Origin of the sequence: Flavobacterium alvei (assembly GCF_002920895.1) — a bacterium.
GTDB lineage: Bacteria > Bacteroidota > Bacteroidia > Flavobacteriales > Flavobacteriaceae > Flavobacterium > Flavobacterium alvei.
In genome coordinates, this window is the sequence record NZ_PQVG01000002.1 from 230,687 (window position 1) to 461,372 (window position 230,686).

At 34.1% G+C, this 230,686-nt stretch carries 191 protein-coding genes (2 of these 191 cut by a window edge); 112 read left to right on the top strand and 79 right to left on the bottom strand.

Annotated features, from left to right (window positions below; all coding sequences use genetic code 11):
• Positions 1-871 carry the 3' portion of an argininosuccinate lyase gene (gene argH / locus C3L50_RS04050; protein WP_103804865.1) on the top strand. It extends 410 nt beyond the left edge of the window, so only the last 871 of its 1,281 coding nucleotides appear in the window; its start codon lies off the left edge, out of view; the stop codon is at positions 869-871.
• 95 nt (positions 872-966) lie between these two features.
• On the opposite strand, the gene C3L50_RS04055 is transcribed toward argH, so the two are convergent.
• The gene (locus tag C3L50_RS04055; RefSeq protein ID WP_165783966.1) at positions 967-2,295 is read right to left on the bottom strand and encodes an energy transducer TonB; all 1,329 of its coding nucleotides are present in this window, start codon (positions 2,293-2,295) and stop codon (positions 967-969) included.
• Positions 2,296-2,604: 309 nt separating this feature from the next.
• Positions 2,605-2,994 carry a bacillithiol system redox-active protein YtxJ gene (gene ytxJ, locus C3L50_RS04060; protein WP_103804867.1) on the bottom strand — a complete coding sequence of 130 codons (390 nt, stop codon included), beginning with the start codon at positions 2,992-2,994 and terminating at the stop codon, positions 2,605-2,607.
• A 154-nt stretch (positions 2,995-3,148) separates the two neighbouring features.
• On the opposite strand from ytxJ, the gene clpB reads away from it, so the two are divergent.
• Entirely contained in the window at positions 3,149-5,755 is a 2,607-nt protein-coding gene (gene clpB / locus C3L50_RS04065; RefSeq protein ID WP_103804868.1) for an ATP-dependent chaperone ClpB, read from the top strand.
• Positions 5,756-5,866: 111 nt separating this feature from the next.
• Here clpB and C3L50_RS04070 read toward each other — a convergent pair whose 3' ends face one another.
• Positions 5,867-7,084: a hypothetical protein gene (locus C3L50_RS04070; RefSeq protein WP_103804869.1), complete on the bottom strand. Its 1,218-nt coding sequence runs from the start codon at positions 7,082-7,084 to the stop codon at positions 5,867-5,869.
• 370 nt (positions 7,085-7,454) lie between these two features.
• Here C3L50_RS04070 and C3L50_RS04075 point away from each other — a divergent pair, with 370 nt between their 5' ends.
• Positions 7,455-9,101: a reverse transcriptase domain-containing protein gene (locus tag C3L50_RS04075; RefSeq protein WP_103804870.1), complete on the top strand. Its 1,647-nt coding sequence runs from the start codon at positions 7,455-7,457 to the stop codon at positions 9,099-9,101.
• Between the two features lie 223 nt (positions 9,102-9,324).
• Here the strand turns inward: C3L50_RS04075 and C3L50_RS04080 are convergent, their stop codons facing one another.
• Positions 9,325-9,777: an Hsp20/alpha crystallin family protein gene (locus C3L50_RS04080; RefSeq protein ID WP_103804871.1), complete on the bottom strand. Its 453-nt coding sequence runs from the start codon at positions 9,775-9,777 to the stop codon at positions 9,325-9,327.
• 292 nt (positions 9,778-10,069) lie between these two features.
• Here C3L50_RS04080 and C3L50_RS04085 point away from each other — a divergent pair, with 292 nt between their 5' ends.
• From C3L50_RS04085 to arsB, 7 genes are all read left to right on the top strand, one after another.
• Positions 10,070-10,669, top strand: coding sequence for an NAD(P)H-dependent oxidoreductase (locus tag C3L50_RS04085; RefSeq protein ID WP_103804872.1), 600 nt, complete (start codon positions 10,070-10,072; stop codon positions 10,667-10,669).
• Between the two features lie 41 nt (positions 10,670-10,710).
• Positions 10,711-11,400 (top strand): DUF4919 domain-containing protein, encoded by a 690-nt coding sequence (locus C3L50_RS04090; RefSeq protein WP_103804873.1) that lies wholly within the window; start codon positions 10,711-10,713, stop codon positions 11,398-11,400.
• A 144-nt stretch (positions 11,401-11,544) separates the two neighbouring features.
• Positions 11,545-11,955 (top strand): DUF3788 family protein, encoded by a 411-nt coding sequence (locus C3L50_RS04095; protein WP_165783967.1) that lies wholly within the window; start codon positions 11,545-11,547, stop codon positions 11,953-11,955.
• A 237-nt stretch (positions 11,956-12,192) separates the two neighbouring features.
• Entirely contained in the window at positions 12,193-12,525 is a 333-nt protein-coding gene (locus C3L50_RS04100; RefSeq protein WP_103804875.1) for an ArsR/SmtB family transcription factor, read from the top strand.
• A 17-nt stretch (positions 12,526-12,542) separates the two neighbouring features.
• A complete protein-coding gene (locus tag C3L50_RS04105; RefSeq protein WP_103805119.1) occupies positions 12,543-13,013 on the top strand; it encodes a DUF6428 family protein in 471 nt (156 codons plus the stop codon).
• Positions 13,014-13,038: 25 nt separating this feature from the next.
• Positions 13,039-13,671, top strand: a complete 633-nt coding sequence (locus C3L50_RS04110; RefSeq protein WP_103804876.1) for an arsenate-mycothiol transferase ArsC — start codon at positions 13,039-13,041, stop codon at positions 13,669-13,671.
• A gap of 2 nt (positions 13,672-13,673) precedes the next feature.
• Positions 13,674-14,744, top strand: a complete 1,071-nt coding sequence (gene arsB / locus C3L50_RS04115) for an ACR3 family arsenite efflux transporter (protein ID WP_103804877.1) — start codon at positions 13,674-13,676, stop codon at positions 14,742-14,744.
• Between the two features lie 76 nt (positions 14,745-14,820).
• Here arsB and C3L50_RS04120 read toward each other — a convergent pair whose 3' ends face one another.
• Positions 14,821-17,484: an MGH1-like glycoside hydrolase domain-containing protein gene (locus C3L50_RS04120; protein WP_207764302.1), complete on the bottom strand. Its 2,664-nt coding sequence runs from the start codon at positions 17,482-17,484 to the stop codon at positions 14,821-14,823.
• A 259-nt stretch (positions 17,485-17,743) separates the two neighbouring features.
• On the opposite strand from C3L50_RS04120, the gene C3L50_RS04125 reads away from it, so the two are divergent.
• Positions 17,744-18,127 (top strand): PH domain-containing protein, encoded by a 384-nt coding sequence (locus C3L50_RS04125; protein ID WP_103804879.1) that lies wholly within the window; start codon positions 17,744-17,746, stop codon positions 18,125-18,127.
• Positions 18,128-18,237: 110 nt separating this feature from the next.
• Here C3L50_RS04125 and C3L50_RS04130 read toward each other — a convergent pair whose 3' ends face one another.
• Positions 18,238-19,476 carry a glycoside hydrolase family 27 protein gene (locus C3L50_RS04130; protein ID WP_103804880.1) on the bottom strand — a complete coding sequence of 413 codons (1,239 nt, stop codon included), beginning with the start codon at positions 19,474-19,476 and terminating at the stop codon, positions 18,238-18,240.
• Between the two features lie 13 nt (positions 19,477-19,489).
• Positions 19,490-22,363, bottom strand: a complete 2,874-nt coding sequence (galA, locus tag C3L50_RS04135) for a beta-galactosidase GalA (RefSeq protein ID WP_103804881.1) — start codon at positions 22,361-22,363, stop codon at positions 19,490-19,492.
• A 249-nt stretch (positions 22,364-22,612) separates the two neighbouring features.
• Here galA and C3L50_RS04140 point away from each other — a divergent pair, with 249 nt between their 5' ends.
• Together C3L50_RS04140 and C3L50_RS04145 are read left to right on the top strand one after the other, a co-directional pair.
• The gene (locus tag C3L50_RS04140) at positions 22,613-22,912 is read left to right on the top strand and encodes a DUF1905 domain-containing protein (protein ID WP_207764303.1); all 300 of its coding nucleotides are present in this window, start codon (positions 22,613-22,615) and stop codon (positions 22,910-22,912) included.
• A gap of 132 nt (positions 22,913-23,044) precedes the next feature.
• A complete protein-coding gene (locus C3L50_RS04145) occupies positions 23,045-23,986 on the top strand; it encodes a LamG domain-containing protein (RefSeq protein WP_103804882.1) in 942 nt (313 codons plus the stop codon).
• Between the two features lie 118 nt (positions 23,987-24,104).
• On the opposite strand, the gene C3L50_RS04150 is transcribed toward C3L50_RS04145, so the two are convergent.
• Entirely contained in the window at positions 24,105-24,659 is a 555-nt protein-coding gene (locus tag C3L50_RS04150) for a DUF4494 domain-containing protein (protein WP_103804883.1), read from the bottom strand.
• A gap of 206 nt (positions 24,660-24,865) precedes the next feature.
• On the opposite strand from C3L50_RS04150, the gene lipA reads away from it, so the two are divergent.
• The 3 genes from lipA to C3L50_RS04165 all read left to right on the top strand — a co-directional run bounded on the left by lipA (position 24,866) and on the right by C3L50_RS04165 (position 29,021).
• On the top strand, positions 24,866-25,735 hold the full coding sequence (lipA, locus tag C3L50_RS04155) for a lipoyl synthase (RefSeq protein WP_103804884.1): 870 nt from the start codon (positions 24,866-24,868) through the stop codon (positions 25,733-25,735).
• A gap of 68 nt (positions 25,736-25,803) precedes the next feature.
• Entirely contained in the window at positions 25,804-26,796 is a 993-nt protein-coding gene (gap, locus tag C3L50_RS04160; protein WP_103804885.1) for a type I glyceraldehyde-3-phosphate dehydrogenase, read from the top strand.
• Between the two features lie 50 nt (positions 26,797-26,846).
• Positions 26,847-29,021, top strand: coding sequence for a tetratricopeptide repeat-containing hybrid sensor histidine kinase/response regulator (locus tag C3L50_RS04165; protein WP_103804886.1), 2,175 nt, complete (start codon positions 26,847-26,849; stop codon positions 29,019-29,021).
• A 4-nt stretch (positions 29,022-29,025) separates the two neighbouring features.
• Here the strand turns inward: C3L50_RS04165 and C3L50_RS04170 are convergent, their stop codons facing one another.
• The 10 genes from C3L50_RS04170 to C3L50_RS04215 form a co-directional block, all read right to left on the bottom strand.
• Positions 29,026-29,838, bottom strand: a complete 813-nt coding sequence (locus C3L50_RS04170; protein WP_103804887.1) for a purine-nucleoside phosphorylase — start codon at positions 29,836-29,838, stop codon at positions 29,026-29,028.
• Between the two features lie 144 nt (positions 29,839-29,982).
• On the bottom strand, positions 29,983-34,329 hold the full coding sequence (locus C3L50_RS04175) for a two-component regulator propeller domain-containing protein (RefSeq protein ID WP_103804888.1): 4,347 nt from the start codon (positions 34,327-34,329) through the stop codon (positions 29,983-29,985).
• Positions 34,330-34,443: 114 nt separating this feature from the next.
• Positions 34,444-36,384 carry an SGNH/GDSL hydrolase family protein gene (locus tag C3L50_RS04180; protein WP_133158846.1) on the bottom strand — a complete coding sequence of 647 codons (1,941 nt, stop codon included), beginning with the start codon at positions 36,382-36,384 and terminating at the stop codon, positions 34,444-34,446.
• 1 nt (position 36,385) lies between these two features.
• The gene (locus C3L50_RS04185) at positions 36,386-39,133 is read right to left on the bottom strand and encodes a pectinesterase family protein (RefSeq protein WP_103804890.1); all 2,748 of its coding nucleotides are present in this window, start codon (positions 39,131-39,133) and stop codon (positions 36,386-36,388) included.
• A gap of 43 nt (positions 39,134-39,176) precedes the next feature.
• Positions 39,177-39,980, bottom strand: coding sequence for a rhamnogalacturonan acetylesterase (locus C3L50_RS04190; RefSeq protein WP_103804891.1), 804 nt, complete (start codon positions 39,978-39,980; stop codon positions 39,177-39,179).
• Positions 39,981-40,455: 475 nt separating this feature from the next.
• Entirely contained in the window at positions 40,456-41,169 is a 714-nt protein-coding gene (locus tag C3L50_RS04195) for a LytR/AlgR family response regulator transcription factor (protein WP_103804892.1), read from the bottom strand.
• 16 nt (positions 41,170-41,185) lie between these two features.
• A complete protein-coding gene (locus C3L50_RS04200; RefSeq protein WP_243400334.1) occupies positions 41,186-41,995 on the bottom strand; it encodes a sensor histidine kinase in 810 nt (269 codons plus the stop codon).
• 279 nt (positions 41,996-42,274) lie between these two features.
• The gene (locus tag C3L50_RS04205) at positions 42,275-42,565 is read right to left on the bottom strand and encodes a DUF4907 domain-containing protein (RefSeq protein WP_103805121.1); all 291 of its coding nucleotides are present in this window, start codon (positions 42,563-42,565) and stop codon (positions 42,275-42,277) included.
• Between the two features lie 52 nt (positions 42,566-42,617).
• The gene (locus tag C3L50_RS04210) at positions 42,618-43,622 is read right to left on the bottom strand and encodes a Kelch repeat-containing protein (RefSeq protein WP_103804894.1); all 1,005 of its coding nucleotides are present in this window, start codon (positions 43,620-43,622) and stop codon (positions 42,618-42,620) included.
• An 11-nt stretch (positions 43,623-43,633) separates the two neighbouring features.
• Positions 43,634-44,473, bottom strand: coding sequence for a DUF6268 family outer membrane beta-barrel protein (locus tag C3L50_RS04215; protein ID WP_103804895.1), 840 nt, complete (start codon positions 44,471-44,473; stop codon positions 43,634-43,636).
• A gap of 227 nt (positions 44,474-44,700) precedes the next feature.
• Between C3L50_RS04215 and C3L50_RS04220 the strand changes: the two genes are divergently transcribed.
• From C3L50_RS04220 to C3L50_RS04230, 3 genes are read left to right on the top strand one after another with little or no spacing between them, the layout of a single operon-like run.
• On the top strand, positions 44,701-46,023 hold the full coding sequence (locus C3L50_RS04220; protein ID WP_103804896.1) for a DUF4270 family protein: 1,323 nt from the start codon (positions 44,701-44,703) through the stop codon (positions 46,021-46,023).
• A 1-nt stretch (position 46,024) separates the two neighbouring features.
• A complete protein-coding gene (locus C3L50_RS04225) occupies positions 46,025-47,260 on the top strand; it encodes a PorV/PorQ family protein (protein WP_103804897.1) in 1,236 nt (411 codons plus the stop codon).
• Between the two features lie 32 nt (positions 47,261-47,292).
• Complete coding sequence (locus tag C3L50_RS04230) at positions 47,293-47,970, top strand: ATP-binding cassette domain-containing protein (RefSeq protein ID WP_103804898.1); 678 nt, start codon at positions 47,293-47,295, stop codon at positions 47,968-47,970.
• Between the two features lie 163 nt (positions 47,971-48,133).
• Here C3L50_RS04230 and C3L50_RS04235 read toward each other — a convergent pair whose 3' ends face one another.
• From C3L50_RS04235 to C3L50_RS04255, 5 genes are all read right to left on the bottom strand, one after another.
• Positions 48,134-50,545: a glycoside hydrolase family 95 protein gene (locus C3L50_RS04235; protein ID WP_243400335.1), complete on the bottom strand. Its 2,412-nt coding sequence runs from the start codon at positions 50,543-50,545 to the stop codon at positions 48,134-48,136.
• Between the two features lie 2 nt (positions 50,546-50,547).
• Positions 50,548-52,047, bottom strand: a complete 1,500-nt coding sequence (locus tag C3L50_RS04240; RefSeq protein WP_243400336.1) for a family 43 glycosylhydrolase — start codon at positions 52,045-52,047, stop codon at positions 50,548-50,550.
• A 126-nt stretch (positions 52,048-52,173) separates the two neighbouring features.
• Positions 52,174-54,123, bottom strand: coding sequence for a sialate O-acetylesterase (locus C3L50_RS04245; protein ID WP_103804899.1), 1,950 nt, complete (start codon positions 54,121-54,123; stop codon positions 52,174-52,176).
• A gap of 37 nt (positions 54,124-54,160) precedes the next feature.
• The gene (locus tag C3L50_RS04250) at positions 54,161-55,675 is read right to left on the bottom strand and encodes a cellulase family glycosylhydrolase (protein ID WP_165783968.1); all 1,515 of its coding nucleotides are present in this window, start codon (positions 55,673-55,675) and stop codon (positions 54,161-54,163) included.
• Between the two features lie 26 nt (positions 55,676-55,701).
• Positions 55,702-57,273, bottom strand: a complete 1,572-nt coding sequence (locus C3L50_RS04255) for a GH39 family glycosyl hydrolase (protein WP_103804900.1) — start codon at positions 57,271-57,273, stop codon at positions 55,702-55,704.
• A 341-nt stretch (positions 57,274-57,614) separates the two neighbouring features.
• Between C3L50_RS04255 and C3L50_RS04260 the strand changes: the two genes are divergently transcribed.
• Positions 57,615-58,280, top strand: a complete 666-nt coding sequence (locus C3L50_RS04260) for an NUDIX hydrolase (protein ID WP_103804901.1) — start codon at positions 57,615-57,617, stop codon at positions 58,278-58,280.
• 5 nt (positions 58,281-58,285) lie between these two features.
• On the opposite strand, the gene lpxK is transcribed toward C3L50_RS04260, so the two are convergent.
• Entirely contained in the window at positions 58,286-59,302 is a 1,017-nt protein-coding gene (lpxK, locus tag C3L50_RS04265; protein WP_103804902.1) for a tetraacyldisaccharide 4'-kinase, read from the bottom strand.
• Positions 59,303-59,411: 109 nt separating this feature from the next.
• Here lpxK and C3L50_RS04270 point away from each other — a divergent pair, with 109 nt between their 5' ends.
• The 4 genes from C3L50_RS04270 (at position 59,412) to rluF (ending at position 63,217) form a co-directional block, all read left to right on the top strand.
• Complete coding sequence (locus tag C3L50_RS04270) at positions 59,412-60,506, top strand: Nif3-like dinuclear metal center hexameric protein (RefSeq protein WP_103804903.1); 1,095 nt, start codon at positions 59,412-59,414, stop codon at positions 60,504-60,506.
• 10 nt (positions 60,507-60,516) lie between these two features.
• On the top strand, positions 60,517-61,296 hold the full coding sequence (locus C3L50_RS04275) for a zinc ribbon domain-containing protein (RefSeq protein WP_103804904.1): 780 nt from the start codon (positions 60,517-60,519) through the stop codon (positions 61,294-61,296).
• Positions 61,297-61,462: 166 nt separating this feature from the next.
• Positions 61,463-62,248, top strand: a complete 786-nt coding sequence (locus C3L50_RS04280) for an alpha/beta hydrolase (protein ID WP_243400337.1) — start codon at positions 61,463-61,465, stop codon at positions 62,246-62,248.
• A gap of 147 nt (positions 62,249-62,395) precedes the next feature.
• Positions 62,396-63,217: a 23S rRNA pseudouridine(2604) synthase RluF gene (rluF, locus tag C3L50_RS04285; RefSeq protein WP_103804906.1), complete on the top strand. Its 822-nt coding sequence runs from the start codon at positions 62,396-62,398 to the stop codon at positions 63,215-63,217.
• A gap of 13 nt (positions 63,218-63,230) precedes the next feature.
• Here rluF and C3L50_RS04290 read toward each other — a convergent pair whose 3' ends face one another.
• A complete protein-coding gene (locus C3L50_RS04290) occupies positions 63,231-64,271 on the bottom strand; it encodes a PLP-dependent cysteine synthase family protein (protein ID WP_103804907.1) in 1,041 nt (346 codons plus the stop codon).
• A 72-nt stretch (positions 64,272-64,343) separates the two neighbouring features.
• Positions 64,344-66,404: a S9 family peptidase gene (locus C3L50_RS04295; RefSeq protein WP_103804908.1), complete on the bottom strand. Its 2,061-nt coding sequence runs from the start codon at positions 66,402-66,404 to the stop codon at positions 64,344-64,346.
• 141 nt (positions 66,405-66,545) lie between these two features.
• On the opposite strand from C3L50_RS04295, the gene C3L50_RS04300 reads away from it, so the two are divergent.
• Positions 66,546-66,866, top strand: coding sequence for a YbaB/EbfC family nucleoid-associated protein (locus C3L50_RS04300; RefSeq protein ID WP_103804909.1), 321 nt, complete (start codon positions 66,546-66,548; stop codon positions 66,864-66,866).
• A 43-nt stretch (positions 66,867-66,909) separates the two neighbouring features.
• Here the strand turns inward: C3L50_RS04300 and C3L50_RS04305 are convergent, their stop codons facing one another.
• Complete coding sequence (locus tag C3L50_RS04305) at positions 66,910-67,929, bottom strand: threonine aldolase family protein (RefSeq protein ID WP_103804910.1); 1,020 nt, start codon at positions 67,927-67,929, stop codon at positions 66,910-66,912.
• Between the two features lie 87 nt (positions 67,930-68,016).
• Here C3L50_RS04305 and prfB point away from each other — a divergent pair.
• Both prfB and glgP read left to right on the top strand, forming a co-directional pair.
• Positions 68,017-69,115 (top strand): peptide chain release factor 2 gene (gene prfB, locus C3L50_RS04310; RefSeq protein WP_108723448.1). Its coding sequence is split into 2 segments (ribosomal slippage): positions 68,017-68,079 and positions 68,081-69,115, totalling 1,098 coding nucleotides; the frame shifts between segments, so codons are not numbered across the junction.
• 223 nt (positions 69,116-69,338) lie between these two features.
• Positions 69,339-71,003, top strand: a complete 1,665-nt coding sequence (glgP, locus tag C3L50_RS04315) for an alpha-glucan family phosphorylase (protein WP_103804912.1) — start codon at positions 69,339-69,341, stop codon at positions 71,001-71,003.
• A 39-nt stretch (positions 71,004-71,042) separates the two neighbouring features.
• Here the strand turns inward: glgP and C3L50_RS16270 are convergent, their stop codons facing one another.
• Entirely contained in the window at positions 71,043-71,198 is a 156-nt protein-coding gene (locus tag C3L50_RS16270; RefSeq protein ID WP_165783969.1) for a hypothetical protein, read from the bottom strand.
• 194 nt (positions 71,199-71,392) lie between these two features.
• On the opposite strand from C3L50_RS16270, the gene lpxD reads away from it, so the two are divergent.
• The 4 genes from lpxD to C3L50_RS04335 all read left to right on the top strand — a co-directional run bounded on the left by lpxD (position 71,393) and on the right by C3L50_RS04335 (position 75,518).
• Positions 71,393-72,388, top strand: a complete 996-nt coding sequence (lpxD, locus tag C3L50_RS04320) for a UDP-3-O-(3-hydroxymyristoyl)glucosamine N-acyltransferase (RefSeq protein ID WP_103804913.1) — start codon at positions 71,393-71,395, stop codon at positions 72,386-72,388.
• A 161-nt stretch (positions 72,389-72,549) separates the two neighbouring features.
• Positions 72,550-74,178: an acyl-CoA carboxylase subunit beta gene (locus tag C3L50_RS04325; protein ID WP_103804914.1), complete on the top strand. Its 1,629-nt coding sequence runs from the start codon at positions 72,550-72,552 to the stop codon at positions 74,176-74,178.
• Between the two features lie 2 nt (positions 74,179-74,180).
• Positions 74,181-74,948 (top strand): alpha/beta fold hydrolase, encoded by a 768-nt coding sequence (locus C3L50_RS04330; RefSeq protein ID WP_103804915.1) that lies wholly within the window; start codon positions 74,181-74,183, stop codon positions 74,946-74,948.
• 138 nt (positions 74,949-75,086) lie between these two features.
• Positions 75,087-75,518 (top strand): DoxX family protein, encoded by a 432-nt coding sequence (locus C3L50_RS04335; RefSeq protein WP_103804916.1) that lies wholly within the window; start codon positions 75,087-75,089, stop codon positions 75,516-75,518.
• A gap of 64 nt (positions 75,519-75,582) precedes the next feature.
• Here C3L50_RS04335 and C3L50_RS04340 read toward each other — a convergent pair whose 3' ends face one another.
• Positions 75,583-76,635 carry an AMP-binding protein gene (locus C3L50_RS04340; RefSeq protein WP_103804917.1) on the bottom strand — a complete coding sequence of 351 codons (1,053 nt, stop codon included), beginning with the start codon at positions 76,633-76,635 and terminating at the stop codon, positions 75,583-75,585.
• Positions 76,636-76,644: 9 nt separating this feature from the next.
• Positions 76,645-77,568, bottom strand: coding sequence for a CPBP family intramembrane glutamic endopeptidase (locus C3L50_RS04345; protein ID WP_103804918.1), 924 nt, complete (start codon positions 77,566-77,568; stop codon positions 76,645-76,647).
• A gap of 108 nt (positions 77,569-77,676) precedes the next feature.
• On the opposite strand from C3L50_RS04345, the gene arsC reads away from it, so the two are divergent.
• The 3 genes from arsC to C3L50_RS04360 all read left to right on the top strand — a co-directional run bounded on the left by arsC (position 77,677) and on the right by C3L50_RS04360 (position 80,885).
• Entirely contained in the window at positions 77,677-78,018 is a 342-nt protein-coding gene (gene arsC, locus C3L50_RS04350) for an arsenate reductase (glutaredoxin) (protein ID WP_103804919.1), read from the top strand.
• 98 nt (positions 78,019-78,116) lie between these two features.
• The gene (locus C3L50_RS04355; protein ID WP_103804920.1) at positions 78,117-80,564 is read left to right on the top strand and encodes an outer membrane beta-barrel family protein; all 2,448 of its coding nucleotides are present in this window, start codon (positions 78,117-78,119) and stop codon (positions 80,562-80,564) included.
• Between the two features lie 114 nt (positions 80,565-80,678).
• Positions 80,679-80,885, top strand: a complete 207-nt coding sequence (locus C3L50_RS04360) for a GldL-related protein (protein WP_103804921.1) — start codon at positions 80,679-80,681, stop codon at positions 80,883-80,885.
• Positions 80,886-80,961: 76 nt separating this feature from the next.
• On the opposite strand, the gene C3L50_RS04365 is transcribed toward C3L50_RS04360, so the two are convergent.
• Positions 80,962-82,197 carry an ammonium transporter gene (locus tag C3L50_RS04365; RefSeq protein ID WP_207764304.1) on the bottom strand — a complete coding sequence of 412 codons (1,236 nt, stop codon included), beginning with the start codon at positions 82,195-82,197 and terminating at the stop codon, positions 80,962-80,964.
• A gap of 288 nt (positions 82,198-82,485) precedes the next feature.
• Between C3L50_RS04365 and rlmH the strand changes: the two genes are divergently transcribed.
• On the top strand, positions 82,486-82,959 hold the full coding sequence (rlmH, locus tag C3L50_RS04370) for a 23S rRNA (pseudouridine(1915)-N(3))-methyltransferase RlmH (protein ID WP_103804923.1): 474 nt from the start codon (positions 82,486-82,488) through the stop codon (positions 82,957-82,959).
• Positions 82,960-83,058: 99 nt separating this feature from the next.
• On the top strand, positions 83,059-83,691 hold the full coding sequence (locus C3L50_RS04375) for a hypothetical protein (protein WP_103804924.1): 633 nt from the start codon (positions 83,059-83,061) through the stop codon (positions 83,689-83,691).
• A 6-nt stretch (positions 83,692-83,697) separates the two neighbouring features.
• Here C3L50_RS04375 and C3L50_RS04380 read toward each other — a convergent pair whose 3' ends face one another.
• Together C3L50_RS04380 and folP are read right to left on the bottom strand one after the other, a co-directional pair.
• On the bottom strand, positions 83,698-84,348 hold the full coding sequence (locus C3L50_RS04380; protein ID WP_103804925.1) for a hypothetical protein: 651 nt from the start codon (positions 84,346-84,348) through the stop codon (positions 83,698-83,700).
• A gap of 2 nt (positions 84,349-84,350) precedes the next feature.
• Complete coding sequence (folP, locus tag C3L50_RS04385; RefSeq protein ID WP_103804926.1) at positions 84,351-85,175, bottom strand: dihydropteroate synthase; 825 nt, start codon at positions 85,173-85,175, stop codon at positions 84,351-84,353.
• A 78-nt stretch (positions 85,176-85,253) separates the two neighbouring features.
• Here folP and C3L50_RS04390 point away from each other — a divergent pair, with 78 nt between their 5' ends.
• From C3L50_RS04390 to C3L50_RS04430, 9 genes are all read left to right on the top strand, one after another.
• Positions 85,254-85,793, top strand: coding sequence for a DUF1599 domain-containing protein (locus C3L50_RS04390; protein ID WP_103804927.1), 540 nt, complete (start codon positions 85,254-85,256; stop codon positions 85,791-85,793).
• A 38-nt stretch (positions 85,794-85,831) separates the two neighbouring features.
• Positions 85,832-86,932, top strand: a complete 1,101-nt coding sequence (locus tag C3L50_RS04395; protein ID WP_103804928.1) for a BT_3928 family protein — start codon at positions 85,832-85,834, stop codon at positions 86,930-86,932.
• A gap of 13 nt (positions 86,933-86,945) precedes the next feature.
• Positions 86,946-87,218: a hypothetical protein gene (locus tag C3L50_RS04400; protein ID WP_103804929.1), complete on the top strand. Its 273-nt coding sequence runs from the start codon at positions 86,946-86,948 to the stop codon at positions 87,216-87,218.
• 133 nt (positions 87,219-87,351) lie between these two features.
• Entirely contained in the window at positions 87,352-87,849 is a 498-nt protein-coding gene (locus C3L50_RS04405; RefSeq protein WP_103804930.1) for a TlpA family protein disulfide reductase, read from the top strand.
• A 60-nt stretch (positions 87,850-87,909) separates the two neighbouring features.
• Positions 87,910-88,662, top strand: coding sequence for a triose-phosphate isomerase (gene tpiA, locus C3L50_RS04410; RefSeq protein ID WP_103804931.1), 753 nt, complete (start codon positions 87,910-87,912; stop codon positions 88,660-88,662).
• A 127-nt stretch (positions 88,663-88,789) separates the two neighbouring features.
• On the top strand, positions 88,790-89,953 hold the full coding sequence (locus C3L50_RS04415; RefSeq protein ID WP_103804932.1) for a phospholipase D-like domain-containing protein: 1,164 nt from the start codon (positions 88,790-88,792) through the stop codon (positions 89,951-89,953).
• Positions 89,954-90,078: 125 nt separating this feature from the next.
• A complete protein-coding gene (locus C3L50_RS04420; protein ID WP_103804933.1) occupies positions 90,079-90,861 on the top strand; it encodes an MlaE family ABC transporter permease in 783 nt (260 codons plus the stop codon).
• Between the two features lie 3 nt (positions 90,862-90,864).
• Positions 90,865-91,617 carry an ABC transporter ATP-binding protein gene (locus C3L50_RS04425; protein ID WP_103804934.1) on the top strand — a complete coding sequence of 251 codons (753 nt, stop codon included), beginning with the start codon at positions 90,865-90,867 and terminating at the stop codon, positions 91,615-91,617.
• A gap of 7 nt (positions 91,618-91,624) precedes the next feature.
• On the top strand, positions 91,625-92,590 hold the full coding sequence (locus C3L50_RS04430) for an MlaD family protein (protein WP_103805125.1): 966 nt from the start codon (positions 91,625-91,627) through the stop codon (positions 92,588-92,590).
• 8 nt (positions 92,591-92,598) lie between these two features.
• On the opposite strand, the gene C3L50_RS04435 is transcribed toward C3L50_RS04430, so the two are convergent.
• The gene (locus tag C3L50_RS04435; RefSeq protein WP_103804935.1) at positions 92,599-93,723 is read right to left on the bottom strand and encodes a cysteine desulfurase family protein; all 1,125 of its coding nucleotides are present in this window, start codon (positions 93,721-93,723) and stop codon (positions 92,599-92,601) included.
• 181 nt (positions 93,724-93,904) lie between these two features.
• Between C3L50_RS04435 and C3L50_RS04440 the strand changes: the two genes are divergently transcribed.
• On the top strand, positions 93,905-94,885 hold the full coding sequence (locus C3L50_RS04440; RefSeq protein WP_103804936.1) for a hypothetical protein: 981 nt from the start codon (positions 93,905-93,907) through the stop codon (positions 94,883-94,885).
• A 129-nt stretch (positions 94,886-95,014) separates the two neighbouring features.
• On the opposite strand, the gene C3L50_RS04445 is transcribed toward C3L50_RS04440, so the two are convergent.
• Both C3L50_RS04445 and C3L50_RS04450 read right to left on the bottom strand, forming a co-directional pair.
• Entirely contained in the window at positions 95,015-95,566 is a 552-nt protein-coding gene (locus C3L50_RS04445) for a Smr/MutS family protein (RefSeq protein WP_103804937.1), read from the bottom strand.
• Between the two features lie 119 nt (positions 95,567-95,685).
• Positions 95,686-96,948: an NRAMP family divalent metal transporter gene (locus tag C3L50_RS04450; RefSeq protein ID WP_103804938.1), complete on the bottom strand. Its 1,263-nt coding sequence runs from the start codon at positions 96,946-96,948 to the stop codon at positions 95,686-95,688.
• Between the two features lie 212 nt (positions 96,949-97,160).
• Between C3L50_RS04450 and epsC the strand changes: the two genes are divergently transcribed.
• Together epsC and cysM are read left to right on the top strand one after the other, a co-directional pair.
• Positions 97,161-97,952, top strand: coding sequence for a serine O-acetyltransferase EpsC (gene epsC, locus C3L50_RS04455; RefSeq protein WP_103804939.1), 792 nt, complete (start codon positions 97,161-97,163; stop codon positions 97,950-97,952).
• Positions 97,952-98,839 (top strand): cysteine synthase CysM, encoded by an 888-nt coding sequence (gene cysM / locus C3L50_RS04460; RefSeq protein WP_103804940.1) that lies wholly within the window; start codon positions 97,952-97,954, stop codon positions 98,837-98,839. The genes epsC and cysM overlap by 1 nt, the downstream gene beginning before the upstream one ends.
• 119 nt (positions 98,840-98,958) lie before the next feature.
• Here the strand turns inward: cysM and C3L50_RS04465 are convergent, their stop codons facing one another.
• The gene (locus C3L50_RS04465; protein WP_103804941.1) at positions 98,959-99,369 is read right to left on the bottom strand and encodes an OsmC family protein; all 411 of its coding nucleotides are present in this window, start codon (positions 99,367-99,369) and stop codon (positions 98,959-98,961) included.
• A gap of 200 nt (positions 99,370-99,569) precedes the next feature.
• Here C3L50_RS04465 and C3L50_RS04470 point away from each other — a divergent pair, with 200 nt between their 5' ends.
• From C3L50_RS04470 to C3L50_RS04490, 5 genes are all read left to right on the top strand, one after another.
• Complete coding sequence (locus C3L50_RS04470; RefSeq protein ID WP_103804942.1) at positions 99,570-100,214, top strand: SGNH/GDSL hydrolase family protein; 645 nt, start codon at positions 99,570-99,572, stop codon at positions 100,212-100,214.
• Between the two features lie 5 nt (positions 100,215-100,219).
• Positions 100,220-100,456, top strand: a complete 237-nt coding sequence (locus C3L50_RS04475) for an Imm74 family immunity protein (protein WP_103804943.1) — start codon at positions 100,220-100,222, stop codon at positions 100,454-100,456.
• A 91-nt stretch (positions 100,457-100,547) separates the two neighbouring features.
• On the top strand, positions 100,548-101,282 hold the full coding sequence (locus tag C3L50_RS04480) for a hypothetical protein (RefSeq protein WP_133158847.1): 735 nt from the start codon (positions 100,548-100,550) through the stop codon (positions 101,280-101,282).
• Positions 101,283-101,337: 55 nt separating this feature from the next.
• Positions 101,338-102,324 (top strand): aldo/keto reductase, encoded by a 987-nt coding sequence (locus C3L50_RS04485; protein WP_103804945.1) that lies wholly within the window; start codon positions 101,338-101,340, stop codon positions 102,322-102,324.
• A 226-nt stretch (positions 102,325-102,550) separates the two neighbouring features.
• The gene (locus tag C3L50_RS04490) at positions 102,551-102,994 is read left to right on the top strand and encodes a hypothetical protein (protein ID WP_103804946.1); all 444 of its coding nucleotides are present in this window, start codon (positions 102,551-102,553) and stop codon (positions 102,992-102,994) included.
• A 13-nt stretch (positions 102,995-103,007) separates the two neighbouring features.
• Here the strand turns inward: C3L50_RS04490 and C3L50_RS04495 are convergent, their stop codons facing one another.
• Together C3L50_RS04495 and C3L50_RS04500 are read right to left on the bottom strand one after the other, a co-directional pair.
• Positions 103,008-104,012, bottom strand: a complete 1,005-nt coding sequence (locus C3L50_RS04495) for a PorP/SprF family type IX secretion system membrane protein (protein ID WP_103804947.1) — start codon at positions 104,010-104,012, stop codon at positions 103,008-103,010.
• A gap of 5 nt (positions 104,013-104,017) precedes the next feature.
• Positions 104,018-110,971, bottom strand: a complete 6,954-nt coding sequence (locus C3L50_RS04500; RefSeq protein ID WP_103804948.1) for a PKD domain-containing protein — start codon at positions 110,969-110,971, stop codon at positions 104,018-104,020.
• Positions 110,972-111,386: 415 nt separating this feature from the next.
• Between C3L50_RS04500 and rlmD the strand changes: the two genes are divergently transcribed.
• The 3 genes from rlmD to C3L50_RS04515 all read left to right on the top strand — a co-directional run bounded on the left by rlmD (position 111,387) and on the right by C3L50_RS04515 (position 114,226).
• Positions 111,387-112,802 carry a 23S rRNA (uracil(1939)-C(5))-methyltransferase RlmD gene (gene rlmD / locus C3L50_RS04505; RefSeq protein ID WP_103804949.1) on the top strand — a complete coding sequence of 472 codons (1,416 nt, stop codon included), beginning with the start codon at positions 111,387-111,389 and terminating at the stop codon, positions 112,800-112,802.
• Positions 112,803-112,878: 76 nt separating this feature from the next.
• Positions 112,879-113,418 carry a DUF6452 family protein gene (locus C3L50_RS04510; protein ID WP_103804950.1) on the top strand — a complete coding sequence of 180 codons (540 nt, stop codon included), beginning with the start codon at positions 112,879-112,881 and terminating at the stop codon, positions 113,416-113,418.
• The gene (locus tag C3L50_RS04515) at positions 113,390-114,226 is read left to right on the top strand and encodes a DUF6048 family protein (RefSeq protein WP_103804951.1); all 837 of its coding nucleotides are present in this window, start codon (positions 113,390-113,392) and stop codon (positions 114,224-114,226) included. Before C3L50_RS04510 ends, C3L50_RS04515 begins: the two co-directional genes overlap by 29 nt.
• Here C3L50_RS04515 and C3L50_RS04520 read toward each other — a convergent pair.
• On the bottom strand, positions 114,219-114,455 hold the full coding sequence (locus C3L50_RS04520; protein WP_103804952.1) for a hypothetical protein: 237 nt from the start codon (positions 114,453-114,455) through the stop codon (positions 114,219-114,221). The genes C3L50_RS04515 and C3L50_RS04520 overlap by 8 nt on opposite strands.
• Before the next feature lie 50 nt (positions 114,456-114,505).
• Positions 114,506-115,675, bottom strand: coding sequence for a THUMP domain-containing class I SAM-dependent RNA methyltransferase (locus tag C3L50_RS04525; protein WP_103804953.1), 1,170 nt, complete (start codon positions 115,673-115,675; stop codon positions 114,506-114,508).
• Between the two features lie 68 nt (positions 115,676-115,743).
• On the opposite strand from C3L50_RS04525, the gene C3L50_RS04530 reads away from it, so the two are divergent.
• The 23 genes from C3L50_RS04530 to C3L50_RS04640 all read left to right on the top strand — a co-directional run bounded on the left by C3L50_RS04530 (position 115,744) and on the right by C3L50_RS04640 (position 138,670).
• Complete coding sequence (locus tag C3L50_RS04530) at positions 115,744-116,487, top strand: class I SAM-dependent DNA methyltransferase (RefSeq protein ID WP_103804954.1); 744 nt, start codon at positions 115,744-115,746, stop codon at positions 116,485-116,487.
• Positions 116,488-116,570: 83 nt separating this feature from the next.
• Positions 116,571-117,239 carry a ZIP family metal transporter gene (locus C3L50_RS04535; protein ID WP_103804955.1) on the top strand — a complete coding sequence of 223 codons (669 nt, stop codon included), beginning with the start codon at positions 116,571-116,573 and terminating at the stop codon, positions 117,237-117,239.
• 51 nt (positions 117,240-117,290) lie between these two features.
• A complete protein-coding gene (locus tag C3L50_RS04540; protein WP_103804956.1) occupies positions 117,291-117,926 on the top strand; it encodes a hypothetical protein in 636 nt (211 codons plus the stop codon).
• 177 nt (positions 117,927-118,103) lie between these two features.
• The gene (locus C3L50_RS04545; RefSeq protein ID WP_103804957.1) at positions 118,104-118,571 is read left to right on the top strand and encodes an OsmC family protein; all 468 of its coding nucleotides are present in this window, start codon (positions 118,104-118,106) and stop codon (positions 118,569-118,571) included.
• Positions 118,572-118,760: 189 nt separating this feature from the next.
• Complete coding sequence (locus C3L50_RS04550; protein ID WP_103804958.1) at positions 118,761-120,323, top strand: PQQ-dependent sugar dehydrogenase; 1,563 nt, start codon at positions 118,761-118,763, stop codon at positions 120,321-120,323.
• Positions 120,324-120,512: 189 nt separating this feature from the next.
• Positions 120,513-121,331 (top strand): N-acetylmuramic acid 6-phosphate etherase, encoded by an 819-nt coding sequence (murQ, locus tag C3L50_RS04555; protein ID WP_103804959.1) that lies wholly within the window; start codon positions 120,513-120,515, stop codon positions 121,329-121,331.
• Between the two features lie 2 nt (positions 121,332-121,333).
• A complete protein-coding gene (locus tag C3L50_RS04560; protein ID WP_103804960.1) occupies positions 121,334-121,555 on the top strand; it encodes a DUF6095 family protein in 222 nt (73 codons plus the stop codon).
• Positions 121,555-122,127, top strand: coding sequence for a pentapeptide repeat-containing protein (locus C3L50_RS04565; protein WP_103804961.1), 573 nt, complete (start codon positions 121,555-121,557; stop codon positions 122,125-122,127). The genes C3L50_RS04560 and C3L50_RS04565 overlap by 1 nt, the downstream gene beginning before the upstream one ends.
• Positions 122,128-122,129: 2 nt before the next feature.
• Positions 122,130-122,705, top strand: coding sequence for a DUF1572 family protein (locus C3L50_RS04570; RefSeq protein ID WP_103804962.1), 576 nt, complete (start codon positions 122,130-122,132; stop codon positions 122,703-122,705).
• Between the two features lie 7 nt (positions 122,706-122,712).
• Entirely contained in the window at positions 122,713-123,087 is a 375-nt protein-coding gene (locus C3L50_RS04575) for a DNA topoisomerase IV (protein WP_103804963.1), read from the top strand.
• 55 nt (positions 123,088-123,142) lie between these two features.
• A complete protein-coding gene (locus C3L50_RS04580; RefSeq protein ID WP_103804964.1) occupies positions 123,143-123,916 on the top strand; it encodes a TerC family protein in 774 nt (257 codons plus the stop codon).
• Positions 123,917-123,993: 77 nt separating this feature from the next.
• Complete coding sequence (locus C3L50_RS04585) at positions 123,994-125,901, top strand: DUF294 nucleotidyltransferase-like domain-containing protein (protein ID WP_103804965.1); 1,908 nt, start codon at positions 123,994-123,996, stop codon at positions 125,899-125,901.
• On the top strand, positions 125,901-126,569 hold the full coding sequence (locus C3L50_RS04590; RefSeq protein ID WP_103804966.1) for a 3'-5' exonuclease: 669 nt from the start codon (positions 125,901-125,903) through the stop codon (positions 126,567-126,569). Before C3L50_RS04585 ends, C3L50_RS04590 begins: the two co-directional genes overlap by 1 nt.
• 346 nt (positions 126,570-126,915) lie before the next feature.
• Positions 126,916-128,355, top strand: coding sequence for an MFS transporter (locus tag C3L50_RS04595; RefSeq protein WP_103804967.1), 1,440 nt, complete (start codon positions 126,916-126,918; stop codon positions 128,353-128,355).
• Positions 128,356-128,640: 285 nt separating this feature from the next.
• On the top strand, positions 128,641-129,480 hold the full coding sequence (kduI, locus tag C3L50_RS04600; protein WP_103804968.1) for a 5-dehydro-4-deoxy-D-glucuronate isomerase: 840 nt from the start codon (positions 128,641-128,643) through the stop codon (positions 129,478-129,480).
• A gap of 23 nt (positions 129,481-129,503) precedes the next feature.
• Positions 129,504-130,292, top strand: coding sequence for a gluconate 5-dehydrogenase (locus C3L50_RS04605; protein WP_103804969.1), 789 nt, complete (start codon positions 129,504-129,506; stop codon positions 130,290-130,292).
• Positions 130,293-130,314: 22 nt separating this feature from the next.
• A complete protein-coding gene (gene uxaC, locus C3L50_RS04610) occupies positions 130,315-131,715 on the top strand; it encodes a glucuronate isomerase (protein ID WP_103804970.1) in 1,401 nt (466 codons plus the stop codon).
• Between the two features lie 44 nt (positions 131,716-131,759).
• Positions 131,760-132,764: a sugar kinase gene (locus C3L50_RS04615; protein ID WP_103804971.1), complete on the top strand. Its 1,005-nt coding sequence runs from the start codon at positions 131,760-131,762 to the stop codon at positions 132,762-132,764.
• A 114-nt stretch (positions 132,765-132,878) separates the two neighbouring features.
• Positions 132,879-133,922 (top strand): sugar kinase, encoded by a 1,044-nt coding sequence (locus C3L50_RS04620; protein ID WP_103805126.1) that lies wholly within the window; start codon positions 132,879-132,881, stop codon positions 133,920-133,922.
• A gap of 10 nt (positions 133,923-133,932) precedes the next feature.
• Positions 133,933-134,382 carry a YhcH/YjgK/YiaL family protein gene (locus C3L50_RS04625; protein ID WP_103804972.1) on the top strand — a complete coding sequence of 150 codons (450 nt, stop codon included), beginning with the start codon at positions 133,933-133,935 and terminating at the stop codon, positions 134,380-134,382.
• A gap of 4 nt (positions 134,383-134,386) precedes the next feature.
• The gene (locus tag C3L50_RS04630; protein ID WP_103805127.1) at positions 134,387-135,046 is read left to right on the top strand and encodes a beta/alpha barrel domain-containing protein; all 660 of its coding nucleotides are present in this window, start codon (positions 134,387-134,389) and stop codon (positions 135,044-135,046) included.
• 389 nt (positions 135,047-135,435) lie between these two features.
• Positions 135,436-136,878, top strand: coding sequence for a tagaturonate reductase (locus tag C3L50_RS04635; protein WP_103804973.1), 1,443 nt, complete (start codon positions 135,436-135,438; stop codon positions 136,876-136,878).
• 178 nt (positions 136,879-137,056) lie between these two features.
• Positions 137,057-138,670, top strand: a complete 1,614-nt coding sequence (locus C3L50_RS04640; protein ID WP_103804974.1) for a UxaA family hydrolase — start codon at positions 137,057-137,059, stop codon at positions 138,668-138,670.
• A 267-nt stretch (positions 138,671-138,937) separates the two neighbouring features.
• Here the strand turns inward: C3L50_RS04640 and C3L50_RS04645 are convergent, their stop codons facing one another.
• The 5 genes from C3L50_RS04645 to C3L50_RS04665 form a co-directional block, all read right to left on the bottom strand.
• Complete coding sequence (locus tag C3L50_RS04645) at positions 138,938-139,708, bottom strand: T9SS type A sorting domain-containing protein (protein ID WP_165783970.1); 771 nt, start codon at positions 139,706-139,708, stop codon at positions 138,938-138,940.
• Between the two features lie 461 nt (positions 139,709-140,169).
• The gene (locus C3L50_RS04650; protein WP_165783971.1) at positions 140,170-141,795 is read right to left on the bottom strand and encodes a DUF4957 domain-containing protein; all 1,626 of its coding nucleotides are present in this window, start codon (positions 141,793-141,795) and stop codon (positions 140,170-140,172) included.
• Positions 141,796-141,820: 25 nt separating this feature from the next.
• Complete coding sequence (locus tag C3L50_RS04655) at positions 141,821-143,608, bottom strand: RagB/SusD family nutrient uptake outer membrane protein (protein ID WP_103804977.1); 1,788 nt, start codon at positions 143,606-143,608, stop codon at positions 141,821-141,823.
• Positions 143,609-143,653: 45 nt separating this feature from the next.
• Positions 143,654-146,974: a SusC/RagA family TonB-linked outer membrane protein gene (locus C3L50_RS04660; RefSeq protein ID WP_103804978.1), complete on the bottom strand. Its 3,321-nt coding sequence runs from the start codon at positions 146,972-146,974 to the stop codon at positions 143,654-143,656.
• 642 nt (positions 146,975-147,616) lie between these two features.
• On the bottom strand, positions 147,617-148,666 hold the full coding sequence (locus tag C3L50_RS04665) for a LacI family DNA-binding transcriptional regulator (RefSeq protein WP_103804979.1): 1,050 nt from the start codon (positions 148,664-148,666) through the stop codon (positions 147,617-147,619).
• A 259-nt stretch (positions 148,667-148,925) separates the two neighbouring features.
• On the opposite strand from C3L50_RS04665, the gene C3L50_RS04670 reads away from it, so the two are divergent.
• From C3L50_RS04670 to fbp, 11 genes are all read left to right on the top strand, one after another.
• Entirely contained in the window at positions 148,926-150,380 is a 1,455-nt protein-coding gene (locus C3L50_RS04670) for a glycoside hydrolase family 28 protein (RefSeq protein WP_103804980.1), read from the top strand.
• An 8-nt stretch (positions 150,381-150,388) separates the two neighbouring features.
• Entirely contained in the window at positions 150,389-151,324 is a 936-nt protein-coding gene (locus tag C3L50_RS04675; protein ID WP_103804981.1) for an alpha/beta hydrolase, read from the top strand.
• 10 nt (positions 151,325-151,334) lie between these two features.
• The gene (locus C3L50_RS04680) at positions 151,335-152,303 is read left to right on the top strand and encodes a DUF4861 family protein (protein ID WP_103804982.1); all 969 of its coding nucleotides are present in this window, start codon (positions 151,335-151,337) and stop codon (positions 152,301-152,303) included.
• A 3-nt stretch (positions 152,304-152,306) separates the two neighbouring features.
• The gene (locus C3L50_RS04685) at positions 152,307-153,509 is read left to right on the top strand and encodes a glycoside hydrolase family 88/105 protein (protein WP_103804983.1); all 1,203 of its coding nucleotides are present in this window, start codon (positions 152,307-152,309) and stop codon (positions 153,507-153,509) included.
• A gap of 25 nt (positions 153,510-153,534) precedes the next feature.
• Complete coding sequence (locus C3L50_RS04690) at positions 153,535-154,767, top strand: glycoside hydrolase family 88/105 protein (protein WP_103804984.1); 1,233 nt, start codon at positions 153,535-153,537, stop codon at positions 154,765-154,767.
• Between the two features lie 13 nt (positions 154,768-154,780).
• Positions 154,781-156,412 carry a glycoside hydrolase family 43 protein gene (locus C3L50_RS04695; RefSeq protein ID WP_103804985.1) on the top strand — a complete coding sequence of 544 codons (1,632 nt, stop codon included), beginning with the start codon at positions 154,781-154,783 and terminating at the stop codon, positions 156,410-156,412.
• A gap of 9 nt (positions 156,413-156,421) precedes the next feature.
• Positions 156,422-157,507 carry a pectate lyase gene (gene pelA / locus C3L50_RS16455; RefSeq protein WP_243400338.1) on the top strand — a complete coding sequence of 362 codons (1,086 nt, stop codon included), beginning with the start codon at positions 156,422-156,424 and terminating at the stop codon, positions 157,505-157,507.
• A gap of 101 nt (positions 157,508-157,608) precedes the next feature.
• Positions 157,609-158,460 carry a pectinesterase family protein gene (locus C3L50_RS16460; protein ID WP_243400341.1) on the top strand — a complete coding sequence of 284 codons (852 nt, stop codon included), beginning with the start codon at positions 157,609-157,611 and terminating at the stop codon, positions 158,458-158,460.
• A gap of 5 nt (positions 158,461-158,465) precedes the next feature.
• A complete protein-coding gene (locus tag C3L50_RS04705; protein WP_103805128.1) occupies positions 158,466-159,815 on the top strand; it encodes a glycoside hydrolase family 28 protein in 1,350 nt (449 codons plus the stop codon).
• Positions 159,816-159,842: 27 nt separating this feature from the next.
• A complete protein-coding gene (locus tag C3L50_RS04710; RefSeq protein WP_103804986.1) occupies positions 159,843-160,577 on the top strand; it encodes a rhamnogalacturonan acetylesterase in 735 nt (244 codons plus the stop codon).
• A 32-nt stretch (positions 160,578-160,609) separates the two neighbouring features.
• Complete coding sequence (gene fbp, locus C3L50_RS04715) at positions 160,610-161,629, top strand: class 1 fructose-bisphosphatase (RefSeq protein WP_103804987.1); 1,020 nt, start codon at positions 160,610-160,612, stop codon at positions 161,627-161,629.
• Positions 161,630-161,705: 76 nt separating this feature from the next.
• Here the strand turns inward: fbp and C3L50_RS04720 are convergent, their stop codons facing one another.
• The 7 genes from C3L50_RS04720 to ychF all read right to left on the bottom strand — a co-directional run bounded on the left by C3L50_RS04720 (position 161,706) and on the right by ychF (position 170,277).
• Complete coding sequence (locus tag C3L50_RS04720; protein ID WP_103804988.1) at positions 161,706-164,432, bottom strand: DNA gyrase/topoisomerase IV subunit A; 2,727 nt, start codon at positions 164,430-164,432, stop codon at positions 161,706-161,708.
• Positions 164,433-164,449: 17 nt separating this feature from the next.
• Positions 164,450-166,318 (bottom strand): DNA topoisomerase IV subunit B, encoded by a 1,869-nt coding sequence (locus tag C3L50_RS04725; protein WP_103804989.1) that lies wholly within the window; start codon positions 166,316-166,318, stop codon positions 164,450-164,452.
• Between the two features lie 102 nt (positions 166,319-166,420).
• The gene (locus tag C3L50_RS04730; RefSeq protein ID WP_103804990.1) at positions 166,421-167,104 is read right to left on the bottom strand and encodes a TIGR02117 family protein; all 684 of its coding nucleotides are present in this window, start codon (positions 167,102-167,104) and stop codon (positions 166,421-166,423) included.
• 54 nt (positions 167,105-167,158) lie between these two features.
• Entirely contained in the window at positions 167,159-167,680 is a 522-nt protein-coding gene (locus tag C3L50_RS04735) for an NADPH-dependent FMN reductase (protein WP_103804991.1), read from the bottom strand.
• 21 nt (positions 167,681-167,701) lie between these two features.
• Positions 167,702-168,367 (bottom strand): hypothetical protein, encoded by a 666-nt coding sequence (locus C3L50_RS04740; RefSeq protein ID WP_103804992.1) that lies wholly within the window; start codon positions 168,365-168,367, stop codon positions 167,702-167,704.
• A gap of 103 nt (positions 168,368-168,470) precedes the next feature.
• Positions 168,471-169,178 (bottom strand): outer membrane beta-barrel protein, encoded by a 708-nt coding sequence (locus C3L50_RS04745; protein ID WP_103804993.1) that lies wholly within the window; start codon positions 169,176-169,178, stop codon positions 168,471-168,473.
• Between the two features lie 4 nt (positions 169,179-169,182).
• The gene (ychF, locus tag C3L50_RS04750) at positions 169,183-170,277 is read right to left on the bottom strand and encodes a redox-regulated ATPase YchF (RefSeq protein ID WP_103804994.1); all 1,095 of its coding nucleotides are present in this window, start codon (positions 170,275-170,277) and stop codon (positions 169,183-169,185) included.
• 261 nt (positions 170,278-170,538) lie between these two features.
• Between ychF and C3L50_RS04755 the strand changes: the two genes are divergently transcribed.
• Positions 170,539-173,217, top strand: a complete 2,679-nt coding sequence (locus C3L50_RS04755) for a TonB-dependent receptor (protein WP_103804995.1) — start codon at positions 170,539-170,541, stop codon at positions 173,215-173,217.
• Between the two features lie 303 nt (positions 173,218-173,520).
• On the opposite strand, the gene C3L50_RS04760 is transcribed toward C3L50_RS04755, so the two are convergent.
• Together C3L50_RS04760 and C3L50_RS04765 are read right to left on the bottom strand one after the other, a co-directional pair.
• Positions 173,521-176,010, bottom strand: a complete 2,490-nt coding sequence (locus C3L50_RS04760) for a pectate lyase family protein (protein ID WP_103804996.1) — start codon at positions 176,008-176,010, stop codon at positions 173,521-173,523.
• Positions 176,011-176,610: 600 nt separating this feature from the next.
• The gene (locus C3L50_RS04765) at positions 176,611-177,273 is read right to left on the bottom strand and encodes an ABC transporter ATP-binding protein (protein ID WP_103804997.1); all 663 of its coding nucleotides are present in this window, start codon (positions 177,271-177,273) and stop codon (positions 176,611-176,613) included.
• A 134-nt stretch (positions 177,274-177,407) separates the two neighbouring features.
• Between C3L50_RS04765 and C3L50_RS04770 the strand changes: the two genes are divergently transcribed.
• Complete coding sequence (locus tag C3L50_RS04770) at positions 177,408-177,701, top strand: hypothetical protein (protein ID WP_103804998.1); 294 nt, start codon at positions 177,408-177,410, stop codon at positions 177,699-177,701.
• 9 nt (positions 177,702-177,710) lie between these two features.
• Here C3L50_RS04770 and C3L50_RS04775 read toward each other — a convergent pair whose 3' ends face one another.
• The 6 genes from C3L50_RS04775 to C3L50_RS04800 all read right to left on the bottom strand — a co-directional run bounded on the left by C3L50_RS04775 (position 177,711) and on the right by C3L50_RS04800 (position 182,492).
• Positions 177,711-178,016 carry a DUF6787 family protein gene (locus tag C3L50_RS04775; RefSeq protein WP_103804999.1) on the bottom strand — a complete coding sequence of 102 codons (306 nt, stop codon included), beginning with the start codon at positions 178,014-178,016 and terminating at the stop codon, positions 177,711-177,713.
• Positions 178,017-178,048: 32 nt separating this feature from the next.
• Complete coding sequence (locus tag C3L50_RS04780) at positions 178,049-178,525, bottom strand: DUF6146 family protein (RefSeq protein ID WP_103805000.1); 477 nt, start codon at positions 178,523-178,525, stop codon at positions 178,049-178,051.
• 113 nt (positions 178,526-178,638) lie between these two features.
• The gene (locus tag C3L50_RS04785) at positions 178,639-179,196 is read right to left on the bottom strand and encodes a hypothetical protein (protein WP_103805001.1); all 558 of its coding nucleotides are present in this window, start codon (positions 179,194-179,196) and stop codon (positions 178,639-178,641) included.
• 94 nt (positions 179,197-179,290) lie between these two features.
• Positions 179,291-180,241 (bottom strand): D-2-hydroxyacid dehydrogenase, encoded by a 951-nt coding sequence (locus C3L50_RS04790; protein ID WP_103805002.1) that lies wholly within the window; start codon positions 180,239-180,241, stop codon positions 179,291-179,293.
• A 28-nt stretch (positions 180,242-180,269) separates the two neighbouring features.
• Positions 180,270-181,340, bottom strand: coding sequence for a 3-phosphoserine/phosphohydroxythreonine transaminase (gene serC / locus C3L50_RS04795; RefSeq protein WP_103805003.1), 1,071 nt, complete (start codon positions 181,338-181,340; stop codon positions 180,270-180,272).
• 93 nt (positions 181,341-181,433) lie between these two features.
• Positions 181,434-182,492, bottom strand: a complete 1,059-nt coding sequence (locus C3L50_RS04800) for an acyl-CoA reductase (RefSeq protein WP_103805004.1) — start codon at positions 182,490-182,492, stop codon at positions 181,434-181,436.
• A 129-nt stretch (positions 182,493-182,621) separates the two neighbouring features.
• Between C3L50_RS04800 and C3L50_RS04805 the strand changes: the two genes are divergently transcribed.
• A complete protein-coding gene (locus C3L50_RS04805; protein ID WP_103805005.1) occupies positions 182,622-182,969 on the top strand; it encodes a 4Fe-4S dicluster domain-containing protein in 348 nt (115 codons plus the stop codon).
• Between the two features lie 126 nt (positions 182,970-183,095).
• Here the strand turns inward: C3L50_RS04805 and C3L50_RS04810 are convergent, their stop codons facing one another.
• The 8 genes from C3L50_RS04810 to C3L50_RS04845 form a co-directional block, all read right to left on the bottom strand.
• A complete protein-coding gene (locus C3L50_RS04810) occupies positions 183,096-183,524 on the bottom strand; it encodes a protease complex subunit PrcB family protein (RefSeq protein WP_103805006.1) in 429 nt (142 codons plus the stop codon).
• Positions 183,521-184,654 carry an N-acetyl-alpha-D-glucosaminyl L-malate synthase BshA gene (gene bshA, locus C3L50_RS04815; protein WP_103805007.1) on the bottom strand — a complete coding sequence of 378 codons (1,134 nt, stop codon included), beginning with the start codon at positions 184,652-184,654 and terminating at the stop codon, positions 183,521-183,523. Before bshA ends, C3L50_RS04810 begins: the two co-directional genes overlap by 4 nt.
• A gap of 51 nt (positions 184,655-184,705) precedes the next feature.
• Positions 184,706-185,188, bottom strand: coding sequence for an ABC transporter ATPase (locus C3L50_RS04820; protein ID WP_103805008.1), 483 nt, complete (start codon positions 185,186-185,188; stop codon positions 184,706-184,708).
• 40 nt (positions 185,189-185,228) lie between these two features.
• Positions 185,229-186,020 carry a (Fe-S)-binding protein gene (locus tag C3L50_RS04825; protein WP_103805009.1) on the bottom strand — a complete coding sequence of 264 codons (792 nt, stop codon included), beginning with the start codon at positions 186,018-186,020 and terminating at the stop codon, positions 185,229-185,231.
• Positions 186,021-186,092: 72 nt separating this feature from the next.
• Positions 186,093-187,427 (bottom strand): (Fe-S)-binding protein, encoded by a 1,335-nt coding sequence (locus C3L50_RS04830; RefSeq protein ID WP_103805010.1) that lies wholly within the window; start codon positions 187,425-187,427, stop codon positions 186,093-186,095.
• 13 nt (positions 187,428-187,440) lie between these two features.
• Entirely contained in the window at positions 187,441-188,397 is a 957-nt protein-coding gene (locus C3L50_RS04835) for an MlaD family protein (protein WP_103805011.1), read from the bottom strand.
• A 55-nt stretch (positions 188,398-188,452) separates the two neighbouring features.
• Entirely contained in the window at positions 188,453-189,547 is a 1,095-nt protein-coding gene (locus C3L50_RS04840) for an N-acetylmuramoyl-L-alanine amidase family protein (RefSeq protein WP_243400342.1), read from the bottom strand.
• A gap of 61 nt (positions 189,548-189,608) precedes the next feature.
• A complete protein-coding gene (locus tag C3L50_RS04845) occupies positions 189,609-190,736 on the bottom strand; it encodes an N-acetylmuramoyl-L-alanine amidase family protein (protein WP_103805013.1) in 1,128 nt (375 codons plus the stop codon).
• An 80-nt stretch (positions 190,737-190,816) separates the two neighbouring features.
• Here C3L50_RS04845 and C3L50_RS04850 point away from each other — a divergent pair, with 80 nt between their 5' ends.
• From C3L50_RS04850 to C3L50_RS04860, 3 genes are all read left to right on the top strand, one after another.
• Complete coding sequence (locus tag C3L50_RS04850) at positions 190,817-193,567, top strand: putative LPS assembly protein LptD (RefSeq protein WP_103805014.1); 2,751 nt, start codon at positions 190,817-190,819, stop codon at positions 193,565-193,567.
• 76 nt (positions 193,568-193,643) lie between these two features.
• Positions 193,644-194,408, top strand: a complete 765-nt coding sequence (locus tag C3L50_RS04855) for a TIGR02757 family protein (protein WP_103805015.1) — start codon at positions 193,644-193,646, stop codon at positions 194,406-194,408.
• A gap of 205 nt (positions 194,409-194,613) precedes the next feature.
• Positions 194,614-195,396 carry a hypothetical protein gene (locus C3L50_RS04860; RefSeq protein WP_133158848.1) on the top strand — a complete coding sequence of 261 codons (783 nt, stop codon included), beginning with the start codon at positions 194,614-194,616 and terminating at the stop codon, positions 195,394-195,396.
• Positions 195,397-195,585: 189 nt separating this feature from the next.
• Here the strand turns inward: C3L50_RS04860 and C3L50_RS04865 are convergent, their stop codons facing one another.
• Complete coding sequence (locus C3L50_RS04865; RefSeq protein WP_103805017.1) at positions 195,586-196,440, bottom strand: AraC family transcriptional regulator; 855 nt, start codon at positions 196,438-196,440, stop codon at positions 195,586-195,588.
• A gap of 187 nt (positions 196,441-196,627) precedes the next feature.
• Here C3L50_RS04865 and C3L50_RS04870 point away from each other — a divergent pair, with 187 nt between their 5' ends.
• The 4 genes from C3L50_RS04870 (at position 196,628) to C3L50_RS04885 (ending at position 202,978) form a co-directional block, all read left to right on the top strand.
• A complete protein-coding gene (locus C3L50_RS04870; protein ID WP_103805018.1) occupies positions 196,628-197,713 on the top strand; it encodes a mandelate racemase/muconate lactonizing enzyme family protein in 1,086 nt (361 codons plus the stop codon).
• Positions 197,714-197,716: 3 nt separating this feature from the next.
• Positions 197,717-198,478, top strand: a complete 762-nt coding sequence (locus tag C3L50_RS04875) for an SDR family NAD(P)-dependent oxidoreductase (RefSeq protein ID WP_103805019.1) — start codon at positions 197,717-197,719, stop codon at positions 198,476-198,478.
• Between the two features lie 250 nt (positions 198,479-198,728).
• On the top strand, positions 198,729-201,494 hold the full coding sequence (locus C3L50_RS04880) for a T9SS type A sorting domain-containing protein (protein ID WP_103805020.1): 2,766 nt from the start codon (positions 198,729-198,731) through the stop codon (positions 201,492-201,494).
• A gap of 134 nt (positions 201,495-201,628) precedes the next feature.
• A complete protein-coding gene (locus tag C3L50_RS04885) occupies positions 201,629-202,978 on the top strand; it encodes a DEAD/DEAH box helicase (protein WP_103805021.1) in 1,350 nt (449 codons plus the stop codon).
• Positions 202,979-203,045: 67 nt separating this feature from the next.
• Here the strand turns inward: C3L50_RS04885 and C3L50_RS04890 are convergent, their stop codons facing one another.
• A complete protein-coding gene (locus tag C3L50_RS04890) occupies positions 203,046-204,158 on the bottom strand; it encodes a lactonase family protein (protein ID WP_103805129.1) in 1,113 nt (370 codons plus the stop codon).
• A gap of 140 nt (positions 204,159-204,298) precedes the next feature.
• Between C3L50_RS04890 and C3L50_RS04895 the strand changes: the two genes are divergently transcribed.
• From C3L50_RS04895 to C3L50_RS04910, 4 genes are all read left to right on the top strand, one after another.
• Positions 204,299-206,227 carry a vWA domain-containing protein gene (locus C3L50_RS04895; protein ID WP_103805022.1) on the top strand — a complete coding sequence of 643 codons (1,929 nt, stop codon included), beginning with the start codon at positions 204,299-204,301 and terminating at the stop codon, positions 206,225-206,227.
• 99 nt (positions 206,228-206,326) lie between these two features.
• The gene (locus C3L50_RS04900) at positions 206,327-207,577 is read left to right on the top strand and encodes a dihydroorotase (RefSeq protein WP_103805023.1); all 1,251 of its coding nucleotides are present in this window, start codon (positions 206,327-206,329) and stop codon (positions 207,575-207,577) included.
• 52 nt (positions 207,578-207,629) lie between these two features.
• Positions 207,630-207,959 carry a DUF4870 domain-containing protein gene (locus tag C3L50_RS04905; protein ID WP_103805024.1) on the top strand — a complete coding sequence of 110 codons (330 nt, stop codon included), beginning with the start codon at positions 207,630-207,632 and terminating at the stop codon, positions 207,957-207,959.
• A gap of 3 nt (positions 207,960-207,962) precedes the next feature.
• The gene (locus tag C3L50_RS04910; RefSeq protein WP_103805025.1) at positions 207,963-208,607 is read left to right on the top strand and encodes an alpha/beta hydrolase; all 645 of its coding nucleotides are present in this window, start codon (positions 207,963-207,965) and stop codon (positions 208,605-208,607) included.
• Positions 208,608-208,680: 73 nt separating this feature from the next.
• On the opposite strand, the gene C3L50_RS04915 is transcribed toward C3L50_RS04910, so the two are convergent.
• Both C3L50_RS04915 and C3L50_RS04920 read right to left on the bottom strand, forming a co-directional pair.
• Positions 208,681-209,181, bottom strand: a complete 501-nt coding sequence (locus C3L50_RS04915; protein WP_103805026.1) for a hypothetical protein — start codon at positions 209,179-209,181, stop codon at positions 208,681-208,683.
• 10 nt (positions 209,182-209,191) lie between these two features.
• Complete coding sequence (locus tag C3L50_RS04920; protein ID WP_103805027.1) at positions 209,192-209,956, bottom strand: MBL fold metallo-hydrolase; 765 nt, start codon at positions 209,954-209,956, stop codon at positions 209,192-209,194.
• A gap of 98 nt (positions 209,957-210,054) precedes the next feature.
• On the opposite strand from C3L50_RS04920, the gene C3L50_RS04925 reads away from it, so the two are divergent.
• Entirely contained in the window at positions 210,055-211,518 is a 1,464-nt protein-coding gene (locus C3L50_RS04925) for a nicotinate-nucleotide adenylyltransferase (RefSeq protein ID WP_103805028.1), read from the top strand.
• Between the two features lie 61 nt (positions 211,519-211,579).
• Here the strand turns inward: C3L50_RS04925 and bcp are convergent, their stop codons facing one another.
• A complete protein-coding gene (gene bcp, locus C3L50_RS04930; RefSeq protein ID WP_103805029.1) occupies positions 211,580-212,032 on the bottom strand; it encodes a thioredoxin-dependent thiol peroxidase in 453 nt (150 codons plus the stop codon).
• A 67-nt stretch (positions 212,033-212,099) separates the two neighbouring features.
• Between bcp and C3L50_RS04935 the strand changes: the two genes are divergently transcribed.
• Positions 212,100-212,759 carry an endonuclease III domain-containing protein gene (locus C3L50_RS04935; protein WP_103805030.1) on the top strand — a complete coding sequence of 220 codons (660 nt, stop codon included), beginning with the start codon at positions 212,100-212,102 and terminating at the stop codon, positions 212,757-212,759.
• Positions 212,760-212,774: 15 nt separating this feature from the next.
• Here the strand turns inward: C3L50_RS04935 and C3L50_RS16275 are convergent, their stop codons facing one another.
• Both C3L50_RS16275 and C3L50_RS04940 read right to left on the bottom strand, forming a co-directional pair.
• A complete protein-coding gene (locus tag C3L50_RS16275) occupies positions 212,775-212,918 on the bottom strand; it encodes a hypothetical protein (RefSeq protein WP_165783972.1) in 144 nt (47 codons plus the stop codon).
• Positions 212,919-212,970: 52 nt separating this feature from the next.
• Positions 212,971-213,555: an RNA polymerase sigma factor gene (locus tag C3L50_RS04940; RefSeq protein ID WP_103805031.1), complete on the bottom strand. Its 585-nt coding sequence runs from the start codon at positions 213,553-213,555 to the stop codon at positions 212,971-212,973.
• Between the two features lie 308 nt (positions 213,556-213,863).
• On the opposite strand from C3L50_RS04940, the gene uvrA (C3L50_RS04945) reads away from it, so the two are divergent.
• The 3 genes from uvrA (C3L50_RS04945) to C3L50_RS04955 all read left to right on the top strand — a co-directional run bounded on the left by uvrA (C3L50_RS04945) (position 213,864) and on the right by C3L50_RS04955 (position 220,606).
• Positions 213,864-216,653: an excinuclease ABC subunit UvrA gene (gene uvrA / locus C3L50_RS04945; RefSeq protein WP_103805032.1), complete on the top strand. Its 2,790-nt coding sequence runs from the start codon at positions 213,864-213,866 to the stop codon at positions 216,651-216,653.
• Positions 216,654-216,698: 45 nt separating this feature from the next.
• Entirely contained in the window at positions 216,699-219,530 is a 2,832-nt protein-coding gene (uvrA, locus tag C3L50_RS04950; protein WP_103805033.1) for an excinuclease ABC subunit UvrA, read from the top strand.
• 185 nt (positions 219,531-219,715) lie between these two features.
• Positions 219,716-220,606, top strand: coding sequence for an alpha/beta hydrolase (locus C3L50_RS04955; protein ID WP_103805034.1), 891 nt, complete (start codon positions 219,716-219,718; stop codon positions 220,604-220,606).
• Between the two features lie 176 nt (positions 220,607-220,782).
• Here the strand turns inward: C3L50_RS04955 and C3L50_RS04960 are convergent, their stop codons facing one another.
• Positions 220,783-221,373: an ankyrin repeat domain-containing protein gene (locus C3L50_RS04960; protein WP_103805035.1), complete on the bottom strand. Its 591-nt coding sequence runs from the start codon at positions 221,371-221,373 to the stop codon at positions 220,783-220,785.
• 627 nt (positions 221,374-222,000) lie between these two features.
• On the opposite strand from C3L50_RS04960, the gene C3L50_RS04965 reads away from it, so the two are divergent.
• From C3L50_RS04965 to C3L50_RS04975, 3 genes are all read left to right on the top strand, one after another.
• Positions 222,001-222,729 carry an LOG family protein gene (locus C3L50_RS04965; protein ID WP_103805036.1) on the top strand — a complete coding sequence of 243 codons (729 nt, stop codon included), beginning with the start codon at positions 222,001-222,003 and terminating at the stop codon, positions 222,727-222,729.
• Positions 222,730-222,770: 41 nt separating this feature from the next.
• Positions 222,771-225,599 carry a gluzincin family metallopeptidase gene (locus C3L50_RS04970; protein ID WP_317044953.1) on the top strand — a complete coding sequence of 943 codons (2,829 nt, stop codon included), beginning with the start codon at positions 222,771-222,773 and terminating at the stop codon, positions 225,597-225,599.
• Between the two features lie 194 nt (positions 225,600-225,793).
• Positions 225,794-228,202 (top strand): alpha-ketoacid dehydrogenase subunit alpha/beta, encoded by a 2,409-nt coding sequence (locus C3L50_RS04975; protein ID WP_103805037.1) that lies wholly within the window; start codon positions 225,794-225,796, stop codon positions 228,200-228,202.
• A 94-nt stretch (positions 228,203-228,296) separates the two neighbouring features.
• On the opposite strand, the gene C3L50_RS04980 is transcribed toward C3L50_RS04975, so the two are convergent.
• Both C3L50_RS04980 and C3L50_RS04985 read right to left on the bottom strand, forming a co-directional pair.
• Positions 228,297-229,766, bottom strand: a complete 1,470-nt coding sequence (locus C3L50_RS04980; RefSeq protein WP_103805038.1) for a lipopolysaccharide biosynthesis protein — start codon at positions 229,764-229,766, stop codon at positions 228,297-228,299.
• Positions 229,767-229,774: 8 nt separating this feature from the next.
• Positions 229,775-230,686, bottom strand: partial view of a glycosyltransferase family 4 protein gene (locus C3L50_RS04985; protein ID WP_103805039.1) — the 3' portion only. Its footprint extends 381 nt past the window's final position; 912 of the gene's 1,293 nt are visible here — the last part of the coding sequence; its start codon lies off the right edge, out of view; it ends in the stop codon at positions 229,775-229,777.

Sequence of the window (230,686 nt, forward strand, 5' to 3'; positions counted from 1 at the left end):
GTTAATGGAATCGGCAGATAAATACCAAAACGTATTGTTGCCGGGTTATACGCATTTGCAAATTGCGATGCCATCTTCTTTCGGGATGTGGTTTTCCGCTTATGCCGAAACCTTGATTGACGATATCACGATGTTGAATGCCTCCTTGAAAGTGGTCGATCAAAATCCATTGGGTTCGGCTGCAGGGTATGGAAGCTCCTTCCCCATCAACAGAACTTTTACAACACAGGAATTGGGTTTTGAAACCTTGAAATTCAATTCGGTCGCCGCACAAATGAGCCGTGGAAAATCAGAGAAAACGGTGGCTTTTGCGATGAGTAGCGTTGCAGCAACCTTGGCCAAATTCTCGATGGACGTTTGTTTGTATATGAGCCAAAATTTTGATTTCATCACTTTGCCAGCCCATTTGACGACGGGTTCCAGCATTATGCCCCACAAGAAAAACCCGGATGTTTTTGAGTTGATTCGTGGAAAATGCAACAAGATTCAAGCTTTGCCTTATGAAATCACTTTAATTACAAATAATTTACCAAGCGGTTATCACCGAGATTTCCAATTGTTGAAAGAAGGTTTGTTTCCAGCCATTCAAAACTTGAAAGCTTGTTTGGATATTGCGATTTTCTCCATCAAAGACATCAAGGTAAAAGAAGGAATATTAAACGACAAAAAATACGATTACCTATTTACAGTTGATACTTTAAACGAAATGGTCGTGTCTGGAATGCCGTTTAGAGATGCCTACAAAGCCGTTGCAGAACAATTGGAAAACGGCACTTATCAATCGCCAAAAGAAACCAAACACACCCACGAAGGAAGCATCAACAACCTTTGTTTGGAGGAGATTAAAGAGAAAATGAAATTGGCTTTTTAAGGTTTTAAACCAAAAAACAAACCGCAGATTCGTAGATTTTAATATAATCTGTGAATTTGCGGTTTTTTACTTTTTTGAACAAAATCTTATTAACACTATCTAAATCCTGCGGATCTCATCATATTATTTTGTTGTTGCATCATCATTTGTTGCTGCATCATCATATTATTTTGCCACCAAAAATTGTAATAATTATTCCTGTAAATAGCCGCGTTTACTATCGAAAAATCGATTGGAATAACAATTTCTTGTTTTACTTCTTTTCCATCAACTTTCCCAGGATTCCAATAGCTTTCTGTTTTAAAACGACTCAAAAAATCTAAAGTTGCTTTATTACAAGCCTCATCTAACCCTTTAATAATTTTTAATTCAGAAACCAATCCTGATGGCTCAACAATACATTTAACTAATACAAAACCGTGAACATTCTTTTGCAAAGATTCAGAAGGAAATTTTAATTCCTCTTTAACCGCCTTTTGCAAACTATTAAATTTTCTAATTTCAGCATTATTTTCACAGAGCTGATATACTTTTTCTCCATTTTCATCTACAAAATAAGCCGTTTTAAGCTTTTTATTTTCGTACTCATAGGTGATTTTTTTTTCTGAAATAGGATCAGTATATTCCTCACTTCCAGTACATTTATTATCCAACAAATTTACATTAGAGTCGCCATATACTTCTCTATAAACTAATGACCCCTGCTCTAAAATTTGATAAACTCTATGAACTTTACCATTTTCAAAGTATTCAATTCCTGATTTTGGTTTGTTATTATCAAAGCTAATTTTTCTTCTAACTTCTCCATTAGGGAAATAAAATTTAAAATCACCCTGTTTATTATGTGGATAAAAAGAGGTGAAGTCACCATCATAAATTTTCAAGTTGTTATTGAAAAAATGCGTTAAATGAAAAACAGAATCCTGAATTGATTCTATTTTTGAATAATAAGCAACTTCATCCTTATTGTTCGTTTCATCAAAAGAAGAATTGTAATCAATTTTTTGCCCGTTTTTAAACAGTTTTCGGTATTTGTATATCTTTAGAATAGAAGGAATATCATCTGCTTTATATTTACCTTTCTCTATATATTCCTTAAGAGTAGCATCATTTTCAAAAACATCAAAAGCAACACTTTTAAACTTAGCACTACCTGATGGGAATGTCACAAAATCAGAAGACTCAGATTTTTTTACAATATAACTATTATACGTATTCCCATTTGGACCATTTGCTGTAAATTTATAAAACTTCATTCCTCCAATATTCTCAATATTGGCAGCAAACTCTCCTTTTTTTGAAGTTTTACCCCCGAAAAGACCAATTATTTCAACATTTTTTACAACAGAAAAAGTATCAATACCAATGACATAGCCATTTGTTTCATCAGCTTTTATTGATTTTTCAATATCCGCTTCATTCAATTTAAACTTCAAATCTCTATCACTTAGCGAGTATTTCAGTAAACCATTCACTTTTAAACCATTAACATCAAAATAAAAACCTTGAGCAAAATTCTCATTTGATTCATAGCTCACTTTAAGTGAAATTTTGGGGCTGTAATTAAAATCGTAATATCCGTTGATTATTTTTTTGTTGTAGTCAATAAAACTTCCTATTTGATAATTGGGAATTAAATTCTGTCCGAAAGAGTTAAAAGAAAGGGTAATAATTAAAATAGAAAAAAAACTTTTCATTGGTAAAAAAATATTAGAATAAAAACATTAAAAAAACTATAACTTCCCTTTCAATACCCCGGCATTAATTCCCTCGTGCGAAACATCATAAACCGATTTCCCTTCTTTAATCAACAACAATTGTGGCGATTGATGGTACACTCCAAAACGACTGGCAATTTCATTCGAAATATCTCTGTGTTCCAATAAATCAAGGAAATATGCATCAACTTTATCTTCTAAATCGAAGTCTTTTTCAAATTGTTTCAAGGCAAATCTGCTGATGCTGCAACGGGTACTGTGTTTGAAAATAACGGCTGGTTTCTGCTCTGAAAAGGCAACTATTTCATCCAACTGTCCCATATAAGTCAACGGAGTCCAATTAATTTTACTATTAGAATTATCTTGTTTTTCGGAACTGCCGAAAAGATTTGAAAACACACTCATTTTGTCGCTTTTTAAGTCATTTTGTCGCCTCTAACCCCCTTATTTACAGTCAAAATGTCGTAACTTTAGTGGTGGAATAAGATTTGACGATTATTTGCCGAAGTTAGTTAAATAACTACAAACAAAAAACTATAAACAACAAACAATCAAAAAAATGAACATCAATAAATTTACCATCAAATCACAAGAAGCCATTCAGCATTCGCAACAATTGGCTCAAAGTTTTGGACAACAACAAATAGAAAACGAACACATTTTCAAAGCCATTTTTGAAGTGGATGAAAATGTAGCACCTTTCATTTTGAAAAAACTAAACGTCAACGTTCCGTTGTTCCAACAAATTTTAGACAGTACCATCCAAAGCTTTCCAAAAGTTTCGGGTGGCGAAATTATGCTTTCCAGAACGACAAACACCACCTTGAACGAAGCCGAAATCATTGCCAAAAAGATGAACGATGAATTCGTTTCTATCGAGCATTTAATCTTGGCTATTTTCGATTCTAAAAGTAAAGTTTCTCAAATCCTGAAAGACCAAGGCGTAACTGGAAAAGGATTGAAAGCCGCCATCGAAGAATTGCGTAAAGGCGAAAGAGTGACTTCTGCATCGGCCGAAGAAACCTATAATTCTTTGAACAAATACGCCAAAAACCTGAACGATTTAGCCAAAAATGGCAAACTCGATCCCGTTATTGGGCGTGATGAAGAAATCCGTAGAGTATTACAAATCTTGACTCGAAGAACCAAAAACAACCCGATGTTGGTCGGAGAACCTGGAGTTGGTAAAACCGCCATTGCCGAAGGTTTGGCGCACCGAATTGTAGATGGCGACGTTCCCGAAAACCTGAAAGACAAAATTGTTTTCTCTTTGGATATGGGCGCTTTGATTGCTGGAGCTAAATACAAAGGAGAGTTCGAAGAACGTTTGAAATCGGTCGTGAAAGAAGTGACTGCTGCAGATGGCGATATTGTGCTTTTCATTGACGAAATCCATACGTTAGTTGGTGCTGGCGGTGGCGAAGGTGCAATGGATGCGGCGAATATTCTGAAACCTGCTTTGGCTCGTGGCGAACTGCGTGCCATTGGTGCAACGACTTTAGACGAATACCAAAAATATTTCGAAAAAGACAAAGCTTTAGAACGTCGTTTCCAAAAAGTAATGATTGAGGAACCCGATACCGAAAGTGCAGTGTCTATACTTCGAGGAATCAAGGAGAAATACGAAACGCATCATAAAGTGCAGATTAAAGACGAAGCTATTATTGCCGCTGTCGAATTATCGCAACGCTACATTAGCAACCGATTTTTGCCAGACAAAGCCATCGATTTGATGGACGAAGCGGCTTCGAAAATTCGTATGGAAATCAATTCCAAACCCGAAGAATTGGATGTTTTGGATCGAAAAATAATGCAATTGGAAATCGAAATTGAGGCTATTAAAAGAGAAAAAGACGAATCCAAACTCAAAATTTTAGGAATGGATTTGGCGAATCTTAAAGACGAGCGAAATGAAATCTTTACCAAATGGAAATCCGAGAAGGACGTGGTGGACAACATTCAAACCGTTAAAACCGAAATCGAGGACTTTAAATACGAAGCCGAACGTGCCGAACGTGATGGCGATTACGGAAAAGTAGCCGAAATTCGTTACGGAAAAATCAAGGAAGCCCAAGAACGCTTGGACGTTTTACATAAAGAATTAATCGAAAATCAAGCTGGTGGCAGTTCTTTGATTAAAGAAGAAGTGACCCGAGAAGATATTGCCGAAGTCGTAGCCAAATGGACTGGAATTCCCGTAACCAAAATGTTGCAAGGCGAAAGAGAAAAACTCTTGTATCTGGAAGACGAATTGCACCGCAGAGTTGTAGGTCAGGAAGAAGCCATCGAAGCCGTGAGCGATGCCGTGCGTCGTTCTCGTGCCGGTTTGCAGGATATGAAAAAACCGGTTGGGACTTTCCTTTTCTTGGGAACTACGGGGGTTGGAAAAACCGAATTGGCCAAAGCCTTGGCAGAATACTTGTTCGACGACGAAAACGCAATGACCCGAATTGATATGAGCGAATACCAAGAACGCCACAGCGTGAGCCGTTTGGTGGGTGCGCCTCCGGGATATGTGGGCTATGACGAAGGCGGTCAATTGACAGAAGCCGTGCGCCGTAAACCCTATTCTGTGATTTTGTTGGACGAAATCGAAAAAGCACATCCCGACACGTTTAACATCTTGTTGCAAGTCTTGGACGAAGGCCGTTTGACAGACAACAAAGGACGTTTGGCCGATTTCAAAAACACGATTATCATTATGACTTCCAATATGGGAAGCCAAATTATACAAGAGAAATTCGAGAATCTGAAAGGAAGTGTCGAAGCTGCTACCGAAGCCGCCAAAGTGGAAGTTTTGGGCTTGTTGAAACAAACCGTTCGCCCCGAATTCATCAACCGTATTGACGAAATCGTGATGTTTACGCCGTTGACCAATGCCAATATTGCGCAAATCGTAGGCTTGCAACTGAAATCGGTGACCCGAATGCTGGCCCAACAAGGCATCACAATGGACGCCACGCCAGAAGCCATCGCTTATTTATCAGACAAAGGTTTTGACCCACAATTTGGTGCCAGACCAGTTAAAAGAGTGATTCAAAGAGACGTGCTCAACAAATTATCGAAAGAAATCCTCGCCGGAAAAATCACCACCGACAGTATTATTTTACTGGATTCCTTTGACGGAGAATTGGTTTTCAGGAATCAGAGTGAGTTGGTGCATTAATCCATTTTCATAGAAAAACCCTTTCAGAGTTTTGAACTCTGAAAGGGTTTATAATTAACACCAGTCGAGAGATTGGTGTTTTTTTTTGGAGCATAAATAAAAAGACTCTGGTTATAAGTCTAAAATTTCTATCTTTTTAATTCCTTTAAACCTAAAATGTCTTTCTTTACCTTCTCTCTTAAAACATTTAGCTTTGATATATTTATTTTTTTTAGAATCTGAATCTATTTCATCATCTAAACGAAGGTCAAGAAACTCACACTTTGAAATTGTTCTTGTAGATGGAATTCCTTTTTTAGACTTGTATTTTATTCTGAAAATCTTATCACTTTTATTTGGCTCTTCAATTTCTTCTTTAAGAAACTGTTTTATTGTTTTTGCCGAACCTAAATTACCATAAAAGGGCGCATATTCATTTGAATAAAAAGTAATTGATTTAAACATTTCAATTTTAAAATCTGTTAGCTTTATCATTTCATTCTTATTAGTTAAGAAATCAAAATATTCTAGCTCATAATAACAATGATTAAAACTAATTTTTAATGGCTGCCCAATAGTATTCCCATTATTATAATCACTTAATCTAGGATTGTTAAATTTAAAATAAATCTTCAATTTTATAAAATTTTGAATTCCTTTAATTAATTCTATATCAGGCTCTTTTACAAAATCTAAAGATTCTGGAGTAAAAAAATCTTCTGAAAAAGTATTAGTCAAAGGATTAAACCACTTGCATTTGACTAAAATATTAGAAAATATCCTTTTCTTTTCTCCTGTTTTTTTATCAAAACTTGGATCTTTTGATTCATCAAGTTTTTTTGAACCAATTATAATCATTACAGGTGGCAAAAAACTCAAATAAGAAGTAATTTTATTACTATTTTTATTTGAATATGAATCGTAACTAAAACTTGATTTTTTCTTTCCTAATTCGATTTCCCAAGATTTAAGAATGACATTTTTATTAACCAATTCATTTATGTCACTTTCCTTTTTTAAGATAATAGAATTCTCTAAAGACGAATTTTGATCTTTTTCAAGAACATTTTCATCATCAATCTTTTTAATTTGATTTATCAAAAACCAATTACTTTCATATTTATGTGTCTTGTTTGAATAAAAAACACATTTTACCATACTCGAATTAGTTTCTTTAATACGAGTTTTTTCATCAAAATAAAATTTTGTTTTATAATCATTTAGTACTTCTATAACTACCATTAATGGCGGTGTCATAGTGGCATCAGCAGTAATAAGTATTTTACTATTTAAAGAATAATAAGGATGATTATTTAATGTAACTATTTCTCCTAGTGCAAAACTTTTCATAAACTATATTTTTTTAGTAAATATAACGAAAAATACTTACATTTGACTGCCTTGTGAGATAAGCTGATTTTTACATTTGGATAGGACTATAAATTTCTAGAGTATATTCTGCTTTACGAAATCACTAGATGGATTAATTCATTTAGGAAGTGGATTATAAATTTCTGTCGCCTTCAAAAGCAACAGTATGACTTCCGCAAAGATAATCAATTTCGGGATTATATCAACTATTGATACCATATCTTCTGTTAGATTATTATTACAAATCATACAATGACTCATTAATTGGGTACTAGTCTGGCTCGAAAGAGAAGTATGTAAAATATAAATCATTATTGCTAGAGCTTATTTTCACAAGGCATTTTTTATTATGAATTATAAAAATAAAGAGAACCAAATTCCAAATTGGATAAAAGCAAAAGGATATTTACATCTTACTCCTAATATCAACGTTATAAGTCGTTGGCGTGAAATCAAATTAAAAATTGAAAACCCGAAGTTCGTTGAAGAATATGCTTTTTATCCTCTTATTCATTCCATAATAAAAGAAAGAAAATACAAAAAAATTGATGCCAAAAAATTTGAAATAAGAAATGACAAAACTCGTGCTCATAAATTAAAAAGTTTAAAAACTGGAAAAACTGAAAGTGCTGCAAAAAACAGACCTCTTCATTACGCCTCGCATTTTGACGCTTTAATTTATGCTTATTACGCTTCTTTACTTCAAACAAAATATGAAGAGAAACTAGACTCTCACGTAGGTCTTTCAGAATGTGTTACAGCATATAGAAAGCTAAAAATAAATCCAAACTTACCCGATAATGCAAAAAGAAATGGAAAAAGTACAATTCATTTTGCGAAAGAAATTTTTGATACAATTTCTGTTCGTTCTCAAAATGAAAATGTTGCTGTTTTAGCATTTGATATTAAAAGTTTCTTTTCATCTCTCAATCATAAACGACTAAAACAAATTTGGGAAGAAATACTAAATATTAAAACATTACCTAAACACCATCTGAACGTATTTAAAGCAAGTACAGAATTTAGTTATATCTTATTAGATGATTTAAGAATCTATCAAAAAACAAAAGGTAAAAAAGCTGGATTTGACGAAAAAAAACTATCTCAAATAAGAAAAACAAAAGGTTTCAAATGTTTTTTTGAATCTAACCAAGATTTCAGAAATCATATAAAGTCTGGAAAGCTAAAAATCCATAAATTTCCATTTAGGAATAAAAAAACAAAAGAAATAATGGGCATTCCTCAAGGATTGCCTATTAGTGCAATTTTGGCCAATATGTATCTCTATCATTTCGATTTGAATATACTCGAAAACTTGGTAAAAAATAAAGGTTGTTACTATCGTAGATATTCGGATGATATTATTGTAGTCTGCAAAGTTGAACAAATTAATGAAGTAAAAGGATTTGTAGAATTACAAATGAAGGAAAACATAGTTGAAATCAGTAAAGATAAGACAGAAACTTTCATTTTCAAAAATATTGAATTTAATAAAAAGAAGGAAACAAGATTAACTTCTATAAAAATAAATATTGACGGAACTCAAACTTTAGATAGCCCTTTAACATATTTAGGTTTTGAATTCAGGGGATATAATACATTAATAAAATCTACTAATATTGCCAAGTTTTATAGAAGGATGAAAAGCATAATACGTAGAAGAGCTAGAAGAACTATTTTAGGAATTGAAAAAGACCCTTACCAACATAAAGCAATCTTTATCAATCAAATTAAAAAACTATTTCAAACCATCCCAAAGAAAAAAGATAGTGAAAATGAAAATATCCAATTAGTTCGTTCAAGAAAAATATTAGTACCAAATGTTAAAGGAGAATTTAATTTTAAAGATGCTAAAGGAAATGCAAAAAAACAAAGCAATTATTTTTCTTATCTAAAAAGAGCATCTAAAATTATGAATGAAAATAAAATCGAAAAGCAATTAAGAAAATCAAAACATATTTTATATAGTTCTATCAATAAATTTTTAAACAAATAAACTGAAATCTAAAGGCTAGCGCGAGCGTCCCGCTCGTGAACACTAACATAAGCAAACAATTATAAATTTGGAATAGGCACGAGCGAGACGCTCGCGCTAGCCAATAGCAAACAATCCAAAAATGTTTTAATTACCAATTAGTTTTCAAAACTGCGTTAACGATTGTGGGTAAAAAAAGCCGTCCCGTTGAAGGGACAGCTTGGCTTAAAAATTTATTTCAGAATCAGGAAATTTCAATCTGTTTGATTCTGTTGCGAAGCACTTCTTCTTTTTTTGGAATTTTGATGTACAGAATTCCATCTTCGTATTTGGCTTCTATTCGTTCCGTATCTACAATATCTTGAGGGAAGGTAAAACTTCGTTTGAGGGATTGGTATGAAAATTCTTTTCTAGAATACACGCCTTCCTCCGCTTCGGAAGTTTGATTGCTTTTTTCTGCACTAATGGTTAGGACATCATTTTCCAATTCTACTTTGAAATCTGTTTTTGACATTCCGGGAGCCACCATTTCAAGAGCATAGCCATCAGCATTCTCTTTGATGTTTACCGCTGGAACAGAGGTCGTAGCATCATAAAAATTTAAATTACCTTCTCTAAATGCATCGCGATTAAAAAAGTTGTCTAACAACATTGGCAATGCATTGTTTAGTGCCGAATTACGTTTTACAAGGTTCATAATTACAAAATTTTAAAGTTAATAAATAATTTATTTTTTTACTCTAACAACAAATTTTGTACCATCGGAAACAGTATTTCAATGCTGAAAAAATGTCATTATTTTTTAAGAAAATTTTAGAAAAAAAATGTCAAAATATCAGCAATAACAGCATAATAAACTGACAAATTTTCACTTAGTAAACCCATACATTTAAAAACACTGCGAAATGAACAGCATCAATCGAGTGAAATAAACCCAATAATCCCTTAACTTTGTGTACTGATAAAAACACTCAAAAAAAGTCATCCCTATGAATATTTTAGAATTAATAGAAAAAAGATATACCGCCAAGAAATACAACGCTAATAAAGAAATCCCACAAGAAAAAATAGAAGACCTAAAACAAATTTTGCGCCTCACTCCTTCTTCTATAAACATTCAGCCTTGGAAATTTACTTTTGTACAAAATCCAGAAATGAAGTCAAAACTAGCTTCGGTTTCGATGCACAATACCGAGAAAATCAATCAGGCGCAATTGTTAGTCGTTTTTAGCGTTGCTGATAATTTGGATGCTTTCGAGAATGAGGTAGTCAACGAATTTCCTCAATTCAGAAAAGAAATGTTCCATAAAATAAAAACCTATAATTCTGAAGCCGATTTGAAAATATGGTTGGCCAAGCAAGTCTATATTGCCTTGGGAGTGGGTTTGACCGCCAGTGCTGCAATGGGTCTGGATTCGACCGCAATGGAAGGAATAGAAACAGATAAATACAAAACAATTCTCAATATGAAGGATTACAAACCCTTATTTGCTATGGCTGTAGGTTATGGAGCGGAAGAAGATGCCAACCGACTTGAGGTAACTCCAAAATCAAGAAGAGTACTAGAGGATGTAGTTGAAACTATTTAAACCAATTCATTTTAACACTACTCTCAAAAAAAAATAAAAACATGAAAAAAATAATTTTGTTGTTTACCATTTTAATACTGTCGGTTAATGCTAGCTTTTCTCAAGAAAATAGCTTTAAAAAACCTGATTATGATCTGATTAAAAAAAATATAGAAGACAAATCCTCTAATTATTATTATCCCAAATTATTAGAAAGAATGATTTCTAATGATACGCTATTAGATAACGAAGATTATAGACACCTTTATTTAGGCTATGTTTTTAACCCAAAGTACAGTTCGTTTTTTAAATCTTCGACCGAAGAAAAGCTTAGAAAATATTATCAAAACGAAAAGATTAATGAAAAAGAGTATGATGAAATTATAAAATTGGGCGAACAATCCATTAAAGAATTTCCTTTTGATTTGCGACAAATGAATTATCTAGCCTACATTTATCACTTAAAAGGAGATGAAATTTCAGCAAAAAATATATCCAATAGATTTCATAAAATTATTTTAGCCATTATGTCAACTGGTGACGGTCAAAAGTGCGAAACTGGACTTCATGTCATTTCAGTTAGCCACGAATATGTGATCCTAAATCTATTTAAACTTCAAAACATTTCGCAAAGTCTAGTTGAAAATTGCGATTATATGGCTTTTGAAAAAGGAAAATACAAAGTAGATGGTATCTATTTTAGCATCGAAAAGATATTAGCAGATGAAGCGAAACTTTTTAAAGGAAAATAAAACCGTCAGCAGTTGCATTAGAATCGAATTGGCAAGAATTTTAAAAATTAAAAAGACGATTACTACTTAAAATGGCCGTTTTTTCAAACTGACTTTGTATGCTAAAAAAGAATAAACTAAATAGTATAAATTATGGAAATACGATTGTTAAGCGAAGAAAATGTATATCCTACAAATGAAGTTTTAGAAATTATATTGGGAGAAAGCTATGTTGTATTTAATGAATTCATAGAAATTATTACCAATAAAAACATTGGTTTAGGGGTAGAATGGAGATATTATAAAGACGGAAAATCTTGGTTGTGCAAAGTATCATTAAAAAAAAAGACTTTTTTTTGGTTATCTGTTTGGGATGGCTATTTTAAAATCGGGTTCTATTTTGCTGAAAAAAATAGTTCAGAAATTGAAAATTTAGATATAGCAAACACTATAAAAGAAGATTTTAAAGTCAGTAAAAAAATAGGTAAATTGATACCTTTAGCAATTTCCATGAACAGAAAAGAACAAATTACTGATGTTTTAAAAATAATTGAATACAAAAAGAATCTAAAATAATTTATTGAGTACAAAAAAATAAAACACAACAAAGCAAAGGATTCAGTTGACATTCAAAGGCAACAAAACTGATTTCAAATCCTAAATTATAGAGTTGTCCTAAATTATTAAGTGGTTTTCAAAAGAAATTTAAAACCACTTTTTTTTGCTCTCTTGGTGCTCAAAATCATTTTTTTTTGAAAATTATTTTGTTTTGAATTTTAATTAATCGTAATATTGCAATATAAAAATATAATAATGGGAGCTTCTAAAACCGATAGTTTTACAGAAAAACAAAACGAACTAGCCATTCTAGCCAAAGCCTTGGGACATCCAGCACGAATTGCCATTATAGAGTATTTATTGAAAGTAGATGCTTGTATTTGTGGCGATATTGTAAACGAATTGCCCTTGGCACAACCAACTATTTCGCAGCATTTAAAAGAACTCAAAAACGCAGGTTTAATCAAAGGAAACTTCGAAGGAACTTCTATTTGCTATTGTATTGACGAACTGGGATTCGAAAAAATAAAAGGCTTTTTCCAAGATATTACAAAGTATTTGGAGAAAAGAAAAAACAATTGTTGCTAATTATAAATTCAGATAAAATGAAACTATCAGAAGTAAAAAACATTTTGAAGTCCGTAGAAGCGGTAAACATCATTTTGACAGATGGAACAATGGTTCCAGAACATTTTCACGTAACTGAAGTAGGTTTAATTACCAAAAACTTCATTGATTGTGGTGGAACGGTTCGCAAAGAAAACGTGGTCAACTTTCAATTGTGGGATGCTAATGATTTTGAACACCGTTTGAAACCACAAAAATTATTGAACATCATCGAATTGTCCGAAAAGGTTTTGGGAATCGAAGATTTTGAAATTGAAGTGGAATATCAGGCACAAACTATCGGCAAATACGATTTGGATTTCGATGGAAAAAATTTCGTTTTATTAAACAAACAAACCGCTTGTTTGGCGCAAGACCAATGTGGCATTCCTACCGAAAAACAAAAAGTGAGATTGTCGGATATTAAAATCGAACAAAGTTGCTGCACTCCAGGCGGAAGCTGTTGTTAATTTTTAAATACTAAAACCAATATAAATGACCTCAACTAAAACCAACCTATTTCCAGAAATTGAAAATGTAATCAGCACTTTAAACTTCGAAAGTATTTCTGAGGAACGTAAAATTGTTTTACAACCACTTATCGATTTTATTCAAAGAAAATCAGACGAACAAAAAGAAATTCGCTTAAATCTGATATGTACGCACAATTCCCGACGAAGTCACTTATCACAAGTTTGGGCGCAAACTGCGGCAGCGCATTATGGAATTCAAAATGTGTTTTGCTATTCGGGTGGAACAGAAGCTACGGCTATGTTTCCAATGGCAGCCAAAACATTGGAAAAACAAGGCTTTCAAATCAAGACCATTTCCGAAGGAAACAACCCAGTTTATGCGATAAAATATTCGGAGAATGCGCATCCAATTATTGGTTTTTCGAAAACTTTTGATGATGATTTTAATCCTCAATCGGAATTTGCAGCGATTCTGACTTGTTCTTCAGCCGACCAAGGTTGTCCTTTTATTGCCGGTGCCGAAAAACGAATTCCTATTACTTTTGAAGACCCAAAAGCCTTTGACAACACCCCACAACAAGCCGAAAAATATGAGGAAAGAAGTGTGCAAATTGCCACCGAAATGTTCTATGTTTTCTCCCAAATTAAACAATAAATATGTCAGCAAATAATTGTGCACCAGTTGTGGAAAGAAAGAAATTAAGCTTTCTCGACAGTTACCTTACCCTTTGGATTTTCTTGGCAATGGCTTTGGGAGTTTTGATTGGATATTTCATTCCTTCGAGTGGTAATTTTATCAATTCATTTTCAAGCGGAACAACTAATATTCCGCTAGCAATAGGTTTGATATTGATGATGTATCCGCCCTTGGCAAAAGTGAAATACGAACAAATGGGAGAAGTTTTCAAAAACACCAAAGTTCTTGGAGCTTCCTTATTCCTAAACTGGATTGTTGGTCCCATTTTGATGTTTTTTTTAGCATTATTATTACTAAATGGTTATCCCGAATATATGATTGGGGTAATTCTAATTGGTTTAGCGCGCTGTATTGCGATGGTGGTGGTTTGGAATGATTTAGCCGATGGAAATCGCGAATATGCTGCAGGTTTAATCGCTTTGAACAGTATTTTTCAAGTGTTGTTGTATAGCGTTTATGCTTATGTTTTCATCACGGTTTTGCCTCCTTATTTTGGTTATACTGGTTTTGAAGTCAACATCAGTATTGGACAAATTGCCGAAAGTGTGGGCATTTATTTGGGAATTCCTTTTGCATTAGGAATCATCAGTCGGTATGCACTAATTGCTCTTAAAGGATTGGAATGGTTTGAGACTAAATACGTTCCTTTTATTTCTCCAATTACATTGATTTCATTACTGTTTACAATTGTTTTAATGTTCAGTTTGAAAGGCGAATTGATTGTTCAAATTCCGTTAGATGTGTTGCGAATTGCCGTTCCTTTGGTGATTTATTTCACGATAATGTTTGTTATTAGTTTCTTCATCGGGAAATATTTTGGTGCTGATTATTCGAAATCTACCGCCATTGCTTTTACCGCAACAGGAAACAATTTCGAATTGGCAATTGCTGTTTCTATTGGAGTTTTTGGTATTAATTCAGGTCAGGCTTTTGCTGGAGTAATTGGGCCTTTGGTAGAAGTGCCAGCTTTGATAGCTTTGGTGAACGTAGCCTTTTGGTTTAGAAAAAAGTATTTTTATAAAGCAATATAATTTTGAAAATTATATAGAAAAAAGGCTCTTTTAAAACATTCGATTTTAAAAGAGCCTTTTCATTAAAACACAGGTGTTATACTTTTTTCTCCCCGTGCAAATGTCTTATAATTTCAGCGATAAGTCCAGTCCATCCTGTTTGATGATTGGCTCCCAAGCCTTTTCCTGTATCCCCATCAAAATATTCAAAAAACAAGTTGTTTTTATTGAATTCTGGATCTTTTTGGAATTTCTCGTATTCGCCATACATTGGAATATTTTTTTTAGAATCTGGGATAAAGAGCGCCAATAATCTTTGAGCAACTCCTTCGGCAGCTTCTTTTAGAGTCGTTTCATTTCCTGATCCTGTAGGATAACTCACTTTGAAATCATCGCCATAATAGCTGTGGAATTTTTCTAATGAGTCTAAAATTAAGTAATTCATTGGAAACCAAATGGGACCTCTCCAATTGGAATTTCCACCAAACATATCGCCTGTGGCTTCTGCTGGGGTGTAATCTACTTGGATAATTCCACCATCATGTTTGAATTTATAAGGATTCTCTTTGTGGTATTTGGACAAAGAACGAACACCAAAATCAGATAAAAATTCTTCTTCATCAAACATACGTTTTAAAATCATTTTCATTCGATGTCCTCTTAGAGTCGATAATAATCGTGTTTCGCCTTCACCCGGGGTGTACCAACTTGATACTAAACTAGCCAAGTCTGGGCGGTTTTTTAAAACCCATTCCACACGACGTTTGAATAAAGGCAATTTATCGAGCAATTCGGGTGTTAATACTTCGACAGCAAAAAGTGGAATTAAACCCACCATAGAACGAATTTTTAACAACTCGGCATCACCGTTACTCTTATGGAGCATATCGTAATAAAACTGATCTTCTTCGTCCCAAAGACTTAGATGATTGTCTCCCAATTCTTGCATCGCTCCAGAAATATGCAGAAAATGTTCAAAGAATTTGGAAGCCATATCCTGATAAACAGGGTTTTTTAATGATATTTCGCAAGCAATACGCAACATATTCAAGCAATACATTGCCATCCAACCTGTTCCATCGGCTTGTTCTAAATGACCTCCTGTAGGCAAGTCGGCTGAACGATCAAAAACTCCAATATTATCCATTCCGAGGAATCCACCTCCAAAAATGTTATTTCCATTTTCGTCTTTCAAATTCACCCACCAAGTAAAATTGAGTAGCAATTTGTGAAAAATACGTTCCAAAAATACCGTATCGCCAACTCCCCCATTGGTTTCTTTGTCAATTTCATACACTTTCCAAGTTGCCCACGCATGAACAGGCGGATTCACATCAGAAAACGACCATTCATAAGCTGGAATTTGCCCGTTAGGATGCATATAATATTCCCGCAGAATAACTGATAATTGTCTTTTGGCAAAATCAGGATCCAATCTTGCCAAAGGCAAAGTATGAAATGCCAAATCCCAAGCAGCAAACCAAGGATACTCCCATTTGTCGGGCATCGATAGAATATTGGATGTATAGAGATGTTTCCAAGTACTATTTCTTCCTTCGTTTCGTCCATTTTCTGGTTTTGGTTTAGATGGATCTCCTTTTAGCCATTCAAAAACATTGTAATAATACCATTGTTTGGTCCAAAGCATTCCAGCATAAGCCTGACGCTGAATCGATTTTAATTTTTCGTCTTTCACTCCTTTTTGAATAGGAGCATAAAATTCGTCAGCTTCGTCAATTCTTTTTTGAAAAATTGCATCAAAATCTTCAAAAACATCAATAGGATTGCCATTTGTGAAACGAAGTCGGTATTCTTTTTTTCCATTTCCTGGAATGATATCATCATAAAGTACAGATGCTTTGGTTCCGACAGCTTCTGGATTTACTCTATCGCTTTTTTTATTAATTATATAATCATTTATACCATCTTTAGTATAAGCTGATTGGGCTGGCGATCCATATAATTTCTCGTAATTGGTTTTATTATCACAAAATAATAGGTCTTTAGCCTCTTCGGCAAACAAGTTAAAACTACCAACTGTGTGGTGATATACTTCAATTAATGATTTTCCAATTCCTTTTAAAAGAGGTTTGTGTTTGTAATTTTCGTATCCCCAACTCCAAGTATTTCTAAACCAAATGGTAGGCAAAACCGTGATTGGAGCTGCTTCTTTTGACCTATTTTCTACTGTTACTTTTATTAAAATATCCTGTTCATCGGCTTTGGCATATTCGATAGTAATATCAAAATATTCATTATTGTCAAAAATTCCAGTATCAATTAATTCATATTCGGTTTCTAGACGAGACCTTTTTTTGCTTTCTTCGATTAATTTTTGGTACGGAAAAGGTTTCTGCGGATACTTATAAAGCATCTTTTGATAGGAATGCGTTGGCGTGGAATCTTGATAATAATAAATTTCTTTTACATCCTCTCCATGATTGGATTCAGCTGGCGTCAATCCAAAAAAGCGTTCTTTTAGAATACGGTCTTTGTGATTCCAAAATGAAAAGGCAAAACAAATGTGTTGCTTATTATCTGAAATACCTCCAATACCTTCTTCACCCCAACGATAAGCTTTAGAACGTGCCATATCGTGAGTGGTACTTCCCCAGGCATAACCACTTTGAGAATAATCTTCTCTAACAGTTCCCCATTGACGATCGGTTAAATAAGGTCCCCATTTTTTCCAACCTTTATTATCGGTTCTTAGTTTTAAACGTTCTTTTTCTGCGTTGGTTTCAACCCCTCTTTCTGACATACTCATTCTGTTTTGATTCTGAATCGCAATTTATATAAAACGAGTCTAAAAACACCTATAGAATTGGTAAAAATCAATTGATTTAATTACTGAAAAACTATTTATAAATTGTTTTATTATTGTATTTGTAGAATTGCTAGAAAGTCAAAGTTTTGCTCTATTCTTTTTTCAAAAAGTAGTATTTCTTGAGGCCCTAAACCTTTTTTTATGGTAATTTTGCAGGAGCAGTTTAGAATATTTAACTTATAACAACAAAATTATGGGATTTTTTTCGGCCTTAATAGGCAATGCAGGAGCAGTAAGTCAGGAAAGTTTAGTAAAAGATTATGGCAAATTATTAATCGAAAGTGAAGAAATTGAATTGGGTTTCAAACTCATTCGCGATGTGTTTATTTTTACCAATAAACGTTTGATTTTGGTAGAAAAACAGGGGTTAACTGCTAGCAAAATTGAATACAAATCCATTACTTACAAGAGTATCTCAAGATTTAGCGTTGAAACAGCAGGTACTTTTGATTTGGAAGCCGAACTAAAAATTTGGGTTTCGAGCGAAACTCATCCAAGTATTGTAAAACAATTTAACAAATCGGTCAATGTATATGACGTTCATATGGTTTTGGCTACGCATGTTTTAAATTCATAAAAAACACTTGCTTTCCAATCATTTTAAGTCATTTGGAGCGGGATTTTGAACAAAAAAGTATCGAGAAGCCTTTAAGAATTTGGCTTTTCGATACTTTTTCATTTCTTTGATTATGGAATTAATTTCAACGTAATGACATCGTGAGAAGCAATATCGGCAGTTAAATTCTTTTTGGTTGTTCCTGCGTCTTTGTTTTTCCAAAGGTCTTTGATTTTGAAAATAGTTTTATTGAAATCGGCTTCAAAACCAAAATCGGCATCCTTGATTGGGTTTTTCTTCCAATCGAAATTGACTTTTTTAGGCAATTCTGTTCTATTCAAAAACGTGATTGCCCAAGCTCCATCGGACAAGGGTTTTACCCATACTTCTACTCCATCTTCAACCGTTAATTTGAAGCCTTGAATTCCTAGTTTGTCTTGGTTTACGGCAATCAGATTTTCATTGGTTAAAATAGCCAATGTTTCAGGACTCATTTTTCTAAAATCATTTCCTGCAATAAGTGGCGAAGCAAGCATACACCACATACTAAAATGGGTTTTATCCTCGGTATTGGTCATTCCGTCACCCACTTCCATCATATCAAAATCGTTCCAATGATCTGGACCCGAATATTTACGGATGTCTTTGCGCATTTCGGCAATTTTCATAAATCCCCAAGACGACCAATTGCCTTCTTCGTGGTGAAATTCGCAATCAAAACAAGGATAAATATCGCCCGAAATTCTCCAAAGATTCCCCATTGGTTTTGCCCATTCCCAAGGTTGATTATCACCCCATTCGCACAAGCTAAAAACAATAGGTCGCCCAGCAGTTTTCAGTGCATTACTCATTGTTTTATAAGCTTCTGGAGCTGTGATTCCTGCCGTATTACACCAATCATATTTGAGATAATCAATATCTAAGCTGGCATAAAAACGAGCGTCTTGGTATTCAAATCCACGAGTTCCAGGATAGCCCGCACAAGTTTGAGTACCGGCACAATTGTACAAGCCAAATTTCAATCCTTTGGAATGTACATATTCAACTAAAGCTTTCATTCCGTTGGGAAATTTTATGGGATCTGGAACTAAATTTCCGTTGGCATCACGCTCTTTTGTCATCCAACCATCATCTAAAACAATATAATTGTATCCTGCAGCAGCCATTCCTGAAGCCACCATAATATCGGCGGTTTCTTTAACTAATTTTTCGTCGATGTTGGTTTCAAAAGTGTTCCAAGAGTTCCAACCCATTGGTGGTGTCATTGCCAAACCGTCAAATTTTCCAGCGGCTTGAGTTACTTTATTTCCTTGGCTAAAGCCCGAAAATGCTACAAACAAAAGAATAAAAGGCAGTGTTATTTTTTTCATTTTTAAATGTTTTTTATTGTACTGTTTTAATGATTATTTCTGTTGATTTTAATCCATTGGCTGTAGCCGAAAGTTTCACTTCTCCTACTTCGCCAGTAGTTTGAATAATGACTTGAGCCAAACCATTGAATAATTTTCGTTTGTAATTATCCGCTTTGGTAATCAATTGAATCGTTCCCGGATTTTGATTAACCACATCCCAACTGTTTACTTTCAATAATGGTGTGGCAACAATTGCAAGGGTGTTTTTGCCTGAATGCAACATCGTTTTATCTAATAGAAATGTGTCGCCATGCTTGTTTTCGGGAATGGCATCTGCTATTTTTTTGCCATTAATAAAAATAGATTGCTGTTTTCCAAGACTATTATAAAAGAAATTAATTGTTGATTCGGTGTAATTTGCAGGCAATTCGAACTCGGTTCTATAAACGATGTTTTTTACTTTTTCGCCAAAAGCTGCATTTCTATCATCTGTAAAGGCTTTTTGCCAAGAATCGGTTGCTACATTTTCCTTGGTTTCGTCTGAAACATTAAAATCGGCAACCATTTTTTCTTTCAAATTTTCGATATTCAAAACAGTTATAGTTTCCAAATATTTATCAGCTTCCAGCGAGGTTGGATTTCCGTTGCCAACGCCAATAATTTTGGCTGGACCAGAAATAGTAAAACTAACTTCGTTATCGGCAATTGGAACTTGAAGTCCCGCTTTATCTTTGGTACTAACCGTAATCATTGCAATATCATTTTTCCATGCTTCCAAACTATTTTTATTGGATTCTAAATTCAGAATTGCAGCTGTTCCAGTAGTTTTTACGATCTCGCTAATGCTCTTTTTGCCGTTTTTATATCCAATAGCTTCTAGTGTTCCGGGCGTATAATTGACATTCCATTCGAGATGGCTGTCTTTTTGCATTGTTTTTTTGCCCAAACTCTTTCTGTTTAAAAACAATTCCACTTCGTCACAATTGCTGTAGGCCCAAACTTCGATACTTTGATTTTCTTTGCCAGTCCAATTCCAATGCGGTAAAAGGTGTAAAACGGGTTCGTTTTGCCACCACGATTTCAAATACCAAGCGGTGTCTTTGTAAAACCCACATTGATCGACCATTCCAAAATAAGAACCCACCGACGGAAAGTCGAATGGCGTTGGTTCACCCCGATAATCAAACCCTGTCCAAACGAACATTCCTGCTAAATATGGACGGGAATTGTAATGTCTCCAACCGTTTTCTATGCTAATAAAACTAGCACTTGGCGCTTTGTCATAAGCTGGCATAATGCGTTTTTGGTTGTCTCGATAATATTCGCCACGAGTGGCATTGGTACTTCCTTCTTCTGTCCCCCAAAGACATTGATTCGGAAATAATTGATGTTGCTTGTCGGTGCTTTTATTCACAATATAATTAATACCCAACAAATCCATTACCGTTGTGATTCCGTTACTCCCAATTCCGCCGCTAAAAGCGGCTGTTGCAGGTCTTGAAGCATCAATAGATTTCACATACGATTGCATCGAACTGGCAATTCTGGCTCCCACAATGTCATTTTCAATTCCCCATTCTTCGTTTCCAACACTCCAACTAATGATGGATGGGTGATTTCTATCGCGTTCGATCAATTTTTTCACATCATTAAGTTGGTTTTGAGTACTTCCCATCAACCTATTTTCGTCAATAACTAGCATTCCCAAACGGTCGCAAGCTTCTAATAATTCGGGAGTTGGCGGATTGTGCGAACAACGGTAGGCATTGCTACCAAACGATTTTAAGGTTTTGATTCTAAAATCTTGCAAAGCATCGGGCATCGCTGCTCCTACTCCTGCGTGATCCTGATGATTGTTTGTCCCTTTTATTTTAACGTGCTTTTCGTTCAGAAAAAAGCCTTCGTTGGCATCAAACCTAATGGTTCGAATTCCGAAAGTAGTTTCAAAAGTGTCAACCAATTTTTCATCTTCAAAAATCGAGGTTGTCATTTGGTACAAATATGGATTTTCGATTGACCAAAGTGTGGCGTTTTCAACCGTCAAATCGCAGGTAAAGTCTTTGTTTTCTCTTGGATTTAAAGAACAGGAATTGATTGTTTTTTCAGAGACATTTTTACCCGTTGCATCCGTAATTGTTTGAATAATTTGGAATGATTTTGAAGCTTTTCCATCATTTGCAACCGTAACCAAAGCATTTACCGTAGTTGTATTGTCTTTTGTTTTGGTTTTTACAAAAGTGCCGTTTTGAGGAATATGAAGTTCATTGCTTTTATTGAGCCAAACGTGGCGATAGATTCCGGCACCTTCATAAAACCAGCCTTCTTCCATCGTGGCATCCACTCGAACGGCGATTGTATTTTCGCCACCATAATTGATATAATCAGTAATATCGTATTCGAAGCCCAAATAACCGCTATCTTGATTGCCCAAATAATGACCGTTTATCCAAACAATTGAATTACGAAAAACACCATCAAAAGCAAGATGAATTCGGCGTCCCAAATCGCTTTGTGGAATGGTAATTTTCTTGCGATACCAACCAATACTTTTGTCTGGAAAATTGCGTCCAATGGCTTTGAAACCGTGACTAAAACTGGCGTCTTTGCTAAAACCTTGTTCGACTGCCCAATCGTGTGGCAGGTCTAATTTTCGCCACGAGCGATCATCAAAATTGGCATTGGCAGCGCCATCACCAAAACCTGCTTTGGCCAAATACGAGAAATAAGCAATTCCGGTATTAAAATCTTTCTTTGTATCGGAGGGATGACCAAAAGCAAATCTCCAATCTTTGTCGAGGGAAACATGTTCTCTATTTTGCTCCTTTGAACCTGATTGCGAAAAAGCAGAAAGGCAAAAACTAAAGAAAATAAGTAGTAGAAATGGTGCTTTAAGAGTATTTTTCATTTACAAATAATTAATTGATGCAACATACAATAATACAGAATTAGGACAGAAAACAATGATACTTTATTGTCAAAATTCAATCTAAACTTTACATAAAGTTGTTTTTGGGTATTTATAAAACTTGGATAAAATTATTTATATATTGCACTACAACAAAAGCTACTTTGTAGCATTTGCAAAATACCTCCAATTGAAACCGTAAATTTGTTTTTACTAATTCAAAAACTAATAACTAAAACAGAATCTTAATTGAACGGCAAAATAAAATATGAGTTTTCAGAAAAATCTTGGCAACATTCTTCGCCAAGCGGTTGGTATTTTGTTGCTCTTCCAAAAGAAATGTCAAAAGAAATAAGAAGTATTTTAAAATTTCAAGAAGAAGGTTGGGGACGTTTAAAAGCGGTAGCAAAAATTGGCAAAAGTGAATGGAAAACAGCCATTTGGTTTGATACAAAAATTAACACATACTTATTGCCATTAAAAGCTGAAATAAGAAAAAAAGAAAATATTTCAGCGGAAAAAGAAATAGATGTTACTATTTGGCTTTAACCTATTATTGGATAAAACTAAATTTTCAATATAAAAACTAAATTTACTATATTCACATCCTAATCAACAATAAACCACACCAATACAATGTTTAGAAGTTGTGATTTGAGGTGTAATAAAGAAAAATAGTAAATGAAAAAATCAGTTTCGCTAATTATAATGCTCCTCACATTCTACATTTCGAGCGCTCAGATAAAAACAGTTTTTTGGCGTGTGGACAATCTTACTCAAATTGGCGGCAAATCTGTTACTGTAAGCGGAAGTCCCAAGGTCATTCAAACAGAATTGGGTACTGCGGTTGAATTTGACGGAATCAAAGATGGCCTTCTTGTAAATGATAATCCGATGAACGGAGCCACTGAATTTACTATTGAAATGATTCTAAAACCGTATTCAGGTGGAGCAGTTGAACAACGCTATCTCCATTTTCAACAAGACGACAATAATAGAATATTGGCAGAGTTGCGTAACAATAATAATTTGAATTGGAGTCTGGATACTTTTATTAAATCTGGGACTTCAAACCAAACTTTATTGGATTATTCCTTAGTTCACAGCATGAATAATTGGGTTCATATAGCTTTGACTTATAAAAATGGCGTAATGACAAGTTTTGTAAATGGCATACAAGAATTGGTAGGTGTGGTTAGTTATCAAGTAGTAAATTCTGGGCAAACTTCATTGGGCGTTCGAATGAATCAAGTGGCTTGGTTCAAAGGAGCGATACATTCTGTAAAAGTTACTCACGAAGTGCTTAATCCCTCCAATTTTATGAAAACAACGGATTTTCTGGGACTCCAAAACCTAGAAAAAAACCAGTTGACAAGTCAAATTTCAACCAATCCCATGGTTACTTCTACCTTTTTGAAATACCAATTAGAAGAATCATCCAACGTTTCCATTAAACTCTTTACCATCCAAGGAAAAGAAGCGATTTCTCTTTTTGATGGTTATAAAAATGCAGGACATTATGAATTAGAAATTAATCGTGATTATTTGAAAGCAGGAATGTATTTAGTAGTAATTCATTCTGGGAACAAAAAATCTGTTCACAAACTCATTATTAATCCTTAATTGTAAAGTTAGAATCCTAAAAGACTTTGAAAATTACAAAACCGCAAATTCGCAAATTATAAACTCAATAGTAATTTATAATTTGCGAATTTGTGGATACTCTTTTTAATGAAATTTGTTAGGAAACAACTTCCTCTTCTTCATCTACAAATTCCATGTGGTCTTCTATTTCGGTAGCTTTTTCAGGTTTCGAAGCTTTGAGTGCGTTGAATTTTTCTAGTTGTTCTAATTCGTCTTCATCACCACTAAAATAAGGAAAAACGTCCACAATTGGCGATTCAGAAATGGCTGGAATAGTATAGTCTCCCATTGTTCCTTTCATTACTTCGATGGTGTTGTCGTAAGCTTCTTTGACATCGTTGGCTTGTACTAAAACATACATATTGGTTTTCCGTTCTTTGCCACTTTCTTCGTCATAGGCCATTAATGAAACTTTGGATTTAAACCAACGATCGGCATTTTCGAAAGGATGAATTTCGGCATAATTGGCCACTTTTATATTCGTGATTTTAAATTCTTCACTAATATAAGCTTTCATTTCTTCGTTGATTCTGGATTCGGCTTCGGTATAGGATAAAGCATCAACCAAATAGGGTTCGGTTGTGACTTTTTGGGTTCCAATTTCGTCAACTTTTCTATATTTTACTTTGCATTCATACCACATTGCGCTCATAATTTATTTTTTTTTAAGGACGCCAAAGATAGCAGAAAGATTTTTTAATTTAGAGTTCGGATTTTAGATATAAAAGTTTATGGAATTGGGGCATTAAATTAAAAAACAGAAAACTGACAATCTTATATTAATTCCTATGAAATCTAAAATCTAAAATCCAAAATCTAAAATTCCTTTCCTTATCTTTGCACTTTCAAAAAATAAATATGGAAACTGTTTTAGAGAATACATTACCCGTAGGAAAGCCAAAATGGTTGAGAGTAAAACTCCCAATCGGTCAAAAATATACAGAACTTCGTGGATTAGTTGAGAATTACAAACTCAACACCATTTGTACCTCAGGAAGTTGCCCGAATATGGGCGAATGTTGGGGCGAAGGAACGGCCACTTTTATGATTTTAGGAAATATTTGTACCCGTTCTTGTGGATTTTGTGGCGTAAAAACCGGAAGACCAGAAACCGTAGATTGGGATGAACCTGAAAAAGTAGCGCGTTCTATAAAAATAATGAACATCAAACATGCCGTGATTACAAGCGTAGATAGAGACGATTTGAAAGATGGCGGTTCTATTATTTGGATAGAAACCGTAAAAGCTATTCGCAGGATGAACCCCAACACCACTCTTGAAACTTTAATTCCTGATTTTCAAGGCATCGAAAGAAATATTGATAGAATTGTTGAAGCCAATCCAGAAGTAGTTTCGCATAATATGGAAACTGTTAGAAGATTGACTCGCGAGGTACGCATTCAAGCCAAATACGACCGAAGCTTGGAAGTATTGAAATACTTGAAAGAAAAAGGAATTCGCAGAACCAAATCAGGAATCATGTTAGGTCTTGGCGAAACCGAAGAAGAAGTTTTTGAAACCATGCGCGAATTATATGCAGCCAAAGTTGACATTGTAACCATTGGCCAATACTTACAACCCAGCAAAAAACATTTGCCCGTAAAAGAATTCATAACTCCAGAACAATTTGCTAAATACGAAGCTTTCGGATTAGAATTAGGATTCCGTCACGTAGAAAGTGGCCCATTGGTGCGTTCTTCGTATAAAGCTCAGAAACATATATTATAAAAAAGTTAACTGATTAATCGTTTCAACGGTTAAACGATTAACCAGTTAAAACAATTAAGCTAAAAAAATTGAAAACAAGAATTGCTATAAATGGTTTTGGAAGAATTGGGCGAAATTTATTTCGCTTGCTTTTGAACCATCCTACCCTAGAAGTTGTTGCCATTAATGACATTGCCGACAAAAAAACAATGGCGCATTTAATCAAATATGACAGCATTCACGGGGTTTTGCCATCGATTGTTTCTTCTGATGAAAAAGGAATTATCGTGGGAGGAAAACATTATCTTTTTTTCCACGAGAAAAGCATTTCTAAGCTCGATTGGAAATCTGCCAACATTGATGTTGTTGTAGAATCGACTGGAAAATATAAAACTTTCGACGAAATTAACGCTCATATTTTGGCTGGAGCCCAAAAAGTTATTCTTTCTGCCCCTTCAGAGGTCGATACTATTAAAACAGTGGTTTTGGGTGTCAACGAACATATTTTGGACGGAACTGAAACAATCATTTCAAATGCTAGCTGTACGACCAACAACGCCGCTCCAATGATGAAAATCATCAACGAACTTTGCGGAATAGAACAAGCTTACATTACCACCATTCATTCTTATACAACTGACCAAAGTTTGCATGATCAACCGCACAAAGATTTACGTCGAGCTCGTGGTGCAAGTCAATCTATTGTTCCAACAACTACTGGTGCTGCCAAGGCTTTGACAAAAATTTTTCCAGAATTTGAAGGTAAAATTGGGGGTTGCGGTATTCGTGTTCCCGTTCCAGATGGCTCGTTGACTGATATTACATTCAACGTAAAACGTGCCGTAAGCATCGAGGAAATCAATGCCGCTTTCAAACTTGCTTCTGAAACGAATTTGAAAGGTATTTTGGCTTATACCGAAGACCCTATTGTTTCGGTGGATATTATTGGCAACAGAAATTCTTGCTTGTTTGATGCTCAATTAACATCGGTTATTGATAAAATGGTGAAAGTAGTGGGTTGGTATGACAACGAAATTGGATATTCTTCCAGAATTATTGATTTAATTATTTTAACTACTTAAAAAATAATTCAATACCTTTACCCACTTCATAAGGAAATCTCAAATGTCGGATGAAATCAATTCTATTTTTTTTCTTATTCGTTAGTATCTTTTCATTTTCTCAAAAGAAAAAACCGGTTGAAAAGATCGATAGCATTGCCTATTACAACAATTTGCGTGATGTAAATGTAAAAGCAAATAAATATAAGGATGCACTTCATTACACCCAAAAAGCAATTCAGTATTCTAAAATTAACCACAACACTGATGCCTTAATAAATGAGAATTTCAGCTTAGGAAAATTGTATTATGATGTCAAAAAATATGATGATGCGTTAAAATATTTCAACAATTGTCTTTCATTATCTAAAACAATTACCCCAAATTCTTTGCAAGCAACATCCTATTATTACTTAGGAATGTGCTTTATGCAAAAAAGAAGTTATACCAATGCCAAATATAATTTTGACCAAGCCGAATCACTATACAATACCCTAGAAATTATTGATCATGCTGATTTAATTAACCTTCAGCGAGGTATCATTTACAAATCAGATAAGAAATATGATTTGGCTTCTACACTTTTTAATCAAATAATGGTCAAACCTGATAGTCCATCTATTTTAGATAGCAAATCTGAGGCTCTTTATCAAATTGGAACTATAGAAATGGCTCAAAATAGAAATAATTTGGCATTGACTTATTTCAATAAAGCTTTGGCATTAAATTCTAAAAGCAAAAATCTAGAACAAAAATCAGCTATTTTACTTGCCTTAAGTACGGTTTATGAAAAAATGCTGGATCGAAATAGTGCTTACTCTTATTTGAAACAGCACACCAATTTAAAAGAAAGTATATCAATTATAGACAATGAAAAACTTGGAGTGGATGATTATGAAAACTTCAAGGAATCGGAACGTTTAAAAGAAATAAAACAAATAAATGAAGAAGCCAAACAGCAAGAAAAGGCATCTAAGTTTTCCAAACTGATTAGTATTCTTGCTATTGCATTAATATCGATTTTGTCATTATTGAGTTTGTCATTATACAAAAACAATATCATTAGAACTCAATCTAATAAATTATTAGAAGAGAAAAATAAAGAACTCATTATTGCTAAAGAAAAAGTAGAAAAAGCATCCAATGCCAGATCTGAATTCTTATCTACTGTAAGTCACGAACTTAGAACACCTTTGAATGCCATTAACGGTATTACTCACCTTTTATTAGAAGAGAATCCTAAGAAATCTCAAATGCAATATTTAGAATCTTTGCAGTATTCAGGGAATTATCTAACTAAATTTATCAATGATATTTTAGAAATCAACAAAATTGACTCGAGTAAAATACAAATCGAGCATATCAATTTTAACCTTAAACAATTAGTTGAAAATATACAAAGCTCATTGAAAGAGTTAGCTGTCGAAAACGACAATAGCTTTAATTTCAATATCGATTGTGAAATCCCCAATTATTTAATTGGTGACCCCACAAAATTATCTCAGATTTTAATGAATTTGATTAATAATGCCTTAAAATTTACTCATGATGGAGAGGTAACTGTGACCACAAAATTAGTTTCTGTTCGGGATAAAAAAGCATTTGTTTACTTTGAAGTGAAAGACAATGGTATTGGAATTCCTGAAGATAAATTCGAAAGTGTGTTCGACAGTTTTTCGCAAGGATCAATAGATATTAACCGAAAATACGGAGGAACAGGTCTGGGACTAACTATTGTAAGGAAACTAGTTCGATTATTAGGTGGAAAAATAAATCTTGAAAGTAAAGTAAATGAAGGCTCCACATTTAGTTTCGAATTACCATTCAAAATTTCTAAAAGGGTTCAAGATACTGACAAAAAAGAAACTACAATTGACACTATAGCCTTTGTAAACAAAAAAATATTGGTAGTCGAAGACAATAAAATTAATCAAATGATTACCAAAAAAATGCTGAACAACAAAGGCATTGAATGTGAGATAATTGACAATGGAGAAGAAGCGATAGAAGCCTGCAAAACAAACCAATATGATTTAATTTTAATGGACGTTCATCTTCCTGGAATAAATGGAACAATTGCCACCCAAGAAATAAGAAAATTTGACACCAAAACTCCTGTAATAGCACTCACAGCAATTTCGTTGAATGAAAACAGAGAAATGCTTTTGTCCTACGGAATGAATGATGTCATTACAAAACCCTTTGTACCTGAAGATTTCTATATTGCTATTGCAAAATATATTTAAGCTTCTAATAATTTAAAATCAATTCTTTAATCAAACTTCTCACGTTAGGTTCGGCTTTTTTAGCCGCTTCAAGAACCTCATCGTGCGAAACAGTTTCTATATTTTCCTCATTGCCCATATCAGTAATTACAGATAGTCCAAAACACTCCATATCCATATGACGAGCGACAATTATCTCAGGAACAGTGGACATTCCCACACAATCTGCTCCAAGAATTTTGACCATTTTATATTCGGCAAGCGTTTCAAATGTTGGCCCTTGAAGTCCAAGATAGATTCCATCGTGAACTGTAATATTAAGATTTTTAGCTAATGCTTTAGCCACAGCAATCATATTAATAGAAAAAGGTTCACTCATATTTAAAAAACGAGGGCCAAATCGTTCGTCATTTTTACCACGCAAAGGATGTTCCGGCATCATATTGATTTGATCTTTTAAAATTACAATAGACCCCACTTCGTAATTAGGATTTACACCTCCCGAAGCATTAGAAACAATTAATTTTTCGACTCCTAAATATTTCATTACACGAACCGGAAAAGTAACTTCTTTCATCGAATAGCCTTCATAAAAATGAAAACGACCTTGCATAGCAACCACTTTTTTGTTGCCAATAGTTCCAAAAACCAAAGCTCCTTTGTGTCCATGAACTGTCGAAACTGGAAAATTTGGAATTTCGCCATAAGGCAAAGTAAATTCTATTGCAATATCATCTGTAAAACTCCCCAATCCTGAACCCAAAATCACACCATATTCTGGATTGAAATTGGTTTTTTCTTTTATAAAACTAACCGTTTCTTGTACTTGTTCCCACATAATTTAGATTCTTTAATTTCAAAACTTAATCAGTCAAATGTAAAAATAAATTGGCATTAAAATCGAAATAAATCAAATAAAAAAGGTTTTAAAACTGCACTATTTTTCAACTCAAAAAGCTTATAAATAATACACTTTTGAATGTTATTCTTGTTTTTGTTTCAAGTAATCCGAAGGAGCAATTTTGTAGTATTCTTTGAAACAAGTACTAAAATACCCCGCATCATTAAACCCAACTTTATAAGCAATACCAGCAATATCGGTTTCGCCTGCATCTAGAAATTGTTTGGCTCTTTTGATGCGCATTTCTCTAACAAATTCTACAGGAGTCATATTGGTCAAACTTTTAAATTTTCTGTTGAATGTGACTCTGGAAATACTCAAGCTGTTGGAGATTACATCAATGTTGAATTTTGGATTGGTCAAATTGTTTTCTACAATCGCAATGCTATCTTTTAGAAATTGTTCGTCCTTGGTTGTAATGATTATTTCACTTGGTTCTAAAGCCATTGTTTTGACATTCGCTTGCAAGTTTTCAAAAATTTTCTTCCTCTGCTTAATTAAATTTTCGATAGAAGCCAATAAAAAATCGGTGTCGAAAGGCTTGGTAATATAATAATCAGCTCCATAATTCAAGCCTTCAATTTTGCTTTCGACAGATGATTTTGCCGTTAATAAAACCACTGGAATATGGCTAGTTTCCTCTGAATTTTTAAGCGCATCCAACAACTCAATGCCATCCATTTCGGGCATCATAATATCACTCAAAATCAAATCGGGCAGTTTTTTTGTGGCTATTTCTAAACCTACTTTTCCGTTTTCGGCTTCTATTATTCGATAAAAACATTGCAACTGACTTTTCAAAAATTTTCTCAATTCATTGTTGTCTTCTACAATTAAAACCAATGGAAGATTAGTGTCGTTTTCGACTGCTACATTTTCATTGTTTTGAGCAATAACAAGAGGTTGTTTTTGATTTTTTTGAGCTACCGACGCTATAGTATTCGAATGACTTTGAAGCAATTCATTGTTTAAATCGATTGTTATAGCAACGGTGAGACCGCCATCTGTATTATTTACAGCATAAATAGATCCTTGATGCAACTGAACATATTCTTTGCAAAGTGCCAATCCAATTCCGGTTCCTACATTCTTATTTTTACCCGTGTTGGTTTCATAATAAAGTTTGAAAATGTCTTCCAATTTATTTTCATCCACACCCGTTCCTTGATCGGCAACATATATTTTTAAAAAATTGTCTTTTTCTAAAGCAAGTTCTACTGTAATGACGCTATCATTTGGAGAGAATTTAAGGGCATTAGACAACAAATTATAGATTACAATATCCATTTTTTCCTTGTCGAGATTGGCATTTATGCTTCCAAAATTAGATTTTGTTTGAATTTTAATATTTTTTTCGTGTGCAATATGTACAAACAAAGTTATGGTTTCATTGATAAAAGTAACCATTTCAATAGGTGCGATATGAAGCTCTTCGTTGCCACTTTGTACTTTTCTAAAATCGAGTAATTGATTAACAAAACGAACTAATCTATCGGCATTTTTTCGGACGGTTTCGATGTATTCGTTTCCTAAAGGACTTAGATTTTCGTTTTTAGCGATTTCTTCAATTGGATTCACAATTAGCGTAAGCGGTGTTCTTAATTCGTGTGAAATATTGGTAAAAAAACTCAATTTCAACTCGGTCATTTGATGTTCTACCACTACTTTATTTCGCAATTGAATCATCGAATACACAATTCTTCTGGACATTTCTAGCAATGCAAAAAAGATAATGGCGTATAAAAAATAAGCCCAATTGGTTTTCCAAAACGGAGGAGTAATGGTAAAAGACAGCTTTTTTTGAGGGACATTAGTGTATAAATCGGTATTCAAACATTTTACTTCAAACTCATAATCGCCAGGATCTAAATTGGTGAATGTTGCTTTTTTCTGGTTTTTCACCTGATGCCAAGTATCTTCTAATCCCTTTAAACGGTAGGCATAAAGTTGTTTATTATTCGATCTATAATCTAAAACGGTGTAATAAATACTGATGGTATTGTGTTGGTAATCCAATTCAATATTGTTGTCATAATTGATATCTTGTTTTAAAGGAAATTCAGCCGACTTTACATTCGAAATTTTATTATTGACTTCAAAATTGGTAAAAACCATTTGAGTTGTACTTTTTTGATTTTTAATGGTTTGAGGGTTGAAATTTAAATACCCAATTTTACAACCAAAAATCAAATTGCCATTTTGTAATTTTAAACTAGATGCCTCAGAAAATCTGGTTTTAAGCAAACCGTCATAAGTATCGTAATTTCTAAAAGTTTGATGTTTTATATTAAATTTTGAAATACCGTTTTCAGTGGCCAACCATAAATTCTTCTCGTCATCTTCTACCATACTCAAGATAAAATCGCTAGGCAAGCCATTTTCTTTAGTAAAGTTTTTAAATTTTAATTGGTTGTTTTGGGTTTCCATTGCCAAATTAAGGCCGCCACCCGCTGTAGAAAGCCAGATTTTGTCTTCGGAATCTTTGCATATAAACAATACATCGTTACTGTTCAAGCTCGATTTGTCGGTAGCACTTTTTACATATCTTGAAAATTTTATTTGATTGGGATTGTACGAATCTGGATTAAAAGTTACTAATCCGTTTGTAGTGGCTACCCAAATTTGACCTTTATACCCTTCAGACAAATACCTAACTTTGCTTGATTCCTCGAAAGGATAATTTTTGAAATGGTGCGTAAAACTAATTTTACCTTGATTTTCTTCTACTAAATTAATTCCATTGTCATAAGTTCCTATCCAAATTCTTCCTTTTTTATCTTCTAAAACGGAATAGATCAAATCGCTACTGATGCTTTTTGGGTTGTTTTTATCCGCTTTGAATTGTTGCAAACTGTATTGAGAATGTTGCACATTGACAGGAGTTGCTTTGTACAAACCATTCCCTTTTGTGCCTAACCAAATAGCGCCTTTTGCATCTTCGATAATGGTGTATATTAAACCAATATTTTCAACTTTAAAATTGATAAACAGGTTTTTTAATTCCTGATTATTTTGAAAAACTTTTAATTCACCTGCTTTTGATGCCATCCACAATCTATCGGAGCGATCGCTATAAACGGCTCTAATTTCATTTTCCAATCGGCTTTTGGGATCAGGGACTAAAAGTTGTTGTTGAAAACTATTCTTTTGAAGAATAATTTTATTGATTCCTCCGTCATTAGTACTCATCCAAAGAATCCCTGACGGGTCAAAATAGTGGCTGGAAACCGTATTTGAAAATTTTTGATTTTCATCTCCAGGTTTGTTAAAGAAGTAATCAAATGCATTGGTTTTAGGGTTGTAATGACCAAAACCACCTCCTTTTAATTTTACCCAAACTCTATTGAAATTGTCTTCAAAAATGCCGTAACTATTTTTGAGTTGCACTATGGATACATCGGTTTTTTGAGAAAAAGATTGACTTTTTTTTGTTTTTAAATCAATCATTAAAACACCATTTTTATTAGGCTCACCCCATATCAAACCGCTTTTATCTTGATACAATTTGAAAATGGCAGCGTCAGCAACTTTAAGAATCGAAGTCGTTTTTAAGGTTTTCAGATTAAAAGTTATCAGTTCTCCTTCAGCAGTGGACAACAACAAGGCGTTTTCATTTCTTAATTTGATTATCGAATTAATACTTGTTTTGGCTAATATTATTTTTGAATATTTTTTATGAGTTGGATTGTACCTAATTAATTCGCCTGCATTAGTACCAAACCAAAATAGATTACTATCTATTAAAAAAGAGTTTAGATTGCTATTTTTAAGAATGCTTACACTTTTATACTCCTTATTTTTAGATAAAAAAACACAATCTAATCCTTTGTCAGAACCTACCCAAAACCTATTGTTGCTATCTAGAAATACAAAATTTGATTTATTAGAGGTCATTGAAAAATTGGCTTTTAAACCTTGTCCGAAATGAGTAATTATAATTTGACTATTGTCTTTTTTTTGAGCTAGATATATTCCTTTTTCAGTTGTTGTTAGCCAAACATTCCCATTAGAATCTGGAAAAATAGCTCTAAATTCAATTTTATTAGTCCCCAAAAGTGTAGCTATCGAAAGAAATTTTTCTGTTTTTTTATCGAATCTATAAATTTGATTATCATAGGCTTTTAGCCAAATAAATCCATAGGCATCTTCTTTAATTTCATCAATACGATTATTTCCTAAACTACTATTATCGCCAGCAATTGCTTTGTAAGTAATGAAGTTTTTACCATCAAATCGATTAATACCATCCCAGGTGGCGAACCACATAAAACCATCTTTCCCCTTGATTATATCTCGAATAACATCGTGCGAAAGCCCATCCTCGGTAGAATAATTTTCGATTTTGCATTTTATTTGAGCTAAAACTTCATTAGTTGAAGTAAGAACTAAAAGTGCCAATAAAAATATAAGGAATAGTTTTTTTTTCATTTAGAAATTCTGTTTTTATTATAAATATAAAACAACCAACTTATAAAACAAAAACACTTGCAAAAATAAAATTGCAAGTGTTTGAAAAATAATTTGGTATAGAATAAACCTAATTTAAGGTATGATAAATTTTGTTGTATTTGTGCCTTCTTGCGATTCAATTTTACCAATATAAAGACCTGCTGTTTTAGGTGCTGGAATTGCATTAGCATTAATTGATGATTTTAAAACCAATTTCCCTGTTAAGTCATAAATTGAAATTTTGCTGTTTTCGGGAGCTTTGCTTATCTTAATAAAACCATTTTCGACAGTCAAAATCATTTTGTTTTCTGAAAACTGATTTACAGATAAACTAGATGCTGGAAGCGCTACTCCGTGAATTTTCATATCTGCAAGACAAATTGTTTTACCAGTTGCGGATCCATTATACCAAGGATAAACACGTACTTTTAATGTTTCACCTGCAACAAGTTTAAGTACAGGAATCTTTGAAACAGCATTCATAGTATTGGCAACCATACTCTGAAACTCCCCAGCTACATAAGTGGTAACAAAATCGTCTTTTGAATACGAAATACGACAACGCATGCCGTTACCACCAGCTCCACCAATGTATAGACTAATTAAATCAATATTTAAATCAGTTCCTACGGCTGGTTTAATTCCAAATTGGATATAGCGAGTGGATACCTCATCAATTTCGCCAGCAGGCCAAGTTCCTCCTTCAATTACATTTCTTTGTGTTTTTCTAGTAGTATCATACCCGCTTCCCGCAGGCCATACTGTAGAAGTACCATTTGGAGCTGCATAACTCTGAAGAGTCATACCACTATAAGATTGATCAACAACAGTGGCTGGACCAACTAAAACGGGAGTGTTATTTGTGATTAATGGCCATAAAAGACTAACTTCAGTTCCACCAGTTAGGGTAATAAAATTAGCCGTCAGTGGCACAGTTTTGGTTACTGCTCCATTAGTTACAGTAAGTGTACCTGTATTAGTTCCACCAACAGATTGGGTTACTGAAATATAAAACTTTGTAAAAGCCAGACTTCCTGTTGTATAATTCATAGTGATTGAAGAAGCAAAAGTATCTGTTTTATTGGCTGCAATTTGGAAACCATTATCAACCGATAGGGTAAATGTTCCTGAAGCTGGAACCAAGTCAAAACCCGTAATAGTTACTTCTTTAGTAAGTGTTTGACCTGTATAAGCATCTCCAAAATCGCAACTGGTTGGATTAATCAAAACATCGGTTGATGTGTTTATGTAAGGAGCAAGAATTCCTTGTTTGTACATCTCTTGAGCACACAATCTGGCTACTAAAGTTCCGCCTAAAGCAATAGGATGGGTTGAATCTGCAGAAGTAAAAAGTTGAGCTGTACAAGCGGCATCGCCATAAGATTCAAAAAGGGTCTTTGTCAAAGCGGTTAAGTCAATAAATTTCACATTCATTTCTGTAGCAACTTCTTGCATTGCAAAACTGTAGTCATACGTATTATCAGTTGCTGGAACACCAAAATCATCTCCTAAATCGTGTTGTCCTTTGCGAGTTATAGTAGCACCGCTAAAATATTTTCGACACATTGCAGAGGCCAAAAGCGGTGTAGCTCCTAAGGCACGTGTTTCATTTACATATTTTCGTAGATAATCTTTATAAGTTCCTTGTGCAGTTGTACCTCGATAATCAGTACCATTTATGGGATTTGCGGGATCGGTTCCTCCGTCAAGTCCACCGTTTTTTTCATCATTATGTGCAAATTGAATCAAGACATAATCCCCAACTTTAATTTGCTGTTTTACAGTTGTCCAATAAGGAGCTTCCATATAAAAACTCTTGCTGCTAGCACCACTTTTTGCACGATCATTGACAACAACACCTGAATTGAAAAATTGCGGTAACATCATTCCCCAGCCTCTTATATCGGACACATTTGGGTCATATATAGCTTGAGTAGAATCGCCAATGGTATGCAATGTAATTTGCGCATTCGCAGAAATAATACTGCAAAAAACAAATGCTGTTAAAAATAATTTTGCGACTGTTTTTTTCATTTTAGTTTTTATAAATTTTAGTTGCCCCTTGTTTTCCATCGATTTTATAACGAACAATATAAACACCTGATTTCAATTCGTTTAAATCAAGTTCCTTTGTTGATTTAGTTTGATACATCTTTTGACCTAAAAGATTGAAAATTTCTATGCTTTCAAGATTTCCGTTGACTTTTAAACTCCCATTAACTAAAAACACTTTTTCCTCTAAACCTAAAGAAGTACTGTTTACGGTAATTGAACCTGTGCCTGAAAACAAACCCGGGTGCGTGGTTGCATTATAAACTCCATCGGCAAATTGAACACCATTTAATGTGAATTTTTTAACCGCTACTGCAACGTTCAATACCGCCGAAGCCGTTCCGGTTATGTTCATATTTAATTCATCGCCAGCACACTTTGCGTGATTAAAAAGGGCTTTATTAATCGACGCAAGGCTAATCAATCCTTTTCCGAAAGCATTTTCAACAGTTCCATTGATTTGAGTAGATGCTCCAACGGTTGTTGCGGCTGCTGTTAAATCCCATATTCCAGTAAAATTACTGTTATCACCACCAAGTTTAACAGTATTAGCAGTTAGTGGGCCATTGCTTCTATTGTTTGATACTTTTACCTTGTAACTACCCGTAAAAGTTCCAGGCAAATCCATAGTGCTACCTGCCGTATTAGCACTACTCATAAATAATGTAATATCGCCATTCAAAATAACATTTGCCTTCAAATAAAAACCAGTACCGCTTGTAGCATAATTAATTGAGGTGCCTTGCTCCATTCTAACAGGGCCTTTACACTCGGCCGAAGTTGAGGTGGTTCTTAATAAGATATATTTACCATTACTCAAATACATATCTCCTTTAAAATTTGCCGCAATAGCTTCGATATAATTATCTTTTACGGTTACTTTTTCACCTAATTCTGGCAACAACGCTGGTGAATAATGAGCCGGATTATCCCAGTTTCTATTAGCAGTTCCTCCAACAAAATTAAATTGGCTTGGTCTTCCAATAATTATTTTTCCTGTACCGCTAATGGTTGTTGGATTGGTAGTTGCATCATATATTCCTAATGGTTTCAAAACACCATCAACATACCATTCACTAATTGTTATGTCTTGATTAAGTACTAACAATGCCGCTCCTTCGGTATAAAGTGGGGTTTTGGGCTGAATGGCATTGCTAACGTCTATAGTTAATTTTCCACTGGTTTGAACAGTAATTTTAACTGCATTCCCCAGAGAATTTGCTATTTTGGCTTGTAAATCTCCATTTGTAATAATTAAATTACCTGTAAAACCTGAATTATTGCCGTTCAATTGACAAATTCCAGTACCTGTTTTAGTAATTTGATGAACTCCGCTAATTGCTGCAGCAACGCTAAGATTTCCAGTAGTATTGATATTTACTGTTCCTTTAGTTTTAATTGTTCCTGATAATGAAGCAGTAGCCGAAGAAGAAATAGTAGCTTGATTTAATGTAAGCAAAGATGCAGTACTATTGGCCGAAACATCTATAGTTGCTCCATTAGTTAAATTCAAATCTGCTAGAAAACTTCCTCCATTTGCGTCTAGAGTTACGCTACCGTCAACATTGGCTACATTGGCAACTACAGGCACCCCATCTGGGTTCCAATTGTTTGCTTGAAGCCAACCATTATTAGCCGCTCCTCCATCCCAATTATATACAGTTACTGCTGGAGGAATTGCTGTAGGATCCCAATTGTCTGAACCTTTTAATACTGTTTTAGGTTCATATAAATCCGCTTCAGCTTGATTCAGCATTGCTCTTAGTCCTGCCCAATTGGCTCTTCCACTCATATCGGCACCAGGTCCAGTATTCATCCATTCATACAAATGAAGATCAGTACTCGTATCAGAATAATCCATATTCCACTTATCTCCCCAACCTTGTGGATTGATTTGACTAGTCATAGCACAATACAACCAAGCTACTTTTGGATAATTATGCCAAGGACGACCCAACCGAATTAGTGCACCCGTACTATTATCTCCAGAACTTGGACTATTAGGATCGTAAGTTAAATTACATTTATAGAATACAAATCCATAAGTTTGAGCAATTCCAGTAGAAGGGGCTGTAATCCATCCACCTCCATAACTTCTAATTTCACATTCGTTAAAAACAGCTACTCCACTACCATAAATATAATCTGTACGTCCGGTAATCAAGCAGGATTTAAAATAGGCACGAGAAGTTTCTGCCATCCAAAAATAAATAGTGTCCTGATAAGCAGTTATATCACAGTTAACAAATACATTTCGGTCTGACTGAATGGTAAGAGCTTGCGCCTGACCTACATTTCCTGCTGTATTTCTTATGGTCATATTTTCAGCTCTAAAATCATTAGCCATTATAGTAAGCGTTCCCGCTGTTCTCACTAAATCTGAATTACTACTCCAAAGTGCCACTTTAGCATCTGGACATAAACCATCTCCACCATCATTACAGTTATAAATGTCATACGAAATAATGGTTTCTGTTCTGCTCTCACCAATTAAAGTAATATTGGTTTTGTTGGCAGGAATGATTAATTTTTCCTTGTCATACAATCCCTTTTTAACATAAATAATAGTAGGTGTACCAGCAGGAACAGCATTAAATGCAGCTTGGATGGAAGTAAAATCCCCTGTTCCATTAATATCTACCACAATATCTGGAGTGAAACTTTGTGCTTTAGAGTGATTAAATGATAATAATCCTATAATTAAAAGGACTAAAAAGTTGAGTTTTTTCATAGAATGGTTGGTTTGGTTAATTTTTTATTTTGAATTAAATTGGTTAATTGAGTTGTAATTTCTGCATGCCTTCAAAGACTAATCTAGCAACCTCTTTAGCTCCCTCGGGTTGAAAATGAGTATTATCTTTTTGACCATCAGGATAAGCTTCATATACTCCTGCTGGTAAATTCATAAAGTATTTTTCAGTCACATAGTCTTTGCCTTTTTTAGTAAAAAAATCTCTAGATAGTTGGTTTAAGTCTATTAATGGTACTTTCATTTCCTCAGCAACATCTTTAGGTGCTTTGTCATAGTCGCCGTGTACATCATTCAATACTCCGTTTTCCCATGGATAATTTCGGGCAACAGGTGTTAGAATAATAGGTAAAGCCCCTTTTTCTCTGGTTTGAGAAACAAACAATCTTAAAAATTCTTTATAGCCTTCAACATCTACATAGCGTTCAGTTTTTTCTTTGGAAGCATCATTATGACCAAATTGCATAATAACCACATCTCCTTTTTTTAGATTTTCATAAACAGCTCTCCAGCGTCCTTCTTGAAAAAAAGTTCGTGTACTTCTACCTCCACGAGCTCTATCATCGACAAAAACACTATTCTTTTTGATGACGTTTTCAATTTTATACAAACTGTCGGAACTCATAAATGGCTGAAAAACTTGTCCCCAACCAGTAACCGGATATCGTACTTTCATATAGTCCTTACCCGGTTCGTAATTCTTACTATAATCTGCCATCGTCGAATCGCCTATTAAATAGACAGTAGTGACCTTCTTTTTTGAATTAAATGCACATAATGCAAAAAATAATAGAGCTAAAAGAATACCCCTTTTTGTTTGTAATTTCATAAATTAAAATCCTAAATATTGCTTTGTTTCAGTCAAACTATTTTGTGTTATTGAAATAAAAAAAAATAGTCTTCAAAAGTATTTCAATAAAAAAACAATGCCTATTAAATTTTGGTCAATTCCTTTTAAATTTTGGTCAATACCCGAATTTACTAGGATTAAACTTGAAGTATTCTGTTTTAAAATGTATATTATTATACAATCAATTAAAAAAAGATGATTAAAATAGATAAAATACAATTTCTAAAATGTCGTGATAATTTAAAGAATAGTTAAAATGCAACAATCAAAATATTGCATCCAATAGCCTTTTAGAGGGTATGGCTTTTGATTATTTCCTTCAAGAAGTTTTTGAAGGTTAGTATAAAAACCCGTTTAGGATTTGTAATTAAAAAAAAAGGATTTATTATAATTGATCTTATGATAAATCAATTTTTTCGAACTTTTAAACTTAAAATAATGATGTTAAAAAAAACTATAAATGAATTTTATTGAAAAAGGGAACTTTGTAACTTTCACTAATAGGCAAACGTCTATCAGCAATAATTACTTTGTTTTTTTGAATGGATTTAATGTGTTCTAAATTGATAATATAGGAACGATGAATTCTAGAAAATCCTTTTGATGCCAATGCATTTTCTAATTTTATCAAACTCATCAAGGTTAATACATATTTGCCATCTGTAGTATAAATTTTGACATAATCTTTCAATCCTTCGACGAATAAAATATCAGAATAATTGATTTTGACATTTTCATATTCGGCTCTAACAAACATAAAATTATTGGTTTCCTCAGCAATAGTGGCTGGAATTGCAGCAGGTACAACATCTATTGGCGAAAAAACATGCTCAGCTCGAACTACAGCTTTTAAAAATCGATTGAACGGAATAGGCTTTATCAAATAATCGACAGCACCAAAATCAAATCCTTCGACAGCATAATTAGAATAGGCGGTTGTAAAAATAATTAATGGCTTTTTATCAATAGCTTTAATAAAATCGATACCCGAAAAATGAGGCATTTCTATATCCAAAAAAATCAAATCGACTTCGGTTTTATTGATTACTGAAATAGCATCAATCGCATTGTTAAAAGTGTTTACTAGTTCTAATGAATCTATTTTACTAACGAAATCTTTGAGTAAATCAACTGCTAATGGTTCGTCATCAATAATTATACATTTCATATCGAGCTACTTATTTTTAATTAATTGATGTTTGAATTTGGTCTAATTTGAGATTCAAATGTACCGAATAATTTTGGTCTTTTTGTTCGATACTAAGCGTATGCGAATCGGGATATAATAATTTCAATCGGTTTTTAATATTACTGATTCCAATGCCTGAATTTTCGGGATCAGGAACATTATTCTCCACTCTATTTTCTACCCAAAAATCTAAAGTATTATCCTCGATTTGAATTTTGATTTTCACGCGAGTATTTCCTTTATAATCAGTTCCGTATTTGAATGCGTTTTCTATAAACGAAATCAGCAACAAGGGTTCGATATACTTATTCTTGGTCTCGCCGTGAATGTTTACGTAGATATTTTCGACATTATTCAACCGTAGTTTTTGTAATTCGATATAATTCTGGATGTAATTGATTTCTTTTTCTAACAAAACCGTCTTATTATCCGTTTCATACAGCATATAGCGCATTAATTCAGATAAAGTTACAATGGCTTCGGGAACCAAATCGGATTTTTTGTGAGCCAAAGAATAAATACTATTCAAGGTATTGAACAAAAAATGAGGATTGGTTTGTTTTCTCAAATAAATAAGTTCGGCGGTTGTCCGTTGTGACTCCACAAACATTTTATGCTGTTGATTATTAAAATACTCCGATAAAATCCTGATAATAGTACTTATAGCTATAATAGAAAGATAGAAAAATGCGGGCATAATTCTAAAAAAAAGAGGCTTGTTTTTGTGAAATATTTTGTTCTCTAGAATTTCCTTGCCGTTTGCATCAAACATTTTAGGACGAGGAAGATCACGGAATTCTGGCATTAAATAATAGCTTCTAAAAAACACAAAAAGGGCTATCAAAAAAATTATTATTGCACAAAATTCAACATGTTTTTTTTGCAAAAGCATATTGGGAACAAAATAGTAATAGTTCAAATAAAAGAGTACGATGCCAGTCGCCCATTGTACAAAAAAATCATTCCCAATCTTAAATGGACTTTCGTAAAACTGCATTAAAGAAGCGAGTATGAAAAAAAACCAAATAAAAACATGTAAGATTATTTGGTTTTTGGAAATATTTTTGGTCGATACTAAATTCATTTAAAGAGCTATTTTTAATAAAATTAAATCTTTTTTTGCAATCGTGGGAGATAAATTTTGTTTTATTCTATCTCGTACTAAGTTACCCACTTTCATTGCATCAGCTTCGCTCTTGAAACTCATTTGTTTGGAGACCGTTGGAATCACCGTTTGCCTGATCACAATTTTATCATTTATGGCAATGGTGTATCCCCAACCGTTATTACTTTTGAATGATCTTACGAGATATTGTTCTTTATTTTCACAAGAAATGAAGAGCAAAAAAAACACAACTATTTTTATGAATTTCATTTGATTATATATTATTACCCACGATTTAAACCGTGGGCAATGGTCAAAAAAATTAATCATTATCGACTTGCTCGTCATTAGGCAAAAACTCCCATAAATCGTCAAAATAACTGGTTCCTGAACGACCTAGCATAATAAATCCTCTATTGTTGATGGCCAATCCAACTGCGTCAATTCTTCCAGAAGCTTCTAAAGATGTTTTCTCTGTCCATAAATCTGTTCCTGGATTGTATTGCCAAATTGTTGTTGAATTATCACCACAAACGACATAACCTAGATTATTCAATACAAAACTGCTTGCATTTGCTCTAAGAATTTGATAATCTTCATTATATTCGTTGTCGTCATCGTCGTCAGTTGCTTTATCTATATCTCTCTTTTTAGTCCAAACTTCAGTGGCTCCATTAAATTCCCAAAAATCATATTGCAAAACATTATTACTTGTTCCAGTAGCTAGATAAGCTTTGTCATTAATTACAAAAACAGTTGCATTCCTTCTTTTATTTCCACCAAAACCAGAAGAAAGTGTCCAAGCATTGGTAGTTGGATTGTATTGATAAAAATCTTTCAAATAATTTCCGTCATAACCCGTTCCGAAATAAGCTTTATCTGCCACCTGAAAACCAACAGCTCCATATCTTGCTGTACCAGCAAAATCGGCTTTTTGTGTCCAAGTATTGGTCGTTGGGTCATATTCATAAAAATCCTTAAGACGGCTTGAACCATCATATCCAAGTCCTACATAGCCTTTGCCACCCAGTTCAAATGCCGAAGCAGCACTTCGTTTCACCCCAATAAAATCGGCTTTTTGTTCCCAATAATCACCATCAGAATTATAAGCCCATAAATCGTTTAGGTAAACATCGCCTGTATATCCTGTTGCAACGTAAGCATAATTCCCAATTACAAAACTAGCCGAACTAGATCGAGCTGGCCCATCAAAAGACGATTTTTTAATCCAATTCCCTACTAATTCAACAGTGTCATCAGAATTACTGCAACTCACAAAGAATAGTGCTATTAGAATTGTAGCCAATGCCTTTTTTAATTTAATCATAATGTATTGTTTTAATGTTTATATTTAATTGTTATGCCCAAATTGAACCCGTCTTTCATATTAAAATCGGTTGTAGTATTGTAATCGTTATCCAACAAAAGATAGTTTCGATTGAAATCATATCCTGCTTTTAAATTCACAAACCAATTGCCTTCCATATTTCTTTCATATTCAAATGAAGTGGTTTGCTGAAAAAAACTAGATTTCGTACTATTCGAAGAAAAAGTTTTCGAAGCTTCGTCTAAATTGTATACACTTCCGTTAAAAATATTTTTTATATAAAAAGCATTTCTAGCATTATTCGAATATTTAATTTTTGTTTCTGGAAATCCAATACTGAAATTAATTTTTTCGTTATATTGATAATTATATGTAAAAACCGGCAGTATCATTGGTTTTCCAAAAACCACATTTCTGTTTACTCCTAAATTGATGCTAGAATTATTATTCCATTTATAATCAAAATTGAATCCTCCAAGCCAATCAATATCATTCCATTCCAAATTGTTTTCACTAGCTACAAAAGGCTCTATTTCAAAATTAAATTGCGTTTTTTCACTCTTTAAATAACTAAAAGTAAACTTATTACTCATTTGATTGTATTTGGATAAAGAATTCAAAACATTGGTATTGAAATAATTAATTTCCTTTGAATTAAGCGTAAGTTCATTGGCAATTTTCAAATTAGAATGCACTATTTTACTATAATCAATTCCAAAATTGAGGTCATTAATCTTTATCGTTTCGGTTGGTTGTGTGTTTACTCCAAAATCTATCGAATACTTATTTTGTGCTCTGAGATTACAAATTATGAATAAAAACATCCATTTTACTGCTTTACTTATCTTCATTATTTTAATATTGGAACAAATCTATTTCGATTTCAAATCATAAAAAAAGAATATATATAGACACCCATTTTTGATAGATGAATGGGTAGAAATGGTCGTTAAACACCTAATTTATTGATATAATCCCGTTGTAGTGTTTTATCCGAAATTAGTAGATAGAATCAGGCTACTAGTATATATTATAGTTCAAAATACAAGTGCTCCCATTAGATTTGTGAAAAAAAATCATGAAGTATATTTGGTTTCTAATCCTTGTAATTGCATTTTTTCCCTCTTGCCAAACTGATAATGCCGAAGGTGATTTTGTGGTGGGTTCTGATTATTTAAGCATCAGTAATAAAGTAATAATGATTGACACCTTGACCGTAAATGTGTCAACTATAAATCTGGACTCTTTAATTACCTCCAATCAAAGTCGCATTTTAATAGGCAATTATACCGATCCAATTCTAGGGCAAGTAAAATCTGAAAGTTATATAAAATTAACACCCGACAATTTCTATATAGGAAGCTCTGAATCGGATACTCAAACGGTAACTTATGTTTTTGATTCGATAGCCATGATTTTGAAATATGATCGCTATTATTATGGAGATACTACCAAGACCCAAACAATCAACATTCATCAACTAACCCAAAAGGTAAAACCCAATACTGATGATACTAATTTTTACAATATTTCATCATTAACCTATGACAGCAAAAGCATTGGCACAAAAACTTTTCATCCCAAACCCATTGGAAAAGATTCGATAAACATTCAAATAGATGCCAATTTCGGGAAAAACTTGTTCAATAAACTCTACAATAATGAGATAACCGATGCCAATGAATTTGAAGATTTATTCAAAGGAATTGTCATCAAACCTTCTACAACTAGTTCGTCAAATATGATAGGATTTAAGACCAGTAGTGTATTGCGACTTTATTACAAAAAAAACAATTCCGATTCAGAAAATTCGCTGACAAAAGATTTTTCTCTAACCGATCTTACCAAACAATTCAACAATATTTCATTAGATAGAACAGGAACAATCATTGAAAATTTACCCGATTCGAAGAATAAATTGTCCAGCGAATTAACTAATAATAATGCCTTTATACAATCGGGAACGGGTCTTGCTTGTCGAATTGATTTTCCATTTATTAAACAATTAAAATACATATCCGAGAAAGGAATAATCGTAGATGCAGAATTGGTTATTAAACCCAACAGGTCGAGTATTTCGAACTTATTTCCAATAAAAGATTCATTACAAGTGTATGAATGCGATAATTTAAACCGAATTTCCAAAGTATTAACCAATTCTGATGGCTCCCAAAAACTAGCAATTCTCAATACAACACCCGATGAATTCAATGAAAATATAGGGTATAAAGTCAATATTGGTGCTTTTTTACACCAAGAAATGCTTAAAACAACTGGTGCCAAATCTAATTTGATTTTGGCTTTCCCCAATATTTCAAAAGGAGTGAACCGAATTATTTTGGGAAATCAAAAAAACGCCGAGAATAAACTAAAATTAAAAATTTATTATATCTCTTATTAGAATGAAAAACAAAATTTGGTTTGTATTATTTTTCGCCAGTCAATCTGTTGGTTTATATGCACAAAGTGTGGCTACATCTCCCTATTCCATTTACGGATTGGGAAGCTTGTTTGAAACTGACTTTGGTCCAATTTCTGCATTGGGCTCATCAGGAATTGCGTTGCCTACAACATCATTCATCAACAATCTAAATCCTGCGTCGTTGGGATTTATTGGCAAACACAGCTTCTTTTTTGACACTGGTCTCAAAGGAACTGAAACCAATTACAAGAGCGAAAACTCTAGCGAAAAGAGAAATAATTTTCAATTTTCGCATATTGCCATTGCATTTCCTTTGAATTCCAAATCGGGTGTTAGCGCTTCATTAAAACCTTACTCTAGTGCTAGTTATGTGATTTCAAATTTTCAATTACCTATAAGTAATAGCAATGAATTTTATAATTTAGACGCTGCTAGCTATGGAGGTCTCAATACTTTTGACCTTTCATACGGCTATAAAATTCAAAAAGGAATCACTTTTGGACTTACAACTTCCTTTTATTTTGGAAGCATCACAAACAACAAAGATTTTACGATTGCTAATTCTATAACCAACATCAATAAAAAGAGTTTTTATAGCGGAATGCGAGTAACATTGGGAAATCAAATCAAAATCGATTCCACTTTCAATATTGGTTTAACACTAAAAATTCCTTCACAAATTACAGGTTCAAAAACCCAATCGGTCACTACAATAAATGATACCGAAACCCAATATATTGAAGATAATGTTGCTTCTAATGTGGATAATTATTATTTGCCTTTTGAATTTGGTGTGGGTTTGAGTAAGTCATTCCATAAAAATTTCAATTTAACCTTAGATTACGAAAAAAGTCTTTGGAAAAACACCAATCAAAATAGTGTTTATGGCGAATATAAAAATCAAGACAAATTTGCATTGGGTTTATCCTATTTAAAAAAAGAGCAAAGTTTTTACTATCTAGACAAAATTCGTTACTACTCAGGCTTCAATTATGACACAGGTTTTTTGTCTATAAATAACAAAAATGTAAACAATATGCGTTTTAGCCTTGGAGTTGGAATACCAATAGAATCGACAAAATCGGCCTTGAATATTAATTATTCTTATGGTATAAAAGGAACTGTAGGTAACCAATTAGTAAAGGAAAATTATCATATGATTGGTATTAATTTAAGCTTAGAAGCCATTTGGTTTGTCAAACGCAAATACGATTAAAACGTTTTAAATCATTCTAATAAGTATATAAAATGGTAGCAAAATTTGAAAACATCAACAAAACTTTCTGTACTAGTGCCGGAACATTTAATTGGGATGAAGAAACTTGTATTAATCTCAACAAAGGCGAAATTTTATTAATTACTGGAAAATCAGAATATTCAAAAAAAACATTACTCACTTTGATGGGATGCCTTATTAATCCTAATGAAGGCATTCTGGAAATCAACGGAAAAGACATCCATCTTTCCTGTTATGAAGAAATGGTTTTAATAAAATCACAAACCATTGGCTTTGTATTTCACCAACACAATTTATTAGAATCTATAAACACCGAAGAAAATGTAGCCTATCCGCTAAAATTTCAAAATTCAAAATCAGACGAAATCAGACAACGAACTACAGAAGCCCTAAAAATGGTCGAAATGTATGAGCAACGAAAAAAAATGCCCAAACAATTATCGAAATTAGAAAAACAAAAAACTCTAATAGCTAGAGCTTTGGTTATCAATCCGAAAATTATCGTTTGTGATAGACCTACCGCCTTCTTGGATAGACAAGCTGCCAAGCTCATTATGGAAAAACTGAAAGAATTGGCTAAAAAAGAAAAAACCATCGTCATTTTAAATCACGACTCCAGATTCAATGAATACGCCAATCGAGCCGTTGAAGTGAAAAACGGAATCGTGAATGAACTTATTTTGGTGTAATGGTCTAAAAATGGGACACAGATGACACGGATTTAGCCGATTCAAACGGATTTAAAATGCGTTTAAGCTGCAACTTTCAGATTATTGTTTGTATAAATTTCAAAAAAAACAGCAATATTCAGCGAAATCCGCGTCATCTGTGTTCCATTTAATCAACAAATCGTTACCAAATTATCTCCATCTTCTGTCCTTTTTTCAAAGTGATTGTCTTGTTTTTTGCACCAGAAATAAGGATTGTTTTTCCTCCATTTTTAGAAAAAACCGTCACTTTTTTTAAGGTTTTGGCATTCCATTCCATTGCAATTTCAAATCCACCACGGGCACAAATTCCTTTCACAGAACCGCTTTCCCAAGCATCGGGCAAAGCTGGAAGCAACCTGATTTCGGTTTCATTAGACTGAACCAACATTTCGGCAACGGCAGCCGATCCGCCAAAATTTCCATCAATTTGAAACGGTGGATGTGCATCGAATAAATTGGGATAGGTTCCTCCTCCTCGTCTTGGTTTTTCGGTTTTCTTTCCATCAGGATCAACATAACGAAGCAATTCACGAAACATTTTATAAGAACGATTGCCGTCCCAAAGTCTTGCCCAAAGATTGATGCGCCAACCTTTAGACCAACCTGTAGTTTCGTCGCCTTTTATTTCCAAAGTTTGCCTACAAGCATTCGCCAATTCAGGTGTTTTTAATAAATTAATATGATCGCCTGGAAAAAGTCCGAACAACTGCGATTGATGACGATGTTTAGAATCTTTGTCATTCCAATCGAAATACCATTCTTGTAAATTGCCTTTTTTTCCAATTTGATAGGAATGCAATTTTGAAACTGTGGTTTCAAGTTTAGTTCTAAATTCAACATCCATATTCAACACTTTCGAAGCTTTAATGGTTTTGTCAAAACATTCACGAATCATCGCCAAATCAGCCGTTCCTCCATAAATTGTGGCACCAACAACTCCATCGGGAGTAACGTATTGATTTTCGGGAGAAGTTGATGGCGAAGTGATTAAATTACCATTTTTATCTTCGACCAACCATTTCAAACAAAATTGAGCAGCGCCACGCATAATTTGGTAACCCTCGTTTTTGAGGTAATTTTTGTCTTGTGTAAACACATAATGTTCCCAAATATGAGTGCTCAACCAAGCTCCGCCCATATTCCAACACGCCCACATCGGTTCTTCTTTTCCAAATTGACCAACGGGATTGGTCATCGCCCAAATATCAGAATTATGCGAAGCCGACCAACCTTCATCCACTCCGTAAAATGTCTTGGCTGAAATTTTTCCAGTAACCGAAAGATTTTTGATAAAACTCAAAAGTGGCAAATGCATTTCCGAAAGATTGGTGTTTTCGGCCAACCAATAATTCTCTTCGAGATTGATGTTGGTTGTGTAATTAGAACTCCAAGGCGGATTGAGATACGGATTCCAAAGTCCTTGCAAATTGGCTGGAACGCCCAAAGTTCTGGAACTGCTAATAAGCAAATAACGCCCGAAATTGAAATATAAAACTTCCAGATTCTTGTCCTCTTTTCCTTCGGAATAGCGCAACAAACGTTCGTCGGTTGGCAAATTCGGAGCTTCGGTTTTTCCTAAATTTAAACTAACCCGATTGTAGAACTTTTGATAATCAGCAATGTGAGTTTGTTTTAATTTATCGAATGATTTAGAAAAAGCTTTATTCAAATTGTCCAAGGCAATGGCTTTGTCATTTAATCCTTGAGTTGCAGGATTTTTGTCGAAACCATTAAAACTCGTGGCGATAGAAACATAAATCAAGGCTTCGGTGGCGTTTTTCAATCCCAAACTAGAACTGGAACTTGTGATGATTCCATCCGTATTTTTAATTTTTATCAAACTGGTGAATCGTGTTCCTCTCTCTTTTTCTAAAAGAAAAGCTGGAACAACTTCATAACCTTGATTTTCGTGAATGGGTGCAGAACCATTCATTGAAAGCACATTATCCTTAACCTCAGTTTTAAATTGTAAAAGACTATTCGAATTGATGTCAAAATTCAATGCTCCTTTTTTGCTGCTTGTCAGTTTGATAATCATAATTTTATCTGAAGCAGAAACAAAGTATTCACGAGTGAATTTCACTCCATCCACTTCATAACTCACTTTAGAAATGGCTTTGGAAATATCCAATTCCCTGTAATAATTGATAGCTTTTCCGTTGTGATGGTTGTTTATTTCCATCGTGCCCAATGGCGAATAAGATTCTGAATTTTTACCTTGAATCTTTTTGTTCAATTCTTCGGCGAGTTTGTAGTTTTCGTTTTTCAATGCTTCGCGAATAGCTGGCAAATTTTTATAAGCTTCAGGACTCATATTAGCATTGACAGGCTCTCCCGACCAAAGTGTGATATCATTCAAATAAATTTTATCTGAATTGACTCCTCCAAAAACGGTTCCTCCTATTTTACCATTTCCCAACACCAAGCTTTCCTCAAAAAATTCTGCTGGTTGTTTGTACCACAAAATATGGTCAGATTGAGCAGCTATTTTTCCGAAAAAGAAAGAAAACAGCAAACTTAAAAGTAGCTTGTTGAATAAGTTTGATTGCATCATTTTTATTCTGTTTTATAAACAAAATTCTTAAATATCACTGAACCTTCGCCAACAGCTAAAAGCCCTATTTTGAGACTCATAAAACCACTTAGTACATTATGGTTAAATGAACTTACTTCGGCAGAATTTTCGATTTTTAACCAATCCTTTCCATAAAAACTATAAAACATATTTACAACTTGTTGCTTTTTTTCTAAGCGTAAAAATAAATGTCGCTTATTCACTTCTTTTTCTGTTGGGAATTGCCATACTCTAAGAATTGCCATAATATTTTCTTTATCAAAAGCAATTCCAGTATATGCTTTAGCATCATAGAAAAGAACTAGTCCGGCCGATGCATCACCTTCTATTTCAATTTCAACATCTGCAGTATAGGAATGGTCTGAAGGAGTACATAATAAAGGAGAACTTTCAGCAATACTTTTACCTTTTCCCTTAATTTTTATTCCATTTGAAGAAAATGTAGCCCTTTGAGAATCATATTCATCATAAAACTGCCATTGCTTATTAAGCACCGTTCCTGTAAAAGTATCCGAAAGATTGAAATTACTTTTTATGGATTGACCAGCTGGTTTTTTTATTTCATCATCGGTTTTAATGCCTTCTTTCATTTTGAACCAGCCATCCGTTGTCCATTCAATAGGCTGCAGAAGTGTTTGACGTCCCATATTGTAATGACCATTTTCATAACCGTGAAAAATCATCCACCAATTTCCTTTTACATCATCAATTATGGAGGCATGCCCTTTTGACCACCATTTTTCAGAACTATTTTTTGTTCTAATGATAGGATTATTAGGAGCGTTTTCCCAAGGTCCAAAAGGCGATTTTGATCGAGCTGAAATTACCATATGACTTGTTGCCGGCCCCGAAGTGCCTCCTTCGGCAACAGTAAGATAATAATATTCTCCTTTTTTAATCATCTTGGGACCTTCCAAACAAAAACATTCTATAGTCCAATCTCTTGGTATTTTCCAACCATCATAACTATGCTTTATATCACCAATTGCGGACAAACCATCTTTGGACAATGGAAGATAACCTCCATTGCTAAAATAAAGGAATCGATTACCCTTTTCATCAACAAAATGTCCTGGATCAATAGCATCAATCTTCAACTCAATAGGATCGCTCCATGGCCCATTTATATTATCTGCCCAAACGACATAATTGGTGTTATTAGCAGGGAAATAGATATAAAATTTGTTATTATATTTAACCAAATCTGGAGCCCAGACAGAACCAATATTTTTATGTAACGCATGCGTAACTGATTTCCAATTCACTAAATCTTTAGAGGTCCAAATTAACAGTCCTGGATAATAATTAAATGAGGAATGCACAATATAGTAATCTTCTCCATCCCTAATGATAGAAGGATCTGGATAATCTCCAGCAAAGATTGGATTTTTATACATTTCTGCGTTTTGCTGGCTTTTTTGTTGCTGTGCGTTGATGGCAAGCGACATTGAAAATACAAATAGCAAAATTGTTTTTTTCATAATTGTTTCTTTTACAGTTTTATGGATATACTCGAATTATTATTCATCCAAAAGACTTAAAAGATTTTAAAAACCTATTAAGTCTAATCGAATAATTTTAAATTGAAATATCAATTTAAAATCAAATTATTTGCTTACACTATATTTTTCATTGGCGGTAATCATTTCCCAATTATCAGTTCTGAAAGGTGAAGCAGGGAATTTTTCTTTATTGAAAAGATTGATTTCCGTATCATCATCTGCCCAACCATAATGAACTGCAACAGGATTTTGAATTTTATCGCAAGATACAATTACTTTATTATCCTTGATAATAGCTTTCGCAGGATAGAAAATTTTGTCAGCACCAGCAATTTCAAATCCTTTCAAAATTCCATTTGGGTCTGTGGTTGACAATCCAGTACCTATGTTGTCAAAACTTAAAACGATTTGGTTTCCTTTTACTTCTTGAGATTTAAAAATAGGTCCCGAGTAAACCATTTTTTTACCATAAACATTGTTTAAGGCAATAGCTGCCAATCGTTTCCCAACATCTTGTTTATTGGTAGGATGAATATCTTTGGCGTTGCCAATATCAGTCGTTACAGCCATTCCCGTGTTGGGCAATTTCAACGTTTCAGTTTGTGCTTCGCGAAGTTCTGCCCAACGACTTCCTTTTTCACTATTACCGCCATACTCATCAAAAGTGGATAATTGTACAAAATAGAAAGGAAAATTACCTTGTTTCCATTGAGTTCTCCAATCGTTTATCATTAAGGGAAATGATTTTTTGTATTCTTTTGCTCTAGTTACATTGGCTTCGCCTTGATACCACAAAACGCCTTGAAAAGCATAAGGAATCAATGGATTGACCATTGCATTGAACAATAATGAAGGATAACTATTGGGAGAAATTTCTATTTTTACTTTCACTACATTAAACTTCCAAAGTCCTTCTAGCGGAATATTCGAATCTTTGAAATCGATTTTCAAATCGGCTGCATCGCCATAAATTCCGCCACCACCTGTATAATCGGAAATTCGAACCGCAATGACATTCTTGCCTTCTTTCAAAACGCCAGCAGGAATTTTATAAACTCTTTGGGCATCCCAAAGATTGTTGGTTCCAATTTTGATTCCATTTATGTAGGTTTCGTCTTCGTCGTCCACTTTGGACAGATGCAGAACGGCTTCTTTTTGGACTTGTTCCGCCGATAAAACAATCGTTTTTCGCATCCAAACGATGCCGTCAATATTGCCTATTTGCTGGTTTTCCCAAAGCGATGGCACTTTTATTTCCGGCCAGTTTTTATCGTCAAAATTCGAGTCTTTAAACTGGTTTTCATTGGCCATTGTTACCTCAAAACCTTGCACTTTTTGGAGATTATCTAAAACCGATTTTTTGTAGGTTTCAAAAATGACATCCATATTTACTGAAGGAATTTCTGCAATCATAGATTTGAATTCTTCACTTTTTTCGAATGCTGCCCGACTTGTCCAAGTTTCTACACAAGTTCCACCCCAAGAAGTATTGATGATTCCTATTGGAATTTTTAATTCGGCGTATATTTTTTTGGCAAAAAAGTAACCTACTGCCGTAAAATCAGGAAGATTTTCTTTGTTGCAAACTGTCCATTTTCCAGCTTTCAAATCTTCTTTGGGAGTACCGCTCAAATCTTGGGCAACCCCAAAATGCCGAATCATCGGATAATTGGAATCTTCGATTTCGGCTTTGGCATTCATCGTTTTATAGACTTGAAATTCCATATTGGATTGTCCGCTACAAATCCAGACTTCGCCCACCAAAACATTGGTTATTACTATTTTATTTTTGCCCGAAATGGTCAATTCAAAAGGGCCTCCTGCTTTTTCGGAATCTAAATTCAGCATCCATTTTCCGTTTTGGTCGGCAGTGACGGTTTTGGTTTGTTTGTTGAAACGGACTTCTACTTTTTCATTGGCCTCTGCCCAACCCCAAACCGGAATGGGCTTGTTGCGTTGCAAAACCATTCCGTCAGAGAACAATAATGGCATTCGAACATTAGCGTTAGATAATAAACTAAATATCAGAAAAAGGAATAGGACACTTTTTTTCATTTTAAAATTATTTACAAATTTGAATCTGATTAATAAACTATTTTAATCCGTCCAGTAAACCAGTTAAAGCCTGTGCATCATAAACAGTATTGTTGCTTCTATCAAATAAAGACATTGTGTTTACTCCCAAATTTCCAGCGTCCCAATAAAAAGGAATCAGACCATTAAGCTTGGAACTTTTAACTACATATTTCAAGAAATCAGCTCTTGATTTTAAATGTAAAGTCAAATCATTACCTGTCAAATTGGTGCGTTTAATGGCTCCAAATTCGCCCAAAATAACTGGAATTCCTTTATCTACAAATTGATTTTTCATTAAAAGAAAAAACTTATCTATGTCAGCTTCTTCTCCCCAAGTAGGATTATGAGCTGTATCGGTAGTCGAGTGATTGCCTGCACCCCAGTAATAAAACATTTTGCCCCAGGTTTCATCTTTGGTCATTAATGTAAATTGATAAGGATAAAAATGGACTTCAGCCATCAATCGATTGGCAACTTTATCCGTTGGCAAAGTAGTCATTAGTTTATTCGTTTTTTCTATGTCAGTTGAAGGCCCTTGAACTACTAATGTTCGGTACGCATTTTTACCTCCTGTTGAACGAACGGCATCAATAAAGGTTTGGTGATAAGAGTTCAAAACATCCATTTGTGTTGCATCGTCAACGTTGGGTTCATTGGCACTGGCAAAAAGCAAATGCTCGTCAAAATCTCTTAAACTAGTGGCGATTTGTTCCCAAAAGGCTTTTTGTTTGGCATTATTTTCTACTTTTTTGGCATTGGTACAATTATTTTCTAACCATCCGCCGTCCCAGTGAATGTTTACTAATACGTACATATCATTGTCAACACAATATTGAACGACTTCTTTTACACGAGCAAGCCAATCAGCTTTGATTTGAGCTGTTGTAGTGTTGGCCAAATTTTGATTCCAGGAACAAGGAATTCGAATGGCGTTGAAACCATTGGCTTTGACTAAATCGATCAAGGCTTTGGTCACTTTTGGATTTCCCCAAGCCGTTTCTCCGCCAGTGGCTTCAAGTGTGTTGCCAATATTCCAACCCAATTTAATTTTTGCTGCCAATTGAACCGCTGAACTGCTCATTCCTGTGGCATCTGCAGCGATTGGATTAGTATTGTAACTTGGATATAAATCAGTTACCGGAGGAACAACTCCTGGTTGAGTTATTGCAATTAAGACCGAAGGAGCTTGACTTGAACTGACAGTAATTGTTGCTGAACGAGCCGTAGTTGTGGTGTTTGCAGTTGCGGTAATAGAAACCGAAGTTGTTCCTGATGTTCCTGATGTTTTACTTATTTGAATCCAACTAGTATCAGAACTACTCATTGTCCAAGCATCGACATTGGTTGTGATACTAATACCCGAACTATTTCCTGAAGTTAGAAATTCAACACTACTTACATTTACTTTTAGCGTTTTTGTTACTGGAGTTACAACTGGAGTTGAGCCAGAATCTGAACTACAAGCAAAAAATCCCAAAAAAGCCACAGTCAAAATGACACATATTATTTGATTAGCAAGTCTATTTTTCATTTGGTTTTGTATTTTAAATTTGAATCTTATTGTTTAATGAAATTGAGGAAATACACATCATTTTCGTTCATTTCAATTTCTTTTGAAAAATTCCCTTTTGCATCTACAGTAAGTTTTTCTATTTTAAAAACCGATCCATTATTATTTTCTTTTAGCTTTTTTACTTGTTCTTTTGTCAACTGATTCGGTTTATTCATCCCTAAATAATCGGTAAAAGCGTCGTTTGATTTATAACCTACTTTGTAAATTTCTAAATTATAATTACCTTCTTGCAAACCTGCAACTTCAATTTTTACTTTTCCTTTATACTTTGAAGGTAAATCTTTTATATAATATTGTTGATTGTTGGTAGCTTCTGGCAAAGTGTAGGTAAAATCCCAAAACAGCAGTTGCACATCTCCTTTTTTATTTTTTGTTGCCCAAGAAGAAGTGTCAGTATTTTGAAGTTCGGTTTCTCCCAATTTGTTTAGAAAGGAATAAGAGAAATAGGCTGGCTTCTTAATTCCTTGAGTATTCAACAAGCCAAAACCACCGTGAAAAGGGGTAAATCGTGGTCCTGGTTCTTCGAAAATATCAGTAAAAACCCAATACGACATCGAGTTGGCGGCATTCCCTACTTGTTTCAGTTTTTGAAGAATATAAGCAGCCGAATGGTAACTGTCGTGAATGGGATCGGCTGGTGTGTAAGAGGAACTCCATTCGGTATAATGCAATTCGAGATTGGGTTTGACTGAAGAGGCAATTTGTTTACGAGAATTAATAACATCGCCACTTACGCTCGAAGTTTCTTTACTCAAAACCGTTCCGCTTTGTCCAAATTCATCTAAAAAACCTTGTCCAACACCGTAGCTATGGGTTGAGATAAAATCTATTGGCACATTATTTTTATCGCAAAATGCTATCGTTTCAGGAACCCAACCCGCTCCAGCTGTTGCAGGGCCACCTACTTTGTAATCTGGATTTACACTTTTTATTCCTCTAACAGCGTAATCATAGAGTTTGAAATATTCTGCTTGAGTGCCCGTCCAAAATCCTGGAGTTAAATTGGGTTCATTCCAAACTTCGAAATACCAAGTTTTTACTTCATCAGCTCCATAACGTTCTGTAAAATGTTGGGTTAAATTTCGAATTAAATCTTCCCATTTTTTATAATCTTTTGGAGGAGTTACGTTGCCTTTCCACCAAAAAATGGTTTCTTTTCCACTGGCCAAAGCATTAGGCATAAACCCCAATTCAACAAAAGGTTTCATCTTGATACTTATAAGAAAATCGAATAAAACATCGACATATTGGTAATTGTATTCTGGATTTCCTTTGCTATCTTCACGATAAACCGCCATATCATCGGTCAATAAACCGTGCATTCTAATGTATTTGAAATCGCATTCTTTCTTGACCATAGCCAATTGCTGTTGCCAATCGGCACGCAATCCTTCATTGGCTCTTCCTGCTCCAACACATTCTTTGAACATGGTATTGAATTTTCCTGCCGATTGATTCGAATTCACCTTAATGATTCTATCTGTTGAAATTTGCCCAAACAAGCTAACATTGGTCAGACAGATTAGCAAAACTGATGCGAAAATGTTATTTTTCATGATACTTTAATTATATTTTTTTTAATCGAATACACTCTTTTATACTTATGGTAAATTTGACAACAAGTTTACTGTTTTATTTTTATATTTGCAATATGATTAGCCATATATTTATGTATATCATAATATATTATTTATGTTTTTACTAAATCATCAATAATTACAACATTTTATATTTTTAAATAGCACATTTATTTATTAATATTGAAGTCTAAAGAGTCTTTTTTTTGAAAGAAAATCAATTTACCATGAGAAATCATTAAATTTAATTTCAAAAAAAATAGAATGAAGTCCAATAAAATCCAAACAAAGAATCAATAACTTCTAATACTCTAACAACTATGAATGAAATTTCTATTGACTGTGTCATTTTTGGTTTTAAGAACGGTATTCTTAATGTCCTTTTGGTAAAACATGCCATTGGTGACAGCAAAGGCGAATGGGGACTTCCTGGTGGTTTGATTTTGAAAAAAGAAGCAATTGATGCTGCTGCTCAAAGAACACTGAAAGAACTTACGGGTTTAGATAATATTTTTTTAGAACAACTAAAAGCTTTTGGAGAACCCAATCGAATTCCTTTGGGAAGAGTCATCACAATTGGATATTATGCTTTAATTAATTTTGACGATTATGATGTAAAAGCAGGAATTACCGTATCTGAAGCCAAATGGTATAAAATAGATTCTATTCCTAAATTAATTTATGACCACAATGAAATTTTAGATTTTGGTCTGAAAAAGTTGCAAACTCGCATTCTATCAACCCCAATAGGATTTAATTTATTGCCTGAAAAATTTACTTTATTGCAATTAATGCATCTTTATGAAGAAATTCTTGGCAAAGAATTAGACAAATCAAACTTTCGTAGAAAAATTTTGAAAATGAAATTACTTGTAGTCCTAGACGAAAAACAACAAGATGTATCTCATCGCGCAGCCAATTTATACAAATTTGACGATGCTATTTACAAAAAACTCAGCCAAAAAGGGTTTAATTTTGAGATTTAAACCCGCTAGTTTTTAGATTGAACAAAATCAGTAATAGTTTTATCAAAGCTTTCACCATTAGAAAGAAAAGAACTTCGAATGGGTAAATAGAAAAGTTGCTCTTTGGTCAATTTCCCTTTCAAACGCATAAAATCTTTTTCGGTGGTAAGGATTATCTTGTTTTGTGTTTTGTTCTTAATTTCTAATAAATCATTTTCCGAAAAATGATGATGGTCTGGAAAAACCAATTTCTCATCATTTTGGCTTTGCAAATGATTGAAAAACGGCTCCGGTTTGGCAATTCCTGCCACAAGCAATTTATCTACAGACTTAATTTCGCTAACTTTCATCGATTTTTCTTCCGAAAAAATAGAATCATCATAATCAATGAAAGAAAAATACAATTCTTGATTCGAAACCAAATTCAATTTGTCCTTAATTATATTTTGTTCGTCAAGCGAAAGATGGGATGGACATTTTGTAACAATAACCAAATTGGCTCTTTTTGCTCCGCTCCTACTTTCTCGCAGATTTCCTGTTGGCAACATAAAATCATCCGAATACAAATCACCATACGAAGTCAGTAAAATATAGAAACCTGCTTTTACTTTTCGGTGTTGAAAAGCATCGTCCAGCAAAATAATATCGGGCTTTTCGAGTTGAGAAAGCAATTGCTCAATACCATTTTTTCTATCGGCATCAACGGCAACCCGAATGTTTTTGAATTTTTGATAAAACTGAAATGGTTCGTCTCCCAAAATTTCAGCATTCGAAGTAGCATTGGCCAAAACAAAACCTTCGGATTTTCTTTTGTAACCACGACTTAAAGTAGCCACTTTATATTTTGAAGAAAGCAACCGAATTAAATATTCGATTTGGGGTGTTTTTCCGGTTCCGCCCACGCTGAGATTTCCAACGGCAATAACGGGAATATCAAATGAATAAGATTTCAAAATTCCTTTATCAAAAAGAAAATTCCGAATACTGGTAATGATTCCATACAAAATGGCGAAAGGAAAGAATATTTTTCGAACTAAATTCATACTACGAAAGTATAATAATTTATCTTTGAATTAAAATTTTGTTTCTTTTGTTTAATGTTTGAACTTTTCAAATTAAAACTTCAAGCCTTAAACTTTTAACCTAAAAACAATGAAAATCAAAGAAATAATTTCCGTACTCGAAGAAATGGCACCATTAGCTTATGCCGAAGACTTTGACAATGTAGGTTTATTGGTTGGAAATCAAAATTGGGAAGCAACGGGAGCTTTGGTTTGTCACGATGCGCTCGAAAGTGTAATTGAGGAAGCTATTGCAAAAAATTGCAATTTGGTGGTTTGTTTTCATCCTATTTTGTTTTCCGGTTTGAAGAAAATCACGGGCAAAAACTATGTAGAACGCTCTATAATCAAAGCCATAAAAAATGACATTGCTATTTATGCCGTTCATACCGCCTTGGACAATCATCAAGAAGGCGTCAACAAAATATTCTGCGATGCTTTGGGGTTAACCAATACTAAAATTCTAATTCCGAAGTCGAATTTCATTCGAAAATTAGTCACATATACCATTCCAGAAAATGCTGAAAAACTCCGAAATGCCTTGTTTGATGCTGGAGCAGGAAATATTGGCAACTACGAAAATTGTAGTTTCAACTCCAAAGGAATTGGAACTTATATGGGCAATGAACACAGCAATCCCGAAATTGGAGAACGCTTTGAATTTGTAGAAAATGAGGAAATAAAAATAGAAGTCACTTTCGAAAAACATTTGGAAAACAAAATCCTGAAAGCACTTTTCAAAAATCACGTATATGAAGAAGTGGCTTATGAAATTTATGATTTGCAGAACAAAAATCAAAATATGGGATTAGGAATGATTGGCGAATTACCAGCTCCAATGGATGAAATAGCTTTTCTTAATCTGGTAAAAGACAAAATGCAAGCTGATGGGATTCGACACAGCTCTTTTTTAGGCAAGTCGATAAAAAAAGTGGCCGTTTTGGGCGGTTCAGGAAGTTTTGCTATAAAAAATGCTATTCAGGCTGGAGCCGATGCTTTTTTGACCGCCGATTTGAAGTATCATCAGTTTTATGAAGCCGAAAATCAGTTAATTTTAGCCGATATTGGTCATTTTGAAAGCGAACGCTATACAAAAAATTATATTGTTGATTTTCTTCGGAAAAAAATCCTTAATTTTGCAATCGTTTTATCAGAAGAAAATACAAATCCAGTTAAGTACTTATAGACAATAGAATATGGCGACTACAAAAGAATTGAGTGTTGAAGACAAATTAAGAGCAATTTATGATTTACAATTGATTGACTCAAGAATTGACGAAATTAGAAACGTGAGAGGTGAACTTCCTCTTGAAGTAGAAGATTTAGAAGATGAAGTTGCAGGATTAAGCACACGTTCAGAGAAATTGAAAAAAGATCTCGAAACTATTGAAGAGCAAATCAAAGTGAAGAAAAACGCTATTGATGAGCACAAAGAGTCAATCAAAAAATACACCAAGCAACAAGAAAGTGTACGTAACAATAGAGAATTCAACTCTTTGACCAAAGAAGTAGAATTTCAAGAATTAGAAATTCAATTGGCCGAGAAGCAAATCAAAGAAATGAAAGCTTCTATCGAACATAAAAAAGCAATTATTGCAGAATCAAAAGAGAGATTAGAGATTAAATCGAATCACTTAAAACATAAAAAATCAGAATTAGACGATATTATGTCTGAAACTGCAAAAGAAGAAACATTCTTGTCCGATAAATCATTTGAATATAGAGCCTCTATCGAACCTCGTTTACTAGCAGCTTATGATCGTATTCGTTCAAGTGTTCGCAACGGATTGGCTGTTGTTTCTATCGAAAGAGGAGCTTCTGCAGGATCATTTTTCACTATTCCGCCACAAACTCAAGTAGAGATTGCTGCTAGAAAAAAAATCATCACTGATGAACATTCTGGAAGAATCTTGGTTGACAGTGTATTGGCCGATGAAGAGAAAGAAAAAATGGAACAGCTTTTTGCTAAATTCTAAAAATAGTTAAGTCCCGATACAAATCGGGACTTTTTTTATACTATATTTAGTCCGCTATGCGGACTTTATTTTTTTAAGGCAATAGGGTCGTAATCATATTATTTTGTTTATGAAAAAAACATTTTATTTTTTGCTAACCAAATCAATTGGGTCTTACATCAACCTAATGAGTTTTATATTTCCAGAAAAAGCTATTCAAATGGCTCACGGCTATTTTAGTGAACCTAGAAAAGGAAAAATCACCCAAAACAAACTTCCTAAAACCTTACAAGGAGCTCATTCAGAAACAATCTTTCATAACGAAGATGTAATTCAAACCTATATTTGGAAGGGAAATGACACTGTAATTTTGCTTATTCACGGTTGGGAAAGTAATTCCTCTAGATGGAAAAAAATGCTTCCTTATTTAACAAAATCAGGAAGCACAATAGTTGCCATCGATGGTCCTGCTCAGGGATTGTCTAGTGGCAAAGAATTTACCGTTCCAAAATATGCCGAGTTTATGGATATTGTTGCCAAGAAATACCAACCAAATTTTATAATTGGCCATTCAATGGGAGGGCAAACCTGTTTGTACTATCAATACAAATACCAAAATCCCAATATTCGAAAAATGGTAATTCTAGGTGCTCCAAGTGATTTTACTATTATTCTAAACAACTTCACCAATTTATTAAGTATAAATAGTAAAGTAACCAAAGCGTTAGAAAACAAATACACCCATTTTTTGAATCTGGATTTATCTCAATTTTCATCCAAAGAATTTGCTTCTAAAATAGAAACAAAAGGTCTTCTTGCTCACGATATTGATGACACCGTGGTATTATTTAAAGAAGCAAAAAAAATAGCTGAATCTTGGAAAGATGTTCAATTTATTGAAACTAAAGGTTTGGGACACAAACTTCACGATGATGAATTGTATCAAAAAATCAATAAGTTTTTGTTTGAATAGCTACTATTTTCTACACAGAGATTCACTAAGAAAACGCAAAGTTTTGCTAAGGTTTTAATAATTTTACTTTGAGTATCTCTGCGATTTACTTTGTGAATCTCTGTGTAATAACTGTTTTTACGTACTCAAATTGTTTACTTTTGCACTATGGAAGAAAATCTAAAACGTCTCAATAAATTCATTGGAGAAACTGGTTTTTGTTCGCGTCGTGAAGCGGATAAAATCATTGAAGAAGGTCGAGTAACTATCAATGGGGTTGTTCCAGAACTAGGAACTAAAGTTGCGCCAGACGACGAAGTGCGAATTGACGGCAAATTAATTCGAGTGAAAAGAGCCAAATCAATCTATCTGGCTTTCAACAAACCTGTGGGAATTGAATGTACGACCAATTTAGATGTTCGTAATAATATTGTAGATTACATCAATTATCCAACCCGAATTTTCCCGATTGGACGATTAGACAAAGCCAGTGAAGGCTTGATTTTTATGACCGATGATGGCGATATAGTCAACAAAATTCTTCGTGCCAGAAACAATCACGAAAAAGAATATACCGTAACGGTTAACAAACTTATTACCGATCGTTTTATCGAAAAAATGAGCAATGGCGTTCCAATTTTGGACACGGTTACTCGAAAATGCAAGGTAGAAAAAATCAGTTCGACGACCTTTAAAATCATATTGACCCAAGGTTTGAACCGTCAAATCCGTAGAATGTGTGAGTATTTGGGTTATGAAGTTATTGCTTTGAAACGCATTCGAATCATCAATATTTCATTGGATATTCCAGTAGGAAGATATCGTGATTTAACCGAAGCAGAAATCAAGGAATTGAATCAACTTATCGAACCTTCGAGTAAAACCGAAGAAGCAAGTTTACCAAAACCTGAGAAAACAGAAATACCTAAAAAAAGAACCGAATTCATCAAAAGAGATGATCCAAGGTTTAAGAGAAGAGGCAATTATTAGAATTAATTAAGAATTATTTTATAAATTCAATTTTTTGAGCTTCTTCTTCGTTGATACTATCAAAAAATCCTTGTTCGTTCATCCAGTCATCACTAAACACTTTACTCATATAACGAGAACCGTGATCTGGGAAAATTGCAATTATATTACTATTTTCATCAAACTCTCCTTCTTCGGCATACTGTTTTATAGCTTGAAGAACGGCTCCAGATGTATAACCCACGAATAAACCTTCCGTTTTGGCTAATTCTCTAGTAGAATGTGCACTTTCTTCATCGGTAACTTTCATGAACTTGTCGATAACGTCAAAATCTGTTGCAGAAGGAATCAAATTTTTTCCTAAGCCTTCAATTCTGTACGGGTAGATTTCGCTATTATCAAATTCTCTAGTTTCGTGGTATTTTTTTAATACAGAACCAAAAGCATCAACGCCTAAAATTCTAATATTTGGATTTTTTTCTTTTAAAAATTTTGCCGTCCCAGAAATGGTTCCTCCTGTCCCGCTACAAGCAATAAGATGGGTAATTTTACCATTAGTTTGATTCCAAATTTCAGGTCCAGTAGATTTGTAATGTGCATCAACATTAAGCTGATTGAAGTATTGATTGATATAAACAGATCCTTTAGTTTCTTCGTGTAAACGTTTGGCAACATTGTAATAGGAACGTTCATCATCGGCAGAAACGTGTGCAGGACAAACATAAACTTTTGCTCCTAAGGCACGCAACATATCGATTTTGTCTTTAGAAGATTTGGAAGTAACAGCCAAAATACAATTGTATCCTTTGATGATACTAACCATTGCTAAACTAAAACCAGTATTTCCTGAAGTAGTTTCTATTATTGTATCTCCTGGAGTAAGGATTCCTCTTCTTTCGGCTTCTTCAATAATGAATAGAGCTATTCTATCTTTGGTGGAATGACCTGGATTAAAAGCTTCTACTTTAGCGTAAAAATTTCCTTTTAATTCTTGGGTAACTTTATTTAATTTAATGAGCGGTGTGTTGCCTATTAATTCTAAAATATTATTATAAGCTTTTATTTCTTCTTTCATAAAAAAATAGTTAATCAAGGACTCTTTTTTATTCAACTTCAAATCCCTGCAAATTTAACAAAAATAATCTAATTACTTTTTAATTTTTTCTAAATCTAATAAAAAACAATATTCTTTTGCTAATTCCTTAATCGCTTCAAACCTTCCAGAAGCTCCTCCGTGACCTGCATCCATATTGGTATCGAGAAATAAAACAGAATCATCTGCTTTTTCACTTCGCAACTTAGCCACCCATTTAGCTGGTTCCCAGTACTGTACCTGAGAATCATGCAATCCTGTTGAAACATACATATTGGGATACTTCTGTTTTTTAACATTATCATAAGGTGAATAAGAAGCCATATACTTGTAATATTTTTTAACATTTGGATTCCCCCATTCGTCATATTCTCCTGTCGTAAGTGGGATGCTTTCGTCCAACATTGTGGTTATAACATCTACAAAAGGTACTTGAGCGATGATTCCGTGATACAATTCGGGAGCCATATTTACAATTGCTCCCATCAGCAATCCTCCTGCCGAACCACCTTCGGCATACAAATGTTCAGACGAAGTATATCCTTGTTCAATGACAAATTTAGAACAGTCAATAAAATCAGTAAACGTATTTTTCTTTTTTAACAATTTACCGTCTTCATACCATTGCCTTCCCAAATCTTCGCCTCCGCGGATGTGTGCTATAGCAAAAACAAATCCTCTGTCTAATAAAGACAATCGTGTAGATGAAAAAGTAGCATCCATCGAATGTCCATAAGAACCATAGGCATATAACAACAACGGATTCTTTCCGTTTTTCTCCAATCCGTTTCTGTAAACTACCGAAATTGGTACTTTCGTTCCATCTTTTGCCGTAGCCCAAATTCGCTCTTCGGTATAATTATTTTTATCAAATTTACCTCCTAAAACCTGTTGCTCCTTCTTGATTTCCTTGATTTTAGTTCTCATGTTAAAATCAATCACAGAAGAAGGAGTTGTCATCGATTGATAGGAATAACGCAAAATATCAGTGTCAAAATCTACATTTGTTGAAGTATAAGCAGTATAAGTTTCACTATCAAAAGGCAAATAGTATTCTCCCTCCCCGCTCCAAGGCATAATTCTAATTTTATTCAAACCATTAGTACGCTCTTCTAGCACCAAAAAATCTTTAAAAATCTCAATATCTTCTAATAAAACATTGTCACTATGCGATATAACTTCTGTCCAATTCTCTTTAGAAGTTGCTGTTTCTAAAGTTTTCATCAACTTAAAATTCGTGGCTTTCTCTGCATTGGTCATGATGTAAAAACTATCACCATAATGATTGATACTGTATTCCAAACCTCGAATTCTTTTTTGAAAAACTCTAAATTTTCCATCTGGATTATCAGCTTCTAATATTTGATATTCTGTAGTTAATGTACTTCCCGACTCTATCGCAAGATATTTTCTAGACTTCGATTTAGCAACCTCAACATTATACGTTTCGTCCTTTTCAAAATAAACTAATACATCATCAGCCTGAGTTGTTCCTAATTTATGCTTGAAAATTTTATCAGAACGCAAAGTCACTTCGTCTTGACTGGAATAAAAAATAGTCTTATTATCATTTGCCCAAACTGCATTTCCAGAGACTTTTTCGATTTTATCGGATAAAATTTTACCCGTTTCTAAATTTTTGATTTGAATATCATAAATTCTACGCCCAACAACATCCGTACTAAAAACAGCCAATTTATTGTCGGGACTAATACTCAAACCACCTAATTGAAAATAAGATTGTCCTTTGGCTAATTTATTGCAATCGAATAAAATTTCTTCTTTGGCCGAAAGGCTTTCTTTTTTTCGGGAATAAATAGGGTAATTTTTTCCTTTTTCGAATCGGGTGATGTAATAATAACCGTTATACAAATACGGCACCGACTCATCATCTTCCTTGATTCTGCTCTTCATTTCTTCAAATAATTCCTTCTGAAATACTTTGGTATGAGCCGTCATTTTTTTATAATAGGCATTCTCTTTGTTAAGATAATCAATAACTTCTGGATTTTCTCGATCATTCAACCAATAATAATTATCAATTCGTACATCGCCGAACTTTTCTAATTTTTTAGGGATTATTTTAGCGATTGGTGGTTGAATTTTTTTAGACATATTGCAATCTTTCTATTTATATTGTGTTAACCACAAAAATACACAAACCACTATAAAACGAGCCTATTTTTAGTTAAAAAATTAAATTGAATATCAAGCTACAAAAGAGTAATTTTGCATTAAACTTTTAAAATTATAACAATGGATTTAATGGGAATGATGGGTAAATTGAAAGAAACCCAACGAAAAATGGAAGAAACAAAACTGCGTATGGATACTGTTTTGATAGACGAACAAAGCAATGACGGCGCATTGAAAGTAACCTTTACAGCAAACGGAAAATTAAAATCGATTGCGATTGCTGATTCATTATTAGAAGACAAAGAACAACTAGAAGATTATTTAATTGTAACCTTAAACAAAGCCATCGAAAAAGCAGCAAAAGTAAACCAAGCTGAATTAGATGCTGTCGCAAAAGTCGATATGCCAATGATTCCAGGAATGGATGAAATGTTTAAATAATTTAAATTATGAGTTATTAATTATTAGTTGAATAATTAATAACTCATAATTTTCCTAAGGTTTCCAATACATAAGAATGCATCACTTCGCGATAATCCAGATGGGTGACAATTCGGAGTTTTCCTTGTCCCATCGAGCTTATCCCAATTCCTTTTTGATGTAATTTTTCTAATAAAACTGCTTCGCTAATTTGCGGATGCAACGAAAAAATTAAAATATTAGTTTCTATAGGTTCAACCTTAGCAACCCAATTCAATTTTTCTAAAACAGCACCTATTTCTTTGGCACGACGGTGATCTTCTGCTAATCTTTCGATATTATTTTCCAAAGCATAAAGTCCTGCTGCCGCCAAATAACCTACTTGTCGCATTCCTCCACCTAATATTTTCCTAATTCGCAAAGCTCTGTGAATAGTGGCTTTATCAGAAATTAATACTGAACCTATTGGTGCTCCCAAACCTTTAGACAAACAAACCGATATAGTATCAAATAATTTTCCGTATTCCAATGGATTGTCATTAGTAGCAACCAAAGCATTCCAAATTCGGGCACCATCTAAATGAAATTTTAAATTATTGGCATCACAAACTTGGTGGATTTTCTTGAATTCTTCAAAATCATAACAAGCACCACCTCCTTTATTAGTGGTATTTTCTACACAAACCAAACTCGTAAGCGGACTATGATAAAATTCTGGATCATTGATTGCACAAGCCACTTGTTCGTCCGTAATCATTCCGCGATTTCCGTCCAATAAACAGCAGGAAACACCGCTATTAAATGAAGCTCCACCACCTTCATAATTGTAAACGTGAGCCCATTTATCAGCAATTAATTGCTCTCCGGGTTGAGTATGTAGCTTGATTGCCGTTTGATTGGCCATCGTTCCTGAAGGAAAAAAAAGACCTGCTTCCATTCCAAACATTTCGGCAACTCTGGCTTCCAATTCGATGACTGTTGGATCTTGTTTGTAAACATCATCTCCTACTTCTGCTCGAAACATGGCCCGCAACATTTCCTGAGTTGGTTTGGTTACAGTATCACTAATTAAATTTATTCGCATTTTTGAATTTATATTTAAAAATAGCCCTACCGGATTAGGGCTCTACATAAAATTTTCTATTTTTGTGCCACAAAATTACTATAATTTATGACAACTACCGAACAAATAAAAGGTATTGTAGAGCGCCTTGGTGCGTTGAGGAGGTATCTTTGACGTTGATGCCAAGCTTATCGAAATTACCAACGAAGAAGAAAAAACTTTAGCTCCTGATTTTTGGAACAATCCCAAAGAAGCCGAAAGCTATGTAAAAATCCTTCGTTCGAAGAAAAAATGGATTGAAGATTACAATAAAGCAGTTGAAATGACTGATGAATTGCAATTGGCCTACGAATTCTTCAAAGAAGGAGAACTTTCTGTAGAAGAATTGGACGATCAGTATAATGGTACTCAAAAACATATCGAAGCGATTGAATTCAAGAATATGCTTTCGGATGAAGGCGATAGTTTGAGTGCTGTTTTGCAAATTACAGCTGGTGCTGGTGGAACCGAAAGTTGTGATTGGGCTTCAATGTTGATGCGAATGTATATGATGTGGGCCGAAAAAGCGGGTTACAAATTACGAGAACTGAATTACCAAGAAGGTGATGCTGCGGGTATAAAAACAGTAACTTTAGAAATTGAAGGTGATTATGCTTTTGGTTACCTAAAAGGTGAAAATGGAGTGCATCGATTGGTACGTATTTCCCCTTTTGACAGCAATGCCAAACGCCACACTTCTTTTGCTTCAGTTTATGTCTATCCATTGGTTGATGATACTATAGAAATTGAAATCAATCCTGCCGATATTGTCATCACAACGGCACGTTCGAGTGGTGCTGGAGGACAAAATGTGAATAAGGTAGAAACGAAAGTGCAATTAGTTCACAAACCTTCGGGAATTCAAATTCAATGTTCGGAAACCCGTTCGCAACACGATAATAGACAAAGAGCGATGCAAATGTTGAAATCGCAATTGTATGAAATTGAATTGAAAAAACAACAAGAACAACGCTCGGATATTGAAGCCGGAAAAATGAAAATTGAATGGGGTTCGCAAATCCGAAATTATGTGATGCAACCTTATAAATTAGTCAAAGACGTCCGCACTGGTTTTGAAACCAGCAATGTCGATGGCGTAATGAATGGCGAAATTGACGAATTCCTAAAAGCGTTCCTGATGATGATGGGACAACGAGAGGAAGAATAGTGTCCAGCATTCAGTATTCAGTGTTCAGTTGAAATAATTTAGACCCGATAGCTATTTTTAAATTCTATCGGGTTTGTTTTTTGAAGCCCCATTTACTACAACGTGGTAGTTTTATATAGTGTTAAAATATCAATTTTTCGAGTAGATTTAATCAAATTTATTGCCTGCTGTTTCTATAAATACCTTAAGTTTGTTTCAAATTTAATTTGAAAAACGACTACAAATGAGCAAGATATTACCCGAAAAATATAGACATCCCTACGCTTTTAATCCTAAATATAAAAAATCTGCTGTGTATTTTTCAATGGAATTTGCCATTGACCAATGCTTAAAAATTTATTCTGGCGGATTAGGCTTTTTGGCTGGTTCTCATATGCGAAGTGCTTATGATTTGAAGCAAAATGTTGTTGGAATTGGAATCTTGTGGAAAAAAGGATATTACGACCAATTCAAACAAGAAGACCTTTCGATGGGAGTTCTTTTTCAAGAAAAAAACTATCATTTCTTAGAGGATACTAATATAAAATTTACCATAAAAATCAACAATCACGATGTTTGGGTAACGGCTTTTTATTTGAAACCCGAGACTTTTGGTACAGTTCCAATGTTTTTTCTATCGACAGATTTACCCGAAAATGATTATTTAGCCAAATCGACCACTTTCCGTTTGTATGATTCAGATACCAATGCCAAAGTAGCTCAAACAATGGTTTTGGGTCTTGGTGGTGCCAAATTATTAGACGCCTTAGACTATGAACCCGATGTGTATCATTTAAATGAAGCCCACGCGGTTTCTTGTGTTTTTCATTTGTACAATAAATTTAAAAGTGTCGAAGCCATTCGAGAAAAAATGGTGATTACCACTCACACTCCTGAAGAAGCAGGAAATGAGAAACACAACATTCACTTCCTAGAATCATTGAGCTTTTTCGACGGACTTCCTTTAGATAAAGTCAGAGAAATTACGGGAATTTATGATGACACTTTCAATCATACTTTGGTTGGACTTCGATTGAGTCGTATTGCCAATGGCGTTTCAAAATTGCACGGTGAAGTTTCGCGAGATATGTGGAAAGATTATCCTGGAATTTGCCCGATTACTCATATAACTAATGCCCAAAACAAAAAATATTGGGTAGATCCTTGGCTTGACGAAGCTTTTCAAAATAAAGATAGAGACGCATTAATCAAAAGAAAAACAAGACTAAAAGCAAAGCTTTTTGAAGTTGTTGCCGATCAAACTGGGAAGATTTTTGACCCCAATGTTTTCACTATTATTTGGGCAAGACGATTTGCCGAATACAAACGACCCGATTTAATCACCAGAGATTACGAACGTTTTATAAAATTACTGGCCAACACAGATAAACCAGTTCAAATTATATTTGCAGGAAAACCCTATCCAATGGATTATGGTGCTATTCACAACTTTGACAATCTGACTCATATTAGCAAAAACATCAAAAATATGGCAGTGCTAACGGGTCATGAATTGAAATTATCACGTCAGTTAAAAGAAGGTGCCGATGTTTGGTTGAACAATCCGAGAGTGACAAGAGAAGCTTCGGGAACCTCAGGAATGACTGCGGCAATGAATGGTGCGCTGAATTTTTCGACCAATGATGGTTGGGTTCGTGAGTTTAAAGATTTGAACAAAACCCAAAATTCTTTTGTACTTCCAATTGTGGATCATACCCTACCAACGCATCAACAAGACGAAATGGATTTAGAAAATCTGTATGAAATGCTCGAAAACAAAATACTTCCTTTATATTATGATACTCCAAAAAAATGGTGGAATTTAGTAGAGACCAGTATGAAACAAATTGTTCCGTTTTTTGATTCATCAAGGATGGTCGATGAATACTACAAGAAGTTGTATAAGTAAATTACTGTTTCAGTAAGAATAATGCTGACCTAACAGTTTTTATAACTTGTTAGGTCTTTTTTTTTTAAATCCCGCTTTCAAAACATCCAAATTTCCCATAATAATAGTTGGATTTTGTTTGGGGTCGAGCCAATTGACCATAATCTTCATATATTCTTCTTGAATAGCCACACAACCTGAACTGAAAGAAGCCATTTTTATGTCATTTGAAATAAATGTTGACTTCGGCTGCAATACCAATTTTAAAAAATTGTATGATTATTATATCATTTTATAAATAAAACCTATTAAAAGACCTAATTAGTTTAGTTATGCATAATTAATTAGGAATTCCTGTTCAAATTCGTTTTATTTGGTAAATACAAATCCATCTAAATCAGGACCCCTTAATGACATATACAATTCAAGAAATAAACGAAGTTTTAAAAGGCACAATTGTTGGCGATACTTCCATAAAAATAACCGCACCAGAACAATTAGAATTAGCCAGTAATTCGGAAATTTCTTTTATTGGAAACAAAAAATACGAAAAATGTTGGCAAAATTCTAAAGCGTGTGTTGCTGTAGTTAACGAAGATATTTCCATAAATCCTGGCGAAAACAGAGCATTTATAAAAGTTAAAAATGCTGATTTGGCTATGTCACAAGTTTTATCTCTTTTTGCCCTACCTACTCCACTATTCAACACAGATATTCACCCATCAGCAATTATTGATATTACGGCTATTATAGGAAAAGGAACTCGAATTGGAGCTGGAAGTTATATTGGTCCTAAAGTAGTTCTTGGCGAAAATGTTACTATTTACCCAAATGTAACTATTCTGGACGAATGTACAGTCGGCAAAAACACAGTAATCTGGCCAGGAGCAGTTATTCGGGAGCGTTGTCATTTAGGAGATCATTGCATTATACATCCCAATGCAACTATTGGTGCAGATGGTTTTGGATTTAGACCTTGCCCAGAAAAAGGCTTGGTAAAAATTCCACAAATTGGAAACGTAATTATAGGAAATAGTGTCGAAATTGGAGCTAATTCGTGTGTTGATAGAGGAAAATTTAGCTCTACTGTTTTAGGCGATGGCTGCAAGATTGACAATTTAGTTCAAATTGGTCACAATAGCATATTAGGTAAATTTTGCATAATGGCTGGAAATTCAGGATTAGCGGGTTCAGTAACCCTCGGAAATGGTGTTATCATTGGCGGAAGCGCCTCCATAAAAGATCACACCACGATTGGTGATGGCGCTATCGTTGGAGCTGGTTCTGGTGTTACTTGTGATATTCCACCCGGAAAAACAATGTTAGGTTATCCTGCTGTCGAAGCTCGTGATGCCTTAAAACAATGGGCGATTCTAAAACGTATGGTCAGCGATTCTAAGAAATAAATTGTTACCATAAAATTGACCGCAAATTCGCAAATTTTAAAATTATTTAAAAAAAAAATCTGCGAATCTGCGGTAAAATATTTCTCTCGAATATTCTAAAATTTGTTCCAACAGTTTTCGTAATTTAGCCATCGCTATTTTTAGACAAACACAATTGCATTATGGATTTGAACTTCAATAAAAACGAAGACCACAACAAACTACTTCTTACTGACTTGCGTCAAAAATTGGCCAAAGTAAAACTGGGCGGTGGAGAAAAACGCATCCAAAAACTACATTCCGAAGGCAAAATGACCGCACGGGAACGCATTGATTATTTGCTAGATGCTAAAGGAAAAAGCATTGAAATTGGTGCTTTTGTTGGAGAAGGAATGTATGCCGAACACGGTGGTTGTCCGTCGGGTGGTGTGATTGTGAAAATTGGGTATATCAAAGGGAAACAATGTATTGTTGTAGCCAATGATGCTACCGTAAAAGCGGGTGCTTGGTTTCCCATTACGGCAAAGAAAAACCTCAGAGCGCAAGAAATTGCAATGGAAAACAGATTGCCTATTATTTATTTAGTGGATTCGGCTGGGGTTTATTTGCCTTTGCAAGACGAAATTTTTCCTGACAAAGAACATTTTGGTCGCATTTTTAGAAATAATGCCTTGATGAGCAGTATGGGAATTACCCAAATTGCAGCCGTTATGGGAAGTTGTGTGGCTGGCGGAGCTTATCTTCCGATTATGAGCGACGAAGCTTTAATTGTAGATAAAACAGGGAGCATATTTTTGGCAGGAAGTTATTTGGTTAAAGCAGCCATTGGCGAAAATATTGACAACGAAACTCTAGGTGGAGCCACAACTCATTGCGAAATTTCGGGAGTTACCGATTATAAAGCCAAAGACGACAAAGACGCTTTGGACAAAATAAAAAATATAGTTGACAAAATTGGCGATTATGACAAAGCCGGTTACAGCCGAATTAAACCCGTTAAACCCGCTTTAGAAGAAAAAGATATTTATGGCATTTTGCCAAAAGCTCGAAATGAGCCATACGATATGATGGAAATCATCAGGCGATTAGTTGATAATTCTGAATTTGATGCCTACAAAGAAGGCTACGGCCAAACCATAATCACAGGTTATGCTAGAATTGACGGTTGGGCTGTGGGGATTGTGGCCAATCAGCGTAAAGTGGTAAAAACCAAAACAGGAGAAATGCAATTTGGCGGTGTTATCTATTCTGATTCTGCGGATAAAGCGACTCGTTTTATTGCCAATTGCAACCAAAAGAAAATTCCATTGGTTTTCCTGCAAGACGTTACCGGATTTATGGTAGGATCTAAATCCGAACAAGGAGGCATCATAAAAGACGGCGCCAAAATGGTGAATGCCGTTTCGAATTCGGTGGTGCCAAAATTCACAATTATTGTTGGAAATTCATATGGAGCAGGAAATTATGCCATGTGTGGAAAAGCCTATGACCCGAGATTAATTATGGCTTGGCCAAGTGCTGAATTGGCCGTTATGGGAGGAACTCAAGCCGCCAAAGTATTGGCACAAATTGAAGCTTCTTCTTTAAAATCCAAAGGTGAAATCGTGGATGAAGCAAAAGAAAAGGAATTATTTGATAAAATAAAAGCTAGATATGATGAGCAAACTTCGCCTTATTATTCGGCTTCCAGACTTTGGACAGATGCTATTATTGACCCTTTAGATACGAGAACTTGGATTTCGATGGGAATTGAAGCTGCCAACCATTCGCCAATTGAAAAGAAATTTAACCTTGGTGTGATTCAGGTTTAACGATGAAAAAAATATTCTTTATTACAATTGCTTTTATTTCACTAAATATTAGTGCTCAAAAACTTCATGAAAAAGGCAAATATGTGGCCGTTAATGGCGTAAAACTATTTTACGAAATATATGGTGAAGGCGAACCCTTATTGATGATTCACGGCAACGGTGGTTCTTTTTCTTGCTTTGAAAATCAAGTAAAAGAATTCTCAAAACATTTTAAAGTCATATTAGTAGATTGCCGAGGAAGAGGAAATTCAACCTATCAAAAAGGTATTGAATTGACTTTTGACTTGCAAGTTCAAGATATTAATTTATTTCTTGACCAATTAAATATCCCAAAAACGAATATTTTGGGTTGGAGCGATGGAGGAATAATTGGTCTTTTATTGGCATTGAAACATCCTGAAAAAGTCAATAAATTAGTGACATCAGGAGCTAATATTTTTCCCGAAGGAGTTATTGATTTCGAAGATATGAAGAAAACAGTGCTTGATTTAGAAAATAAAAATAAAAATCACGAAAATGATTTGGCCATTGATTTGAACAATTTAGATTTAAAATATCCCAATTTGAATTTCACGGATTTGAATCTTATAGAATCTAAGACTTTAATTATAGCCGGCGATCACGATATGATTAAAGGAGAACACACGCTTAAAATTTATGAATCCATTCCTAATGCACAATTGGCAATTTTGCCTAATAGTTCGCATTCTGCTTTGATAGAAAATTCAACACTTTTTAATGAAATAGTCTTGCGTTTTTTAATGCAATGAATAAAATAGATTTTAATTTCAAAAAAAAACTTTCTTAGCTATTTTGCCGATTCAATATTAGAAACTTCTAATACCAATTTTTACATTATTTCATTAAAAATTAGTAACCTAGTGTTTAATTTTTAAAATTAATGGATTATGAACAATGTAAAAAGTTTGAATAAATGGGCCAATGCGCACACTTATTTACCTGTAGATTTGCTTCGAATGGCACTTGGAATTTTCTTGTTCTGGAAAGGGGTTACTTTCATCACAAACATCCAGTATCTAGTAGATTTATTATCTCCTATCGACAAATTAGATGATGGAATGTCTGGTATGCTAATCGTTCATTATGTCGCTTCGGCACATTTTTTGAGAGGTATCTTAATTTTCTTCGGATTACTGACCAGATGGGCGCTCATCGTGCAATTACCTATTTTAATTGGAGCAGTTGTTATCAATTTTATGGGTGAAATGCATTCTCAAAACTTATTTTTATCCCTGATAACTCTTGTCATTTGCGTGGCTTTTATCATTTATGGTAGCGGAAAACATTCAGCTGACTACTATTTCAAAATGCAGGAATAAATGGCAAATAAAAAGGGAGAATTTTTGAAAAACTCTCCCTTTTTTATATTCGATAATGCTTTATTTACTTCGATAAAATACTTTCTCTTCTCATAATTTTACCCGTTGCAGTTTCTTGAAACTTAGGAATAAAAATAATTTCTTTTGGTATTTCGTATTTGTTTAAAAGACCAAAAACAGATTCTTCTATTTCTAATGGTTCGCCTTCAACATAAAGAATTGCTTTTTCGCCTAAAACCTCGTCTGTTTTTCCAAAAACAAAATAGCGTCTTGGGATTAAAGTTGAAAGTTTTTCCTCTATTTGTTCTGGCAATAATTTAATTCCTCCACTATTAATAACATTGTCAATTCTACCTTCCCAAATAAATTGAGTGTCCGAAATTAATTTTACAATATCATTGGTTACAATTGGATCTTTACTAATATTTTTGGCTTTAATCACCAAACATTGATTTTTATCCTCAGAAACAGAAACATTGGGTAAGGTTGTAAACGCTACGGCACCAATTTTTTTGGCAGCAATATGCGTAATGGTTTCAGTCATACCGTAGGTTTCATAAATTTCCATTGGCAATTTTACTAATTCTTGCTCTAGGGCTTTATGTACTCTTACACCACCAATAATTAATTTTTTAATCTTTTTTTGTTTCAGTTTTTCCAAAGAATTTTTGGCTTGTAAGGGAACCATTGCGCAAAAATCGAAACATTCGTCCATTTTTTCTAATGGATTTGAAGTTGGTTCCACAAATTTCATATCTAATCCTAAAATAAAGGAACGCACCCACATCATTTTTCCAGCTACATAATTAGTTGGCAAACAATGTAACATAGTATCTCCTGGTTGTAAACCAAAGAAATCTCCTGTTGCTAATGCTGAATCTAACATGGCTTGCTTTTCGATTCTAATAATTTTAGGAACACCAGTAGTTCCAGACGTTTGTAATTCGATATACGATTTTTCATCAAACCAGTCTAATAAGAAATTTCCAATGTGCTGTTCAAAAGGCTTACCTTCTTTGATGAAAGAATAGGCTACATAAAACATTTCTTTTCGACTAATATGTATTCCGTTGAGTTTAAAACGGTTGTGTATATTTTTATACGTTATTTTGTGCATTGTGTTGTATTAATTTGTAGTTTGTAATTTTGGAGCTTGAATTTTACCTGTTAGTTTAGTTTTCCAATTCGTCCAATTATATCTTTTTGCAAAGATATATAAGATTATCGGATACACAATTGCAATTGAAACTATCATTTCATTTAACATATCAACAGGTTTTTCAACACCCGAATACTTAAAAAGAGCATCTGTATGAATGGCTGAAACATCTGAAGTAATTAATAAAGCCGCCATCAAATTGTTGCCTAGATGAAACCCCAAAGCCAGTTCCAAACTTTCGTCCATTAATGTCATAATACCGAGTAAAAATCCTGTACCAATATAAAATACCATAACGCCATAACCCATTTGTTGAACCTCAGGATTGGCACTGTGGAACAGGCCAAAAACTATGGAAGTGAATAGCAACGGAAACCATCTATTCTTAACAACTATGCCTATTTGTTGCATCAAATATCCTCGAAATAAATATTCTTCCAATCCTATTTGACAAGGAAATAACAATAGGCTAATGGCAAACAAAATCGTAAATTTCAACGGATTAAAATTCAAAATTATGTTAGAATGATCTACCAAATAAGAGATTATAAACATCACTATTGTTAATGAAACAATCAATAAAAAAGAGAATAAAATTCTTTTATAATCTATTGATTTTCTAGAAGTAGTAAGCGAAAGCACACTTCTTTCGTGTAAAACACGTACCAACAAAAACAACAATAGCAACAGTAAAATAAAAGGCGACAAATTGATAAGAAGCGACAAATTATTAGGAACTTCGCTCATCGTTTTATAAACGGCATCCATTTCCTCTTGTGACATCATAAAATAAGCAACAAAATTGATGAGGAATACTCCTGCTGTCAAAAGGGTGGTAATTAAAACGCGCCACCAAGTATTATTTCCTTTATATGCTTGTTCTATAAACATTTACAAAAAATTATTAATTTAAGGATTAGTTTGTTTTTTGTCAGCCCGAAATTAAATTAATTTTCCGTTTTTATACTTTACTTTGCAAAAAAATTAAAAACAAATACTATGATTCAAATTTATCATAATTCACGTTGCGGAAAATCGAGAGAATGTCTTGCTTTCCTTGAAGATTCTGGCAAAGAATTTGAAATTGTCAAATATCTCGAAAATGTTCCAACCTTTGACGAATTGAAGTCCATCATCAAAAAATTGGATATAAAACCCATTGAATTAGTACGTCAGAAAGAAAAAATTTGGATTGAAAATTTTAAATCTAAAAAAATGTCTGATGATGAAATTATTCAAACTATGATTTTGAACCCCATTCTTATTGAAAGGCCTATTGTTATTAATAGCGATAAAGCATTCATAGCAAGACCTTTAGAAAAAGCTGTAGCTATTCTTTAAAACAATTTATCTTTATTTTAACAAACCTTTAGGATTTAGAGCTTAAACCTATGCCCTTTTCTGAAGTCTAAATTGGAAATTACCAAAAACTCATTTTAATGAAAAACCTTAAAATTACATTATTTGTATTGTTGATACTAACTTCAATAACCATTTATTCACAACAAAAACCTTCATTCCCAAAAATTAAGATTTATGGAAAAGTAATCGAAAAAGTAAGCAAACAACCATTGGAATATGCTACAATTTCATTTACTGATGAAACATCTCCTAAATCACTTGGAGGAGGAGTTACCAATCCAAAAGGAGAATTCGACATTGACATCACTCCAGGAACATATGACATTAAAATAGAATTCATATCCTTTAAACCCATTATAATCAAAGGGAAAAAACTTCAAGAAAAAACAAATTTAGGGCAAATAGCCTTAGAGGAAGACGCCACACAATTGAACGAAGTTGTGGTTCGTGCCGAAAAATCATCTGTCGAAATCAAACTGGACAAAAAAGTTTATAACGTAGGACAAGATATGATGGTAAAAGGCGGAACTGTAAGCGATGTTCTTGACAACGTTCCATCAGTTTCTGTTGATACCGAAGGAAATGTTAGCCTAAGAGGAAGTGATAACATCCGAATCTTAATCGACGGAAGACCTTCATATGCAGTAAATATTGCCGAAGCTTTGAGACAACTTCCTGCTGATGCAATTGATAAAGTGGAAGTTATTACAAATCCATCTGCTCGATATGACGCCGAAGGGGGTTCTGGAATAATCAACATTATTCTAAAAAAAGGTAAAAATCAAGGTTTCAACGGAACTGTAATTGCTTCAACCGGTATTCCAGAAACTTATGGAATAAGTGCCAATGTGAATTATAAAACAGAAAAATTAAACTACTTCACTACCGCTGGTTACAATTACAGAACAAATGAAGGTGGTGGTAAAACCAATTCCCAATATTTCAATGATGACGGTTCTACTAAAAACTTTCTAGACGAAGATCGAAACACAGAGAGAACAAGAGATGGTTTTAACGGAAGAGCTGGAATTGAATGGACAGTAGCTCCTAATACCTATTGGACAAATGCCATCAATTATCAAAAAGATAATGGTAATAATACTGATTTAATCAATTACAAAAACTATGATGCATCTCATAATTTTACGGGTTCAACTTACCGTTTGGGTACAGGAGAAAGTGGTGGTGAAAATGTTGAATTTACTTCCAACTTAATCAAAAACTTCAACGACAAAGGACACAAACTTACAGTTGATGGCTCCATTTCAAGAAATACAGATGACAGCCAAAGCATTATTACGGGTTCTAACAACTACAATAACACCTTAAATAACCAAGTTCAAAAACAAGCCCAAATACAAACCGATTATGTCCTTCCGCTGGGAGAAGGAAGTCAATTTGAAGCCGGATATAAAGGAAATTTCGGTGACTTAAATAACGAATACTACGTTCTTGACGATCAAGGAGTAAGAATAGAAAATTTGTCAAATACTTTAGAATATAAAGAATACATTAATGCACTTTATACTCAATATGGTTTCAAAAAAAATAAATTCTCTTATTTGTTTGGGTTGCGTTGGGAAGACACTAATATCGAAGTAAACTTATTGGACACCAACGATTTCAATACTAAAAAATACAACAATTTTTTCCCAAGTGCCTTTGTTAGTTATGAAATTTCAGATCAAAGCAACATTACCACAAGCTACAGCAAACGTTTGACTAGACCAAGAGGACGTTTTATGAATCCGGCAGTAAATTACTCTAGTAACGTTAATATTTTTCAAGGAAATCCTGACTTAGATCCATCTTTAACAGATAAATTCGATTTTGGATTTATCAAACGTTGGGACAAAATAACTTTCAATACTTCGGCCTATTTCGAAAACACAAAAGATGTTTTTAGCTTTGTGAGATCCCCTACAGGTGATGAAGTAAACGGAATTCCTGTTATTTTGAGCCGACCAATTAACTTAGGTAGAGAACAAAAATATGGTTTTGAGTTTACATTGAATTACAGCCCATTCAAAATATGGAAAGTAAACAGTAATTTCAATTTATATAATGTTAAAACAACTGGTGAAAACAGCTATACAGATACACAAGGCAACCTTGTTGTTCAAAATCTTGATAACCAAGCTAATAATTGGTCTGCAAGAGTTAGTTCAAAACTAACTTTGCCATACAAAATTGACTGGCAATTGAATGCTAACTACAATGGAGCTCAAAAAACCGCACAAGGAAGAAGCTTGGATCAGTTTGGTATGAATACTGCTTTCAGCAAAGATCTAATGAAAGACAAAGCTACCATTGCTCTCAATGTTAGTGATATTTTCAACACTCGAAAAATGAGATCTTATACTGAGCTTGAAAACCAAACTTCTTATGGCGAAATGCAGTTCCGTAAACGACAAATTAATTTATCATTCACCTACCGTTTTAACAAAGCAAAAGGAGAAAAAGATAAAAACGCCCAGCCTAAAAACGATGGCGGTGGAGATGGCGGTGGAGAATTCCCTGGATAATTTTAAAGCCTATTCATTTCAAGAAATGACCTATGAAGTAAAATTTCATAGGTCATTTTTTTATACCATAATTTCTAGTTCTTTTCAATATCTTTGAAACATAATTTCTAAAAAATGAAAAACTCACAAATTTTAGTTCTGTTCCTAATTGGCGCAGTACTTACCATTACAGGCGCATTATTCAAAATCACAAACGAACCCAAAGATTGGACTACTTTCTTTCTAATCATAGGAATGACTTTTGAAGCTGTCGCCGCAATATTGATGTTGCTCAAATTATTCAAGAAAAAAAACAATACCGATTCGTTTCTGGATAGTTAATTGTCCATCCGAAAACTAAATAAAAAGGGCTACATTCATTATCGAATGTAGCCCTTTTACAATTTATAAGTAATTTTTATCGTTGTTGTCTTGCTATTTCGCCGTGATGCGACAAATCTAATCCTAATTCTTGATCTTCTTCAGTAACTCTTACAGGAATAAATTTATTGATTATTTTAAACAATAATAAAGTAAAAAAGAAAGCATAACTGGTTGCAAATAGAATGGCTGCACATTCTTTAAACAACAACATAGCATCTCCTCCAAAAAACAATCCGTTCGGAATTGCCTCGTTTATAGCACTATTAGCAAAGAAACCCACACAAATGGTTCCAATAATTCCTCCCATTCCGTGAACCCCCCAAACATCAAGTGCATCATCCCAACCTTTCTTTTCTTTGAATTTTACCGCAGCAAAGCAACCAAAAGCAGCAATAATTCCAATGAGCGCCGCAGAATAAATATCAACAAATCCAGCAGCTGGAGTAATCGTTGCTAACCCAGCAACAGCCCCTGTCATTAATCCAATAAAAGTAGGTTTCTTTTTTCCTGTATTCCATTCGATAAGTAACCAAGTAACAGCAGCAAAAGAAGCCGCAGTATCTGTATTCAAAAATGAAGAAATAGTAATCGAATTCACTGCCAATTCACTTCCTGCATTAAATCCGTACCAACCAAACCATAGCAAAGCTGTACCAATAGCAACCAACGGAATATTATTGGGTTCGTGAGTAACTTGTCGGCGACCCACAAAATATACCGAAGCCAAAGCGGCAAATCCTGCAGTGGCATGGACAGTAATTCCTCCTGCAAAGTCAAAAACACCCCATTCAGCCAATAATCCTCCACCCCAAACCATATGAACGAAAGGATAGTAAACAAATATTTGCCAAAAAATTAGAAATACCACATAGGATTTGAATGATACTCTATTGATAAATGCTCCAGTAATCAATGCTGGTGTAATAATGGCAAACATCATTTGATAAGCAATAAAAATATATTCTGGAAATCGTTTATCCGCCGAATACAAGGTCGAAGGAGTGATTCCGTGATAAAAAGCTTTATCTAGATTCCCGATTATTCCAAAAAAATCAGAACCTGAATCCATATTTCCGCTAAAACAAAGCGAATATCCAAAAGCAAACCAAAGTACCGTTCCTATACCCATAGAAACAAAACTTTGCATCATTATACTTAAAATGTTTTTATTACATCCTAATCCACCATAGAAAAAAGCGAGTCCAGGCGTCATAAGCATCACCAAACTAGTGGCAAGAATCATAAAAGTGGTCAATCCTACGTCTAACATAATTATTTTATTAATTTCGACACAAAATTAACTAATCCTTTCGCAATATCACTAATGTTTATTTTACAAATTTCATATAATTTGTTATGTTTAATTAATTATAATAGGTATCATGCCGTAAATTGCAATATTATTTTGGTCAACCCCCTAAAAAATAGGGGTGCAATCAAATAAAAACCGTTATTTATTCTGGTTTTAAATTAATACCACAAAATGAACCTAAAAAAACAACTCAATATTATTTAATTCTCAATTTTATACCTTTGTTTTATCAAAATGACATAAATTATGAATATTAAACTCATCGCCATCGGCAAAACCGATAATAAAAATTTGCAAGCTTTGATTGATGAATATCAAAAACGATTGTCCTTTTATATCAAGTTTGATTTAGAAATAATTCCCGATATCAAGAACGTAAAAAACTTGTCGGAAAGTCAGCAAAAAGAAAAGGAAGGCGAATTGATTTTGGCAAAAATAACACCAACTGACCAACTCATTTTATTAGACGAAAACGGAAAAACCTTTTCGAGCGTTGGATTTTCTGAGGAATTGCAGAAGAAAATGAATTCGGGCGTGAAGACCTTGGTTTTTGTAATTGGAGGGCCTTATGGTTTTTCGGAAACGGTTTATGCCAAAGCACAAGGCAAAATATCGCTTTCGCTAATGACATTCTCTCATCAAATGGTGCGTCTGTTTTTTATCGAACAATTGTATCGTGGATTTACTATTTTGAAGAATGAACCGTATCATCATCAGTGATTTTGGTTTAAAATATTTAACATACAATTAATTTAAAACCAAAAACAAAAGCATTAAATTCTTATATTTGATTCGTATTTAAAATTGAATTGTAAAAACATGAAATCAAAACTTTCACTATTAATTATTCTTCTAATCTCAAATATTTCATTCAGTCAAGACAAAAAAGAACTCTTCTATGATTATGATCTAACTGAAATTTCAAAAGAGAAATTTATAACTTTAAAAAACAAAGACAATTATGCTTTGTCTTATGAAAACGAAAATTCAATAAAAACATATTTAGCAGAAATTAAAACGTCTGGAAAATTAAATTTTCATTTACTAGAAACTATTAAAAAATATCTTGTTGATCTGGATCCGAATACATCTTTTGCTCAAACAAATTTTATTGTGATTAATTATATTGACAATGACCCAAGCATCCATACTAAAGGTTATCAAGTGCCTTGGGACGTTTTTACAAAGGACATTTCAAAATCCTTTAAAAAATCTGACAAAGTTACCCACTTTTATATCATAAATCCAGATGTAAAAGATTTGTTTTACTACCACGGTGATAAAATTAACTGGAAAACAGATAAAGACCATTTTATAAAAGACAAATTTTTCCCTTTCAAATTAAATGGTGGTTTTTTAATAATAGATAAGGACGGAAATTATATTTCGTACAAAGGTGAATACTCTAAAAAAGATGTTTTAGAGAAATTGAAAGAAATGAAGGAAAAGTGAATTAATTTAGTATATATATTCTTCATTGGTCAAATTCAAATCAGGGAAATACAATTTTAAACTTTGAATAAAAATTTTGTCTTGAATATAATTTCCAAAAGTTAAATCTTTTGAAAAACAAAAAAGATATTTATTTGGCTTTTCACTTGGTAAAGCGTTTAAATATTCTTGCAAATTGTCTTTTTTTACTAAAAGATTTTCCATAGAAAACCAATCAAAAACATATATTTCGTTGTGTTTATTAAAGTAAACTATCACTCCATATTTTGGTTTTCCCATTTTATAATACACTTTCGTGAACGGCAAAAAAGCCATATTCTTGCCAATACTATCCGCATACGAATAATAATTCTCGGCTTTTTCATTTTTGTGAGCCACTTCTTCTCTCTTTTTTTGCTGCAATTTCATCACTTCGGGAATGACCAATCGCAACGGCAATCGTTTGTCAATATTGAAAATCCAACTGGTCGAAATAATCTCGTTTTTCTTGTTGACTTCCGCTAAAGTGTCTTTGTCCTTGGTTCTAAAAAAAATATAAATCGGCGAATGATCTACAACATTAGAAACGACAGTAACATTCGATTTGGGCAATAAAATATCTTCTTTATTTCCGCAAGAAAACACAACAAAAAGGAGTATTAAACTAAAATATTTCATTTTTAGGAATTAATTTTATTAAAAATAGTCACGCATTCAACTGCTTCATTCACATCGTGAACTCGTAGAATTTTTGCCCCTTTGTTTAAAGCAATTGTATTGATTATTGTGGTTCCGTTTAAAGCTTCTTCGGGAGTTTGTTGAAACAAATTATAAATCATAGATTTTCTAGAAACACCCGATAGCAAAGGCAATTCTAACATTTTAAACAACTCTAATTGCTGCAAAACCTCATAATTTTGATCTAAAGTTTTGGCGAAACCAAATCCAGGATCAACAATCAAATCGTTGATACCAAAACTTCTAGCAAGAGACACTTTTTCAGAAAAATAGAAAAGCATTTCCTTAACTATATTGCTATAACTTGTCATGGCTTGCATCGTTTGTGGCGTGCCTCGCATATGCATCATTATGTATGGAACATTGTATTTTGCAACAGTTTCCATCATCTTTTCGTCCAGATTTCCTGCCGAAATATCGTTAACAATTGCCGCACCGTTTTCGATACAAATTCGCGCCACTTCGCTTCTAAAAGTGTCAATCGAAATCAAAGTTTCGGGATAATATTCCAAAATCAAATTAACGATGGGAACTATTCTTTGCAATTCTTCCTCTTCCGAAACAAATTCGGCGCTCGGCTTACTGGAATAGGCACCAATATCAATAAATGTTGCTCCATCGCTCAACATTTTCGCTACTTGCGACAGCATTTGACTTCCGTCTTTATACTTTCCTCCATCAAAAAAGGAATTTGGAGTCACGTTCAAAATCCCCATTACTTTAGGCGATGTCAAATCGATAAGTTGTCCTTTGCAGTTTATTGTCATCTTAAATCAAATTTCGTTTGTCATCATTCTTAAAACAAAATAATTATACTTATTTTTGTGACAAATATACATCATTAAATGAACATTACTTCACAACAATACGATAGCATAGTTGCCATTTGTCGCTCACTATTTATCAATAAAATGAAAGATTATGGCAGTGCTTGGCGCATTTTAAGACTGCCTTCGCTAACAGACCAAATCTTTATCAAAGCCCAAAGAATTAGAAGTTTACAAGAAAACGAAGTTCGAAAAGTCGATGAAGACGAAACTGGAGAATTCATCGGAATCATTAATTATTCGATTATGGCATTGATTCAACTCGAATTGGGCGTTGTAGATCAACCCGATTTGAATGTAGAAGAGGCAACCGAATTGTATGATGCCAAAGTAAAATTGACCAAAGATTTGATGGAAGCCAAAAATCATGACTATGGCGAAGCTTGGCGCGAAATGCGTGTGAGTTCTTTAACCGATTTGATTTTGCAAAAACTACTTCGAGTGAAACAAATTGAAGACAATAAAGGAAAAACATTAGTTTCGGAAGGGATTGATGCTAATTATCAAGACATGATTAATTATGCTGTTTTTGCTTTGATTTTAAGTAATAAAGCTTAAAATAAGTAACCAATTTTTGTAAACAAATTATATAAAAAATGAAAAATTTCATTGCACAATTTTCAAGACTTTTTGTTGGGATTTTATTCATTATTTCGGGCTTAATCAAACTCAATGACCCACTAGGATTCTCCTATAAGCTGGACGAATATTTTAGCGAACCTGTATTTAACATGCCTTTTTTCGTACCTTACACGTTGGCAATTGCTTTGTTCTTAGTGATTTTAGAAGTGGTTTTGGGAGTAATGCTTCTTTTGGGTTATAAATCAAAAACCACCATTTGGAGTTTGCTTTTATTGGTTATTTTATTCACGTTTTTGACTTTTTATTCAGCCTATTTTGATGTCGTTAAAGACTGTGGTTGTTTTGGCGATGCTTTACATTTAACGCCTTGGCAATCCTTTTCAAAAGATTTAATTTTATTATTTTTCATTCTAATATTGCTGTACAATCAAAAATATATTAAATCAATTTTTTCGAATAAAACTCAAAATATTTTGGTTATAGCAAGCATTGTTTTGTGTTCATTTATGGGATATTGGGTTTTAAATCATTTGCCATTAAAAGATTTTAGACCCTATAAAATAGGAACTAACATCCGAAAATCTATGGAAATTCCGGACAATGCTCCAAAAAGTGTGGTTGAAATGATTTTTATTTATAAAGTGAATGGCGTTGACAAAGAATTTACCGAAAAAGATTTGATGTCTCTTCCGGCAGGAGCTGAATTTGTGGATAGAAAAGACAAAGTTATCGTTCAAGGCTACTTACCTCCTATTCACGATTTTAAATTAGATTTAAACGGCGAAGATCAAACCAATATGATTTTAGCTAAAGAAAAATCACTCCTGATTGTGGCTTATGACTTAGAAAAAGCAAATCCAGAAGGTTTGAAAAAAGTAAACGAATTGTATAAAAATGCTACTGCAAAAGGATATTATGTTGCATTACTAACAGGCTCTTCGGCTGATGTTATTGAAAATGTAAAAAAGAAATACAACTTTAGTTTTGATTGTCTCTTCTGTGATGCCACAGCCCTAAAAACAATCGAAAGAGCTAATCCAAGTTTTGTTATACTAAATTACGGAACTGTTACTCAAAAAGTTCACTACAATGACATCACAGATTTGAACCTTTAATTTACAGTTAATTATGAGTAGTCGAACAGAAAGAAGAAAGAAAAAATGGCTATACATTTTTGTGAGTTCTATTATTTTTGGAATAGGATATTATTTTCTAAACGAGGTTTCAACTTGGTTTGAAGTTCCTTTGGGAGTCACATTTCATGTGATTTTTGGATGTACTTTAATGGCAATTTCTGGAATTTATATTGGCTATTCCATTAAAAAAATGTATTTTACTAAAAGAAAAAAAAGAAGTAAACGAATCTATTTAGAGGATACTAAAGATGAAAAATCGAAATAAAAACAATACTACTCATCTGTAATTGAATACACTAACAAATTACGAAATCGAAATAGTACAAATCCCTGAAATAATGCACTTTACCCTTCGTTATTCTATTTTTAAAATGTAACTTTGGGCAAAATTTTTAAAAATGAATAAAATACTTCTATTAGTTTTTGCTGTAATTAGTTTTTCTTGTTCTCAAGCCCAAAAAAACTCCTTTTCGAAAGAAGCTCTATCTGAAACTTTACTAGCAACCGACGGAAAACAAGTCACTTTTAAAAATATTTTAAAAAACCACAAAGGCAAAACACTTGTCATCGAAATTTGGGCATCTTGGTGTGGCGATTGTGTCAAAGCAATGCCAAAAATAAAAGAACTACAAACCAATAATCCAAACACAGCTTATGTTTTTATTTCAATGGATAAAACAGCTGATAAATGGAAAGAAGGAATTATAAAGCACGAACTCAAAGGCGAGCATTATATGGCTAATGACCAAATGAAAGGCGTGTTCGGAAAAGCCATCGACTTAGATTGGATTCCAAGATATATCATCATTGACAAAACTGGTAAAATTGTAATTTACAGAGCAATTGAAACCGATTTCGAAAAAATTAATGCCACTTTGAAAGAGTTGAATAAATAAAAAACAATGTCAATTTCAAAACAATAAAAAACAAACAATAAACAATAAAACACAATTAAAATGAGAAAGAAGATTGTAGCAGGAAACTGGAAAATGCATAAAAATGCTACTCAAACAGCAGAATTATTAAATGAATTAAAAGCTCAAGTTTCAACTAAAAATAATGCACAAGTAATTGTAGCACCTACTTTTGTTAATTTAGCTTTAGCAACAAGCTTATTAGAAGGAACCTCAATTCAAGTTTCGGCTCAAAACATGCACCAAGCAGCTAGTGGAGCATATACAGGAGAAATTACAGCCGATATGCTAAAAAGTGTTGGTGTAAACACTGTAATCCTTGGACATTCTGAGCGTAGAGCTATTTTTCACGAAACTGATGCTTTGATCGCAAGCAAAGTGGACGCTGCTTTACAAAATGATATGACCGTTATTTTTTGCTTTGGCGAAGAATTGAAAGACCGTCAATCAAAAAATCATTTCAATATTGTTGAAAACCAATTGAAAGATGGTTTGTTTCATCTTCAAGCTAAAGATTGGGAAAAAATTGTATTGGCTTACGAACCCGTTTGGGCAATCGGAACAGGTGAAACAGCTAGTCCAGAACAAGCACAAGAAATGCACGAATTCATCAGAGAAACGGTTCGCAAAGCTTATGGAAGTGATATTGCCGAAGATGTTTCTATCCTTTATGGTGGAAGTGTTAAACCTGACAATGCCAAAGAAATTTTCTCTAAACCAGATGTTGATGGTGGCTTAATTGGTGGAGCAGCACTTAATTCAAAAGACTTTTTGGCCATTGTAAACGCTATCTAAGAATTTAGATTAAACTTTATATGGGAATCCTCAATTATGAAAATAGTTGGGGATTTTTTAATTTTATATTCAACTGATTTTAGCACTATTTTCGTATATTTGAGTTGCATCATTTTCAAAAATTGTAATGCTAGAATCCAATAACTCCATTATTTCTGCTCAAAATATCACACTTGTTCATAGTGGCGAAGACTATTTTGCCAGACTTGAACAGATGATTTTAGAATCAGAATTAGAAATTCACATCCAAACTTATATTTTTGAATATGATGCTACAGGAAAAAAAATAATTGCTGCTTTAAAAAAAGCCGCTGCAAAAAATGTAAAAATCAACATTCTCATTGATGGTTTTGGTTCATTAAATTTCCCAAAAGAAGTCATTCATAACTTATCTAAAATAGGAATCAATTTTAGAATCTTCTCCCCTTTATTTTCGGCCAATTCATTGTATATCGGACGAAGATTGCATCATAAAGTAATCGTTTCTGATGCAAAAAAAGTTTTAATTGGCGGAATTAATATTGCCGATAAATACCACGGAAATCCAAAAGAAAAACCTTGGCTTGACTATGCGGTTGAAATTACAGACGAAACTATTGCAAAATCTCTTCAAGAATTGTGTAGAGATATGTATTTCAAGAATAGAATTATTCGAAGAAAAAAAATCAAATCTTTCATAGAAAACTCCCAAGAAAATTGTGTTACTATCCTTCAAAATGATTGGCTAAAACGAAAAAACGAGGTTTTCAAAAGCTATATCAACAAAATTAGCACTGCCGAAAAAGAGATTGTAATTGTAAATAGTTATTTTTTGCCTGGTAAAAAGCTGATTAAAACCTTAAAAATAGCGGCTCAAAATAATGTAAACATCAAATTAATTCTTTCGGGAATCTCGGACGTACCGATGGCGAGAAGAGCTAGTTGTCATTTGTATTCTAAACTTTTAAGATACAATATTGAATTATACGAATGGAAAAAAACTATTTTGCACGGAAAAACAGCAGTTATTGATGGCAATTGGACAACAATTGGCTCTTTCAATCTCAACAATTTGAGTTCGTTTGCCAGCATCGAAATGAATGTAGCCATCGAATCGGATAGATTTGCCAAAGAATATTTAGTACATCTTTCTGAAATCATCAATCAATGCGAAAGAATTACGGCTGAAACCATTGATACAAAACATAATTGGACTTCAAAATTTACTAATTGGGCTTCGTATTGGCTGTCCAGAATAATCGAAATAATAATTACATTCATTCCGCATAAAAGATTTAGAAAATTCTATTAAAGAATAAAAAATACATCACTAAATTTACTGATATTCAACAGATTATTCGTATATTTACTCCAATTCGTTTATATCTTCTACACTTATAAATAAGTTGCGCTTTTTAAAAATAATCCCTTTTTGAAATGGAAACTATTTTAAAAATAATCCGCATTTTTAAGTCCTTCTTACTTGATATTGGAGAACTATCTCTTTTTGCTGGGCGTTTTTTCAAAGAAGTTTTAAAACGTCCTTTCGAATTCAAAGAATTTATCCGACAATGCTACAATATGGGAAACCGCTCTCTTCTTTTAGTAGCCGTTACAGGATTTATCATAGGATTAGTATTTACGCTACAATCACGCCCTACACTTCAAGAATTCGGCGCCGTTTCTTGGATGCCAGCTATGGTCAGCATTTCGATTATTCGAGAAATTGGCCCTATCATTACTGCTTTGATTTGTGCAGGAAGAATTGGTTCTGGTATTGGAGCAGAATTAGGATCCATGAAAGTCACCGAACAAATCGATGCTATGGAAGTTTCAGGAACTAATCCGTTCAAATATTTAGTCGTGACCCGAATTTTGGCCACTACCTTTATGCTGCCCATTTTAGTTCTATTGGGTGATGCCATCGCTCTTTATGGTTCCTATCTAGTAGAAAACACAAAAGGAAATATTTCGTTTTTATTGTATTTTAATAAAGTCGCCGAAGCCTTAGAATTTGGCGACTTAATTCCCGCAACCATCAAGTCATTTTTCTTTGGTTTTGCCATCGGATTAGTAGGTTGTTTTAAAGGGTATAACTGTAAAAAAGGCACTGCTGGCGTAGGTCTTGCCGCTAATTCTGCTGTAGTTTTCACCTCGATGTTGCTTTTTATAATCGATTTTATTGCTGTTTTTGTAACCGACATTTTTTATGATTTATAAATTATGGAAACCTTTCAATACAATACTGAATCAATCATAGAGATTAAGAACCTGAAAAAAAGTTATGGAGAAAATCATGTTTTAAATGGCTTCAATATGAACTTAGTCGAAGGTGAAAATCTGGTTATTATGGGAAAATCTGGTTCAGGAAAATCTGTAATGATTAAATGTTTGATTGGACTCGAAGACCCTGATAGCGGCACAATTTGCGTGATGGGAAAAGACATTAGCCAATTGAAACACGACGAACTCGATGAACTTCGAACCGAAGTTGGATTTCTTTTTCAAGGAAGTGCGCTTTATGATTCGATGACAGTTCGAGAAAATCTAGAATTTCCGCTGAGACGTCATACCAAAAAGTTTGGAGTCATAAAAGACACCACGCCTTTAGTAATGGAAGCCTTAGAAAATGTTGGCTTGGCTAACACCATCAATTTAATGCCAGAAGAGCTTTCTGGAGGAATGAAACGTCGAATTGCATTAGCAAGAACCTTGATTTTGCAACCCAAAATTATTTTGTATGACGAACCTACAACGGGATTAGACCCAATTACTGCCAAAGAAATAATTTTGCTAATGATTTCTATTCAAAAAAAATACAATACTTCTTCCATCATTATAACTCACGATGTAGATTGTGCCAGAGCCATTTCCAATCGAATGATTTTATTAGTAGATGGGATAAATTATGTTGAAGGAACTTTTGAAGAGATAATTGCCTTAAATGACCCTAAAATTCAAGCCTTTTTTAAATAAATACAAAATGGAAAAATCAGCATCACAAAAAATATACCTAGGTCTATTTGTCATCTTCGGATTATTGATTTTAATACTTGCCGTTTATTTTATTGGCGACAAGCAAAAAATGTTTGGCAAAACAAATCACTTAGAAGCCGTTTTTAACAACGTAAACGGTTTACAATTAGGAAACAATGTTCGCTATTCAGGAATTAGCGTCGGAACTGTTAGAGGAATCGAAATGATCAACGACACCACCGTTCGGGTCGATATGATTATAGACAAAGCCATTTTCCCTTATATAAAAAAAGATGCTATTGCCACAATCAGCTCGGATGGTTTAGTAGGAAATATGATTATAAATATTATTCCAGGTAAAGAAAATCAACCTTCAATTGAACCCGGCGAAACCATTAAGACTTTCAATCGCATTCGAACCGAAGACCTTTTAAACACACTTAGTATAACCAATAAAAATGCAGCAACACTAACAGCCAATTTACTCAAAATTACCGATAAAATCATTGAAGGCAAAGGAACAATAGGTTCTTTGTTGAATGACACTCTAATCTCGAGAGACTTAGGCGAAACGATGCGCTATTTGAAACTAACCACCAAAAGCGCTTCTGAAACGGTATCAAAAATAGACAAAATCGTAACTTCACTAGATAATAAAGACAATGTTTTGGGAGTTATAAAAGATACAGCTGTAGCCCATAATTTAAAAATTACAATGGCAAATTTAGCTCAATCCACTTCCGAAATTAACAAAGTGGTTACTAACCTCAACGCAACAATTCTCAATATTAAAGACGGAAAAGGAAGCATCAACTATCTTTCGAACAATCCCGATTTAGTTCGAAAAATTGATTCGACTATGACCAATCTTAATGCTGCAAGCATCAAACTAAACGAAGACTTAGAAGCGATGAAGCACAATTTTTTACTTCGAGGCTATTTCAAAAAACAAGAAAAGGAAAATAAAAAATAAAGGATTAACTATATATTTTTCAACGCTTCAACCAATAAATCGATTTCTGCTTTGGTATTGAAATGACTAAAAGAAATGCGTAAACTTGGTTTTTTCAAATCTTCATTCGAAAGCATTTCAGCCAAAACATGAGAAGGTTTTATACTACCTGACTGGCAAGCACTGCCACGCGAAACAGCAATCCCTTTCATATCCAAATTAAATAATATCATCGCTGTTTTAGTTTCAGAAATGGGTAATAAAACATTCAAAATGGTATAAATTCCATCGGGATTTCCATTGATTTGAAAATCGGGGAATTCAATTTCTAATCTGGAAATCAAGTATTTTTTTAATTCAAAAATGTAATTTCTTTCGGTTTCTAAATGGGCATACGAAAGTTCCAAAGCTTTTGCCATTCCTGCAATTTGATGAACGGCTTCGGTTCCGGGACGCAAGCCTTTTTCTTGTTCGCCACCATAAAAAAGAGGTTGTAATCCTGAATTTTTCTTCACAAATGCAAAACCAATTCCTTTTGGTCCGTGAAATTTATGAGCACTTGCTACCATAAAATCGATTGGTGAATGCTGCAAATCAATCTCGATTTTGCCAACAGATTGCACCATATCTGAATGAAAAAGGGCATTATGTTGTTCGCAAATTCGTCCTACTTTTGTCACGTCCAAAAGAGTTCCAATTTCGTTATTCACATGCATTAAGCTTACCAAAGTTTTGATTTCCTGCGAGAGCAAATCCACTAAATCGGTCAAATCAATTTCACCATTAGATTTAAGACTTACAAAATCTACTTGAATTCCAAATTCTTTTTGCAATAACTCAACAGTATGTAAAACAGCGTGATGCTCTATTTTACTTAAAATTATTCTTTCAACATTTAAATCCTTAACTGCCGAGCGAAGAATCCAATTATTAGCTTCAGTTCCGCATGATGTAAAGATAATTTCGGAAGCAGAAACATTCAAAGACTTAGCTATTGTCTTTCTAGAAAGTTCTACAATACTTTTAGCATTTCGTCCAAAACTATGTGTTGACGAAGGATTTCCAAAATCTTCTGTCAATACTTTTGTCATTTCGTGAATGACTTCTGGACGAAGTTGTGTCGTCGAGGCGTTATCGAGATATATTTTTTTCATTGGCACAAAGTTATGAAATAGCTACTAACAACAGGTTTATTTACAGAAAAAACATCACGATAGAAAATACAATATCCTAATACCAAATGAAAAATAAATAGCCAAATATGATGCATCAATTATGATTTCATTACGATCAATTGGTAATTTTTTCACTATTTTTGCCAGAAATATATTGAAAATGAAAAGAGTTTTTAGCCTATTGGTTTTTGTTCTGTTACTAAACGGATGTGATGACGGGAATTTAACTTTAGAAACCATTGATTTTGAGAATGCAACAACACAAACCTGCAGCGTTAATAATATTATATACAAACTAAAAGAAAAAGAAGCTTTATTGCTTGAAATTCCAAAAACTACGTTTGTAAATGAACCATCAAATATTGATTCCTCAACTGGAGATTATATTCCAACTGTTATCGATATTGACAATTCAACCTACAAAGTTGTATATCGTTTTTATGACGGAACTGTAGCAGCTGATAATATTTGCAGCACCATTCCGCCTGCAAAACCTTACGTATCTGATCAATGGACTGCAATATCAGGAAAAATAGAAATAACTACAACTACAATAACATCAGCAGGAAGCATCCCTGGAAGCACCGTAATTACAGGTTACAATCATCGTATTATTTTTAAAAACATCACTTTTGACAAAGGCAATGGCACTCAAGTTTATGAGACATTTGTTTTTGGTGATTACACCACCTCAGCCACTCCTTTACCTTTCGGTTTTGACAAAACAGTCGAAAAGTGTACTACAACTAAAGATCTTTACAATTATATAAGCGGCGAATCGTTAACGCTTGAAAATATTGATGATGCACTAATTGTCAATATAGAAACACCTTTGAACACACCAAGAACTGCTTTGATTGGAACCGTCAAAAACAAACTCACCTATCGTTTATTCAATGGATTACTTACTCCAAGTTATTTTTGCAACACAATAACACCTGTAATTCCAACAGTAAGCGAAGAATGGAATGCTGTAAGTGGAGTGGCGAACGTGAGCGGAATTATAGAAGTTACTACAATAAAAAGCGGAACAACAGCTTTTAAACATACTATAGTTATTAAAAATGCTACTTTAAAGAAAGGAAATAGCAGCTTCAAACTTGGAGATGCTTATATTTATGGGGAATTAATCACCTCCTAATTCAGAAGTAATCTTATTATATTTGACCGAAAAGCCACAAATTAATCCCATCGTTTTGGGTATTAATTTGTGGCTTTTCGGTTTATTTGCTTTTGATTTAAATTTGAATTTTCAACTTAATTAAAACCATTATTTAGTGTTTTGCTTGAAATAAACTTCGGTTGCTCCTTGACCATATTTTTGATAATTACCGTCCTGAAAAACGACATTATCATATCTTCCCAACAAAAAATCCAACTCCGATTTTAGTATTCCTTCGCCAACACCGTGAATAAAAACAATCTTAGGAATACGATTTTTTATAGCAAATTCTATATGACGTTTGGCTGTTTCAGTTTGCAAAGTAAGTATGTCATAATTAGACATTCCGCGTTTGTTAGGAACCAATTTTTCAATGTGTAAATCAAATTCTGGAGCCGGAATTTCACGTTTATCTTTGCGCTCTTTAACAAAACTTCTTGGTTTTGGGGTTTCTTTTTCTTTAGCAATATCTCCTATATTTATTCTTTCGATAGAATCCATTAAATTACTGGATTTGTTTATTTTAAGCAATTCGTTGACAAAATAAGTCATCACAAAACCATCGGTAGTTTCTATAGTAACCTGCTTATCTTTGACCGATACTACTACTCCATTTACATCCTCATCTAAAACCGAAACTTGGTCTCCTTTATTGAACATTTTTTACAATTTATTTTGGGTTATCAAATACTGTTTTTGGTTTCAGAATTCAAAAGTAATATACTTTAGAAAACTATTTTTGATTGGAAAATATTCTCGGTTTTTTTAAATAGAAAACCCTAATCAGCCAATTGCAAATATATTAAAGTTACAGCTGCTGCCGACATAATTATCAAGGATGCAAAACCAAGAATATTGGATGTTTTACTATTCGTAAATCTGCCCATCACTTTTTTGTTATTAGAAATATGAAGGATTATGGCAATTAAAACCGGAGCGGTCAAACCGTAAAGTATGGCGGTATAAATTAAAGCTTGTATGGGAGAAATGCCAATATAATTTAACGACAATCCCAATAGCAAAGAAATAGCGATGATAACGTAAAAAGCTTTTGCTTCGTGAAATTTTTTATCTAAACCTTGTTCCCATCCAAAAGTTTCGGTGATAATATAGGAAAGCGAACCGCTTAAAACAGGAATGGCAATTAGTCCCGTTCCAATAATTCCAATAGCAAAAAGTAGGTAAGCCAAATTACCCGCCAATGGTTTTAAAGCAAGTGCAGCTTGTTCGACAGTATTTATTTGATGCATGCCATTATTATACAAAACTGTTCCTGTGGTTAGAATAATAAAATACATTACAAATCCCGAAAAAGACATGCCAAAATCGACATCTTCATTTATTTCGTGAATGATCCTTTTGTTTACAATCAGGTGTTTTTTGTTCTGTTCTTCAACTTCCATCGATGCCTGCCAAAAGAAAAGATAAGGTGAAATCGTAGTTCCCAAAATACCTACCAAAATACCCATAAACTCTTTGTTGAATTGAATAGTCGGAATCAATGTGGCCTTAAGTATTTGTGACAAATCCTGTTTGTACAAAAACGGCACAATAAAATAAACCAACAGCACAATGCATAAATATTTTAGCGTGATAGCAATTTTTTGATACGGCAAATAAATAATTAATCCCAAAAGAATTAAAGTAAACAAAACACTAAAATAAGTACCATCAATAGATGGAAACAACAAGTTTCCTACCGCCCCCATTCCTGCAATATCAGCACCAATATTCATTACAATTGCGGGAAAACTAAACAAAAGCATAATATATAAAACTGGGCGTGGATAATTCTCTTTGAGCACACCCGTTAACCCATGTGAAGTTACAATACCAATTCTAGCGCACATTTGCTGAATGGCAGCCATTAAAGGAAAGGCAATAATTGAAGTCCACAAAGTCGAAAGCCCATAAGCTGCACCCGACTGTGAATAGGTTGCAATTCCTGAAGGATCATCGTCACTAGCTCCTGTTACAAGTCCAGGTCCTAGAATTTTCCAAAAACGAACCATTTTATTTTTAATTTTTTTGCTATTATTCATCTTTCAAGTTATTCATTGATTCAAAAAAACGAACTAAAAATGGGAATACATGCTAATTTACTCATTTAAAAAATCATATTCGAATAAAAGATTTCATTTCCTAAAAAAGAGTAAAAAGAGTCACCGAAGTAAATTTATTTCTTGAATTAGTACTGCATTTTCTAAAAACAACTTACTTTTACCTTTTCAACTAACATTTGAATTCTAATATTGTGACTAAAGACGAAATCATAGATACCATTGCTGCTATAAAAAAACATTCTTCCATTGAATATGGAATTAAAACTATGGCAGTAGATTTTACTAAAAAACTATTCTCGACATTATTTGACACCAATGCTCCTCTAGATCAAAGCATTGAAGAACTCGAACAGCTTTTCATGTCAATTTCAAAATTATCTTTTAATAAATCAGATGATGTAAATGAAAGTATTTGGCAACAATTTCTAGAAAAACTACCCTCAGTTCTTGTCAATTTAAATCAGGATGCTGCTTATATCTTAGAAAACGACCCTGCTTCTAATAGCATAGAAGAAGTTTATTTGGCTTATCCTGGATTTTATGCCATTGCTATTTATAGATTAAGTCACGAATTGTATTTGCTCAACATGTTGCTTTTGTCAAGGTTGATGAGTGAATATGCACATCATACTACCGGAACTGATATTCATGCTGGAGCTACTATTGCTTCACCTTTTTTTATTGACCATGCCACTGGAATTGTAATTGGAGAAACCACTGTCATCGAAAAAAATGTCAAATTATATCAAGGTGTTACTTTGGGCGCCTTGAGCGTTAGCAAAGACATGAAAAACACCAAAAGACATCCAACCGTTGAGAAAAATGTGTGTATTTATGCCAATGCCACTATTTTGGGCGGAGAAACCACCATTGGAAAAGACAGCATTATTGGAGGAAATACCTGGATTACAAAATCAATTCCAGCAAAATCTATTGTAACCAACACCACCATTACCGAAGTAAAAATCAAAGAATTAAAATAATGCAATTTAAAAAATTATCAGATCTTATCGGAAACACACCTTTAGTCGAAAGCGTGAATTTGGTAAAGAACAAAAACGTCAAACTTTTGCTAAAACTTGAAGGGAATAATCCCGGAGGAAGCGTAAAAGACCGTGCTGCCTATAATATGATTGCATCGGCAATAGAAAGAGACGACATCAAAAAAGGCGACAAACTCATAGAAGCCACAAGCGGAAACACAGGCATTGCTCTAGCGATGATTGCCCAATTATTCAATGTAGAAATTGAACTTATCCTGCCCGAAGATTCTACAATAGAACGCACCCAAACGATGCGAGCTTATGGTGCAACTGTGATTTTAACTCCCGCAAGCGAAGGAATTATTGGATCCAGAGATTATGCCGATAAAAAAGTAGCCGAAGGCGGATATGTAATGCTCAACCAATTTGCCAATGACGACAACTGGAAAGCGCACTACAAAACTACTGGCCCCGAAATTTGGAAGGATACTCAAGGAACTGTAACCCATTTTGTTTCGGCAATGGGAACTACAGGAACCATAATTGGGACTTCTACTTACTTGAAAGAAAAAAATCCAGCCATTCAAATTGTGGGTGCTCAACCTAGCGATGGTTCCCAAATTCCTGGCATTAGAAAATGGCCTCAAGAATATTTACCCAAAATATTTGATGCATCGAAAGTCGATGTCGTGATGGAAGTTTCTGAAACGGAAGCGCGTGAAATGACCAAACGATTGGCCAAGGAAGAAGGCATTTTTGCCGGAATGAGCAGTGGCGGTTCCGTAGCTGTGGCCGTAAAACTAGCCGAACAAATGGAATCTGGAGTGATTGTAGCTATTATTTGTGACCGAGGCGACCGCTATTTGTCATCAGATTTGTTTGATTAGTTTTTAGCTTCAATGGCACACGGATGAAACTGATGTGACCGATTTAGACCGATTCTTATTAAAAAAAGGCTCGATTTGTTTTGCAAATCGAGCCTTTTTTACTGGATACAAACCTGAATTTAAACCAAACTGGCTTCGGTAGAAATTTCTGTGTCGAATAATTTTGAAATGGGACAATTTTCCTCGGCTTTACTAACCAATTCTTGAAAAGTCTCGTTGGAAATTCCTTTGATTTTGGCACTTACGGTTAGGTGCGAACTCACGATTCTACCTTCTAATAAATTAATATCGCATTTAGTTTCGATGCTTTCAATCTCGAAACCAGCTTCTGTAATATAGGCCGAAAGTTGCATAGTAAAACAGCCCGAATGTGCTGCAGCAACTAACTCTTCTGGATTGGTACCGATTCCTTCTTCAAAACGGGATTTAAAGGAATATTGTGTCTTTTGTAATATTCCACTTTGTGTGGTTAAATGACCGGCTCCTTCTTTGAGCGAGCCGTTCCAAACTGCGGTTGCGTGTCTTTTCATAATTCTATTTTTAATGGTTACCCAAATTTAATCATTTAAAATCCAACATCTTTTGACTTTTCACCATTTAACTAAAATTTAAAATATAATTCAAACAATACTTTTCATCACTACAATTAATAGGTAATACTGGACGAAATGCTTATTTTTGTTGACTGCTTTATTAGAATTTACTAAAACCAGAATGTCAATTTCACCGTATGGGAAACAAATTACAACTACAAGACTGGCCGTATTTAAAAAAATACCAAAAGGAAAATGCAAATCTTCCCATTCTGGAATCTGGAGAAAAACGAATTGTGTTTATGGGCGATTCCATCACCGAGTTTTGGTCAGTTCTTTGTCCCGAGTTTTTTGATGGAAAACCCTATATCAACCGAGGCATTAGTGGACAAACTTCTCCGCAAATGCTGATTCGCTTTCGAGCCGATGTAATTGACTTAAAACCCTCGATTGTGGTCTTATTGGCTGGAGCCAATGATATTGCTGAAAATACCGGTCCTTCGACCTTGGAAATGATAACTGACAATATTTTCTCGATGGCCGAATTGGCCAAAGTTCACCAAATCAAAGTGATTTTATGCTCGGTCTTGCCTGCTTATGATTTCGATTGGAGACCCAATTCTTTTCCTGCCGAAAAAATCATACAACTCAATAAAATGATAAAAGAATATGCCGATGCCAATGAAATTATGTTTTTGGATTATCATTCAGCATTGGTTGATGAACGAAAAGGATTAGATGCTAACTTTACTGACGATGAAGTTCACCCTAATAAAAAAGGCTATGAAGTGATGGCACCGCTTGTGGAAAAGGCGATAAACGAAATGTTATCAAACCAATAAACTTGATGAAAATTGAATACAAAATAATATCGAAAGGATCTCTGTTAATTAAATATGGAAACAGAAAAACTATTATTCATGGGGAACTAACTTTTGAGCCATCTGTATTTTATATTGATCTAAATTCTTTCAAAAATTGGGATTCACCTTTTGAAAACAAAAAAATCTCTGAAAATGAAAAAATAGAAATTACACAATTTCTAAAAAAAGAAGAAAATTCCACAGAATTCCTATTTGAATAGTCTCAAGTTACTTCGATATAAATGATGCAAACACTGATTAAAAAGTCAATAGATAAAATAGTATCAAATCAATAAAAACACTAATCAAACTATGAAAAAAATTGTTCTACTTTTAATCCTATTAACTTTAATGATTTCTTGCAAAGAGAATAAAAACCTTAGTTTTAATTCTCAAAAAGAAAGTGTATCTTTTGTACTGGAAAAATTTCCAATGATAGATAAAAATTTAACAGCAGTTCGAAAAATTGATTTAGATTCCTTGTCAATAACTTTACTACAAACCTCCAACAAAAGAATATACGATGAAGTATTAGTCTTTGAAAAAAGGAATAAGTTTTATGCCATTCCATTTTTCTCAAATATGTATGCTGACTATTGGAATTTCGAAAGTGACACTCAACCGAAACTATTTCCAAAAACCAATTCAACTTTTGAAAAGGAATTTTTAAGTCTAGTTAAAACTTTAAATTTAACTGGAGAAGAATTTAACATACTCTATAAAGAATTAATGTTTAGTATTTTACATACTGAAAACAATCTTAATAATAAATTAAGTTTTTTTCAAAATATAATTTATTATAGTAGTAGAGTAGCTAAATATAAACAAGAAGAAGCTGACGATTGTGAAAAAAGAACGAATATAGTTTACGAGCAAATATATAAAGACTACAATTCTAAAAAAATTATGATGGGGTCTGAATACTTTTTAGACAAAAGAAACGGAAGGGTTTATAGATTTGAAAACAAGGCGAAAAACTACAATGAAATAAAATTTAATATTAAAACATATCGAATTGACTGTTATACATATCCTATGACAATGTAAAAATCCCTATCAAGACAAATTGAATCACTAAAACAATATCAAAAAAAAAAAAAAAATGAACTACAGAAAATTAGGAAAAACCAATTTTAATATCTCCGAAATAGCGCTGGGCACTTGGCAAGTGGGTGGAAAATGGGGTTCGCCCTTCAACGATAAAACCGCCGACGAATTAATCAATACTGCCATCGACAACGGCGTGAATTTCATTGACACTGCCGATGTGTATGAAAATGGATTAAGCGAAACCGCCGTAGGAAGAGTCGTTTGCTCTCGTTCGGAACGCATTTATGTTGCCACCAAATGCGGTCGCCAAATCAATCCGCACGTGAATGAAGGCTACCAACCGAAGGTTTTACAAAAATTCGTGGAAGATAGTTTGAAAAGAACCGGACTCGAAACCTTAGATTTAATTCAATTGCATTGTCCACCAACTGAAGTGTATTATCGTCCCGAAATTTTCGAATTGTTTGACCGTTTGAAAGAACAAGGAAAAATTCAAAACTTGGGTGTTAGCGTCGAAAAAGTGGAAGAAGCTCTCAAAGCCATTGAATATTCCAACGTAACCACAGTTCAAATTATTTTTAATCTGTTCCGTCAGCGTCCTTCTGAATTGTTTTTCAAGGAAGCACAAAAAAAAGACATCGGCATCATTGCGAGAGTTCCATTGGCTAGCGGCCTTTTGACTGGGAAATTTGATTCTAAAACCACTTTCGAAGCCCAAGACCACCGCAATTTCAACCGAAACGGAGCCGCATTCGACAAAGGGGAAACTTTCTCTGGAATTGATTACGAATTGGGTTTAAAAGCAGTAGAGGAACTAAAATCTTTGTTTCCTGAAGTTTCTAATTTGGCACCAATTGCCCTGCAATGGATTTTGGGTTTCAAAGAAATCAGTTGTATTATTCCGGGAGCTTCAAATTCTAGCCACGTTCAATCTAATTTATCGGTTTATGATTTACCTCAACTCACACCAGAGAAAATCGCTGTGATGAATGCCATTTATGAAAAGTATATTAAGAAAGAAGTGCACCAATTGTGGTAATTCTTTGTGAAAAATTTTAACCGCAGATTCGCAGATTTTAAAATAGTAAGAGTTAAATTAATTTACCATATAAGGCAGTAAGTTCATTTAAGTTTTGGCTTTAATTGTTTGTCTTATATGTTCTTATTTACCTTATATGGTTCAAATTATTACTGTTTTTATTAGCGTTTTAAACTTATTTCAATGTTTGTAATCTGCGAATCTGCGGTTAATATAAAAACTAAATATGTTCAATAAATCCAATTTCAAGGAATGGTTTGACCGGTATAAATATGCTGAAATTGCTGCGACTTCGGCTGCACTGGCGAGTTCCCAATTCAGTCGGATTTTTGATGGAGTGACAACGGCTTATCTAATTACTTTTGCCGAATATTTTGCTTTTTATGGTGTCATTCTTTTTATGGCCTACAAAAAATTGATGGACTCGAATCGGTCATTGAATCAAAAAACACCGCCGAAAGAAATTGTAGTATTGATTCGAAATTTACTGCTGGAATTTGGTTATCCTGCCATTTTGGATTTCTTTTTTATCCGTCCGTTTTGTATGTATTGGATGCCTGTTTTAACTGGTAATTATTTTATGGGAATCCTATTTGGAAAAATTACTGCCGATTCTATTTTTTATGGACTCGCCATTATAAATTATGAATGGATAAAAAGGAAATATTAATTTGAAACTTCGTTTAGTATTTACTTTCATAATTAGGACAACCAAAACATTTTACATCCAAATCGAACTGATAGGTCAACGACAATTCATAAATTCCGCCAGAATTTCCAATTTTTGAAGTGCTAAAATCGTGAGACAATCCAAATTTTAAATGTTCGTATTGCAAACCTCCGAAAAAATTAACCGAAGTTACCAAATGACTGTCTTCAGCCTTTGTCCAAGGATTCATCGCAGTAGAAACACCAAAAAACACCGTTCGAAACATAATAGAAGTGCCTAAATCCAACCTATTGTATTGCCCTTGATTCATATAATTTGCCGATACCTGAAACTTAGTTTCATATGGAAAAGCAACAACGTCTAAATAATCAACTACTAGGAATTCATATCCAACATTAGCAGAAAAAAACATATCTAAAGGCAGATTTTTTTCATCAGCAAATGAAATATTGGGTTTATTGATGTGTTTTAAAGATAAACCAAACCAAGCTTCTTCGCTATTGACGAGCATTCCTACTGAAAAATCAAAGAAATTAAATTTATCATTCAAAACTACAGGATCTCCACTAACTGGGTTGATAACCCCAGAACCAATGTTGATTTGGTCACTCAATACTAAGCCTCCAAAACCAAATGATTTGGTTCCAAAACCAATTTCAATCGCGGGTCTAAAATACCAATTGTCATTTAATGTTACTCTATAAGCATAATTCAGATTCAATTGGGTAAAACTATAATGGGTGTTATTCTCTCTATGACTTAAGATGCTTCCTCCCAAACCGCTATTCATTCCTTCGCTCCAAGTGTTGAGAAAAGCATAATCAGTATCAATTTTTAAATCCAAATCAGGCCATTGCGATCGGTGTAATGCCCCAGCGTAAGTAGTTTCAAGAAAACCAGAATAGGCAGGATTTAAAGTTTCTGGAATGATGAAATATTGTGTAAATATAGGATCTTGCGCTTTTGATTTAGCGAAAAAGAAGCAGCATAATAGCGTAAAAAATAGTCTAAATTTCATTGTTATTATTTTATAAGCACGAATGCTCCTTGATCCTTAATGGTAGTTCCGTAAAATGCTTTGGCAATAATTTTATAATAATAATTACCGTTTTCAGCTTCTTTAAAATTTATTTTTCCGTCCCAGCCTCGAATAGAATCACCAGATTCAGAATAGATTAATGCTCCCCAAGTATCATAAACATCAAAATGAATGTCTTTCAATCCTGAAAAAACGGGTGCGAAATAATCATTCATTCCATCATTATTGGGTGTAAAGGCTGTTGGTGGAATTAAATTATATCCTTTTTTAATATCCAAAGTAATGGTATGAATATAGACACATCCAAAAGGATAAGTAACGGTTTGATTCACGATGTAACTGCCTTCTTTTTTATAAATATGAATTGGATTTATTTCAGTCGAAAAAGTGCCATCTCCAAAATCCCAAGAGATATTTGTATAATCTCCTGTTGCGGCATTAGTAAATTGAATGGGATCTTCAATAGAATAAGAACCATAAGTAGTAAAGGCAAATGAAGTTGTGAAAAAGGACGCGCTTCCTAGTTTTGGGATATTTACATTGAAAGTATAATTAGCCTTACATCCAATGTTATCCGTAACGTCTAGAATTACAGTTCCGTTTTGATTGGTAGTCATCATTTCGTTATTCACACCGCTAACCGTACCACTAGACCAATGCAACTGATAAGGAGGAACCCCTCCTGAAACCTGAGCAATAAAGGTTTGTTTCACATATTTAGTATCACAATTAAAGTCGGTTTTTGTCTCAACTGCAACAACAATTGGTGGTGGTCTGTTAATTACATATTGGGCAGTTTTCACACAACCTCTTGAATCAGTAACGGTCACTAAATAATTTCCTGCTGGTATATTAGTTAAATCTTCAGTGATAGCTCCGTTAGACCAAGCATAAGTAAAAGGTGCAGAACCACCAGAAACCAAAAGATTTATAGCACCAGTATTCGCATCATTACAATCTAATGCATGAGTTAAATTAGCCGAAAGCACTAATAATTGTGGTTCTTGAATGACAAAAGTTCTAACAATTTGACAAGGTTTACTGTCGGTTATGGTTACGGTATAACTGCCTGGACCCAAATTATTTCTAACGTTTCCAGCTGTTGCACTATCGTTCCATTTCAAAACAACAGGAGCAATTCCTCCCACTATATTCAAATTAATACTTCCATTATTAGCACCAAAACAAGTAATATTTTTGACTACTGGATTAATTGTAAAAACTGGAGGTTCTGGAATGTTAACATTCAGTGATTTTTGGCATCCCAAAGCATCTGTTACAGTTATTAGATAATCGCCTGCCGATAAATTGTTTTGATAAAGACCACTTCCTAAATTGCTCCACAAAACAGTGTAAGGTGCAATTCCACCAGAAATAGTGATTGTAATCGAACCATCGTTATCGCCATAACATATTATTGGAGTGGTAACTGCATTGATACTAATTTCGGAATTTTGCGTCAATGTTACCGATAGATTTTTAGAACAACCTGAATCATCAGTTACTGTCAAATTAAAAGTTCCAGCAGGAATAGCCGTTAAATTTTGATTGGTACTTGTAAAACCATTTGGTCCCGTCCAAGCAAAATTATATCCCGAAACTGAAGGCGTCCCTCCTACCACATTTACATTTATAGCTCCTGTTGCAGTTCCATAACAAAGTATATCGGTTTTACTCACTAAATTCAAAGCCAAAACTGGGGGTTCTGTAATAGTAAAAGTCGCTTTTTGGGGTCCACAATTATTTGCATCCGAAACGGTTACTTCATATATTCCGGGACTTAACCCTGATAAATCTTCAAGAACTGAAAAAGGAATTCCGTTTTTTGTCCAAGAATAAGTATAAACTGGAGTTCCACCGGTTACGGTGATTTGAATTTCACCATTAGCATTGCCAAAACAAGTGATGTTTTTTTCTAAATCGGTAGTGATGACAATATCGGCAGGTTCGGTAATGGTGTATGTTTTTGAAAAAGGACAACCTCCATTATCCAAAACAGAAATCGTATAATCTCCTGGCGATAAATTAGTAATATTGGATGTGCTAGCTGTAAATCCATTAGGGCCTGTCCAAGAAATATTATATGGATTGCCCGAACTAAAAGGAACACCTCCTGTAATAGTCGTTTGAATACTTCCATTATTAGCCCCAAAACAAGTACTGTTTTTCAGAATACTATTCGGATTAATGGAAGGATTTACAGTTACAACGACTGAAAAATTATTCCCAACACAAGTCCCCGATTTTGGAGTTACAGTATAAGTAACCGTTGATGGATTAGTGGTTGTATTGATTAAAGTTTGGCTTATATTGGTTTGAGGAATCCCTTCTGCCGAAGCTCCAGTTACTGAACCTACAGGGCTTACGGTTGGATTTGTCCAAGTATATGTAGTTCCTACTGGCACAATATTTCCTCCAGAATTAGTTGGAGAAACTGTGAAAGCTGTAGTACTACAAATAGTTGCAGTTTCAGAAGCTATTACTGGATTTGGATTTACAACTACTGATGCTGGAAGGGTAGTTATCACTGAACATCCTCCAGATAATGAAGCGAATGTTACCACACAATAATAATATAATGTTCCTGCAGAAATTGCTGACGGTGCAAAAGTTGGATTTGTTGCACCTGAAATTATAGTTCCGCCACTATTTGAATTTAAACTATTCGAAAACCATTGATAGGTTGGAGTTCCTACTCCATTTGTATATGTAAAAGACAATAAAGTTGGAGTTCCATTTACACAAACCGAACTAGAAATAGGTTGATTGTTGATGGCTGGAGCCAAATTTATGATGACTTCTGAAGTAGTTGTTGTAACAGCACAACTAGCTCCATTTATTTGGCTAATCAAACAATAATAGTAGGTTGTTCCTGCACTATTTGTTGGGGGAATAAATGAAGCATTCGTTTCTCCAACTATGGCAATCCCTGAACTTGTGTTGTTTACATTAGCGCTAAACCATTGATAGGTATAAGCGGTTGCTATTCCTCCAGAAGCTACTACAGATAAGGTAGTTGAAGGTGAATTTTGACAAACTGTTTGGGTTGCTAAGGGTTGTGTGGTAATAATTGGATCATTAACCACTATTATTTCGGCCACATTAGAAGTAATTGCACCACAACCGTTTCCGCTAAAGTTAAGCACAGCATAGTAATAATACGTTCCAGAAATAGTAAAAACAGCGGGGGTAAAAGTTGCATTTGTAGCTCCTGAAATTAAAGTTCCCCCAGAATTGGAATTGGTTGTATTAGAATACCATTGGTATGAAACCGTTCCAGTTCCTCCTGAAGAACTTACTGTTAATGGATTTGAAATAGTTCCTCCCACACATAGACTTTGTGTTGGCGTTGGTTGTGTTGTAATTGTTGCTCCAGCATTAATAGTAACATTGGCAGTATTTGAAGTTATGCTAGAACAGCCACCCGTTGCTGGCAAAGTAATGATACAATAATAAAAAGTTGTTCCTACAGGAGTATTTGGTGGACTAAAGGTTGAACTTGTTGCTCCTAAAATCAAAGTCCCGCCTGAATTTGAATTTACTGAATTACTATACCATTGATAACTTGGAATTCCAACTCCATTGGCATAAGTAACGGATAAAACAGTTGGAGTTCCTCCTAAACAGACTGTACTTGAAACTGGTTGATTTATAATTGTTGGTGCAGCATTAACTATCACCGCTGCTGTTGCGCTAGTCACACTACATCCCAAAGTACTTTGATTAATCAAACAATAGTAATATAGTGTTCCAACAATTGTCGTTGGTGGCAAATAAGTATCGGTAGTAGCACCAGAAATTAATGTTCCTCCTGAATTGGAATTGATTGTATTTGAAAACCATTGATATGAAAAAATACCGTTTCCGCCAGTTGCACTAACTTGCAAACTTTGTGGAGTTGCGCCTTGACAAAGCGTTTGTGAAACCAATGGCTGAGAACTGACTGTTGGGTCAGTATCAACAATAATTGTCGCCACATTGGAACTTGCAGATCCACAACCGGTTCCTGTTGAACTGACAATTGCATAAAAATAAAAAGTCCCCTGACTACTAAAAACTGGTGGTGTATAAGTTGCATTTGTTGCTCCTGAAATCAAAGTCCCTCCTACATTTGAATTGGTAGTATTAGAATACCATTGATAAGAAACGGTTCCTGTTCCGCCTGAAGAGCTGACTGTTAAAGGACTTGGAATAGTTGCTCCAACACAAATGTTTTGTGAAGGCGTGGGTTGTGTACCAATAGAAATAATTGGACTTATTGTTATCGTTGCGGTTGTGGATGTAATGTTTGAACATCCTCCCGAGGGCAATGTTATAATACAATAATAATAAACCGTTCCAACAGTTGCAGATGATGGAGTGAAAGTTGCGTTTGTTTCGCCAGAAATTAAAATTCCAGAAGTGTTGTTATTTACAGTATTAGAATACCATTGATAAGTTGGTGTTCCTGTAACTCCACTCAAAACAACAGTTAATGGGGCAAGAATTCCGTTTTGACAAGCTGTATTTGAAACAGGTTGATTTGTGATTTTCGGGGCTGGAATTACTGTTATAACATAATTTACAACTGCTCCGGGGCATCCTCCTAAAGAAGGAGTTATGGCATAAGTAACTGTTCCTGAGGTCAAACTTGTAGTCGAAATAGTTTGTATCGGAATTGTATTCGCTCCTGATGGAATAAAACCTGTAATTCCCGAAGTTGCTGTTGCAGTCCAAGAATAGGTAGCTCCTGCTGGATTCGAACTTAGGTTTACTAATGTTGTTTGAGAACCAGAACAAATCGTCTGATTCAAAGGTGTATTGGTGATAACTGGGACATCTTTAATGGCAAATGATTCAGTTGCTATCGTAGAAACTCCACATTCATTTGTTACAGTTAAGGAAACTGTATAATTTCCAGGACTTGAATAACTTATAGAACCTGGATTTGCAACTGTTGAGGAAGAGGGTGTTCCTCCAGGAAAACTCCAAGCATAAGTCAGTGTACTTGAAGCAGGCGCACAACCATTTACAACCGCAATTGGACTAATTGATGTTGGCCCACAAAAATCTGGAATAGCATTTATGGTGGCTGTTGGTGGTTGTTTGACAATTACAGTTTGAATTGGTGACACTACCGTACCACAAGAATTTGTTGTACTTAACCTGATAGAATAAGTGCCTGGGGTCAGAAAATTAAAGGTAGGATTTGCCGAAGTTGCACTTCCTGTTACATAATTCCAAACGGCTGGAGATACTCCACAATTACCACCAGCATATGTTACAGTCCATAAATAAGTGGGAGCCACACAAGAATTAGTTATTACTGTTGTATTATTAGTGGCTACTACAAGTGGTGTGCAGCCTTCAGTTTTGTCTAATGTAAATTGAGGAACCAATGGCCCTTCTACACAAATTGTTTTCTGAACAGGAGCTGAAAACCCACAATAGGCTTGAGCAATTAAAGTTACAGTATAATTTCCAGGAACAGTATAGGTGTGATTTGGACTTATTTGTGTTGACGTTGTTCCATCTCCAAAATCCCATTGATAAAGTGAATTCTGAACACAATTCTGATTATAACCCGCTAACGAAGTATTGGTAAATGATACATTCGTATTCAAACAAGCAGGAGTAGATGCTATCGTAAAATCTGCTACAGGTTTTGAATAAATTGTTATGTTTGATACAGAACTAGGTGTATCTCCACAAGCATTTGAAATAGTTAATAAAGCTGTAAATTTTGGACTTGGGCAATTTGATATGGTATAGGAATGTGGAATTGGAAAATTAGTAGATAAAGAAGGATTTGCAGCATTAAAATAAGACGAACTTTCTAAATTTGCTTGGGTTAAATGCACAATTGGCGTACCATCTCCATAATCTATATCATAAACTGTTCCTGCAGAATTATTTCCCCAATTCGAAATTGCAAAATTTATAGGAGCGGTTGGTGCACATAGATTTTGAGTGCTTCCTGGGCTTACAATTCCCCCCGAAGGATTTGTCACATTCTTGATTACATAGGTTTTAGAATTACTACAACCATTTGTACCTTGAGCAGTAATAATCATATTATAGGCTCCGACTAGTGAATAGGTATGAGTAGCTGGAAAAGTAGCATTCGAAAGAATGGCACTTCCATCACCCCAATCTATACTGTAAGAATTTGCAACTATACACGCAGATGCAGAAGTATTTCCTACTGTTATATTAAAAATAGGATTAGAAGCTGCATTGGAACAATTATTAAATGGGTCGAAACCATTGTTAACATCAACAAAACTAATATCTGGTTTTTGAATAACAATAATGGGATGAGAAACAATTGAGGCTACACATCCATTGGCATCAGTAACTTTTAATGTAACCGTATAAGTACTCGTTGCACAACCTAACGAAGTAAAAACATGACTAGGATTTGCCAAAGTAGAAATTGGTGTTCCATCTCCAAAATCCCAAACATAAGAAAAGGGAGCTTTACCTGTTGTAACGATGGAAGTAAATTGAACAACAGTTCCTGAACATTGATTATCATTAGTAAAAGAAAAAGCTGCAACTGGCAAAGCATTTACTGTCACGGTAGCAGTTCCTGTTTGTAGAATTTCAGTTGTGGGTGCTGAAGAATCGTGAACACTTACCAAAGTATAAGCAAAAGTACCTGCAATTGCTGTAGGGACATTTACAGTAAAAACATCTCCCGTTGATGGAGCCGAAATGATATCTGCTCCCCCATTAATCTTATAGGTAAAAACATAAGGAGCTGTTCCGCCAACACCTTTAAAAGTAATTACTGGACTTGTAGCATTTTGACAAACAGTCGCATTACCTGTAATAGTTGCTGTAGGCAAAACCAAAGCGTTCTCGACTTCTATGTAAGAACTATTATTCTCAGCATACAAGCTACTTGCTGAAAATATAAAAAGAGAAAGAAGGACGATTGTACAAAACTGTTTCATAATTCTATTAATTTTTTACCTCCTTTAACTCGTCTAAAATAATATTTTTCAAATATAAACAATTACACTTTCATTGCTTTATGGTTTTTCACAAAAGAACACCTATTTTACAGTCATTTATTCAAAAGAAACTCTATTCTACTAACAAAAACACAAACAACTGTAAAAATTTGTTTCTACATCATTATGCTGATAAAGCTCCCTTTTTTATTTATAGTTCATTCTGAAAAACCTCTGCTTTTTATACAACTAAACCCTCAAGTAATGAACTGCAACAAAAAAGATGGAAACAATAACTTCTTCAAACTTCAAGCAAAAAGCTTTTACCACAGAATAATTTCATTAAATCAACATCTTTTCAAAAATTTTTCCCAATTTGAATTTATAAAACCATTCAAAGCCTTATTTTTGCGCTATGGCTAAGAAAAATACAGACAAGATCGTTTTTGATCATATAAAAGTCCTTGATGCAGGTGCAAAAGGCGTTTCGGTGGCAAAAGCCCCAGATGGAAAAGTAATTTTTATTCCCAATGTAGTTCCGGGTGACGTAGTAGATGTGCAAACTTTCAAAAAGCGTAAGGCGTATTATGAAGGAAAAGCGGTGAAATTTCACGAATATTCCGAGCATAGAATTGAACCTATTTGCGAGCATTTTGGTGTTTGTGGCGGTTGCAAATGGCAGAATATGAAATACAGCCAGCAATTGTACTACAAACAAAATGAAGTTCAGAATCACCTACAACGCATCGGAAAAATAGAACTTCCCGATTTTGAACCAATTTTGGGTTCCGAAAAACAATTCTTTTACAGAAATAAAATGGAATTTTCGTTTTCGAACAGCCGTTGGTTAACCGAAAAAGAAATTGGCAGCACCGAAGATTTGGGCAACAGAAATGCTCTTGGTTTTCATATTCCAAAAATGTGGGATAAGATTTTGGACATCAACAAATGTCATTTACAGGAAGATCCATCGAATACTATTCGAAATGAAATCAGAGCTTTCGCCAATGATAATAATTTAACTTTTTTCAATCCAAGAAATCACGAAGGCTTACTGAGAACCTTGATGATGCGAACAGCTTCAACTGGAGAAATTATGGTTTTGATTCAGTTTTTCGAAAATGACAAAGCCAATAGAGAATTACTTTTGGATCATCTCTACGAGAAATTCCCACAGATTACATCATTGCAATATGTGATCAACAATAAAGCAAACGATACTTTATACGATCAAAACATCAAATTATACAAAGGTCGTGATTACATTTTGGAAGAAATGGAAGGTTTGAAATTTAGCATTAACGCTAAATCTTTTTACCAAACCAATTCTGACCAAGCATTCGAATTGTATAAAATTACTCGTGATTTTGCTGGATTAACAGGCACGGAAACAGTTTATGATTTATATACTGGAACAGGAACTATTGCTCAATTCGTATCTAAAAAAGCCAAAAAAGTGATTGGTGTAGAAAGCGTTCCCGAAGCAATTTTGGATGCCAAAGCCAATGCTGAACGCAACAATATAACGAATTGCGAATTCTATGTGGGTGATATGAAAGTGGTTTTCAACGAAAGTTTCATCGCTCAACACGGCAAACCCGATGTTATTATTACCGACCCACCAAGAGACGGAATGCACAAAGACGTGATCGAACAAATACTGAAAATCGAACCCGAAAAAGTAGTTTATGTCAGTTGTAATTCGGCAACTCAAGCTCGTGATTTGGCCTTAATGGACGAAAAATACAAAGTTACCCGAGTGCGACCTGTGGATATGTTTCCGCAAACGCATCACGTAGAAAATGTTGTACTTTTAGAAAAGAGAAAATAGATTACAGTCCCGAAGTTTCGGGAGCAGATTTCAGATTTCAGTAATTTAGTGGATAATAATTGCCATTTAAAATAATATGAAAAAAATACTTTCGATTTTATTGCTTGTGATTGTCACTTCCTCGAGTTGCGAGAAAGACGATATTTGCGATGCCAATACACCTACAACTCCCCGATTGGTGATTGATTTTTATAACATTACCACTCCATCTGTCAAGAAAAATGTGACCAATCTAAAAGTTGTTGGAGATGGAATGAAAGAAGGAATTGTTTTTAATTCAAGTGCTACGGGTGATGACCAATATCTGACTAATGGAACCTCCATTTCAATCCCACTAAAAACAGATGCAAATTCAACCAAATTTAGTTTCACTCTCAATTCGGGCAATCCGAATCCTACCTTGATTGATATTGATGAAGTAACTTTTAATTATACTAGAGAAAATGTTTTTGTATCAAGAGCTTGCGGTTTTAAAACCCTTTTTACTTTTGATCCAACCAATCCCTATATTCATTCAGCAGTACCATCAACAAAAACAAAATGGATGCGGGTCATTTCAATCGAAAAAAGTAACATAGCCAACGAAAATGAAACACATGTTAAAATATTTTTTTAGTATTGGACTTTTGATGACTGTGTTTTGTATTCAAGCACAAGAAACTACTCCAACTACTAAGTCGCTAGATAAAACGAAAACCGAAGGAATTATTCCTGCATCGCCAAAACAAGCACAAGCAAAACCAGCTATAGCTACAAAAACCGACACTGTTGTCCCTGTAAAAAAGGATCGTTATGGCGTTAGAGTTGGATTGGATTTGTATAAATTGACTCGAGGACTATATGATTCAAACTACAAAGGAATTGAATTGGTGGGTGATTATCGTTTTACTAAAAATTACTATTTGGCTGCCGAAATTGGAAGCGAAGACAAAACCACCGAAGACGACCGATTAAACACCACTACCAAAGGAACTTACATAAAATTTGGATTTGATTACAATGCCTATGAAAACTGGCTGAATATGGAAAACATTATCTCCATCGGTTTACGAGGCGGTTTCAGTACTTTTAACCAAGAATTAAACAGTTACAAAATCTACAACACACAACATTATTGGGATGAAATGCCTTGGATTGCTTCTGGTGAATCATTTAACGGTTTAACTGCCGGTTGGATAGAAGTTGTTGCTGGTGTGAAAGTAAAAGTGTATAACAATATATTTGTGGGCTTTAGTCTTCGAATGAACACGCTACTTTTCGAAAAGAAACCAGACGAAAACTTCGAAAACCTTTATATACCAGGCTTCAACAGAACATATGCTGGAAATTTTGGAGCTGGATTTAACTATACCGTTACTTATTTTATTCCTTTGTATAAGAAAACAGTAAAACCGAAAGAAGTAGTAAAAAAAGAAATTAAGTAATATCCTTAATTCCTTTTATAAACAACCAAGACATAAACAATTTTTCGCCGTCTTTAGTTTTCGCAGCCTGAAATTTTGGTCCTAAAATGGTTCCAACCACAAAAGCGGTAAACTGAATCCACAATCCCTCCAAATTGGTATATTTTCCAATCAAATATTGGAAAGAAATAAATAATATCGCAAAACATCCCAATTGGAAAAGAAAAGCGCGAACTTGTAATTTTGTCATTTTTTTAAATTTATGAATTATATGCAAAAGAGGCGCAATGCATTGCGTCTCTACCTGCCATCTGTTATTTGAAATTTGGTTCGTTTGCTTCCTTCGTACATTTCATATTTTACTAATCTCGCTTCGATACTGGCGTTGAATAATTTGATTTTTCGGGATGGTTTCAGTCCCACAAATTTTAATGCTTCCAGATTTCCAGTAATAAACCAAGCGTTGGTTCCTGGGTAATTTTTCTTCAAAGTGTCGCCAATATTCTTATAGAATTGCTCCATATGAATATCCAATCGCTCGTCATAAGGCGGATTGAATACAATATGCAACTTCCCTTCTAATGTTTTTTCGGTATCAAAAAAGTTTCTTTCTTCGATAGTAATATATTCGTCCAAATTGGCATTTTTGATGTTGTCTTTGGCTTTCATAACTGCCGATGGTGCTTTGTCATATCCTTTGATGGTGTGATGAAATTCCCTAACTTTTTTCAAAAGAGAATCCATAATTTGGTCAAACAAATCGTTATCCCAATCTTTCCATTTTTCGAAAGCAAATTCTTTACGGTTAATGTTGGCTGGAATATTGCAAGCTATCATTGCGGCTTCCGCCAAAAAAGTTCCCGAACCACACATTGGATCCAAGAAATCGGTTTGACCGTCCCAACCCGAAAGCAACAAGATTCCCGCTGCCAAAACTTCGTTGATTGGAGCAATATTAGTCGCTAATCGATAGCCTCTTTGGTGCAACGAATTCCCGGAAGTGTCTAATGCTACCGAAACTTGGTCTTTGTCAATGTGAATATTAATTCGCAAATCGGGATGAATTTTCTCAATACTCGGACGCTGACCTGTTCTTTCGCGAAACTGATCTACGATGGCATCTTTACATTTTTGGGAAACAAATTCCGAATGATTAAAATAAGTAGAATGCACCGTGGCATCAATCACAAAAGTCTGATTGGCATTCAAATATTTGGACCAGTTTACACCTGAAATGCCTTTATACAAAGCCTGTTCATTGGTCGCTTTAAAAGAATAAATAGGTTTCAGGATTTTCAAGGCAGTTCTCAAAGACAAATTGGCTTTGTACATAAAACCCTTATCTCCTTTGAAGCTCACCATTCTCACGCCTTGCTCTACCTCTTGTGCGCCCAACTTTTTTAGTTCTTCGGCTAGTATTTCTTCAAAACCAAAAAAGGTTTTGGCAATCATTCTATAATTATTTTCCATTGTAAAATCAAGTATTCGGTACAAAAATACACTAAATTTGCAGACTTGAATTAATAGAAAAAGAATAAATGCCGAATTCACTAAATCCCAAAACCCATAATTGGTTTGCCTCTTGGTTTGACACTCCTTATTATCACATTCTTTATAAAGAAAGAAATTACAGAGAAGCTCAGGTTTTTATGGACAATTTGACCCATTACCTCAACCTTCCCGAAAAGGCAAAAGTGCTGGATTTGTGCTGTGGCAAAGGCCGACACGCTATTTATTTAAACCAATTAGGATTTGATGTTATTGGTGCTGATTTGTCTGAAAACAGCATTGCCGAAGCCAATAAAAACCAAAACGACAGCTTGCACTTCCAAGTTCACGATATGCGTGAAAAATTTGAAGACAAATTTGATGCTATCTTCAATTTGTTTACCAGTTTTGGCTATTTCGAAAAGGATGAAGACAATTTGACTTCGCTAAAAGCAATGCAAGAAAGTTTGACTGAACACGGTTTTGCTGTAATCGACTTTATGAACGTCAATCAAGTCATTGCTAATTTAGTTCCCGAAGAAGTAAAAACGGTTGATGGAATTGAATTTCACATCAAACGGTATGTCAATGATGGACACATTTACAAAGAAATAGACTTTGAAGATCAAGGCGAAAAATTTCATTTTACCGAAAAAGTAAAAGCTTTGACTCTAAAAGACTTTGAAGCAATGATGGAAGAAGCTGGCATCTATTTGTTGGATATTTTTGGAGATTACAAACTGAAAAAATTCCACAAAACCGAAAGCGAACGATTGATTATGATATTCAAATAGTTTAAGGGTTTAAAATTAATTAAAACAAAAACTCTCAAACATTCCTTAAACTCTTAAACTTTTAAACCCATAAACCAAAAATAATGAATTACCTCTTACCCTTATTTTCAGTTCTTTTAGGTTATGGAATTGCTTTGTTTTTGAAACCCAAAAGCAAAACCAAGCTTAAATTATTGTTGGCTTTTAGTGGTTCTTTTTTGCTTTCGCTAACCGTGATGCACTTGCTTCCGGAGGTTTATGAAAGTCACAATACCAATATTGGACTTTTTATTATGGCTGGGATTTTGTTCCAAATTATTTTGGAATTTTTCTCAAAAGGAGCCGAACACGGTCACGTTCACGGTCACGAAACGATGTCCCACATTCCGTGGTTGCTGTTTGTCAGTTTGTGTATTCATGCTTTTCTGGAAGGTTTTCCCGTAAGTCACCATCACAACTTGGCGTTAGGAATTGCCATTCATCATTTGCCTATTGCCATCATATTGACAATGTTTTTTATTAATGCCCAACTCGACAAAAAAGCCATTTTCTTCTTCATGATTACTTTTGCAGTGATGACACCTTTGGGCACTATTTTATCGGATTATTTGCCCATATTAAATAACTATTATAACGAAATTACCGCTGTAGTTATTGGAATATTGTTTCATATTTCGTCCACCATTATTTTCGAAAGTAGCGAAGGACACAAATTTAATATTGCCAAAGTTTCGATGATTGTAATTGGGATTGTATTGGCGTATTTTATTTAAAAATTGTTTTTTTATAAGAATAAAAACCAATATTTAGAGCATATTTTATTAATGAAAAAAATAAGAGGAAATAAAAGACGGTTAAATAAAATTGAACAATGGCGAATTAATAGTCTGGAAATTGATTTTAATTTTTTACAAAAATCCAATAAAGATTATATCAAATTTAGAATATTCCCCTGGAATCCAGTTGCAATGTCATTGAATAATTTTCCAAAGCCCAAAGGGAAAATTAGAAAAAAAATTATAGAATCGTTTTTTGATATTTATGAAAGTTGGAATATACAATTGAAAGAACTTGGCAAACCATATTATTTAAAAATATGGTTATTTGAGCCTGATATTTATAATTCACAAGTAGTTTGTGCAATAAATGAAAAAATTGAATATTATGAAAATATTTTTCTTGAAGTAGAAATAGCAAAAAAAATATCGAAATCAAGTTTGGACAAAATCTCTAATAGAATAAATAATTATGATTGGGAATATAGAATTGAAGAAAACCCAATATTTGAAAATGAATTTTTAAGAGAAAATTTTATTTCAGAAGCAGCTTATTTAGAAGAACAAAAATGGCTGAAAAATCAATTAAATAAGCCTCACAGAATAATTGACCAAAAAAGAAACGGAATTGCAGAAAAAATATATTTATTTAAAAGTAGTGATGTTTGGATTGGTGAAAAATAAAATCAAGCTCCGCAAAGTTTATAACTTTGAGTTAGTGATTCTCGGTTTTTAACCGATTTTTTAGATAATATTTATTTCAGTCACAGACTGAAAAACACATCCTCAAAGTTATAAACTTTGCGGAGCCAAATTCGCTAAACTAAATCTACATCATTCCCAAAAAAAACTCCAAACAATATGTCTTTCAACCACATATTCAAAGCAAAATTAACTTGGGATTCTGTTTCCAAAGAAACAATAGCAACCACAAAAACATATTTTAAAACCCATCAAATTACTATTGAAGGAAAAGAAAATTTAACGGTTTCGGCTGCCAAAGCATTCAAAGGCGATCCTAGTTTATACAATCCCGAAGATTTGTTGTTGAGCAGTTTGGTTTCCTGTCATATGATGTCGTATTTGTATGTTTGTTCTCAAAATGGCATTGATGTCCTTTCCTATCAGGATGATGCCGAGGCAACACTGGAAGTTTCTGAAAATGGTTCGGGACGTTTTATTGAAGTACGCTTGTATCCAAAAGTCGTGATTCAGCAGTCAAAAAAAATAGATGAAGCCATAAATTTGCATGTCAAAGCAAACGAACTTTGTTTTATAGCCAATTCTTGCAATTTTAAAATTGTTCATTATCCTACTGTCTCTTCTTAAATAATAGTTTTTAAATTTTTAATACCAATTCAACTATTTATTAAAATTTAATTGTTAATTTCCCAAAAAAAATATAATTAACACAATTAATAAATGAATTTGAAAGAATATTAATAAATTCTGTTAACATTCTGCAGTCTTTGTGTATTTTTCGCAAACATTTTATCGTCTATTCTAATTTTTAATTTTATGAACTTTTTCAATCGATTGCGTGTTCTTTTTGTCTTATTAATTATTTTAATAGGACCTGCTTCTCATTCGCAAAATGAAACTTTTACGATGACACAAATTGGCGCCAATAATTTATTGAAAGTTCCGTGGGATTTACAGTATGGACCCGATGGATATCTCTGGGTTACTGAAAAAAGAGTGGGTGTTGTTAGAGTAAATCCAGCAACAGCACAACGAGATGAATTGATTCAACTTTCAGATTTAAGTTCAACAGCCACGGGTCAAGACGGTTTACTCGGAATGGCACTCCATCCTGATTTTCTAACCACTAGTCCTTATGTTTATTTATCCTATACGCATCTTGTATCGGGACAAAACAAACAAAAAATAGTAAGATATACATATACTATTAATGGAAACGATGGCAGTTTATATTCGCCTGTGGTACTTATTGATAATCTGCCTTCTAGTAATGACCATCAATCAGGCAGACTTATTTTTGGTCCTGATCAAAAACTGTATTACACCATAGGAGATCAAGCCGTGAAAGTGTGTGCCTCTAATTTGGCTCAATTTTTACCAACACAACTACAAATAGACCAGAAGAATTGGGCAAATTATCCTGGAAAAACTTTAAGACTTAATCTTGATGGCTCAATCCCAACTGATAATCCTGTACTAAATGGTGTAAAAAGTCACATTTATTCTTATGGACACAGAAACGCACAAGGGCTTGTTTTCGGTAGTAACGGAATATTATATTCTGATGAACAAGGACCCAGTTCCGATGATGAAATTAACATTATCAATTCTGGAAAAAATTATGGCTGGCCCTTTGTGGCAGGTGTAAAAGACAATTTAATGTATGATGCCGATGGCTGTCTGACTACCGAAACTTCATTCACCGCTACAAACTATCAAGACCCAATTATGTCACTGTTTCTAGCTAACACCTACAAAGACCCCGCCTGCACTGATTCTTGGATGTGCCGCCCCAATATTGCTCCATCTAGTTTAGAAATATATGAAAGTGACGCTATTCCAGCGTGGAAAAATTCGTTATTGCTAACAAGTTTAAAAAAAGGCAGAGTTTATAGAGTGAAATTGGATGCAACCGGAACCGCTGTTGTAGGTAATGCAATACAGTATTTTTATACTCAAAATCGTTATCGTGATATTGTTGCAGCTCCAGACGGCAAGTCCTTTTATCTGATTACTGATGATTCTGGTAAAACCGCTGATGCTTCTGGAATGAATACTGTAAGCGTTATGCAAAATCCAGCAGCTATTCTTAAATTCACTTTAAACGAATCTCTTTCAGTGGCAAGCCTTGAAAAAGAGCCTGCATTCAAATTTTGGCCAAATCCTGCAAAACATACTCTTTTTATCGAAATTAAAGAGCCTAATGGAGGCAATTTCAAAGCTGAATTAATCAATTCATCAGGTCAAGTTGTTAAAAAAATTAAGGAATTACAATTAGGTATAAACGAAACCAATATTGCAAATTTACCAGTAGGAGTCTATATTTTAAAACTATACTCTAATGATACTACTTGGCAAGAGTCTATTATTCACATTTAAAACGCACCATTTTTTTAATTACTAATTCTTTTTTTTGGAGCAGATTTGTTGCCAAAACAATTTGCTTTAACATTAGTTCTTATGAAAATTCAATTCTAAATTTTTATTTATACACGGTTGCTACCTTTAATTTATTTAAGTTTGCAAAAAAAATTACGTGTCTATTTCACACATTAGAATCGCATCAAAATGACCTTTACAAAAACTACTGAACAATCCTCGAAATACGAACATTTAGAAAAAATGTCTATTCAGGAATTACTATCCAATATCAATCAAGAAGACAAAACCGTACCTTTTGCCGTAGAAAAAGCTTTGCCACAAATCGAAACTTTAGTTACCGAAATCGTTGCAAAAATGAAATTAGGAGGACGATTATTCTACATTGGTGCTGGAACTTCAGGACGTTTGGGAGTTGTTGATGCTTCGGAATGTCCACCAACATTTGGGGTTCCTTTCGACATGGTTAACGGAATAATTGCTGGTGGAGACAAAGCCATTCGTCGTGCTGTAGAAAATGCCGAAGACAATGCCTCACAAGCTTGGCTAGATTTGAAAGAACAAAACATTAACGAGAAAGATGTTGTGGTTGGAATTGCCGCTTCGGGAACAACCCCTTATGTGATTGGGGGGTTACAAGCTTGTAACAAAAATAACATTCTCACAGGAAGTATTTCATGTAATGCTGGAAGTCCAATGTCGCAAACAGCAAAATTTGCAATAGAAGTAATTGTTGGACCAGAATTTGTAACCGGGAGTTCGAGAATGAAAGCAGGAACAGCCCAAAAATTAGTCTTGAATATGATTTCGACTGCCACCATGATTCAACTCGGAAAAGTGAAAGGCAACAAAATGGTCGATATGCAATTGAGCAATAGCAAACTCGTGGATCGTGGTGTGAAAATGATTATGGGCGAAATTAATGTTTCCTATGAAGAAGGTGCCGAATTGCTAAAAACTCACGGAAGTGTTCGCAAAGCAGTAATTTTTTATAAAAGCAAACTATAAAAATGGCAACCAATAAAGAACTTTTATCCAAAGGAATTAAATATTTAGCAGGAGCTTTGCCTTTGCTTTTTATCGGTCCTTCCTTGATATACAATGCGTTCATCAACAAGCAAAATGTTTGGCATTATTTGGTTTTAGGGATTGGAATTCTTACTTGTTTGAGTGCTGTTTATCTGATGATTTTGGGGTTAAAAACAATGATGCGAAGTTTATTCAATGACTAATGGAAAACCTAATACACACCCATAAAACATTCGAAAAAATATCTTTTACGGACAAAAAAGTCAACAATCGGGAGTTTGAAGATTGCATTTTCAAGAACTGCGATTTCTCGAATAGTAATTTCTCAAACAACACCTTTATGGATTGCGAGTTCATTGATTGCAATCTCTCGATGATGCAATTAAGTGGGACGAGTTTGAAAACAGTGCATTTTACAACCTGCAAATTATTAGGAATCCAATTTAATTCCTGTGCTGATTTCATGTTTGGAGTGAGTTTTCAAGAATGTCTTTTGGATTATTCGTCATTTGCCAACAAGAAAATGCCAAAAACTAAGTTCAATACTTGTTCGATGAAAGAAGTTTCTTTTATTGGAACAAATCTCACGAATTCGAGTTTCGAGAATTGTAATTTGGATAATGCTATTTTTAACGATACTCAATTGGCTGGAGTTGATTTTAGAACAGCTCAAAATTTTAAAATTGATCCCGAATTTAATCCAATGCGAAAAGCCAAGTTTTCTACTCAAGGAATCGTTGGACTTTTGGATAAATATGACATTAAAATAGAGTAATAATGGAAGCAACAAATTCTTATTTAGAAAGTGTAAAAAAGCAATTTCTATATTATAAAACATTGGGAGAAAAAGCGATAGACCAACTTGAACCCGAGCAACTTTTTGTTTCCATAAATGATGAAACCAATAGTATTGCTACGATTGTAAAACATCTTTCGGGCAATATGCTTTCGCGTTGGACTGATTTTCTAACTTCGGATGGCGAGAAAGAATGGCGAAATCGCGATGCAGAGTTTGAAGATACCATAAAAACCAAAGAAAAATTATTAGTCCTCTGGGAAAAAGGTTGGAATTGTTTTTTTGATACTTTGAATGCTTTACAAACCGAACAACTTTCGACGATTATCTATATTAGAAACGAAGGACATACCGTAATCGAAGCTATAAATCGTCAATTAGCACATTATCCGTATCATATTGGACAAATAGTTTTCTATGCTAAAATACTGAAGAAAAGCGAATGGACAAGTTTGTCCATTCCAAAAAACAAATCCAACGCCTACAACTCTGAAAAATTTTCTAAAGAAAAAAGTATTCGAAATTTTACGGATGATGAGTTGAATAAACTGAACTAAAACAATAATGAAAAAAATAATCTCACTCCTCACGCTACTATTACTACTGTCGTGTTATAATGTAGAACACAATTGTAAAGATTTCAAAACCGGGAAATTCAAATTTGAATATGAAGTTGATGGAGCAAAAAAAGTAACCGTTTTTGAACGAAAAGACAGTATCGAAATTGAAACTTTTGAAGGTAAAACCGACACTTCCAGTATTCGATGGGTAAGCGATTGCGAATATATTTTGCAAAAAATCCATCCGAAGAATAGGGCAGAAAAAAAGGCAATTACTATGAAAATTTTGACTACTTCAAAAAATTCCTATACTTTTGAATTCGGAATTGTGGGCAGTGACCAAAAGCAACGCGGAACTGTGGAGAAAATGGAAGATTGAAGCAGGAAGCTAGAAGCCTAAATTGCCTAAAAATTATAACTTATATTAAAACAAAATGGAAGTATTTTTAAATCCTGATGCTTGGATTGCCTTATTAACATTGACTTTTCTGGAAATCATTCTCGGTATAGACAACATTATTTTCATATCGATAGTTACAGGGAAATTACCCCCAGAAAAACGCAAAAAAGCCACAAAAGTGGGAATGTTTCTAGCTATGTTCATGAGAATTGCATTGTTGTTTGGAATCAGTTTGTTAATCGGAATGAAAAAACCTTGGTTTTATATCGATTTTAGTTGGTTTTCAGCTGGAGTTACAGGACAAAGTTTAATATTATTATTAGGTGGATTGTTCTTGATTTACAAAAGCACTACTGAAATTCACGAAAAAGTGGATGAAAAAGGAGAAGAAGAAAAAACTATAAAAAAAACCGCTTCAAAATCCTTTCAAGGAGTTCTTCTTCAAATCATTATGATTGATTTGGTTTTTTCTTTTGACAGTATTTTGACGGCGGTAGGAATGACAAATGGAGTTTCAGGCGCCCTTTATATTATGATTGCAGCCGTAATTATTTCGGTATTAATTATGATGCAATTTGCCGTTCCAGTGGGAGCATTTGTCAACAGAAATCCTTCTATTCAAATTCTGGGATTGTCCTTTCTAATCTTAATTGGTTTTATGTTAATTACTGAAAGTGCCCATTTATCGAATGCCTTAATCTTTGGTAGTCATGTTACACCTGTTCAAAAAGGGTATTTGTATTTTGCCATTTCCTTTTCGCTATTTGTAGAATTTTTGAATATGAAAGTGGACAAAAAAAATAAATAAGAATATGTAATTGAAGCTCCATTTGGGGCTTTTTTTATTCCAAATAAAATGTAATTTAGTTGCAATAAATAAACTTCATGAAAAACACAATCTCACAAAGAGTTGCCGACTTTTTAAAAAACTTCCCTCCGTTTAGCTTTTTAAAACAAAGAGATTTGGAACTCATTTCCGAGCAAATAACTATTATTTATAAAGAAAAAGACAGTGTAGTTTTTGCCGAAAACGAAGAAACACACAACAGTTTTTATGTGGTTCATAAAGGAGCTGTAGCCCTGAGAGGAAACCATGAAAATGAAATTTTGGATATGTGTGATGAGGGAGATATCTTTGGATTAAGACCTTTGATAGCCAATGAAAACTACAAAATGGAAGCCCGGACTTATGAAGAAAGCATACTTTATGCTATTCCTATAAGTGTTTTTAAACCATATGCCCTTGAAAATAAAGCAGTTGGAAATTTTTTAATCGAAAGCTTTGCTTCAAACACATTAAACCCTTTTTCTAAAAGCCATAGAGGCAAATTATATGGTGAAGAATCTCTTGAAGCCGATACAAAACTATTGGATTTGCAAGAAGTTAAATACTCAAAAAAAATAGTTAGTTGTATTGCAACAACAACAGCAAAAGAAGCAGCCGAAATAATGCGTCATAAAAATGTAGGAGCCATTCTTGTTGTGGAAGAAACGTTTCCCATTGGCATCATCACTGACAAAGATTTAAGAAACAAAATTGTAACCGGTGAATTTCAAATTACCACTCCAGTTTCTGAAATCATGACTTCGCCTGTGATTACTTATCCCACAAAAATGACCGTAACGCAAGCGCAAATAGCGATGATGAAAAGTGATATTAGCCATTTATGCCTTACCATAGATGGAACTTCCAATTCGAAAGCCGTTGGAATGTTATCCAAACATGATGTAATGGTTTCTATTGGTAATAATCCTGCCGTTTTGCTAAGGGAAATAAAAAGAGCTAAGAAGTTTAAAAAAATAAAACAAATTCGAGCTAGTATTATACATTTATTGCAAGGGTATTTGGATCAAAATATACCGATGACATTGATTACAAAAATTATTTCTGAATTGAATGATGCTTGTACCAAACAAGTTATTGCAATTGTATTGAAAAAAACAGAAACTTCTCCTCCTGTAAAATTTTCGTGGTTGGCATTAGGAAGTCAAGGAAGAAGCGAACAACTCTTATTAACCGATCAAGATAATGCTTTAATTTATGAAGATGTCCCAGAAGAATTAGAAGCAGAAACTAAAAAATATTTTTTAGAACTATCAGCCCGCATCAACAAGGGACTTTTTGAAATTGGTTATGATTATTGTCCTGCCGAAATGATGGCTTCTAACCCAAATTGGTGTATGAGTCTTAGTGATTATAAAACCAAAATTCATCATTGGATAACCAATACTGGAAAAAATGAAGTGCTATTGTCGTTTATTTTTTTCGATTACAGCTTATCCTTTGGAGATACAGAACTAGTTAATAATTTGTCGGATTTTATCTTTGAAGATGTCAAAGCCAATCCTACCTTCTATATACATTTGGTAAGTGGTGCGCTACAAAGTCAATCTCCTACAGGTTTTTTTAGAGAATTTTTATTAGAGCAAGACGGAGCTCACAAAGATTTTTTCAATATAAAAAACAGAGCGTTAATGCCACTTGCCGATGCAGCAAGAGTTTTAATACTATCTCATTCGGTCAAATCTATTAGCAATACTGCAGAACGGTTTGAAAAATTGGCCGAATTAGAACCCAATAATAGCGAGTTATATACCGCTTGTGCTTATTCGTATAAAGCATTACTCAAATTTAGAACCAAGCAAGGCCTTTTGCATAATGATTCAGGCCAATATATAGCCTTAAATACATTATCGAAAGCAGAAAAAATAAAGTTAAAAAGTACTTTTAAAACCATCAAGGAATTGCAAGAAATCATTCGAGTTCGATTTAATCCTTCAAACATATTATAATGGGATTCTTCACTAAAATTAAAAACTTTATAGTAGAACTTTGGGGCGTTTCTGACACATCATTAAATGAGCAAATTCTAAAAGATATCGACTCGACACGATTTGTTGTTTTGGATACAGAAACGACTGGTTTCGATTATGAAAATGACAGAATATTGTGTATTGGCGCAATTGTTTTGCAAAATTACAGGATTCCAATTCAGGAAAGTTTAGAAATATACATTCAGCAAGAACATTATAATAAAGCCACAGCACAAATTCACGGGATTTTGAGAGCATCAGTACTTGATCGCCCCAACGAATTAGAGGCTCTACAACAGTTATTGGATTTTGTTGGCGACTCCATAATCGTGGCTCATCATACTAGTTTTGACATCACAATGATAAACAAAGCTTTAGAAAGAAATGGTTTGCCAAGATTAAAAAACAAAACCATTGACACTGCAATTCTTTATAAAAAAACATTATTAAATTCTCCACTCCTAGATCGAAAAGACAGCTATAGTTTAGATGATCTTGCCGATAAATTTGACATTTCAAAAAAGGACAGACATACGGCAATGGGTGATGCCTATATAACTGCAATTGCTTTTTTGAAAATCTTGAATAAATTGAAAGAAAAAAAAGGATTTAACTTCAATAATTATTTAAATATTGATAAAAAATAAATCTACCAAAAATTGAAAAAAAACTCTATATTTGGCTTTCATTTTTCAAAAATTCCGTCCAATAATTACAAAATTAGAGATACAAATTTGAAAAATAATTTATTTTCGAAGATGAAAAGTGTTAAAAATACATTTATAAACCAATTGAGTATTAATTTATATTCTCGTAATCCCAATTAAATGGGAGATATTTGAGTATAAAGCAATAATTTACAATTTAATAATTTAGATATGAAAAAAACCAGCAAAAAAATAGGAATTTAAAAAATAAGACTTATTTTTGTGTAATCGATTACATGTACTTTAAAAAATAAATAAAAAAACCTAATAAATTAAAATAACCATTATGAGCAACCCAAAAATAGGCAATTATAGATGGAGCATTTGCGCTTTACTTTTTTTTGCGACAACCATCAACTACCTAGACAGACAAGTACTATCTTTAACTTGGAACGATTTTATCGCTCCTGAATTCCACTGGACGAACAATGATTATGGAAATATTACAGCATTGTTCTCTATTTTCTATGCAGTTTCTTTATTGTTTGCTGGAAAATTAGTCGATTTATTAGACACCAAAAAAGGATTTCTTTGGGCTATTGGAGTATGGTCTATTGGTGCCTGTTTGCACGCTTTTGCAGGAATTGCTACCTCAGGATGGATAACCGGAAACTGGTTTGTTGGTTTTGAAGGAGCAAAAGAAGCTATTAAAACTGTAAATGATACTGGTTTGGTAATTAACGTTAGTGTTACCTTGTTTATTTTTGCACGTTTTGTTTTAGCCGTTGGAGAAGCAGGAAACTTCCCTGCAGCAATTAAAACTACAGCAGAATATTTCCCGAAAAAAGATAGAGCTTTTGCTACTAGTATTTTCAATGCAGGAGCAACGGTTGGAGCATTAGCAGCGCCAATTTCTATTCCATTTATCGCCGAAGCCTTCGGATGGGAAATGTCATTTATTATTATTGGAGCTTTAGGTTTTGTTTGGATGGGATTTTGGACGTTTATGTATGACAAACCAGAAAATCATACAAAAGTTAGTGCTGCTGAATTAGAATATATCCAACAAGATGATGTTGCTGATAGTAAATTAGTAGGTTATGTTCCAGAAACAACTACAAAAGTAACGTTCAAAGATTGCTTTAGATACAAACAAACTTGGGCTTTTGCCTTTGGAAAATTCATGACCGACGGTGTTTGGTGGTTCTTTTTATTCTGGACACCAGCTTATTTAAGTTCTGTTTATGAAATGGATTCTACTGAAGCTGCCTTTCCTTTGTTTATTCTTTATGCAATTACTTTACTTTCTATTATTGGAGGTTGGTTACCAACTTATTTTGTAGATAAAAAAGGAATGAATCCTTATGAAGGTAGAATGAGAGCGATGTTAATTTTTGCATTTTTCCCTTTATTAGCATTAATTGCACAACCATTAGGACACATTAGCTATTGGTTGCCAGTAATCATAATTGGTATTTCAGGTGCTGCTCACCAAGCTTGGTCAGCCAACATCTTTACCACAGTTGGCGATATGTTTCCTAAAAAAGCCATTGCAACCATAACAGGAATTGGTGGTTTAGCTGGAGGATTAGGTTCTACATTAATTAACAAAGGTTCAGGAGTTTTATTTGATTATACTAAAGAAACTGATATGGCTTTTATGGGATTTAAAGGAATAGAAGCCGGATATTTTATCATATTTTCTATTTGTGCCGTTTGCTACTTAATCGGATGGTCAGTTATGAAATCCTTAGTTCCTAAATACAGCCCTATAACAGATTTGTAATAGTAATTTATAATGCTTCAAAAAATATTTTTTGAAGCATTATTCTTTTACAATCTTTTAATCACGTTCTTAAACTTAGTTAAACTTATGTTTTCAGTTAGATGAAGAATGCTTTATTATGCAAATTCAAATAAGTCTATTTATAAATTCATCTGTCACTTTATCAGCCGTATTTATTAATATTCAATATAAAAAACATAAATTCCTAAAATAAACAATTTAAAATATTGTTTATTATTAAATTAAAATTAATTTTGCGCAATCGATTACACAAATTATATTATTATGACAAAATATAGCTCTAGATACGCTTCTAGCCCTCAAGCAGTAAAAAATTATGATACGAAACAATTAAGAGAAGAATTCTTGATTGATAATCTAATGGAAGAAGGAGAAATTACTTTTACTTATTCGCATTACGATAGATATATTACTGGTTCGGCTGTACCAACCACTACTCCACTTCAGCTTGAAACTATCGACATTTTGAAAATGCCAAACTTTTTAGATAGAAGAGAAATGGGTATCATCAATGTGGGTGGAAATGGTTCTGTTGTTGTTGAAGGAACTATTTATGAATTAGGTTTCAAAGATGCTCTTTACATTGGAAGTGGAAATTCAGAAGTTATCTTTAAAAGTGATGATGCAAAAAATCCAGCTAAATTCTATATCAATTCAGCTCCAGCACACGTTAACTATCCTACCAAAAAAGTAAGTTTAGCAGAAGCTAATAAACTACAATTAGGAACAATGGAAACAGCGAATCACCGCACAGTAAATCAAATGATTATTGGTGGAATCGTAACTACTTGTCAATTGCAAATGGGTATGACTGAATTAAAACCAGGAAGCGTTTGGAACACAATGCCAGCTCACGTTCACGACCGAAGAATGGAAATCTATTTCTATATGGACATTCCTGAGAACCAAGCTGTATGCCACTTTATGGGAGAACCACAAGAAACAAGACACATTTGGATGAACAATCACCAAGCGGTAATTTCTCCTAACTGGTCTATTCATTCAGGTGCAGGAACTAGCAATTATACCTTTATTTGGGGAATGGCTGGAGAAAATCTTGATTACGGAGATATGGATGTTTGTAAAATAACAGACTTAAGATAATTAATAATATTAAATAAAAAACTATGTCAATTAATCTATTTGATTTAACTGGAAAAACTGCACTTATTACAGGAGGCGTACACGGTCTTGGAATGGCTATGGCCAAAGGTCTTGGACAAGCAGGAGCAAAAATTGTAGTAAACGATCTTTCGCAAGCTGCGCTTGATAATGCTTTAGCAGAATATAAATCTGTTGGACTAGAAGCTTACGGATATGTATTTAATGTTTGCGATGAAGAAGCGGTTATTGCTAACATCGCAAAAATAGAGGCCGAAGTTGGTCCGATCGATATTTTAGTAAACAATGCTGGTATCATCAAAAGAACACCTATCGTTGATATGACTGTTGAAGATTTTACAGCAGTAATTACAGTAGATTTAATTAGCCCATTTATTGTTTCTAAAAATGTTGCTAAAGGAATGATTCAACGTGGTGGTGGAAAAATCATCAACATTTGTTCAATGATGAGCGAATTAGGAAGAGATTCTGTAAGTGCTTATGCTGCGGCAAAAGGGGGATTAAAAATGCTTACCAAAAATATGGCCACTGAATGGGCTAAGTTTAATATCCAAACTAATGGAATTGGACCTGGTTATTTCGCTACAAGTCAAACAGCTCCAATTAGAGTTGACGGACATCCATTTAATGAATTTATCATCAGTAGAACTCCTGCAGCTCGTTGGGGTGATCCAGAAGACTTGCAAGGTGCAGCTATCTTTTTATCTTCAAAAGCTAGTGATTTTGTAAACGGTCATATACTTTATGTAGATGGTGGAATTCTTGCAACAATAGGAAAACCATCTAACGAATAATAAATATTTTAAGAAATTTATAATGAGCACAACATTTATACACGATAATTTTTTATTAGAAAATAAATTTGCTGAAGAATTGTATCACAACTATTCTAAAAATCAGCCAATTATTGACTATCACAATCACTTATCTCCACAGCTTATTGCCGAAGATCACATTTTTGATAATGTCACTAAAGTTTGGATCAATGGTGACCACTACAAATGGCGAGCCATGAGAACTCTAGGAATCAACGAACAATTTATTACTGGAAATGGTTCTGATAAAGAAAAATTCATGAATTGGGGAAAAACAGTTCCTTATACCATGCGTAATCCACTTTATCATTGGACACATTTAGAGCTAGCTCGCTATTTTGATATTACGGAATTATTAAACGAAAAATCAGCAGAAAGAATTTATCTTGAAGCTTCTGAAAAAATAAATACTCCAGAATATAGTACTCGTAACTTGCTTCGTAAAGTAAATGCTTCTTATGTATGTACCACTGAAGACCCAATTGACACTTTAGAATTTCACCAAAAATTAGCTAAAAGCGACTTCGAAATAAAAGTAGGTACCGCTTTTAGACCTGACAAAGCCATCCTAATTTCAAACGACGGTTACAACGAATATGTTGATGCCTTAGGTCAAGCTGCAGGTGTTTCTATTAATACTTATGCTGATTTATGTACTGCTTTAAGAAATAGAATTGACTTTTTTGACAAAAATGGTTGCAAAATATGCGACCACGGTTTAGATCAAGTTTATTTTGAAAACTATACCGAAAGTGAAATCAATATCATCTTCAAAAAGAAAAGAGAAAATGCAATCTTGAGCAACGAAGAAGCTTTGAAATTCCAAAGTGCTGTTTTATTCTTCTTGTTCGAAACTTATCACGAATTTGGTTGGGTTCAACAACTTCACTTAGGAGCTTTGAGAAACAACAATGCTCGTATGCTTAAAATCTTAGGCCCTGACACAGGCTGGGATTCTATTGGAGATTATTCACAAGCACAAAAACTATCAGCATTCTTGAACGCATTAGATAGCAAAGATAAATTAGCCAAAACAATTATCTATAACCTAAACCCAGCCGACAACGAAGTTATGGCTACAATGATTGGAAATTTCAATGACGGAAGCGTTCGTGGAAAAGTACAATTTGGTTCTGGATGGTGGTTTTTAGATCAAAAAGACGGAATGACCAAACAATTAAACGCCCTTTCTAATATGGGATTAATTAGCTGTTTTGTTGGAATGTTGACCGATTCAAGAAGCTTTTTATCTTTCCCAAGACACGAATATTTTAGAAGAATTCTTTGCAACCTTCTTGGAGAAGAAATCAAAAAAGGAGAATTACCAAATGATATGGAATGGATTGGTAAAATGGTTTCGGACATTAGTTTCAACAACGCCAAAGAATATTTCAATCTTTAATAATTGAATATAAAAAGAAGATTTAACACAAAATAATTTTAGTTTTGCAAAGAATAGTAACTTTTGGAGAAATATTACTCAGACTTTCACCTCCGAGTCATCTAAGATTGACTCAGGCGACCTCGTTTGATTTGTATTTTGGCTGTGCCGAAGCCAATGTTGCAGCATCATTAGCAAAATTTGGACTACCTGTTAAATTTATAACGGCAGTTCCTCCAAACGAGTTGGGTGAATCTTCTTTGAGTATGTTGCGTTCCTTTGGTGTTGAACCCTTTGCTCTAATTCAAGGCAAAAGATTAGGAATATATTATTTTGAACACGGAGCTTCAGAACGACCTGGAAAAGTAGTGTATGACCGTGAAGATTCTTCGTTTTCAACCTTAAAAAAAGGAATGATTGATTGGGAATCAATTTTCAAAGATGCCGATTGGTTTCATTGGTCAGGAATCACACCTTCCCTATCGCAAGACTTAGCCGAACTTTGTGAAGAAGCTTTGGAAGTTGCAACAAGAATGGGATTGACTATTTCGGCCGATTTAAATTACAGGCCTACTTTATGGAAATATGGTAAAAAAGCCAATGAAATAATGCCTAATCTAGTCAAACATTGTGACCTTTTATTAGGAGGCATTGATGAATCTGAAAAAGTTTTGGGTGTTCCACTCAAAGAAGGTGATTCAGAAAAAGAAGTTTTTACCAATTGGATGAAAGCATATCCAAGATTAAAAAATATCGTTTCAACTCATAGAATGCGTGCCAATGCTTCGTCGAATGCAGTGAGTGCCTCTATTTGGAACGGAAAAGAATTATTACATTCTCAAGAATATAATATTTCTCATATTATTGATAGAATTGGTGCCGGAGATGCTTTCATGGCTGGCATAATATATGGATTGATAGTTTGGCCTGAAGACCATCAAACAGCTCTTGAATTTGCTGTTGCAGCAACTTGTTTAAAACACTCCATTTCGGGTGATATTAACTTAGCTACTGTAAACGAAATAAAGGCATTAATGAGCGGATTTGGCGGAGGACGAGTGTCAAGATAATAAAAAAAACTTCAGGAAAGTTTTCTCAATATTCGAGTTTTTAAACTAAAAAAACGTGTGCGAACACACTTAAAAATTAATAACACAATTAACAAACAAATAAAAATTAAAAAAATGGCAAAAAGAGTAGTAACATTTGGTGAGATAATGTTAAGATTAGCACCTCAAGGATTTTTAAGATTTTCACAAGCAGACAATTTTGATGTTGTATATGGAGGAGGAGAATCTAATGTAGCTGTTTCACTAGCAAATTATGGAATTCCTGTTGATTTTGTAACCCGTTTACCAAAAAATGATATTGGAGAATGTGCTATGATGGAAATGCGCAAAAGAGGAGTTGGCGTAGATAATATAGTTTGGGGAGGAGAGCGTTTAGGAATTTATTTCCTTGAAACTGGAGCTGTAAGCAGAGGAAGTAAAGTAGTTTATGATAGAGCACACTCTTCAATGTCTGATATTCAGCCTGGAATGATCGATTGGGAGAAAGTTTTTGAAGGTGTTGAATGGTTTCACTGGACTGGTATTACTCCAGCAATTTCTCAAAGTTCTGCTGATGCCTGTTTAGAAGCTGTTAAAGCAGCTAGCAAATTAGGTGTTACTATTTCTACAGACTTAAATTACCGTGCTAAACTATGGAAATACGGTGGAGATCGTGAAGCAATCATGACTGAATTGACTTCTTATTGTGATGTAATTTTAGGAAATGAAGAAGATGCTGAAATGCACTTTGGTATCAAACCAGCAGGAGCAGCAGTTCAAACTCACGGACATGATGTAAAAGCTGAAGCTTTCTTATCTGTTTGCCAACAAATGATGGAAAAATTCCCTAGAGCTAAAAAAGTAATTACTACTTTAAGAGGTTCTATTTCAGCTTCTCACAACACTTGGGCTGGAGTTTTATACGACGGAAAACAAATGCTACAAACTCGCCAATATCAAATTACTGATATCGTGGATAGAGTTGGTGGTGGTGATTCATTTATGGGAGGTTTAATCTACGGATTATTAACTTATCCAAATGATGATCAAAATGCATTAGACTTTGCTGTTGCTGCATCTTGCTTGAAACACACTATCAAAGGTGATGCTAACTTAGTTACTGTAGAAGAAGTTTCTAAACTTATGGGTGGCGATGCTTCTGGTAGAGTTGCTAGATAATTAAGGAATTATGATAATAGATACACTAAATAACGGATCAAAATACACTAGCCTACACCCTTTGTTTGCAAGCGCATTTGACTTTATGAAAGAAAACGACATCACGACACTTGAAGATGGAGTTATTCAAATTTCAGAAGGTCTAAAAGTGATTGTTAGTACCGCAAACGGAAAAACTAGAGAAACTAGTTTGGCTAAATTTGAATGTCATGACAAAAACATAGATATTCAAGTTTGTGTAAAAGGATTGGAAACTATAGCTTGGAAACCAAGAGAAAAATGCATTACACCTAATGGAGAATACAATCCAGAAAAAGATGTACGTTTTTTTAATGACACTCCCGATATGGATTTTCAATTGACAGACAATCAGTTTGCAATATTCTATCCTGGAGATGTTCACGCTCCGATGATTGGTGATGGTGAAATCAAAAAATTGGTATTTAAAGTTAAAATCTAAAAAAATGAGTAAAATTCAAAATGTAACAGATGCAATCGTAAAACAAGGGATGCTTCCTTTGTATTTTAATGCAGATGAAACCGTAACAATAGAAGTATTAAGAGCCATTTACAGAGCTGGAATCAAAGCTGTAGAATACACAAGCCGTGGAGAAACTGCTTTGAGCAACTTTACCAAAATGGTTGAAGTTCGTAATGCTGAAATGCCTGATTTATTATTAGGAATCGGAACTATTAAAACACTTCAACAAGCAGAAGAATACTTAAAAGTAGGTGCTGATTTTTTCATCAGCCCAGGATTTGTTCCTGAAGTAGCTGCGTTTTTAATTCCAAAAGATGTGTTGTATAGCCCAGGTTGTATGACTCCGACCGAAATTATTGCTGCTGAAAATGCAGGAGTAACTTTCATCAAATTGTTTCCTGGAAATATGCTAGGACCAGATTTCTTGAGCGGTATCAAAGATATTTTCCCAAAATTAGTATTTATGCCTACAGGTGGCGTGGATACAACTAGAGGAAACATCGAAGGATGGTTCAAAGCTGGAGTTTCTGCAGTAGGAATGGGAAGCAAATTAATCAGCAAACAAGTAATGGCTGATAAAGATTATGCTAAAATTGAATCTGAAACTGTTGCAGTTTTAAATATCATCAATTCAATAAAATAATACCCAATTAGCTTTCAGTTTATAATTAATTTTAAAACTGGAAGCTAATTTTAAAATATTATTATTCGATATAATTCGAGTAAATCAAATTACAAACAACTAACAAAAGAGTTGATACATTTGTAAATCAAGTTAGGCAATCGATTACTTTTATTAATTCTGACACCATAGAATTCAAAGTATTAAATGCAAGAGATGAAAAAGATTTGCAACTTTAGGATAATAAATGAAATAAAAATATATTAGACAATCATAGTTTTTGCTTTTCTACTGAGTCGTGTTTCTAAATACTACTAGAATAAAAGCAGTTTTACAAACTCAATATGGTCTATCAAACAAACATATATACACAAAATAATACACTAATAATCATACTTTAAGAATATAAAATGAAAAAATTAAATAGAATAAATACAGGTTTAGAAAAATTACAACCTATCAAAGTAGTTCAATTTGGTGAAGGTAATTTCTTGAGAGCATTTGTTGATTATGCCTTTCAAAGACTAAATAAAGAAGTAGATTTTAATGCTGGAATTGCAATAGTTCAACCATTGAAAGAGGGTATGATAAACATGATTAACGATCAAGATGGTCTTTACACTTTGTTTATGAATGGAATCAAAAAAGGCGAGAAAATTCAAGACATCGAGTTAATTTCAAATATTGTAAAAGCTATAAATCCATACTCTGATTTTGCCGATTATTTAGCTTTAGCTAGAGAAGAAGAACTTCAATTTATTGTTTCCAATACTACTGAAGCTGGAATTGCATTTATTGATACTGACACTCCAGACATGCAACCACCCGTTGGATTTCCAGCAAAATTGACTGTTTTACTGTACGAAAGATTCAAACATTTCAATGGAGATGCTTCAAAAGGATTAACCGTAATCCCTTGTGAATTAATTGATTACAATTCAGAAACATTAAAAAAATACATCCTACAATATTGTGATTTATGGCAATTAGGAGATGCATTCAAAACTTGGGCATCGGACGCTTGTACATATCACAGTACTTTGGTTGACAGAATTGTTCCTGGATATCCAAGAGCCGAAATCGAAGATTACAATAACAAATTAGATTATCAAGACAATCTAATTGTTGCTGCTGAACCATTTTTCCTTTGGGCAATTGAAGGTGGCGATGATTTAAAAGCAAAATTACCTTTCCATAAAACCGATTTGAATGTAAAAATCGTTGATGATATTCGTCCATTCAAAATGATTAAAGTTCGTATTTTGAACGGTGCGCACACTGCAATGGTTCCTTGCTCGCTTTTGTATGGCAACAAATTAGTAATGGAAACCGTTAACGGGGATTTCACTGGAAAATTTGTTGACAACGTTATCGGCGAAATCAGCGAAACTTTGGCTATGGACAAGAACGAAATCACTGCCTACTGTGAAGAAGTAATGGATCGTTTTAAAAACCCATTCATCAAACACGCATTAGCTGATATTGCCTTAAATTCTATCTCAAAATTCAAAGTAAGAGTTTTGCCTAGTTTATTAGGTTATGTTAATTCTCAGAAAAAATTACCAACTAATTTAACTTTTTCATTGGCTTGCTTAATCCAATTCTACAAAGGAACTTGGAACAACGAAGCCTTACCTGTAAAAGATACTCCAGAATTAGTGGAAGCATTCAAAAAAGCCAGGGAATTAGGGTCTTTAGATTCGGTTGTAGCTTCTGTCTTAGCAAATACAGAATTTTGGGGCGAAGATTTAACAAAAATCGAAGGTTTACCAGAAGCATTAGTAGTAGCTTTGACTGAAATTGAAGCTAACGGAATTGAAAATGGCTTTGCTAATTTCAGTGCTAAATACTAATTAAGCAAAAAGATTAATTAGTAGTATAAACTAAAACAATTATACTATCAATTTCACCATATAAGACATATAAGTTCACATAAGAGGATTTCATAAAAACTTAAATGAACTTATATGTCTTATATGGTAAATAAAAAAACACTATTTTGTTCTAATCAAGAACTATTTTAAAATTATTATCATGAAGAAATTAATAAAAGTAAATCCAGCAGATAACGTAATTGTCGCTTTAACCGATTTGGTACAAAACGAACAAATTGTGTTTGAAGGAACTACCGTATCACCTATAACTGATGTTAAAGCAAAACATAAAATTGCAGAGAGCGATTTTGCAATTGGTGATGAAATTATAATGTATGGTGTTTTGGTAGGAAAAGCGGTAAAACCTATAAAAAAAGGAGAAGTAATTACCACCGAAAATGTAAAACATCAAAGTGAAAAAGTTTTTGGTAAAAATGGCAGTTTAGGTTGGACTCCACCAAACGTAGATCGTTGGAAAGACAAAACTTTCAACGGATACCACCGTACTGATGGACAAGTGGGAACCAAAAACGTTTGGTTATTTATTCCATTGGTTTTTTGTGAAAACAAAAATATCGAAAAACTGAAAGATATTTTCGAAAACGAACTACTACCCAAAAAAGACGTTTCATATAAAAATTTATTACGCTCTTTAATTGAAGATAAAAGCGTAGAAGAAGTTGCTTCCAAAAATACTAATGAAAATCTTTTAGATAATGTTGAAGTAAAATTCATCAATCATCAAGGTGGTTGTGGTGGAATTCGACAAGATTCAGAATTGTTGGCAAAACTGCTTGCTGGATATGTGAACAATCCGAATGTTGCTGGTGCCACTATTTTAAGTTTGGGTTGCCAAAATTTGCAAGTATCTATTTTTAAAGAGGCATTGAAAGCAATTAGCCCAAATTGTGATAAAGAAATTTTGATCTATGAGCAACAACAAATTGGAACTACCGATGAAATGTTCCAAATGGTGATTAAAGATTCTTATGAAGCCATTAAAAGAGCCAACAAAATCGAACGTAAACCTGCTCCTCTTACAAAACTAAGTATTGGTTTAGAGTGTGGTGGATCTGACGGATTTTCAGGAATATCGGCAAATCCAGCATTGGGGGTTGTTTCAGACATTTTCGCAGCATTGGGAGCCAAATCTATTTTGGCAGAGTTTCCAGAATTGTGTGGAGTTGAGCAAGAATTGATGAACCGATGTGTTGACGAAGAAAAAGCAGACAAGTTTTTATCTTTGATGAAAGCTTTTGAAAAATCAGTTGTAGATGCAGGTTCAGGATTTGATATGAACCCATCTCCAGGAAATATTAAAGACGGATTAATTACAGATGCTATGAAATCTGCTGGGGCTTCTAAAAAAGGTGGAACTGCACCTATTGTAGATGTTTTGGATTACGGTGAATATATTTCAAAACCAGGTTTAAACCTTCTAAACACACCAGGCAATGACGCCGAATGTACTACAGGATTGGTTGGATCAGGAGCAACAGTTGTTTTATTTACAACAGGTTTAGGAAATCCGATGGGAAATCCAGTTGCACCCGTTGTGAAAATTGCTTCAAACACAGCATTAACTAATAGAATGTCGGATATTATCGATTTCAATGCGGGAACTGTGATTACTGGTGAAAGAACCATTACCGAAGTTGGAGCAGAAATTGTAGATTATATTATAGAATTGGCGAGCGGAAACGTAGAAACGAAAGCTGACCAATTAAAACAAGATGTATTTATTCCTTGGAAAAGAGGAGTATCTTTATAGAAGATTATTGTTTATTGTTTAGTTTTTATTTAAAAAGGTGGAAGAAGTAAAATTCTTCCACCTTTTTGTTTGTACTAGTTTCTAATACTTATAATTTTTGCTATTTGTCACGCTAGAATCGCCTGAATTTAGTTGCTCTCGTTTGTTGAGACGCTTACTGCTTGACAATTGAAGTATTATTTTATTATTCTTTTTGCATTACCTCCAAAAAAAAAGAGGATATTCATTGCTGAATATCCTCTTTTAATATGCTAAAAGTACTTACTATTATTGAACAATAACTTTTACCGATTTTTCTCCATCAGCAGATTTTGCATTTACAATGTAAATACCACTATTGATGTCTAAACTAGAATCAGCATCTACTTGTGCAGTTTTAACTAATGAACCCAAAACGTTATAAACGTTCACTTTAGTAGTAGATTTTATGTTTGATAAATAGATTTTGCTGTCCTTAGCAAAAACAGTTATATCCAAATCTTTTTGAAAGTTTTTGTTTGAAAGCACACCGTCTGTTACAGCAATTTTATGATAATTAATCGATGAATTTGAATACACATAAATAGTTCCTGCTGCTCCAGTATAAGAAACAGTTAAAAGTAGTGGTTTAGTAGAATCTTCATCTGTCATCTGACCTAAAATATTTGTTCCATCACTTATTAGACAAGCACGTGCTCCAGTACCATTAACCCTAAACCAAACTTTAATAGTAGAAGGTCCTGTAACAGGAAAAGAAAAATATCGTCTAGCTGGTAAAGCACCTGTAATGGAACTATTCCCGTTAGATTTCCACTCATTTTCAGGATCGTAACCGTCGCTAAAAACAATACTAGCTGGAGCAACTGCCATACCTCCAAAAGTAGCTGAAACAGCAGCTACAGTCAAACCATTAATTTCTTGCGTTCCTGTAGTCATTTGGGCAAGATCAGCAGGCCAAGATGTAGAGGTTGTTCCTATTTCCCAAGTACGATTTTGAGCAATTGTCATTGTTGTTATTGACAACATCGCGAAAGTAAATAAAAGTAAAGTTTTTTTCATAATAAAAGGTTTAATTGGTTTATAAAAATTTGTAATCGATTGCATAAAATTACTACTATTTTCTGAATGTACAAAAAAAAATGTGTTTTTTATAATTTAAACAACAAAACAAAGTATTTATACGAATTATTACACGAATTGTTTGCGAAATAAAAAATAGGGCTAGAAAAGCCCTATTTTAAAATTCCATCTGTATAAGAATTCTAGTTTAGAAAAACCTTTTAATTGTAACTACTTTTTGACCATCATTAGTATTCAAAACTACGATATCTCCCTTTTAAAACCCCAAACATCAGTCTTGACTTGGGCTTGCATAAACGATACCGAAAACAGTAGCGCTAGAAAAAGTAATCATAAATTGTGCTTCATAATTATTTTGGTTATTGGGTTAATTAAAAATAAAAAAAAAGAGATGCAAAAACCATTGTTAAAGCATCTCTTTTTTTTTAAACTAAGTTATATTACTTTCTCCAACGTGGATCACCAGAATCTTTTATTCCGGCAAAAGTAGGATCTATGAAATTAAAATCACCATTTACTGGATCTTTCCATAAGCTAGTCACTGTTTTAGAATAAGCAAAACTAGGAAAACCTGGTATTGTCTTTAAATTAAGAGGAACATAAGCAAAATCACTCGTTGAGTAGGTATTTGTAATTGTCCAACTTGTAGTTGCTAAACCTGCATAACCAATAATGGCATAATCGGTTCCTCCAGGAGCACTGTCATAACCATGACCCACTATGGTATTTTTCATTGTAATGCCATTTGTCACTTCATTAACCCATTTGTACCAAGTTCCTGCTTTTGCAACAAACTCATTTAAAGTACAGTCTTCAACAGTCACACTTTTTGTAGGTGAAGTACTTTTGCTAGCCATAAATACTACAGAACGATATACGGTAGAATTTTTGAATAGAACATCACCTGCCGTCCAAGTAGCAACATCTACATTAAAAACACCATAACCACCTATATTATTTATAATACAATTATTAACCGTATATTTCCCTATTGTTCCTGTACTAGCCTGAAATCTACATACACCTCTATAGTTACTCATTTTACAATTATTAAACGTAATTTCGCCTATAGTTGAAGATTGATTAATATTGAAAACATATTTAGCGGCTGCTAAAGTATCAGGAGAAGTTAATATTACTCCATCAAAAATAATAGAACCTACATTACTACCAGCCAATATATTAAAATTAGAGACTAAATTAACAATAGCACCACCTTGACCAAAACTATAACCACTTTTAATAGTTAATGATTTATTAAAAAAATAAGTCGTACTCATATCATAAGTAACATTACCATCAAGTATAATTGTTGACCCTGGGGCAGCAGCTGTTAAAGTATCAAATAATAAAGTAGGAGTTGGCGCTATCCCTCTAATATCTATAGTGGTAGCATCTATTGCTATTCCAACTTTGGTAGTATATTTTTCCCAACCCCTGACTACTTCTCCGCTATAAATTGCAATTTGGTAGGTTGTAGAAGGTAATAAACCATTTACAATCTTTGTTCCCGAAAGTTGTTCTGCTGAAGTAACAGGATAGGTAAACAAAGGGTTACTTAACCTTTCATCTGCAAGAGCAAAAACTTTTACTTGAGTAATTGCAGCACCAGTTCCTAAACCAGTTAACCAAGTCATTTTTGCAGCAACATCAATCACATCAGTAGCTGTTGGAGCTTGCAAGATTGAAGGAAACTTTTGAGTTTTTACTGACCCTAAATCTGAAACTTTACTGTTATATTGAGGATCAGCTGAAATGGCAGTAGCACGAACTTGATACTCTGTATCCCATAATAAGTTGATTATGTGAAATTTGCTTTCAGTTGTATTAAATTTCATAATAACTGTAGCAAAATTATCACGACTAAGTTCGATATCATAAGAAACAGCCTCTTTCATTTTAGCCATATCTACCTGAATTTCATTGTTTTGAGAAATCAAATTACTATTTAAAACCGGTCTAAAAAGTCTGGTTTGTGGATAATCACCTTCGTTTTCACTACACGAGAATATCGTCATAATTCCAACTAGCAGCAATAGAATTTGGATAAATTTTATATTTTTCATATTTGTGTTTTTTTGTGTTAAACATTTAGTAACCATAACCATCATTTTTCAATAAACCTTTACTATTTGTGATAGCAACAGCAGGAAGTGGCATTATGTATCTTACAGGATAAGTATAATTAGCCCAAGCTTTAGTTATCCAATCTTGATATCCCAATGCACCTGTACTACTGTTTAATGCATTCAACCAAGAAACTCTAGTCCAAGTTGCGTCAGGAGCAATTGCTAGTTTTGCATCTAAGTTAAGAATAACTAATCTATTATTAACATTTTTAACATAGATATAATCAGGCAAAGTTCCTGTACCCGCTTTAGCTTCATCAGCATATTTTTTACACTGCTCCGAAGCGGCTTGCACTTTTTTGTCATATAAATTCCATCTGATTAATTCGTATTTACGAATCATTTCTCCTCCAAATTCCCATGCTCTTTCATCTACAATTGCATTGAAGAAATTATCTTTACTACCTGAAACGTTAGCTACATAAGTATCCACTTTATCAGTCCAATCTACTTCTTTAAAAGCTCTTTTTCTAACTCTTTTTAGAGCTGATTGAGCCGCTGCTGTAGGTCCGTTTAGTTCATTTTCAGCTTCTGCATACATCAAAACCACATCTGAATAACGCAACATCGGCCAGTTGATACCTGTTCCTTTATTGGTTGATGCTCCTGGAGCTGGACTAAGATATTCTCTACTCCATTTCCCTTGTGCAATAGCACCAATACCTACTACTTGTGGAACAAAATCTTTATCTAAATAATACAATCCACAAGTAACATCTCTTCTAATGTCTTTAGTATCAAAAGAATAAAGATAAGACGGTGGTATATTCATATAATTACCCCCACTACCATACGGATGAGTACCGGCATCAACTCTAATTCCAATATTCCAACCCACATCTCCTTGACCAATAGGAAATGGAACTTCAAATAATACATCACTAGTTTTTGGATTTGCAACAATAAATTTAGACTCATTTAAGAAAATTTGATTGAAATCTTTTGGTAATTCTCTATCTTTTAAAGTCATTAATTTTTGGGTATAGTCTTTAGCAATTTGATAATAATCTAAATAATCGCTTTTTCTATCCATTGTCATATCGGGTTTCAAGAACCATCCTCCTCTTTGCAATGCCAATCTGGCAATCATTCCCAAAGTATATTCTCTATTTACTTGCTCGATACCATAAGATGTTTGATCGGCCCATTGCATATCCTTTTCAGCATTAATCATATCTTGAATTACAGCTGAAAGAATTACATTTCTATCTTCTTTAGGCAAATTAAATTCAACACCTGCTTTAGGAGCTTGTGTCATAAATGGAACATCGCCAAAATGAAACACCAACATACTATACCAATAAGCTCTTAAAGTATAAGCCTCTCCTAAAAACTGTCTCATATTACTTTTAATGGCAGGATCGGTAGAATTCAAGGCAGCACTAGCATTAATACCATCTATAACGAAATTTGCATCTCTAATAGCTTTATAAGCTTCTTCCCAAACTACTTTCAAATCTCCGTTTGTCACCTGAGGCGTTAAATTCCAAATTTGATAACGATCAGATGTAGATGTACCGAAATTTTGCTCGATATCTGTATTTCCTGTCATATTATTAGACAATCTCGATCTAAAAGCATCTTGATTAAAATGAGTATATATAGCATTAGTAGCTTTTCTAGCATCATCAACATTAGAAAACACATATTCTGAATTGAAAGTTGACAAGGAATCCGGCTCTAAAAAATCCGAACAGCTATGCATTATAAATGCCAGAGCTATAATTAATATGTTTTTTATATTTTTCATAATAAATAAATTATATGTTAATTTAAAGGATAAAATTATTAAGGATTAAAAAGTAACGTTTAAACCAAAAGTAAATCCAACAGTTTTAGGATAAGAAGAATAATCTAACCCAGGAGTCAATGCAGCAAAACCATCGCTTCTTGTAGAATTCACATCAGGATCGTATCCAGAATATTTTGTCAATAACCATAAGTTACTACCTGTAACGTAAAGTCTTAAATTATTAATCGGAGCTTTTTTCCAATCTTTTATAGGAAGTGTATATCCAATAGTAACATTATTCAATCTTAAGTAAGAAGCATCCTCAATAGCCCAATCCGTCACTACAACTGATGCTGACCCTGCTCCTCCAAATGAATTATTTCCACTCCAGATTGTTTTATTTTTATTCATTTCAGCTAGTTGAGCTAAGTCAGTAACAACTCCACCTGCAACACCTGTATAAGAACCATCTGCATCAATATATGTAAATCTGCTAGCTGAGTTCATCGAGTTCAACATATTACCATAAGTAGAACGATACAATTGATTGTAATCAATTTTACCCGTATTATAAACATCACCACCTAAAGACCAGTTGAAAAAGGCTGAAAAATCAAACGCTTTATAAGTTCCACTCAATCCGAAACCACCTTGAGCAGTAGGATTAGCATCGCCTATAATTTTTCTATCACTACTATTGATAACACCATCTTCATTCAAATCTTTCAATTTCATGTAACCTGGCTTAATGCTAGACACTCCTAAAGTTCCTGAAGCATCAACTACACCAGCCTTTAAAACATACCTACCAGTTGTTGCGTTATAACTTTCGAAATCATCTGTTGTGTACATCCCTTGATTTACATACCCATACATTAACCCAACTGATTTTCCAACTGCTAAATAATAATCATCTCTATCTTTCAAATCAGTACTTGCCCAGTTTGATTGCATGAAACGCTCTTGTGTTCCGTCCAACTCATCAATTCTAGATATGTTTCTACCAATATTAAAATTAGCTGTCAATGTAAAATCTTTTTTATCAATCAAATAAGCACTAAGAGACAATTCAGCTCCTTGATTTGAAGTACTACCCACATTATCCCATTGGTTGTTAAATCCTGAAACAGGAGAGATAGCAGAAGCCAACAATAAATCTTTGGTTGTGTTTTTATAAAAATCTAAACTACCCGATAATTTAGAGTTGAAAAATTTGAAATCCAAACCTACGTTTCTGTTAATTGTTGTTTCCCAAACCAAATCAGGATTATATAAAGTATTACCTGAAACAGCGTAATAAGTATTGAAAGCATTATTTCCAAAACCTGGTCCTCTAGTTGAAGAAGCTCCAAATATTAAATCAGTTGAATTAGCCGGAATTCTATCATTACCAGTTTCTCCATAACTAACTCTCAATTTAAGTTCATTAATCATTTTTGAATCTTTCAAAAATGGCTCGCTTGAGATTTTCCATCCCGCTGCAAAGGCAGGAAATAAACCTACTCTATTTTCTTTTGCAAATTTACTTGATTGATCTTGACGCACTGTAGCTGTAAACAAGTATTTGTCTTTGTAGGAGTAATTTGCTCTTGCAAATAAAGAGAATCTATTTTCATTGGTACTTTCATAAGTACTATATTCCGTTATTGTTCCCAATTGCATAGCAGCAAACATTTCTTCTGGAGTGATGGATGCTCTATACAAACTTCCTTTAACATGAGAACCCTGTCCTCCTATTGAATAGGTTTCTTGACCAGCCAAAATTCCTAATTGATGCTCTCCTATATTTTTGAAATCATAATTCAATGTATTGGTCAATCTGTAAGAAAAATTTCTATAATCATCTTTAGTTCCTATTGGCAAACTACTTCCTTCTTGTTGAGATAAAGAAGTTTTAGGACCATAAAATCTTAACTTATCACCAAAAGTATTACTAGTAGAAATAACCGATTTTAGATTTAAGTTACTCAAAATATCCCAACCTAAACCAGCGTTAAAAACATAACTATTTTCTTTGTTTTTTCTCCAATCTTGTTCAGCCAAGTCATTTGGATTTACCAAACTTAATAAAAACTCTTGATAATCATCACTTCCATCGTTATTAACCGCATCAAGATCCAACTCATCAGCAATTCCATTTGTAGGTCTAGCTGTTACAATATTCTTAATTCTCAATTGAGAACTACCTGAAGTTCCACCACCTCTAACGGTTCTATTTGTAATTCTAGCGCCTATGTCAAATTTTAATTTCTTAGAAATATCGTGATTCAATTTAAAATTGATTACATTTCTATCTAAACCAGATCCTTGAATAATACCATCATCTTTATTAGAACTCAGACTAAGTGAAAACTTTGTAGTTTCACTACCACCAGTAAGACTTATATTGTTAAAAAATGAAATAGCTCCACCACCAAAAACATCATCTTGCCAATCATTAGCTTTCTTATATTTATACAATTCCAAATCATCGTATTTACCAAAATATTTTTCGAATGCTTTAACAGTTGCCCCAGAATTAACTCCATCTTTCAAACGAGCAGTTTCATATTGCATTGTCACAAATTCATAAGGTGATAAAACTTCCAACCTTTTGTAATTAGGCAAAGTATTCAATTGAGAATAATGGTTGTAAGTAATAGTTGTTTTTCCAGCTTTTGGTTTTTTAGTTGTAATAACAACCACCCCATTAGATGCTTGTGCCCCATAAATTGCAGTAGTAGCTGCATCTTTCAAAACATCAATACTTAATATATCTGTTGGAGGAATATCATTAATATTACTAACAATAAATCCATCTACTACATACAAAGGAGAATTATCTTGTGTAACAGACCCTCCACCTCTAACTCTAATTACAATATCAGAGCCTGGAGCACCATCTACTGTTTTTACGCTAACACCAGCTAGTCTTCCTGACAATGCTTCCGCAACGTTAGTTACTGGCATTTTAGACAATTCCTTTCCTGTTATCGAAGAAACCGAACCTGTTAAATTTTCTTTCTTAATGGTTCCATACCCATAAGATACTACTTTAACTTCACCTAATTGTTCTGCACTTGATTTTAAGGACACATTCACTACAGTTTTACCTGCTACAGGAGTAGATTGCGAATCAAAACCAATATAACTAACTATAATAACAGCTTTGTCTGTAGTTAATTTTAATTTGTATTTACCGTCCAAGTCGGTACTAGCGGTATTCCTAGTGCCTTTTTCAACAATATTCACACCTGGCAATGGAAAACCAGTATCATCCTTAACCACACCACTTATTGTAGTTCCATTTTGAGCAGCTACCTCATTAATCATAAATAAGCTAAGGAAGAGCATAATGACAAAACTTAATCTTTTGCCTTTTTTAAATGCATATTTAACATTCATAGTTTAATATTTAGTTATTATTATTTTGTTTTCTGTTATTTATTTTAAATTATTTAATTGAACACGAAATAGAATGAAAAAATGATAAGATATTGTTTAATATTTATTTACACATTTAAATAGTATCGAATTTTCTAACTGAAGTAGATTTGAATTCAAAAACAATGCTTTACCAACGGAATAACGGATTTTTTCAAAATCTTCTAACCTTAGATTTACAAATTGACATTTATTTATTTTTACTTTCAAATTATTCATAAAAACAAAAGAATGCAATCGATTACGCAAATTTAATCAATATTCTGAATAAAAAAAATAAAGTTGAGAAAAAAACTTATAATCATAAAAAAAACTCATTTTAATTATAAAATATAATTAAAATACCGAACTTATTTATAATTCTATAATTATTCAAACTTAATTAACATAAAAAAAGCATAATTATCAACACAAAAAAAAGAACTTTAATTTACCTTATAGTCCTACAAAAGAAAAACAAGAAACAAAGTAACCTTACAACATTAAGCTCCTCAAAAAATAAAATTCAAAATACACTATTTACCCATTAATAATACAAATAAAGGGTTAAAATACCTCAACTATTTTAACCCTTAAATCTATAATAATTACTTAAAAAGAACTTTATTTATAAACCTCAGCCCTCAATGAAGATTCTCTAATTTTTAACTCCGAAGTAAGCACAACCTGATTAGAAGCTTTTAAATTTCCAGTTTTATTAATACGTTCAAGAAATACTTTGGCTGCCATTTTCCCCATCTCTAATGGAACCTGATTAACAGTTGACATTGGAAGCTCCATAAAATCAGTAAAAGGCTCATTTCCGAAACCTACTACACAAAAATCTTCTGGAATTCGAATACCATCTGATTTAAGTTGCTGAATTGCTCCCAAAGCAGCAAAATCACCAGAAGAAAAAATAGCATCAGGCGGAGACTTTAATTTCATCAGTGTTTTTACAGCATTAGCACCTTCCACAATTGTACTTCTTGTTTCAATCACATAATTTTCATCAAATTCAATTCCGCTATCAATAAGTGCTTGTCTGTATCCATCGAATCTATTTTTAAATATTTCCAAAAATTGATTTCCCTTGAAATGGGCAATTCGAGTACATCCTTGTTCAATTAAATGTTTGGTTGCTAAATAAGAAACTTCAAAGTCATTTATAGTAACTGAACTAACTCCTTCAATACTTTTCTTTCTATCAAAGAATATTAATGGAACATTTTTTTCTACAACTCTTTTAATAATTCTATCAATTTCAACACTAAAATCTTGTGAACTTATACTAGAGACCGACATTAATATTCCGTCAACCTGAGCATTCAATAGCGTATTGATATTCTCAAACTCTCTCTTTTCGTCTTCGTGAGTTTGACAAATAATTACATTGTATTTATGTCCATATAACTCTTCCTCTATTCCCCGAATTACTGATGCAAAAAAGTTACTATCAATACGAGGAACAATGACTCCAACATTAAAACTCTTACCACTTCGAAGTGCCAAGGCTAGTTTGTTTTGCTTATAGTTCATTTTGGCGGCAGTCTCGATAACCAGTTTTCGAGTACTTTCGCTAATTTTGGGATTATTATTTAATGCTCTTGAGACAGATGCCGCTGTAATATCAAGTTCTTTTGCAATGTCATAAATTGTAGTTCTGCGAGCCATATTAAGTTATAAATGTAAATTATTGCGTAAATCTAATTTAAATAAACCACATTTACCAAATAATACGTTATCGATTGCGCAAATTTTTTTTTTTTGACTTTTTTTTATTAAAACACTTATAATTTACATATTTAAGTTTTTTTAATAAATAAATTATATTTAATATTTTTAATCTGCGTAATATTGTTTATTCCAAACTTATTTGTAAGTTTGCGTAATCGATTGCATTTTTAATAATTAACTAAAGTTTTATCTAAATATGAACAATTTCAAAACCAAAATTATTAGACGAAAACTAAATAAAACAGTATTGTTTTCTATTGGTTTCTTCTTTTTAATAATTTCCTTAACTAGAGCACAAGAAACCACAGATACAAAACAAGTTTGGAACAAAATGGAAACGATCCTTAACAGTGTAAAAGTTCCTAATTTCCAAAACAAAACCTTTAATATTCTGAAATTCGGAGCGCAATCAAATAGCACTTTTGATAATACTAAAGCAATAAAAAAAGCCATTCTAGCTTGTTCAAAAAGTGGCGGAGGAGTTGTTTTGGTTCCTTCTGGCAAATATTACACCGGCCCAATACATCTAGAAAACAATGTAAATTTACATTTTGAGGAGGGAGCCGAAATTTTATTCAGCACCAACCCCAAAGACTATCCTATCGTACATACTTCTTTCGAAGGAACTGAATTGATGAATTATTCACCATTAATTTATGCCTACAAAAAACATAATATTGCAGTAACCGGAAAAGGAATTATTAATGGTCAAGCTACAAAAGAAAATTGGTGGCCTTGGTGCGGTGGTGGTTCTTATGGTTGGAAAAAAGGAATCCCAAGTCAGTCAGATCCGCTCAATAGACAACGATTAGTAGATATGGCCGAAGAAGGAATCCCAGTAGAAAAACGTATTTTTGGCGAAGGTCATTACTTAAGACCCAATTGTGTAGAATTCTTTGAATGTACTGATGCTCTTTTGAAAGACGTAACTATCAAAGATGTGCCTTTTTGGGTAATTCATCCTATCAAATCAACAAATGTTATCATTGATGGTGTTACAGTAAGAAGTCATGGTCCTAACAATGATGGTTGTGATCCCGAATATTCTAAAAATGTAATCATTAAAAATTGTACTTTCGATACTGGCGATGATTGTATTGCTATAAAAGCAGGTCGTGATGCCGATGGAAGACGTGTTGCTATAAAAAGTGAAAATATAATAGTTCAAAATTGTACAATGTTTGATGGACACGGTGGTGTTACTATCGGAAGCGAAATATCTGCTGGAGTTAGCAACGTTTATGTAGAAAATTGCGTTATGAATAGTCCAAACCTTGATGTGGCAATTCGTTTAAAAACCAATTCAAGAAGAGGTGCATTAATCGAAAATTTCTATGTTAGAAATATAGAAATTGGACAAGTTCGTGAAGCTATAGTAAAAGTTGATATGTTTTATAATGTTCACGGAAACCAAACTGGAAACTTTATCCCTCGAATTGAAAACATTTCATTAGAAAATGTAAAAGTAAAAAATGCTGGAAAATATAGCATTCTTGCCAAAGGATACAAAGAATCGCCAATCAAAAACATCACTTTCAAAAATGTAACTATAGAAAAAGTAGGTACACCGTTTTCGATTGAAAATGTAACTAATTTGAATTTCATTGACACCTATATCAATGGAGAACTTGTAAAGAATCCGAATAATTAATCCATTCAATGAAAAAAATACTATTCCTTTTTTTACTCTTTACCAAAGTTGCTTTTGCGCAAAGCCACTTTCCTGTTGACACCACTTATACCGTAAAAAGTGTTTACGACAAAGTCAAAAAAGACCACCCCTACATTAGCTACGTACCAACTCGAAGCTATGAAACCGTAAACCAGAAAAAAGAAATCGTTTATAAAAAAATAAAAGATCGAGAACTTCATCTTGATGCTTATTACAATAAAACCAAGAAACAAAACCCTGCAATTGTTATCATTCACGGTGGTGGTTGGAGATCTGGCAATAAATCTCAGATGGAAACTTTTGCCATAGAAATGGCTTCAAAAGGGTACTCTTGTTTTAATATTGAATTTCGTTTATCAATGGAAGCACCTTATCCTGCTGCAATATTTGATGTCAAAAATGCCATTCAGTACATCAAAAAAAATGCACGAAAATTTAATGTTGACACCACTAAAGTGGCCGTTTTAGGTTGCTCTTCTGGTGGACAAATGGCTTCTCTGATAGGAACTACAAATGGTAAAAAAGAATTTGAAGATTCCAAAACTGTTAGCAAATTTTCCTCAAAAGTTAATGCAATTGTGGACGTAGATGGTACATTGGCATTCAAGCACAGAGAATCGGTAGAAGGCAAAGTGGCAGGCTTGTGGTTGGGTGGAAGTTATGAAGAAATCCCCTCCATTTGGGAACAAGCGGCTCCATTAAATCAAGCAGACAAAAACACACCTCCTATCCTATTCATTTGTAGCAGTATCCCAAGATTTCACGCTGGAAGAGACGATATGATTGCAATACTCAATAAATATGGAATATACAGCGAAATCCAAACCATTCCAAATTCGCCACACTCCTTTTGGTTCCTAAACCCTTGGTTTGATGAAACTATAAAGTACACGACTCATTTTTTAGATAAAATATTCAAATGAAATTTATAAAATGAAAACAATACAAATAGTCGCAACTTTACTAGTATTAGGCGTTAATACCTGCCTTGCCCAAACCAATAAATCTTCAAGTAAAGATTCAAAAACCTATGCTGAAATTTCGGTGAAAGAAGGCGGAAAATGGGAAGGCAATAAATATATTGGGGGAACTTTTAAAAACATTCAAAGCCTAAAAATAGCTCCAAAACAAACCGACCATTTAGAAATTATTCGATATGAAGGGCCTGGATGGGAAAGCAACAAAATAGCCTATCGTTTGTACTTAGATTGGAGGAATGCGATTGATATTTTCGGAAAAAAAACCGATGCCGTGATTTTACCATTAGTAGGTCAGGTAGGTTCTGATTCCTATCATAATATGCAAGATTGGGGATGCGATATTTTGAATTCTGGAAAAGGAATCGGAATTGGTTCTATAAATCGGTATTTGAACAATGAAAAATTACATTTCCGTGAAGTTGATTCTACCCTTGCTAAAGTCGAAAATAAAGTCAGCGAATCTACTGTTACAATAAATTATTATGGTTGGAAAACGGCTTCCGATAAAATTGATTTTACATCCAAGTTATCCATTATTCCAGACCAGCGCTATACAAAACACACCATTCAAGCTTCAAAAGAAATCAAAGGAATTTGTACTGGAATTGTAAAACAAAAAAACGCTGAATTTCTCAAAAAAGAAAGTGTCAACAAAAAATGGGCATATATCGCCACTTACGGAACACAATCAGTAATTCCTGATCAACTGGGAATGGCTATTTTTTATGAAATTAATACTGTGGAATCTATAGAAAACACTGAATTGGATTATCTTTTAGTTTTCAAACCTACTACAAAACTGAATTCATATTATTTCTTAGCCACTTGGGAACAAGAGAAAGACGGTATAAAATCTAAGGAAGCCTTCATGAAATATTTAGATGAAAAATTAGTTTTTTTAAACAAAAAGAACAAACTTTAGCCTATGGAAACCCTTAAAAACACATTCATTTGTATGGGTTTAGTATTATTTTTTAATGCTAATGCTCAAACATTGGAAACTAAAAATGAAACTATTATTTCAGATCAATTAAAATGGTCCGAAAGGATGGCTTTGTCCATTATGAAAAGACATCCCGAAGCTTGGCAAATAGACAATCATCCAGCACCCAAATGGGATTACAAAATTGGAATGATTTTAACAGGGTATGAAAAACTATACAACCAAACTAAAGACCCCAAATATTACGATTATATAAAAGGTTATGCCGATAAATTAATTGATAAAAACGGAACATTCGAAAAATTTGACCCGAAAGATCACAATATCGATTTTATCAATGCTGGTAAAATACTTTTCAATCTTTACAATACAACAAAAGAACAAAAATACCTTACTGCTTTACAAACATTAAGAAAAAATTTCGATGATTATCCAAGAACACCATCAGGAGGTTTTTGGCACAAAAAAATCTATCCCAACCAAATGTGGTTAGACGGATTATATATGGGACAACCTTTTTATGCTCGTTACACTGTTGAATTTGAAAAAGGCGAAAAACTAAACGATGTAGCCCATCAATTTGAATTGTTGCACTACCATTCTTTTGACAAAAAAACAGGCTTGTATTTTCATGCTTGGGACGAAAGTAAAAAAATGCCTTGGGCTAACGCAACCACAGGAACTGCACCACATGTTTGGTTAAGAGCTCTTGGCTGGTACGGAATGGCTTTAGTCGATGCATTGGATTATTTTCCAAAAGACCACCCAAAACAGAAAGAATTGGTACAATATTTGAATGAATTGGCGACAGCTGTTAGCAAATATCAAGATTCATCAGGTTTATGGTTTCAAATTCCTGATTTGGCAACTAGAGAAGGGAATTATTTAGAAGCTTCTGGCTCATCAATGTTGGTTTATGCCATAGCAAAAGGAGTAAACAAAGGCTATTTGCCAACTTCTTTCGGAAAAACGGCAAATAAAGGATTTAATGGTTTAATCAAAAACCTCATAAAGATAGATGCCAATGGAGAAATTCACATCACACAAGTTTGTGCAAGCGCAGGATTAGGCGGAAATCCTTATAGAGATGGCTCTTATGAATATTATATAAGTGAAAAAATAAAAGTAGATAATTCACACGGATTGGGCGCTTTTCTTCTAGCTGCAATTGAATTAGAAAAATAAAAATATAAACATTAAAAACACAATTATGTTAAACAAAAAACTAAACACCTTAAAGGCCACAACTCTTTTTATTTCGTTAGCACTTCTTGGTTGCAAAACTACAGCCCAAGAACCTGCTAAAATTGTCGAAAACCAAAATATTGTAATTGCAAAAAATGCAAAATGGTCTGATAAAATGGCTTTGACGTTGATGAAACGTCACCCAGAAAGCTATATGATTGACAATGCAAAAGCTCCAAAATGGGACTATGTGCACGCTTTAGTTTTGCACGCATTTGAAGATTTGTACAAAAAAAATCCAGACCCTAGATATGCTGCTTATGTGAAAAATTATGTAGATATTTTAGTTCAAGAAGATGGTTCCATCAAAACCTACGAATTAGAAAAATACAACATCGACTTGGTTTTACCAGGACGATTATTATTCAATAGATATAAAGAAACAAAAGACAATCGCTATTTAGTGGCCATGCAAACGCTAAAAAAACAATTAGAAGGACAACCTAGAACAACTTCTGGTGGGTTTTGGCACAAACAAATTTACACCAACCAAATGTGGCTTGATGGTTTATATATGGGAGAACCATTCTATGCTCAATACACTGCTACTTTCGAAAACGGAAAAAACTTAGATGACGTTGCCAAACAATTCGAAGAAATTCAAAAACACGCAACAGATCCAAAAACAGGATTATTATACCACGGTTGGGATTCTGAAAAATTAATGCCTTGGGCAAACAAAGAAACTGGAAACTCACCCAATTTCTGGTCAAGAGCATTGGGTTGGTATGCAATGGCACTTGTAGATGCTTTAGATTATTTCCCTAAAGACCACCCAAAACAAAAAGAATTGGTTGGCTATTTAAACAATGTTTCGGCTAGTTTGGCTAAATTCCAAGACCAAAAAACAGGTTTATGGTATCAAGTAACAGATAAAGCTGGCGAAAAAGGTAATTATTTAGAAGGCTCTGGTTCTGCAATGTTTGCTTATGCCTTCGCAAAAGGAGCTAACAAAGGATATTTACCCTCAAAATACAAAAAATTGGCCAACAAAGCTTTTGATGGTTTGACAACCAAATTGATGAAAATAGACGCCGACGGGACAATTACCATTACTGATGTATGCGCCGTTGCAGGACTTGGAGGAACACCTTACAGAGACGGTTCTTATGAGTATTATGTAAATGAAAAGAAAAAAGACAATGATCCAAAAGCAACTGGACCGTTTATTTTGGCAGCTTTAGAATTAAATAGATAATCCGCTTAACTAGATGAAATTCATAAAAATAACTTCGCTTTTTTTGTGCAGTTTGGCACTTCAAAACTCAATAGCACAAGAAAAAAGCGAAACCAATCGTTCACAAGTTTGGATGGCCGACAATGGAGACGGAACCTATAAAAACCCCATCATCAATGCCGATTATTCTGACCCAGATGCCATTCGTGTTGGCGATGATTATTATTTGACATCCTCCTCTTTCAATTGTATCCCGGGTTTGCCCATTTTGCATTCCAAGGATATGGTCAATTGGGAATTGGTTAATTATGCGCTTAAAAAGCAACCTCCTTTCGACGTTTATGACAAACCAGGACACGGAAATGGTGTTTGGGCTCCGTCCATTAGATTTCATAATGAGGAATTTTATATTTATTATCCCGACCCTGATTACGGTATTTATATGATTAAAACCAAAGACCCAAAAGGTGATTGGTCTGAACCCGTTATGGTCAAAGAAGGAAAAGGTCTGATTGATCCTTGCCCGTTATGGGATGAAGATGGCAAAGCCTATCTTGCTTATGCTTATGCCGGAAGCCGAGCGGGTTTCAAAAGCCTTTTGGCCATTTGTAGTCTAAATCCTGAAGGAACTTCTGCCAATTACAATGACGATGTTATCATTATTGACGGTCACGATGGCGAAGCCACCATCGAAGGTCCAAAATTATACAAACGCAATGGCTACTATTATGTTTTTGCACCTGCAGGTGGTGTTCCTACAGGATGGCAAACCGTCTTAAGATCAAAAAATATTTGGGGTCCTTACGAAAAAAGAAAAGTTTTAGATCAAGGAAAAACAAAAGTGAATGGTCCACACCAAGGTGCTTGGGTGCAAACACAAACTGGAGAAGATTGGTTTTTCCACTTTCAAGACAAATTTGCTTATGGAAGAGTCGTTCATTTGCAACCTATGAAATGGATTAAAGATTGGCCAGTAATCGGAACCGACAAAGATGGTGATGGAACTGGCGAACCAGTAGCAACTTACAAAAAGCCAAATGTTGGAAAAAAATATCCTATTTCCACTCCACCAGAATCAGATGAATTCAATAGCCCAAAATTAGGATTGCAATGGCAATGGCACGCCAATCAACAAGTGTATTGGGGATTTCCTTCCACGATAGGGTATTACACGATGTATTGTCGTCCAAAACCTGAAAATTACATCAATTTATTCGATGTGGGGAATTTATTATTGCAAAAATTTCCTGCCGATGAATTTACTGCAACTACAAAAATGACTTTTAATGCCCGTTTCGACGATGAACAAACCGGTTTGGTAATAATGGGATTGGATTACAGCTATTTGAAAGTAAAACAAACAGCAGGACAATTATCCATATCCCAAGTAATCTGCAAAAATGCCGACAAAAAAGGTGCAGAAAAAGAAAGTGAATCCATTAAATTGAAAAGCACTACTTTTTACCTTCAAGTAAAAGTAAAAGCAGGTGGAATTTGCAGTTTCTTCTACAGTGAAGACGGCAAAAAATTCACTGCCGTTGGAACTGATTTCACTTCAAGAGAAGGTAAATGGATTGGAGCAAAATTAGGCTTTTTGGCACTTCGAAATGGAAACATAAACGATGCTGGAAGTGTTCGAATTGACTGGTTTAGAATAACAAAATAAATTTCTACAATGAAAAAATTAAAAACAGCGCTTGTCTTTGCCTTAATCTTGGTATTAAATACAACTATTTATGCCCAAGTCAGCAACAAAAAATGGCCTGATATCATCAATAAATCAGAACCCGCTTGGTTTGCAACAGCCGAAGCAAAAGCCGTTGCCGAAAATGTATTGTTGTACCAACGCAATATTGGTGGTTGGCCCAAAAATATCCAAATGCAAAATCCATTGAGCGAGGTTGAAAAGCAAAAACTAATTGCCCTAAAACCCGACACAAAGGAAATTACAACCGACAACAGGGCCACCACGCAAGAAATGTTGTTCTTGTCAAAAATGTACGCTCAAACTCCAGACGAAAGATACAAAGCTGCCTTTCTAGCCGGATTTGATTATTTGCTGAAAGCGCAATATGCAAACGGTGGTTGGCCACAATTTTATCCGTTGAAAAAAGGATATTACACCCACATCACCTACAATGATGATTCAATGGCAAACATATTAATGGTATTAAAAGAATGCATCGACAAAACCGATTATTTCTCCATAAAACCGACTGAATCTACTCTCGAAAAAGCAAAAATAGCATTCAATAAAGGCATTGATTGCATCATAAAATCACAATACAAACAAAATGGTGTTTTGACCGCTTGGTGTGCGCAACACGACGAAGTGACTTTGCTTCCAGCCAATGCCAGAGCTTATGAACTGGCTTCCTTGAGTGGTCAAGAATCGGTTAAAATTGTGCAGCTATTGATGTCTATCGAAAATCCATCTCCAGAAGTTATAAATGCGGTAAACAGTGCGGTGGCTTGGTTCGAAAAAACAAAAATCACAGGTATTAGAGAAGATCGTGTTCCTGTTCCTAACAGTAAAATTATGGAAAAAGTATTAGTCAAAGACCCGAATGCTGAACCGTTGTGGGCACGTTTTATGGAACTTACTGACAATACTCCTTTTTTCTGTGACAGAGACGGAATCAAAAAAGCATCTTATTTTGAAATAGGACAAGAGCGCAGAACGGGCTACAATTGGTACACCAGCAAACCAAATGATGTTTTGAAAAAATATCCAGCCTGGAAAAAAAAACTAAAATTGTAACTGAAATACCAGTTTCTACTACTACAATTGTTCCAAAAGACAAATATAAAATCGTCGTTGACAAAAACGGAAACGGCGATTTTACTACCATTCAAGAAGCCATAAACGCCGTAAAAGGACTTCCTTCCGAAAGAGTTACCCTCTTCATAAAAAATGGCGTTTACTACGAAAAACTAATCATTCCTGCCTTGTTTCCGAAGATTTCATTGATTGGCGAAAGCCGAGAAAAAACAATCATAACTTATGATGATTATTCAGGAAAACCAAGTAACATCAGAATTGGCACATCTAATTCCTATACCGTTTTGATAGAAGGCAATGATTTTTATGCCGAAAACTTGACCATCCAAAACACGGCTGGAACAGTTGGTCAAGCGGTTGCCTTGAATATAAATGCAAACAGGGCGATTATCAACAACTGCTCTTTATTGGGAAATCAAGACACACTTTTTACTTCGGCAGGAAGAGCAGTGAATTATTTTAAAGATTGTTATATCGAAGGTACCACCGATTTTATTTTTGGAGATGCCACTACTCTATTCGAAAATTGCACGATTCACAGCAAAAAAAATTCTTATATTACAGCCGCATCCACTCCACAAGAATCTACATTTGGTTATGTTTTCAAAAATTGCAAACTCACAGCCGATGAAAACACAACACAAGTATATCTTGGAAGACCTTGGAAAAATTTTGCCAAAACAGTCTTTATGAACTGCGAAATGGGCAAACACGTCAGACCCGAAGGTTGGCACAATTGGTCTAAACCCGATGCCGAAAAAACAACTTTTTATGGCGAATACAAATGTACTGGCGCAGGTTTTCAACCCAAAAAAAGAGTGGCTTGGTCGCATCAATTAAAAAGAGCCGAAGCCAAAAAATACACGATGGAAAATATCCTGGGCTTGGATTTTTCGAAAACCATAAAAGAAATGTATTCAATTAAAAAATGAAAATTATGAAATATAAATTTATTGCTCTATTGCTGATTTCATTCCATTGTTTTGCCCAAAACAATAGCTTTCCGACCGACAAAGTCAATGAAATTGTCCAACGTATTCAATTACCCACAATTCCTTCTTATCAAATTGTGGTCACCAAATTAGGTGCGAAAGGCGATTCTATCAGCAATGCCAAACCCGCGTTTGATAAGGCAATGGCACTTTGCAAAAAAAACAACGGAGGCACCATCATCGTCCCGAAAGGAGTTTACACCTTGAATGGTCCCATTCATTTTGTAAGTAATGTAAACCTGCATTTGGAAGACGGTGCCAAAATTAGATTTGGTTCCAATGCAAAAGATTATCCCTTGGTTTTGACCAGTTGGGAAGGCACCATACTTTATAATTACAGTCCACTGATTTACGCCTACAATGTTGAAAACATCGCCATTACCGGAAATGGAATTATCGATGGAGAAGCCAAAAACACTTGGATAAAATGGAAACCTCTCGAAAAGAATGACCAACAATTGAGCCGAGAAATGAACCATAAAAACACGCCTGTCAAGGAGCGGATTTTTGGTCAAGGCCATTATTTAAGACCGCAATTGATCCAGTTTTTCAATTCGAAAAACATTCTGGTAGAAAATGTCAAGATTGAAGATTCTCCTTTTTGGTGCATTCATTTGCTAAAAAGCAAAAGCATCACCATTCGTGGCGTCAAATACAATGCCCAAAACAACAATAATGATGGCGTTGACCCTGAATATTCCAGCGATATTTTAATAGAGAATGTTCTTTTTGACAATGCCGATGATAATGTGGCCATCAAAGCAGGAAGAGATGACGAAGGTCGTAGCAATTCAAACACCCCATCTGAAAATATCGTTATCCGAAATTGTGAATTCAAAGGACTTCACGCCATTGTCATTGGCAGCGAAATGTCGGCCGGAGTTCGAAATGTATATGTCGAAAACAGCAAATATCGTGGTTATTTGAAAAGAGGCATTTACATCAAAACCAATTCAGATCGCGGAGCTTATGTAAAAGACCTTTATTTCAACAACCTGGCATTCGGAAAAGTGGAAGATTGTCTTTACATTACCGCCAATTATCACGGAGAAGGCAGCGGATTATTTCCCACTAAAATTTCCGATGTTTCTTTTTCGAATATCAGTTGCCTTGAAGCCACTAATACCGGAATCGTGATTGAAGGATACCCCGACAAAAAAGTAGCCAACATCAAACTGGACAACATCAACATTCAATCGGCCAAAAACGGAATGACAATAACCAACACTGAAAATGTAACTACAAACGAAGTCGTTATTGGAACAAAAGCCACTATTCCAACCGCCATCAAATAAATAATTAAAACTCAAAAACTAAATACCATGAAATTCATTACACTTTTTTTATTGTTAATTTCACTAAACTGTTTTGCACAAAAACCAACTATTTACGGCATTGGCGACTCGACAATGGCGAATAAAACAAAACCTGAAGAAAATCCAGAGCGCGGTTGGGGACAAATGTTGCCGCTTTTTTTTAATGACAACATCACTATCGACAATAGAGCCGTAAATGGTAGAAGCACCCGAAGTTTTATCAACGAAAAACGTTGGGATGATATTCTAAAAACTTTAAAAAAAGGCGATTATGTTTTTATTCAATTTGGCCACAATGACCAAAAAGAAAAAGATTCAACCCGTTACACCAACCCACACACGGCTTACCGACACAATTTGATTCGATTTGTGGAAGAAACTAGAGCCAAGGGAGCAACACCAATTATCTTTTCTTCAATCGTTCGAAGAAATTTCAATGAAAAAGGCGTTTTGATTTCTACGCACGGCGAATATACAATGGAAGCCCGCTTGGTTGCTCAAGAATATAACGTTCCCTTCATCGATATGGAATATTTGACTGAATTATTAGAGCAATCGTATGGTCCTGAGAAATCAAAACAATTACATTTGCATTATAAAGCTGGTGAAATACCTTATTACAAAGAAGATAAAGCCGATGACACCCATCTTTGCGTAAAAGGAGCTACCGAAGTGGCAAAAATCGCTGTAGAAGAATTGAAAAAAACCAAACTCGATATCATAAAATATATCAAACCATAAAATCAAAACAACTACTACTAAACCAAACTCAAATGAAAGAAAACAATCTAACTTTAGGAGAATTTATTATTGAAAATCAAAAGGAATTTCAATATTCATCCGGCGAATTGTCGCGCATTTTCAACTCCATCAAATTGGCCGCAAAAGTAGTCAGCTACAAAGTGAACAAAGCTGGATTGGTGGATATTATTGGAGGTGTCGGAGAGAAAAATGTACAAGGCGAAGATCAGCAAAAACTAGATGTCTATGCCAATGAGGTTTTTATTAAAACACTAATCAATAGAGAAATTGTATGTGGTATTGTTTCTGAAGAAAACGACGATTACATAACCGTTAAAGGAAATGACAACAGCAATAACAATAAGTATGTCATTCTGATGGATCCATTGGACGGTTCTTCAAATATTGACGTGAATGCTTCTGTAGGAACCATTTTCTCCGTTTATAGAAGAATTTCAGAAGTAGGAACTCCAGTAACACTAGAAGATTTTTTACAACCAGGAACTGCACAAGTTGCTGCAGGATATGTACTTTATGGAACCTCAACTGTTCTCGTTTACACCTCTGGACACGGCGTAAATGGTTTTACCTTAAATCCCGCCATAGGAACTTTCTACTTGTCTCATCCTAAAATGACATTCCCAAAGGATGGAACCATTTATTCTGTAAATGAAGGGAACTATATACATTTTCCACAAGGAGTCAAAAACTACATCAAATATTGCCAAACCGAGGAAGGCGATAGACCTTATACTTCTAGATATATTGGAGGATTAGCTCCAGATATTCACCGAAATTTAATAAAAGGAGGTATTTATTTGTATCCAACGAGTACCAAATCGCCTCAAGGGAAATTACGTCTTTTATACGAATGCAACCCTATTGCTTTCATAGCAGAACAAGCCGGTGGAAAAGCCTCAGATGGGTTTTCTAGAATTATGGAAATTGTTCCAACCGCATTGCACGAAAGATGTCCATTCTTTTGTGGAAGCGCCAATATGGTAGATAAAGTGGAAGAATTTATGCTCGATGCAAAAATGAGTAAATACTAAAAAAAAAATTAGATTGCAGAATTTAGATTTTAGATTTGTGATAATCACATAAAAAAAGCTCCTTTCGGAGCTTTTTTTATTCTAAACTTAAAGTAATTTGACCGTCATCGTCGAGTTGAATTTCTCCTTCCTCAATTTCAGTATTGCCTTGTACTTCTAAATCCTCAGCAACTACTTCTTCAGGCTCTTCATAAGGCAAAGGCTCCAACAAATTGACTTGTTTTAATTTCTCAGTAGTCAATTGATTTCCGAGTGCTTTCAGTCCTTTTACAGCAATGAAACTCTCTATGTCAACCGTTTGATTTTCTTTTTGAACGCCTTTTACTTTCGCAAAAATCAATTCTGCAACTGGACGGTAATCGGTTGAAACAATTTCAAGTTGTGATTTAGGGTGTTCTGTGATAAAAGTCTCTTCTTTGTTTTCGTTTTCAATCAAGAACCGTTTGATGTAATAACGTTCTTTTTCGCCATCATAATAAATGGCCGAAACTGGTTTCTTTGGATGCCATTTTTCTAAAACCACCATATCTTCATCGAAATGAGTGGCCAATTCTGGAATGATAACTTTCAATTTTCCGGTTTGTGAAATCACAAGAATCTTATCATTTGGTCTAAACTCGCCCAATAATTCACCTCTGGCATCGACATTTAATTTTTGAACCGTATCGTCAAACCAAATTTTTCTTGGTTTCAGGGTCGAAATTCCTTTTTCCTTGATTTCAATTTTCTTGATGGGGTATTTAGAAACCAAATTCCCTTTGGAAGCACGTCCTTTTATGGCTGTGTTGGCAAAATCCACATCCCACTTCAGTTTTTTGATACTTCCTATTTGGCGCAAAATAATCGTAATTACTTCGGCTTCCCCATTTGGATTACAAGTAAAATAAAGAATTTGAGAACCTTTGGTTTCATTGGTTAAATCATATAATTTATCTCGAGTCACTCCCGAAACATTGAATCGTTTGATGTAAGATGGTCCCGATTTTCCATCACGATAAATCATATTGTATATCGTGCGTTTGTCACCTTTATCAAAAACAGCCACATGAATAATATCTTTTCCAACAAATTTTTTATCATCGACTTTGCAAATCATCATATTTCCGTCACGCAGAAAAACAATTACATCGTCAATATCGGAACAATCTGTAACATATTCGTCTTTTTTCAATCCTGTTCCGATGAAACCTTCTTCCCTATTGACATAGAGTTTGGTGTTTCGCAAAGCTACTTTTGTTGCTTCAATATTATCGAAACTGCGCAATTCAGTTTGGCGTTCGCGTCCTTTTCCGTATTTCTCTTTTAATTTGGTAAAATATGCAATGGCAAAATCGGTAAGATGCTCCAGATTGTATTCTACTTCTTTCATTTCGTCTTCCAACTTGGCAATCAAATCATCCGCTTTGTCTGAATCAAAACGGGTAATACGAATCATCGGAATTTGAGTCAATCGCTGCAAATCGTCATCGTTTATTTCACGAACGAATGATTTTTTGAAAGGCTCAAATCGGTCATACATATATTTGTAAAGCGATTCTCTATCAGAATACAATTTGAAATCAATATACATTTCTTCACGAATGAAGATTTTTTCCAAGGTCGAAAAATGCCATTTGTTTTTTAATTCCTCTAATTGAATTTCTAATTCCTGACGAAGCAAATCGACCGTTCTTTCAGTCGAAATTTTCAACATATCCGAAACACCAACAAACAAAGGCTTATTATCTTCAATCACACATCCCAAAGGCGCCACCGAAGTTTCGCAAGCCGTGAAAGCAAACAGTGCATCAATGGTTTTGTCTGGTGAAACGCCGGGATACAAATGAATTAAAATCTCGACTTCGGCAGCCGTATTGTCTTCAATTTTCTTGATTTTGATTTTACCCTTTTCGTTGGCCTTCAAAATACTGTCAATCAAAGTCGTGGTGTTGGTTGAAAACGGAATTTGGGTAATCACCAAAGTATTTTTGTCCAACTGCGCAATTTTGGCACGAACACGAACTCGTCCGCCACGCATTCCGTCATTGTAATTAGACACATCGGCAATTCCCGCTGTCATAAAATCAGGATAGAGTGTAAAGGATTTCCCTTTCAGAATCTTAATCGAAGCGTCAATTAATTCGTTGAAATTATGGGGTAAGACTTTAGTTGAAAGACCAACCGCTATCCCTTCAGCTCCTTGTGCCAAAAGCAACGGAAACTTCACCGGAAGATTATTCGGTTCGGCACGACGACCGTCATAGGAAACGCCCCAATCGGTAATTTTTGGCGAATACAAAACTTCCAAAGCAAATTTTGACAAACGGGCTTCGATATAACGAGAAGCCGCTGCTCCATCGCCCGTGAGGATATTTCCCCAGTTTCCTTGGCAATCTATCAATAATTCTTTCTGTCCAATTTGCACCATCGCATCACCAATACTCTGATCTCCGTGCGGATGGTATTGCATCGTGTGTCCAACAACGTTCGCCACTTTGTTGTAACGACCGTCATCCAATTCTTTGAGCGAGTGCATAATTCTACGCTGAACGGGTTTGAAACCGTCCTCAATAGCCGGAACGGCACGCTCCAAAATTACATACGAAGCATAGTCCAAAAACCAGTCTTTGTACATTCCGGTAACCTTGGTAATGGTGTCTTCTGCGTTTTCGTCGTTCTCATAGAAATGTCCGCCTTCAAAATGTTTGGCTTCCACTTTTATAATTCCATCCTCATCGCTATCTTCTTGATTTCCATCAATGGGATTCTCTTCCGAATTATTTTCTTCGTTTGGAATGATGTTATCGTCTTCTTCGTCTTTCATTTATTTTGAAATCTTTTTTAGATTTTAATTTCTTCTAAAGTGTCTAATTCCACTTTCAAATTCTTGATAATAAAATCTTGTCTGTCTGGCGTGTTTTTACCCATATAGAAAGACAATAATTGCTCGATTGAAGTGTTTTTGTCCATCATAATGGGGTCTAATCGAATAGTATCACCAATAAAATTCTTGAACTCGTCTGGCGAAATCTCTCCTAAACCTTTAAATCGGGTGATTTCTGGTTTTGGTTTCAATTTTTCGATGGCATCTTTACGCTCTTCTTCCGAATAGCAATAAATTGTTTCTTTCTTGTTTCGAACCCTGAAAAGTGGTGTTTGCAAAATATACAAATGTCCTTCCTTGATTAATTCTGGAAAAAACTGGAGAAAAAATGTAATCAACAACAACCGAATGTGCATACCGTCGACATCAGCATCGGTAGCGATTACAATGTTGTTGTAACGCAAGTTTTCCATATCGTCTTCGATATCTAAAGCCGCTTGCAAGAGGTTGAATTCTTCGTTTTCATAAACAATTTTCTTGCTCATTCCATACGAATTCAAAGGCTTTCCACGCAAACTAAAAACGGCTTGTGTATTCACGTCACGAGATTTGGTAATCGAACCCGAAGCCGAATCTCCCTCGGTAATGAAAAGCGTGCTTTCAAGATTTCTCGGGTTTTTGGTATCGGTCAAATGTGCCCTACAATCTCTTAATTTCTTGTTGTGCAGATTGGCTTTTTTGGCTCGGTCTTTGGCTAATTTTCGAATACCTGACAATTCTTTACGTTCTCTTTCGGCCTGCAAAATTTTGCGCAATAAAGCATCGGCCGTTTCTGGATTTTTGTGTAAATAACTGTCTAATTTATTTTTTACAAAATCATTTACGAAAGTACGAACCGACGGCATTCCGGGTTCGGAACCAATTTCGGTAGAACCCAGTTTAGTCTTGGTTTGCGATTCGAAAACAGGCTCCATTACCTTAATGCTGATTGCAGTAACGATAGATTTTCGAACATCTGAAGCTTCAAAAGGCTTGTTATAATATTCTCGAATGGTTTTCACGATGGCTTCACGATAAGCTGACAAATGCGTTCCTCCTTGCGTGGTGTTTTGTCCGTTTACAAACGAGTGGTATTCTTCGGAATATTGGGTTTTGCTATGCGTTAAAGCAATCTCGATATCGCCTTCTTTTAGATGAATGATAGGATATTCTAAATCTTCAACACTGATGGTTTCTTCCAACAAATCTTTCAATCCATTTTCAGAAAAATATTTTTCACCGTTGAAAATAATGGTCAAACCATTGTTGAGATAACAATAATTTTTGACCATTCGAATTACATATTCCATTCGAAATTTGTAATTTTTGAAAATAGTTTCATCGGGTGTGAAAGTAACTTTGGTTCCTTTTCGCTTGGTGGTATCGATAATTTCTTCCTCCAAAACCAAATTTCCAGCCGAAAATTCGGCCGCTTTTTGCTTTTCGTCACGTACGGATTCTACACGAAAATAATCCGACAAGGCGTTCACCGCTTTAGTTCCGACACCGTTCAAACCAACTGATTTCTGGAAAGCTTTTGAATCATACTTACCGCCAGTATTCATTTTCGAAACTACATCTACGACTTTTCCAAGAGGAATTCCACGTCCATAATCGCGAACCGAAACGGTTTTGTCTCTAATGGTTACTTCGATGGTTTTACCAGCACCCATCGCAAATTCATCGATACAGTTATCGAGGACTTCTTTAACCAAAATATAAATACCATCGTCTGGCGAGGAGCCGTCTCCCAATTTCCCGATGTACATTCCGGGACGCATTCTTATGTGTTCTTTCCAATCGAGGGAACGTATGTTATCTTCGGTATATTGATTTTGTTCGGACATTTAAATTTTGTGATTTTGCGCTAATATAGTGAAATTTGACAAAATTAAAAAATGGGAAATATCAAAGTTATTGACAAAGTAATTAGCAAATACAAATAATATTTATTGATACTGGCAAAAAATTCCTGTATCGGTCACTGTCCACAAACTAGCTTTTTGATTGGCGGTTTTTAAAGCGTTATTAGCCCAGGTATTACACGTAAAAAACAAGTTGTAACTACCATTTGCCTCATAAAATGCGTCTCTATTCCCATAAGAATTTCCAGAAATCCATTGTACATTTTGATCAGAATCCAATTTAAAACTTTCAGAAATATAAGTTATTAATTTTTGATATTCTTGAGAAGAAATTTTGATTTTCTTGCAACTCGCGTTTTCATTCATTTTTTTGTAAAATGTGGTATGCATTGCAGAAGAACTCAAACCAAAAGCTGCATTGAATGCCGTAATCGCCTTCAAATCAGACCATTCAGACGTATTAAGATAAAATCCTTTGTCTCCCCAGCCAAATGCAAGATAATTGACCAAACTATCTTTTGATTTAGTTTGATGGAAACGAATTTCTTTCGACCAATCTTTAATTTCATTTTTTATGGGAACTACAATATCCGTATGAACGCCATTCGACAAAATAAATATTTCAATTGGCTTATCTTTTTGAGAAACATCAGAATTGACCGAAATCATAGAAATTGATAGTGCCGAGATAATGTATAAAATAAAGAAACTAATTATTCCTAAAAGGTTCCAACCTATAATTTTTAGGCTGTTTTTTACTGATTGCATACGAATAGTTTTTGGGTTCAAAAAACAGAAAACAATTTTCGAGCCAAAAAAAATTTACAAACCCTTAATAATCTCCTTCAACTGATCATCTAATTCTTTATTTGAAATCATACCCTTTTCCACATCAAAATTATCGTTGAAACTGGGCAAAGAAAAAACAGCTTTTATATCGGCATTAAAACGAGGAAAATTGTTTTTGGCAATTTCAAGAACACTCGCTCCGCCTCTGCCTCCAGGAGAAGTTGCCATCAAGAGCATTGATTTTTCCTGAAATATTTTTCCGTTGATTCTCGAACACCAATCCACAAGATTCTTGAATGCTGCCGAATAATTACCGTTGTTTTCGGCAAGGGAAACAACTAAAAAATCAGCACTTCCAATTTTATCCAAAAATGCTTTTGCCAAAGGATGTTGCCCAATTACAGCTTCTTTATCTACACTGAACAACGGCATTTCGTAATCGTTTAAATCCAATACTTCTAATTCGGCATTTGCAAACAATGAGGAAGCGTAAGTCGCTAATTTTTTATTGATGGAGTTTTTGCTGGGGCTTCCTGCAAAGGCTATGATTTTCATATTTTTTTGTTTTAAGCTAGATTAATTGTTTTGCACTTTTCTGTATTCAAATTCTCCGCCAAGTTTTTTTAAATTTAAAATACGTTTAAATTCATTTCTTGAAGGTTTAATTATAAAAGACGAAGAATCTATCATTGTTGATTTTATTTTTGTCAACGAATCCATTCTTTTTAAATCTTCTTTAGAATAGATGAATTTGATTTTGAGTCTGTTTTTTTCCAAACTAATTGATTTTATTTTCCAAAAAATGGAATCCTTGTCGTTAAGAACCAATTTTCCATCAAATCGTTTGGCTTTATGGGTATTCGAAAAAATAAAAAAAGTGTCAACTCGTTTGTTTGAAAATTCAATGGAATCTTTTAGAAATTTAGCCACATAAACATCTTGATTGAATTTTGAAATATACTTGTCCCCTACTTGATCAAAATCCAGTTTTAAAGAATCGAACTCCTTTTTATGAAATTTGAACCGGTTAAAATATTCTTTTAAAATAATATTCTCTTTAATATTCAAAAAGACAGAATCAGAATTCACAAACAATCCCTGAAATTTATTTGGAATTTTGGACAATTCCGCATCATTTATGGGTTGAGGATTTTCGAAATAAAAAGTAATTCCTCTTGGCTCTTCGGCTCTTTTGCAAGAAAGGAAAGCTAGAATTCCTAACATTAAAATAAGTTTTTTCATTTGTATTTTCTTTAGACTAAAAGTAATAAAAATTGAAACACAAATTAAACAAAAAAAACTGCCCAATTGCTTGAACAGTTTTATAAAAAATGAGATATTTTTTCTACAAATCAAAAGACCAACCGGCAATTAAATTTAGACAGTTAGTTTTAACAACTCCCGATATACCATAATTAAAAGTACGATCAACTGTGTTTTGTAATCCTAAATTATCTCTAATTTCTATTGAAATTTTATTCTTATCATTTAATTCAAATGATTTTCCAAATCCAAAAGAAACCCCATAATCTCCCGAAACATCTTCGGCTAAAGGAAAATTATATATTGAATTAGAGGAGTAAAGGATACTACCTCCACTCTTATTTACAAAACTTGACTCTTTTTGATAGTTTTGCAAAAACGAAATAAAAACACCTCCACTAACAAAATAAGATTTGTTATGACCAAAGCAATATTTCAAAAATAAAGGGATTGAAAGATACTTATACTTATTATTTGTTTCGGCATTGATAACATCCCTTTCAATAATCCCCAATTCACTTATATAATCAACTGTAAAGTCGGTATTATAATGAATTATTTTTTGCTCTAAATTCAAGCCAGTACCAAGAGTTACACTTTTATTTATTCTGTATTCGAAACTAATACCTGCTTGAAAACCAAATCCTGGTTTAGTTTCTTGAACAAAATCACTTCCTCTAAAACTAGTATAATTGGGCCCAAAAATAATTCCTAAACTATACTTGCTTTGAGCAAAATTTACATTATTAAACAATGTAATAAAGAAAATAGTGAATAAAACTTTTTTCATTTAATTACACATTAAACCTAAAGTGCATCACGTCGCCATCTTTCACAACATATTCTTTTCCTTCGACTTTGAATTTTCCAGCTTCTTTAGCTTTAGCTTCAGAACCATAATGAATGTAATCTTCAAACGAAATCACTTCGGCACGGATGAATCCTTTTTCGAAATCGGTGTGGATTACTCCTGCCGCTTGTGGCGCAGTGGCTCCAATGTTGATAGTCCAAGCACGAACTTCTTTCACACCTGCGGTAAAATAAGTTTGTTGTTTTAATAATTTATAGGCGGCACGAATCAAAACCGATGCTCCTGGCTCAGTCAATCCCATATCTTCTAAGAAAACTTGACGTTCTTCGTAGCTTTCCAATTCTGTGATATCGGCCTCTGCTCCTACCGAAAGAATGATTACTTCGGCATCTTCGTCTCTCACCAATTCACGAACTTGATCTACATATTTATTTCCGTTCACGGCCGAACTTTCGTCCACGTTACAAACGTATAAAACCGGTTTGGTGGTAATTAATTGAAAAGTCTCCATCAAAACTTCTTCGTCATTACTTTGTGGAGTTACAGTTCTAGCGGATTTTGCTTGCAAAAGTGCTTCACGAATCCTATCTAATAGTGCTTTTTCTACTTGAGCTTCTTTATTTCCTGTTTTGGCGGCACGATTTACTTTTTCAAGACGTTTTTCAACCGTTTCCAAATCCTTTAATTGCAATTCGATATCGATGGTTTCTTTGTCACGAATTGGATTTACATTCCCGTCAACGTGAACAATATTATCATTATCAAAACAACGCAAAACGTGAATAATGGCATTACACTCTCTAATGTTTCCAAGAAATTGGTTTCCCAAACCTTCGCCTTTACTGGCTCCTTTGACAAGACCTGCAATATCAACGATATCAACGGTCGCCATTTGAACGCGCTCTGGTTTTACCAATTCTTCCAATTTATTGATTCTTGGATCGGGCACATTAACCACTCCTATATTGGGCTCGATGGTACAAAACGGAAAGTTAGCACTTTGCGCTTTGGCATTGGATAAACAATTGAATAATGTTGATTTTCCAACATTTGGTAATCCTACAATTCCTGCTTTCATTATATGATAATTTGTTTAAAAGTGTGCAAATATAAGATTAAAAAAATGTTTGATGGCATAATGAAACTATTTATCCTTCAATATTATTATTTTCTAAATATTGATTTAACAGAATTATTACTTCATTTTAAAAAATTCATTTTTTAAAATATTGATTTTAATTTATTTGCAATAGTCTCCAAAAGAATAAATAATTTTTAATCATATTGTTAAAAAAACATTAAATTGCAACCAATTACTAAAACTAACCTAAGTATATCTATGAAAAAAACTACTTTATTGCTATTATTGTTGCTAAACGTCACGTTTCTTTTTGCTCAAAAAGAAATTTCAGGAGTCGTAAAAGACAATTTGGGTAACGTTTTACCCGGAGTAAACGTATTTGAAAAAGGAACTAAAAACGGAATTTCAACAGACGCTGAAGGAACTTACAAGATCAAAGTTCAAGAAGGAGCATCTCTTGTTTTTAGTTATATTGGATTCAAATCTATTACAAAAGTAGCCACTGATGCTACAATAGATGTTGTATTAGAAGGAGAATCGGAACAGGTTCTAAATGAAGTTCAAATTGTAGGTTCTAGAAATTCTAAAAGAACTGTAGTAAACTCAGCTGTTCCCATTGATATTATTAGCGTAAAAGACGTAACAACACAAAGCGGAAAAATTGAAATTAATGAACTGCTTCAATATGTCGCTCCTTCCTTTAACGCTAACAAACAATCAGGTTCAGATGGAGCCGATCACGTAGATCCAGCCTCATTAAGAGGTATGGGACCTGACCAAACTTTAGTTTTAATTAACGGAAAAAGAAGACATCAATCGTCATTGATAAACCTTTTTGGAACTCGTGGAAGAGGAAATACAGGAACCGATTTGAATGCTATTCCAGCATCTTCTATCAAAAGAATTGAAATTTTGAGAGATGGAGCCGCTGCGCAATATGGTTCAGATGCCATAGCAGGTGTCATTAATATTGTATTAAACGACAATATTAATGAACTTACAGGAGCTGTTTCTTATGGGGTTTATAATACTGATGCTCAAGGCAATTTTCCTTTCGGAACAGCAAACACAGAATTATTTAGATTAGACACCAAGGGAAATGGAAACAGTTTTGGCAAAAGCAAAGAATTTGATGGTGCTTCTACAAAAATCACAGCAAATTACGGAATCGGATTAGGCAAAAAAGGAGGCTATGTAAACCTTACTGGTGAGTTTTTGAACAAAGAAAAAACCTTAAGACCAGGATTCGATTTTAGAAAAGGTTTTGGTGAAGCTAGTATTACTGGTGCTAATTTTATGGCAAATTTATCACTTCCTGTTACTGACAAAATTGACTTTTATGCTTTCGGAGGTAGAAATTACAGAGATACAGATGCTTATGCTTTTACGAGAAACGATGGAGAAAGAGTGGTTGAATCAATTTATCCAGGCGGTTTCACCCCAAGAATTACTTCAATAATTATTGACAATTCTATCGTAGCAGGTTTTAAAACCAAAACTGCTAGTGGTTGGAATATCGATTTAAGCAATACTTATGGTAAAAATGTTTTTGATTACACCATCAAAGGAACTTTAAACGCTTCACTAGAAAGTGCTTCTCCAACTCAGTTTGATGCTGGTGGACACAGTCTTAGTCAAAACACTTTAAATTTAGATTTTTCTAAAAACTATACTTCAATATTCGAAGGAATGAATCTTGCTTTTGGCGCTGAGTACAGAACAGAGAACTTCGAAATTTTTGCTGGTGAAATTGGATCTTATGCAACATATGACACTAATGGAAATCCAATAACCAACCCGTTAACTCAAAGCGCACCAATCGACCCAATTTCAGGAGAATCTAGACCTGGCGGATCACAAGGTTTCCCTGGTTATAGTCCAAAAAATGAAGTTGATGAATCACGTTCTAATTTCTCTGCCTATGTAGATACTGAATTTGATATTACTAAAAAATTCCTTGTGAGTGCAGCCCTTCGATTTGAAAATTACAGCGATTTTGGAAGCACCATAAATGGTAAAATTTCCTCAAGATTTAAAATTTCTGACAATATTAACTTGAGAGGATCTATCAGTACTGGATTTAGAGCCCCCTCGTTAGCTCAAATTTACTACAATACTGGTTTTACCAATTTTAGCAGTTCAGGAGCAACGGAAGTTTTACTTTCTGCCAATGATAGTCCTGTAACCAAAGCTTTTGGCATAGAATCATTAAATGAAGAAAAAGCATTAAATGCCTCATTAGGATTTACAGTAACTAAAGGAAACTTTACTGCAACAATTGACGGTTATATGATTAATGTAAAAGACAGAATTGTATTGACAGGCTATTTTGATGCCACTTCTTTAGGATTGAATGTAGATGCAGCTCAGTTTTTTGTGAATGGAGCCGATACTAAAACAAGAGGTTTAGATGTTGTATTAGCTTGGAAAAAGAAATTTGATGAAAACTCTTTTGGTGCGACACTAACAGGAAACATTAATCATATGGAAATTACCAAGGTTAAAAATGGAACTCTTGATGAACAAACTTTCTTTGGAGAACGTGATAAGGCTTTCTTATTGGCATCAGCTCCTGAAAGTAAATTTGGTTTAAACCTTACGTATGATCGAAAATGGTTTAATGCTGGTTTATCATTTACCAGATTCAGTGAAGTGAAACTATTAGACTATCAAATGTATGAAGACGTAGCTGATTATGGTACATTTGCCGATCAAAAGAAAGCAGCAACAGATACTTATAGTGCAAAAATGGTAACTGATTTAACTTTTGGTTTTAGACTTTCAAAATCTTTCAAATTAAGCGTTGGTGGAAACAATATTTTCAACATTTATCCAGACCAACAAGATGACTGGGTTGAAGCTGGAGGATATTGGGATGCAGTTCAAATGGGATTCAGCGGTGCCTACTACTATGCTAGATTAGGATTTAGCTTCTAAATTCATTCTCAAAAATTTATAAAAAGGCTGTCCAAAAATTACTTTTCGGACAGCCTCTTTTGTTTGTAACAGTTTTATATCTGATTTTGTCTTTTAATTTATGACTCATCGTCCGGCAATAGATTCGAATATCTTTTTTTTGCTAAAGGAAATCTTGTGCCGTCACTTTCAATAAAATCGGACTTATAGTATTTCAAGACTTATTCGTCGAAAAAAGATTGGAGTTCTTTTTGTTCAATTTATTTTTAAAAAAAACTCGCTTAAATTACTTCAAGCGAGGTTGGAAATGAATCTAAAAACTGTTTATTTTTTAATAATCTTTTGAGTAAATGAACCTTCATTGGTAGTCACTTTTACTAAATAACTTCCTGAATTTAAATTGCTAACATCAATGCTTTCAGGATTATTAGAGATACTTTTTACTAATACACCTGTAATGTTATAAATTAATACATTTTCTATTTTTTGATTCGAAGTCAAATATAAGCTATTCGATACAGGATTTGGATACAAAGTCAGTTTTGGAGTTTCAAGGTTTTGTGAAAGACCTAATGTAGCATATGCTGTCTTGATGTAGAATAAATTTGCTGAATTAGATTTTGCAATCGTGTGGCTTCCAGCAGCAAGAGATATTGTAATTACACCAGATGCATTAGTGTAATTTGTTCCGTCAACTTTTAATTGTGCAGTTGGGTCAGTAGTTGATGTGTTCATTACAAGAGTCAACGTGCTTGCTTGTGTTGTTGTGAATGTTATAGTCGTAGCACTTTCCATTTTCAAACACTGAGTTAATGTTAATCCATCATAAGTGACAGTTCCTTTAGTAGTCGAAAGATTTCCCGAAATAGTATAGAAAGTACTTGATGAGCCTGATGCTGTGAAATTATGTATTTCGTCACTAGGAGTGGCGCTTCCTACAACAATTGACCCTGTTAATGTTACTGGTGTTCCAGAAGTTCCATTAGTAACAACAGAGAAAGTAACATCAGCTGTTGGACTTCCCGAAATTGTGATTGTTTTTGCACTAACATTTTTTACGGCACTGATTCCAGCTGCGGTCAATTCTGTCAATTCTGGTATGTTTGCATCTGTGGCATCTCCTCCCCAAGTATAGATAATGTTGCTAATTGCGCTTCCGATTGTTATTGTTTGATTAGTATTGCTTGTTGAAGTTAGCGTTTGTGTATTGGGTATTGCAGGTGTTTCTCCTTGAACAAAGACTAATCCAGTGGTATAATTTGTTAAAGCTGATTTTAAAGCTACATTTATATCAGATAAAACATCATCGACAGCATTATTAAACGTCCATTTTAAATCACCTCCAGAAACGCGACCTGAGTATTGAATTACTTTGTCTTTGGCTACTGCTGGTTCGTCAATGATTAAGCTTTTTACGTATAAAGTCGGGTCAGTATCAAAATTGTTATAAGCATTTGCCCCTAGTTTAGAAGTGATGCTACTGCTAATTACCTCTCCCCTAGTTGTGGTTTCAATTGCGTCAAATTCAATTGGATTGCTAGAGGCATTATAAGGAACATAGCGTGTTTGACCGCTCATAGTATTATTAAATGCTTTGATCGTTCCTCCAGCTTCACCTGAAAAAGTACCTACAGCACCGTTATAAACGTCTGTACCCTGCTGAGAGGTAAGCATTGGGTATTTGCAATTTCGGAAAAAATTTCCTTCCATAAATACAGAGGAACCCAATGTTGAACCCGCTCCGTATTTCGAATTACCATCATAATAATTGTTATAAACGTGCGCAGAATAATAACGAACTCTTGGATGACGAGAATCAGAATGATCGTACCAGTTATGGTGGTAGGTTATGTATAATCCAGAAGTAGTTCCTTCGCTTAGTCCCAAAAGATTACATTTTCCCGAATCCCAAAAATGATTATACGAAAATGTTACATAAGTTGATTTTTTGCAATCCATGGCTCCGTCTCCTTTAATTTGATCAGCATCGCCACCAGGTGAACCATAAAATAAATCGCAATTGTGAACCCAAATATGATCGTTGGCTTGTTGTAAGCCAACATTATCCCCTTCAGCGGCATCGGTAAGCATAAATCCAAGATTTCGTATTTCAATATTGGATCCTGTTTTGATTCGGATTCCCCATCCATTGGCAACGGCATCAGTTCCAACTCCTTCAAGGGTAATAGAGCTCGATGCGTTATTTTTGTTTTCAATGACAATATCTCCATTCCAAGTTGTTGTTGGAGTGGTAATATTTCCTATCAAACGAACCACTAATGGGCGTGTGTCTGAACCTTTTTTAAATCCGTCCAAAATAGTTTGTAGTCCTACACATGGGTTTGTTGTTGCGCCAGTAACATTCATTGTAATTGTGTTTTTGGTATTTTGGGTTATATACAAAACCACCGCTCCAGTTTTAAGAGTACCATCAAGATTATATCCTCCGGGAATGCGACCGCCAGCAAATGCAAACCCCGTTCTGTCTTGAGCCAAAACAGTCAAACTAGCTGTTGTAGTTCCAGCACCTTCAACACTTGAAATAACAGGTTTTATAGTTATTGTATAATTTCCAGCTGCAAGCCCAAGAACATCAGCTCGAAAATAAGTTCCATAACTACGAATAAGTTGGTCCTCGATTTTTTTATTAGTTTGTCCTCCGCCAGTATAATAAACATTATAGCTATCGGCTCCTGGAACAGGTGACCACTCTACAAAAGCAGATTCGAGCCAACCTGATGATTTAGTAATTGTTTGAGAGAATAAATTCCCTGAAAAGAACAAAACTACTAGGCAAAATAAAATTTTTTTCATACTAATAAATTGAGTTGAGGTTACTATTTAATTTTTTTTGTTTGGGGATATTATATAGCAATACATTTTAAAGCATCAATGTAATCGATTGCGCAAATGTAGAATTATTTTTTTGATGCTACAAAAAATATGCAGATAAAATTGTGATAAAATAATTTTATCTGTATTTTGATAAGAAATATGCTAATATTATTCAATTAGAGGTTTTAAGACATGCCAATAGAAACGACTTTTTATACCCAAAATAAAGAATCATAATTTTCATCAAAAAAAGTTTGATAAACTAGAGTTATATTTTTAGATAAGAAAGATTTTAACTCTATTTAAGACATTTAAAAGGGATGCTTTTAGAATAAAATCCGTCGCTTAAATTTGCAGTTACTTATTTATGATTAACCAGAGAAAAAGATATTTAAGGATTTACAATCGAAGTGTAAGTTGTGTATTCAATATTCATTTAAAAAATAGCAACAATTGTAATTATAGAAAAATATAACCACAAACTTAGAATTGCAAGTAAGAAACAATTTAACTGTGATTCCTACTAAAAATGGGATTACGTTAGAATAATCCAACTCAATACAATTAAAATCATAATTATTATTTTGAAATCAATCCATCCACCATAACTAATTTTCTATCTGCCATATTAGCTAATTCTTCGTTGTGGGTTACAATTACGAAAGTTTGTCCAAATTCGTCACGAAGTTTAAAAAACAATTGGTGCAGATTTTCGGCTGAATGCGTATCGAGATTTCCCGATGGTTCATCGGCAAAAATAACAGCAGGCTTGTTGATTAAAGCTCGTGCAACGGCTACACGCTGTTGTTCTCCACCCGAAAGTTCGTTGGGTTTGTGATTTATTCGATGAGACAAACCAAGATATTCCAATAATTTTTTAGCTTCGATTTCTGTTTCTTGTTTGGATTTATTGGCAATGAATGCAGGAATACAAACATTTTCTAAAGCGGTAAATTCAGGTAATAATTGATGAAATTGGAAAATAAAACCCAAATTCAAATTTCTGAATTTAGATAAAATTTTGTCGCTCATTGTCAAAATATCTTGACCATTGATACTCAATTCTATTCCGTTTTCAATAGAGGGTTTATCCAATGTTCCTAGAATTTGCAAAAGCGTAGTTTTTCCAGCTCCCGAAGCACCTACGATAGAAACGATTTCTCCTTTTTGAATGTGTAAATCAACTCCTTTAAGGACGTGAAGTTGGTCATAATATTTATGTATGTTTTTTGCATGTATCATTATTGGGAACAGTTTTCACAAAGAAACAAAGATTTTAGCTGATTTCTAAAATTATCTTTCGACTTTAAGGTTAAATAAAATCTAAAATTATTTTTGGCATTGGATTTGTATCTTTGTTTTGAAAATTTATTAAAATGGCAGAAGAAGTTATAGTAGAAAAAGAAAGTTATAAAAACAGAAATCTTATTTTAGGAATTGTATTCGATGCAATTGGAATGCTATCTTTTTCAATTCCTTTACTTGGAGAATTCTCGGATGTGGTTTGGGCTCCAATTGCAGGGTTTATGATGACTTGGATGTATAAAGGAACTGTTGGAAAAATGGGTGGTATTTTTACTTTTCTAGAAGAAATCATTCCGTTTACAGATTTCATTCCTTCTTTTACCTTGACTTGGATTTACAATTATTGGATAAAAAAAGAAAAATAATTAATGCTCTTAATTTTTAAAAATAAACCCCAAACCCATACTTTTTAGCATTTTTTTCGAAAAAGGAAAGAAAAATTTAGACTGACCAAAAAGCCATCCGAAAAACATTAACAAAAAAGGATACAAGGGTAAAACCAAAAGAATTAGAATTAAATAATACGGAATCCAATGGGTGTTTTCATTATTAATGCCCAGATATTTCATCGCAAAACCAGAAATTCTAGCCGATAAAGAACCGTTTATGGCAAAAACCACAAAAATAATTACAAACTGAAAATTGGATTCAATTCCCCAGCGTTTTTTCAAATTCTCCATATTCATTCTAAAAAATAACAAATATAGTGAGATTATCTAATTGGGACATAACCATCTAGTTTTTGTTTAAAGGTGTTTTGAAAATAAATCATATAATTGTAAATTAAGTAGTTCACTTCATATCCATAATGGATAAATGGCTCATAGTTGATTCTCATTTCATACAAATTAGGATTATATCGTTGCGGTTGCATTACACGATTGTTCCATTCATTGACATAAATTTGGTTTTTGGTTTCCAAATAAGTTAGCGAATGAAAATTTCGAGGTTGAGCCATACTTGCAAGCCAAGTACTAAATCCGGGATCTATAATAATAACTTCATATTCTAGAGAATCATTGGCAATTCTTATGGTGTCATTCTTAATTTTTACAGTGTTTTTTGCAACTTGAATCGTATCGTTTTTGAATGTCAGGTTTTTTTCTGAATTAGAAACAGTCGTTTTATTGCTATTGCAACTTACAATCAAAAAAAGAGTCAAAGCTAGTATGTAGAAATAATTTTTCATTTTGAAAAAGTAAATGATAAAGTTACAAAAACATAAGATTGAATCGTAATTTTTAGATAAAAAAAGTCGTTTGCTTTCTACAAACGACTTTTTTAAAAAGGTATATTCAATTATTATTTCCCAAAAAGTTTGCTTAATAACCCGCCAAATCCAGCACTATTTTTACTCACCGCAGCAATAGCATCACTCATTCCTACTTGTCCATCTCCATCTTGATCTAGACCAAATTGTCCACCGTATTTTGAAACGGCATCCATCAAACCTGCACTATTTCCGCCAGAAATAGAACCAATTAAATCAGAAACATTAAATTCAGGTTGATTTGGGTCTTGTGCTTTGTTTACTAATCCGCTTAATACCTGAGGAATCAATCCATCAGCAACACCACTAGCCGTTTCTGAAGATATTCCAAATTTAGACCCTAAATTATCAGTTACTTTTCCAGCTAATTCTTTTACAACAGGATTGTTCATATCTATTGGAGATTTTCCAGAGAGCATTCCAGCCAAATCGCCAAAATTTCCACCTGCAACCATATCTTGTAAACCCAAAAGAATGGAGCCTCCAGCTTCAGTCATTACTGCTTCATTGTGTTCATTTGGAATAGCATTATTTTTCACAACTACTTCATTTCCGTATTGTTGTACTAATTGCGTTAATTGTTCAAACATAGTTTGTAAATTTAAAATTGAATCCAAATCTAATAAAAAAAGCTCACTATTAAAATAAATTAATAATGAGCTTTATATAGTTAACTTAAAATTATTATCCTAAAATACTAATAATTTGTGACGCTAATTCAGTTCCAATTCTGTCTTGAGCTTCTCCTGTTGCAGCTCCAATGTGAGGAGTCAACGAAATTTTTGGGTGCATCAAAATAGCCATTTCTGGTTTTGGTTCGCTTTCGAAAACGTCTAAGCCTGCAAAAGATACTTTTCCTGAATCCAATGCTTTGATTAAAGCAACTTCATCAATAACACCACCACGAGCGCAGTTTACAATTCCAACACCGTCTTTCATAGTTGCTAATGCTGCTTCGTCCACGATATAACCATCTTGAGCAGGAACGTGCAATGTGATGAAATCAGCTTCTTGAAACAACGATTCCAATGATTGAGTAACGATTGTTGTTGTAATAGATTGTCCATCGAAAAATTCTACTTTTACATCTACTTGTGGAATAAATCCATCAGTAGCGATAACTTTCATTCCTAGACCAAGAGCCATTTTTGCTGTAGCTTGACCAATACGACCAATTCCAACAATTCCAAGTGTTTTTCCTCTTAATTCAACTCCATCAGCATATGCTTTTTTCAAACCATTAAAGTTAGAATCTCCTTCAAGAGGCATATTTCTGTTAGAATCGTGCAAGAAACGAACGCCAGAAAGCAAGTGAGCAAAAACCAATTCAGCTACCGATTCTGATGAAGAAGCAGGCGTGTTGATTACGTGAATTCCTTTGCTTTTAGCATAATCAACATCGATGTTGTCCATTCCAACACCACCACGACCAATAATTTTCAATCCTGGACAAGCGTCGATTATATCTTTGCGAACTTTGGTTGCACTTCTAACTAAAACTACGCTTACGTTGTTTTCGTTTACGAAATTAGCCACTTGTTCTTGAGCTACTTTTGTTGTTATTACTTCAAATCCACCTTTTTGTAAGGCTAGAATTCCACTTTCTGAAATTCCGTCATTGGCTAATACTTTCATTTATTTTTTTAATTAAAAGATTAAATTTTTAAACTGCTTTTTCCAAAGCTTGCATTACATCTACTAAAACTTGCACGCTTTCAATTGGCATTGCGTTATAAATAGAAGCTCTGTAACCACCTACTGAACGGTGTCCTGGCAATCCAGAAATTCCAGCTGCTTTCCACATTTTGTCAAATGTTTCGGTGTGTTCTGGATTTGTCAATAAAAAAGTAGCATTCATAGTAGAACGATCTTCTACTACTGCAGCCCCTTTGAATAATGGGTTTCTGTCAATTTCTCCGTATAATAAAGCCGCTTTAGCATCGTTCAATTTTTCAACTGCTGCTACACCACCTTTTTCTTTGATCCATTTCATTGTTAATAATGAAGCGTAAACAGGAAAAACAGGAGGAGTATTGTACATACTTTCTGCTTTGATATGTTTTGCATAGTCTAACATACTTGGAATAACTCTTCCGTTTTTACCAAGAATCGATTCTTTGATAACTACCAAAGTAGTCCCAGCAGGTCCCATATTTTTTTGAGCACCAGCATAAATAATATCGAATTTAGAAAAATCTAAAACTCTTGAAAAGATATCAGAACTCATATCGCAAACTACAGGAACAGTAGTCGTTGGAAATTCCTTCATTTGAGTTCCAAAAATGGTATTGTTACTGGTACAGTGAAAATAATCGGCATCACTTGGTATTTCGTAACCTTTAGGAACATAAGTATAATTATCTTCTTTGGAAGAACCTACAATAACAGTTTCTCCAAAAAACTTAGCTTCTTTTATAGCAGCAGTTGCCCAAGTTCCTGAATCAAGATAAGCAGCTTTTCCGTTTTCTTTCATCAAGTTATAAGGTGCCATCAAAAATTCCATACTAGCTCCGCCAGCAAGAAAAAGAGCTTGATATCCTTTGCCTTCTAATCCTAAAAGTTCTAATGCTAATGCACGTGCCTCGTCCATAACGGCAACGAAATCTTTACTTCGGTGTGAAATTTCTAAAATAGACAATCCTGAATTATTGAAATCTAAAATAGCTTGTGCTGATTTTTCAAAAACTTCTTGTGGTAAAATAGATGGTCCTGCGCTGTAGTTGTGTTTTTTCATGGTATAATTTATGTCCAAAAAATTAAGTTGCAAATTTCGGAAATCAGAGTTGAATAAGCATTAAATAATTCGAAATAATTCGCTTATTTTTTTCTATATTGTTAACAAAAACGATATTGTATCAACATTATCTGCATAATCCCATAAATTTGGCCTTTGAGTGTTGCCAAAGTCAATGCTGTTTTCGACTAACTTATTACTTACAATACACTGAATTTGTTCGTTTTCAGATTGTAGCCGAGTTTGTAAATCTTCGATTGAATCATAGTATTCGTAAAAAACACTAGAAATAGGTGAAGCATAACTATTGTCTTCTTTAATAGTCAAAAATCCATTGTCCAATAATTTGAAATTACTCATCAAGAAAACGGCCTTGTTGTAATCATAATTATTAGCATATTTTTCATAGTGAATGATGTCTTGGTATTTGAAAATGGCCTCGAAAAAAGCATCAAAAGAATAGCCTTTTGGCACAAAAAGTTTCGAAACATTGCGGCATCCCAATCCAAAATACCTAAAAATATCTTCTCCCAAAGCAACGAGTTGTTCCTTTGTTTCCTCTCCGTTTAAAACAGCAACTGAATTTCTGTTTTTTCGAATAATACTTGGTTTGTCTTTAAAATAATATTCAAAATAACGTGCTGTATTATTGCTTCCAGTGGCTATAACGGCATCAAAATTCTCTAATTTTCCTTCGACGAAAGTGATTTTGTTTGCCAATTCAGGTTCAATTGCAATGATATATTTTGCTAAAAAAGGCAATAAATATTGGTCATTTGAAGAAGTCTTTATCAATACATTATTCCCAGAAATCAATACCGATAAAAAATCGTGAAATCCAACCAACGGAATATTTCCAGCCAAGATTAAGCCAATGTTTTTGGGTTCGTTTATTTCGATTGAATAGCCCGAGAGCCATTTCTCTAGATTTGCTTCCGAAAGAGCTGATGCCCAAGATTGGATTGCAAAATAGACGTTTTCTGGAGTGTACCAGCCATTATGTGATTGTGAAAGTAGAATTAAATTTTCAAAATCTTCAAAAAACAAATCATTAAACAAAACTGTAGAGTCTTTTCTGTTTTCTTGCTCGGAAAATTGGCTTAAAAATTTTCCTAATTCAATAAATACTCTTTTTTTATCGTTTTGTGCCATTTCTAATTTGTTTATGAAAAGTTTTGATTGTAATTTTGTGCAAAAATAAGGATAATTATTTCGAAAGTCTTCAAGTAAAAGCGAAATTGACCTTAGTTTATGATTATGAAACTTTAAACCAAAAATAGTATGGCGATTATTATAACCGATGAATGTATCAATTGTGGTGCCTGTGAACCAGAATGTCCAAATACTGCAATTTACGAAGGAGCAGATGATTGGAGATATAAAGATGGTACAAGAATTAAAGGAAAAGTGGTTCTTCCTTCTGGAGAAGAAGTGGATGCTGATGCTGCTCAAACTCCAATTTCTGACGATATTTATTATATTGTTCCTGGAAAATGTACTGAGTGTAAAGGATTTCATAAAGAACCTCAATGTGCGGCTGTTTGTCCTGTAGATTGTTGTATTCCTGATGAAAATCACGTAGAAAGCGAAGAAACTTTATTAGCTAGACAAGCATTTTTGCATAACTAATAACGATTATTTTTACAAAAAAATAAAATCCTGAATTTAACGTTCAGGATTTTTTTATGGTTCATAGTTTAAGGTTTAATCTTCAAAAAAGAGACAGTCTGAAAATTAATTTTCGAACAGCCTCTTTTATTTTATAATAATCTCCTTTTTAGAATTAATTTTCACCACACAATAGGGTGTTGTGATTTCCTGACTAGCATTCGAACCCGATTCTGGCGCAGTTTCTTTGAGGGTAATAATTATATTTTTATCGGTTTCAACAGCACTTTCTATGCTAATTTTATATCCTCCAGAAGTTTTTTCACCCATATTCAAAACAATGAAATTTGAAGTTTGAATATCATTAGGTTTGATTTTATTTTTTAATTTTTCATCATTTTGAAGCATTGCAATTTCCTTTTCATCAGATAAAATTTCAAAAAAACGAATGCTTGCTCCTCCATCAGCTTGATTGGTTAAGACTTCATACAAAGAATTCGAATCTGATTTTTTGGGAGAAGAGGCTCCGCAGGAAACCAAAAGGAGTGTTACAAAGAATAAAACTATTTTTTTCATGAAAATTTATTTATCGCTTTATGATATAACTCTTCATATAAGGGTAAGATGTTTTCGATATCAAATTGCTTTGCAACCGATAACGCATTTTTTTTGAATTTATTTAAAGTAGCATCGTCTTTCAATATTTTCAGAGCATTTTGAGCCATTTCATCTGTATTGCCTTTATCGCTCAAATAACCTGAAATTCCATCAAAATTCACTTCGGGCAAACCTCCAGAATTACTCGAAATTACTGGAACGCTCCACGCCATTGCTTCGAGAGCTGCAAGTCCAAAACTTTCGGTTTCGGAGGGTAATAAGAACAAGTCAGTATAACTCAATATTTTGTCTATTTCATTACTGTTTCCAAAAAAAATAACTTTGTCTAAAATACCCAATTCTTGGCATAAATATTCGGCTTTTTCTTTTTCTGGTCCATCGCCTACCATCATTAATTTAGCTGGGATTTCTTGTTGAATTTTATAAAATATTTGAATTACATCAGGAATTCGTTTTACCTTTCTGAAATTACTAATATGAGTAATAATTCGCTCCTTTTCTGTTGCCATCACCGAACGACGGCAAGAAGTAATTGCTTCTGTTTCGTGTTTATCCAATTCTATAAAATTCGGAATGACCTGAATTTCATTTTTAATATTGAATAATTTAAGTGTATCTTCTTTCAAACTTTGGGAAACCGAGGTCACAAAATCGGATTTATTGATGCTGAATGTCACTGCAGTTTTATAAAACGGATGATTGCCCACCAAAGTAATATCGGTACCGTGAAGCGTGGTAATCATGGGCAGATTTATCCCTTCGTCTTTGAGCATTTGCTTAGCCATATAGCCCGCATAAGCGTGTGGAATAGCATAATGAACGTGCAATAATTCTATTTTATACAACTTCACCATATCGACCAATTTGCTCGACAAAGCCAATTCATAAGGCTGAAAATGAAACAAAGGATATTCTGGCACATTCACTTCGTGGTAATGCACATTAGGATTCAGCAATGCCAAACGCACGGGTTGACTATAGGTTATAAAATGAATTTCGTGACCCCTACGAGCCAACTCAAGACCTAATTCTGTAGCGACAACGCCACTTCCTCCGAATGTTGGATAACAAACAATTGCTATTTTCATGTTTTACTTATAATGAAATGAAATAGGGTAAAGAAAAAACTTAATAGTTTTTTAGAAAAAACGACTGTGCCAACTATCCATAGCTGGAACTTCCCAAGATTCGTTGAATTCTTCGATGTTGTTGACCAAATTATTAAAAACAATGGTGTTCTCGGTAACAGCCTTTTCTTTAGCCATTTTTTTGAAATCTATCAACGATTTATGCGCAATGTGTTCTCCGTTTTTGAAAGTCACATTCATTTTATCCAACAAATCTACATTGTATTTTTGTTCTAATTTTTGGATAAACTGCACTGATTTATCAATGGAACAACCTGTGGCTGCTTGTACCTCTTGGTTTACAGCAATTATAATGAACCGATTGTATTTCAATTGATAAGACGATTCTAGGCTTACGCTGTGTGCTTCCCAACTGTCAAGAAAAGATTTTACATCGGTTTCTATTTCTAAAAATTCTGCGTCAGAGAATTTTCTGTTGGATTGATAAATCCAAATTTTGGAGTCTTCTGGTAAATTTTCGAAAGGAACGTACATTTGATTTTATATTTATGATTTTAGAATTTAGATTTGTGATTTACAAATCCTGTGCGTTGGCAATAAGTTCAGCGATGTCCAACACTTTTACTTCGCTTTCTTTTTCTTTGTTTTTGATACCGTCGGTCATCATCGTGTTGCAAAATGGACAACCTGCGGCAATGATTTCGGGTTGAGTTTCCAATGCGTCTTCGGTTCTTTCGATGTTGATTTCTTTGTTTCCAGCTTCTGCATCTTTAAACATTTGCGCTCCTCCTGCTCCGCAACACAGTCCATTGGCACGGGAACGTTTCATTTCGACTAATTCGGCATCCAATTTTTGAATTAAATCACGTGGTGCTTCATATACATTATTGGCTCTTCCTAAATAACAAGGGTCGTGAAAAGTAATGCGTTTTCCTTTGAATTGTCCTCCTTCTATAGTTAATCTGCCATCGTCTAACAAGGACTTTAGGAATTCTGTGTGATGAACAACTTCATAAACGCCTCCCAATTCAGGGTATTCGTTTTTCAACGTATTGAAACAATGCGGACAAGCCGTAACAATTTTTTTAACTTCGTAGGCATTCAAAACTTCGATGTTCATCATAGCCTGCATCTGAAATAAAAACTCGTTTCCTGCTCTTTTGGCGGGATCTCCAGAACAACTTTCTTCAGTACCCAAAACAGCAAAAGAAACATTAGCTCGATTTAAAATTCGAATAAATGCTTTTGTGATTTTTTTGGCTCTATCATCAAAACTTCCTGAACAACCCACCCAAAACAATACTTCTGGTTGTTTGCCTTGAGCCAGCATTTCGGCCATTGTTGGTACTATTAAAACTTCTGACATTTATTTTTTGTTTAATCATTGAAGCGTCAAATCGGTTAATCGGTTAAACATTTAAACGATTAAACAATTAAACTATATTTCGTTTTTCCAATTCAATCGGTCTTGTTGGTTGTATTGCCAAGGTGCGCCGTTATTTTCGATATTAGTCATCATTGCGTTTAATGAATTTGGTGCTGCACTTTGTTCCATTACCAAATAGCGTCGCAAATCTACAATAATCGAAAGCGGACTAATATTTACTGGACATTCTTCGACACAAGCATTGCAAGAAGTACAAGCCCATAATTCTTCGGGTGTGATGTAATCGTTTAATAACGATTTGTTGTCTGGAACAAAAACACCATTATTGGCATCGATATTTTTTCCTACTTCTTCGATTCTGTCTCTCGTATCCATCATAATTTTACGAGGCGATAATTTTTTCCCCGTTATATTTGCTGGACAAGATGATGTGCAACGACCACATTCAGTACAAGTGTAGGCATTCATTAATTGTACCCAATTCAAATCCTGAATATCGCTGGCTCCAAATTTACTCGGCACGGCATTTTCATCAACAACTGGTGTTGCATAAGGATTAGCATTGGGATCCATCATCAATTTTACTTCATTGGTTACGGATTCTAAATTGCTGAGTTGTCCCTTTGGATTCAAATCTACAAAATAGGTGTTTGGAAAAGCCAACAGAATATGAAGGTGTTTTGAATAATATAAATAATTCATAAATATCAAAATCCCAATGATGTGCAACCACCAAAACATTTCATTCAAAATAAATACTAAATTACTAGAAACCCCATTAAACAAAGGTTCAATAAATTGACTTATGGGAAAAAAACCTGCTTTAATGAAATGCGAAAACCCTCCAGGAATATTTTGCAAATGCAAATCGGAAGCGTTCATTAACAGAAATAAAGTCATCAAAACTACTTCGAAATAAAGAATATAATTGGCATCGTTTTTAGGAAAACCTGTTAAATCTTTGTTGGCAAAACGTTTAAGTCTGATTATATTTCTACGAATCCAAAAAGTAAAAACAGATACTAAAACCAAGAATGCTAAAATTTCGAAAGAACCAATTAGCACATTGTAGGATGTTCCTAAAAAAGCAAAAATTCTATGAGTTCCAAACAATCCATCGATAATGATTTCTAATAATTCGATGTTGATGATGATAAATCCAGCATAAACAATGATATGAAGAATTCCTGCTACTGGTCTTTTCACCATTTTGGATTGACCAAGAGCAATCATTGCCATATTTTTCCAACGGGCTTTTGGGTTGTCTTTGCGATTTACTGCGGTACCTAAATTAATATTTCGAACGATTTTTTTTATATTGAAATAAAAATAACCGAATCCTAAAACCAGAAATATCGCAAATAAAATAGTGCTTAAAAAACCCATAATTGCTAGTTTTTTACTTTGAAATGGTATCTTTTACCGGGGCAACATAAGGTTTGTTTTTCTTTCCGAAAACGGATACATTCACATAACGAGTTGGGTGAAGTCTTACATCTTCAAGCAATAATTCTAATTCTTTTGAGGTTTGCTCTAAATTGTTATACAAAGCTTCATCTTTCATTAATCTGCCCATAGAACCTTTTCCAGCTTGCAAATCGGCCATTATTTTATCTACTTTTTCTAAAGTTTTTTGCAAATTGGCGGCTGTTTTTCCTAAATCGGCTTTGTTTAATGAATCGGATATTTTAGAAAAATTGCTAGAAACTTTATTTAGATTGGTCACAACACCATTTATTTGACCCTTATTATCGTCAAGAATAGTATTGACACTTGAAGATGCTTTGTGAAATTGTTGCATGGTTTGACTCAATTCAGCCAAACTTGTTTTCAAGTCTTGTTGTCCTTTGTTGTCTAATACATTATTGAATCCAGTTAATAAATTATCTAAATTCAGCATTACTTTTTCGAATTTTGATTGTAGAGGAACCAATTGTTTTTTTAAAGATTCGGTCAAATCCAATTCAGCTGTTCCTATTAAAAACTGACCATCAGCACATTCTGTTTTATCAGCAAGATTAGGATGAATTGCAATTTGTTTTCCATCTATAAAACCGGGTTTGTATATAATTGCGGTACTGGTTTTAGAAATAGGGAAATCAGTTTTAAGTTGTAATTGCACCACTAGTTTTCCTGTGTTTGGATCTAATGTGATTTTGGTTACCTTGCCTACAATCAAACCATTTATTGTAACAGATGCAGAAGGAGATAAGCCTTCGACATTGTCGTATTGTACATAAAAAGTTCTGTATTTATCTAAAAGATCTTTCCCTTTTAGAAAGCTATAGCCCCAAATGAATAATAAAATAGTCGAAATGGCTAGTATGGCTGTTTTGATTTCTCGTGTTAATTTCAAAATATAAATGTTTGGTGCAAATTTAATATAAATTAATTAAACTTGAAGTTAATAATTATTTGATTGCGTCTTGAACACTTATCATTTCACCATTTTTAAAAGCAATTAAATAAGCCGAATTATATCCTTTGGATTTTGCTTCCTGCAATAATTTTTTAGCCTCTTCATAATTAGCCGTTTCGCCATACATATATTTATACAATTTTCCTTCCGATGACATTGAGACATCTTTCAATCCTTTAAAATTGCTTGCCACTAATTCCACTTTCTTTTTACTAGCTGATAATTGAACTTTAAAAATGACTGCCTTTGAATCGTTGCTAATTACTTCCGTTTTTGGTGTTGTTGGTGTAGTATCGCTTTCTGTTTTTTCGATAATTTTTTGAGAAGGTCTCTCAGAAATAACATCAGTAGTATCAGCGCCAAAATATTCTCTTTTGTAACTTATAATTGCATCTGCAATAGCTTTGGCTATATCATTTTGTCCGTCTTCAGAATTTAAAGCATCACCTTCGGTAGGATTAGAAATAAATCCTGTCTCTACTAATACTCTTGGCATATAAGCTTTATGCAAAACCATAAAAGGAGCTTGTTTTACACCACCATGTCTAATTTTTTTGCCTAAATCAGCAAATCTTTCTTCAATTTTACTTGCTAATGATATGCTGTTGTCTAAATATTCCTCTTGCATCAAGGTCATTCCAAGCATGGTCTCTGGAGAATTGGGATCAAAACCTTCGTATTTTTGTTTGAAATCTTTTTCAAGACTAATTACCGCGTTCTCTTTTTTGGCCGCTTCAAGGTTCGAAGCTACTTTACTCATCCCCATCACGTAGGTTTCTGTACCATCGGCTGCAGTATTTTTATTGGCATTGCAATGAATAGATACAAAAATATTAGCGTCGGCCCGATTAGCAATATTAGCTCTTTCAACTAAATCAATAAAAACGTCAGTTTTTCGAGTATAGATGACCTCTACATGTGGATTTTGTTCTAATATTTTACCCACTTTAAGTACTATTGCTAGGTTTATATTTTTTTCAACCCGACCGCTGTAAACCGCACCAAAATCGTGATCGCCATGACCTGCATCTAAGGCAACTATAAAAACATTGGATTGACCAAAAGCAGAACTACAAACAAACAACATCAAAAATGATAGTTTTGTTAAAGTTATTTTAAGTTCTCTCATTAATTATTTTTTTACAAATTTAGTTATTATTGTTTAACCCACTATTTACCTTCTTACTTATTCCGTCTTTGATAATCACAATATAAGCATCTAAAAAACCTTTTTTTCTTGCTTCAATTTGCATTTTATTTGCTTCCTTAATATTGGATGTTTCTCCATAAGTATATTTATAAATATTATTATTAAAAGTGCTTGATATGTTTTTCAATCCTTTAAATTTACTTGAATCCACTTCTATTTTTTTTGAACTTACAAAAAGTTGCACTTTATATATCGTATCCTTTGAAACATCTGCCGATTTAGATTCTTCAATAGTTCCACTTTTAACTAAAACTGTTTCTTTAGGTTTGCTGTGTGATACATTTTCAATTTCTTCATCAAAATTTTCCTTTTTATACGATTTAATTGCATTCGCAATTTGCATTGCCATTTTATTTTGTCCTTCATCTGAATTCAGGAACTCACCTTCGGCTTTATTTGATAAAAAACCCAATTCAATTAAAACACCAGGCATAAATACAGCATCTAAAACCCATAGGGGTTGTTGTTTTACACCTCTTGAATTTCTTTCTAAATTATGTGTGAAATTATCCTGAATTTTAGTTGCTAAATTAATACTGTTATTTAAATTTTCTTCTTGCATTAAAGTCAATCCTAATAAAGATTCGGAATTATTAGGATTAAAACCTTTATAAGTTTCTTTGAAATTATTTTCTAACAAAATAACCGAATTTTCATTTTTTGCAACTTCTAAATTCATACCACTTCTAGACAAACCCATAACAAATGTTTCTGTTCCATTGGGAGTGAAATTTTTTACTGAATTACAATGAATGGATATATACAAATCCGCTTTGGCTTTGTTGGCCATCTTGGGTCTGTTTGCTAATTCAATAAAAACATCAGTTGTTCGAGTATAAATTATTTTTATATTTTTTTCTTTTTCTAAAAAATTCCCCACTTTTAAAGTTGTTTTAAGAGCAATTTCTTTTTCACGAAAACCATGATAGGAATTTCCAGGGTCTTTCCCTCCATGTCCAGCATCAAGTACAACGGTAAATTTTTTATTATTTTGGGAAAATACTGAACTACAAAGAAACAACGCAAGTATCACTGTTGAAATGTAGTTTTTATATTTGAATTTCATCTTCAAAAGTTAATTTAATTAAAACACAAGGGGTATAAATTTAATATTTGATTATTTTTGACAAAAAATAATATGTAAGTTTGACCCATCAAAAAACAAGCCATATTTTTACAAAAATAGCATTAATCCCTTTGAATACAAACTTATTTAATATCGTTTTATTATCATTTTTCCTAACTTTAGGAACTTGCAATATCTATTCACAAGATAGATATAACAAAACAAGTTCTATACCTGTTCAAAATCAAAAAGATAAGTCCATTTCTACTCCTAAAAAAGACGCCAAATCAACCACAATTACAAAAACCATAAGTGATACAATCACAAAAGACAGCATTCAACCAAAAGTACTTCTTGAAGACAAAGTAAGATATAACGCTAGTAATTATGTCAAAATAGAGCAAAAAAAGAAACTTATTACGCTGTATGACAACGCCGAATTGTATTATCAAGATACAGAATTAAAAGCTGGAATCATCGTTTTAAATTATGAAAAAAACGAAGTTTATGCGGGTAGAATTAAAGATTCTACTGGAAAATATACTCAGTTTCCGAATTTCAAACAGGCCGAAAATGTAATTGAACCCGATTCGATTCGTTTTAATTTCAAAACAAAAAAAGCTTTGATATGGAATTCAAAAACCGATCAAGGAGAATTCAAGGTTAAAGCAGTAATTACAAAAAAAGAAAATGATTCGGTCTATTTTTTAAAAAAAGCACGTTTTACTACTTCAACTAATGTAGAAAATCCTGAATATTATTTTCAAACCAATAAAGTAAAAATCATTCCTGGCAAAAAAGTAGTTACCGGCTTAACTAATTTGGTTATTGCCAATGTGCCCACTCCTATCGCTTTGCCTTTTGCTTTTTTTCCGATGACCAAAGAAACTAGCGTTTCAGGTATCCTTTTACCAAGTTATAACGATTCAAATAATAGGGGATTTTCATTGCAAAATGGAGGATATTATTTTGCACTTAGTGATAATTATGACCTAACTGTTCTTGGTGATTATTATACCAACGGGAGTTATGCCCTGAGATTCGAATCAAGTTATGCAAAAAGATACAGTTTTAGAGGAAATTTAAACTTTAGATTTGAAAACCTAATCAATAGCGAAAGAGGCTATCCAGATTATTCCAAACAAAGTATTTATAATCTGCAATGGTCGCATTCTAAAGACTCTAAAGGAAGCCCCAATTCAACATTTTCGGCTTCTGTAAATATGGGAAGTAGTAAATACTTTCAACAATCTATAAATCAATCCAATGTAGGGTCGAATTTGAATAATACTTTGAGTTCATCGGTTTCTTATAGCAAAACTTTTCCAGGCACAGTTGGTTCTCGTTTAGCTCTAACTGCAACACATTCACAAAACACTCAAACTTCTGAAATTAATATGACCTTGCCTGATTTGCAATATAGTGTGGATCGTATTTATCCGTTTGTAGGTAAAGATGGGGTAAAAAAAGGCTTCTTCAAAAACATCAATTTATTGTATAATTTGAGTGGAAAAAATAGTTTTGTAACGACTGATTCTCTGTTCTTCACAAAAGAAATGTTTGATAATGCAAAATTAGGAGTGCAACACAGCATTCCATTAAGCACCAATTTCAAATTATTTAAACATTTTAGCGCTTCCACTTCTATGAATTATAATGAAGTTTGGACCATAAAAACCATTCGAAGAAACTATGACAAAGAACAAAGCGCTGTTGTAGATCAAACCGTTAATGGATTTGATTCTTTTAGAACCTATAATTTTACAAGTAGTTTAGGTACCACCATTTACGGAACATTTAATTTCAAACCTGACAGTAAAATAAAATCCATCAGACACGTGATGCGACCTTCGATTTCGTATGGTTACACTCCTAGTTTCGAAAAATATTTCGATACTTATGCTACCGATGCTACAGGAAAAATGACAAAAGATTACACCCGATTTGAAGGAGGCGTTTTCGGAGCACCCGGAAATTCAAATTCTAATATAGTAGGATTTGATTTAAGCAATACTTTCGAAGCTAAAATTACTGATCCAGATAGCACCAAGGTAGAACCCAAAAAAATAATGCTTCTTAACAATTTAAACTTTGCTACAAGTTACAACTTCAATGCTGATGGCAAAACTACATTTGCTTGGGCTCCGATTCGTGTAAGCGGCGGAACTCAACTATTTAAAGACAAGCTAAATATGAATTTTGGAGCGACTTTAGATCCTTATGCAATAGATAATGCGGGCAATACAATTAATGTTTATAACATCAATAATGGTGGAAGTTTGTTTAGAATGACAAGTGCCAATATGACTTTGAATTATTCTATTTCCAGCAGAGACTCTGATAAAGATGAAAAAGATAAAGATAAAAACAAGCAAGGTCAAAGAAATGGTGGTCGTGATGATGATTTGTTTGGAAGAAGTACCATGGATCACGCCAGAGGAAGCAGCCAATTTGATGATGAAGAAGATACCGGAACTGATAAAATTACCGAATTTTTTGCCTCAAAATTGCCTTGGGATATGACATTTGCCTATTCTCTTACTTATGGTAACAATAACCGACAAAATAAAATTACAGGAAATTCAATAATGATTTCTGCCAATGGAGATTTAACCCCAAAATGGAAAGTTGGTGTCTCAACTGGTTATGATTTTGTGCTAAACGGAGTAACTTATACCCAACTTCGTTTTGAAAGAGATTTATTGAGTTGGCGAATGGATTTTAACTGGCAACCTTTTGGTGATCAAGCCAATTGGAGTTTCTTTATTGGAATAAAATCAGGCATATTAAGCGATATAAAATATGACAAGCGAAGTGCTAGCAATAGATAATTAAAATGTCTTTTATTGCAAAATTTAGTGTCAATTTAGGTAAAATAAAGTCCTGTTTTCAAAATTGAATCTTCAGATGAACCAAAAAGAACTCAAATCCTTCCTTAACGAAAAAGTCCTGCAATACAACACGCTCGATTTTATCGAAAGTGATCCCGTGCAAATTCCGCATTTGTTTTCGCAAAAAGAAGACATCGAAATTGCTGGTTTTTTGAGTGCCACGATCGCTTGGGGCAATCGCAAGATGATTATCAAAAACGCCCACAGAATGATGGATTTGATGGGCAATTCGCCGTATGATTTTGTGATGTCACATTCCGAAGATGATTTGGAACGATTGGAATCTTTTGTTCACCGAACTTTCAACGGACAGGATTTTGCCAGTTTTATAAAAGGTTTGCAACACATTTATAAAAACCACAATGGTCTTGAAGCTGTTTTTGCCCAACACCAAGAACCGAATTCAATGCAAAAAAGCATTTCCGAATTCAAAAAAATATTCTTCGAAATTGAACATCAAAACCGAGCCCAAAAACACATTTCCGACCCAATGAATGGCTCCGCAGCCAAACGTATTAATATGTACTTAAGGTGGATGTGTCGTCAAGACAACAAAGGCGTTGATTTAGGTATTTGGAAAAGCATTTCGCCTTCACTCTTATCTTGTCCTCTCGATGTGCATTCCGGCAATGTGGCTCGAAAATTAGGCTTGCTGACCCGAAAACAAAACGATGGAAAAGCTTTGGATGAACTCGATTTAAAACTCCGTGAACTCGACCCGAACGATCCCGTGAAATATGATTTTGCCCTGTTTGGATTGGGCGTTTTTGAGGGGTTTTAACTTAACATTATCCAGTTTTTTTTCAAATATTAAAAGCAAAAAGTCTTTTTAATAATTTGTAAGAAAAATTTAATACATTTGACACAACTATAAAGCAAAACAAACCTTCTCCAATCTATCTAATTTGGGTATATACACGAAGGTTTGTTTTGCCTATAAACTTGTTATGAGTAATGAAGATAAAACTCGTTAAAAAGAGAAAAATATGCTAATCCTAAAAAACAGACGTATGATTATTGGCTTTACTTTACTAATTTTCGGACTAATTCTCACTACTCTCGGTGGGTTCATAACTAATGACGCTTGGTCTGATTTCACTAATAAAAATAAACCTAATAACTCAAATAAAAATGTTATCAAAAATGAAAAAGATGTTGAAGCAGCCTTAATGTATCAAACACAAATTTCTCTTTTTTACCATAAATTCAAAACTTGTTTAAATTGGACTTTGCCAATTAAAGAAAATATTGATAAAAATGTTGACAAAGTTTTTAATTATGGCCCAAATTACGTGCAGCCAGTTAATTTTGAAAATTTAACACCAGAAATTGCAAGTAAAATTTTCACTTCTTATAATTTTAAAAATGTTATGGCTAATTATAGCGGTACAAAAGATTTTCATCCCACTGGTTATAATAACTTGTTAGGGATTTTAGAAAATTTAAAATCTGAATTGGAAAAGATTTTATTTAAATATGGTTCTACTATGAACTCTAATTTATCTTCTCGCATCGATTACTCAATTAAAATGACTGAAAGTGTTATTACAAGTATACGAATAGATGTCAAATCAAAAAAAATAACAGACAAGAATTCTGCAGACATTATCGCCAATCATTTAGTTTTATTGAAAGATGACTTTTTGTTAATGAAAAAGGAATATACTAACAACATTGAAGGTGGATTTCCTATAATGGTTGGAAAAGTCGAGAAAGTTGATAAAGAAAATGGTTCAATAAGAATTGAAACCCAATTTAGCGGTTATTAATTTCACTGCCATAACCCGCTCCGCAAAGTCTCCGACTTTGAGGCAGTGACTTTCGGTTTTCAACCGACTTTATTCTAGATTTTTTCTTTTATGTCAGTCACAGACTGACGAACACATCCTCAAAGTCGGAGACTTTGCGGAGCAAATTTGGGCAATAGACTAATGGACAATTGCCGTTGATAATTTGTTTTAAATAGATTTATAACTATTTCTATATTCCAAAGGCGTCAATTTGATGAAACGAATGAACAATCGGTGAAACAAACTGATGCTGTTGAACCCGCATTGATAGCCAATTTCCGAAACGGTATGGTCTTTTTCGATTAATAATTGGCAAGCCAAGGCAATCCGAAATTCATTCAAGAAAGTAACAAATGTCTTGTTGTGCACTTTTTTGAAATAGCGGCAAAACGACACTTCGGTAAGTCCAACCAAAGAGGCAACTTCCGAAAGTTGAATTTTGGACTGGACATTGTTTTTTACATACGCCTGGATAATGCTTATTCTATCGCTGTCTTCGGTAGTGATATTGGTTTTGAAACTCGACGACGACAAAAGCGTGAATTCTTTTTTACTGGACAATTCGTTCAACAATTCCACAAAACGCATTAGTTTTTCGAAAGGCGGCAAATCGACCAAATCCATAAGCCTTTCTTCTATTTTGACGGCAGCATTGACAGGAAATTTGATGCCTCTGGCAGACAATTCGAGCATTTTTTTGATGGCGTAAAATTCCGGTTTTTGCATCCAATCCTTGCCGAGCAAATCTTCGTTCCATTGGATAATGACGGCTTCCACTTTTGAAGTTTGCACTCCAACAGTTTTCCAAGAATGGGGCAAATTCGTTCCAACCAAAACAAAATCGCCTTTGCCGAAATTATGGATGCTGTCGCCCACATAGCGCATTCCACTGCTGCCGACAATATAAGTCAGTTCGTATTGCGGATGAAAATGCCAAGAAGCCGGAAATTCATTGTCCTGAAAAAACGAAACTCGCAACGAATGTTCGTTATTATTCATTACATTTCTGTATTCTGCTTTCATCGGAAACTATTTAATTATTGACGAAAACAAAAATAGACTTTTTTACACATCATAAAGAGACAATAATACTTTTTAATGCTAAAATAATGCACGATTTAGATAATTGAGTTAATAATCATAACTTGGAATACTCTTAATTTTACCTAGAATTATTTGCGAAACAGAATAGAATAAAAAACCTCATTATATGAACAATACAGAATTACAAATACAGGAAATCGAACTATTCAAATTAGTCAGTGTTTTAAAGAAACCCATATCCGATGCCACGCACACACTCAGCGAAATTTCGTTTGTGGTGTTGCGTTTAAAACTCCGCAACGGAATTGTGGGAGAATCTTATTTATTATCTTTCCAATATTCGCCCGAAGCCATCAAAGGCGCATTGAAAGATTGCAAGGATGCCGTGATTGGACATTCGGTAAACGAAACGGGATTGGTGTTTGACAAACTGAACCATTTGCACGAATATTTTGGTCAAAATGGATTGTTGCGTTGGGTTCAAGGTGCCATCAACATTGCGATGTGGGACGCTTGGGGCAAAGCTTTACAACAACCGCTTTGGAAATTATGGGGAACGCACAAAGAAAAAGTTTCCTTATACGGTTCCGGTGGATGGATTTCTTATTCCATCGATGAATTGATTGAAGAAGTAACGAATTATGTGGACCGTGGTTTCAAAGCCGTAAAAATAAAAGTAGGTTCTCCGAATTGGAAAACCGATGTGGAGCGCTTGAAAAAAGTGAGAGCAGCCGTTGGGGACAACGTCAACATCATGATTGATGCGAATCAAGGAATGAAATTGCCCGAAACCATCCAATTGGCGAAAGCCGCAAACGACTTGAACATTTATTGGTTTGAAGAACCTTTGCATCACGAAAACTTTGACGGTTATCAAACCTTGAAAAACCAAACGGGAATTTCTTTGGCTATGGGCGAACGGGAATTTAACACCCAACCGCTTATCGAATTAATCAAACGCAAGGCAATTGACATTTGGCAACCCGATATTTTGAGAATTGGCGGTGTCGAAGCTTGGAGAGAAAGCGCAGCCATTGCGGCTGGATTTCACATTCCAGTTTTGCCACATTATTACAAAGATTATGATGTGCCGTTGTTGTGTACCATTCCCAATGGCGTTGGCGCGGAATCTTTTGATTGGATTGATGATTATATCGATAATCCGATGTTGGTAAAAGATGGTTTTGCTTATCCACACCAACAACCGGGCTGGGGATTTAATTTTATTGACGAATATTTGAAAAAAATATAATTTATGGGACAAGAAGCTTTTTCACTCGAAGGAAAAACAGCACTCATTACGGGTGGCGGAACTGGAATTGGTTTGGGCATTGCCAAAGAATTCATCAATGCCAAAGCCAAAGTAATCATCACGGGACGCCGAGAAGACGTCTTGAAAAATGCCTGTGAAGCATTGGGCGAAAATGCCTATTATGTTGTGGCCGATTTGAGCCTTCTTGATACTATTCCAGCATTGGTAACAGACATCGAATCTGAATTTGGGTCGATTAACATCTTGGTGAACAATGCCGGAATCCATTTGAAAAAATGGGCACAAGAAACCACCGATGAAGAATTTTTGAAAATCATTCAAACCAATTTATTGAGTGTTTTTGCATTGACTCGTGAAGTGGCCAAAGGGATGTTGGAAAGAAAAAGCGGTTCGATTATTCTTATCAGTTCGATGGCGGGATTGTTTGGTATTGATAGAGTTTCGGCTTATGGAACTTCCAAAACTGCATTGATTGGCTTGATGAACAACTTGGTTACCGAATACTCTCGTGACAATGTGAGAATCAATTGCATTGCTCCGGGTTGGATTAATTCGGATATGTTTTTGAATGCCATCAACCAAGACCAGGAACGCAAACAAAAAATCACCAATCGAATCGCCTTGCCCGACTTTGGGAAACCCGAAGATATTGGCAATGCAGCGGTTTATCTTAGCTCGCAAGCCGGTCGATATGTAACTGGAGTTGTTTTGCCTGTAGATGGTGGCGCAACGGTTAATTTTTGATTGGATAAGCTACAAATCTCCAGAAAAAATGTCATGTTCTAATTTTCCACGGCGATGCTGATAAAAAGTTTACAACAGCTTATTAAATAATTATTTAATACAATACGCCCGTGTTTTTTAATCAAATACACCCTGTATAATCAGGACAGTACAGGATAGTTTTGTTACAGCATTTAATCAAATTTACAATCTTGATTTTTTCTAATCTATAGAAAATTTCTTCGTAAATATTAATCCAAATTATAATTAAATGTCCTCCAAATCCTTATTGTTTTCAATTTTAACCCTAATAGCAACATCATCTATTTTCGCTCAGAATCCAATAGTAAAAATTGATTTTGACCATATAAATCAGCCAACTGCCCAAGTAACAGAACCTGAATATACTCCCTGGGTTGTTTCAACATCTCCAAGTAGTTTTACAACAAATGGAGTCACATTTAAAGTCACTAGACAAGGACTTAAAGGCGATGCATTGGGAACAAACTGGTATAAGGCAGGTATTCAATCTCCTTACTACGCCAAATTAGTATGCGATGGCCTTACTGTAAAAGGCACAACAGCAAATGAAGGCGGTCAAATAGAACTTCGAATTAGTGGTTTAGCCACTGGCACGCATACTTTGCTTGCTTTTTTAAATGTAACAGATAGCGAAACATTTACCTATAGCCCCATTGATATTTCTGTGAATGGTAACTTAGTTCTAGATAATGTAATTCCAAGCGTAAAGGCAGTAAAAACTGCTGATGCAAAATCAGTTTATTTAACTTTTCAAGCAACAGCAGGAACTGATGTCGTGGTTTTATTTGCAGCAGAAACTTCGGGTGCCGCAACCGTAATAAAAAATGTAATGTTAAACGGAATTGAACTAAATACGCCAAACATTTTTAATCAAGCCACTAACCCAATTCCGGCTCACAACGACGAACACGTTGAATTAAATTCAGGAAGTACACAATTAGGTTGGACTCCCGCAATTAACTCTGTATCGCACAATATTTATTTCGGAACTGATGTAGCCGCAGTAACAGCAGCGACTACTGCTTCTCCAGAATACAAAGGAAACCAACCAAAAGCCAATGCCTCATTTCTATTAAACGGACTTTACACTGGATCAACATACTATTGGAGAGTGGATGAAGTTTTAGCTGATAATTCAATAGAAAAAGGTAATATCTGGCGTTTTCGTCCAGCCCAATTGGCGTTTCCTGGCGCAGAAGGTTATGGACGTTTTGCCCGTGGAGGAAGAGGCGGAAAAGTAATCGCAGTAACCAATTTGAATGATAGTGGCCCAGGTAGTTTGCGTGAAGCGGTTACTAATGATATTGGTCCAAGAACCATTATTTTTAACACCTCAGGAATTATTCAACTGAATTCTCGATTGGTTTTGAGTCAACCTTATGTAACGATTGCAGGACAAACTGCACCAGGAAAAGGAGTTTGTATTCGCACCGCTCCTTTTGGAATTACAGGGAATGATGCTATTGTTCAAAATGTAAGAGTACGCTTGGGCGGCGGTACCACTTTTGACGGAATGGGATTAACAGGTGCTAATCATAGCATTATCGACCATTGCTCTATCAGTTGGACTATTGACGAAGCTTTTAGTTCACGTTCAGGAAAAAACTTAACCTTGCAAAGAACCTTGATTTCTGAAGCTTTAAATGCTGCTGGACACCAAAATTATCCTGCAGGAACCGAGCACGGTTATGCTGCAACCATTGGAGGTGATATTGGAAGTTTTCACCACAATCTATTAGCACATTGTTACGGACGGAATTGGAGTTTAGGTGGCGGATTAGATGCTAATAATTTCTTTGCTGGGAGAATGGACATCACCAATAACGTCGTTTACAATTGGGGTTCTAGAACTACCGATGGAGGAACTAAAGAACTCAATTTTGTTGGTAATTATTACAAACCAGGTCCAGGTACTGAATTAAAACAATATGCATTGAATATGGATCACGAAGACAACTTTGCAGGAATGCAAAGAGCGTATTTCAACGGCAATGTTATGCCTGGCTATTTTGATGAATCAAATCAAGAAGCAGGGAGAAGATCCAGAGTATCAAATGGCATTACAATTAGCTATGAAACATTTGTAACCACACCCTTTTTCCCTTCTTATGTAACTACACAATCAGCAGGAAATGCTTATAAAATTGTACTTTCAGATGTAGGTTGTACACAACCAGAATTTGACGATCACGATCAAAGAATGATTACTGAAACTTTAGGCGGAACCTATTCAGCCGTAGGAAGTGTAACTGGTAAAAAAGGATTTCCAGACAACGAATCGGATGTAGGAGGATATGAAAACTATCCTGTTGTCAACAGAGTTGCTAACTGGGACAATGATAATGACGGATTGCCAAACTGGTGGGAAACTATCAAAGGAACCAATGTAAATTCAGGAACTGGAGATTTCTCTGATTCCAATGCCGATGCAAATTTAGACGGTTACACGAATTTAGACGAATACTTACAATGGATGGCGTTGCCACATTATGAATCGCCAACGGGTGCTAAAGTAAGCGTGAATATCCAAAAACTTTCCAGAGGATTTACAAGTGGAGTGAATTACTCTGTTGCTAATGCAGTGAACGGAACAACCGCTTTAGTTGCTGATGTTGTTGAATTTACTCCAAATGCTAATGGTCTAGGTTCTTTTGAATTCACAGTAACTGATAATACGGGTGGAACAATGACACGTAAAGTAAATATTGTTAGCGGATACAGCTTATTATCAACAGCAGAAAATACTTTATCTAACACAGGAATTAGCGTTTGGCCAGTGCCTAATAACGGTTCATTTTCAGTATTGATGACAAATGATGTTGCGAAAGCTGAATTTACAATTTATGACATTTTAGGAAAAGAAATTAAAAAAGGAACACTTAACAGCAATACGCAAGAAAATATCAACTTGCAAGCCAAAGGAGTTTTTATCATAAAAGTGGCTGACGCAACAACTAAAAAAGTATTGCACACACAAAAAATTATAGTACAATAAATCGTTATCCATTTTAAATTAACAATGAGACTGCCAGATAAAGGCAGTCTTTTTTTATCCAAACCACATTCCTAAAAAACAAGCTTTGCCACCTTTGGCATAAATAACGTACATTTGCACAAAATTTACGTTTTATGACCACTTTCGAACAATTCAATCTTCCAAAATCCGTACAAAAAGCAATCGATGATTTAGGATTCACTACTCCTACTCCCATTCAGGAAAAAACTTTTTCTGTGATAATGTCAGGACGTGATATGATGGGAATTGCACAAACTGGAACTGGTAAAACGTTTGCCTATTTATTGCCTTTATTAAAATTATATAAATTCACCCCAGGTCATACTCCTAAAATAGTAATTCTAGTTCCAACGCGTGAGCTTGTAGTTCAAGTTGTTGAGGAAGTAGAAAAATTAACCAAATATATGTCTGTTCGCACCATCGGCATTTTTGGTGGTGTGAACATCAATACACAGAAAACAACGGTTTATCAGGGATGTGATGTACTAGTAGGAACCCCTGGACGTGTAATGGATTTGACCTTGGACAATGTAATCCGTTTTGAGGATATGCAAAAATTGGTTATCGATGAGTTCGACGAAATGTTGAATTTAGGTTTCCGTACTCAATTAACCGCAATTTTAGCAATGATGCCTAAAAAACGTCAAAACATTTTATTTTCGGCCACAATGACGGATGAAGTGGATACAGTTTTGAACGATTATTTCGATTATCCAGAAGAAGTTACGCTTTCAGCATCAGGAACACCTTTGGAAAACATTACACAAATTACCTATCAAGTTCCTAACTTCAATACCAAAATCAATTTATTGAAACATTTAGTACAAACGAATGAAGATATGAGTCGTGTCTTGGTTTTTGTGAACAACAAGAAGATCTCGGATATGGTTCATACTCGAATTGAAGAAGATTTTGAAGGGCAATTTGGAGTGATTCACTCTAATAAATCTCAGAATTATCGTTTGAGCACGATGGCAGAGTTTCAAAAAGGCAACCTTCGCGGATTAATCACTACCGACATTATGGCGAGAGGTTTGGATATTTCGAATATTACGCACGTTATCAACTTCGAAATGCCAGAACTTCCTGAATTGTATATGCACCGTATTGGTCGTACTGGTCGTGCCGATGCTACAGGAACAGCCATCAGTTTTATCGCTCCACGTGAAGAAGAAGCCAAATTTGCTATTGAACTTTTGATGGATATGGAATTACCTTTCGAGGATTTCCCTGAAACTGTAGAAATTTCAACAAAACTAATCGAACCTGAAAAAGACCGCCAGCCGATGAAGTTTATGATGAAAAAAGTAAAATTAGAAGGCGATGGCGCTTTTCACGAAAAAAGCAAAAAGAATAAGAAAGTCAACTTGGGTGGTCCTGGTGTAACCAAAAAGAAAACACACGGTTCTGTGAACAGAAATATGTTGAAAAATCAGGCCGCTAAAAAGAAAAAAAATAAATAAATTTTACCGCAAATTCGCAAATTAAACCAGCTAAGAATGTATTAAATTTGCGAATTTGCGGTTAAAATTAAATTTTGGTGAAAACCAAACAAACTGGCGAACACAATGCTATCTTTTTACCTGTATCTGTAATCACTCCAGTTTTTGAATCTCTTTTAAAAATTACAATGTCATTGGTATATTGATGTCCCACTAAAAGGAAATTTCCTGTTGGATCAATCGTAAAATTTCGAGGCCCTTTTCCCAAAGTGCTGGTTCTTTGCACGAATTCTAATTTTCCATTTTTCAAAATCTTGAAAACCGAAATATCATTGGCAGTTCCTCGATTGGTAGCGTACAAAAATTTCCCGTCAGGCGAAATATGAATGTCGGCAGCACCAATATCTCCTTTAAAGTCTGATGCAACAACGGTGGTTTCACTCACTTTTTTCAATGTTCCGTCAGCATAACTGAATGAAGTTAACGTTCCATCCATTTCTTGCAACAAATAGACAAACTTGCCATCTTTGCTCAATATCAAATGTCTTGGTCCACTTCCGGGTTTTACAGGAACAGCATTTTTTAAAACCAAAACTTCGTTCGCGACATTGGGATTATATTGATACAAATACACTTTATCGGTTCCTAAATCATTGGCCAAAACATACTTTTTATCTGGCGAAAAACACACCATATGGGCGTGAGGTGCTTCTTGTCGACTGCCATTAATACTTTTCCCAACGTGTTGCACCACTTGCTTCACTTCGCCAATACTGCCGTCATTTTTTTTACCCAAGACCGAAATACTACCGCTTGAATAATTGGCCGTAATCACGTTTTTATCATCGTTAATGATGTAACAAGGATTCAATCCGTTTGGATTTTGATAATTAATAAAATCTAATTTTCCACTTTTTGAATTAAATCCAAAAGCGCTAACCGAACTTTTTTTATCGTTTTCACTTACCGAATAGACGAATTTATTGTCATTGGAAACCGATAAATAACTGGGATTTAAAATGTTTTCGGTGTTGTTTTTAAGACTGAAATCCCCAGTTTTAGAATCGAATTCGTAAACGTAAATTCCTTTGCTTTCACAAGTTTTAGTATAAGTCCCAACAATTAAATTGAGTTTGGTTTCTTGTGATTGCATTGTTGCAAAAGTTAAAAAACTAAGAATAGCAGCATAAATGTTTTTCATAATTATCAAATCTATTGGGCTAAGATAAAACATTTTTTTACCACAAATTTGCAAATTATTACAATTAAAATTATTTTAACTCTGCGAATCTGCGGTCTAATTTTTATTTAAAAATAAAATCAAAATACTATCTTTGAAAAATGCAATTCAAACATCCAGAAATCCTCTATTTCCTCTTTTTATTGGTTATACCAATTCTGGTTCATTTGTTTCAATTGCGACGTTTCAAAAAGGAATATTTCACCAATGTTCGTTTTCTAAAGGAACTTTCCATTCAAACCCGAAAGAGTTCCAAAATTAAGAAATGGTTGCTTTTAGCAACACGTTTATTGTTGTTGACTTGTATTATTATTGCTTTTGCGCAACCTTTTTTCAAAGCCAAAAACAGTATAAACAGTGCCAACGAAATGTATATCGTTCTGGATAATTCCTTTTCGATGCAAGCCAAAGGTCAAAAAGGAGAATTGCTAAAAAGAGCCGTTCAGGAATTACTAGAAAACACGCCCGAAAACCAGACTTTTTCCTTAATTACCAATTCCGAAACGTTTTGGAATACCGACATCAAATCCATTCGAACCGAATTACAAAACCTGAAATACAGCGCCTTGCCTTTTCAATTGGAAAGTGCAATGGCGAAAATAAAATCCCGAAAATCGGCTTTCAACAAAGATATTATTGTGATTACCGATGCTGTTGGTCTAGAAGCGAAACAATTGAAAAGCATCAACAGCGATTTCAATACCTATTTCATTATTCCCGAAGCGGAACAAAAAAATAATGCGGCTATTGACAGTGTTTTTATTCATCAAAATTTGGATAATTTTTATGAAATTGGCTTGAATTTATCCGCTTTTGGAGAAAAGAACAAAGACATTCCTGTGGCTTTATACAATCAAAACAAGCTGATTGCAAAAACGCAAACGAAATTTGAAACCAATAAAAAAACTATTTATTTCACGATTCCAAAAAAGGATTTCCACGGTTATGCTTCTATTACCGACAATGGATTAGAATACGATAACAACTTTTATTTCAGTATTTCAAAGCCTAAAAAGAACAATATCATCAGCATTGGAGCGACTGAAAAATCGAACTTTTTGTCTCGAATTTACACCAATGACGAATTCAATTTTAATAATTTTGACATCGCTTCTTTAGATTATAATGCCGTCGAAAAACAAGACGCTATCGTATTGAATGAATTGGATGAAATACCGCAGGCCCTACAAACCACTTTGAAATCATTTGTAGAAAAAAGTGGAAATTTGATTTTTATTCCATCGGCGAAAACTTCCACAGCGAATATCAATCCGTTTTTGAAAATCTTTGGAAACCTCCAATTCAAATCTTTAGAAAACAAAGAAAAACAGATTACCAAAATCAACTTCAATCATCCTTTGTTTAGCGGTGTTTTCGAGAAAAAAATCAATAATTTTCAATATCCAAAAACCAAAACTTCCTTTGGAATAGCAAGTACAAATCCAGCTGTTTTGTATTATGAAGACCAAACGGCTTTTTTAACTTCAATTAATAATCCGATTTCTGCAGTTTATCTTTTTACGGCTCCAATCAATTTGGAAAATTCTAATTTTCAACAATCGCCTTTAATTGTTCCTACCTTTTACAAAATGGGAATCAGCAATGGAAACAATGGCGTGAATGCACTTAATATTAGCGATAACAATCCCTTTTATGTAGATGCCAATTTATCCAAAGAAGAAATTCTGAAAATCAAAAACGATACAGAAACTTTTATTCCTGTACAACAAATTTTGAACGGAAAAGTAAAAATGATGTTCAATGATTTGCCACAACAAGCGGGGAATTTTGGAGTTTTCAACAAGACAGAAAACATAAAGAATATTAGTTTCAACTACGACAGAGCCGAAAGTGATTTAGATAAAGTGAACGAAAGTGCTCTTTCTGACTATAAAACTATTGATTCGGTAAATACCGTTTTCAATAGCATACAAACCGACCGAACAGACAATCAAATTTGGAAATGGTTTGTTATATTTGCATTGCTTTTTCTGCTGACGGAAATGGCAATTATACGATTCGTTAAGTAAAATTCATATATAATTTTACCGCAAATTCGCAAATTATTCTAATTGTAAGAAATTAAAAATCTGCGGTCTAAAAAATATACAAATAATTCAATAATTATTATGAACACAATCCTCCGAGAAGCGAAAATAATTGATTCTGAAAGTCCTTTTCACAATCAGACTGTCGATATTTTAATTGTTGATGGCATCATCCAAAAAATTGGAACTTCACTTCCTAATTCAGATAATGCCGAAGAGGTAAAACTAGACAATTTACATATTTCCCAAGGTTGGTTTGATTCTAGCGTTTCGCTTGGAGAACCTGGTTTTGAAGACCGTGAAACTATTGCCAACGGTTTGAATGTAGCTGCAAAAAGTGGTTTTACAGCCATTGCTTTGCAACCCAACTCCTACCCGATTATTGATAATCAATCGCAAATTAATTTTGTGAAAAGCAAAGCCAATGGTTTTGCTACAGCACTTTTTCCGATTGGCGCCCTGACCAAAGGAAGCGAAGGAAAAGATATGGCGGAATTATTTGATATGAAAAATGCAGGTGCTGTTGCTTTTGGAGATTACAACAAGAGTTTGGAGAATGCCAACTTACTGAAAATTGCCTTGCAATACGTTCAGGATTTTGATGGTTTGGTTATTGCTTTCGCCCAAGATTCGAACATCAAAGGGAACGGAGTTGCCAATGAAGGAGTAGTTTCTACCCGATTGGGATTGAAAGGAATTCCAAATCTTGCCGAAGAATTGCAAATCGCCAGAAACTTGTTTCTATTGGAATATACCGGTGGAAAATTACATATTCCGACCATTTCAACTGCTAAATCAGTACAGTTAATCAAAGAAGCGAAAGCCAAAGGATTGCAAGTTACTTGTAGCGTTGCAGTGCATCATTTGGTTTTAACCGATGAAAAACTGGAAAACTTTGATACCCGATGCAAAGTTTCGCCGCCATTGCGAACAGAAACCGACAGACAAGGCTTGCTTGCCGGAATTTTGGACAATACGATTGACATAATTACTACCGACCATAATCCAATTGACATTGAACACAAAAAAATGGAATTTGATTTGGCCAAAAATGGAACTATTGGCTTAGAAAGTGCTTTTGGAACTTTATTAACCGTATTGCCTTTAGAAAAAGTAATCGAAAAACTGACTTCCGGGAAAAGTACATTTGGAATCGAATCACAAACCATTGCTGAAGGAAATAAAGCCAACATCAGTTTATTCAATCCAGAAGGAAAAAGCGTTTTTACTAACGAAAATATTTTGTCAAAATCTAAAAACTCTGCTTTCCTTGGAACAGAAATCAAAGGAAAAGCATACGGAATTTACAATCAAGGAAAATTAGTTTTGTAATTACTAGACCTCAAAAGTTTTGGGAAAAAGTTTGAGGTTTAAATCAAAAAATATGGAAAACAACAACATTGAAGAAGGAAAAAACATTGCAATTGTGAGTTACATAACCGTTATTGGTGCGATTGTAGCCATTTTTATGAACCAAGATAAGAAAAATAGTTTTGCTGCTTTTCATATTCGTCAAGCATTGGGGATATTTATTTCGTTTTTTTTAATCGGCTACTTTATCGGCTATTTTGATAGTTGGATGATTTCTTCCGCCTTTTATATTTTCTATTTTATACTGTGGGTTTATGGTTTTCTTGGAGCGTTACAAGGTCAAATGAAACTGATTCCTTTATTGGGAGAACAATTTCAAAAAATATTTAAAAATATCGAATAATATATGAATTTTTCCTTAGAATATCTCGTAAGAGAACCCAAAATAAAGTTGGACAAAAATCCGCTTTTACTCTTAATTCACGGTTACGGCAGCAACGAACAAGACTTATTTTCTTTCGCCACAGAACTTCCTAATGAATATTATATTGTTTCGGTACGAGCTCCCTACGACATACAATACGGAAGTTACGCTTGGTATGCCATCAACTTTGATGCCAACCAAAACAAATTTTCCGACAACGAGCAAGCCAGAACTTCTAGAGATTTAATTGCCCAATTTATTGATGAATTGGAAGCTAATTATTCTATTGATTCCAATAATGTAACCTTAATTGGTTTTAGCCAAGGAGCAATTTTGAGTTATGCCGTGGCGCTTTCACATCCTGAGAAAGTGCAAAAAGTAGTCGCTTTAAGTGGTTATTTGAATGCCGAAATTCTGGAAGAAAATTATCTAAAAAATTCTTTTTCGAATCTTAAAATATTTGCTGCACACGGAACGGTTGACCAAGTAATTCCTGTGGAATGGGCACGAAAAGCGAAACCATTTTTAGATAATTTAGGAATTAATACTACATCTAAAGAATACCCAATTGGTCACGGCGTTTCCCCACAGGAGTTTAATGATTTCAAGAATTGGCTTGAGAAATAAAAATTACCACAGATTCGCAGATTTTTTATTTCTGATTTAAATTGAAATCTGCGAATCTGTGGTAAAAAAATATTTATTTTTGATACAATAAAGACTGAAACGTCTCAAAAGAAACCGTTTCATCATCATTAACAAAATATTTTATCAACACTTCGCCCCAATATTCTCCGTCGCTGAAGTCGGCAATAATCCAACGGTGGTTCAATATTTTCACCTTATTGATGATGAATTTATTGGCTCCAATTTGATCTTGACCGATGTAAGGATTCCCTTTGGGATTGGAATTAAAATCCATTAATTTTTCGGTTACAACAGGAATCAGTTTTTCAACTTGAATCGTTTTTGTGGCATTATCGGGATTGAAATAGTTTTGGGCATTTTCATTTTTTTCTAACGAAAAATAATTGGCATCAACCAGTTTGGCATTTGCAATGTCAACATCCTTCTTTAATTTTGATTCCATTTTGGCCGTTTTATTTTTTTCGAAAGCCAATTCTTTACTGAAATACATATAGGTAAAAACATTTAGCAATAGAAGAATAATAAAAAGGTACAGTAATAATGATTTTTTCATTTCAAGGTAATTAAATAGTAATTTCTAAATTATCGTAAGCTAAATAAACGTTTTTAGGCAGCTTTTGTTGTACTTGTTCGTGAAACCCCATAATATGGCTTATATGAGTGAGATAAGTCTTTTCGGGTTGAATTAAATTTATAAAATCCAAGGCTTCACTCAAATTAAAATGGCTATGATGTACCTCTTCTCTCAAAGCATTTACAACCAAAACTTTCAAATTTTTAAGTTTTGAAATTTCACTTTCATCAATCGTTTTTACATCTGTCAAATAGGCAAAATCGTCAATTCGGTAACCAAAAACGGGAAGTTTTCCGTGCATAACATTTATTGGAATCGCCCTTTTATTTCCTATTTGAAAAGGATGATTATTTACAACTTCAATGGGGTGAACCGAGGGTGCTCCCGGATATTTATTTTCGATTTGAAAAATATAATCAAATCGAAGTTTCAAATTAGCAAGCACACGCTGATGTCCATATATTGGGATGTCTCCTTGTTTGAAAAAAAAAGGGCGAATATCATCCAATCCTGCGGTATGATCAGAATGTTCGTGAGTATAAAGAATTCCATCCAGTTTTTGACAATTCGAAACTAGCATTTGTTGTCTAAAATCTGGCCCACAATCAATTACATAGGAATGATTCTCCCAATGAATCCAAACCGAAACCCGAAGTCTTTTATCTTTTAAATCTGTACTTTGACAAACTGAATGATTACTACCAATAACTGGAATTCCTTGAGAAGTACCTGTCCCTAAAAAATAAACATTCATTTAATATAACATTTGTTAATAATTGTACAAAAATAGCAATAAATCTCTTCATTTAGAAACATTTTTTATTAACTTTGCACCAAAACAGCGATTTCTTTATGAAAAGAGACACCGAAATTAAATTGAAAGGTGACAAAGTCATCGAACAAATTCCTTCTTTAAAGGACAAAGCGCTTCGTATCAATTTGAATGAAAATATATACGGAACTTTTTCTGAAATTGGTGCTGGGCAAGAAACTGTAAGGCATTTCTTTAGAGCTGGAGGATCGTCAGGAACAATTGCAAAAGCAATGTCAGCCTACGACAAAGATTTTAGCGATGCAATTTACGGGGTCGAAGAAGACGGACGCTATGTTACAGAAAGCCGTCTCAAAAAAATTCTGACCCACGAAGCTGGTTTAATCGAAAAACGATTGAGCAGGAAAAAGCATCCCAATAAAATATTTTTCAGTTATGCCAATACCGTTGCTACCATTGACTTTGCGAAGCAATTCAAAGGACATGGCTGGGTTGGAATAAAATATCAATTAGAGCCTGAAGAAGAATATAATGAGATCATTCTACACATTCGATTTAAAGAAACCGATGTTCGTTTGCAACAAGAAACCCTTGGTATTCTTGGTGTAAATTTAATTTATGGTGCATTTTATAAGTACAATAATCCTAAACATTTATTGCGCTATTTGTATGATCACCTTGATAAAGACCAACTCGAAATAGACACTATCAACTTTTCTGGTCCTCGTTTTGCAAATGTTGACAATCGTTTAATGAGTTTGCAATTAGTTAAAAACGGAATGACTGATGCCGTAATTTTCGACCCCGAAGGCAAAAATATATTACCCGCAGCAATTTTGTACAAAAAAAATATACTTGCGATTCGTGGAAGTTTCCGTCCCGTAACAAAGGTGAATATGGATATGTACGAGGAATCGTTGAAGATGTTTTTGAATGAACAAAAAGTTAATCCTGATAACACATTGGTCATCTTCGAAATTACATTGTCCAACTTACGTTCTGATGGCGAAATCGATGAAAAAGATTTTATGGATAGAGCTCAATTGCTATGTTCATTAGGACAAACAGTAATGATTTCGAATTTTCAAGAATATTATAAAGTAGTTGAATATTTCGCAAAATATTCCAAAGCAAGAATGGGATTGGCTATGGGCGTAAATAATTTAGTTGAAATTTTTGACGAAAAATACTATCGTCACCTAAGTGGTGGCATCCTAGAAGCGTTTGGAAAATTATTCTATCGAGATTTGAAAGTGTATTTGTATCCAATGATAGACGAAAATGGAGAAATTCTAAATTCTGAAACATTAAAAATACATCCTAGAATGAAAGAATTATATAAATTCTTCAAATACAACGGAAAAGTGGTTGATATTGAAAACTACAACCCTAAAAATCTAGTGGTCTTTTCTAGAGAAGTTCTAAAAATGATTGGAGAAAGCAAACTTGGCTGGGAATCTATGTTGCCTGAAGGTGTTGCAAAGATCATCAAGAAAAAGAAATTATTTGGTTATGACCCCAATATGCTTTTGGAAAAAAAATAGTCAAAAAAATTGCCATAAAAAAGCCAAGAAAGTAAATTTTCTTGGCTTTTAGATTAAAATCTTATTTTAAAATCTGTGCAGCGTGGGCTTTGGTTTTTACATCCGAAATTACTTCTTCGATGATTCCATTTTCATCAATGACAAAAGTTGTTCTGTGAATGCCATCATACTCTCTTCCCATAAACTTTTTAGGTCCCCAAACGCCAAAATCTTCAATCACTGATTTTTCTTCGTCTGCCAATAATGGAAAAGGAAGATGGAATTTCTCAATAAATTTTGCCTGCGCCTTTGCCGAATCGGCACTTACTCCCAAAAGTTCATAATTATTGGCTTTGAAACGTTCAAAATTATCTCTCAAATCACAAGCTTCGGCGGTGCAACCTGGCGTACTGGCTTTTGGATAGAAAAAAACGACTAATTTTTTTCCTTTATAATCTTCTAATTGATGGGATTTTCCGTCTTGATCTACTCCAAAAAATGCTGGGGCCTGATCTCCTTTTTTTAATGTTGTCATAATTTGGGTTTATAAGTTTAGGTGTTTAAAAGTTTAGTTATTAAATTGTACCCAAAAATAAACTAAAATGACCAAACAAGAACGGGTAACATTTGTTATAAATACGTTAAAAGAATTGTATCCCGAGATTCCAATTCCTTTAGACCATAAAGACCCATACACGTTATTAGTTGCTGTTTTACTTTCGGCACAATGTACCGATGTTCGGGTGAATCAAATTACACCTTTGCTTTTTGCCAAAGCCGATAACCCTTATGACATGGTCAAAATGTCGATTGAAGAAATAAAAGAAATCATCCGTCCGTGTGGATTATCACCAATGAAATCGAAGGGAATTCACGGTTTATCCCAAATTTTAATTGAAAAACACGGTGGTGAAGTACCGCAAAGCTTTGAATATTTAGAAGAATTACCAGCCGTCGGTCATAAAACAGCTAGTGTCGTGATGTCGCAAGCCTTTGGTGTTCCTGCTTTTCCAGTAGATACACACATTCACCGATTGATGTACCGATGGAATTTGTCTGACGGAAAAAATGTAGTCCAAACCGAAAAAGATGCCAAACGAATTTTTCCAGAAGAAACTTGGAATGATTTACATCTTCAAATGATTTGGTACGGAAGAGAATATTCTCCGGCTCGAGGTTGGGATATAGAGAAAGACATCATTACCAGAACTATTGGAAAAAAATCTGTTTTGGAAGAATACCACAAAAAAACGTCCCGATGATTTCGGGACGTTTCCTTAATTTGCAATGATTTCGAAACTTTTGTCATTTACTTTAATCACATTCAGTGCTTTGGAGTAATTTAACAAAAAAGAAATGGTTTCTTTTTTAGGTTTCATTTTAGGGGTAACTAATTCTTTTTTAGAGTAAATTTTTGCCATATAATACTAAATTTTAGTTTTTTATTAGAACGCAAGAATTTACATTTTAGTATCAATTCGTTAAAATTATTTGATGTTTGTCTATCACTTTTCGCATATTCATCAGCGCATAACGCATTCTACCCAAAGCGGTATTGATGCTAACACCCGTCGTTTCTGATATTTCTTTGAAACTCATATCCTGATACATTCGCATTACCAATACTTCTTTTTGATCGGCAGGAAGTTCTTCAATCAATTTTTTCAAATCGACTTCTACTTGATCTTGAATAATTTGATTTTCTATTGTAAGCGAATCATCACTCATAATCGAAAAAATAGAAAACTCCTCTGTTTCTCTAAACATTGGCATTTTTTTGTTTTTTCGGAAATGGTCAATAATTAAATTGTGGGCAATTCGCATCACCCAAGGCAAGAATTTACCTTCTTCGTTATAAGAGTTTGATTTTAAAGTTCGGATAACTTTAATAAAAGTGTCTTGAAATATATCGTTCGAAATATCTCTATCTGCGATTTTCGAATAGATAAAGCCGAAAATTTTAGATTGATGTCTATTGATTAATACAGTCAAAGCATTTTCGTCACCTTGAATATATTTGGTTACCAATAAAGCGTCTGGGAGTTCGATACTAGCCATAGTTTATACCTTTTAGTGTTCTTAATAAAATTGAAGCAATTTTTTCTAAAAAGTAGTTCTATTCTATAGGCTAATGTTTTTTTGTGTTTGTATATTGGGTCAAATTTAACAAATAATTATCCTAATATACAATTATAACCTGAAAATTTAACATAAATCAGGAAAAATAATCTCAAAAAAGCATACTATATTTTCGCTAAAGCCGTTTAGCTAGCCTAAAAAATGAATTCCAAATCTAAAATTTGTGATTTGTTCAATACCAATTCTCATTTTAAAATTGATTACTTTTGTGAAAATTCAATTTTCCTATGCCAATTGACCTTTCTACACTCGATCCTAAGCAAAATATCATTATCAAAGGTGCACAAGTTCACAACCTCAAAAATGTGGATGTGGCGATTCCTAGAAACAAATTAGTTGTAATTACAGGACTTTCGGGTTCTGGAAAATCGTCTTTAGCTTTCGATACTTTGTATGCCGAAGGGCAACGCCGATATGTAGAAAGTTTGTCTTCTTATGCTAGACAATTTTTGGGGAGATTAGACAAACCAAAAGTAGAATACATCAAAGGAATTGCTCCTGCGATTGCTATTGAACAAAAAGTAAATACAACTAATGCCCGTTCTACCGTAGGAACTTCTACCGAGATTTACGATTATATGAAATTGTTGTTTGCTAGAATTGGCAGAACTTTTTCACCCATTTCTGGACAAGAAGTCAAAAAAAATACGGTTTCAGATGTTATTAAAGACGTAAAAGAGTTTGGAACAGACAGCAAATGGTTGCTCCTTGCACCAATCCATTTAGAAGAAGGAAGAGCTTTGGAAGACAAATTGAAAGCCTTACTCAATCAAGGTTTTTCTAGAATATTGGTCAATAATGAAACCGCTCGTTTGGATGATTTAGAAAGTCATTCGTTAGATAACAAAGATATCCTTTTGATAATTGACCGAATCGTGGTCAAGGACGAAGAAGAATTCTACAATCGCCTTGCCGATGCGGTGCAAACTGCTTTTTATGAAGGAAAAGGAATTTGTTATTTACAGGAATTAAACACACATAAACGCTTTTCGTACAGCAATAATTTCGAATTAGACGGCATTAGTTTCTTGGAACCGAATGTTCATTTATTCAGTTTTAACAATCCTTATGGCGCTTGTCCGGTTTGTGAAGGCTACGGAAACATCATCGGAATTGACGAAGAATTAGTGATTCCGAACACAGCATTATCCATTTTTGAAAATGCCATTTTTCCTTGGCGTGGCGAAAGTATGAGTTGGTACAGAGACGAATTGGTCAACAAAGCCTATAAATTTGATTTCCCGATTCACAAACCGTTTTTTGAACTTTCGGAGGCACAAAAAGAATTGGTTTGGACAGGAAATAGTTATTTTCAAGGTTTAAATGACTTTTTCAAAGAATTGGAAGAGAAAAATTATAAAATCCAAAATCGGGTAATGTTGTCACGTTATCGTGGCAAAACCAAATGCAATTCCTGCAAAGGAAAGCGTTTGAGAATCGAAGCTTCGTATGTAAAAATCAATTCCAAAACCGTTTCGGATTTGGTTGATTTGCCGATTAAACATTTGGTTACGTTCTTCAAAAACATCGATTTGGATGTCTATGAACAACAAATTGCCAAACGATTATTAGTCGAAATCAACAACCGTTTATCGTTTTTAACCGAAGTAGGTTTAGATTATTTGACTTTGAATAGAAATTCGGCAACACTTTCGGGTGGAGAATCTCAGCGTATCAATCTGGCGACTTCTTTAGGAAGCAGTCTGGTGGGTTCTATGTATATTTTGGACGAACCAAGTATTGGTTTGCACCCAAAGGACACCGAAAGATTAATCAAAGTTTTACTGTCTTTGCGGGATTTAGGCAATACCGTTATTGTGGTCGAACACGATGAAGATATTATGAAAGCCGCGGATATGATTATTGATATTGGTCCAGAAGCAGGAACTTTTGGTGGAGAATTGGTCGCTCAAGGAACGTTCAACGAAATCTTAAAATCGACTTCTTTGACAGCAAAATATTTGAATGGCGAATTGGAAATCAAAACACCTCGCATTCGCCGAAAATGGAGCAATTATATTGAAATTCTGGGGGCAAGAGAGAATAATTTACAAAACATAGACGTCAAATTTCCTTTGGAATGTTTGACCGTAATTACGGGAGTTTCAGGAAGTGGAAAAAGTACGTTAGTCAAAAAAATTCTGTTTCCAGCAATGCAGAAAAAGCTGGATGGAGCGACAACCGAAAAGGCTGGTCAATTCACAGAAATGCGTGGCTATTACCACAAAATTCAGCATATTGAATATGTAGATCAAAACCCAATTGGACGAAGTTCTCGTTCAAATCCAGTTACTTATATCAAAGCCTATGATGATATTCGGGATTTGTTTGCCAAAGAAAAACTATCCAAAATCAGAGGTTATCAGGCCAAACATTTCTCCTTTAACGTGGACGGAGGTCGTTGCGAAACCTGCAAAGGCGAAGGAACCATCAATGTTGAAATGGTTTTTATGGCTGATGTACAATTGCATTGCGAAACCTGCAACGGCAAACGATTCAAGAAAGAAGTTTTGGAAGTTGCTTTCGATGGTAAAAATATTCACGATATTCTGACAATGACTGTTGATGATTCGATTGCGTTTTTTACGGCTAATAAACAAACCAAGATTATACAAAAACTACAGCCTTTGCAAGATGTCGGTTTGGGTTATGTTCAGCTAGGACAATCCTCTTCTACCCTTTCTGGTGGGGAAGCTCAGCGTATCAAATTGGCTTCGTTTCTGGTCAAAGGGGCTACGAAAGAAAAAGCACTTTTCGTTTTTGATGAACCTACAACCGGATTGCATTTTCACGATATCAAAAAACTTCTGGCTTCATTTGATGCTTTGATTGATAAAGGGCATTCTATCTTAGTAATAGAACACAATTTAGATTTAATAAAATGTGCAGACTGGATTATTGATTTGGGTCCTGAAGGCGGCGAAAACGGCGGACTATTACTCGCCGAAGGTACTCCCGAAGAAATCCTGAAAATAAAAAAATCGGTTACTGCGAAGTATTTGAAGGAGAAGTTATAAAAACAAAAAAATACAATTTCTATCGATTCGAAATTGAAAAATAGTATGCTAGAAAACGACAACAACATTGAAGTATTGGGTGCGAGAGTGCACAATCTGAAAAATATAGACGTAAAAATTCCGAGAGAAAAACTGGTAGTAATTACCGGACTTTCGGGTTCCGGAAAATCATCTTTGGCTTTCGACACGATTTATGCCGAAGGACAACGCCGTTATGTAGAAACATTTTCAGCTTATGCCAGACAATTCCTCGGTGGTTTGGAACGTCCCGATGTGGATAAAATTGACGGACTTTCGCCCGTTATTGCCATCGAACAAAAAACCACGAGCAAAAGTCCACGTTCGACTGTTGGAACGATTACTGAAATTTATGATTTCCTGCGTTTGTTGTATGCTCGTGCCGCCGATGCCTACAGTTACAACACAGGCGAAAAAATGGTTTCCTATGACGATGATCAAATCAAAGAATTAATCACAAAAAATTTTGCAGGAAAACGAATTAATATTCTAGCTCCAATTATTCGAGCAAGAAAAGGACATTATGCCGAATTATTCCAGCAAATTGCCAAACAAGGTTTTCTGAAAGTCCGCATCAATGGCGAGATTAAAGATATTACCACTGGAATGAAACTCGACCGTTACAAAACCCACGACATCGAAATCGTGATTGACAGAATGGTTATTGAGGATACTCCCGATAATGAAAAACGTCTGACTGAAAGCATCAAAACTGCGATGTATCAGGGTGAAAATGTTTTAATGATTTTAGATCAGGATACTGATGAAATTCGATTTTTCAGCCGGAATCTAATGTGTCCTTCAACAGGAATTTCGTATCAAAATCCGGAACCGAATTTGTTTTCGTTCAATTCTCCAAAAGGAGCTTGTGAACATTGCAAAGGTTTGGGAACCGTAAACGAAATCAACATCAAAAAAATCATTCCTAATCCGAAACTATCCATAAAAAGTGGCGGTTTTGCACCTTTGGGCGAATACAAAAGCAGCTGGATTTTCAAACAGCTGGAAATAATTGGCGAGAAATACAACTTTAAATTAACGGATGCTGTCGAAACAATTTCCGAAGAAGCTATGGAAATGATTTTGAACGGTGGCAAAGAGAAATTCTCGGTCGAATCGAAAGTTTTGGGTATTACCAAAGAATATAAAATTGAATTTGAAGGAATCTCCCATTTTATCAAAAATCAATATGATGAAAGCGGTTCTGCAACCATAAAACGTTGGGCAAAAGATTTTATGGATGAAGTTAAATGTCCCGTTTGCGAAGGTTCTCGATTGAAAAAAGAAGCGTTATTTTTCAAGGTCAATGAAAAAAATATCGCCGAATTGTGTGATATGGATATTTCGGATGTAACGGCTTGGTTTCTGGATTTGGACAATCATTTATCCGAAAAACAAAAAACAATTGCCACCGAAGTGATCAAGGAAATCAAAGACAGATTAGCATTTTTGATGAACGTAGGTTTGAATTATTTGGCTTTAAGCAGAAGTTCCAAATCGCTTTCGGGTGGCGAGGCACAACGCATTCGATTGGCGACTCAAATTGGTTCGCAGTTGGTTGGGGTTTTGTATATTCTGGATGAACCCAGCATTGGTTTGCACCAAAGAGACAATGAAAAACTAATTCATTCTTTGGAGCAATTGCGCGACATTGGCAACTCGGTTATTGTAGTCGAACACGATAAAGATATGATCGAACAAGCCGATTATGTTATTGATATTGGACCAAAAGCAGGAAAATATGGTGGCGAAATCATCAGCATTGGAACGCCAGACGAAACTTTGAAATCCAACACGATTACCGCTCAATATCTGAATGGAAAAATGAAATTGGAGATTCCCAAAAAGTGCCGGGAAGGAAACGGAAAGTTCTTAAAACTTTCGGGAGCAACTGGAAATAACTTAAAAAATGTTACGATAGAAGTTCCGTTAGGACAATTGACTTGTGTGACGGGCGTTTCAGGAAGCGGAAAATCGACTTTGATTAACGAAACCCTCTACCCTATTTTGAACGCTTATTATTTTAATGGCGTCAAAAAACCACAGCCTTATAAGAAAATTGAAGGCTTGGAACATATCGATAAAGTAATTGATATTGACCAAAGCCCGATTGGAAGAACACCACGTTCGAATCCAGCGACTTATACCGAGGTTTTCTCTGAAATCAGAAATCTGTTTACTATGACTTCCGAAAGTATGATTCGGGGTTATAAGGCAGGACGTTTTAGTTTCAATGTAAAAGGCGGCCGTTGCGAAACCTGCGAAGGTTCGGGAGTGCGAACCATTGAAATGAACTTCTTGCCCGATGTATATGTAGAATGCGAAACCTGTCAGGGAAAACGTTTCAACCGAGAAACTTTGGAGATTCGTTACAAAGGAAAATCCATTTCGGATGTCTTGAATATGACCATAGACGAAGCGGTTCCTTTCTTTGAAAACATTCCAAAAATTTACCGAAAAGTAAAAACGATTCAGGATGTCGGTTTGGGATATATTACTCTTGGACAACAAAGTACCACACTTTCTGGCGGCGAAGCACAACGTATCAAACTGGCTGGAGAATTATCTAAAAAAGATACTGGTAATACGTTTTATATTCTGGATGAACCCACAACCGGATTACATTTCGAAGACATTCGGGTTTTGATGGAAGTTATTAATAAATTAGTTGACAAAGGCAATACGATTTTAATTATCGAACACAATATGGACGTAATCAAACTAGCTGATTACATCATTGATATTGGTCCTGAAGGCGGAAAAGGAGGTGGTGAAGTAGTTGCCAAAGGAACTCCCGAAGAAATAGCCAAAAATAAAAAAAGCTATACGGCGAAGTTTTTGAAGAAAGAGTTGGCGTAAATTTCCCTCCTCTGGAGGGGAAGTCAAATAAGAATGAATTCCAGAAGAAGTTGCAAAAAACAAAAACTACATTTCCATCATAAAAACTAATTTTACATTATTTTTCTGATACTAATTCTACTATTCTCTTTTTTGATATATTTGGTTGAATCAAAGACAGTAAAATCAACCAACACTTTTACACGATGAAAAAAACAAAATCAGTACTATTTTTAGCGTTTCTTTTACAAAGTATTTTAGTTTTGGGACAAGAGCTTCCTAAAGAAATGCCTCTTTTCCCGAACGGAATAAAAGACAATCCAATTACCCACGAACAAAAAGAAACTTTTGCAGATTCTCTCGTAAAAAAAGGTTCGTTATCCCAAAAAGACCGTGTTTTCAGAAATATTTCTGAACCAACGTATATGTTATTCCCAGCTGGGGAATCGAATAATAAACACGTTGCTGTTATTATTCTTCCTGGTGGCGGTTTTCACACCAATTGGCTAGATAAAGAAGGAACTGATTTGGCTCTATGGCTTTCTGCACAAGGAATCAGTTGTATGGTAGTAAAATACCGAACCAATTCAAAAGACGAAAAAGGAAAATACATCATTCCGATGGAAACTTATTTTGATGATGCCTTAAAAATAGACATTAACGCAAGTGTTATGACGATGATGGGAATGGCAGAAAAATTAAAATTCGATAAGGATAAAATAGGCGTCCTCGGTTTTTCGGCAGGCGGCTTTATGGCTGAATATTTAACTTTTACAAGTGTTAGTAAAAATCTACCTTGGAAACCAGCTTTTACAGGTTTAATATATGCTGGAGACCGATTAAAATTATTGGAAAGTGTAAAAGACAAATCCGCTCTTCCTCCGTTTTTTATGGCAATTGCAAGAGATGATAAAAAATGGAAATTACAACGAGCACTTCCTTTTTTGTCGGCTGTTGTGGAGCAAGTTGATAAATCAGAATTACACGTTTATTCTAAAGGAGATCACGGTTTTGGATTAGCGTATGACGAAGGCCATTCTGTCGGAATGTGGAAAGACAGTTTTTATAATTGGATATTAGATATTTATAACAAATAACCCTAAAAAAGATATTGAGAAAAAATATTAGTTCAATATTTAAAGAACCAATAAAATAATTTTTAAACATAAAAAAAAGCATCATTATATCCCATAATGGTGCTTTTCATTGGTGAAACGACACTTCACCCAAGCCAATTCGCTTTAATATTACAAAGACAACTAAATAAAATGTCTTAAGAATTAATATGATTATCTAAAACCGATTTTTCATTAATCATTTTGAAATCTAACGGCTGAATATCATCGAAACCAGTACTTTCAATAATTTTTTCGTCTTCAGCAATAATTTCATCAATAGTTTTTTTGGATTGAACAAATAAAACTGAATCAGAATCCATAAAAGCAGTGTCATAATCCATCGATAAAGTAGCTTGATTATAAACAGGCAATGATTTCAAAACTGCAATTGCTTCATAAGCATTTGATAACTCAGCATAGTTCAATGCGGTAAATCCCTGACTATCTTCAATGTTACGGTCTGCGCCTTTTTGCAATAAGTATTTTATAATTTCTACTTTATTATAACGAGCAGCGTACATTAAGGGCGTCATTCCATTTAATTTTTTGTTGACTTTCGTACCGCTTTCAATTAACTGTTTAACAGTTTCAATTTCTCCTTTACTAATCGCTATAGCTAAAGTTGATGGGGTTTCTGAAAATACATTCAGTTTTTTTTGATTGCCAATACTATTAGTATTAGAAGCCAATGACACACTAGTAAAAGCCATTAAAGTAATTCCTAAATAAACGATAAAATTTTTCATTGTAATTGCATTTAAATTATTATTATTTTTTTTAATGTTTGAAAGTATCTTAATTCTATTAATATCTGTAAATATTCTTATTAGCCGGTATTTCTTAAAAACATTGAAATGTGAAATTAATAAAAATATCAACTTATTTTGAATATATCACAAAAAAGACATTCTATACATTTAATTTTTTATCAAATATACAATTATTAAAGGTTTGACTCCAAAAAAAACATCAAAAAAATTTACTTAAAAACCTATTTTTATTCTTTATTCATATCAATAGTTATTTCTTGAAATTAATCTATTAAGAAAAACATCATTATTTGATTTTTTGTGCTATTTTTAGTTAATAATTAGCATTTTAAAAAAGAAAAAGTGGTTCGATTGGATGTAAATTAAGAATAACTCAAAACTTAGGCATCAAATACCTTGAGTTTTATTGCCTTCTTTTATTGTAATCGGACGAATAAATAGTAGAATTTCTAAGAAATTGATTAGAAATTAAAAAAGCATTGCTTCACATTTTTTGAAAAAAGAATTACTTTAGCACAGAAGTCTGAAATATCCTCCTTAAGATTACAAAATCTTTCTTTAGACTTTAAAAGGAAAGAATAATAAAAGTTTAATAAATATAAAATGAGACTAGAAGATTTTGACAACGACGAGGATAAGGTAATCCAAAATAAATTTAAAAGAAAAACCTGGAACGAGATTCGAACCAATGATAGTTGGGGAATTTTCAAAATTATGTCCGAGTTTGTAAATGGTTATGAAACAATGGGACGAATTGGTCCTTGTGTAACTATTTTTGGATCGGCGCGCATAAAACCAGAAGACAAATATTATCAATTGGCAGAAAAAATTGCCTACAAAATAAGCAAAGCAGGATATGGCATCATTACTGGTGGCGGTCCAGGAATTATGGAAGCGGGAAATAAAGGAGCCCATTTGGGCGGAGGAACATCGGTGGGATTGAATATTGAATTGCCTTTTGAGCAACATTTCAATCCGTATATTGACCACGACAAAAACCTGAATTTTGATTATTTCTTTGTTAGAAAAGTGATGTTTGTGAAATATTCGCAAGGATTTGTGGTAATGCCAGGCGGTTTTGGCACTTTGGACGAAATGTTTGAGGCATTGACTTTAATTCAAACCAAAAAAATTGGAAAATTCCCGATAATATTAGTAGGAACCACCTATTGGTCTGGATTGATCGAATGGATGAAAAAAGTTTTAGTAGAAGAAGAAAAAACAATTAATGCTACTGATTTGGATTTATTTAAAATTGTAGATACCGAAGATGAGGCTCTTGCTGTTTTGGATAAATTCTACAAAAAATATGATTTGTCGCCTAATTTCTAATTACACCTCTGAAAAATTATTTCAAAATTTAGCCTCAAACCTTGAAATCATTCTATAAAAACTTCTTATTTGTTCTTTTGTTTTTTGCGTATGCGAAACAATACGGGCAACATCATTCTCAGATTGATGTAGAAGTTAATATGGAACACAAAACCCTAACTGTTCTACAGGAAATAGAGTTTTTCAATCAATCGGAAGATACTTTGACTTCGATAGTTTTGAATGATTGGAACAATGCCTATTCCTCAAAAACAACTCCTTTGGCAAAACGTTTTTCGGACGAGTTTTACAGAGGATTTCATTTGGCTTCCGAAAAAGAACGTGGAAATACCACTAATTTAAACATTGCAACTGCTGATAAGAAGAACCTTTTTTGGGAAAGAACCGAAAAAAATCCTGATATAATTATTGTACAATTAGATAAAAAACTAGCTCCAAATCAAAAAATTGTATTGCATTTTACTTACATCATTAAAGTCCCAAGTGATAAATTTACTCATTATGGCTATACCGAAAGAGGTGGAATGTATCTAAGAAACTGGTTTCTTACTCCTGCACGCTATGAGAATCATTCTTTTGTAAAAAACAGTAATCTCAATTTAGACGACATTGCCAATGCTGTTTCTAATTTTGACATTCTATTTAGAATTCCAAAAAACATTGAATTAACAACGGATTTGGACGAAGAAAAAACAACTCCAATCGAGAATTTTTCTATTCACAAACTCAACGGGAAAAACAGAACCGATTTTAGTATTTTTTTAGAACCCAAAACAAGTTTTCGTAGCTTCAAAAACAATTTGGTTGAAGTTGAAACCAATCTTAGAGGTTATAAGGCTGATGAAATTCAAAAAGCAATTGCAATTGATAGAGTGGTAAATTTCACCAATACTTTAATTGGAGAATCGCACACTGAAAAAATCACGGTTTCGCAAGCCGATTATGATCGAAATCCTTTTTATGGATTGAATCAAATGCCTGCTTTCATGGTACCTTTCCCCGATGAATTTCTGTTTGAAATTAAATTTTTGAAAACCTATTTGAATAATTACCTCAAAAACAATTTGAAGTTAGATCCCAGAAAAGACAACTGGATTTTCGATGGAATTCAGGTGTATGCAATGATGGAATATATGAAAGAAAATTATCCTGATTGTAAGATGACTGGAAATATTTCTAATTATAAATTATTCAAAGGATACCATCTTTTAAATCTAGATTTCAACGAGCAATTTAGTTATTTTTATTTGCTAATGGCTCGAAAAAACTTAGATCAACCCCTTGGAGCTCCCAAAAACACTTTAATAAAATTTAACGAGCAAATTGCCAGTAAATATAGGGCAGGATTGAGTTTTATTTATCTTGACAACTATCTTGGAAATGGCTCAGTAGCCAATAGTATTCAGCAATTTAACAATCGAAATGCTATAGGACAAACCACTGAAAATGATTTTGAAACCCTACTAAAATCAGTAACAAACAAAGATATTAATTGGTTTTTTAAAACCATTATTCATTCCCGAGACATTATTGATTATAAATTTTCGGATGTGTCAAAAAGCAAAGATAGTATTTCATTTTCTTTGAAAAATAGAACAGGAGTTGCTGTTCCAATGCCCATTTATGGATTAAAGAACGATACTATTGTTTTTAAAAAATGGTTAGATCCCCAAAAAAATGATAGTATTTACACCTTTGAAAGACATCAGGCCAATAAGATTGTCATCAATTATAAAAATGAAGTTCCAGAATTCAATTTAAGAAATAACTGGAAGAAACTAGAAGGACTTTTTCCTAATAATCGCCCCATAAAATTTGCTTTAATCAAAGATTTGGAAGATCCATTTTACAATCAAGTTATTTATGCCCCCATATTAACTTATAATGTATATGATGGATTTTCTCCAGGAATGCGTTTTCACAATCGAGCTATTTTAAATCGTCCTTTTTTATATGACATCAATCCGACCTATGCTTTAAAATCGAAAACACTAACAGGATCGGCTATTTTTATGATCAATAAAGATTACAGAGATAGTAATTTATTTAATGTACGATATTCCATTAGTGGCAACTATTTTCATTATGCACCCGATGCGACTTATTTGAAAATAAACCCCATGATGTTGATGCAAATTCGCAATGAAAATTACAGAGACAATAGAAAACAACTACTGCTTTTTCGTCAAGTAATCATCAATCGACAGCAAAGCGACATTGTTGTGGACAGTTCACTTCAAGATTATTCAGTTTTTGATGCTAAATATGTCAATTCCAGAACCGAACTTACCAATCACATTAGTTTTATGGGTGATGTCCAGTTTTCGGGTAAATTTGGAAAAATCTCTAGTGAAGTGCAATATCGAAAACTATATGAAGACAATCGCCAGCTTAATCTTCGATTGTACGCAGGAGTTTTTACATACAACAAAAGCAATTCTGACTTTTATAGTTTTGCCTTAGACCGACCAACCGATTATCTATTTGATTACGCCTATCTAGGAAGATCATCAAGTACTGGAATTGTAAGCCAAGAATTTATATTGGCCGAAGGAGGATTCAAATCCAAATTAAACACACCTTATGCCAATCAATGGATGACGACTTTAAACGGAAGTTATTCTATCTGGAATTGGATAGAAGCCTATGGCGATATCGGGTTGGTAAAAAACAGTCAACAAAAAGAAAAATTTTGTTATGATGGTGGTATTCGACTCAATTTACTAACCGATTATTTTGAATTGTTTTTTCCAATATACTCCAATAAAGGATGGGAAATTTCGCAACCCAATTACAATGAAAAAATTCGATTTGTAATCACGCTCAATCCTGATAAATTTATCCAACTATTTACCAGAAAATGGTTTTAATTAGATTTATCAACGCTTATTTCAGATAGTTTTATATTATTATCATTTTTTTATATATTTACATAAATATTACATATTCAAAACAGCTGTTTTTAAAAATTAATTATTAAAAATTAAATTCTATTTCTTATAATGAATTATGAAAATAACTAGTTTTTTAAGTAAATTTGCCGTAATATATACTTCTTATACATATGATAAAAGAAAAAGCCAATTCAACCCTGACCTTTGAAGACTTCAAAACCGAAGTTTTGAAAGACTACAAAATTGCAATTACAAGTAGAGAATGCAGTTTATTAGGGCGCAAAGAAGTATTGACCGGAAAAGCCAAATTCGGAATTTTTGGCGACGGAAAAGAAGTTCCTCAATTAGCAATGGCAAAGTTTTTTCAAAACGGTGATTTCCGATCTGGTTATTATCGCGATCAAACTTTTATGATGGCAATTGATCAATTTACACCTCAACAATTCTTTGCCGGATTATATGGTCATACCGATATTTCTCAGGAACCCATGTCAGCTGGAAGGCAAATGGGTGGTCATTTTGTAACACATAGTTTAAATGAAGATGGCAGTTGGAAAGATTTAACACAACAAAAAAACTCTAGCGCTGACATTTCGCCAACAGCCGCGCAAATGCCAAGAATGTTAGGTTTAGCTCAAGCATCAAATATATACCGAAGCATTCCCGAATTGGCCAATAAATCCAATTTTTCGAACGGCGGAAATGAAATTTCTTGGGGAACTATTGGCAATGCAAGCACATCCGAAGGTATCTTTTTTGAAACCATAAATGCAGCTGGTGTGCTACAAGTTCCAATTATTTTGAGCGTTTGGGATGATGATTATGGAATTTCTGTTCATGCCAAACACCAAACCACAAAAGAAAGCATCTCCGAAATTTTAAAAGGATACCAAAGAGATGAAAATAACAATGGTTTCGAAATATTAAAAGTACAAGGTTGGGATTATCCAAGTTTGATTGAAACCTATCAAAAAGCATCCGATTTAGCTCGTGAACATCACGTTCCAGTTCTTATTCACGTTACTCAACTCACACAACCTCAAGGACATTCAAGTTCTGGTTCGCACGAAAGATACAAAGACGAAAATCGATTGAATTGGGAAAAAGAATTTGATTGTATTCGTCAAATGAAATTGTGGATGATAGCCATTAATATAGCTTCTCCAGAAGAACTTGAAGAAATAGACCAAATCATAAGAAAAGAAGTTCTCGAAGCTAAAAAAACAGCCTGGAGCGCCTTTATCAACCCAATAATAGAAGAGCAACAAAGCCTAGTTCAATTATTAGAAAAAATTGGTCCAACAAGCAAAAATAGTGATCGAATTCATAAATATAAAACAAATTTAAGCAACATAAAAGCGCCTTTAAAAAAGGAAATTCTTAGTACTGCTCGAAAAATTTTACGACTCATTATTAATGAAGAAAGCAAAGTGGAATTATCAAATTGGATTACTGCTTACTTTGAAAAAAATCAACCTAAATTTAGCAAATCTTTATTTTCAGAATCTAATTTGAATGTGTTTTCGGTAAAAGAAGTTTTACCTCAATATGAAGAAAACGCAAAAGAAGATACGGATGGTAGAATGATTTTGCGAGACAATTTCAATGAACTTTTCACAAAATATCCAGAAGTTTTAATTTTTGGCGAAGACGCAGGAAGCATTGGCGATGTCAATCAAGGATTGGTTGGATTGCAAGAGAAATTTGGAGAAACTCGAGTTGCCGATGTTGGAATTAGAGAAGCCTCTATTATTGGTCAAGGAATTGGAATGGCTTTGCGAGGCCTACGCCCCATTGCCGAAATTCAATATTTAGATTATTTATTATATGGCGTTCAAATTTTGAGCGATGACTTGGCCACTTTACAATACCGAACTCTTGGAAAACAAAAAGCACCACTAATTATTAGAACTCGTGGACATCGATTAGAAGGAATTTGGCATTCAGGTTCCCCTATGGGAATGTTAATCAATGCGCTTAGAGGAATTCACATTTTGGTTCCAAGAAATATGACCAAAGCAGCTGGATTTTATAACAGTTTGTTAGAATGCGACGAACCAGCTCTAGTAATCGAATGTTTAAATGGCTACCGATTAAAAGAAAAAATGCCATTGAATTATGGCGAATTTAAAACACCAATTGGTGTGGTTGAAACCTTAAAAGAAGGAAAAGATATTACTTTAGTTTCTTATGGATCAACTTTGAGATTAGTAGAAGCAGCTGCAAAAGAACTAATAGAAGTAGGTATCGATTGTGAAATAATTGACATCCAATCCTTACTACCATTTGATGTTCATCACGATATTGTGAAAAGTATCACCAAAACCAATCGATTGCTAATCATTGACGAAGATGTTCCGGGTGGAGCATCAGCCTATATTTTGCAAGAAATTATCGAAACCCAAAACGGTTACAGCTATTTAGACAGCAAACCTCAAACTCTAACTGCCAAACCACACAGACCAGCATATGGAACGGATGGCGATTATTTCTCTAAACCTTCTATCGAAGATGTTTTCGAAAAAGTATATGCTATGATGAATGAAGTAAACCCTTCGAAATATCCAGCTTTGTATTAGAAAATAGTTCTCAAATAATTAAAACCCATTACTAAATTAAGTTTTCTAGCTTACTTTAGTAATGGGTTTTCTATTTTAATCGAATGCTAAAAAACTACTTTATAATCTTAAATTTTTTAAGATACTTGTCCATAACCTCATTTATTTCGGTAGAAATTACAAATCTATAATTGAGATAGACATAAGCAACCGTTAGCAATATCGATTTTAAAATAATTGAGATTATTGGATTAAAAGGAAAATCCCAAACATAAAAAGCAACAAACAAAACAAACGTCAGTATCAATGAATACATGGTTTGTTTGGTAAAAGGATACAAATCTAATTTCTTAACCACGAAAACTAATTTGGCCAAACTGTACATCGTAATGGATAATAAAGTAGCAAATGCCGAACCAATAATTCCATAAAGCGGAATAAATATCATATTTAATCCAACGGTTAAAATCACCAAAAGAACCCCTAAAAACAATACGGTCCGATAGTATTTTGTGTTAAAGATAATGGCATTATTATTTCCCAAAATCAAATCGAAATATTTAGACAAACCAATCATAAACACCACCATAATCCCTCCAGCATATTCGGGTGGAACCATTTTGTATAGCATATTGATATTCACAAAAATTCCCAACATTACATATCCTCCAACCATTTGAAGGTTAATTGAAGTTTTTTTATACAAGATATTCATTTCGTCGTGCTTGTTTTCGTGCATTAATTTTGCGGTAATCGGATACACAATTTGATGCATCGCACGACTTGGAACCGAAATCACCAAAGCAATATAAGTTGCCACTGAGTAAAATGCGATGTTTTCGATATTCATATATTGATTCAAAATCATCTTATCGCCGTCCAAAAGCAAATTAGCCACACTTCCAGACAAAATAATATAAAAAGTATAGGTTAAAATATCTTTAGTATTCACTGGAATTGTAAACTGAAAATTAGGTTTTTGAATGCTAAAAGCATAAAACATGGTTACCAAAAGCGCAATAAGATAAACAACAGCAGTTGCATAAACAAAGCCTTCGACGGTAATCCAATGAAAATATACTCCCATCAACAAAAACAAGGAAGCGGTTCGCAAACCCACTTCTTTGATGAAATTCCCAAAAACCGAATGCATATGCACTCGCAACCAAGCATAAAATATTTCGAAATAGGCCATACATAAACCTATAAAAGGGATTAACCAAATATAGTTTTTGACTACTGCATTCTTTTTCGACAAAAAGAATAAAATTTCATCTTGAAACAAAAACCCTATGAAAAGTAAAGGGATAATCAATAGCAAAGGAAACAAAACGGTAAAAGATAAAAAGCGGTTTCGCTCGGCCTCTGTTTCGTATTGCGAATAAAACTTAACCAAAGTATTTTGCATCCCAATAGCAAACAAGGGCATAATTACATTGGCGCTCGAAGTGATATAATTTGTTAACCCATAATAAGTTGCACCAAGAAAAACAGGATACAAATAAATGGTATTGATTCCTCCAATCGCAAAACCGATGTAGGTTATTATTGTGTTTTTGAACGACTGATTTAATACTATTCCCATTTATGAGGTTAGAAGTTAGAGGTTAAAAGTTGTACCAATTTCTCTGTCAAACTTTTTCTGGAATACTGTTGTAAACCAACGGCATTAGATTGCAGTTTTCCTTCCAAAAATTGATTATAATAGCCCAAAAGTACACTTTTTAGTTTCATTTTCTCTGAATAATCAAAGAATACGCCCGTATTGGTTTGGGTAATGATTTCAGCAAAGTCAGAACCGTTGGGACCAATGGCTATAATTGGTCTATTAGAAACCATATATTCGAACAATTTCCCTGGAATAATACTTTTGGTGTCTTCAGAATTGATTTCGATAAGCAATAAAACTTGTGACTTTCTTTGATGAGCAATAGCTTCGGAATGCGAAACATAACCCAAATTATTCAAATAGGAATTCAATCCAAAACTAGAAATTGTTTCTAAAACTTCTTGACTTACGGCACCAATTAATTTAATTTCTAAATGCGATTTGAAATCTGGAATTTCATCAAGCAATTCGACCAAAGTTTCCCATAACAATTGCGGATTTCGTTCTGAAAGAAAAGAACCGATGTGTGCCAAAGAAAATTTAGCATCCAAAGGTTGTTTCTGCACATTTTCGGTGTCATAACCGTTCGTTATAACAGCAATTTGTTTTGTTGTAATGGCTTGGAACTCGGTTTTTGTGGTATTGCTAGTTACAATAATAGTATCGGCAGTATTTAAAACTTGATGTTCTAATTTTTTATGTTTCTTGGCAGCAAAATTTGACAATCGCAAGGATTTATGATAGCCAATAGTTGTCCAAGGATCCCGAAAATCGGCAAACCATTTTACATTCAATTTTTGCTTTAATTCCAATCCAATGAGATGCAAACTGTGCGGTGGTCCCGAAGTAACGATCGTGTCAATATTATTTTCGACAATATATTTTTCTAAAAACCG

Bases quoted from the DNA above. Each gene is read 5' to 3' on its own strand.
- C3L50_RS04300 (WP_103804909.1), top strand. From the start codon at position 66,546: ATGGATTTAATGGGAATGATGGGTAAATTGAAAGAAACCCAACGAAAA.
- murQ (WP_103804959.1), top strand. From the start codon at position 120,513: ATGACCTTTACAAAAACTACTGAACAATCCTCGAAATACGAACATTTA.
- C3L50_RS04400 (WP_103804929.1), top strand. From the start codon at position 86,946: ATGAGTAGTCGAACAGAAAGAAGAAAGAAAAAATGGCTATACATTTTT.
- C3L50_RS04330 (WP_103804915.1), top strand. From the start codon at position 74,181: ATGAAAAAAATATTCTTTATTACAATTGCTTTTATTTCACTAAATATT.
- C3L50_RS04565 (WP_103804961.1), top strand. From the start codon at position 121,555: ATGGAAAACCTAATACACACCCATAAAACATTCGAAAAAATATCTTTT.
- C3L50_RS04975 (WP_103805037.1), top strand. From the start codon at position 225,794: ATGATAAAAGAAAAAGCCAATTCAACCCTGACCTTTGAAGACTTCAAA.
- glgP (WP_103804912.1), top strand. From the start codon at position 69,339: ATGAGCAAGATATTACCCGAAAAATATAGACATCCCTACGCTTTTAAT.
- C3L50_RS04255 (WP_103804900.1), bottom strand. From the start codon at position 57,273: ATGAAAAATAACATTTTCGCATCAGTTTTGCTAATCTGTCTGACCAAT.
- C3L50_RS04725 (WP_103804989.1), bottom strand. From the start codon at position 166,318: ATGTCCGAACAAAATCAATATACCGAAGATAACATACGTTCCCTCGAT.
- C3L50_RS04220 (WP_103804896.1), top strand. From the start codon at position 44,701: ATGAAGTATATTTGGTTTCTAATCCTTGTAATTGCATTTTTTCCCTCT.
- C3L50_RS04625 (WP_103804972.1), top strand. From the start codon at position 133,933: ATGATAATAGATACACTAAATAACGGATCAAAATACACTAGCCTACAC.
- C3L50_RS04885 (WP_103805021.1), top strand. From the start codon at position 201,629: ATGACCACTTTCGAACAATTCAATCTTCCAAAATCCGTACAAAAAGCA.
- ychF (WP_103804994.1), bottom strand. From the start codon at position 170,277: ATGAAAGCAGGAATTGTAGGATTACCAAATGTTGGAAAATCAACATTA.
- C3L50_RS04295 (WP_103804908.1), bottom strand. From the start codon at position 66,404: ATGTCTAAAAAAATTCAACCACCAATCGCTAAAATAATCCCTAAAAAA.
- C3L50_RS04475 (WP_103804943.1), top strand. From the start codon at position 100,220: ATGAAAATTGAATACAAAATAATATCGAAAGGATCTCTGTTAATTAAA.
- C3L50_RS04235 (WP_243400335.1), bottom strand. From the start codon at position 50,545: ATGATGCAATCAAACTTATTCAACAAGCTACTTTTAAGTTTGCTGTTT.
- C3L50_RS04770 (WP_103804998.1), top strand. From the start codon at position 177,408: ATGGCAGAAGAAGTTATAGTAGAAAAAGAAAGTTATAAAAACAGAAAT.
- C3L50_RS04560 (WP_103804960.1), top strand. From the start codon at position 121,334: ATGGCAACCAATAAAGAACTTTTATCCAAAGGAATTAAATATTTAGCA.
- C3L50_RS04960 (WP_103805035.1), bottom strand. From the start codon at position 221,373: ATGAAAAATTTTATCGTTTATTTAGGAATTACTTTAATGGCTTTTACT.
- C3L50_RS04880 (WP_103805020.1), top strand. From the start codon at position 198,729: ATGTCCTCCAAATCCTTATTGTTTTCAATTTTAACCCTAATAGCAACA.
- C3L50_RS04145 (WP_103804882.1), top strand. From the start codon at position 23,045: ATGAAAAAATCAGTTTCGCTAATTATAATGCTCCTCACATTCTACATT.
- C3L50_RS04090 (WP_103804873.1), top strand. From the start codon at position 10,711: ATGAAAAAAATAATTTTGTTGTTTACCATTTTAATACTGTCGGTTAAT.
- C3L50_RS04740 (WP_103804992.1), bottom strand. From the start codon at position 168,367: ATGAAAAAACTTATTTTAATGTTAGGAATTCTAGCTTTCCTTTCTTGC.
- uvrA (WP_103805032.1), top strand. From the start codon at position 213,864: ATGCCAATTGACCTTTCTACACTCGATCCTAAGCAAAATATCATTATC.
- fbp (WP_103804987.1), top strand. From the start codon at position 160,610: ATGAAAGAAAACAATCTAACTTTAGGAGAATTTATTATTGAAAATCAA.
- C3L50_RS04540 (WP_103804956.1), top strand. From the start codon at position 117,291: ATGAAAAAAATAAGAGGAAATAAAAGACGGTTAAATAAAATTGAACAA.
- C3L50_RS04570 (WP_103804962.1), top strand. From the start codon at position 122,130: ATGGAAGCAACAAATTCTTATTTAGAAAGTGTAAAAAAGCAATTTCTA.
- C3L50_RS04445 (WP_103804937.1), bottom strand. From the start codon at position 95,566: ATGTTCAATAAAGGAGACCAAGTTTCGGTTTTAGATGAGGATGTAAAT.
- C3L50_RS04860 (WP_133158848.1), top strand. From the start codon at position 194,614: ATGCTAATCCTAAAAAACAGACGTATGATTATTGGCTTTACTTTACTA.
- rlmD (WP_103804949.1), top strand. From the start codon at position 111,387: ATGGCTAAGAAAAATACAGACAAGATCGTTTTTGATCATATAAAAGTC.
- rlmH (WP_103804923.1), top strand. From the start codon at position 82,486: ATGAATATTAAACTCATCGCCATCGGCAAAACCGATAATAAAAATTTG.
- C3L50_RS04210 (WP_103804894.1), bottom strand. From the start codon at position 43,622: ATGATTAAATTAAAAAAGGCATTGGCTACAATTCTAATAGCACTATTC.
- C3L50_RS04840 (WP_243400342.1), bottom strand. From the start codon at position 189,547: ATGTTGTTTGTTTGTAGTTCTGCTTTTGGTCAATCCAATGTTTTTATA.
- C3L50_RS04675 (WP_103804981.1), top strand. From the start codon at position 150,389: ATGAAAAAAATACTATTCCTTTTTTTACTCTTTACCAAAGTTGCTTTT.
- C3L50_RS04630 (WP_103805127.1), top strand. From the start codon at position 134,387: ATGAGTAAAATTCAAAATGTAACAGATGCAATCGTAAAACAAGGGATG.
- C3L50_RS04375 (WP_103804924.1), top strand. From the start codon at position 83,059: ATGAAATCAAAACTTTCACTATTAATTATTCTTCTAATCTCAAATATT.
- lpxD (WP_103804913.1), top strand. From the start codon at position 71,393: ATGACATATACAATTCAAGAAATAAACGAAGTTTTAAAAGGCACAATT.
- C3L50_RS04190 (WP_103804891.1), bottom strand. From the start codon at position 39,980: ATGAAATTACAAACAAAAAGGGGTATTCTTTTAGCTCTATTATTTTTT.
- C3L50_RS04695 (WP_103804985.1), top strand. From the start codon at position 154,781: ATGAAATTCATAAAAATAACTTCGCTTTTTTTGTGCAGTTTGGCACTT.
- C3L50_RS16270 (WP_165783969.1), bottom strand. From the start codon at position 71,198: ATGGCTTCTTTCAGTTCAGGTTGTGTGGCTATTCAAGAAGAATATATG.
- C3L50_RS04530 (WP_103804954.1), top strand. From the start codon at position 115,744: ATGCCGAATTCACTAAATCCCAAAACCCATAATTGGTTTGCCTCTTGG.
- C3L50_RS04245 (WP_103804899.1), bottom strand. From the start codon at position 54,123: ATGAAAAAAAGTGTCCTATTCCTTTTTCTGATATTTAGTTTATTATCT.
- C3L50_RS04765 (WP_103804997.1), bottom strand. From the start codon at position 177,273: ATGATACATGCAAAAAACATACATAAATATTATGACCAACTTCACGTC.
- C3L50_RS04440 (WP_103804936.1), top strand. From the start codon at position 93,905: ATGAAAAGAGTTTTTAGCCTATTGGTTTTTGTTCTGTTACTAAACGGA.
- C3L50_RS04425 (WP_103804934.1), top strand. From the start codon at position 90,865: ATGGAAACCTTTCAATACAATACTGAATCAATCATAGAGATTAAGAAC.
- C3L50_RS04355 (WP_103804920.1), top strand. From the start codon at position 78,117: ATGAAAAACCTTAAAATTACATTATTTGTATTGTTGATACTAACTTCA.
- C3L50_RS04980 (WP_103805038.1), bottom strand. From the start codon at position 229,766: ATGGGAATAGTATTAAATCAGTCGTTCAAAAACACAATAATAACCTAC.
- C3L50_RS04130 (WP_103804880.1), bottom strand. From the start codon at position 19,476: ATGAAAAAAATAACACTGCCTTTTATTCTTTTGTTTGTAGCATTTTCG.
- C3L50_RS04925 (WP_103805028.1), top strand. From the start codon at position 210,055: ATGAAAAGAGACACCGAAATTAAATTGAAAGGTGACAAAGTCATCGAA.
- galA (WP_103804881.1), bottom strand. From the start codon at position 22,363: ATGAAAAATACTCTTAAAGCACCATTTCTACTACTTATTTTCTTTAGT.
- C3L50_RS04735 (WP_103804991.1), bottom strand. From the start codon at position 167,680: ATGAAAATCATAGCCTTTGCAGGAAGCCCCAGCAAAAACTCCATCAAT.
- C3L50_RS04585 (WP_103804965.1), top strand. From the start codon at position 123,994: ATGAAAAACACAATCTCACAAAGAGTTGCCGACTTTTTAAAAAACTTC.
- C3L50_RS04180 (WP_133158846.1), bottom strand. From the start codon at position 36,384: ATGAAAAAAACAGTCGCAAAATTATTTTTAACAGCATTTGTTTTTTGC.
- C3L50_RS04290 (WP_103804907.1), bottom strand. From the start codon at position 64,271: ATGAAAGAAGAAATAAAAGCTTATAATAATATTTTAGAATTAATAGGC.
- C3L50_RS04520 (WP_103804952.1), bottom strand. From the start codon at position 114,455: ATGACAAAATTACAAGTTCGCGCTTTTCTTTTCCAATTGGGATGTTTT.
- C3L50_RS04790 (WP_103805002.1), bottom strand. From the start codon at position 180,241: ATGAAAGTATTAGCCAATGACGGAATTTCAGAAAGTGGAATTCTAGCC.
- C3L50_RS04690 (WP_103804984.1), top strand. From the start codon at position 153,535: ATGTTAAACAAAAAACTAAACACCTTAAAGGCCACAACTCTTTTTATT.
- C3L50_RS04710 (WP_103804986.1), top strand. From the start codon at position 159,843: ATGAAATTCATTACACTTTTTTTATTGTTAATTTCACTAAACTGTTTT.
- lipA (WP_103804884.1), top strand. From the start codon at position 24,866: ATGGAAACTGTTTTAGAGAATACATTACCCGTAGGAAAGCCAAAATGG.
- C3L50_RS04435 (WP_103804935.1), bottom strand. From the start codon at position 93,723: ATGAAAAAAATATATCTCGATAACGCCTCGACGACACAACTTCGTCCA.
- tpiA (WP_103804931.1), top strand. From the start codon at position 87,910: ATGAGAAAGAAGATTGTAGCAGGAAACTGGAAAATGCATAAAAATGCT.
- lpxK (WP_103804902.1), bottom strand. From the start codon at position 59,302: ATGAATTTAGTTCGAAAAATATTCTTTCCTTTCGCCATTTTGTATGGA.
- C3L50_RS04250 (WP_165783968.1), bottom strand. From the start codon at position 55,675: ATGAAAAATAGACTTGCTAATCAAATAATATGTGTCATTTTGACTGTG.
- C3L50_RS04465 (WP_103804941.1), bottom strand. From the start codon at position 99,369: ATGAAAAGACACGCAACCGCAGTTTGGAACGGCTCGCTCAAAGAAGGA.
- bcp (WP_103805029.1), bottom strand. From the start codon at position 212,032: ATGACAACATTAAAAAAAGGAGATCAGGCCCCAGCATTTTTTGGAGTA.
- C3L50_RS04515 (WP_103804951.1), top strand. From the start codon at position 113,390: ATGAAACACATGTTAAAATATTTTTTTAGTATTGGACTTTTGATGACT.
- pelA (WP_243400338.1), top strand. From the start codon at position 156,422: ATGAAAAAATTAAAAACAGCGCTTGTCTTTGCCTTAATCTTGGTATTA.
- C3L50_RS04340 (WP_103804917.1), bottom strand. From the start codon at position 76,635: ATGCACAAAATAACGTATAAAAATATACACAACCGTTTTAAACTCAAC.
- C3L50_RS04405 (WP_103804930.1), top strand. From the start codon at position 87,352: ATGAATAAAATACTTCTATTAGTTTTTGCTGTAATTAGTTTTTCTTGT.
- C3L50_RS04070 (WP_103804869.1), bottom strand. From the start codon at position 7,084: ATGAAAAGTTTTGCACTAGGAGAAATAGTTACATTAAATAATCATCCT.
- C3L50_RS04895 (WP_103805022.1), top strand. From the start codon at position 204,299: ATGCAATTCAAACATCCAGAAATCCTCTATTTCCTCTTTTTATTGGTT.
- C3L50_RS04075 (WP_103804870.1), top strand. From the start codon at position 7,455: ATGAATTATAAAAATAAAGAGAACCAAATTCCAAATTGGATAAAAGCA.
- C3L50_RS04940 (WP_103805031.1), bottom strand. From the start codon at position 213,555: ATGGCTAGTATCGAACTCCCAGACGCTTTATTGGTAACCAAATATATT.
- C3L50_RS04550 (WP_103804958.1), top strand. From the start codon at position 118,761: ATGAACTTTTTCAATCGATTGCGTGTTCTTTTTGTCTTATTAATTATT.
- C3L50_RS04120 (WP_207764302.1), bottom strand. From the start codon at position 17,484: ATGTCAGAAAGAGGGGTTGAAACCAACGCAGAAAAAGAACGTTTAAAA.
- C3L50_RS04685 (WP_103804983.1), top strand. From the start codon at position 152,307: ATGGAAACCCTTAAAAACACATTCATTTGTATGGGTTTAGTATTATTT.
- bshA (WP_103805007.1), bottom strand. From the start codon at position 184,654: ATGAAAATAGCAATTGTTTGTTATCCAACATTCGGAGGAAGTGGCGTT.
- C3L50_RS04485 (WP_103804945.1), top strand. From the start codon at position 101,338: ATGAACTACAGAAAATTAGGAAAAACCAATTTTAATATCTCCGAAATA.
- C3L50_RS04780 (WP_103805000.1), bottom strand. From the start codon at position 178,525: ATGAAAAATTATTTCTACATACTAGCTTTGACTCTTTTTTTGATTGTA.
- C3L50_RS04935 (WP_103805030.1), top strand. From the start codon at position 212,100: ATGACCAAACAAGAACGGGTAACATTTGTTATAAATACGTTAAAAGAA.
- C3L50_RS04165 (WP_103804886.1), top strand. From the start codon at position 26,847: ATGAAATCAATTCTATTTTTTTTCTTATTCGTTAGTATCTTTTCATTT.
- C3L50_RS04305 (WP_103804910.1), bottom strand. From the start codon at position 67,929: ATGCGAATAAATTTAATTAGTGATACTGTAACCAAACCAACTCAGGAA.
- C3L50_RS04365 (WP_207764304.1), bottom strand. From the start codon at position 82,197: ATGTTAGACGTAGGATTGACCACTTTTATGATTCTTGCCACTAGTTTG.
- C3L50_RS04390 (WP_103804927.1), top strand. From the start codon at position 85,254: ATGAACATTACTTCACAACAATACGATAGCATAGTTGCCATTTGTCGC.
- uvrA (WP_103805033.1), top strand. From the start codon at position 216,699: ATGCTAGAAAACGACAACAACATTGAAGTATTGGGTGCGAGAGTGCAC.
- C3L50_RS04185 (WP_103804890.1), bottom strand. From the start codon at position 39,133: ATGAAAAAACTCAACTTTTTAGTCCTTTTAATTATAGGATTATTATCA.
- C3L50_RS04620 (WP_103805126.1), top strand. From the start codon at position 132,879: ATGGCAAAAAGAGTAGTAACATTTGGTGAGATAATGTTAAGATTAGCA.
- C3L50_RS04760 (WP_103804996.1), bottom strand. From the start codon at position 176,010: ATGAAAAAAATTTTATTTTGCCTAGTAGTTTTGTTCTTTTCAGGGAAT.
- C3L50_RS04125 (WP_103804879.1), top strand. From the start codon at position 17,744: ATGGGATTTTTTTCGGCCTTAATAGGCAATGCAGGAGCAGTAAGTCAG.
- C3L50_RS04200 (WP_243400334.1), bottom strand. From the start codon at position 41,995: ATGCCAGAATTCCGTGATCTTCCTCGTCCTAAAATGTTTGATGCAAAC.
- C3L50_RS04335 (WP_103804916.1), top strand. From the start codon at position 75,087: ATGAACAATGTAAAAAGTTTGAATAAATGGGCCAATGCGCACACTTAT.
- C3L50_RS04480 (WP_133158847.1), top strand. From the start codon at position 100,548: ATGAAAAAAATTGTTCTACTTTTAATCCTATTAACTTTAATGATTTCT.
- C3L50_RS04800 (WP_103805004.1), bottom strand. From the start codon at position 182,492: ATGGCACAAAACGATAAAAAAAGAGTATTTATTGAATTAGGAAAATTT.
- C3L50_RS04500 (WP_103804948.1), bottom strand. From the start codon at position 110,971: ATGAAACAGTTTTGTACAATCGTCCTTCTTTCTCTTTTTATATTTTCA.
- C3L50_RS04345 (WP_103804918.1), bottom strand. From the start codon at position 77,568: ATGTTTATAGAACAAGCATATAAAGGAAATAATACTTGGTGGCGCGTT.
- C3L50_RS04110 (WP_103804876.1), top strand. From the start codon at position 13,039: ATGACCTCAACTAAAACCAACCTATTTCCAGAAATTGAAAATGTAATC.
- clpB (WP_103804868.1), top strand. From the start codon at position 3,149: ATGAACATCAATAAATTTACCATCAAATCACAAGAAGCCATTCAGCAT.
- serC (WP_103805003.1), bottom strand. From the start codon at position 181,340: ATGAAAAAACACAACTACAGCGCAGGACCATCTATTTTACCACAAGAA.
- C3L50_RS04580 (WP_103804964.1), top strand. From the start codon at position 123,143: ATGGAAGTATTTTTAAATCCTGATGCTTGGATTGCCTTATTAACATTG.
- C3L50_RS04670 (WP_103804980.1), top strand. From the start codon at position 148,926: ATGAACAATTTCAAAACCAAAATTATTAGACGAAAACTAAATAAAACA.
- C3L50_RS04645 (WP_165783970.1), bottom strand. From the start codon at position 139,708: ATGAAAAAAACTTTACTTTTATTTACTTTCGCGATGTTGTCAATAACA.
- C3L50_RS04470 (WP_103804942.1), top strand. From the start codon at position 99,570: ATGGGAAACAAATTACAACTACAAGACTGGCCGTATTTAAAAAAATAC.
- C3L50_RS04325 (WP_103804914.1), top strand. From the start codon at position 72,550: ATGGATTTGAACTTCAATAAAAACGAAGACCACAACAAACTACTTCTT.
- C3L50_RS04195 (WP_103804892.1), bottom strand. From the start codon at position 41,169: ATGAAATGTATAATTATTGATGACGAACCATTAGCAGTTGATTTACTC.
- C3L50_RS04280 (WP_243400337.1), top strand. From the start codon at position 61,463: ATGAGTTTTATATTTCCAGAAAAAGCTATTCAAATGGCTCACGGCTAT.
- C3L50_RS04240 (WP_243400336.1), bottom strand. From the start codon at position 52,047: ATGAAAAAAACAATTTTGCTATTTGTATTTTCAATGTCGCTTGCCATC.
- arsB (WP_103804877.1), top strand. From the start codon at position 13,674: ATGTCAGCAAATAATTGTGCACCAGTTGTGGAAAGAAAGAAATTAAGC.
- C3L50_RS04605 (WP_103804969.1), top strand. From the start codon at position 129,504: ATGTCAATTAATCTATTTGATTTAACTGGAAAAACTGCACTTATTACA.
- C3L50_RS04825 (WP_103805009.1), bottom strand. From the start codon at position 186,020: ATGTCAGAAGTTTTAATAGTACCAACAATGGCCGAAATGCTGGCTCAA.
- C3L50_RS04450 (WP_103804938.1), bottom strand. From the start codon at position 96,948: ATGAATAATAGCAAAAAAATTAAAAATAAAATGGTTCGTTTTTGGAAA.
- C3L50_RS04490 (WP_103804946.1), top strand. From the start codon at position 102,551: ATGTTCAATAAATCCAATTTCAAGGAATGGTTTGACCGGTATAAATAT.
- kduI (WP_103804968.1), top strand. From the start codon at position 128,641: ATGACAAAATATAGCTCTAGATACGCTTCTAGCCCTCAAGCAGTAAAA.
- C3L50_RS04775 (WP_103804999.1), bottom strand. From the start codon at position 178,016: ATGGAGAATTTGAAAAAACGCTGGGGAATTGAATCCAATTTTCAGTTT.
- arsC (WP_103804919.1), top strand. From the start codon at position 77,677: ATGATTCAAATTTATCATAATTCACGTTGCGGAAAATCGAGAGAATGT.
- C3L50_RS04510 (WP_103804950.1), top strand. From the start codon at position 112,879: ATGAAAAAAATACTTTCGATTTTATTGCTTGTGATTGTCACTTCCTCG.
- C3L50_RS04720 (WP_103804988.1), bottom strand. From the start codon at position 164,432: ATGAAAGACGAAGAAGACGATAACATCATTCCAAACGAAGAAAATAAT.
- C3L50_RS04545 (WP_103804957.1), top strand. From the start codon at position 118,104: ATGTCTTTCAACCACATATTCAAAGCAAAATTAACTTGGGATTCTGTT.
- C3L50_RS04810 (WP_103805006.1), bottom strand. From the start codon at position 183,524: ATGAAAAAAATAGTTTTATTCTTTGTAACACTCCTTTTGGTTTCCTGC.
- C3L50_RS04855 (WP_103805015.1), top strand. From the start codon at position 193,644: ATGAACCAAAAAGAACTCAAATCCTTCCTTAACGAAAAAGTCCTGCAA.
- C3L50_RS04955 (WP_103805034.1), top strand. From the start codon at position 219,716: ATGAAAAAAACAAAATCAGTACTATTTTTAGCGTTTCTTTTACAAAGT.
- C3L50_RS04380 (WP_103804925.1), bottom strand. From the start codon at position 84,348: ATGAAATATTTTAGTTTAATACTCCTTTTTGTTGTGTTTTCTTGCGGA.
- C3L50_RS04745 (WP_103804993.1), bottom strand. From the start codon at position 169,178: ATGAAAAAAGTTTTATTCACTATTTTCTTTATTACATTGTTTAATAAT.
- C3L50_RS04105 (WP_103805119.1), top strand. From the start codon at position 12,543: ATGAAACTATCAGAAGTAAAAAACATTTTGAAGTCCGTAGAAGCGGTA.
- C3L50_RS04915 (WP_103805026.1), bottom strand. From the start codon at position 209,181: ATGAAAAAATCATTATTACTGTACCTTTTTATTATTCTTCTATTGCTA.
- C3L50_RS04650 (WP_165783971.1), bottom strand. From the start codon at position 141,795: ATGAAAAATATAAAATTTATCCAAATTCTATTGCTGCTAGTTGGAATT.
- C3L50_RS04830 (WP_103805010.1), bottom strand. From the start codon at position 187,427: ATGGGTTTTTTAAGCACTATTTTATTTGCGATATTTCTGGTTTTAGGA.
- C3L50_RS04080 (WP_103804871.1), bottom strand. From the start codon at position 9,777: ATGAACCTTGTAAAACGTAATTCGGCACTAAACAATGCATTGCCAATG.
- C3L50_RS04420 (WP_103804933.1), top strand. From the start codon at position 90,079: ATGGAAACTATTTTAAAAATAATCCGCATTTTTAAGTCCTTCTTACTT.
- C3L50_RS04535 (WP_103804955.1), top strand. From the start codon at position 116,571: ATGAATTACCTCTTACCCTTATTTTCAGTTCTTTTAGGTTATGGAATT.
- C3L50_RS04680 (WP_103804982.1), top strand. From the start codon at position 151,335: ATGAAAACAATACAAATAGTCGCAACTTTACTAGTATTAGGCGTTAAT.
- C3L50_RS04965 (WP_103805036.1), top strand. From the start codon at position 222,001: ATGAGACTAGAAGATTTTGACAACGACGAGGATAAGGTAATCCAAAAT.
- C3L50_RS04705 (WP_103805128.1), top strand. From the start codon at position 158,466: ATGAAATATAAATTTATTGCTCTATTGCTGATTTCATTCCATTGTTTT.
- C3L50_RS04590 (WP_103804966.1), top strand. From the start codon at position 125,901: ATGGGATTCTTCACTAAAATTAAAAACTTTATAGTAGAACTTTGGGGC.
- C3L50_RS04845 (WP_103805013.1), bottom strand. From the start codon at position 190,736: ATGAAATTCAAATATAAAAACTACATTTCAACAGTGATACTTGCGTTG.
- C3L50_RS04225 (WP_103804897.1), top strand. From the start codon at position 46,025: ATGAAAAACAAAATTTGGTTTGTATTATTTTTCGCCAGTCAATCTGTT.
- C3L50_RS04150 (WP_103804883.1), bottom strand. From the start codon at position 24,659: ATGAGCGCAATGTGGTATGAATGCAAAGTAAAATATAGAAAAGTTGAC.
- C3L50_RS04270 (WP_103804903.1), top strand. From the start codon at position 59,412: ATGAAAATCAAAGAAATAATTTCCGTACTCGAAGAAATGGCACCATTA.
- C3L50_RS04595 (WP_103804967.1), top strand. From the start codon at position 126,916: ATGAGCAACCCAAAAATAGGCAATTATAGATGGAGCATTTGCGCTTTA.
- C3L50_RS04495 (WP_103804947.1), bottom strand. From the start codon at position 104,012: ATGAAATTTAGACTATTTTTTACGCTATTATGCTGCTTCTTTTTCGCT.
- C3L50_RS04100 (WP_103804875.1), top strand. From the start codon at position 12,193: ATGGGAGCTTCTAAAACCGATAGTTTTACAGAAAAACAAAACGAACTA.
- C3L50_RS04910 (WP_103805025.1), top strand. From the start codon at position 207,963: ATGAATTTTTCCTTAGAATATCTCGTAAGAGAACCCAAAATAAAGTTG.
- C3L50_RS04215 (WP_103804895.1), bottom strand. From the start codon at position 44,473: ATGAAGATAAGTAAAGCAGTAAAATGGATGTTTTTATTCATAATTTGT.
- C3L50_RS04205 (WP_103805121.1), bottom strand. From the start codon at position 42,565: ATGAAATTCATAAAAATAGTTGTGTTTTTTTTGCTCTTCATTTCTTGT.
- C3L50_RS04575 (WP_103804963.1), top strand. From the start codon at position 122,713: ATGAAAAAAATAATCTCACTCCTCACGCTACTATTACTACTGTCGTGT.
- C3L50_RS04875 (WP_103805019.1), top strand. From the start codon at position 197,717: ATGGGACAAGAAGCTTTTTCACTCGAAGGAAAAACAGCACTCATTACG.
- C3L50_RS04865 (WP_103805017.1), bottom strand. From the start codon at position 196,440: ATGAAAGCAGAATACAGAAATGTAATGAATAATAACGAACATTCGTTG.
- rluF (WP_103804906.1), top strand. From the start codon at position 62,396: ATGGAAGAAAATCTAAAACGTCTCAATAAATTCATTGGAGAAACTGGT.
- C3L50_RS04175 (WP_103804888.1), bottom strand. From the start codon at position 34,329: ATGAAAAAAAAACTATTCCTTATATTTTTATTGGCACTTTTAGTTCTT.
- C3L50_RS04820 (WP_103805008.1), bottom strand. From the start codon at position 185,188: ATGTACGTTCCTTTCGAAAATTTACCAGAAGACTCCAAAATTTGGATT.
- folP (WP_103804926.1), bottom strand. From the start codon at position 85,175: ATGACAATAAACTGCAAAGGACAACTTATCGATTTGACATCGCCTAAA.
- C3L50_RS04785 (WP_103805001.1), bottom strand. From the start codon at position 179,196: ATGTTTGAACAATTAACGCAATTAGTACAACAATACGGAAATGAAGTA.
- cysM (WP_103804940.1), top strand. From the start codon at position 97,952: ATGCAATTTAAAAAATTATCAGATCTTATCGGAAACACACCTTTAGTC.
- C3L50_RS04170 (WP_103804887.1), bottom strand. From the start codon at position 29,838: ATGTGGGAACAAGTACAAGAAACGGTTAGTTTTATAAAAGAAAAAACC.
- C3L50_RS04260 (WP_103804901.1), top strand. From the start codon at position 57,615: ATGAATGAAATTTCTATTGACTGTGTCATTTTTGGTTTTAAGAACGGT.
- C3L50_RS04525 (WP_103804953.1), bottom strand. From the start codon at position 115,675: ATGGAAAATAATTATAGAATGATTGCCAAAACCTTTTTTGGTTTTGAA.
- C3L50_RS04635 (WP_103804973.1), top strand. From the start codon at position 135,436: ATGAAAAAATTAAATAGAATAAATACAGGTTTAGAAAAATTACAACCT.
- uxaC (WP_103804970.1), top strand. From the start codon at position 130,315: ATGAGCACAACATTTATACACGATAATTTTTTATTAGAAAATAAATTT.
- C3L50_RS16275 (WP_165783972.1), bottom strand. From the start codon at position 212,918: ATGGCAAAAATTTACTCTAAAAAAGAATTAGTTACCCCTAAAATGAAA.
- ytxJ (WP_103804867.1), bottom strand. From the start codon at position 2,994: ATGAGTGTGTTTTCAAATCTTTTCGGCAGTTCCGAAAAACAAGATAAT.
- C3L50_RS04805 (WP_103805005.1), top strand. From the start codon at position 182,622: ATGGCGATTATTATAACCGATGAATGTATCAATTGTGGTGCCTGTGAA.
- C3L50_RS04655 (WP_103804977.1), bottom strand. From the start codon at position 143,608: ATGAAAAATATAAAAAACATATTAATTATAGCTCTGGCATTTATAATG.
- C3L50_RS04900 (WP_103805023.1), top strand. From the start codon at position 206,327: ATGAACACAATCCTCCGAGAAGCGAAAATAATTGATTCTGAAAGTCCT.
- C3L50_RS04665 (WP_103804979.1), bottom strand. From the start codon at position 148,666: ATGGCTCGCAGAACTACAATTTATGACATTGCAAAAGAACTTGATATT.
- C3L50_RS04755 (WP_103804995.1), top strand. From the start codon at position 170,539: ATGAAAAAAACTACTTTATTGCTATTATTGTTGCTAAACGTCACGTTT.
- C3L50_RS04085 (WP_103804872.1), top strand. From the start codon at position 10,070: ATGAATATTTTAGAATTAATAGAAAAAAGATATACCGCCAAGAAATAC.
- C3L50_RS04415 (WP_103804932.1), top strand. From the start codon at position 88,790: ATGCTAGAATCCAATAACTCCATTATTTCTGCTCAAAATATCACACTT.
- C3L50_RS04890 (WP_103805129.1), bottom strand. From the start codon at position 204,158: ATGAAAAACATTTATGCTGCTATTCTTAGTTTTTTAACTTTTGCAACA.
- C3L50_RS04920 (WP_103805027.1), bottom strand. From the start codon at position 209,956: ATGAATGTTTATTTTTTAGGGACAGGTACTTCTCAAGGAATTCCAGTT.
- C3L50_RS04360 (WP_103804921.1), top strand. From the start codon at position 80,679: ATGAAAAACTCACAAATTTTAGTTCTGTTCCTAATTGGCGCAGTACTT.
- C3L50_RS04870 (WP_103805018.1), top strand. From the start codon at position 196,628: ATGAACAATACAGAATTACAAATACAGGAAATCGAACTATTCAAATTA.
- C3L50_RS04430 (WP_103805125.1), top strand. From the start codon at position 91,625: ATGGAAAAATCAGCATCACAAAAAATATACCTAGGTCTATTTGTCATC.
- C3L50_RS04395 (WP_103804928.1), top strand. From the start codon at position 85,832: ATGAAAAATTTCATTGCACAATTTTCAAGACTTTTTGTTGGGATTTTA.
- C3L50_RS04230 (WP_103804898.1), top strand. From the start codon at position 47,293: ATGGTAGCAAAATTTGAAAACATCAACAAAACTTTCTGTACTAGTGCC.
- C3L50_RS04905 (WP_103805024.1), top strand. From the start codon at position 207,630: ATGGAAAACAACAACATTGAAGAAGGAAAAAACATTGCAATTGTGAGT.
- C3L50_RS04275 (WP_103804904.1), top strand. From the start codon at position 60,517: ATGGCGACTACAAAAGAATTGAGTGTTGAAGACAAATTAAGAGCAATT.
- C3L50_RS04660 (WP_103804978.1), bottom strand. From the start codon at position 146,974: ATGAATGTTAAATATGCATTTAAAAAAGGCAAAAGATTAAGTTTTGTC.
- C3L50_RS04730 (WP_103804990.1), bottom strand. From the start codon at position 167,104: ATGCAATCAGTAAAAAACAGCCTAAAAATTATAGGTTGGAACCTTTTA.